The organism is Flavobacterium agricola (assembly GCF_025919725.1).
In the GTDB taxonomy this organism is placed as follows: domain Bacteria; phylum Bacteroidota; class Bacteroidia; order Flavobacteriales; family Flavobacteriaceae; genus Flavobacterium; species Flavobacterium agricola.
On the sequence record NZ_CP081495.1, the window covers coordinates 1,437,999 to 1,668,684 of the forward strand.

Consider the following 230,686-nt stretch of genomic DNA (forward strand, 5'->3'; position numbering starts at 1 on the left):
CTTCTTTAATAATATCTTTTGTTTTCATATCTAAATGGTTGGTAGGTTCGTCTAAAATTAAAACGTTATACGGTTCTAATAAAAGTTTCACCATTGCCAATCGTGTTTTTTCACCTCCCGAAAGTACTTTTACTTTTTTCTGAATATCATCGCCAGCAAACATAAACGCACCTAAAATATTTTTAATTTGAGTACGAATATCGCCAACTGCAATACGATCTACGGTATCAAAAATAGTGATTTCACCATCTAACAAAGATGCTTGGTTTTGCGCAAAATATCCAACTTTGGCATTATGGCCTAATTCGCATTTTCCGTCAAAATCAATTTCGCCCATAATGGCTTTAATCATGGTTGATTTACCTTCACCGTTTTTACCAACAAAAGCAACTTTTTGTCCGCGTTCAATAACCATATTGGCGTTTTTAAATACCACATGATCGCCGTAGGTTTTAGATAATTCCTCTACAACTACCGGATATTGACCCGTTCTTGCCGCTGGCGGGAATTTTAAACGCAAGGCAGAATTATCAACTTCATCAACCTCAACCAAAACCAATTTTTCTAACATACGCACGCGCGATTGTACTTGTTCGGTTTTAGAAAACGTACCTTTAAAACGTTCTATAAACGCTTTGTTTTCGGCAATAAACTTTTGTTGCTCATCATATGCTTTTTGTTGATGCACGCGGCGGTCTTTACGCAGTTCTAAATAATCGGTATATTTTGCTTTATAATCGTAAATACGGCCCATGGTAACCTCAATAGTACGGTTGGTAATATTATCTACAAAGGCACGGTCGTGCGAAATAACCATTACTGCTTTTGCCGAATTGATTAAAAAATCTTCTAACCACTGAATCGATTCGATATCCATGTGGTTGGTTGGTTCATCTAATAAAATTAAATCGGGGTTTTGCAATAAAATTTTAGCTAATTCGATGCGCATACGCCATCCTCCAGAAAATTCTGAAGTTGGTCGGTTAAAATCAGCAGCTGTAAAACCTAAACCTTTTAATATTTTTTCTACCTCAGCTTCGTAATTAATTTCTTCAATCGAATAAAATTTTTCAGACAATTCCGACACGCGTTCAATCAACTTCATATAATCGTCGCTTTCGTAATCGGTACGCACGGTTAACTGTTCGTTTAAGGCTTCTATTTCATCGCGCATTTTAAAAATTGAGGCAAAAGCTTTAGATGTTTCTTCAAACACCGTACAATTATCTTCTGTTAATAAATGCTGTGGTAAATAAGCAATTACGGCATCTTTCGGAGCAGAAACTACGCCACGGCTTGGTTTATTTAAACCGGCAACAATTTTTAATAAGGTTGATTTTCCTGCGCCGTTTTTACCCATTAATGCAATTTTATCATTTTCATTAATAGCAAAAGTTACGTCGCTAAATAAAGTGGTTCCGCCAAATTCTACGGCTACATCGTTAACTGTAATCATCTAAAAAATAGGTGTATAATTTGGCGCAAATATAATTTAAAAAAAATAAACAATTTCTTTTTACAGACGCCATATTTTGTCCTTAGCAAGTGTTTTATTTGTACTATCAAAAACGCTGAAATTATGAAAAATGTAACTTTTAATGGACAATGCCCTGCTTGCGAATTACAAAACAATACGGTAACCATGCGTTATAATATTGCTAAAGAATTAGAATGTCCAACTTGTAACTTGCGTATTTATCCGGACGGAAAAAAGTTAGCGCTGATTCACCGCACCCGTGGTAAAAATAATTTTGCATTGATGCCAGCACCTAAATTTACTTCGCCTTTATATTATATTGGTGCTGATGTAACGTACGACAGCTATTCGGACGGTTCGGTTTTAATGTGCACCACCGATATGTTGCATTATATAGAAAACGAGGTACAACCTACGGCATATAAAAACTTACTAACCGAATTAATTACCAGTTACATTGCTGCTTTTTACCATGATCAGGATGTTGAATATTACTACATGATTAGCCATTTATTAAGTACAGATATTGGTCACGCTGTTTTTAACAACAACCATAAAAGCAACAAATACTTATTTCATTACTTGCATTTTGTTTTAACCTGCTACGCCGAAGATGCGTTTACTGACTTAGAAGATTTTGCCATGACCGGCCAAATTTTAGATTTGTACAACAAACATGTTACCCCATATTTGGATATAATTACCCACGATTTATTTTTACAAAAACAAGTTATGGAACAATTGATGCACGAACTTATTCAGCTTATTTACTCACCCACTCAGGTACTTAAAAAGTAAGTAAAAACCAGTTGTTTATACTAAAAATAAGATTGCTCGTTAATATAGGTAAGCCCTTTTTACCTGCTCTTTCCTTTTTAAAATAATAAAGCATGCAAAAAAAAATCAGTTGGATTATTATGTTGTTAACCCTGCAAATGGGTTATGCACAATTTGAAAGGTTAGAACAAGCAACAAACAACCAAGAACTTATTTCGCTATTCGACCAGGAAGTGAAAATGTTTGCTACAATAGTTGCTACATTTCAAAATACATCATTCCCGTCATCTAAAAAACCGACAGAACCTTTCACATTAAATTTTAATAAAGAAGCTTATCAGCAGCTTGTTAAAAATGAAACGGAATTAAACCCGAGTTTTTTTACCTTTATTAAAGAAGATAAGGTTGCTATTAGTTTACTTAAAGATCCGAATATAAAAACCTTCAACTTTAAAATAGATGCCGATATGTATCCTACAAAAGTTATTTATTTTGATGGAGAAACTGAAGTTGTAACAGATTCAACAAGGTTTGATAGATTTGATATTTTTTACCCAACTCAACAAAAAATGGTAGATAAGATTGAAGTTGCTTACCATTTTAATACGCCACAAAAAATAGACAGCTTGGTTATTCCTTTGCAAAAAAACAAAACCATTACCAGCCCAATTGGGTTTGTTAAGGTTATTTCTGATGCGCCAGAAGCTGTAACCTTACAAACCGACATAAATCCGAATGTTTTTATTAACATACAAGGTGCTGATGCAGCAGATAAAAGATACGCATGGGGTTTTAAAGGCCAAAGCAACGATACGTATCAGAATCAAGAAAAAAAATTAAATAAAGTAATTAAATCGGCGAATAGAATAAGTAAAAAGGCTGAGAAAAAAATGCATTTGCCATTTCATGATTTTAAGGCATACTTTTTTAAACAACTAAAAAAAACAGAAAAAAAGTTAGCTAAAAGCAATAAACAATCCGATTTAAACTATATAACATTAGCTTTTGGTACAACGCCTTTACAAAACATTATTGCTTATTATCCTACCGAGTATTATAAGGCAAACACCACAAAAACATTAAACAACAGTAATTTTGAATTTTTAATTACAAATAATGACAACCAATATAGCGTATATGATAGCGAAACAAACCTATTGCTAACCTTACCTAAAAACTACGATCCGGTACAGAATTATTTCTATAAAAATAACAGAACCTATTATTACTTAGATTTGATGCAAAAAAAACTCATTCCGCAAAACTACTCGCAAGTAAACGAACTAAACAACAAACTAAGTTTGGTTTGGTCTGACAATGATTTGTTGGTGGTTAACGAAACCAATACCCCTATTTTAAAAGCAAACGATTACATACAAGACACAAGTTTTAAAACTACCGTATTGTTTACTGACAAAAATCAATATATAGCTTGTGAGCAAATGGAAGAGCTTACTGAGTTAACAGATATAGAGATTACGCAGTACTTAAACAAAGGGTATTACAAGGCCGAAAAAAATGGTAAAATTGGTGTTTTAGATGCTTGCGGGCAAATTGTTATTCCTTTTGAATATGACAATGTTATTGAATTTAATGAAATTGCGAATCTGTTTCCGAGTGATCTTGTATTTGGTGTAAAACAAAATGATAAATGGGGCTACGTAAATGCAAAAAACGAAGTAGTTATTCCTTTTGAGTACGACGAAGCTAATACCTCTTTTTCGTACGGAATTGCGGTGGTTGGTTTAAATAATGAAGACGGTTCTCCAACCTCGTCAGGTTTAATAAACCTTGAAAACAAAAGGTTAACCCCATTTCAAAACAGTGGCTATTCTGCTTCTACATCAAACGGAAAACGCACCTACGGTTTAAATTATAAACAATACGACCATTTAGGTAATGAAGTAAAACAGTAACAACCGCATCCATATGTAAAAAATAAAAGAAAGCTTTACCTGTATTATAAAATAAAGTAACTTGCTGTAAAATATAAAAACATGCTTACGTTACAACAAAAAATAGATCAGGCCATTGTTAATGTTCCTGACTTTCCTACGGCTGGTATTCAGTATAAAGATATTACGCCTTTGTTTTTAAACCCAACTTTATCTCAAGAAATTATAGATGCATTTGTGGCACAAGCACAAGGCAAGGTAGATGTGGTTTGTGGTATAGAAAGTCGCGGTTTTTTATACGGTGTTCAAATTGCGCATCAGCTAAATGTACCTTTTGTATTAATACGCAAAGCAGGTAAATTACCACCGCCAACCCTTGCCGTTTCTTACGATTTAGAGTACGGATCGGCTACTATAGAACTAAACAAAAACTACATTCCTAAAGGAGCCCGTGTAATGATTCACGACGACATTTTAGCAACCGGAGGTACTGCAGCAGCAGCGGCTGAATTAATTACTCTTTGCGAAGCGCAAGTAGTTCAATTCTCGTTTATTGCAACCTTAGGTTTTTTAAACGGTAAAGAGAAACTAACACCTATTACCTCTAACATTATTAGTTTAACTACCTTTTAGGTTATTGTTTTAATAACCAACCCAAAAAACAAAACGTACTACCTATGGCTAAAAATAAAACCGAATATACCCAAGCAAGCGTGGCCGATTTTATTGCCGCACTACCTAACGAACAGCAAAAAAAAAAACAGTTTGGCGTTGGTTGAGCTGATGCAACAAGCCACGGGCGAAAAAGCCCAAATGTTTGGTCCTACTATTATTGGGTTTGGTTCGTACCAATACCAATACGCATCGGGGCACGGCGGTGTAGCACCTTTACTCGGCTTTTCGCCTCGTAAAGCAGCTTTATCTCTTTATGTATATTCGGGTACCCCGCAAGAAGATGTCTTGCTACAACAATTAGGTACCTTTAAAATGGGCAAAGCCTGTATGTATGTTAAAAAATTAAGCGACATTAATCTGACCATTTTACAACAAATCATGCAGCTTAGTTTGGCACATACCACTCAAGTTTATACCCGTTTATAATTTTTACCATGACAGCTGTACAAAACATTTCAGACTACATTGCGCAATTGGATGCCGAGCATCAAGCAGCCGCACAAAATTTACACAATTTTATACTGGCTCATGCCCCAGCACAAACCCAAGCAACCATAAGCTATAAAATACCCACCTACAAGTACAACGGCAACTTGTTGCATTTTGCATTTGCAAAAAAACACATTGGTTTGTACCCCGGGCCCGAAGCTATAGCACATTTTACAAACCAATTACACGCGTACAAACAAACCAAAGGCGCCATACAAATTCCGTACAACCAACCTTTTCCATTTTCTTTATTGGCCGATATACTGGCTTATAATATAGATTTATTAGCAGATAAAAAAGGGCCGAGCTGGCACAATTACAGAGCCAATTGGCAAGAAGCAAACGAAGTTATGGAACAAATTGTGGTACAACTACCGTTACAAAAAACTTTTAAATGGGGTACCGATGTGTACACCTTTCAGGATAAAAATGTGGTAGCTTGGGGTGGTTTTAAAAACTTTTTTGCCATTTGGTTTTACAACGGTGTGTTTTTAACCGACCCATTGCAGGTATTGGTAAATGCTAACGAGGCACAAACTAAAGCGTTACGCCAATGGCGCTTTACATCAGACCAAAAACTACCCGAAGCTGCTATTAAAAACTACATACAAGAAGCTATAGAAACGGTTAAACAAGGCAAAGTAGTAGCACCTGCAAAAACTGTTGCACCAACCCTAACGGGGTATTTGGCCGAACAAGTAAACCAAAACTCAGAACTTAAAAAAGCTTTTGATGCCCTTACACCAGGCAAACAAAATGAATATATAGCGTATATTGAAGAGGCCAAACAAGAAAAAACCAAAGCCAGCCGTTACACCAAAATTGTACCTTTAATATTGGCAGGGCAAGGCTTAAACGACAAGTATAAAAAATAAGCCCCATACAACACCAACACAACGTTTGGTGGGCAAAAAAATCCCCAACAACCAAAACTAATTGCGGTTGTTGGGGATTTTTTTATACTGTAACGTACCGCTAAAGGTACATATTACTTTACAAAATCTTTTCAAAAGCCATGCGCGCGCTCCCTCTAAAATAAACTTCGCCTACATACGTATAGCCTAACTTTTTAAACAAGGCCAACATTGGAGCATTGTCAAAATTGGTATCTACTTTAATACTTTTAATCCCTTTTTCGGTAGCAATACGTTCGGCTTGTTGCAGCATCCAAGTAGCTAATCCTTTTATTTTAGGGGTTTGTGTTACAGCCATACGGTGTATAACCAAATACGGTTGGTTTTGGGTTAACCAGCCGGTAGGTAAAGCCTCGTAAGCCGGTTCTGGTCGGGCCGATAGCACTTGGTAGGCAACAACCGTACCTTCGGTATTGGTAACCACATAGCCTTCGGCTTGGGCAATGTCGGTACGCACCACATCTAAATTGGGGTAGCCGTCTTGCCACTGCGTACTGCCCTCTTGTTTGCGTTTGGCAATGCCTTGTTGTAAAATAGCCCAAACGGCTTCGTCCTGATTGGGTTGTGCTAAAGTTAGGGTGTAATCTAAATGCATTATTTTAAGTTTTTTTACAATAAATTAACAATCAACACGTTAATACCTTGTATTTATTTTAGTTATAAGCCGAAAAGGTTTATTTTATTGGGAAACCCGTAATGCCTATTCGGCTTTTTTTTTTGTTTTACAAACGCAAGTTTGTTTTTTCTAACCCTTGTAAACCGGATAAAGAAAAAAATTAAAAAGTTAGTTTGTTTTAAAGGTTTATTAAATTCAGTCACGCTTCGATACCTTAAGTCGGAGCGTTTTTTACTACCAGCCGTTAGCACGTAGTAACAAGCTTAAATGTACTATTTTTTAACTAAAAGCTATACCCTAAACTTTTAAAAGTTTAGGCAGTAATATTAATCCAAATCCATAAAATTATGTCTATTAAATTTAATGTTGTAGAAAAACCGCAACCAGGAGTAGTAGGTGGCGGTGTAAAAAAATGGTATGCAAGCGTAAAAGCAGATGGTGAAGTATCTATCGATGAATTAACTAAAGAAATCGAAAAATTTTCGGCACTTTCAGAAGCCGATATCCGTGGCGTAATCATAGCGCTTGAAAACGTTATTGTAAACCAAATTGTAAACGGAAAAATTGTACGTTTAGACAAGTTAGGTAGTTTTTACCCAAGCCTATCGAGTGAGGGGGCAGCTACCGAAGCTGATTTTAACGCAAGTTTAATTAAAGCTGCAAAAATGAATTACCGACCAGGCACACGTATTGCCGATGCTTTAAAAACAGCTAAATTTCAAAAAAGAAAATAAATTAATTAAATCAAGCCTCTTGTTTAGCAACAAGAGGCTTCTAGTTTGTTTATAAGAAGCTTCTCATCGATTGACGAGAAGCTTCTCGTTTTACAAGTCGTAACTTCGGCTCCACTCAGCCATCAATTCAGCTCGGTAATTGAGCGGAGTCGAAATCGGAAAAGTTGAAATTACTTTCTTATTTATTCTCGCAATGTGTATCGTTCATACATTCTGCGAGTTTTTTTAATTCTTCGGGCATGTTATTCATCAAGGCTTTTTTCTTTTTTATCCCCCAATCTTACATATGTTTAGCCATATAAGTTCAAACAAAAATCCCTTTTACTTGGTAGTAAAAGGGATTTTTATAGGTTGTTATAAAGCAGCAACTTCTAAAATTTGATAGGTTGTTGTACCCTCGTTAGTAGGCCATTCTACCGTTTCGCCAACGGCTTTACCTACGGTAGCTAAACCAATATCAGATAGAATAGAGTAACGCTTTTTAGTAACCTTAGCACGCGCAGGGCCAACTAAAGCCAGTTCTAACTCCTCGTTAGCTGTAACGTTTTTTACTTTTACCTTACGGTCTACAGTTACCACGTTTTCTGGTAGTTCTTTACGTACTACTTGTGTAGCGTGGCGTAGGTTGTCGGTTAAAAGATCTTCTTGTTCTTTAGATACTTTTTTTCTTCTTACGTGATCTTTAATCAGGTCGTAAACCCCTGTTGTTAAAATCAATGGTGTTGACATAATGTGACATGGATTTAAGTTTTGCGGCAAGCAGCAGTACCAACTAAGTAGTGTGCCAGCTTAGCTAGCAAAACAGATTAATACTATTTTTGTTTTTATTTTATGTAAAAATGCCCTGTTTGAACGAAACAGGGATTATTGCATGAACACTTTGGCGTGTTTTAAAAAACTATCGTCGTGCAGGTAAGCTAATGATAACGCCAGCATTGCACGACCATAGGTTGCATTAAAGTAATGAAAGGTTATCATATTTATTTAAGTACTAGTTATACAAGTATACTAAAGTTTACTGAGTAAAGCAAATTTTAACCGGCACTTAACCTATGTAGCACGGTATTAAGAACAAGTTTAAAGGATATAAAAAAACAACGCCAACCCTAGTTCGGGTTGGCGTTGCTTATATATTGGGTTGTAAAAGGTTTACATGTTGCGGCGGTACTGCCCTCCTACCTCAAACAAGGCCGAAGTAATTTGCCCTAACGAGCAAACTTTGGTAGCCTCCATCAACACTTCAAAAATATTTTGATTGTTGATGGCTGCGTTTTGTAAAGCTTCTAAACTTTGTTCGGTTACAGCAGCATTACGGGCATTTAAACCTTCTTTGGTTTTAATTTGGAATTGTTTTTCCTCTTCTGTTGCACGAATAACTTCTGCCGGAACAACCGTTTTTGAACCTGTTGAACTTAAGAAGGTATTTACACCAATGATTGGAAAACGTCCGTCGTGTTTTAACGTTTCGTAATACAACGATTCTTCTTGAATTTTAGAACGTTGGTACATGGTTTCCATGGCACCTAAAACGCCACCACGTTCTGTAATTCTATCAAACTCGGCTAAAACAGCTTCTTCTACTAAATCGGTTAATTCTTCAATAATAAACGATCCTTGAATTGGGTTTTCGTTTTTCGCTAAACCTAATTCTTTGTTGATGATTAACTGAATAGCCATGGCTCTACGAACCGATTCTTCTGTTGGCGTAGTAATTGCCTCATCATATGCATTGGTATGCAACGAGTTACAGTTGTCGTAAATTGCATATAACGCTTGTAGCGTGGTACGAATATCGTTAAAATCAATTTCTTGTGCGTGTAACGAACGCCCAGATGTTTGAATGTGGTATTTTAACATTTGCGCACGCTCGTTAGCTCCGTATTTGTATTTAAGCGCTTTAGCCCAAATTTTACGTGCCACACGACCAATTACCGAATATTCAGGATCGATTCCGTTTGAGAAAAAGAACGATAAGTTTGGCCCAAATGCATTAATATCCATACCACGAGATAAGTAATATTCTACATAAGTAAATCCGTTAGCTAATGTAAAAGCCAATTGCGTAACCGGATTTGCTCCTGCCTCAGCAATATGATAGCCTGAAATAGAAACCGAATAGAAATTACGTACGTTATGGTTAATAAAATATTCTTGCACGTCGCCCATTAAACGTAAAGCAAATTCTGTTGAGAAAATACAGGTATTTTGCGCCTGATCTTCTTTTAAAATATCTGCCTGAACCGTTCCACGAACTTGTGCTAATGTATTTTTCTTAATTTCTGCATACACATCGGCTGGTAAAACCTCATCACCGGTTACGCCCAAAAGCATCAATCCTAAACCGTCATTTCCTTCTGGTAATTCTCCGTTATAACGCGGACGTTCGGCACCTTTCGCTTTGTAAATCGCTTCAATCTTAGCTTCTACCTCTGCTTCTAAACCGTTTTCTTTAATATATTTTTCACAATTCTGATCAATTGCAGCATTCATAAAGAAACCTAACAACATTGGTGCTGGCCCGTTAATAGTCATCGAAACCGATGTCATGGCATGCGATAAATCAAAACCTGAATACAGCTTTTTCGCATCATCTAAACAACAAATAGAAACTCCGGCATTACCAATTTTACCGTAAATATCTGGTCGATGTCCTGGGTCGTTTCCGTATAACGTTACCGAGTCAAAAGCAGTTGATAAACGTTTTGCTGGCATACCTTTAGAAACGTAGTGAAAACGGCGGTTGGTACGCTCTGGTCCACCTTCACCGGCAAACATACGCGTTGGATCTTCTCCTTCGCGTTTAAATGGATATAAACCTGATGTAAATGGGAATTCTCCCGGAACGTTTTCTTGTAAAACCCAACGTAAAATATCGCCCCAAGCTTCGTACTTTGGTAAAGCTATTTTAGGAATTTGTAAGTGCGATAACGATTCTGAATGCGTTTGAATTTTAATTTCTTTATCGCGTACTTTAAATGAATAAACTGGGTTTTTGTATTTATTTACCTTTTCGTCCCAACCGGTAATTACTTCCCAGTTGTACGGATCTAAATCGCGTTTTAACTTATCAAACTCAGCTAATAAAACTTTGGCTAATTCTGCATTGTTTGTACCTACCAACTCAATACCGTGTTGGGTTAAGGTTGGCGCTTGGCCCGTTAAAGTTTCTAGCGTTTTATAAAAACCGTATAATTTTTGAGCTACTTCTTTTTGTGCTATTCCTTTAGCATCGTACGCGGTTATTCTCTGCAATTTCAGATAAATAACGCGTACGCGATGGCGGAATAACAAAAATTTTCTCGCTCATTTCTTTAGTAATGGTAAAGTTCGATTTTAAATCGGCTCCTGTTTTTTCAACCACCTTGTCCATAATTGCTTTGTACAATTGGTTGGTGCCCGGATCGTTAAACTGCGAAGCAATAGTACCAAAAACCGGCATCGTTGCAGGATCTGCATCCCATAAATTATGGTTGCGTTGGTATTGTTTTTTTACGTCGCGCAAAGCATCAAGCGCTCCACGTTTATCAAACTTATTAATAGCTACAATGTCAGCAAAATCTAACATATCAATTTTTTCTAATTGCGTAGCTGCACCAAATTCAGGCGTCATAATATATAACGAAGCGTCTGAATGGTCTAAAATTTCGGTATCTGACTGACCAATACCCGAAGTTTCTAATATAATTAAATCGTAATGTGCCGCTTTTAAAACCTGAAGCGCTTCTTCTACATATTTAGATAAAGCCAAGTTAGATTGACGCGTTGCTAACGAACGCATATAAACGCGTGGGTTGTTGATTGAATTCATACGAATACGGTCGCCCAACAAAGCACCGCCCGTTTTCTTTTTCGATGGATCAACAGAAATTAATGCAATTGATTTTTCAGGGAAATCGATTAAAAAACGACGTACCAATTCATCTACCATTGATGATTTTCCTGCACCACCCGTTCCGGTAATTCCTAAAACTGGCGTCGACTTATCGGCAACTTTGTTGTAATCAAACAGTTTTAAAAAATCTTCTTCACGGTTTTCTGCTAATGAAATTAAGCGCGAAATAGTAGTTACATCTTTATCTGCTAATGATTGATAAACATCTTTTCCTTCAGGTAATTCTAAATCTGGCGTGGCATAATCCGATTTTTCTACCATATCGTTAATCATGCCTTGTAAGCCCATTTCTCGACCATCATCTGGCGAGTAAATGCGCGTAATACCATAATCCATTAGTTCTTTAATTTCTGATGGTAAAATTACACCGCCGCCGCCGCCAACAATACGAATATGTCCGGCACCTTTTTGGTTTAAAAGGTCGTACATGTATTTAAAATATTCGTTATGTCCGCCTTGGTACGATGTCATGGCAATGGCATTGGCATCTTCTTGAATAGCAGTATTTACAACATCTTCTACTGATTTATCGTGACCCAAATGAATGACTTCACAACCGGTAGTTTGAATAATACGGCGCATAATATTAATGGCTGCATCGTGTCCATCAAATAAAGCAGCGGCTGTTACAATACGTACTTTATTTTGTGGTTTATAAGGTTGAGCTTGTTTCATATGATTTGTTTGTTTTGTTTGTCAAATTATATGTAAATTAAATATTTATTTTTGTAGTTTCAAAGTATTCCAAAATTAAATATTCTGTATTGAAATAAACTTTTTATTAAATTTTTTATACAAATGTACAGATGAGTAAGGAACAAATAAAATATTTGACAAATTTACGGGCACTTGCAACGGTGCTTGTAATTGCTTTGCATGTTTGTGCAGATTACTTAGCTGATTTTCAGCAAGAAGCTTGGCAATGGGAATCTATGAACTTGTTAGACAGCGCAACACGTATTTGTATTGGTTTATTTTTTATGATAACCGGGGCTTTACTCATCAACAAAAATATTGATTTAAAAGCATTTTTAAAAACCCGATTTACACGCATTTTATTTCCGTTTTTGTTTTGGACCGGCGTTTACGTAGCATTTGTTTATTGCATATCCGATCAATCTTTACCTGACCTACTAAAACACAGCTTTTATTATGGCGCAGCGTACCATTTTTGGTACATTTATGTATTAATTGGTATTTACCTGTTTATACCCATAATCGCAGTTTTTGCAACCCAAGCACAATCTCAAAAATTAATTTACTTTTTTGTTATTTGGACAATTTGGCTACTAAATAACATGTACTTTTTTAGAGATTTTTTACCCAACATCAATTTAATATATTTTTCGGGCTATTTGGGTTACGTTGTTTTAGGTTATTATTTACATCGTACAACCTTCCGTCCAAAACTAAAAGTAGTACTTGCTTTTTTATTGGTAAGTTATGTCATAACTTTTTTAGGAACGGCTATTGCAAGCACAGAAAATGAGCAGTTAGAAACTATTTTTTATCAATATTTAGATGTAAATGTGGTAATTATGACCGCAGCAACTTTTATGTTATTTAAATATTGGGTAACCCAAACAACGGTTTGGATTGCAACTTTTAGCCGTTATAGCTTTGGCATCTTTTTCATTCATCCCATTTTTATTTGGTTTCTTAACCATTATTCGGTTTCCTTTTCAAACCTTTGGTTGGTAGATGCGTTGGTAAAAACTTGTTGCGTAAGCTTACTTAGCTTGGCGGCAATTTACTTATTAAACAAACTACCTAAAGGCAAATTGTATGTTGGATAAATGTAGTATTTTTGTGCAAAATTAAAATTCATGTCAAATTTGCCCGAAGCTTTTATTGCGTTTGAATCTGATGTTTCGGCCGTAGTCTTGCCACAAGCTTTTACCTTTCCTTTTCAATATGAACCGCATCAATTAAGTAAAATAGCTGCTGCAGAAACACAAACGTATTTAGAAAATTATACAACATTAAATCACAACTTTGGTTTAACCCCCGAACAATCGGGATTGGTTATTGGTAAAATGTTTGGCGTTTTAGTAGTTCAGGCACCCGACGGAACTTTAGGCTATTTACGCGCGTTTTCGGGAAAATTAGGTAATGAAAATCATCACATTGGTTTTGTACCACCTATTTTTGACATGTTAACCAAGCAAAGCTATTTTTTACAAGAAGAAGAAGTTTTAAATCGCATCAATAAAGAAATAGAAAGTTTATCTGATGCCGAAAACTACAAAGCTTTACAACAACAATTACAACAGGTTATAGCTGAAAAAGAAACAGCAATTGCGCAGAAAAAAGCGGAGTTAAAATGCGAAAAAAACACGCGAAAAACAATTCGAGAAACACAACGGAAACTTTTATCTGCTGCTGCATTTGAAATTTTAGAACAAGATTTAATTAAACAATCGTTGCGTGATAAGCACGAACTAAAAGTTTTAACCGAAAAGTTAGAAAACCAACAGCAGCAACTTGAAACCGAATTAGCCGAAATGAATCAGGCGATTGATGCACTAAAAAATGAGCGTAAAGAAAAATCGAACGCGTTGCAAGATTATTTGTTTCATCAATATCAATTTTTAAATCAAGCACAAGAAACAAAAAATTTACTGGACATTTTTAAAAACACCGTTTTTGGACGTCCGCCAGCTGCAGCCGGCGATTGTGCTGCGCCTAAATTGTTACAATATGCATTTCAGTATCATTTAAAACCCATTTGCATGGCTGAATTTTGGTGGGGCGCATCGCCCAAATCTGAAATCAGAAAGCACAAACAATTTTATCCGGCGTGTACCGGTAAGTGTGAACCCATTTTAGGACATATGCTACAAGGCATTGAAACCGATAAAAATCCGTTACTTGTTAATTGGGCAGTTGATTTAGATTATAAAATTGTTTATCAGGATGAAGATGTTGTGGTGGTAAACAAACCAGCCGAAATGCTTTCGGTGCCGGGCATTAATATTCAAGATTCGGTTTATACCCGCATCAAAAAGCAATTTCCGTTAGCAGACGGCCCTTTACTTGTTCACCGTTTAGATATGAGTACTTCGGGTTTGTTACTAATTGCTTTAAATAAAAAAGCACATAAATTTTTACAAGCACAATTTATAAAGCATACCATAACCAAACGATACGAAGCGCTATTAAACGGAGTTGTTGAACAACAGGAAGGTTATATTGACATTCCTTTACGAGGTGATTTAGACGACCGACCAAGACAAATTGTTTGTTACAACCATGGTAAAGCTGCCAGAACACAATTTAAGGTAATTGAAACCACGCAAAATACCACACGAATTCACTTTTGGCCCATTACCGGACGTACGCATCAATTGCGTGTGCACGCCTCGCATCATTTGGGTTTAAATTGCCCCATTTTTGGCGATGATTTGTACGGCAGTAAAAGCAATCGTTTGCATTTACATGCTGCTTATTTAAAATTTGTACATCCAACAACCAAGCAAAATATAGAAATTACGTCTGATCCTGATTTTTAATTCATTTTTTAAAAGAATTAAAAAAATACCCCTATATTATGTTTTTAATATTATTTATCTTTGTGTAATACTTTATTTTTAAAAATATGCAACATATAATAAATCGTTTTATTAGTTACGTGACGGTTGATACCGAATCGGATCCAGAATCTACAACAACACCAAGTACAGCTAAACAATGGGATTTAGCCAATAAATTGGTTGAAGAATTAAAAGCTATTGGTTTGCAAGATGTAAGCATTGATGACAAAGCATACATTCAGGCAACATTACCAAGCAATGTGGAACATGAAGTTCCGGCTATTGGTTTTGTATCACATTTTGATACATCACCAGATTTTTCTGGCGCAAACGTAAAACCACAAATTGTAACCAATTATGATGGTGGAGATATTGTTTTAAATAAAGATTTAAACATTATTTTATCGCCTAAATATTTTGACGATTTAAAACAATATAAAGGCCAAACGTTAATTACTACTGACGGAACAACTTTATTAGGTGCTGATGATAAAGCAGGTATTACAGAAATTGTAACGGCTATGGAATATTTAATTCAGCATCCAGAAATTAAGCACGGAACTATTAAAGTTGGATTTACACCGGATGAAGAAATTGGTCGTGGCGCTGACTTTTTTGATGTTGAAAAATTTGGTTGTGAATGGGCTTATACCATGGACGGAAGCCAAATTGGTGAGTTAGAATATGAAAACTTTAACGCAGCTGGTGTTAAATTAACTTTTAAAGGTAAATCGGTTCACCCGGGTTATGCAAAAGGCAAAATGATTAACTCAATGCTTTTAGCAAATAAATTTATCTCTAAATTACCTAAAGATGAAGTGCCAGAAAAAACATCAGGTTATGAAGGTTTCTTTCATGTAAACGACATTCAAGGTTCGTTAGAAGAAACACATGTACAACTTATTATTCGTGATCATAACCTTAAAAAGTTTGAAAAACGTAAAAAGTTTGTAGAAGAAGTAGTAAAAAAAATGAACAAAAAATACGCACGTAAATTTGGCGAAGATATTGTTGATTTAAAAATTACTGACCAGTACTACAACATGAAAGAAAAGGTAAAGCCGGTAATGTTTATTGTTGATATTGCAGAACAAGCAATGAAAGAATTAGATATTAAACCGCTTATTAAACCTATTCGTGGTGGTACAGACGGTTCTCGTTTATCATACATGGGTTTACCTTGTCCTAACATTTTTGCGGGTGGACATAACTTTCACGGAAAATACGAATATGTACCGGTTGAAAGCATGGTAAAAGCTACTGAGGTTATTGTAAAGATTGCTGAAATTACAGCAGAACGTTACAAAAAATAAGAAAAAAAAAAGCTCAACTTAAAGTTGAGCTTTTTTATTATGCTTTTTTATCTTCTCTTAAACGCATTGAAAGTTCTAAAGAAATTGCTGCTTTTTCAAACAAAAGCTTACCAGCCATTGTTTCTAAAACAATTGTTTTCTCGTTTATTTCATGAACTTTACCATGAATTCCTGCTTTTGTAATTACACGATCTCCTACTTTTAAAGCGCTTTCAAAAGCTTTTTCTTTTTTCGCCTTTTGTTGTTGTGGTCTAATCATCATAAAATAGATGATTACTAACATAAAAATAAAAGGTAAAAAACTTTGAATTGATTCCATATATAAAATTATTGTGTTAGAACTTGAGCTTTAACTAAAAACATTTCTTTACCAATAGCAGTGTTTGTAGCTAAAGTAACTGTTTTTTGCTGTAATCCTGGTTTTCCTGCAGAATCAAAAGTTACATTCATAGTATAAGATTCACCCGGTTTAATTGGTTGGTTTGGTACTTCTGGTACAGTACAACCACAACTTCCTTGTGCTGCGTAAATTACTAAATCTGTTTTACCTGTGTTTGTAATTTCGATTGCACCTTGACCAATTTGTCCCATAGTTAAGTTACCAATATCTAAAACTTCTTTATCAAAAGAGATTACAGGTAAATCTTCTACGTTAATTGCTGGTGCTTGTGTTGTTGCATTGTTTTCTACAAACTTATCTGTTGCCGTTTCTTTACAAGAAACTACAGTTAATGCTAAAACTGCATAAATTCCTAAAATTTTTTTCATAAAAAATTACATTAATCCGCGTCCGGTTTTAATTAAACGTTTATCATTGGTATAATCTTTAACAAGATTATCTAATATTCCGTTGATAAAAATACTACTTTTTTTAGTAGAATACTCCTTAGCAAGCTCTAAAAATTCGTTTATTGTAACTTTTACTGGTATTGAAGGGAATTTTAATAGTTCGCAAATGGCCATTTTTAAAATAATAGCATCTAAATCGGCAATACGATCTGCATCCCAATTGTTTGTTTTGTTTGCGAATTCTTTTTCTAGTTCGTTGTTATTTAAAACCGTTTTTCTAAACAAGGTTCTAGCATATTCTTTATCTTCTAAATCTTTATACAATTTTGGTACGTAAAAAGATTTTTCTTGATTTTTAATATTTTTTAATTGTTTTAAAATTAATGTATTTACAATTGGCAAATCATCAACCCAAGTAAGTTTAGCTTCTTCAACAAATTCATACAACTTATCGTTTGATGCAATAAGTTCTGTAAACATTTGTTCTACAAAAAGTTTATCATCTTCAAAGCTACGCGTTGCATTGTTCATGTATTGAGCGTACAATTCGGATGCTTTAATGTCTTTTAACAAAGCTAAAATAAAATCGTTTTTTAATTGAAATGTTTTTATTTTACGTGCTTCTAAAGCGTTGTTTAAACTTTCGTTATCGGTTAACAAAGTTAAAACGGCATTGTTAATAAATTTTGTATTGGGATTGCGTTCTTCTGGAGTTGCAAGATGTTTTTTGCGTAATAATTCTAAATGATTGGTTTCATTCTTCTTTAATTCTGCAAAAATAGACATAATTGTTAAGTACAAATCTTGTATATTTTCTAGCGAGGCAAGTAAAAATTTTTCTTGAGATTCAAGATTATCGTTTCCACTTTTTTGCATAGCATAAATCGCTTGCATTACTTTAATTCGGATATGTCTTCTGTTTAACATCTTGTATAAGAACTTTAATAATTTAAGAAAGCGGAATTCATACTGAAAACCGCTTTGCAAAGTTATATCAAAAAAATTATATTTTGTTATTTTAATTCTTGTTTTTTTGCATCAATTCGCTTTTGTGCCATGTTAAAAGCTGCGGCGTGCGAAGTGATGTTATTTTGGTCGGCAAAATGTAAGGTTTGCAAAGTTGTATTGTAAATATTTTCTGTACGTTTCATGGCTTCATCTAATTTATAACCAACAATTTCACCATAAACAGAAATAATTCCGCCGGCATTAATTAAAAAATCGGGTGCATAAACAATACCACGATCGCGTAAAATTAAGCCGTGCTTTTGTTCATTTTGTAATTGATTGTTAGCGGCACCCGCAATGGCTTTTGCTTTTATTTGATATACGGTTTCGTCATTAATAGTTGCTCCTAAAGCACAAGGCGAATAAATATCAACATCGGCCGTATAAACATCACCGGTATAAATTTGTACACCGTAACGTTTGGCAACTTCTTCTAGCTTATCTTTAAAAATATCGGTAACGTAAACCACCGCATTTTCTTTCACTAAATAGCTTACCACGGTTTCGCCAACATTACCAACGCCCTGAACCAAAACTTTTTTTCCTTCTAAATTATCAGTTCCAAAGGCATGCTTGGCTGCCGCTTTAATTCCCATATAAACACCAAAACCTGTTATTGGAGAAGGATTTCCGGATCCGCCCATTTCGACCGAAATTCCGGTAACATGATTGGTTTGGGTATGAATCAGATCCATATCGGCCGTTGTTGTTCCAACATCTTCAGCTGTAATGTATTTTCCACTTAATGAATTTACGTATTGTCCAAATTTTTTAATTAACTCGGGCGATTTGTCGGTTTTTGCATCCCCAATAATTACTGCCTTACCGCCGCCTAAATTTAATCCTGAAATTGCTGATTTATAGGTCATTCCGCGTGACAAACGTAAAACATCGTTTAAAGCTTCCCATTCGTTGGCGTAATTCCACATTCGGGTACCGCCCAAAGCAGGCCCTAAAACTGTGTTATGAACGCCAATTATTGCTTTTAAACCAGTATCTTTGTCGTAACAAAACACCACTTGTTCGTGATTGTCAAAAGATTGTTGCCCAAAAACAGGATCTATTTTATGTAGTTCGTTTGCTGGTATTAAATCTGAGTTCATAATTTATTGTTTTTAGTAGTTTATCTCTTAAATTTACAAAAAAAATATTTGATGATCATGAACTTAATTCGTTTATTTTTGTTTTACCAGTTGTAAAGCAATACGTTACAAATCATCTTTTTTTAGTTTACACAACCATAATGAAAGAACTTAAGCACTTAAATAAATACTTTTACAAATATAAATTTCACTTTTTAGGCGGAATTTTAATTACCATTATTGCACAAATCATTACCTTATATGCACCAAAATTAATTGGTGAATCTATTAATGTATTAGAAAATGTGAACGAAAGTGCACAAGCTAAAATTGATGCTATTAGCTTAAACATTTTTTGGGTAATTGTTACCACATTAATTGCTGGTTTTTTTACATTTTTAATGCGACAAAGTTTAATTGTTATGTCGCGCCATATTGAGTACGATTTAAAAAACGAAATATTTACTAAGTACGAACAGTTAAGTCAAGAATTTTATAAAAACAATAGAATTGGCGATTTAATGAATCGTATTAGTGAGGATGTTGGTAAGGTAAGACAATATACAGGACCGGCAGTAATGTACACCATAAATACCTTTATTCGATTTGCAGTAGTTTTGGTTCAAATGTATATTATATCGCCCAAACTTACTTTTTACACGCTAATCCCGTTGCCGTTATTAAGTTATTTTATATACAAAGTAAGTACAGAAATTAACATTCGTAGCGGTGCGTTTCAGGCTAATTTATCCACTTTATCATCATTCACACAAGAAACGTTTAGCGGAATTCATGTAGTAAAAGCAAACGGAATTGAGCAACGTAAGTTTGACGAGGTTAAAGAACTTTCTAAACAAAGTAAAGAGAAAAACTTAAGTTTAGTTAAAGTAAATGCCTTATTTGGCCCGTTAATGATTTTGCTTATCGGTTTAAGTAATTTAATTGTGATTTACATTGGGGGTAAAATGTACATTCAAGGTACCATTGCAGATATTGGTATTATAGCTCAATTTATTTTATACATTAATATGTTAATTTGGCCGGTTGCTTCGTTAGGTTGGGTTTCTACCATGATTAAAGAAGCAGAAGCTTCGCAACAGCGTATTAATGAATTTTTAAAAGTTGAACCAACCATAAAAAATACAGTAACAGCTACCAAACCCATTCAAGGTGCTATTACATTTAACAACGTAACATTTACTTATCCAGATACGGGCATTACGGCGTTAAAAAATGTTTCGTTTCATGTAAATCCTGGTGAAACCTTAGCTATTTTAGGAAATACTGGTTCAGGGAAATCAACTATTTTGAATTTAATTTCAAGATTATACGATACCAATTCTGGCGAAGTTTTAATAGACGGAATTGCAACGCCCAATCATAATCTTTATAACTTACGCTATAATGTTGCTGTAGTTCCGCAAGATGCATTTTTATTTTCTGATACCATTGCTAACAATATTAAGTTCGGAAAAAAAGATGCTACGCAAGAAGAAATAGAAAATGCAGCAAAAACTGCACACGTACATCATAACATTATAGATTTTAAAAAAGGCTATAAAACCATTTTAGGAGAACGTGGAATTTCTTTATCGGGTGGGCAAAAACAACGTATTTCTATTGCACGTGCTATAATTAAAGATGTTCCTATTTTATTATTTGACGATTGCCTTTCTGCAGTGGATGTAGAAACCGAAGAAGCAATTTTAAAAAATTTAAAACAATCTACCCAAAATAAAACAGCAATTATTGTTACCCACAGAATTTCTGCTGCATTTAACGCAGATAAAATTATTGTTTTAGATGATTATCAGGTTGCCGAATCGGGCACGCACGACGAACTTATAGCTTTAAATGGCTATTATAAAAATCTTTTTGAGAAGCAAATTCATAATAAAAAGTAAAAAATTAACTTGTTTTTGTAAGTTTTTCTGTTCATATTTGAAATACAAATCTAACCAATACGACAAATTATGATGGAAAATGAGATGCATGAAAAAGAAGAAATTTTCTCAAAAGTTTTAAGAGCGGGCCGCCGTACTTACTTTTTTGATGTTAGATCTACAAAAGCTCGCGATTATTATATTACCATTACTGAAAGTAAAAAAACAATAGAAGAAGACGGAAGTTTATTTTTTAAAAAACACAAAATATATTTATATAAAGAAGATTTTGAAGCTTTCACTGCCCTACTAAACGAAATGACCGATTATGTACTAGAAAACAAAGGTGCTGAAGTTATTTCAGAAAGACATCAAAAAGATTTTAAGAAAAACTTTATGTCAGAAAAAGAAAGTGCTGTAATTCATGAATTATCAAGTATTACTTTCGAAAATATTTAATAAAACTACTATAAAATTATAAATTCTTGCCGTATCTTTAATTAAAAAATATGGCAAGAACTTCTTCAAATATGCTTGCGCTGCAAACAACCGCGCCAAACTTTAAGCTGCCAGATACCAATTCCAATCATTCTTATTCTTTTAACCAAGTTAAAGGAGAAAAAGGCACTTTAATCATATTTATTTGCAACCATTGCCCGTATGTATTATTAGTAATTGACGAAATTGTTCGCATTGCGAACGATTATCGCGTGCAAGGCATTGGCATAGCAACCATTTCGAGCAACGATGTAAAAGCCTATCCGCAAGATCACCCTAAACTAATGACCGAATTTGCTTTTCATCATAAAATGGACTTTCCTTATTTATACGATGCAACCCAACAAACAGCCAAAGATTACGATGCTGCATGCACCCCAGATTTTTACTTGTTTGACGAGCGTGACAAATTGGTTTACAGAGGTCAACTTGACGATGCCCGCCCACAAAATGGCATCCCAGTAAGCGGTTCAGATTTACGAAATGCAATTGATGCCCTACTGTATAACAGACAAATAAACCCAATACAAAAACCAAGTTTAGGATGTGGCATAAAATGGTTGTAATTTTGATTGGCTATTAAAAAGATTATTATAAATTTGTCACGGTAATGAGTAGGTCATTTTTATAGTATTATGAATTGAAACACTATAATTTTAACTAATCATCAAAAAATTTTCTAACAAACTTTTAAACTCAAAAAAATAGAAATTTCTTAAACCTAAATTATGTCAAACAAAAAAGTTTCATTAGTTGCAAGGCAAGTTATTTGGATAATAACATTAGGGTTTTTAATTGGCACCTTATATCTTGTTATTAAACACCACGCGCACTGGTTATTTTTAACGGGCCCATTGCTGATTTTTGCAGTTGTTGTTTACGATACTTTTCAAACACATCACTCAATTACGAAAAATTACCCTTTAGTAGGGCGTTTTAGATATTTATTCGAATCATTCAGACCAGAATTTAGACAATACTTTTTTGAAGGTGAATTAGATGGTAAACCATTTAACCGCCGTCAACGTTCTATTGTATATCAAAGAGCGAAAAACGAAAAACAAACCATCTCATTTGGTATGCAAGACGATCCGAATCGTGTAGGTTACGAATGGGCAGCGCATTCTGTTTATCCAAAACATGCAGATTCTAAAACTTTCCGCACCTTAGTTGGTGGTAAAGATTGTACAAAACCTTACTCGGCTAGTATTTTTAATATTAGTGCAATGAGTTATGGTGCCTTAAGTAAAACGGCAATTATGTCATTAAACAAAGGTGCTGCATTAGGCGGTTTTGCTCACAACTCAGGAGAAGGTGGAATTTCTGATTACCACAGAAAAGGTGGTGATTTAATATGGCAAATTGGTACTGGGTATTTTGGTTGTAGAGATGAAAAAGGTCATTTCTCACCAGAATTATTCGAAGAAAGAGCGAAATGGGATGAAGTTAAAATGATTGAACTTAAATTATCTCAAGGTGCTAAACCAGGTCACGGAGGTTTATTACCTGCTGAAAAAAACACCCCAGAAGTTGCAAAAATCAGAACAATTAAACCAGGAATTGCAGTGCATTCACCATCATCGCACACTGCGTTTTCTGATGCAAAAGGTTTAATTCAATTCATTAAAAAATTAAGAGATTTATCAGGTGGTAAACCGGTAGGTTTTAAAATATGTATTGGTAAAGAAAGTGAATTTGTGGACATTGTAAAAGCCATGAAAGAAGCTGACATTTATCCAGATTTTATTACCGTTGACGGTGCCGAAGGTGGTACAGGAGCAGCTCCTTTAGAATTTATTGATTACATGGGAATGGCATTGGCTGATGCTTTGGTTTTTGTTAATTCTACTTTACAAGAATTCGGAATTAGAGAACAAATTAAAGTATTTGCAGCAGGTAAAGTAATTTCTGCTTTTGATTTAGCTAAAGCTTTATCATTGGGTGCAGATGCATGTTATTCAGCACGCGGAATGATGTTTGCCTTAGGTTGTATTCAAGCCTTACAATGTGATAGCGGAAAATGTCCCGTAGGTATTGCAACGCAAGACAAACAATTGTACAAAGCATTAGATATTACTGATAAGCAAGTACGTGTAGCTAATTTCCATAAAAACACATTAAAAGCTTTAGCAGAATTTATCGGAGCTTGTGGATTTGAATCGCACGAACAAATTACACCAGATGTTTTTTATAGAAAAAATGATAAAGGTAGAAACGAAAGTTTTGCACACATTTACTATAAAAACAACACCAATACGAAAAAAAATATTGTAGGTGATGCTTTTTTAAACATCTAATAAAAAGCCCAGAATGAATCTGGGCTTTTTATTTATTTTTGATTTTAAAATCAAAAGTCTGTATTTAAAATGTTTTTAAATACAGACTTTTTTTAATATTTAACACTACTAATTATTAAATATACATCCCGTAAGAAAAATTTTATTATTTTTATACGATAGAAGAGCAAATCACTATAAAATTATCAGAATACAAATTAAATACAGATTAGGAACATGGCAGTAAAAATTATAGGAACCGGATCATACATTCCAGAAGTAATTGTTACCAATAAAGAATTTGCACAACATGTGTTTTTGCAAGAAAATGGCAATAACATAGCAATGGATAACGAAACCATAGCACGTAAATTTAAAGCAATTACCGGAATTGATGAACGTAGATATGCAGCAAATGACCAAAACACATCTGACCTTGCTTTTTATGCAGCCGAAACTGCAATTGCAGATTCAGGAATTGATCCCGAAACTTTAGATTATATTATTGTAGCACACAACTTTGGTGATGTGCAACATAAAAAAATTCAATCAGATACTGTGCCAAGCATTGCTGCACGAGTTAAACATAAGCTACAAATCAAAAATCCTAGATGTGTGGCCTATGATTTACTTTTTGGATGTCCTGGCTGGGTTGAAGGCATGATTCAAGCAAATGCATTTATTAATGCCGGCATTGCGAAGCGATGTTTAATAATTGGTGCCGAAACCTTATCTCGTGTGGTGGATATGCACGATCGTGATAGTATGATTTATGCTGACGGATCTGGAGCGGTTGTAATAGATAACCTACCAGACGAAAAAGGCGGTATTTTAAGCCATAATTCTGCTTCTTTTACCTATGAGGAAGCTAACTTTTTATTTTTTGGTAAATCGTACAATACTGATCATTGTGAATCTACTCGCTATATCAAAATGTTTGGACGTAAAATTTACGAATTTGCATTAACAAATGTTCCAATTGCTATGAAGGAATGTTTTGACAAAAGCGGGCACGATATAAAAGATTTAAAAAAGATCATCATTCATCAAGCCAATGAAAAAATGGACGAAGCTATTGTACAACGCTTTTATGAATTGTACAACACAACAATGCCAGAACTTATAATGCCAATGAGCATCCAGTTCTTAGGAAATAGCTCGGTAGCAACCATTCCTACTTTGTTTGATTTAATATTAAAAAACCAGAAAGAAGAACATAATTTCACCAAAGGTGATGTAATTCTTTTTGCAAGCGTTGGTGCCGGAATGAATGTCAATGCGATAACCTATCAAATATAGATCCATAAAAAAACCCAATCTAAATAGATTGGGTTTTTTATATATAAGTAAGATAAATTATTAAACGATTGTTATTTTACTTTATTTACAACTGCTGCGAAAGCTTCAGGGTGGTTCATAGCTAAATCAGCTAAAACCTTACGGTTTAAATCGATGTTATTCGCTTTAACTTTACCCATGAATTGAGAATAAGACATTCCGTGTAAACGTGCACCAGCGTTAATACGCATAATCCATAATGAACGGAAATTTCTTTTCTTTTGTTTTCTATCGCGGTAAGCATATTGTAATGCTTTTTCAACAGCGTTTTTAGCAACTGTCCAAACGTTTTTACGTCTTCCAAAGTAACCTTTGGCAAGTTTTAATACTTTTTTTCTTCTTGCTCTTGAAGCAACTTTATTTACTGATCTTGGCATAATTTTAATGTTTTTGTAGTAAGGCGCTTTTCAGACTTATATTCTAAGAAAGTAGAAAGCCCACTCCAGGGTTATTTTAATTTATTTAACCGAACAATAATTCGTTTAGATTAAACGTAATTGTTGTTTAACGCTTTTCTCGTCAGATTGGTGAACCAATCCAGAGTGAGTTAAAGCTAATTTACGCTTTTTAGATTTTTTTGTTAAAATGTGACTTTTAAAAGCGTGTTTTCTTTTGATCTTTCCAGAGCCAGTAACTTGAAAGCGTTTCTTAGCACTAGATTTAGTTTTCATTTTAGGCATCTTGTTCCTAGGTATTTAGATTATCTTACTTATCTATTTTTTTTCCGCAAGCGGTTTATTTTTTCTTTTTAGGGGCAATGTACATAATCATACGTTTCCCTTCTAAAACAGGCATAGCTTCTACTTTTCCAAACTCTTCCAAATCCTGAGCTAATTTTAATAATAAAATTTGCCCTTGTTCTTTAAAAATAATAGAACGCCCTTTAAAGAAAACAAATGCTTTTAATTTAGCACCATCCTTTAAAAATTTCTCTGCATTCTTTCTTTTAAATTCGTAGTCGTGCTCGTCTGTCTGAGGTCCAAAACGGATTTCTTTTACTACAATTTGAGTAGATTTTGCTTTAAGCATTTTATCTCTCTTCTTTGCTTCGTATAAAAATTTTCCGTAGTCAGCGATTTTACAAACCGGTGGTACTGCGTTAGGCGAAATTTCAACTAAATCCAGCCCTTGCTCCTCAGCCATTTGTAATGCTTGAGAAGTTTTGTACACTCCTGGTTCAACATTATCACCAACTAATCTAACTTCAGGAACGCGAATAGCTTGATTCGTTTTGTGTAGTTCCTTTTTTTCTTCACGAGGTCTCCCTCCATTGTTTCTGATTGCTATGGCTATAAAAATTTAAATTAAACGTATTTAAAATTGCTTTAAAGACTTATTTACTTCATCGTTAATTAAAGCTGCAAAAGCTTCAACTGTCATCGTTTCATTGGTCTTACCAGCATCTCCGTGTTTTCTAACAGAAATGGTATTATTTTTCTCTTCTTCTTCACCTAAAATAAGCATATATGGTATTTTGCTTACTTCAGCTTCACGAATTTTTTTACCTATCGTTTCGTTTCTGTTATCAACTACGGCGCGAATTTCGTGATTTTCTAGCAAATTTAAAACTTTTTTAGCATAATTTTCATATTTCTCACTTAAAGATAATATGGCAACTTGCTCAGGCATTAACCAAAGTGGGAAATTTCCTGCTGTATTTTCTAATAAAATTGCTATAAAACGTTCCATTGATCCGAACGGTGCACGGTGAATCATTACCGGACGGTGCAATTGGTTATCGGCACCTTTGTACGACAAATCAAAACGCTCTGGTAAATTGTAATCTACCTGAATAGTTCCTAATTGCCAGCTACGTCCTAAAGCATCTTTAACCATAAAGTCTAATTTAGGACCGTAAAAAGCAGCTTCACCAGATTCAATTACATAATTCAATCCTTTATCTTTGGCTGCATTTATAATTGCTTGTTCTGCTTTTTCCCAGTTTTCAACTGATCCGATATATTTATCTGGATTAGATAAATCTCGAACAGAAACCTGAGCCGTAAAATTATCAAATCCTAATGATCCAAATACATAAAGTACTAAATCAATAACATTTTTAAATTCAGCATCTAATTGTTCTGGCGTACAGAAAATGTGTGCATCGTCTTGAGTAAAACCACGAACACGTGTTAACCCATGTAATTCACCTGATTGTTCGTAACGGTAAACCGTTCCGAATTCTGCATAACGCTTAGGTAAATCTTTGTACGACCATGGTTTTGCGTTATAAATTTCACAGTGATGTGGGCAGTTCATTGGTTTTAATAAAAATTCCTCCCCTTCTGCTGGTGTGTGAATTGGCTGAAACGAATCAGCACCATATTTTGCATAATGCCCTGAAGTTACATACAATTCTTTACTACCAATATGTGGCGTAACTACTTGCTCGTAACCTGCTTTTTTCTGAGCTTTACGTAAAAATTGCTCCAAACGGTCGCGTAATGCAGCACCTTTTGGCAACCATAAAGGTAAACCTTGCCCTACTTTTTGTGAAAAGTGAAACAATTCTAATTCTTTACCTAATTTACGGTGATCGCGACGTTTTGCCTCTTCTAATAATTCTAAATACTCGGTTAATTCTTTTTGTTTCGGGAACGAAATACCATAAACACGTGTTAATTGTTTATTTTTTTCGTCACCACGCCAATAAGCACCCGCAATATTTAAAATTTTAACCGCTTTAATAATTCCGGTATTTGGAATGTGCCCGCCACGACATAAATCTGTAAACGTTGCGTGGTCACAAAATGTTATAGTACCGTCTTCTAAATTGGTAATTAATTCCGTTTTATACGGATTATCTTTATATAATTCTAAAGCTTCTGCTTTAGTTGCAGAACGCATTACAAAATCATGTTTTTCTTTAGAAATTTCTAATACGCGATCTTCGATTTTTTTAAAATCAGCATCAGAAATTTTATCTTCTCCAAAATCAATATCATAATAAAACCCATTATCAATAGCAGGTCCGATAGTTAATTTTGCGTTTGGAAAAAGCTCTTGAATTGCTTGTGCCATAACGTGAGAAGTTGAATGCCAAAATGCTTTTTTACCATTTACGTCATTCCATGTATATAAAATAAGAGCACCGTCCGTGGTTAATTCGGTGGTTGTTTCCACAGTTGTACCATTAAAAGATGCAGAAATAACGTTTCTAGCCAATCCTTCACTGATGCTCTTGGCAACTTCCATAGGAGTAATTCCAGAAGCAAACTCCTTAACCGAACCATCCGGCAATGTAATCTTGATCATAATTGTATATTAATAATATGCAAATATAGTTGATTATAAAAAATAAAGCTATAAACATTGGTTTAAAATTTTCTGAAGAAAACCAAAAACTAAAAAAAATAACATTTAAAACGCAGAATAACGTAGCTTTGTAAAAAATATATTGATTTTTAATAGCAAAGCAAACACATGCATCCAAGAAATAAAAACATTCAGGATTATAATTTAGACAAATTAGTTCAGGTTGTTCCTGAACTTAGTAAACATATTATTACAAGTAAAACAGGAAAACCAACGGTTGCTTTTGCAAACCCCGACGCTGTACGTTTGTTAAACAAGGCGCTGTTGTTACACGATTACCAATTAGAATTTTGGACCATTGCTAAAACAAATTTATGCCCTCCGGTACCAGGCAGAGCAGATTACATACATTATGTTGCAGATGTTTTGGCTGAAAATAGCGGAGAAATTCCGACCGGAAAACGCGTGAAAATTTTAGATATTGGAACCGGAGCAAGTTTAATTTACCCGATTATTGGGGTAACAACTTATAATTGGGAATTTGTTTGCAGCGAGGTAGATAAAGCATCTATTACCAATGTAAACATGATTATAGAACGTAATAAGATTTTAAAACAAAACGTAACCGTTAGGTTGCAAGATAACAAACGTAATATTTTAAAGGGCGTGCTTTTACCAGGTGAATATTACGATTTTGTAATTTGTAATCCGCCATTTTATAAATCTAAAGAAGAAGCAACATTTCAGAACAACAAAAAATCTACCAACTTAGGGCTTAAAACCAACGGAAAAGCAACACCAAACTTTTCGGGGCAAAACAACGAGTTGTGGTACGAAGGCGGAGAAAAAGCTTTTATTACCAATATGATTTATGAAAGCGTACATTTTAAAGGACAATCCTTATGGTTTTCTTCTTTAGTTTCTAACAAAGATTCTTTAAAAACATTAAACATTCATTTAAAGAAAGTAAACGTAAAAGAATCGCGTATCATAGAAATGAAACAAGGCAATAAAATTTCGAGAATTTTACTGTGGAATTTTTAAAATAAAAAACCCGAAGTTGTACTTCGGGTTTTATTTTATAGTAAAGATAAAAGGATTGAACAAGTTCAATCCTTTTTTTATAATTATGCTTCAACGTTAGATTCAGCATGTAAGCGTTCAATTTCTTTTTTATCTTTCTTAGGCATTGTATCAACTAAGATAGGCGTTGCTAAGAATAATGAAGAATAAGTACCTACAATAATACCGATTAACATAGCGAAAACGAATCCGCGAATTGAATCTCCACCAAAAATAAACATGATTAATAAAACCACGATTAATGTTAATGATGTATTGATTGTTCTAGATAAAGTTGTGTTTACCGAGTCGTTAACAATTTTGTTAAAGTTACCTTTTGTTTTACCTAAAATAAACTCACGAACACGGTCAAATACAATTACGGTATCGTTCATCGAATAACCAATTACAGTTAAAATAGCTGCAATAAAATGTTGGTCAATTTCCATATGGAACGGCATGTATTTGTACAATAACGAGTAAGCTCCTAAAACGAAAATTACGTCATGAACAACCGATGCAACAGCTCCTAATGAATATTGCCATTTTCTGAACGAAAGGAATAAGTACAAGAATACAACAACCATAGAACCTACAACTGCAATAACAGAATCTGCTTTAATATCATTCGATACCGTTGCAGAAACTTTTGATGCTTGTACAACTCCTAATAAAGAACCTTCTACCGGTTTAATGAATTCATCGTACGAAATTGGTTCTTTATAAAAACCTTTTAATCCGTCATATAAAATATGGTTAACTTCTTGGTCAACTGTTGAACTTTCGTCATCAACTTTATATTTCGTAATGATACGCATTTGTTCTGGTCCACCAAATTGTTTAACCTCAACGTTTACACCAAAATCAGCAATTAATTTCTCAGCAATTTCTGTTGAATTTACTGGCTCGTCAAAACGAACTTGGAATGTACGTCCTCCAACAAAATCAACACCTTCGTCAAAACCATTTACTGCGAAAGAAATACAAGAAACCGCAACCATTAAAGCTGAAAGTCCGTAAGTGATTTTCTTAACTTTTATAAAGTCGAAATGGAAGTTTGTAAACCAGTTTTTAGTAATTGATGTACAGAAGTTTAATGCACGGTTTTTATAAACATCACGGTCAATAAAAATACGAGCAATAAAAATGGCTGTAAATAAAGAGGTGAAAATACCGATTAATAATGTAGTTGCGAAACCTTTAATTGGTCCTGTTCCGAAAAAGAATAAAATTAAACCAGTTAAAATGTGAGTAATATTTGCATCGGCAATTGCGCGCATTGCGCCACCCCAGCTGTATGAAGATTGTACTGCTTCGTTTAACGATTTACCAGCACGCAATTCTTCTTTCGCACGTTCAAATATAATAATGTTGGCATCTACCGCAGTACCCATTGTTAAAACAATACCTGCAATACCTGGTAATGTTAAAACAGAACCTAAAGATGCTAAAATACCAAATAATAAAAGTAAGTTGATGATTAATGCAATGTTTGCATACCAACCTGCTTTACCGTAGTAAAACACCATCCAAGCTGCAACAGCAACTAAACCAATTACAGCTGATAAAATACCGTAATCAATTGCTTGTTGTCCTAATGATGGACCTACAATTTCAGACTGAACAATATCTGCAGATGCTGGCATTTTACCAGATTTTAAGATATTGGCCATAATTTTTGTTTCTTGAATAGAAAAATCACCAGTAATTTCTGAACGACCACCAGCAATTGGTCCTGAACTTACTCCTGGAGCCGAATATACCGTGTTGTCTAAAACAATAGCAATTGCGTTACGTTGTGATGAAACTTTACCTGTTAATTCTTCCCATGCTTTTGCTCCTTCGCTGTTCATTTGCATAGAAACCGCCGGACGCGAAAATTGGTCAAACGTATCTGCCGCATCAATAACAACATTACCAGTTAACGGTGCTTGGTTAGCACGGTTTCCTTTTAATGCATATAGTTGAACGTTTAACGGATCTTTATCTGAAATTTTACCCCAAACAAATTTAGTAAAACGTAATTGAGATGGTAATAAATTACGTACATCTTGACGTTTCAATATAGCATTTACTTTAGCTGTATCTTTTGTTGCTGCAATACCAACAATAGAAGAACCTTCGTAAGCTAATGGTTGAAGTAATTTAAAGAATGGTTCGTTGTTTAAAGCTTGTTCTTCCGCAGTTAATTCTTCAGATTTAGAAGCAGCACTTAACAACTGATCTACTTTTGATGAAGCTAAAGCTGCTGAATCAACAACAACTTCTTCTGCAACAACAGCGTTATCTTTCTTTAATAATTCGTTTGTAGCTAATAAAAAGTTAGAAACTTCTTCAAATTTATACGTTTCCCAGAATTCTAACTGCGCAGTAGATTGTAATAATTGTTTAATCTCGTCAATATTTTTAGCTCCTGGTAATTCAACTAAAATACGACCTGAGTTTCCAACTTTTTGAATGTTTGGAGAAGATACACCAAACTTGTCAATACGTTCGCGTAAAACGCGGTATGAACTTTCTACAGCTTCGTCAATTTTTTTCTCTAAAATAGATTTTACTTGTGAGTTACTCATATCAAAAGTAACCTCAGGTAACGTTCTGTTCGAGAAAATTTCTGGAGAAGCTAATTTTATAGAACCATTAGAATTTTTTTCGAATGCAATATAAAAAGCATCTAAAAACGATTGATTTCCTTCACGGTTTGTTTGTGCATCAGCTAATGACTTGTTAAAAACAGCATTAGTTGATTGATTTGACAAATTTTTTAAAATGTCTTTTTGGTTTACTTGAAGAACAACGTTAATTCCTCCTTCTAGGTCTAAACCTTTCTTAACTTTTTTTCCTTTTACGTCATTGTAAGTATGACCTAAAAAAACATTTTGATTACCGATAGAGTCAAGATATTGAAATTCTTTTTGAGGATTTCCATCTGCAAATTTTTTAGCATCTGCTTCAACTTTATCAGCAATAAAGGTAAAAGAAAGCTGGTAAATACTTACCAAAGCAAATACAATTGCAATAAATTTAATGAGTCCTTTATTCTGCATTATTAGTAAAAATTAATTAAAGTTCTGTTTTATAAACTAATGTGGTATTTAGTTTAAAATCGAACAAATATATAACTTCACAAAACATTAACCAATAAAATTACTTATATTATAAAATGATTTTATACATTTTTATCGATTTTTGAATGTTGTTCTTGCTTCGTTACAAAAAAATGGTTTCAAAGCTTTTCTTACAAAAATATCGTCAAAACTTTATGTTTTGTCGTTTTAAGTAGTAAAACAAGCGGTATTTGAATTATATTATTTTAAAGCAAACGTTTAAATGATTTAAATAAAAAATTTGCATAAAAAAACCACTCTTTAATAGAGTGGTTTTTTTTATGTTGTTATGCATCAATTTTAGCATAAACCGCATTTTGTTCTATAAATTCACGACGCGGCGGAACCTCGTCACCCATTAACATAGAAAACACACGATCTGCCTCTGCAAAATTATCAATTGTTACTTGTCTTAACGTACGGTGCTCAGGGTTTAATGTTGTTTCCCAAAGTTGTTCCGCGTTCATTTCTCCAAGACCTTTGTAACGCTGAATAGTTGCTCCTGGCATTTTCTCAACCAATTCTAAGCGTTCTTCTTCGTTCCAGGCATATTCTTTTTTGTTTCCTTTTTTAACTAAATACAAAGGTGGCGTTGCAATGTAAACATATCCTTTTTCAATTAATTCACGCATGTAGCGGAAAAGGAAAGTTAAAATTAAGGTTGCAATGTGAGAACCGTCAACGTCGGCATCCGTCATAATTACAACTTTATGGTAACGCAATTTACTTAAATTTAATGCTTTAGAATCTTCTTCAGTACCAATAGTTACACCAAGAGCTGTAAAAATATTTCTAATTTCTTCGCTTTCAAAAACTTTATGGTGCATTGCTTTTTCAACATTCAAAATTTTACCACGTAATGGCATAATTGCTTGAAAGTTACGATCACGACCTTGTTTTGCAGTTCCACCCGCCGAATCCCCTTCGACAAAGAAAATTTCACATTTTTCAGGATTTTGTTCTGAACAATCTGATAGTTTACCTGGTAAACCACCTCCGGTCATAACCGTTTTACGCTGCACCATTTCACGCGCTTTTTTGGCTGCATGGCGTGCTTGAGCTGCTAAAATAACTTTTTGAACAATAATTTTAGCATCGTTAGGATGCTCTTCCAAATAAGCTTCTAACATATCTGCTACCGCTTGAGAAACAGGAGATACAACCTCACGGTTTCCTAATTTGGTTTTAGTTTGTCCTTCAAATTGTGGTTCGGCAACTTTAACCGAAACAATAGCAGTTAATCCTTCGCGGAAATCATCTCCAGAAATTTCGAATTTTAATTTATCTAATAATCCGGATGCATCTGCGTATTTTTTTAATGTACGTGTTAATCCCATACGGAAACCTTGTAAATGGGTTCCTCCTTCGTGGGTATTAATGTTATTTACGTACGAATAAATATTTTCTGAGTACGAATCGTTGTAAACCAATGCAACCTCAACCGGAACATCACCTTTGTCCGTTTCCATTGAAATTACGTGGTTGATGATTGGCGTACGGGTTTGATCTAAGTATTTAACAAATTCTACTAATCCTTCTTCAGAATGAAACGTTTCAGATTTTACCTCACCGTTTTCATTTACCACACGTTTATCGGTTAAAACAATTACAATTCCTTTATTTAAAAAGGCTAATTCACGCATACGTGATGCTAATGTATCGTAATTGTATTCTATGGTTTGTGTAAAAATAGAATCGTCTGGTAAAAAGGTTACTGTGGTACCTCGTTTTGTAGTTTCACCTACTTGACGAACCGGGTAATTTGCTTTTCCTTTTGCATATTCTTGTTCCCAGATTTTTCCGTCTTTAAAAACCGTTGCATGCAAATGAACAGAAAGTGCGTTTACTACAGAAACCCCAACACCGTGAAGCCCACCAGAAACTTTATACGAATCTTTATCAAACTTTCCTCCTGCTCCAATTTTTGTCATTACAACTTCTAAAGCAGAAACACCTTCTTTTTTATGAATATCAACAGGAATTCCACGTCCGTTATCTTCTACAGTTATCGAATTATTTTCGTTAATAATTACTTTAATTGTATCACAATGTCCTGCTAAAGCTTCGTCGATTGAGTTATCAACCACCTCGTAAACTAAATGGTGTAAACCTCGAACTCCAATATCACCAATATACATGGAAGGACGCATACGCACGTGTTCTAAACCTTCTAGGGCCTGAATACTGTCTGCTGAATAATTATTCTTAATTTCTTCGCTCATAATTTTAATAGTACAATTAGCAATTAATTGTATAAGATTACATTTATGGTTATTCTTTATAAATATAAAAAAATAAAATTTGTAAGAACCAAACTTAATAGTACTTGATTTTCACAAATTCATTTTTTATGTATTGTTTGCTATGCAATAAGCAAATATAAGAAATTTTAACCAAATATTTACTATTTTTTAGTTTCAAAAAAAGTGATTTAGACACTTAATTTTCTTGCTAAACAATTTGCAATAGCTTTATTTTTTTATTGTTAAAAACAACTTCTGTACCTTCTTGCTGGCCTTTTAAAAAAACATAAATTGGTGCGTTTACAGAAAGCGGAAAAATAGTTTTATTTTGATATTTAAAAGATGGAAAAGCATCAGATACAAAAAACACACCGTTTGCTGTAGTAATTAAACTTCCTAAACTAACAACTTTATGCGCTACATTTAGCACTATTTTTTGCAATTCTTGTTGCTGAACAAGCGCTTGTTTTAAATGTGCTGAAAGTTTTTCTTGTTCTAAATGCATCATAGCTAAACCCGTTTCATGCTTATCGCCAGCTGAACCTTTTGCATCGTTTTGTGCATCTGTTGCTAAATCTTGAATTTGCGTTTGTAAAGTTTTAATTTTAGTATTTAAAAAAGTTACCAAATGAGCAACTATTTCTTGTTTATCTGTTATTGTCATAATAATAAGTTATAAAAAAAAGGTGCTTATGTAAGCACCTTTTTTTACGATATAAATATAATTATTAAAAATCAAAATTATAGCTTGCGCCCAATAAAAATTGAAAACCTTGAACCGGATAATTGTTATAACGCATATAATCTTGCCCGGTTACATTGTTTAATTTCACAAATCCAGAAAGCTGATCGTTGTGCTTATACAACAGGTTAAAGTTTAAATCAAAATAACTTTTTAAGGTAATGGTATTGGATTCAATTACCGTGTTCATAGCAGGATCTGTAATTGCAACATTTTCGTTACCATAACGTTCGCCTACATAAAATAATTTTGCACCAGCAAACCATTTGTCGGTTACTTTAACATTGGTTTCGGCACCAATTTTTACTGTTGGCAAATTCCATGCTTCGGCTTGGCTTGTTGTGTACGAATTAACTTCTCCGAAAACACCTACATGAGATTCTTTTGTAATATCATACTGAATATTACCGCTAACTTGTAAGGTTTTTAAATCGCTGTATAAAGCTTTAAATGAGTTTCCGTATTCGTACGGCTGAAAATCATTCGTCGCAAGGCTTGGTGATAAAACCAAATTATTTACAAAAAAGGCATAATTACTCTGTCTTTTATATCCTCCTTTTACGTTGAACGAAACGTTACTTGCAATTTTTCCGTTTAAACCAGCATACAAATCGTACGTATTTGAGGTTGGTTGTAAATATTGCGTAGGTGAAACAAAAGGATTTCTGTCAACCAACGAAGCGAAAGAATTTTGTTGTAAACCTCCTTCTAAACCAGCAAAGGCAACTAAAATTCCATCTACAATAGCATAAGATGCGGTAACCTGCGGATAAATATAAAGTTTATTGTCTGAATCGCCGTTGTGTTTGGTATTAGAATAAAATACCCCAACGCCTGCTTTTACGTGAATATCATCATTAAAAACGTACGAAACGCGTGGTTGCACCCCAAAGTTCATTAACGTATAATCTTGCTTCATTGGGTTTAAAAAGTTTTGGTACCCACGAGCAAACGATCCGTTTAAGTAATCCACAATAAAATCGGCTTCAATATCAAATCCGCCGGCTTCAAAGCTTGCTGTTGGTTTAATAAAGAAATGATTTTCTTGCGAATCTTTTTTATCTCTAAAATGTTTAAAAAAGAATTCTCCTTTTTCTAAAATGCTATTATCGGCTGTAAATTGTCCGTCAACACCAAAAGTGCTGTACACGTTTTTTACGTTTAAATTATCAAAAACTGTTGGATCAACCCAAGTTTCAATCTGACTTGGCAATCCGTACCAATTAAACATATTGCGCTTGTACCCTAACCCAACTTTCCAATCCATATATCTAGATTTGCTGCCGTAGTAAAGTTTTGCATTGCTTAACGAATATTTATCGTCTAAATACAAATCTTTAATTCCGCCCGTAGATGAGCGGTGGTTGGCAAACAAAGCTAAATAATCGGTACGGTTAACCGCGTAGCTTAAGGCAGCTTCGCCATCAATGGTTCCGTAATTACCACCTGCTAAACGCACGTAGTTTTGAAAATAAGTTTCTTTTTTGGGCGGATCAATTGCTTTTGCCAATCCTTTAGAAGGCGTAAAAGTTGATGCTACCGGAAACGAGAATATATTGTATTCTATTTCTTGCTTTTGGGTGTTTACATTATCTTCAATCACCGGAACTTCTTTGGCTTTAAAAGCGTCAGAAATAGTTGGTGAATATGGTTTTACAATATTTACAATCTCAACTCCAATATTTTCGTCTTTTTTCTGTGCAAAAAATTGGGTTGATGCTAAAAATAATAATCCTAATATTTTATATGATTTCATGCTACGATTCGGCTTTAAATTAGTTGGTAATAGATGAATTGGTTTGAGCAGCTTCGCCTTTAATATGCGCTAATTCTTGCTTAGCTTCTTCTACCACATCTGGGTACGAGCTAAAGTTTTTAATTACGCTTTCTAAAATGTAAGTTGCCTGAAAGGCATCATCTGTAGCAAAAAAGTTTTTCGCCATGATAATTAATCCTTTAGAACCAAAATATTTATAACCCGAATAATCTTTAGCTAATTTTTGAACCGCTGCTGTAGATTCGGCATATTTTTTATCTAAATTTTTAAAATACGCATCATAATACAACGCTTCTGCAGCCAATTCGCCGGTAGCAATTTTTTGTAAATTGCTATAAGCTTGTTGTGCTTTAGCCCAATTTTCGGTTTTAACAGCCGAACGTGCAATAATAATTTGCGCATCCGATTTTATTTTATCGTCAACTTTGGTATTGCTTAAAACTTTGTTTGCATATTTTTCGGCATTTACAAAATCTTCAGTTCCGTAATACGCTTTCATTAAGTTTGCTTGTGCGTAATTTACGTTTTGAGGAAAATCTGCTTCAGATTCAATACGTTTAAATATTTTGATTGATTTCGGATTGTTTTTCTCCTTGTTGTAAATTTCGCTTAAACGCACTAACGATTGCTCGGTAAATTCGTTTCTGTTTTTACCTACAACTTCTTCGTAATATTTAGCTGCATTGTTATATAAACCGTCAGCAAAATACATTTCGGCCAAATAAAAATTAGCTTTTAATACATGTAATCCGTTAGGGAATTGCGCCAAATAACTTGTAAAACCATTAATTGCTTGTTTTACATTGTTTTGTTGATATTGTTTTAAAGCAGAATTGTAGCTATCGTTATCTAATTCAGCCGATGAGATTTCGATAAAATCTAACGTTTTAACCCATTCAGCAAATTCATTAACCTTACCTAAATCCATATAAATTAAACGCGAAGTTTCTACCGCCTGAACAGCTTCTTCGGTATTTGGATGTTCGGCAGCAACTTTTTTAAACTTTTCTAAAGCTTTATCATTTTGGTTGCTGTTGTAATAAGCCAAACCTTGACGCAATTTAGATTTACCAACCAATAAGCTTGATGGGAATTTTGCAATTAAATTGTCATAAGCTTTAACGGCTTCGTTTACCTTGTTCTCATTTACATACGTATTTCCAAGTTCGTACATAGCTTCGGCCGTGTAGGTAGAATTTGGATATGTTTTTATAAAAGTGGTTAAATCTTCAATTTTACGATCGTTTTTAGAAACAAATCCGTACGAAATTGCTTTTTGGTACGCAGCATAATCGGCATCAATTGTACCCAATTGAATTGCTTTGTTGTACGATTCCATAGCTGGCCAATATTTAGACGAAACAAAATAGCTGTCTGCCATACGTAAATACGCATCGTTGTAACGCATTTTATCGTCTTTTTTATAACCGTCAATATATTTTTGGAAATATTTTGCTGCGTTTTCATAATCTTTTACTTTAAAATACGCATATGCCATGTTGTAATTAAAGTTTTTGTTTTCGCGAACTTTTGCCGCATCTGGCAAGGTTTCAAACAGTCTAAAACTTTGTAACGCATCGTTATATTTAGTAAGCGTATATTCGGTTTCTCCTTTCCAGAAAATAGCACGTGCGGTATATTCCGGATCTTTAGCTTCGCTAATTACTTTATTAAAAAAATCATAAGCACCGGTATAATCGCCATCTGCATACAATTCTAATCCACGGTAAAAAGCAACTTTTTGATAAATGATGCGATTTTGAGGCGCACGATTGTTTTCTAACAAACGCAGTGCTTCTTTATAATTTTTAGAAGAAATGTATGAATTGATTAACAGCTGCTCTAATTCGGCCTTGTGCGAGCTGTTTGGATAATTTTTAATGTAAACCATTAAAACCTCCGGAACCGATTGGTACGGATTCCCGATTTCGTAACTTAATTTGGCGTAATTTAAATGAGCATCTTCCTGAATTTTAGGATCAAAACTCATTTCTGAAGCCATTTTAAAAGCATTTAAAGCCTGAAGTTTTTGGTCTTTCTTTAAATAACTTTCACCCAAATGGTAATATGCGTTTTGCGCTACGTGATCTTGCCCTTGTAAAATTTTATTAAACTGCGCAATGGCATTGTCGTAATCGCCTTGTTTGTAATACGTATATCCTAATTGGTAAAAATCAACATTATTCCATTTACCATTTTTACCTTTATACTGAGATAAATACGGTAAAGCTTCTGGATATTTTTGCAGATTGAAGTACGATTCTCCAATAATTTTATTTAAATCCGATTTTTCTTGCGCATTTGCTTTACTAAGTTGTGCAGTTCCAACCTCGATCGCTTTTTCAAAATTACCTAGTTTAAAATTCATATCGGCCTGAAAATAGCCCATAGAATCTTGGTATTTGTTTTTAACCTGATCGCTACCAAACATTTCGGTAGCTTGCTTGTAATTATCTACTTCGTAAGCCATGTAACCTATATAATATTTGGCTTGAGCTCCGAAATTTTCAGAATTTACAATGCGATTAAAATAACGCTCGGCATCTTTTTTATTTTTTGCAGCAAAATAGCAATAACCTTTCTGAAAGTAAAATTGCTCGCGTTCTGTATTAGATAAATTACGTTCGTTAACCTTATCAAAATATTTTAATGCTTTTGCATACGAATTTTGATTAAAATAATACGAAGCAACCTCGTAATACGCTTGCGCTTGTTTAGATGATGTTGGGTAATTAGCCACAAAATCTTCCATTAAAACATCAGCACCGTATTGATCTAAACGAATGGCACATTGCGCGCTGTAATACGCACAATCGGCTTTAATATCTAAAGGTAAATCTTCTTTTATTACCTGATCAAATAAAATTTGAGCTTGTAAAAATTGTTTGTTTTGGTATAAATTTAAGGCGTTATCAAAATGTACTAGCTCATAGGTATAAATGCTAGATTCTTGAGCGTGCGTTGCGGCAGCCGCAAAACACATTGAGGTTAATAAAATTTTATTACGGCTTATCATAACTATTTAGTTTAGTATCTCAAATATATATAATTAAATCTTTATTATATTTTAATTAAATATTTTTATAAATCTTTTAAGAAATATGAAAATAAATAAGAGGGTAATTTGTATTAACTTTATTAACTTGTTACATTTACCAAAAATACTTGCCTGACTATGCAACCATCTATTTTATCATTAAAAAACGTATTTATTTACCAGGACGAATCTTTAATTATTAAAGATATTAATCTGGAAGTGAAACCTGGAGAATTTATTTATTTAATTGGAAAAACAGGTTCGGGAAAAAGTTCGTTTTTAAAAACCTTATATGCCGATTTACCTTTGGTTGAAGGTGAAGCTAGTATTGTTGATTTTGATTTAAAAACTTTAAAAGAAAAAGATATTCCGTTTTTACGTCGTAACATCGGAGTGGTTTTTCAGGATTTTAAATTATTACCCGATCGAAATATTTTTAAAAACTTAGATTTTGTTTTGCAAGCAACCGGCTGGAAAGATGCCGAAGAAAGAAAAAATAAAATTGTCGAGGTTTTACAAAAGGTTGGCATGACGCATAGCAGTGGAAAAATGCCGCATCAATTATCTGGTGGTGAACAGCAGCGTGTAGCTATTGCACGTGCTTTGCTTAACAACCCAGATATTATTTTAGCTGACGAACCTACCGGAAATTTAGATCCGCATACCAGTGTAGAAATTATGGAGGTTTTACGCGATATTAATAAACTTGGCAAAACCATTGTTATGGTAACTCACGATTATGCCATTTTATTAAAATATCCATCTAAAACGTTAAAATGCGAAGATCAATCTATTTTTGAAGTTATTCAGCGTTCTTAATACCAAGCCATTATTTTATAATGGCTTTTTTTATAGGTATAAATCAGTATTTAATTACTGATCTTCATATAAAAACTTCTTTTTTATAGCACGTTCTACGAAGTAAATTAATAATGCTATGCTTGCAAAAAATAATAACATACCAAAATAACTTTCTTGTTTTGGAGTAAGTTTTATAAAAAAGCCCAAACAACTTATTAGAATAAAAAATGCACCTAATAATGCGAGCGCTTTAGCTGCGTATTTTTGGGCAAAATGCCATCGCGGTAAACTTTTCATAGAACTTTCGGTACGATAGCCGTAAAAGTAATTTACTTTTTTAGGTGGAAAATTGTACATAATAATTCCAACAAGCATAAAAAACAAACCACAAAAAAAAGGCATTGCAAATAATGAGGTAGGTAATTCAAACATATATTAATTGTATTGCGTGTAATAATTATAATCTTTAATAATTACGTTTAAAAATTCATCTTGGGTGTTAAACGGGTTGGTAATTTCTAAAACATCTAAAACTTTTGTACTTAATTTACCAAGTAAAACTTTGTCTTTATTTTTTTTAGCTATAATATAATTTTCTTTAATTAAACGCATGTCGTTATCTGTTAATAAAATAACCTGCGGAAAAGTTGGCGAATAATCCAGTTGCAATTCAGTAAAAATAGTATCTTTTATATGCGCGCGGCGTTTAATACTAACGGTTGCAGATCCAGAAGCAATTTCGCCCAATCGTTGTCCTTTTTTAGAAATTAAAATGCTTAGCACAGCAACAATTCCGTAAAGCAGATAAATATCTATCAATCGAAACATCCAACGAATTAAATAATCTAAAAAAGACATTTGCATGCCATCAATTTTCATTACTTTAATTCGCATCACAATTTTTCCAGGGGTTTGACCGTTCAGAAATAACTCAAACAGTAACGAATAAAAAATAACTGGTAAAGCAGTAATTACAATAAAAACAACATAATATAACGATGTTATTCGGCTAGAATCAGAAAAATAATCAATAATCGTATTTTGATTTGAAGCAAAAAAAGCCGGAACAATAACCCAATACAAAAGCCACAAATAACCAATTATTAAAGCAATATCAATAAAAAAAGCTACGATTCGCTCTGCCAAATTTGCTAATTTGAAATCGATAACAACATTTTGAGAGGAGTTAATTTTTATATATTCCATTTATTAATAATTTTACTTGCATGAGAGAAATAGCATTTATAAAGCAAAATAAAGAAACTTGGCAGGAATTTGAGCAAATTGTGGTAAACAAAACGCAAAAAGATCCGGATGCCTTGGCTGCTATTTATTTAAAGTTAACCAACGATTTGGCCTTTGCACAAACATATTACCCAAAAAGTAAAATTACAACCTATTTAAATAACCTAACTGCTTTATTATTTTTACGTATTTACAAAAAAAAACGCAACAACAGCGAAGATATTTTAACTTTTTTTAAAATTGATGTGCCTTTGCTTGCTTATAAATACCGATATTATATGTATTTAGCGTTTGGGCTTTATGCTATTTTTATGGCTATTGGTATTATTTCTGCTTTGTATAACGAAGAATTTGTACGTTATATTTTAGGCGATTATTATGTAGATATGACATTGGTAAATATTGAGAATGGAAATCCGGTTGCGGTTTACAAAGGTTCTGACGAGGTTTTATCCAGCTTTTCTATAACCACCAACAACTTATTGGTAGGAGCAAAAATGTATTTATACGGTTTTTTATGCGGCATCGGAACCTTATATATATTATTAACCAATTCAATAATGGTTGGAGCCTTTCAAACCTTTTTTTACACCCACGGTGTGTTTTTAGAAAGCGTTCGCGGAATATGGTTACACGGAAGCATGGAAATTTTTGCTATGGTAATAGAAGCCAGCGCTGGTTTAATTATGGCCGGAAGCATCTTATTTCCTGGAACTTATTCAAGATTAGAAAGTATAAAAAAAGGGTTTTTAAATAGTTTTAAAATCTTTATAAGCACTTTACCTTTTACTGTTGCCGCAGGTTTAATAGAAGGTTTTGTAACCCGCTGGTCGAAAGAAATGCCGAATAGCGTAAACTATTTAATCATTGCAATAACATTGGGATGTATTAGTTTTTACTACCTTATTTATCCTATTCTTTGTGCTAAAAAATATCAATTTCAAAACATAACAACAAAGTAATTGCATGGCAAAAAAACTCAATTTTTCGATAAATACTTGGGTAATAACCTTGTTGCTGTTGCTTGTTAACAATGCCATGGTATTTGCCGATTCTGGGATTCATAACCCAGTAAAAAAAACAGAATTTGCAGAAAAATATTCAAACTTAACATACGACGAAGCTCCGACTGAAAAAAAAGTAGCAAACGAAAGTCAGCAAAAATCATCATTTGAATACAAACCATATTATCAATACCTATGGATTGGTTTACTAATTTTAATTGTTGGTGGAATAGCTTACCTTTTAGTTTCTAACAAATTTGGCTTTTTTAACTTACGATCAAAAGTTGATGCAGAAAAAATAGAAAATGCTGAAAAACACATTAACGAATTAAATTTAGATGATTTGCTTAACCAAGCACGAAATAATGGAGATAATCAGGCATTAATTCGGTTTTACTTTTTAAAAGTTATAAAAACCTTGGCCGACCATAAACATATTAATTGGGAGCCACAAAAAACAAATGCAACTTATTATTACGAAATAAAACAACCGCAACTGCAAAAAGATTATGAATATGCCAGTTATTTATACAACTACGTTTGGTACGGAAAGTTTACTTTAAATTCCGAACAATTGCAGCAAGCAGAAAATCATTTTAAATCCATGTTAAACAATAAACAATTGTAAATATGGTAAGAAAAAACTTTTTAGTCATGTTTCTTGTACTAGCAGTTTTGCTAGCATTTGGCTATATATTTCAGAAAATTTTTAACGGAGTTGATAAAACAAATTGGGAAGAAACCTTTAACGGAAATAAAAAAAATGCTTTTGATTTATACATTTTTACGCAAGAAATTGACAGCCTTTTACCTACAAAAAAAATAAACAAATACAACACCGATTTAGCTAAGTACACCGATTCGGTTATTAATTTAGATTATAAAAACCAAGCCATATTGGTTATTAAACCTTACTTTTTTGAGGAACCTAATTTAGATTATATACGTGCCGGCAACTCAGTTTTTATTGTTACAACCAATATGTTTTCGGGCTATTATCCCATTTCTGAGCATGTTGTTCCTAAAAACACGCCTTTAACATTTACAAATAAACAATTACAACCGTATGCAACCCAATTAAATTATCCGGTTCATTTTTCAACTGCTGATTTTTCGGGTACATATCCAAAAGAAGTTTTAGCAACGGCTGAAAATCAAGAAATTTTTGTGCGCTATAAAATCGGTAAAGGTTATTTGTATTTGGTACATACGCCGCATGTATTTTCTAACCAATATTTAACTCAAAATGATGCAGGTTTTCCGTCAGCCATTTTATCTTACATCGATCAAAACGAAGTAACTTTAATTACCGAAGGCCAACCTAAATATAAAAAATATGCCGAAAATGATTATGACGATTCAACCCCAGGATTGTTATCGTTTATATTAAGTAATCGCTATTTAAAAACGGCTTGGTATATATTTGTAATTGGCGGATTGGTATTTGTATTATTCCGTGCCAAACGGGTGCAGCGCGTAATTCCTATTCTTACGCCCAACAAAAACAAAACGCTAGAATTTGTACAAACCATTTCGAGTATTTATTACAACGATAAAAATAACTTAGCTATTATAAAAAAAATGAATGCGCAGTTTTTAGACAAAATTGAAAAAAGATATTTGCTAAAGACTGATAATTTAGGTGCATCTTTTGGTAAAAAATTAGCGCATCTTACAGGCAAACCAGAAGCAGAAATTACTCAAATACTTTTAAAAATTAAATTTTACAATTCCAGCACCGTACAACCATCACGTGCCGCTGTTAATCAGCATTACATCAACCTTAAAAAAATTATACAATAATGAAAGAAAATATTCATTTTGAAAACCGCTTACAAATAACCACCGTAAAACAACAATTAGATGCTATTCGCGAACAAATTCATAAAGTTGTTGTGGGGCAAGATCAAATTATAGATTTACTGTTAATTGCTTTGTTAGCTAACGGCCATATTTTAATAGAAGGCGTTCCCGGTGTAGCCAAAACTTTGCTTGCTAAAACCTTATCAAAAACCATAAACACAGGTTTTAGCCGCATTCAGTTTACACCAGATTTAATGCCGTCAGATGTTTTAGGAACTTCGATTTTTGAAGCGCATAAAGGTGCTTTCTCTTTTAAGCACGGCCCGATATTTTCAAACTTTGTTTTGATTGATGAAATTAATCGCGCACCAGCCAAAACGCAAGCTGCTTTATTTGAAGTTATGGAAGAAAAGCAAATAACCGTTGATGGTACAACCTACCCCATGGAGAAACCTTTTATTGTGGTAGCCACCCAAAACCCAATTGAGCAAGAAGGAACGTACCGTTTGCCCGAAGCACAATTGGATCGTTTTATTTTTAAAATATCGGTTACTTACCCAACTCCAGAACAAGAAATTGCTTTGTTGTTGTTAGAAAACAACCAAACGCAACCCGATAAATTAGCTCAAATTCAGGCCGTAGTTTCAGCACAACAAATAACCGAATTTCAGCAACTTACCAAACAAGTTTTAATTGAGCCGCATTTAATTGAATATATTGCCAAATTGGTTACCGAAACGCGTCAAAATCCTTTAATTTATTTAGGTGCTTCGCCACGCGCATCAATTGCTATTTTAAATGCTGCAAAAGCACATGCTGTTTTAAAAGGCCGTGATTTTGTGGTGCCCGAAGATATTCAGGACGTAATTATACCGGTGCTTAACCACCGCGTAATTTTAAGCCCTGAAAAAGAAATGGAAGGATTAACCGTTGAAAACGTGATAAAACAAATCATCAACAAAATAGAATCTCCAAAATAATGATTCGCTTTTTTAAAAGTTTATACCTAACCAATCGGCCGTTTTATATTTTAGGCGGATTTTTTGTACTATTTGTACTTTCGTTTTTTTTTAACGAAATGTACCCGTTTGTGCTAGGTTTATTGGGTGTTTTTTTAGGCTTTTGTTTGCTTGATTTGTTGGTGGTTTTTGTGCCAAAACACAAACTAACAGCCCAACGTGCGGTACCCGAACCTTTATCTAACGGAGAGCAAAATAAAATTACAATTACAATAACCAATCCAACGCAATTGCTGTTTGATTTAGAAATTATAGACGAAATTCCGTTTCAGTTTCAAGAACGTAATTTTTTAAAAAAGCTACAAATTAACAGGCAATCTCAAAAAAGCTTAACCTACCATTTACGCCCTACTTTTAGGGGCGAATACAATTTTGGCAACTTAATTGTTTACACCAGCTCGCGCATTGGTTTGGTAAAAAAACGTTTTAATTTTAGTGCCAATCAAGTAATAAAAGTTTATCCATCAATCGTTCAGTTTAAACAATTCGATTTTAAATCCATCCATAACAATTTAACGCATCACGGACTAAAAAAGGTTCGCAAATTAGGGCAAGCTTCCGAATTTGAACAAATTCGAGATTACGTTATTGGCGATAACATTAAAAATATAAATTGGAAAGCTACTGCCAAACGCGATGCGCTAATGGTAAACCAATATCAGGAAGAAAAAAATCAGAATATTTATTTAATTATAGATAAAGGCCGCGTAATGCACATGCCGTTTAACGGATTAACTTTGCTAGATTATGCCATTAATGCAAGCTTGGTTATGGCAAATATTATTTTAACCAAATCGGATAAAGCCGGAATGTTTACTTTTGCTAAAAAGGTTGAAAACATAATTGTTGCCGATAACAAAAAGAATCAATTACCACGGTTTTTAGAAAATTTGTATAAAATTGATACAAATACGTTTGAAAGCGATTTTTCTAGATTATTTGTAGATGTTAAAAAACACATCAATTCGAGAAGTTTGTTAATTTTGTTCACAAATTTCGAAACGTTAGAAAGTTTACAACGTCAGCTTCCGTATTTAAGAGCCATTGCCAAACAACATATGTTGTTGGTTGTTTTTTTTGAAAACACCGAGCTTAATCAATTTATACATAAAGAAGCAGAAAGTACACAAGCTATTTTTGATCAGGTTATTGCACAAAAATTTAGCAATGAAAAACGTGTAATAGTAAACGAATTAAGAAAACATGGTATTTATGCCCTGCTTACTAAACCCGAAAATTTAACGTTAGATACCATAAACCAATATTTAGAAATTAAAGCCAAAGGGCTGATATAACAAAACACAATGAAACAAATTAGTAGCGTACAAAATCCATTTATAAAATCGCTTGTACAACTACAAGACAAAGCCAAAGCACGCAAACAATCTGGAACTTTTTTAATAGAAGGACAACGCGAAATAAATTTGGCATTAAAAGGCGGTTATACGTTACAAACGGTATTATTTGTACCAGAAATCATTACCAACGCAGCGGTACAAAATATGGTACCCGAAACGGTTGCTTGCATAGAAATTACTAAAGAAGTTTACCAAAAGCTAGCTTACCGAGATACAACCGAAGGCATTTTGGCAGTTGCCGAAACTAAATCGCTAGCTTTAGCCGATTTAAATCTTTCAAAAAATCCTTTAATTTTGGTAGCCGAAGCTATTGAAAAGCCAGGAAATATTGGTGCAATTTTACGCACGGCAGATGCAGCAAACATTGATGCGGTAATTATTGCCAACCCAAAAGCAGATTTATACAACCCAAACGTAGTTCGATCTAGCGTTGGTTGCTTGTTTACACGCCAAATTGCAACAGATAGTACAGAAAATGTAATTGCTTTTTTAAAAGTCAATAACATAAACTTTTACAGCGCTACGTTACAGAATTCAACTTCCTATCATACACAAAATTATACCTTACCAACTGCTTTAGTTGTAGGTACAGAAGCAACCGGATTAACACAAGCTTGGCGCGAACAAAGCACCAGTAATATTATTATTCCGATGCAAGGCGAAATAGATTCTATGAATGTTTCTGTTGCGGCTGCCATTTTATTATTTGAAGCCAAAAGGCAACGTGGCTTTTAATGTGTTAAATAGTTTTAATTTTTTTAATTTATCATCGCTTTTTGCTAACTTTAATAGGTAGCCCACTATTTTTATTAAATTATATATTGTATTACCAACGATTACTATATGACAGAGCAAGAAATTGAAGCAGAAAATAAAGCAATTGCAAAAGAATATAAAGAACTGCTTAAAATAAGTTATCAAACCTTAACCGAGGAAGATAAGTTACTTATTCGCCGTGCTTTTGATATTGCTGTACGTGCCCACAGCGACCAACGCAGAAAATCTGGAGAAGCTTACATTTTCCATCCTATTGCTGTGGCCAAAATTGTTGCTTCAGATATTGGTTTAGGAGCCACATCAATTGCTGCTGCTTTGATGCACGATGTTATAGAAGATTCTGAAATTACTGCCGAACAAATTATTGCCGAATTAAGCAGAAAAGACGAAAAAGTGCATGAAGTTGTTTCGGTAGATCGTGCTACAAAAGTTGCACACATTGTTGAAGGTTTAACCAAAATGGCTAAAGTTAAAACCAGCGAAGAAATCTCGTTACAAGCCGAGAATTATCGTAAAATGCTTTTAACCTTAAACGACGATGTTCGTGTAATTTTAATAAAAATAGCCGATCGTTTGCATAACATGCAAACCATGGTTTCTATGGCCGATTACAAACAAGCTAAAATTGCCTCAGAAACCTTATATATTTATGCACCACTAGCCCACCGTTTGGGCTTATACAACATCAAATTGATGTTAGAAGACTTGGGCTTGCGTTATACCGAACCCGAAGTTTACAACGATATTTTGCAAAAAATGCAAGAATCTAAAGAAGAGCAAGAAGCGTATATTAAACAAGTTACCGACGTTTTAAGCGCATCTTTAGATGCTGAAAATATTGAATATTCAATTAAAGGCCGCCCAAAATCTATTTATTCGATTCATCGAAAAATGGTAAAACAAGGCGTAACTTTTGATGAAGTTTACGATAAATATGCCATTCGCATCGTATATCAATCCGAACCCAGCCAAGAAAAGTTTTTGGCCTGGAAAATATATTCTATTGTAACCGATCATTACCGCCCGTCGCCATCGCGTTTGCGCGATTGGATTTCGGCACCAAAATCAACCGGTTACGAAGCGTTGCACATTACCGTTATGGGGCCAAAAGGCCGTTGGGTAGAAATTCAGGTCCGTTCTGAACGTATGGACGAAATTGCCGAAAAAGGTTATGCAGCGCACTACAAATATAAAAATGCCGATTCTGAAGAAAATAGTTTAGATATATGGATTAATCAGCTAAAAGAAGTTTTAGAAAGCTCTGAATCTAATGCTGTTGAATTTGTTGAAGATTTTAAGCTGAATCTTTATTCTAAAGAAATTTACGTGTTTACGCCCAAGGGCGAAATTAAATCGTTACCAAAAGGTGCTACAACGTTAGATTTCGCATTTGCTATTCACTCAGAAGTTGGTACACGCACCCGAGGTACGCGCGTTAACGGAAAACTAGTTCCGTTGAACTACGTATTAAATTCGGGTGATCAGGTAGAGGTAATTACATCTGCCAATCAAAAACCAAGCGCAAGCTGGTTAGATTATGTAACTACCGCTCGTGCAAAAAATAAAATTAAAAACGTACTGAACGAAAGCACGAAAAAAATTGCTGAAGAAGGTAAAGAAATTTTAGAACGTAAACTACGCCATTTAAAAATTGATATTAATGACAACATTATTAATGAAATGGTGGTTTATTTTAAAATTAAAACCAGCTTAGATTTGTTTTATCGAGTTGGCGTTGGCACGATTGATAACACACAAATTAAAGAATTTGCTAACAACCGTGGCAACTCGTTCTTTAACTTTGTAAAAAGCAAAATCATTCGTACCAAACCGGCTGTAAATCCGGAGTTAATTGATAAAAATGAACTTACTAAAAACTTAGATTTATTAGTTTTTGGTAAAAACGAAGATAAACTAGAATATAAATTTGCCAGCTGTTGTAGCCCAATTCCTGGTGATAAAGTTTTTGGTTTTATTACTATTAATGAAGGAATTAAAGTTCACCGTACCGATTGCCCCAATGCCATAAGCTTGCAGTCTAACTTTGCTTATCGCATCATGCAAGCCAAATGGATAGATTCATCACAACAAGAATTTAAAGCATCAATAAATATTACCGGAATGGATACCATGGGATTAACAAATGAGCTAACCAAAATCATCTCGAGCGAAATGCATGTAAACATTCAAAGCATTTCACTAAGCGGAGATGCCGGTATATTCAAAGGACAACTAACCGTTATTGTACAGAATAACAGCATCTTAAAAAAATTAATTGAAAAAATTAAAAATATTGAAGGCGTAGATAAGGTTACTAGAGTTTATAACAATTAATTTTCTATTGATTAGAATAAGCCGTATCTTTGTCTGCATTTCATGGTGAAAAATTTTATGGAACAAGACAAAAATCAAGACATTGTTAAAAATGTTTTTATTAAATTTTTAGAGGAAAAAGGACATCGCAAAACGCCTGAGCGCTATGCTATTCTACAAGAAATATATGATAGTCAAGAACATTTTGATATCGAATCGTTGTATATTAAAATGAAAAACAAAAACTACCGTGTTTCTCGTGCTACCTTATACAACACAATTGAATTGTTGTTGGAATGTGGATTGGTTCGTCGTCATCAATTTGGGCAAAACCAAGCCCATTACGAAAAATCGTATTTTGACAAACAACACGATCATGTAATTATGACCGATAGCGGTGATGTAATTGAGTTTTGTGACCCACGCATTCAAACCATAAAACAAACCATTGAAGAAATGTTTGGTGTAGAAATACACAACCATTCTTTATACTTTTACGCTACAAAAAAACAATAACACACAACATATAATTTAATTACAATGACTGTAGATTTACTACTAGGCTTACAGTGGGGAGATGAAGGTAAAGGTAAAATTGTAGATGTTTTAACATCTAAATACGATATTATTGCACGTTTTCAGGGTGGCCCAAATGCTGGACATACATTAGAATTTGATGGTATAAAACACGTATTACGTACCATTCCTTCTGGAATTTTTCACAAGAACGCAGTTAACATTATCGGGAACGGCGTAGTTATAGATCCGGTTGTTTTCCAAAAGGAAATAGAAGGATTAGAAAAATTTAATATCGACCTAAAATCTCGATTATTAATTTCTAGAAAAGCCCATTTAATTTTACCTACGCATCGCTTACTTGATGCTGCATCAGAAACAGCAAAAGGAAAAGCAAAAATTGGTTCTACATTAAAAGGAATTGGCCCAACTTACATGGACAAAACTGGTAGAAACGGTTTACGCGTTGGAGATATTGAATTAGCCGATTTTAAAGAAAGATACCGTCATTTAGCTGAAAAACATATTGAAATGATTGACTTTTATAAAGTTGATTTACAATATAACTTGGCAGAATTAGAAGAAGAATTTTTTAACGCGATTGAAGAATTAAAAAAACTTCAGTTTATTGATAGCGAAGCTTATTTAACCCAAGCAATGAAAGATGGTAAATCTATTTTATGCGAGGGCGCACAAGGTTCTTTATTAGATGTAGATTTTGGAACGTATCCGTTTGTAACCTCATCTAACACAACAGCAGCAGGTGCTTGTACAGGTTTAGGAATTGCACCAAATAAAATTCAAGAAGTTTTCGGAATTTTTAAAGCATATGCAACACGCGTAGGTTCTGGTCCATTCCCAACCGAATTGTTTGATGAAACCGGAAAAAAAATGGCCGAAGTTGGTCGTGAATTTGGATCGGTTACCGGACGTGCTCGTCGTTGTGGTTGGTTAGATTTAGTAGCATTAAAATATGCTATTGAAGTTAACGGAGTTACAGAATTATACATGATGAAAGGCGACGTACTTTCTGGTTTTGAAACCTTAAAAATTTGTACATCGTACATTTACCAAGGACAAGAAATTGATCACTTACCTTACAACATTGAAGAAGAAAATGTTACTCCTGTTTATGTTGAGAAAAAAGGTTGGAATCAGGACATTTCGAACTGCAAAACATACGAAGAACTTCCTGTTGAATTAAAAGAATATGTAAGCTTCATTGAAGAACAAACGGGGGTGCCAGTAAAAATCATCTCGGTTGGTCCAGACAGAACGCAAACCATTTCAAAATAATCATAATTAAAGCGCTAACCTTTGTTAGCGCTTTTTATTTAGGCATTTTTTAAATAAAAAACCTTTATTTTTAATTACATTTGTATGCATTTTTAGTACAACAAATGAAAAAATATATACTTTTTATACTCCTATTTTGTTCTTGCATTCTGGTTTCAGCACAAGAACAGAAAAAGCAATTAAAGTTAATTACAACCGATTATACAACCCACAACGAAAACGAAATTCCGGGTGCTGTAATTTTAACCGGTAACGTGCAATTTGAGCACGATGGGGCCAATATATACGGAAATAAAGTTTACTTTTTTCAGAAAGAACAATACATAAAAGTTTTTGGCAACGTTCGTTTAATTCAAGGCGATAGTGTAACAATTGTTGGTAATTATGGCGAATACAACGGTAAAGATCGTTTGGCATTTATTGCCGATCAAGTTAATTTACGTTCTAAGGAATCTACCTTAGCAACCGATACGTTGTTTTATAACCGCAATACCGAACAGGCTTTTTATAACAATAACGGTACAATTATTTCGGGCGAAAATACCTTAAAAAGTAAAAACGGAACATACGATGTTCCTACAAAAAAATTTATTTTTAGAACCAATGTAGATGTAAAAAATCCAACAACAACTATAAACACCAATCATTTAGATTATTACGAAAATTCGGGCCATGCGTATGTTTTTGGTCCAAGTTGGATTACACAATCTAACGGAGATAGGTTGTACACAGAAAATGGTTTTTACGACACTAAAAACGATTTAGGAACCATTGGTAAAAACGGAAAAATATTTTTAGAAACACAAACCATAGAGGCCGATAAACTTTTTTACGATAAAAAGAAAAACTTTGCGCGTGCAGAAAACAACATAAAAATTACAGATACCATTAACAACATGGTTGCAACCGGGCATTATGCTGAAGTTTTTAAAGATGTAGATTCAATGTTTATTACAAAAAAAGCATTGCTAAAAAATGTGGTAGAAAATGACACGCTTTATTTACACGGTAAAAAAATTGTAGTAACCGGCCCAGAAGGTGAACGCGTTGCACGTGCTTTTAATAACGTACGCATTTACAAATCAGATTTAAGCGGGAAAAGTGATTCTATATATTCCAATCAAAAAACAGGTATTACAAAAATGATTAAAGATCCAGTTATTTGGAGTCAAGGCAGCCAAATTACGGGTGATATTATCTATTTGCTTTCGGACGAAAATAAAGAACAAATGGATTCTATTAAAGTACTAAACAACGCTTTTATCATTCAAAAAGATACGTTAGGAACAGGCTATAATCAAATGAAAGGAATTGATTTATTTGGTAAGTTTAAAGATAACAAGCTAAGCATTGTAGATTTAATTAAAAATACAGAAAGCATTTATTACATGTACGATGATTCTAATGAATTAGTTGGTATTGAAAAAGCGATTTGTAGTAAGATTAGATTGGAAATTGAAAATAATGAAATTCAGAATGTAATTCGTTACATCAACCCAGATAGTGAAATATATCCTGAGGCCGATTTACCAGTTAACGCCCGCTTATTAAAAGGTTTTAAATGGCGTGGTGATGAAGAAATTAAATCGTTAGAAGATATTTTTCCGCCAGAGGAATTGGCTGAAGATGATAAAGCGATTCTGATAAAACAAACCATTGACGAATTAGAACTTGAACCCATGGAAGTTTTACCTGAAACGTTACAACAAAACGAACCTCAAAACAAAAAGCCAAATAATTTAACAAAGAAAAAAGGGAAATAATCATGACCGAAGATTTTTTTAAATTTCAAGCACAAACTACACATTATCCCTTAGCGGTAGAAGTTTCTCATGCTAAAGGATCGTATATATACAGCACAGACGGTAAAAAACATTTAGATTTTGTAGCAGGCGTTTCTGCTTGTACCTTAGGTCATCAACATCCGCGTGTAAATCAAGCCATTATTGATCAGGTTGGAAAATATGCACACGTAATGGTTTATGGCGAATATATTCAGAAACCAGCCGTAGAATTATGCAAACTTTTAGTAGCCAATTTACCCGAACAATTAAACAAAGTTTATTTAGTGAATTCGGGTACAGAAGCAACAGAAGGAGCTTTAAAATTAGCTAAACGCGTTACGGGGCGCAGCCAATTAATATCATGCGTAAATGCATATCACGGAAACACGCAAGGTTCTATGAGCGTTTTAGGTAATGAAGAACGTAAACAAGCTTTTCGTCCGTTATTACCTGATGTAGATTTTATTACGTTTAACAACGAAGAAGATATTCATAAAATTACCACACGTACTGCTGGTATTATTTTAGAAACCATTCAAGGAAGTGCAGGTTTTGTTACCCCAACCGATAACTTTTTACAAAAAGTAAAAAAACGTTGTGAAGAAGTTGGTGCCCTTTTAATTCTAGACGAAATTCAACCGGGGTTTGGCCGTACGGGTAAACTTTTCGGGTTTGAAAATTACGATGTAGTTCCAGATATTGTAATTATGGGTAAAGGCATGGGTGGTGGTTTACCAGTTGGTGCTTTTGTTGCTAACGAAAAACACATGAACTTGTTGGCACACGATCCTAAATGCGGGCATATTACAACCTTTGGTGGTCACCCAATTATTGCGGCATCTTGTTTGGCTACCTTACAAGAATTGCTAGAAACCGATTTAATGGCGCAAACCTTAGAAAAAGAAAAATTATTTCGTACCTTACTTAAGCATCCATTAATTACAGGCATTCACGGAATTGGTTTAATGATTGCACCTATGACACCGTCTGACGAAATTACTAATCGCGTAATTTTAAAATGTAAAGATAAAGGATTGATTTTATTTTGGTTGATGTTTGAAGGCCGTGCCATTCGCATCACCCCACCATTAACCATTTCAGAAGACGAAATTAGAGAAGGATGTAATATTATGTTAGAAGCTTTAGATGAAGTTCAATTAGAACTGGGTTTGTAAGTAATTTACTTACTCTTAAAAAGTTAAAGTTTTAATAATGATAAAGTATTTCAATAATTTTGCTCTTTATTACTTAACACAAGCTAACTAATTATTACATGCATATAAATAACGAAGAAGAAGAGTATAACCTTGCGCTTTCCCGTTTTGAGTCGATGCTTAAAACAAACAAAGTTTTCTTTTTCGATTCGGAAGAATTTGAAAACATCATTCTTCATTATCTTGATACCGGCCGAGTAAATTTAGCTAACAAAGCTTTAAAACTTGGTGTGGAACAACATCCAAATTCAACAGGACTAAAATTAGTTCAGGTTGAATTGTTTGTTTTTGAAAACAAACTGGACGAAGCCGAAAAAATATTAAAAGAAATATACGCAATTGAGCCAACGAATGAAGAAATTTACATTCAGCAAGCCAATATCTATTCTAAAAAAGACAAGCATTTAAAAGCCATTGAATGCTTGCAAATTGCTTTAGAATATACCGATGATTATGCCGATGTTTATTCTTTATTAGGAATGGAATATTTGTACATGGATCAGTTAGAACAAGCAAAAGACAACTTTTTAAAATGCTTAAAACACGATCCAGAAGATCATTCTGCTTTATATAACATTATTTATTGTTTTGACTTTTTAGAGCAAAACAAAGAAGCCGTTGTATTTTTAAACGAGTACATCAACAGCAATGCGTATTCAGAAATTGCTTGGCATCAGTTGGGCCGTCAATATTATCAACTTAAAGAATATGAAAACGCTTATCGCGCTTTTGATTACGCTACGTTAATTGATGATAGCTTTATTGGTGCTTATTTAGAAAAAGCAAAAAGCTTAGAAAAATTAAAACAATATCGCGATGCTATTGATGCCTATAAAATAACTTTAGGATTAGATGATCCTACGGCTTATGCTTATTTACGCATCGGAAAATGTTACCAAAAACTAAACGAATTAGACGAAGCTTTAGATTATTTTTTAAAAGCCGTTCATGAAGATCCGTTGTTAGATAAAGCTTGGGTTAGCATTACCAATTATTACAGCAATTTAGGTGAATACAACAAAGCTTTAGAATATTTAGATAAAGCCATAAGCATTGACAGCGAAAACAAAAATTACTGGAAAAAATATGGCGAAATCAATTTAGCACTTAACCTTTTAGAAGATGCCGAAAAAGGCTATCGCAGAGCAGTTGAACTGAACGATTACGAAATAAGTACATGGATGCTTTGGATTGATTTATTGCTTAAAACAGGAAGCAAAGATGAAGCATTACAAACCTTACTTACCGCTGCCGAGTTTTTTCCAGGCGAACATGAAGTAGATTATTATTTAGCCGGTATTTATTTTACCGAATTAAATTACGAATTGGGCGAAGAGCATTTAATTAAAGGTTTAACCTTAAATGCAGCTTACATTGATGAGTTTTATCAAAATTTCGAAAATTTAATTGATAATATAACCATACAACGTGTGATTGCAAATTTTAATTTTTTAAAAAATTAATCATAAACCTATTTTAAAATTCGGTCAACAAGCTTATCTTGTTGACCGAATTTATTTTAAACACATGCCATGAAAAATAAAAAATACATATACGGGCTTGTAGGACGTAATATTAGCTATTCATTTTCTCCAAAATATTTTAAAAATAAATTTAAAAACCTGGATTTAAAAAACTACAAATACAAAATTTTTGATTTAGAGAATATTAAAGAATTTGAAGGCATTTTAGACAACAAAAACGTACACGGACTAAACGTTACCATTCCGTATAAAGAAGAAATTATTCCGTTTTTAGACAAGCTAAATAAACACGCCAAAATAATTGGTGCTGTAAATACCATAACCATAAGTAAAAAAGGCAAAACAACCGGTTATAATACCGATTTCGTAGGATTTAAAAAATCGTTACAACCTTTACTTATGCCTTACCACAACAAAGCGCTAATTTTAGGAACCGGCGGTGCAAGTAAAGCAGTTGCATATGCGTTAAAAAAATTAAATATTGAATACGATTTTGTTTCGCGCACCCCAAACGAATATCAATTGGGATATCATGAATTAAACAAAAAAATATTTAACGAATACCAAATTATAATCAACACAACCCCAATCGGAACGCATCCAAATGTAGATAAAGCGCCAGATTTAGATTATTCGCTATTCACAAACAAACATATTGCTTATGATTTGGTGTACAATCCTGAAATTACTAAGTTTTTAAGTTTGGCTCAAAAACATGGTGCAGTAGGGAAAAATGGCTACGAAATGTTAGAATTACAAGCCGAAAAAGCATGGAAAATTTGGAATGAATAATTTAGCTATTAACATTTGATTAATAATTTTCATTTTTTTATCTTTCATAAATATAAATACTAAATCGAAACAAGATGTTAGATCAGCACGATAACCTGCAAAATGCAGACGGAAAACAAGAAAACGAAACGGCTATAAATAAAGCAGTAACCAATTTAAACGACGTTTTATCTGAGATTGACAATTCTAACGCTGAAGATAATGAAGATGACGGAGCCAAAAACATTGTTATCGAAATAAAAGATTACGAATCTTTTACTTTTGATGCCTTGGTTGAGGAACTCGATCATTTACTAACCGAATATCCAATTGTTTCGATAAAAAATAACGTAGAAGAAATTAAAAAGGTTTTTACGTTAAAATTCAACCATTTAATAGAAGAAAAAAAAGACGAATATGTTAATGAGCACGGCAACGATTTAGAATTTGAATATTTTTTACCGGCCAAAACCAAATTTGATGGCTTATTAAATAAATACAAAGACCGCCGAAACGCGCATTACAACCAATTACAAAATCAGCTAAAAAGCAACTTACAAAACAGAGAAGCTTTATTGGCCGAATTAAAAGAAGTTTTAGACAGCAGTACCGAAGATGCAAAATCTCTAGTTACTAAAGTTAACGACATCCGCAACCGCTGGCGCAATGCTGGGCCAATTCCGAAAGATAAATACAACTTAGTTTTTAACGATTATCAATTTCATATTGAACGATTTTTTGAACATTTAAACATGGATCGAGAAATGCGTGAAGTTGAGTTTCAGTTTAATTTTGAACAAAAATCAAAAATTATTGAGCGCGTTAAAGAACTTTTAGCTGAAGAAGATACAATAAAAGCATTTAAAGAGTTACAAACCTTACATCGCATTTGGAAAGAAGAAATTGGGCCGGTTGGTAAAGCCAAAGCTGATGAATTATGGAATGAGCTAAGCGAACTTACCAAACAAATGCACGACAAACGCGAAGCTTATTTTGCGCACCAAAAAGGCATTTATTTGCAAAATTTAGAAAAACGCAAAGCAATTATTGAAACCATTAAAAAGCTTAGCGAAGCCAAAACAAATGCACATAGCGAATGGCAAAATAAAATTAATCAGGTAGAAACCTTACGTGAACAATTTATAAACGGGCCGTGTACCTAATGAATTTAATGATGCCGTTTGGGAAGAATTTAAGCAAGAAGTTAAGGCTTTTAATGCCAATAAAAATGAGTTTTACAAAACCATTAAAAAAGAGCAACAAACCAATTTAAATAAAAAATTAGCTTTGATTGAAAAAGCTAATGCTTACAAAGATTCTGACGATTTTGCTAAAGCTACGCCAATCATGAAACAAATTCAAGATCAATGGCGCAACATTGGGCATGTACCTAAAAAACAATCTGATGTAATTTGGAAAGAATTTAAAGATGCATGTAATCATTATTTTAATCGTTTAAATAAAACATACGCAGCTAAAAACGATGCCGAACATGCGGTTTATGATGCTAAAAAACAATATTTAACCGAGTTGAAAGAATTTAGCTTACCAACCGATCATAAAGAAGGATTACAAGCTATAAAGCAACACATACAAAACTGGAAAGATTTAGGCAAAGTTGCGCACAATAAGCGTTATATTGAATCTAAGTTTAATAAGGTTTTAGATCATTTATTCGATCAGCTTACGTTAAGTAAAAAAGATATGGAATTGGAGAAATTTAATTCTAAAATTGATCAATTGGTTGATAATAAAGATAACAAACAATTGGCGTATGAAATTAATTCGGTACAACGAAAGGTAGAAGAAATTCAGAATGAAATTTTTCAGTTAGAAAATAACATTCAGTTTATTACTAATGCTAAAAAAGATAATCCGCTAATTAAAGAAATTAATAAAAATATTGATAAGCTTGGAGAAGATTTAAACATTTGGAAAGAAAAGTTAACACTTTTACGTAATATTTCTCTTTAAAAAAATACAATAATCATTCTTATAGTTGCGTTACTATATTAATAACTAACCTTTTAAACTATGAGAACTTTTAAAAAAAACATTATTATTGCAGTTGTTGTATTAGTTGCTTTTATGCTATTTATTATTGCTTATTATCAAGGATTACTGATAAAATAAATTATATAAAAAAATCCATGTGTTTTATACACATGGATTTTTTTTATCTTGTAAAAACCAAATTATTGCCGTTACTTAAATTGGCATCAAAGGCATAACCTTCGTAATTAAAAGCTTTAAGGCCATCAAGCGTTTCTACATTATGATCAATAATATAACGTACCATTAATCCGCGGGCTTTTTTAGCAAAAAAACTAATTATTTTAAGTTTACCATCTTTATAATCTTTAAATTCTGGAGTAATTACCGGAACTTTTAATTGCTTTTCATCAACAGCAGCAAAATATTCGTTCGAAGCTAAGTTTACAAACAATTCGTCTTCCGTTAATTCTTCATTTAACTTGGCAGTAACGGTTTCTTTCCAAAATTGCACTAAGTTTGGTTTATTATCTACGGGCAATTTAATGCCCATTTCTAAACGGTACGGCTGAATTAAATCTAAAGGTTTTAAAACCCCATATAAACCAGATAAAATACGTAATTTATTTTGCAGCACATTTATTTTAGCTTCGGGAATGCTGTATGCATCTAAACCCGTATAAACATCGCCATTAAAGGCATAAACAGCCGGACGTGCGTTAGCTGGCGTAAAAGGTAAATGCCAAGCCTGATTGCGCTCCCAATTTAAGTTGGCCAATTTATCAGATATTTTCATCAAATCTGCCAATTCTTTTGGAGAAAGTTGTTTGGCATAACTTTGTACTAGTTTAGCTTGATCTAATAAATCGGATTGTGTATAAGTAGAAATAGGTAATGCCGAATCAAAATCTAATGATTTAGCAGGAGATATAACTATTTTCATAAATTCAATTTTTAATTACTCAAAAATAAGGTTAAAAAAAATAACCTTCAAATGATTCAATTACTTAAAGGTTATTGGGCAATCAATTAAAACTATTGTTTTATTTTGTTTACTACTTTATAACTTATGTATAAAATAAACAACCAAATAGGAATTAATAATACTGAAATTTCTTTACCTATAAAGCACATAATAATTAATATTCCGATTAAAAACAGAATACAAATCCAATTGCTTATGGGGTAAAATAAACTTGGGAAAGCTGTTTTTTTGCTTTCTGCATTCATTGTATTTCTAAACTTTAAGTGCGTTACCGAAATCATAACCCAATTGATGATTAAGGCAGAAACTACTAAAGATAATAAAATACCGAAAGCTTTATTAGGAAAAAACAAGTTGATAAAGATACAAATTGCAACAATTGCTGAACTTGCCAAAATAGCATGAACAGGAACGGCATGTGCATTTAACTTCTTTAAAAAAGCAGGCGCATTGCCTTGGCTTGCTAAACCATATAACATACGGGAATTGCTGTAAACACAACTATTATAAACGCTTAATGCAGCCGTTAAAACAATTATATTTAAAGCATTTGCAATGATTTTAGAGAATATAATGGTATGCCCAAAAAGTGTAAATTGTAAATCGCTAATGTTATTAAAAACCGTAACAAACGGGCTGGTATTTGCAGTAATGGTTTGCCACGGCGCTAATGAAAACAGAATTACTATAGCACCAATATAAAAAATTAAAATTCTGTAAATAACTTGGTTAGTAGCTTTTGGAATTGTTTTTTCTGGATGATCTGCCTCGGCAGCCGTAATTCCAATCAATTCTAATCCTCCAAAAGAAAACATAACCAACGTCATGGCAGCTAACAAACCAACATACGTGCCGGATTCGGTTTCATTAAAAATACCTTTCGGAAAAAATCCGCCATCGTTCCATAAATTCGTAATCGTTGCTTCTTCCCCACCCGTTCCAGAAACTAATAGATAAGTACCAAATACAATCATAGCAATAATAGCAGAAACTTTAATAATAGAAAACCAAAACTCGGCTTCGCCAAAAAGTTTTACCGATCCTAAATTTAAGGCATTTATTACAAGAAAGAAAAATAAGCTAGAAGCCCACAAAGGAATTTCAGGCCACCAAAACTGCACGTAAATTCCAATTGCGGTAAGCTCGGCCATGCTTACTAAAATATACAACATCCAATAATTCCAACCTGATGAGAATCCTGCAAAGTTGCCCCAATATTTATATGCAAAATGACTAAAGCTGCCCGAAACCGGTTCGTGCACCACCATTTCGCCTAATTGGCGCATAATAAAAAAAGCAATGATTCCTGCTATTCCGTAACCAAGAATAACAGACGGCCCTGCTAACACAGCCGCTTCACCTAATCCTAAAAATAAGCCCGTACCAATAGCCCCACCCAATGCAATTAATTGAATGTGACGGTTGTTTAAACTGCGCTTTAATTTTTGTTCGGATTTGTTGTTTTTCTGTTCCAAATCGTATTTTAAATTATTTTTTGCTAAGGTAGTGAATTAGATAGATTGGATTTTTATTAGGTACATAATTTTACATTTTTTTATCTCGATGTATTAAAAAAAGCCAGGCTTTAGGCCTGGCTTTTTACTATATTTTTAATGTTAATTTATTCAACAATTTCCATTTCTTCAACTAAATGTGAAGCTCCAGAATATGTATCAATTAACCATAAAATGAAACGAGAATCTACGTTGATTGTACGTTGTAATTTAGGATCAAAAATAACATCACCAGCCATAGCTTCAATGTTACCGTCAAATGCTAAACCAATTAATTCACCTTTGCCATTTAAAACTGGAGAACCTGAGTTTCCACCAGTAATATCATGATCGGTTAACATGTTTACGTGTAAAGTTCCATCTTTATCCGCATAACGGCCGTATTCTTTATTTTCAGCCATTTCTAATAAACGTTGCGGTAAATCAAACTCAGCATCTCCTTTTTTGTATTTTTTAACCATACCATCTAAAGTTGTATAGTTATTTTCAGAAACCGGATTGCGCTTGTCTTTTGGTAAAGCACGCACCGTACCGTACGTTAAACGTAACGTTGAATTTGCATCTGGGTATTGAATATCTGAAATACCTGATTCACGTAAACCTTGAACTAATTTACGGTAAGCAGCCTGAAAATCGTTTTCAGCTTGCATTAACTCTTCAGATTTAACAGATAAATGCGTTAATAAATCGTTTGATAAAACCATTAACGGATCATTCGCTACAAAGTTTGCATTTGGCACTTCTAAAAAAGCTTGTACCGATGCAGCCGAACGGAAAATTGATTGTTCGAACATTGCGTTTACAGCATTTGCAAAATCACCATTATTTGTAGCTGTTAAAGCTGCAACTTGAGGAGCAACACCATAAGCTTTACCTTTAGCTGCATATAAATTTAATTGCGCTGCTAAAACATCTTGTTCTGCAGGCATATAAATGTTGTTGTAAAATTCTGTAACAACCTGAGCCAAAGCTGGTTTAATTTCTGCTTGTTTTGCTGCAGGTGCTTTAGCATACATTTCTAACTGACGGCCTAAACCACGAGAAATAGTTCCGAATGCAGATGAACGTAATAAAGTAGATAAGTAATTATCGTGAGATGCTTTTTCGTTCGTTAATGCGTAATAGTTATTAATTGTTGGTACAACATTACCGTATTTTGCTTTGTTAGCCGGTTTGTTAGCCCATTTATGAAACTTTGCTTCTTGTTTTGCTTTTGCTTTTGCAGTTTTAAACTGCGTTAAAGCATCAATCATTCCTTGTCTGTTTTTCCAGTAGTTTGCAATAGATGCATATTTAGATGCGTATTTTAAATTTACATCTTCATCTTCAACCATATATTTTTTAAGGTTGTCCATTCCAACTTTAGAACCTTCAACCCAAGCTGGGTAAGCATATTTTACGTTTTGCTCAATTCCTCCTGCTGGCATCCAACGGTTTGTACGCCCTGGGTAACCTAAAATCATAGAAAAATCACCTTCTTTAATTCCACCAATGTTAATTGGTAAATGGTGTTTTGGTTTTAAAGGTACGTTGTTTGTAGAATATGCAGCTGGTTCGTTATTTTGATCTGCATAAACGCGGAATAAAGAAAAATCTCCGGTATGACGTGGCCATTCCCAATTATCTGTATCTCCACCAAATTTACCAATAGATTCTTCTGGCGTTCCTACTAAACGAACGTCAGTATAATCTTGGTAAACAAAATAGTAATATTCATTACCTTGAAAGAAAGGACGAACTACTACAGTGTATTTACCACCTTCTGAGTTTTCTTCTTGAATTTTTGCAATTTCGTTGTTAATTACTTTTTCACGTTCTGCTTCGCTCATATCATCGTTTACTAATGATAAAATACGTTTAGAAACGTCGTCCATTCTAACAAAAAAACGTACGTATAAATTTTTTGGTTTTAATTCTTCAGACTTATCTTTTGCCCAAAAACCATTTTTTAAATAATTTGCTTCTGGCGATGATAATTCTGCAATAACATTGTACCCACAGTGGTGGTTAGTAAGTACTAAACCTTGCGGAGAAACCATTTCTGCAGTACAACCTCCGTTAAATTGCACAATTGCATCTTTTAATGAGTTGTTGTTTATGCTATAAATTTCTTCTGCAGTAAGTTGCAGTCCCATTTTTTGCATATCACGGTGGTTTAAACGGTCAATGAACATTAAAAACCACATACCTTCATTCGCTTTTACAGTAAAAGGTAATAATGTAAAAATTGCGACTAATGAAAGAATAATTTTTTTCATAATCAGTTCTAATTTATTATATGTGATTGCGAATATAAAATAAATAGCTTAGTTATTAAACAATCGGTATTGAATGTTTTTAAATATTTAATAAATTATTACCTTTTATGCAAACGGTTATTACAATACCATAAACAACAGCTAAAAACTGCTTTTAATTTTGTTTGCTTCGCGGATGGTAGGTATATAAAACCTCGGTTAAAAACTTACGGTCTAAATGCATATAAACTTCGGTTGTAGTAATAGATTCGTGTCCTAGCATAAGTTGAATAGAGCGCAAATCGGCTCCATTTTCTAACAAATGCGTAGCAAATGAATGTCGAAATGTGTGCGGAGAAATTGTTTTTTGTAGGTTTATTTTAACTGCTAAATCTTTAATTATGGTAAAAACCATTGCTCGGGTTAAGCTTTTACCACGGCGATTTAAAAATAGCGTATCTTCAAATCCTTTCTGAATTTTTAAGTGCAAACGCGTATGTTGCATGTACAGGTTAATGTACTTTTGGGTAGTTTGACTAATAGGCACAAAACGTTGCTTGTTGCCTTTACCCGAAACTTTTATAAATTCTTCTTCAAAAAATAAATCTGATATTTTTAAATCTAGCAATTCGCTAACACGCAAACCACAGCTATACAAAGTTTCGAGCATGGCACGGTTACGTTCGCCTTCGGGCTTAGATAAATCAATGGCTTGAATAAGTAAGTCTATTTCATCGCTCGATAGCGTATCGGGTAATTTACGACCTAACTTAGGCGCTTCTATTAATTCTAGCGGAAAATCGTCACGTAAACCTTCAACATTTAAAAATTTAAAAAAACTTTTTAAGCCCGAAATAATTCGAGCTTGCGAACGCGGATTCACCTTGTCTGAAATGGAATAAATAAATTGAGATATTTCTGTTTCGGAAATTTCTAAACACGTAACTTTTATATGGTTACATTCTAAAAAATCTTTCAATTTTAATAAATCTAATTCATAATTTTGCACGGTATTTACAGATAACCGCGCTCAATTTTTAAATAATTTTTAAAGTCTTTTATGGCAACATTCCATGAAATCATAGAAAAAAATAACATTTATTTTACGTTGTAAATATAATATTTTAAAAGCAAAGCGGTTATGTATCATATTAAAAAACAATAATTATGAAGTTAGGACAATGTATTAAAGCAGGTGCTTTAGGTTTAAGTTTGTTTTGTTTGAGCCAAGCTAATGCTCAGGTATTCGAAAATGAAAGATTTAAATTCGGAATTAAAGGTGGGTATTCGTTGTCATCAATCGCACCAACAAGCAAAAAAAATGTTTGGAATGATGGACAAGATCACAGAAACGGATTTTATGCAGGGGTTGTAGCAGAATATTCATTAACTCGCGAAAAAGGCGCATCAATTCAGCTTGAGGTATTGTATTCGCAACAAGGCGTAAAATATAAAGAAGATGTTCCGTTTATCGGGCAAGCATCGTACACGTTAGAATACGATTATATTACAGTACCTGTTTTAGCTAAAATTTATGTAATTGATCGCGTGGCGCTATACGGTGGACCAACGATTGCTTTTAATGTAAACGATAAATCGGTTTTAAAAATTGATCATGTAGAATCAAGCTTTAACAACGATATTAATAAAGTTGATGTTTTAGCAACTGCTGGAGTTGAAGTAACTATTTTTGACGGCATTTATGTAGAAGGGCGTTACAACCACGGATTAAAATCTGTTTTTAAAGATGCAGGAAATAATTTTAACAACTCGAACATTCAGGTTGGCGTTGGGTTTAAATTTTAATAAAAAAAGCAGCTTGTACAAGCTGCTTTTTTTATCTTAGTTAAAGCAAATCAGAAACTAAATGAAAAATCTTGCAATTTTAGCATTGTTACTTGTTATAACAAGTTCTTGCACTAAAGACAAGTTAATTGGCGAATGGAAATTTAATAAAGTAGTAGAAACAGATGCTACAAAAACAGCATCGTATTTTGAAAAAGATTTTTTTACCTCAGAAGCTATTTTTGCGGGCAACGGTTATTTTTTAATGTTAGATAAAGGTACTGCCAATCCGTTTGAAATGGCAAGTGCTGCATATCAACCTAAAGATCAAATGCTTTACGGAACATGGCAAAGAACTGAAGAAACAAATAAAATAAAACTGCTGTTGTTAAATGCCAAGCAAAATCCAATTCTTTTTATTGAAGAAATTAAAAACGACGGAGATAAAGTACAATTTAAAAGCCTTATAAATAGCAATTTAAATTCGTTACAATTTATTTTTACAAAACAAAATGATACTGATTTAGCTACAAAACAATACAACTTTTTAGCTCCAGATATAAATACATGGCGCATTCCTGCAAACCAAAGCGAAGGATATAAGCAAATTAATAATCGCGTAAAACAAAGTTTAGAATTTGCTTTGTTATATTATAAATATTGTCAAAAAAACAGTGATCACTTATCATTAAACTTTTTAAAACCAATTCCTATTCGATTTGCATCTAATGGCATTGCAACTCGTAAAAATGAAAATTGGGATGCATTATTTTATGATGCAGACCAAGCAGCCATGAGTTATAAAATATTAAAAGATGCTTTTAAAGCATCTAAAAAAATACCCAATAACATAAAAACGCCATTTGAAATTGGAATTTATACGTTAGAACAACTTATATATAATTTAGAAGAATAAAAAAAGCCCAATTTAAATTGGGCTTTTTTTATAAGGATTAGTAAACTTTTACTAATTCTACATCAAAAATTAAAATCGCATCTGGTGGAATAACACCTCCAGCACCGCGAGAACCATAACCTAAGTTAGATGGAATTACAAAACGTGCTTTATCGCCTTCTTGTAATAATAAAATTCCTTCATCCCATCCTTCAATTACTTGACCAACGCCAACTGTAAATTCTAAAGGTTGTTTACGTTTGTATGATTCGTCAAAAACAGAACCGTTTGTTAATTGTCCTTTATAATGTACTGCAACTTTAGCTCCTTTATAAGCTTGTTTACCTGTACCTTTATGAATCATTTGGTAACGTAATCCAGAAGCTGTTTCTTGAAAACCAGCTGCAATTTTATCTAATTCTGCTGCTGCTCTTGCTTTTTCTTCAGCCATACGTTTTTCACGAGAACCTTCAAAAGTTCTAAATGCTTCAATTGCATTCCATTTTTGAGCGGCATCACCTACTCTAACAATTTCTAATGATTCAATAACATCACCTTGATCAATTGCATCAACAATAGCTTGTCCTTCTACAACTTTACCAAAAACAGTATGTTTTCCGTCTAACCATGGTGTAGCTCCGTGTGTGATAAAAAACTGAGAGCCGTTTGTTCCAGGTCCTGCATTAGCCATAGATAAAATTCCAGGCGCATCGTGTTGTAGTTCCGGGTGAAACTCATCATCAAACTGATAACCTGGTCCACCAACTCCTGATCCTTTAGGACATCCGCCCTGAATCATAAAATCAGAAATTACACGGTGAAATTTTAAACCGTCGTAATATGGTTTTCCTTGTGGTTTTACATTGTTTTCTAAATTCCCTTCGGCTAAACCTACAAAGTTACCTACCGTTCCAGGCGTTTTGTCGTATGTTAATTCTACTAAAATCGTTCCTTTAGTTGTATTGAATTTTGCGTAAATTCCGTCTTTCATGATTTTATTTTTATAAATACTATGCAAATATAAACATTTATTTAGTGTTAAAAACCCGAATTTTAAGGCAGAATTTGTATTTTTTAAACAAAAGTAAAACCCAGCCAAATTTTAAATTGCCAAACACGGTTATTTAAAGTATTTTTGCAAAAATTTACAGTTATGCGTATTGACATCATTACGGTATTACCAGAATTAATTAGAAGCCCATTTGAAGCTTCTATCTTAAAGCGTGCAATTGCAAAAGGCTTGGTAGAAGTTCATTTTCATAATTTAAGAGATTATAGCACCAACAAACATAAAAACGTAGACGATTACCAGTTTGGCGGTGGCGCTGGTATGGTTATGAGCATAGAACCGATTGATGCATGCATTTCTAAATTAAAAGCCGAGCGCGATTACGATGAAGTTATTTATATGACGCCCGATGGCGAAACGCTAAACCAGCAAATTGCCAACGGTATGTCGTTATTAAAAAACATAATTATTTTATGTGGGCATTATAAAGGAGTAGATCAGCGCGTACGCGATCATTTTATTACCCGAGAAATCTCGATTGGTGATTATGTATTATCTGGCGGTGAACTTGGTGCAGCGGTTTTATGCGATAGCATTATCCGATTAATCCCTGGAGTTTTATCTAACGAAACTTCAGCCTTAACCGATTCGTTTCAAGACAACCTTTTAGCACCTCCAATTTACACTCGTCCAGCAGAATACAAAGGCTGGAAAGTACCCGATATTTTATTAAGCGGTAACTTTCCTGAAATAGAAAAATGGCGCGAACAAAAAGCTTTTGAACACACCGAAAACAGAAGACCCGATTTATTAAACAAATAAGCAAAATAATTTTATTTTTATTTAGTATTTTATAGAAATATAGTATATTTGCAGTCAATTTTGGACCAACCTCTGGCGAGGCCCGTGTATGTTGCTCTGAAAAAACATTTAATTTAAACAAAATGGCTTTAGATTTAGTAAAATTCGTTCAAGACGAGTTTGTAACAAAAAAAGATTTCCCAGATTTTAAAGCTGGTGATACTATTACTGTTTATACAGAAATTAGAGAGGGTGAAAAAACTAGAACTCAGTTCTTCAAAGGAGTTGTTATCCAAAGAAGAGGTACTGCAGCTACTGAAACTTTCACAATCCGTAAAATGTCTGGTAACGTTGGTGTTGAGCGTATCTTCCCAGTTAACATGCCAGCTTTACAAAAAATTGAAGTTAACCAAAGAGGTAAAGTTCGTAGAGCTCGTATCTTCTACTTCAGAGAGCTTACAGGTAAAAAAGCAAGAATTAAAGAATTACGTCGTAAGTAATTTTTTACTCTTAAAAGTTATAAAAAACCAACTACAATGTAGTTGGTTTTTTTTGTTATAGTATTTTTATTAAAACACTAAAAAAAACGCAACCAATAATATAAAACAGCTTTTTTTATTCAACAATTCATCTGCTTTCTATTTAAAAAATAAAAAAATCACATAAAAATTTTAGGTTTTACACAATTTTGTGTTTACAAATTACCAATCTGATAATTCGTTACTTACCCAAACATTCACAGCAAATATTTCGCATCATTTTAGTATATTTGTTTACCCTGAAAAAGGGAATTTTATTAATTGATTTGTTACAATTAAACTTTATAAAAATGTCAAAATCTAAGATTATTTACACATTAACTGATGAGGCGCCAATGTTGGCAACTTATTCGTTCTTACCAATCGTTCAAGCTTTTACATCTGCTGCAGATATTGAAGTTGAAACCAGAGACATTTCATTAGCTGGACGTATTCTTGCTAATTTTCCACAATATTTAAAAGAAGATCAAAAAATTGGAGATGCCTTGGCTGAACTGGGAGAATTAGCTAAAACTCCTGAAGCGAATATTATTAAATTACCAAACATCTCGGCTTCTATTCCTCAATTAAACGCAGCAATTGCAGAATTGCAAGCTCACGGTTATGCAGTACCAAACTACGTAGCTGATGCAAAAACTGACGAAGAAAAAGCAAACAAAGCAGCTTATGCAAAAGTTTTAGGTTCTGCCGTTAACCCAGTTTTACGTGAAGGAAACTCAGATCGTCGTGCACCTAAAGCAGTTAAAAATTATGCTAAAAAACACGCACTCAATGGGGGCTTGGTCAGCAGATTCTAAAACAAAAGTTGCTCACATGGAAGCAGGTGATTTTTACGGAACAGAAAAATCGCTAACCGTTGCTAAAGATTCTCAATTTAAAATTGAATTTGTTGGGCAAGACGGTGCTGTGAAAGAATTAAAAGGTTTAGCACCTTTAAAAGCTGGTGAAATTATTGACTCGTCAGTAATGAACTTAAAAGCTTTAAAAGCGTTTGCATCTCAAGTTAAAGAAGAAGCTAAAGCTGCTGGTGTTTTATTATCAGCGCACTTAAAAGCTACCATGATGAAGGTTTCTGACCCTATTATTTTTGGTGCTATTGTTTCTGTTTATTTTGAAGAAGTTTTCACGAAATATGCAACGTTATTTGCAGAATTAGGTATTAACCCAAACAACGGTTTAGGTGAATTATACGCTAAAATTGCTGGTCATGCACAAGAAGCTGAAGTAAAAGCAGCTATTGAGGCAGCTATTGCAAACGGACCTGCATTAGCTATGGTAAATTCTGATAAAGGAATTACAAACTTACACGTTCCGTCTGACGTTATTGTTGATGCATCCATGCCAGCAATGATTCGTACTTCTGGACAAATGTGGAACAAAGAAGGAAAACAACAAGATACGTTTGCTATTATTCCAGACCGTTCTTACGCTGGGGTTTACCAAGCAACAATTGAAGATTGTAAAGCAAACGGTGCTTTAGATCCTACAACAATGGGTTCTGTACCAAACGTTGGTTTAATGGCTCAAAAAGCAGAAGAATATGGTTCTCATGACAAAACTTTCCAAGCTGACGCTGCAGGTACAATTCGTGTGGTAGATGGTGAAGGAAATGTTTTAATGGAACAAGCTGTTGAGGCTGGTGATATTTTCCGTATGTGTCAAACAAAAGATGCACCAATTAAAGACTGGGTTAAATTAGCAGTTAACCGTGCTCGTTTATCGGCAACTCCTGCAATTTTCTGGTTAGATGACAAACGTGCACACGACAGAGAAATCATTAAAAAAGTAAACTTATACTTACCAGAATTTGATACAACAGGTTTAGATATTCGTATTTTAAATCCAGTTGATGCAACTAAATTATCTTTAGAAAGAATTCGTCAAGGGTTAGATACAATTTCTGTAACAGGAAACGTATTACGTGATTACTTAACCGATTTATTCCCAATTTTAGAAGTAGGTACATCTGCAAAAATGTTATCTATCGTTCCGTTAATGAATGGCGGTGGATTGTTTGAAACAGGTGCTGGTGGATCGGCTCCAAAACACATCGAACAATTTATTGAAGAAGGTTATTTACGTTGGGATTCGTTAGGTGAATTTTTAGCTTTACAAGCTTCTTTAGAACATGTTGCACAAACACAAGGTAATGCTAGAGCACAAGTTTTAGCTGATGCATTAGATGAAGCTAACGATAAATTTTTAGATACAGACAAATCTCCAGGACGTAAATTAGGTACAATTGACAACCGCGGTTCTCATTTTTACTTAGCTATGTATTGGGCTCAAGCTTTGGCTGCACAAACTAAAGATGCAGAATTAGCTGCTAAATTCGCTCCGATTGCTGCTGCTATGCAAGCTAACGAAGAAAAAATTAATGCTGAATTAATTGGTTCTCAAGGTAAAGCACAAGCAATTGCAGGATATTACCAACCAAACACAGAAGCAACATTTGCTGCAATGCGTCCTTCTGCAACATTAAATGAAATTGTTAACGCTATTTAATTAGCTAAAACATAATTGCAAATAAAAACCCCGCTTATGCGGGGTTTTCTTTTTAATCAAAAATCAAAAAAAGCCAATCAAGTTATGATTGGCTTTTGTATTCTATTTAAACTTCGCGATTCACATCCCAAGCTTCTAAAAGCTGAGCTACACGCTGAACGAATTGTCCTCCTAAGGCACCATCTACCACGCGGTGATCATACGAATGGGTAATAAACATTTTTTGGCGGATACCAATAAAATCACCTTCTGGTGTTTCGATAACTGCAGGAACCTTACGAATAGCTCCTAAAGCTAAAATACCAACTTGTGGCTGATTAATAATTGGTGTACCAAAAACTGATCCGAAACTACCAATATTGGTTACAGTAAATGTACCACCTTGTGTATCGTCTGGTTTTAATTTGCCTTTACGCGCACGGTTTGCTAAATCGTTTACTGCTTTAGCCATACCAACTAAGTTTAACTGATCTGCGTTTTTAATTACTGGAACAATTAAGTTACCAGATGGTAATGCAGCAGCCATACCTAAATTAATGTTGCGCTTTTTAATAATATAATCGCCTTCAACAGAAATATTCATTAACGGAAAATCACGTAAAGCTTTTGCAACGGCTTCCATAAAAATAGGAGTAAAAGTAAGCTTTTCGCCTTCACGTTTTTCAAAGCTATTTTTTACTTTGTTACGCCAATTTACAATATTGGTAACATCAACCTCAATAACCGATTGTACGTGAGCTGAAGTACGTAAAGATTCAACCATATGGTGGGCAATTAACTTGCGCATACGATCCATCTCAATAATTTCATCAGAACCGTTTACAGAAACAGGAGCAGCTTTTTGTGCAGGTTGCGAAACAGCTTGCGTTGCTGTATTTGCTGTTGTTGTTTGCGGTTGAGTTGTTCTGTTTTTTACGTAAGCTAAAATATCATCTTTTGTTACGCGTCCGTCTTTACCAGAACCTGCAATAGCATCTAATTCTGTTAAGGCTATATTTTCAGCTTTAGCTATATTTTTAACTAAAGGAGAATAAAATTTTTCTGAATTTGTAGAAGTTCTAGTTTCATCAACCACTGTATCCATTTGTTTTTCAATAACGGCTGCTGCTTGTTCAACCTGAATAGGTTGTGCCGGAGCTTGTGCTTCGGTTTCAGTACCTTCAACTTCAAGAATAGCAATTGTTTGTCCAACCTGAACAACATCGTTAACGGCAAATAAAATTTCTTTAATTACGCCATTTACTTCAGACGGAACTTCGCTATCTACTTTATCTGTAGCAACTTCTAGAATCGTATCATCTACAGCTACGGTATCTCCAACGTTTTTTAACCAATTTGTAATTGTTGCTTCTGCAACACTTTCACCCATTTTAGGTAGCTTAAGCTCAAACTTTGCCATATTTAAATTAACGGTTGTGTTGTAATGTTTTTAATACTCAAAAATAACAATTTCCTTTTTACTTGGTTTATTTATAGTATAAATAAAAAAAGTACTTTTAATTGTCTGCTCGTACTACAAATTTACTAATTTTTAAATTAAATCAGGTATTTTAAAATTTGTAATAAAAAAGCTATTTGTTGCGAATTTAATTTATTTTTATCTATTTACGTAATTTAAATTACATTTTTTTTAATTATAGTTTTATTTTATTACAGCAAAAACATTTATATAAAATGCAATTCTACGAAATTAATACCTTTGGTTGATAAAAAATAAATTATGTTTATGTTCTGGATTATAAAAATAAAAAAAACCTCGAAAATTCGAGGTTTTATTATATTAGAATACTTCTGATTCTTTTAATTTTTCTGTATTAGCTACCAATTGCAATTCATCGATAACTTTTTGAATGTTGCCATTCATTGCACCGTCTAAATCGTAAATTGTTAAGCCAATACGGTGATCGGTAATACGTCCTTGTGGATAATTATACGTACGAATTTTTGCAGAACGGTCACCCGAAGAAACTTGCGAATTACGTTTTTTAGCATCTTCGTCTTGTTTTTTAGCCAATTCCATTTCGTACAAACGCGAACGTAAAACGGTTAAAGCTTTGTCTTTATTTTTATGCTGCGATTTTTCGTCTTGACATTGCGCTACTAAACCTGTAGGAATGTGTGTCATACGTACGGCAGATTTTGTGGTATTTACCGATTGTCCTCCAGGACCTGATGAACAGAAAAAATCAATACGCACATCGTTCATATCAATTTGCACATCAAATTCTTCAGCTTCTGGTAAAACCATAACGGTTGCTGCAGATGTATGTACGCGACCTTGCGTTTCGGTTTGTGGTACACGTTGTACGCGGTGCACACCAGCTTCAAACTTTAAAGTTCCGTAAACATCTTCGCCAGTAACTTCAAAAATAACTTCTTTATATCCACCAGAAGTTCCTTCGCTTACATCAACCACAGATGTTCTCCAACCTTTATTTTCGCAAAATTTGGTATACATTCTAAACAAATCTCCTGCAAAAATAGAAGCTTCGTCACCACCGGTTCCGGCACGAATTTCAACCATTACGTTTTTAGCGTCTTCAGGATCTTTTGGGATTAGCAAAAATTTAATTTCTTCTTCTAATTCCGGTAAACGATCTTTTGCTTCGTCCAATTGCATTTTAGCCATTTCAACCATTTCTGCATCAGAACCGTCGCTAATTATTTCGTTAGCTTCTTCAATATTTCCAACAAGATTAATATATTCTTCTCGTTTTTCTACTAAAGCTTTAAGATCTTTATATTCTTTATTTAATTGTACGTAACGTTTTTGATCTGCGATTACATCGGGTTGGATGATTAAATCAGAGATTTCATCAAAACGTTGCTTTACATATTGTAGTCTATCTAACATATTACATGTACTTTGTTCGATTGCAAAAATATAACTTTTTTTTGTGAGTTAAAAATGCTTTATTATAGTTTTAATAAGAAAACCTGATATAAAAAAAATAGCCTGAACTAAATCAGGCTATTTGTATTTATTTTATGCTAATTAAGCTATTTTATTACGTTTTCTATCATTTTCACTTAAGAAAATTTTACGTAAACGAATTGATTTTGGTGTAACCTCAACGTATTCGTCTTTCTGAATATATTCTAACGCTTCTTCTAAAGAGAATTTAATTGCAGGAATAATTCTTGCTTTATCGTCAGCACCTGATGAACGTACGTTACTTAATTTTTTAGTTTTAGTTACGTTAATAACCATATCATCACTACGTGTGTTTTCACCAATAACTTGACCCTCGTAAATATCTTCGTTTGGATCAACAAAGAATTTTCCGCGATCTTGTAATTTATCAATTGAATAAGGAATTGCTTTACCGTTTTCCATAGAAATTAACGATCCGTTGTTACGACCAGCAATTTCACCTTTGTACGGTTGATACTCAATAAAACGGTGTGACATAATTGCTTCGCCAGCTGTTGCAGTAAGTAATTGATTACGTAAACCGATAATACCACGTGATGGAATATTGAACATGATAACCATTCGATCTCCTTTTGGCTCCATAGATAACATTTCACCTTTACGTAATGAAACGTATTCTACTGCACGTCCAGAAAGATTTTCAGGAATATCAATTGTTAACTCTTCAATTGGTTCACATTTTACACCATCAATTTCTTTAATGATTACTTGTGGTTGACCAATTTGTAATTCATATCCTTCACGACGCATCGTTTCAATTAAAACTGATAAGTGAAGAACCCCACGACCGAAAACCATAAATTTGTCGGCAGAATCTGTTTCATGAACGCGTAACGCTAAGTTTTTCTCTAATTCTTTATTTAAACGGTCTTTAATGTGACGAGAAGTTACAAACTTACCTTCTTTACCAAAGAACGGCGAATCGTTAATGGTAAATAACATACTCATTGTTGGCTCATCAATAGCAATAGTTTCTAATGCTTCTGGATTTTCGTAATCAGCGATTGAATCACCAATTTCAAATCCTTCTAACCCAACAACAGCACAAATATCACCTGCTTGTACAGATGCAACTTTACGACGTCCTAAACCTTCAAAAACTTGTAGTTCTTTAATTTTAGTTTTTACAATTTTACCATCGCGTTTTACTAAAGAGATATTCATCCCTTCTTTTAATTCGCCACGTTGTAAACGACCAATTGCAATACGACCTGTAAATGATGAATAATCTAATGATGTAATTAACATTTGAGGCGTTCCGTCTGCATCAACCTTTGGAGTTGGTACATTTTCTAAAACCATATCTAATAATGGCTCTAAGCTGTCTGTTTTTTGTTTCCAATCTGTCGACATCCAGTTATTTTTAGCAGAACCATAAACAACAGGGAAATCTAACTGATCTTCAGTAGCACCTAATTCAAACATTAAGTCAAAAACTTTTTCATACACCTCATCTGGCGTACAGTTTTCTTTATCTACTTTATTAATTACAACACACGGTTTTTTACCTAAGCTAATAGCTTTTTGCAATACAAAACGAGTTTGTGGCATTGGCCCTTCAAAAGCATCAACTAATAAACAAACCCCATCAACCATATTTAAAACACGTTCTACCTCACCTCCAAAATCGGCGTGGCCCGGAGTATCGATAATGTTGATTTTGGTACCTTTATATTGAACAGAAACGTTTTTAGAAGTAATAGTAATTCCTCTTTCACGCTCTATATCATTATTGTCAAGAATTAAATCACCTGAGTTCTCTGCTTCTTTAAACAGATTACAGTGATACATAATTTTGTCTACCAAAGTTGTTTTACCGTGGTCAACGTGCGCAATAATAGCGATGTTTCTAATAGATGTCATATTTTATATTTGAAAGTGCAAAATTAGTAAAAAAATCTTAAGGGCTAAAATGTTATGCATGAAAATATTAAATACAAAAAAAGCTCTCAAGTATTTTTGAGAGCTTTTTGTATATTACATAAACAATTACGCTAATTTAGCAACATGTTTAGTTAATTTTGATTTTAAGTTTGACGCTTTGTTAGCATGAATAATATTTTTCTTTGCTAACTTGTCAATCATAGAAATAACTGTAGCTAATTTTGCAGTAGCTTCTGTTTTTTCTGTAGCTAAACGAATTGCTTTAATAGCATTACGTGTAGTTTTGTGTTGGTATCTGTTTAATACTCTTTTTTTCTCGTTGCTTCTAATTCTTTTTAAAGCTGACTTGTGATTTGCCATTTTTTCTGTAATTTAATTGTAAAGTTATAATATAAACTATTAGTTAAATAAAGAAAAACCTCCCACAATTGCACTTTTATAAAAATTTAGATACTATAAAAATACTTTCACTTTGGTTTTAACTAATAAAATATTCCCAGAGACACTTGTTAATATTTTATAAAACTTATTTACAACTAATTTTGTAGCCCGTAGGGGAATCGAACCCCTCTTGCAAGAATGAAAATCTTGAGTCCTAACCGATAGACGAACGGGCCAAAAATAAAACATTATTTGTTAATAAACAAATTGTAGCCCGTAGGGGAATCGAACCCCTCTTGCAAGAATGAAAATCTTGAGTCCTAACCGATAGACGAACGGGCCAATAAATTGGCGCTTCAATAAATAAACTAGTAGCCCGTAGGGGAATCGAACCCCTCTTGCAAGAATGAAAATCTTGAGTCCTAACCGATAGACGAACGGGCCAATAAATTGGCGCTTCAATAAATAAACTAGTAGCCCGTAGGGGAATCGAACCCCTCTTGCAAGAATGAAAATCTTGAGTCCTAACCGATAGACGAACGGGCCAATAAATTGGCGCTTCAATAAAAAACTAGTAGCCCGTAGGGGAATCGAACCCCTCTTGCAAGAATGAAAATCTTGAGTCCTAACCGATAGACGAACGGGCCAGTAAATTGGCGCTTCAATAAAAACTAGTAGCCCGTAGGGGAATCGAACCCCTCTTGCAAGAATGAAAATCTTGAGTCCTAACCGATAGACGAACGGGCCAGTAAATTGCTTGTTTTATTGCGGTTGCAAAAGTATTGTTTTTTTTTGAATTTACAAACTTTATTTTACAACGTCAGAATTTTCTCTGATTGCGAGTGCAAATATCGAAATATTAATTTAATCCACAAACATTTTTTTCACTGTTCCGTTAATTTAATTACAATATTTCTCATTTTCAAAAACATAGCTATTATATTTTTTTGAAATATATTTTTAAAAATAAAAAAAGCGAGAAAAAACCTCGCTTTTTTATGATATTCTGTTACTTGTTTTAATATGCTTTTGCAAATAAAACACGTTTATTAGAAGGTTTTCCTGTTAGGATACAAACTCCTTCTTCTTCTTTCTGATCTAACGGAATACAACGAATAGTTGCTTTGGTAAGATCTTTAATTTTCTCTTCGGTTTCTGGTGTTCCGTCCCAATGTGCTAAAATAAATCCGGTTTTGTTTTCTAAAACATCAACAAACTCATCCCAAGTATTAACTTCGGTAATATGTTCATTACGGAAATTTAAAGCTTTAGTATATAAATCTGATTGAATAGTTTCTAGCAGGTTTTTAATGTATTCTTCAATACCTTCTTTAGCCACAACTTCTTTAGTTAAGTTATCGCGACGAGCTAATTCGTACGTTCCGTTTTCTAAATCTTTCGGTCCTATAGCTAAACGAATTGGCACGCCTTTTAATTCGTATTCATTAAATTTAAAACCAGGTTTTAAGTTGGTACGGCTATCATACTTAACAGATATACCATTTTTACGTAAGTTTTTAACCAATTCGTTTACCTGAGCAGAAATTTCATCTAATTGTTCATCTGTTTTATGAATTGGTACAATAACTACCTGAATTGGAGCCAAGTTTGGTGGTAAAACTAATCCGTTGTCATCAGAATGCGTCATGATCAACGCCCCCATTAAACGCGTAGAAACCCCCCAAGATGTACCCCAAACGTATTCTAATTTACCTTCATTGTTTGCAAACTTTACATCAAATGCTTTTGCAAAACTTTGTCCTAAAAAGTGAGAAGTTCCTGCTTGTAAAGCTTTCCCGTCTTGCATTAAAGCTTCAATAGTATAAGTTTCATCAGCTCCAGCAAAACGCTCTGTTTCAGTCTTTGCTCCTTTTACAACCGGAATTGCCATAAAATCTTGCACAAAATCGGTATAAACCTGATGCATTTGTTGCGCTTCTTCTAAAGCTTCTTGCTTGGTTGCATGCGCTGTATGCCCTTCTTGCCATAAAAATTCGGCAGTACGTAAAAACAAACGCGTACGCATTTCCCAACGCACTACGTTAGCCCATTGGTTAATTAATAAAGGTAAGTCGCGATATGAACTGATCCATTTTTTATAAGTAGGCCAAATAATTGCTTCGGAAGTAGGACGTACAATCAATTCTTCTTCGAGCTTAGCATTCGGATCTACAATTAGTTTTCCTTTATTGTTTTCATCGTTTTTTAATCTATAATGAGTAACAATAGCACATTCTTTAGCAAATCCTTCTGCATTTTTCTCTTCAGCTTCAAACATACTTTTGGGCACGAATAAGGGGAAATAAGCATTCTCATGCCCCGTTTCCTTGAACATTTTGTCTAATTGCGCTTGCATTTTTTCCCAAATTGCATAGCCGTATGGTTTAATTACCATACACCCACGTACACCTGAATTCTCAGCTAAATCTGCTTTTACAACCAGTTCATTATACCATTTAGAATAATCTTCTGATCGTTTCGTTAAGTTTTTACTCATTTATATAATATTTTTGGCATAAAAATTGTTTAACTTTATACCGTAATAACTAAATACAAAACTAACTAATTTTTAGATTTTTCAACAATTAAAAGATATCAATATGCAAAAAATATACTTCAATAAACGAAAAATTGGGTTTGCAGCTTTATTATTGGGAGGAATTGGATTGTTAAGCTCATGTGCATCGTACCAGAATAATTCGTATTACGATCAAGATGGCATTTACAATTCAAACCCTGAATCAAGTTACGGGCAACGTATCCGTGTACAATCTACACAAACTCATGATCCAAATTACGACTACAACAAATACCAAGATTATTTTGCAGAAGGCAAAGGTGATTTTACTGTTTTTACCGATACAGATAATTTTTCGTCAGAAAATCCTACTACAGCTGCATATAACAATGCCGGTTATGTAGATTATTCTCAAAACGAAACTTTTGCCGAACGTTATGGGTCTTTCGGACAAAACTCAAGCAGCGTTACTGTTAATTTTTACAATAATGGTTATGGATATGATCCATATTGGGGTAACTATTACGGCGGTTACTATGGTAGCTATTGGGGATGGAGACGCCCTTACGTAGGTTTATATTTTGGTAGTCCTTATTATTATAACAATTGGTATGGTCCGTCTTGGGGATGGAATTACGGGTATGGCTACGGTTATGGTCCAGGATATTATGGTGGTTACTATAACCCGGGATATTATGGCGGTTATTATGCACCTGCACGACCAGTAGTTAGAGGGCAAGGGCAACGTAATGGTGTGGTAAGAAACAATGCTTATGCGCCAAATAACACATCAGGTAATCGTATTGGTGTTATTAGAAACTCATCTAACAACAACGTTAGCGGACGTCCTAACAATCCGAGTTCAGGAACCCGTCCTGTAAACACTAACAACAACGGTGTAAACAGAGTACCAACAGACAGATTGAACAACGGAAATAGACAAGCTATATTAAGAGATCCTAGCAATATTAACCGTGCAGCAGTTCACGAACGTGCAGCTAGCGCTCGTAATAACAATACGATTAGAAACAATTCTAACGGAGCAATTAACAGACCTAGTGCACCGGTAAGAAATAACAATTTCAACAATAACCGTGGTTCTAACAACGCTATTCAAAGAACACCATCTAACAACAACTTTAATAGAAGTGCAGCTCCTAGCAGACCATCAATGTCAGCTCCTTCTCGTGGAAGCATGGGTGGAGGTGCTCGTGGAGGATCATCTGGTAGCGTAAGACGATAATAGCCTGAAAACTAATAGTTTTAAAAACATTATTTATGAAAAAATATTCTTTTATAATAGCTTTACTTTTAGGTGCTAGTAATTTAACACAGGCACAATCAACCGTACCGAGAGATGGTTTAAGATATAGCAACACCGATTTAAACGGGACCGCTCGTTTTAACGCTATGGGAGGTGCTTTTGGTGCAGTTGGTGGAGATTTATCTGCAATTAGCATCAACCCAGCAGGATCTTCATTCTTTAACAACAACCAAGCAGCGATTTCATTAAAGTATTCGAATAACCAAAATAAAAGTACTTATTTAGGGAATCAGGAAAATAAAAATTCTTCTTTGTTCGATTTAAATCAAGCAGGAATTGTTTTTGTTTTTTCTAACCCTGAAGCAACTTTAAACAAATTTGCTTTTGCAGTTAATTTTGAAAACCAAAGTAACTTTAAAAATAAATTCAACTTTGGCGGAAACAATACAAATTCTGACATTAGCGATTACTTTTTGTACTACGCAAATGGCGAAAACGGTTTAGGTGTTTTTCCGTTAAATTATGCTACTGATTATAATTTCGGATATTTCGGAAACTTTGCTGACCAACAAGCTTGGCTTGGATATAATTCATACATTTTAGATTATGATGGTAGCCAATATTTTTCAAATATACCTATAGGATCAGGTATTGTACAAACGCAACAAAAATATGTAAACCAACGTGGGTATAATTCTAAATTACAATTAAACTTTTCAGGAGCGGTTAAAGACAAATTCTTTTTCGGAATCAATTTAAATCCGCATTTTACCAATTATGAAAAAAACTTCAGTATTTCAGAACATAACTCAGGTTTTTACCCAAATAGTATTACTGTAAACGATGTAATTTTTGACAATTATGTAGCAACAACAGGTGGTGGTTTTAGCTTAGATTTAGGAGCAATTTATAAAATAACAGACAATGTTAGAATTGGTGCTAGCTACGCATCGCCAACTTGGTACCGTTTAACAGACGAAACCAGACAAGGTATTTACACAATTAGAACTGAAGAAACAGATCCGAACAAATTTATATCAAACTCATTGTATCCAAATGTTACAACGGTTTTTGAAAGTTACAACTTTAGAACAGCAGGTAAATTTACAGGTAGTATTGCCGGAGTTATTAACAACCGATGGGTTTTAAGTGGTGATGTTTCGGTTTCAGATTATAGTAAAATGCGCTATAGCACAAATGGATTTGAAAACATTAACGAGTTTTACAAAAACAACTTAGATACAGCGTTAGAATATCGTGTTGGTACCGAGTATTTAATTGGCAATGTTGCCTTACGTGCCGGATACCGTTTTGTTGAATCGCCATATAAAAAAGATGTTTACGCACCTACTGGAGATACATCATCAATTTCCGGAGGTATTGGATTTAATTTTGGAAGTAACAAGTTAGATTTATCATACTCGTACACAGACAGAAAATTCTCAGAAGAATTTATTACCAGTGCAAACGCAAACGCGGCAAGCATTAAAAATATAAACAACGCGGTGTCTTTAACATACACCATCAATTTCTAAAAATAAAAAAGTCAGATAATTATCTGACTTTTTTATTTTAAAACCGGCAAACATTTGTAACTCAGCAGTTAAAAACGTAATTTTGCAAGCTCTTACAATGAATTGAGTTATAAAACTATGAGAACCAAGTCTTTAAAAAAAAATAAAATAAACGTAATCACTTTAGGATGCTCTAAAAATGTTTACGACAGCGAAGTGCTAATGGGGCAGCTTAAAGCTAGTGGAAAAGATGTTGAACATGAAGCTCCTGCAGATCGCGAAGGCAATATCATTGTAATAAACACCTGCGGCTTTATTAATAATGCAAAAGAAGAATCGGTTAACACCATTTTAGAATATGTTGATAAAAAAGATCAAGGTATTGTAGACAAAGTTTTTGTTACCGGATGTTTGTCTGAACGTTACAGACCTGATTTAGAAGCAGAAATTCCAAACGTAGATCAATATTTTGGTACTACCGATTTACCTTTATTACTTAAAGCACTTGGTGCCGATTATAAACACGAATTACTTGGTGAACGTTTAACTACAACACCAAAAAACTACGCCTATTTAAAAATTGCTGAAGGATGTGACAGACCGTGCTCTTTCTGTGCAATTCCTATTATGCGCGGTAAACACGTGTCGCAACCTATTGAAAAATTGGTTAAAGAAGCCGAAACTTTAGCTAAAAATGGAGTTAAAGAACTTATTTTAATTGCGCAAGATTTAACTTATTACGGATTAGATTTATACAAAAAAAGAAATTTAGCCGAACTGTTAGAAAACTTAGTAAAAGTTGAAGGAATTGAATGGATTAGATTGCATTACGCCTTCCCTACCGGTTTTCCAATGGATGTGCTAGATTTAATGGAGCGCGAACCAAAAATCTGTAATTATATTGACATTCCGTTACAACACATTTCAGACAGCGTATTAAAATCAATGCGCCGCGGTACAACTTACGAAAAAACAACGCAGCTATTAAAAGATTTTAGAAAAGCAGTTCCTGGAATCACGATCAGAACAACATTAATTGTTGGTTATCCTGGCGAAACGGAAGAAGATTTTGAAATTTTAAAAAACTGGGTTAAAGAAATGCGCTTTGAACGATTAGGTTGTTTTGCATATTCTCATGAAGAAAACACGCATGCATATAACCTTGAAGATGATGTTCCGGAAGAAGTTAAACAAGCGCGTGCAACTGAAATTATGGACATTCAGGCACAAATTTCGTGGGATTTAAACCAAGAAAAAATTGGACAAACTTTTAAATGTATTATTGACAGAAAGGAAGGACAATATTTTATTGGTAGAACTGAATTTGATTCGCCCGATGTAGATAACGAAGTTTTAATTGATGCAAGTAAGTTTTATTTAAAAATGGGTGAATTTGCTAACATTAAAATATTTGATGCAACAGAATTTGATTTATACGGAGAACCCGTAACCGAATAAAAAAAAGAACTGCTAAATAGCAGTTCTTTTTTTGTTTTATAAAATTAAAAGCAATTCGGTTTCTCGTAATTTTTGCATCGGTTTAGAAAACCAAAACAGTTCAAAATCTTCATTTTCAACTTCAGTAGTAAACTGTTTTTTTAACGTTTGTAACGTTACAACTTGTTTGCTGTTTAGTTGATGAACCAGCCAAACACCAAATTCTTTATCTAAAATTAATTGTTCGTACAAATCAACGCCATGAATATCTAAAACAATATTTTCAAAAACGCGGCCTTTTTTGTTTTTCGTTTGAACCGAGTACGTTATGGGCGATCCGAGCCATAAAACTTTTTTATTCAAACTCAATTTAAAATCAAGTTCAGGGTTTTGTATGGCATTAAATAAAAAATCGGGATCAATTTTAGTTTTCGGTATTTTAAAATCAAACCATTCTTGCAAATCAAAATCAAAACATTGCCCATGCATGTAATTGTACAGCGCTTTTTTTAGTCCGAACGAAAATTTATCATGATTTAACTTTGTTTTGTCTTGAAAAGCAACGTCGTTATTAGCAAAACTAATTGGTTTTAAATCGGGTAAAACACCAAAAGCTTCCGGGTTTTGACCAATTGGGCTGTGTGCAGTTAAGGCAAATTGATGCCAAAAACCAGATTGTACAATTCCGAGTTCGAACAACTGACGAACCATTTCAAGCGAATCAACGGTTTCTTGCACCGTTTGCGTAGGATAACCGTACATTAAATATGCATGAACCATAATGCCCGCTTGGGTTAAATGGTTGGTTACTTGCGCAACTTGTTCTACCGTAACGCCTTTTTTAATTAAATCTAACAAACGGTCTGAAGCAACTTCTAATCCGCCCGAAACGGCAATGCAGCCCGAAGCTTTTAAAAGTAAACACAAATCTTTAGTAAAACTTTTTTCGAATCGAATATTGGTCCACCACGTAATTACCAATCCGCGGTTTAAAACTTCTAAAGCAAATTCGCGCATTAAAGCTGGCGGTGCAGCTTCATCTACAAAATGAAATCCGTATTCGCCCGTTTCAGCAATAAGTTGCTCCAACCTATCTACCAAAATTTTGGCAGCAACGGGTTCGTATATTTTTATGTAATCTAAACTTACATCGCAAAAGGTACATTTTCCCCAATAACAACCGTGCGCCATGGTTAACTTATTCCATCGGCCATCGCTCCATAAGCTATGCATCGGATTGGTAACTTCGATAACCGAAATATATTGATCTAAATGTAAATCTGAATAATCGGGTACGCCACAAGCTGCCATTTTATAATCTATTCTTTTTGAATTGTTTACATAAACAACTGCATCATTTTGCAGCAAAAAAGTACGTTTTAACTCAGTACCTTTTCCTGAAATGTAATCTAAAAGCAATTCGTTTGGCAATTCGCCATCATCTAAAGTTATATAATCAATAAATTCAAAAACACGCACATCGGTTAAATCGCGTAATTCGGTATTTGGAAAACCACCACCTAAAGCAATTTTTATATGAGGATGCATTTGTTTAATGTATTTGGCGCAAGCAAAAGCACTAAACAAATTACCCGGAAACGGAAGACCGAAAAGCCAACAACTTTAGGTTGTTGCGTGGTAATAATTTGTTCTAATTTTTGAATAGTAAGTTGATTGATGAAAGATAAGGGCTTGTTTAAGGATTGATACAGCTCGTCAAAGCTATTAGCACTGCGCCCTAAACGTTCGGCATAGCGCGAAAATCCAAAATCAGGATCTATGCATTCTTGTATCAAATCAGAAATATCTTCTAAATACAAGGTTGCCAAATGTTTGGCTTTATCTTGGTTGCCCATTAAACCAAATGCATAATCTAAATCGGCAACGGCATTAAAACGCGAAGCTTCGGGTAAAAACTTTCCTTGGTTTATTAATCGGGATAAATTGGGGTTTTTACCTTGCAAAAAACGAATAACCGCATCAATCGTATTTAAATAATTGTTTTGTAAGGCCAAAATACGTTGTGCATTTTCAGACAACGTGCTTACATCATTTTTTTCTCGAATAGCATCAAAAACCGTTTGCAATCCGTTTTTAGAAAAAATTTCTAAAATAACCTCAATACCTAAATCAGCCTGAAAACAACTAATATTTAAGGTGTTAAAAAATCCTTTTAAATAAACGGTTCCGGGATAAGGCGTATTAAGTTGTGTGAATGGCGGGGTTATTAAAACAATATCTTTCAACAGGTAATTTTTTAAAACTGCAAAGTTACTGCAAAAAAACCAATGCCTATTACAAATAGATTGATAATATAAATTAAGTGTTTAAACTATTATAATTTGTATTTTTACGAAAAAATGAAACATGCTTGTAGATATAATTAACCCCAAAGATTCTGGTTATTTTTCTAAATTAATGTTAGATTATTTAAGTGACGACAAAGCTGTTCAGCCCTTATATAACCGATTTCCTACGTTAGCTAATTTTAAAGATCAGATTACAGAAAAAGCAGCAAATTACACGGCACAAGATCGTGAAATTTTAGTGCGTGCTATTTCTCAGCAATATAAAAACCAACCAACAAGCGATTTAACTTTAAACAACATTAAAAAGTTAGCGCTAAGCAATACGTTTACCATTACAACCGGGCATCAATTAAACTTGTTCACCGGACCGGTATATTATATATATAAAATTTTATCGGTTATTAATTTGGCCGAACAACTTGCTGAAAAATACCCAGAAAACAACTTTGTACCTGTTTTTTGGATGGCAACCGAAGATCATGATTTTGAAGAAATTAATTATTTTAAATTTCGAGATAAAAAAATAAAATGGTCAAGTAATCAAAAAGGACCGGTTGGCCGTTTTGAAACCGAAGGTATTGAATTATTACTTGCTAGTATTAAAAGTGAATTCGGAATTAGTCAAAAAGCACAGCATTTAATTGAATTATTCACAAAAGCTTACACAGAACACAATAACTTATCGGCTGCAACGTTTTTTCTTACAAACGAATTGTTTAAACAATTTGGTATTGTTGTAATTGATGGCGATGATGCAATTTTAAAAGCAAATTTTAAACAAGCAATTCAAACAGAATTAGTTCATAATGTTTTGCATCAAAACATAACGCAAACTTTACCGCTGTTGCAAGCGTATCATGTACAAGTTAACGCGTGAAATAAATCTATTTTATATAGATAATGGCATCAGAGAACGTATTGTAAAAGAAAATGAAACTTATAAAGTTTTAAACACAACCTTACAATTTACTGAAGCTGAAATTTTAGAATTGGTAGCAAACGAATCCGAAAAATTTAGCCCAAATGCTATTTTTAGACCCGTATATCAGGAAACCGTTTTACCAAACCTAGCTTACATTGGCGGTAGCGGAGAATTAGCTTACTGGTTGGAACTAAAATCAAGCTTTGAAGTATTGCAGCTAACGTTTCCTATTTTGGTACATCGCGATTCGGTATTATTAGTTACTGAAAAACAAAATCAAAAACTACAAAAGCTAGATTTAAATTATAAACAATTGTTTTTAAATGATGCGGATTTAAGCAAAACCATCATTCAAAAATACTCAACTAACTTATTAGATTTTGCAGGTTTAAAAAGCCAATTGCATAAGCAATTTGATTTGTTACGAGAAACCGCTATTAAAACCGATAAAAGCTTTGAAAACGCATTATATGCGCAAGAAAGAAAACAAGTTAAAGGATTAGAAAACTTAGAAAAAAAGCTATTAAGAGCCGAAAAGAAAGTTTTAAAAGACAAAACTGATCGTGTATTTATTGAAAAAGAAATCTTGTTTCCGAACAAAAGTCTGCAAGAAAGAACACAAAACTTTGCAGAATTTTATTTAGATAGCGAACCTGATTTTATTGTAAATCTCAAAAAACACATTAATCCTTTAGAAATTGGTTTTAAAGTGATTCAAACCTAACGGTTTGAAATAAAATTAAAATGTAATGCCCTCATAAATTCATAAAAACCAATTTCAATGAAAAACCTATATTTTAATTTACTATTTCTAGTAGTTTGTGTTACAACAAACGGATTTGCACAAAAATTCACAACCTTTAAGCCCGAAATGATTTTAGTTGAAGGCGGAACTTTTTTAATGGGTTCTAAAAAAGGAGAACCTCATGCAGAAAAAGATGAGATGGAAGCTCGTGAAGTTTCGGTACCAAGTTTTGAAATGAGTAAATATGAAGTTACGGTTTATGAATGGAGCACTTTTATAAAAGCACATAAAAACATGAAAATGCCGCCTGCACAGCGTTGGGGCTTACATGATGATTTTCCGATTACCAATGTAACCTGGGAAGATGCCATTTGGTTTTGCAATTGGTTAAGTACTAAAAATTTTTTGCAACCGGTTTATTCTATAAAAAACGGACAAATTTTTTGCGATTTTACTAAAAACGGGTATCGCTTACCAACCGAAGCTGAATGGGAATATGCTGCCCGAGGCGGAAACGCATCTAAAGGACATCCATATGCAGGAAATAAAAATTTAGATTTAATTGCTTGGTATGGTAAAAACTCAAATAAAAGTCCTAGAACAGTAGGTACAAAAATGCCCAATGAATTGGGTTTATATGATATGACTGGAAACGTTTGGGAATGGTGTTGGGATTATTATAATGAATTGTACTATTCGTACGGAGAAGATGACAATCCTAAAGGACCAGAAAAAGGAGTTAATCGCGTTTTACGTGGCGGAAGCTGGGATACCATGGGGCCATATTTACGAATTGCAAACCGTTCGGGCGTACCACAAACGGATGCAAACGGATATTATGGCGTACGTGTTGTAAAAAACTCAAAAAAGTAAAAAATCATTCTTAATTATTGCAAGAATAGCTTACTTTTGTAAACTAATAAAAAAATAAAAAATGGCAAGTAATAGAACTTTTACAATGATTAAACCAGACGCTGTTGAGGCAGGTCATATTGGTGGTATTTTAAACATGATTACTGAAGCTGGTTTCAGAATTGTTGCAATGAAGTTAACACAATTAACAGTTGCTGATGCACAAAAATTTTATGAAGTTCACGCAGAAAGACCTTTCTATGGTGAATTAGTAGAATTTATGTCAAGAGGTCCAATTGTTTCTGCAATTTTAGAAAAAGATAATGCAGTAGAAGATTTTAGAAAATTAATTGGTGCTACAAACCCAGCAGAAGCTGCAGAAGGTACAATCCGTAAAAGATACGCTAAATCTATTGGTGAAAATGCTGTTCACGGATCTGATAGCGATGAAAATGCAGCTATTGAAGGTGCTTTTCATTTTGCAGGTAGAGAGCAATTCTAAGCCAAAACATAATATTAAAAAAACCGATTCAAAAGAATCGGTTTTTTATTTTGTATTAACGTAAAACAATGTCTTTTATAATGTTTTCGCCCAACTCTTCGTTTAACATGGTTATCATTTTTTGACGTCCGTAACTTAACTCAGAACGAATAATTGACGAAGTTAATGAAACATAAACCGTGCTTCCTTTTAAGGTAATTGAGCTTGTATAACTATTTACCCCCGGCCCCATAACTTTTTGCCAAGTTTCCTTAATATTTTTAGTGTATAAACCTTTAGATAATTTGGTATTTTGTTTTAAAAAAGTTTTTAAAACTTCGCTTATCGGGCTTTCTACGCTGGCTGTTCTACGGTCGTAATATTTTTTTTCTTTCATTTTATTCTTCCTCCTTTTCTATAACAATAGGAACGAATTTTTTATAACGATAAATAATATCGTTTTCATTTTTAACTGCAAATTCAGTTGGAGAAATTTCAATTACTTCTTCAATCCAAGTTGTATAATCGGTATTATATTTTAAAAAAAGAGAGCCAATAGAATCAATTACTACAAATCGTTCTTCAATACCATTTGTTAAACGCGTTCCGTCAAATTGAGGCATAAACTTTTTGCGAATTCCTTTGTTTAAACCAACCGAATCAATTTCAAAATAATCAATCGTCATGTTAATGCCGTATTCAATAACTTGTCCGTCTGGCATTTTGGCTTGCGCAATTTCCCAATCGCCCGATAAATTTTTTAAATCTGCTTTAGCTGGTTTTGTTGTACAAGCTACCAAAACCAAAGCGGGAAATAAGGTGTAAAATATATTTTTCATGAATAAAAAATTGCTTGTTGTAAATAAAAAAGCTTATCCTAAAGATAAGCTAATTTATTATTTAAAGAACGAATCTACAAATTCGTATTTATTAAAAACTTGTAAATCTTCTATCCCTTCTCCTACTCCAATATATTTAACCGGAATATTAAATTGATCTGAAATACCAATTACAACACCACCTTTGGCAGTTCCGTCTAATTTAGTAACGGCTAAACAAGTAACATCGGTTGCTGCAGTAAATTGTTTAGCTTGTTCAAAAGCATTTTGCCCTGTGGAACCGTCTAAAACCAAAAGTACATCGTGCGGCGCATCCGGAATTACTTTTTGCATCACGCGCTTTACTTTAGTTAATTCGTTCATTAAATTAACTTTATTATGCAAACGTCCGGCTGTATCAATAATTACAACATCAGCATCTTGAGCTACGGCAGATTGTAATGTATCAAAAGCTACAGATGCAGGGTCAGATCCCATTTGTTGGCGTACAATTGGCACTCCAACACGATCTGCCCAAATTTGTAATTGATCAATAGCTGCGGCTCTAAACGTATCGGCAGCTCCTAAAACCACTTTTTTACCAGATTTATTAAGCTGATAAGCCAATTTACCAATGGTTGTAGTTTTACCTACGCCGTTAACCCCAACAACCATAAGCACATATGGTTTGTGGTTTGGAATTTCGAAATCAGTTGCTTCACCATTATTTGATTCTGATAATAAGCCTGCTATTTCTTCACGAAGAATTTGATTTAATTCTTCAGTACCTAAATATTTATCACGCGAAACGCGCTCTTCAATGCGCTCAATAATTTTTAAGGTTGTATTTACCCCAACGTCAGATGAAACCAAAACTTCTTCCAGATTATCTAAAACCTCATCGTCAACTTTAGATTTGCCGGCAACAGCTTTAGAAAGCTTAGAAAAAAACGTTTCTTTTGTTTTTTCTAATCCTTTATCTAAAGTTTCTTTCTTTTCAGAAGAAAATAAACGTTTAAAAAAATTCATAAATACGTATTTATTATAAGTTACAAATATAAGCAAATATTGATGATTCTTTATTGGATAATACAATATCCTACACAAAAAAAAACGATTGAAAAACAGCGCTTTATTTGTGCTTAAAAGGTTTTTACAGAATCTATAGGCGGTTGGTTTACAACCGTAGCTGTGCTATCGGCAGGGCGACGACGGCGTTCTGGTGCTTTAATTTTGGCTACTTCACTTTCTTCCATCAACGTTACATCTTCTTTGTACTTACCGGTTTCTATTTCAAAATCATCAGCAGTACCAACAATACGCATCGGTACGTTAATTAAACCAAATGGTGGTAAGCCCAAACGGAAACCAACATTAATTTTACCATCCATAGTAACTTGCCCTTCTAACTTACCTCTAAAAGTTGCCATTTTCATGGTTACCGGCGTAATGGTCATAACGTTATTTTTAATTTTAGAATGAATGGCGATTTGATTAAAACTTGCTTTTTCTAAATCTTCTGCATCTGCTTTTTTAGCTACATGTTCTAAAATTTTAAAGTTTTTAAATTTAATATCTTCTAATGTTAACGTGCCTTCGCCTTCAATCGCTTTAAAATCAACATCCATATTCTGATCAATGGCGCCTTTTAAGGTATAATCTAAAGAAACTAATCCGTGGGCATCTTTAGCCATAGTAACCATTTGTGCAAAAATCGGAATTTCTGCATATGCGCGTTGAATGTCAAAATTATTTGCTTTAAAATTGGCTTGATAATTAGCTAATAATCGATGCTGAACCGAGTAATCGCCTTGCATGGCAATGTTTGTTCCTGCCATTTGAAAAACAGCGTGAGGCACATCAATTTTACGATCTTTAACCAATAAGGTACCGTCAAAATTATTTATTTTATAAGCATCAAATTCCAATTCGGCAACTTTAGTCGTAATTTTTAAATTTGCTGTGCGTGGCACTCTAAAAACGCTAGGTCCGCGTTGACGGTTTTTAGCATTTGCAACGGGTGCTACAGAATCGGTTCTAATTTCTTGCTTTTCAATCGCATCTTCAGTATAGGTTTGCAGCATCGCCAAAAATGGTTTGGCATCAATATGTTTACTGCTTAAATCTATTTCTGCTTTAAGTTGCTCGTTAGCATCACGTAAATATTTACGATTAAAAATAAAACGTAAAAAATTATGAATATAACCGTTTAAAACTACGTCTGATTTGCCGTAAGTTGCCGTAAAAGCTTCAAAGCGCATACGGTCTTTAAAAAATTTAAATGTTCCGCTTTCAATTTCAAAAGTTTCAGGAAACATCGGGCTGTTAATTTTTACGTTTTTAACCACCAAACGGCCGCCATTTTTTATGTTGCTGAAGTTTTGAGCTACTAAATCTTTTTTAGAACCTTTGGTAATTAAGTTGGTTTCTATAATACCCGAAATTTGCATATCCTTAACCGGTAAAACCTTAGTAAGTTTACCAATATCTAAACTACCCGATGTTTTAATATCATAAAACAAATCGTTTAAGTTATGCACATTTCCTTGAACTTTAAATGGTGATCCGGCAAATAAAAATTCTAAAGGTTCTAAAGTTACATTTAAATCTGCTGCCGAACCTTTTTCACTAGATATGGTTGTAAGCAAGCTTATATTTTCAATAGGAAATTCAGGATATTTTAAAGATTTAATATACCCATCTTTTAATTCAATTTTAGATTTAGAAGCTGGATATTTTTTTTGCGTACGATTTAAAACACCTTGCATGTTAACCGAAACATTTAGTTTACCTTTTACATCTAAGCTATCTAACGGATATATTTTATGAATATCGGCTAAGTTGATTTTAGATTGCAAATTGGTATTTACGGTAAATGGATATAATTTTTTAAGTTCAAAATTACCACGTACGTAATTGTTTATTGCTTCTATATTAATATTAGAAATGATACCCGAAATGTTGTGAATTAAGCTGTCTTTCGCAGTTAATTTTAAATCAAAATTTACGTTTTTAATTGCATCTTCTTTATAAATGTTTTTTAAATATCCGTTTTTAAGATTGGCTGTAAAATTGAATTTAGGAATGCTTTTAAAAATCAACATTTGCTTTTTAAGGCGTTCGTTGTATCCCATTTCGCGCAAATAAACCCCATCAGCATCTAAATTAAGCTGCAATAAACCAGAAATGGTATTTTGGTTTAGGTTTAAAGTTTCTTTAATTCGTTCTAAATCAATAGTTGCGTTAACCTTGGCTTTTAATGCTAACTTTTTAAATCCTTTAGAATGAAAATTGATTTGCGTTTTTTTACCGTCTAAATCAAACGAAAAGTTTTCTAAATCAAATTCCAACTTGTTTATATCCAAATCTTCTATTAAAGCTTTGGCATCAATTTCAATATCTTGCAATGGCTTTTTAATGTTTTTATAAGCCATTGTTCCGTTTTTAATTTGTAAATCGGCTAGCAAAATTGGTTTTGCCGATTGGTTTTGCATGTATTTACCACGTGCTACCAATCTAAAATCAATAGCTCCGGTAATATTCATATCATCGCGCCAATCGTCATAATCGGGAGGAATTAACGAAAACATTTCTTCTAAGGTTGAATTTTTAGATTGCATACGCAAATCAAAATCATAACCGCCTTTTATAAAGGCAAAATAGCCGTTAAACGAAAACGGAAAGTTTTTAATACGAATGTTGTTTTTCTGGAAGGTAAACTTTAATTCTTTCGCATCAATGTTGGTAACAATTTCTGCCGATATAGGTTTGTCGCGTACGTAATCAACGCCATCGGCATTAAAATCGAACGATTTAATTTTTACGTTCGAATTCAAATCAAAATAATCTGCACTTAAATCGCCCGTACCTTTGTAGTTTAAATCGGTAATATTAAAATTTAACGGCGAACTTTTATCGTTGTATTTAATATTGGTTTTGTTAACAATAATTCGTTTAATTTTAAATTCGGTAGCTGTTGTATCGGCAGATTCGGTTGCTTTAATAATATCAAAATTAGCCTTTCCTAAAGAATCTATTTCTAACTGCAAATCTGCCTGATCTAAATAAACCGCATCTAAAATAAATTTACCTTGTAACAACCCCCAAACATTTACGCCAACCGCTGCGGTATTGGCTGTAATTACCTGGTTGCTTTCGGTAAATTTCGGGTTGTTTACTTGCACATCTTTTACGTAAACAATTAAAGCCGGAAAGTACTTAAATACCGAAACGCCAAGCTCATTAAACGAAACTTCGGCATCTAAATATTCATTAGCCATATTTTCGGCTACATCGGTAATTTTATCTTTAAAAAAATAAGGAATTACGGTAACTAGAAGCAAACTGAAAGCAAAAATAGAAACCAAAGTTATGGCAATAATTTTGCTGATTTTTTTTATTTTAGGATGGATAAACTTCATTAGAACAATTAGGTTAAATCGGATTACTTATTTACGGGTGCTGTTACAAAGTTGTAAAAAAAAGCATCATTTAACAAAGTAAATGATGCTTTTATTCGTTACCTTTTTATTAAGGCATTTGTTTTACTTGTAACGAATCGGTTTTTACGGTTTTAAAAACTGAATCGGTATGCGTGCGCATTTTTTCTTGTTCTAAATCTGATTTTAATTCGCTTTCGCTTGCAAAAGCACCATCTTCTTTATATTTACCAACTTTAATTTTAAAATCATCTGCCGTTCCGGTAATTTTCATGGGTACATTAATTAAACCAAATGGCGGTAATCCTAAACGGAAACCTAAATTAAGGTGCGCATCTAAAGTTACTTGCCCTTCAAGCTTGCCTCTAAAACCGGCCATCTTCATGGTGGTTGGTAAAATGGTAATTACATTATCTTTAATGGTTGTTTTTATCGGAATTTGGTTAAACGGTGCATTTTCTAAATCTTTGGCTTTTGCACTTTTAGAAACCTGATTTAAAAGTTTAAAATTTTTAAACTTAATATCTTCTAAAGTTAAAACTCCACCACCGCTAATTGATTTTAAATCTAAATCGAGGTTTTGATTTAAAGCTCCTTCAATAAAATAATTTAAAGATGCAGTTCCGTACGCATCTTGAGCCATGCTAACCATTTCAGCAAAAATAGGCACTTCTTTATACGCACGCTGAATATCAAAATTTTCGGCTTCTATTTGTGCGGTAATATGCGCCAACTTACGTTGGGTTGCCATGTACGTAAAATCCATAGCAAGGTTTGAGCCAGCCATATCTAATTGCGCTTTATTAATAGCAAGCTTTCTGTTTTTGGCTATTAATTTACCACTAAAGTTTTCTACCTTATAAGCTTCAAATTGCATTTTTTTAACTTGGGCAGTAATTACTAAATCGGCCGTTTTAGGAATCCAGATTACGCCTTTTGAGTTGTTTGCTTTTACTTGTTCTTTAATTTGTGGCGTTATAGAATCTATAACAACCGGAGCTGCTTCCATTTCGTTTCGATATTTATAATCGGTATAAATAGCAAGCATTTCCATAAATTCATCAGCATAAATTAAATTACTTTTTAAAGTAAATTCTGATGCTAAAGTTTGCTTGCTTTCCTTTAAATAATGGCGATTATACAGGTAATGTAAAAAGTTATGAATGTACCCAGATAAAGCCAAATCAGATTTTCCGTAGGCAGCATAAAAATCATCAAAATACAAACGATCTTGATAAAACTTGAATGTTCCGCGCTGAATTTGAAAAGTTTCTGGAAAAATTTTGGCTCCAAATTTTAAATTTTTTGCCACCAATTGCCCACCGTTTTTAATATTTTTAAAATTGCGTTTATCTAAATCGGATTTAGAACCTTTCATAACCAAATCGGTCGAAATGGTTCCGCTCATGGTAACGCCTTTAATTGGAAACAACTTGGAAAGGTTGGCTAAATTAATATCGCCATGCGTTTTAATATCGTAATGAATCTGATTTAGATCGTTCACCGAACCCGAAAGTTTAAATGGCGATCCGGCCAATATAAATTGAATAGGATTAAAACGAATAGCTAAACCTTTTGCCGAACCGTTTGGATTGGAAATGCTGGCTTGAATTTGAATGCTATCCAGCGGAATTTTTGGATATTTTAAATGAACCACCGAAGCGTTTTTTAAAACCAAATCCGATTGTGCTGCAGGATATTTTTTTGCTTTACGATCTAAAATTCCTTTTACATTTAAGTTTACATCTAAATCGCCTTTTAACTGCACGCTATCTATGGGGTAAATGCTTTGAATATCGGCCAAATTAATTTTAGCTTTTAACTTAGAATCAATATGCAAGGGTTTTAATTGTAGCAAATTAAAATCACCACGAATGTAATTGGTAAAAGCTTCAACATTTAAATTGGTAAATTGAGCCGAAATATGGTTTAAAATACTGTCTTTTGCTACAACTTTAGCTTTCATTTCAATATTTTTAAAAGCTTTATTGTATTTTACATTTTTAAAATACCCGTTTTTTAAAGGTTCCGTTTAAGGTAAATTTCGGAATACTGGTTATTACCGTATCAATTTTATTTTTCTGAATTCGAATGCCTTTTGCGTACGTGCCGTTAGCAACTAAATCTAAATCTAATTGTCCTTTAAAAATATTTTTTTGTAGGTTTAAAGTTTGTGTTAACCTATCTAAATCCAAATTGGCTTGAATTTCGGTTTTAAGTTGCATTTTTTGATATCCTTTAGAATAAAAATGCATTTGAGTTTTGTTACCAGCCAAATCGAAAGACAAGTTTTTTAAATCTATTTCTAACTCACTTTTATTTAAATTGTAAATCACCGATTTAAAATCGATGTTGATGTTTTTAAGCGGATCTTTTAATTTTTTATAAGATAGCGAACCGTTGTTTATTTTTAAATCGGCCATTATATATGGCTTTTGCGATCGGTCTTGCATGTATTTACCGGGTAATAATTTCGAACTCAATGCCGCCGGTAATATTTAAAGAATTTTTCCATTCTTCATAATCGGGCGGAACCAACGAAAGCATATCTTCTAACGTTGAGTTTTGAGATTTCATGGTTAAATCTAAATCATAACCATCTTTTATAAAAGAAAAATAACCGTTGAAGGAAAAAGGAAAGTTTTTAATTTTGATGTTGTTACGCTCAAACTTAAACTTTAATTCTTCGGCATCAATTTCGGTAACAATTTCTGCCATTATTGGTTTATCTTGTACATAAGGCACATTATCAGCACTAAAATCAAAAGATGAAACGGTTAATGTAGAATTTAAATCGAATGCTTTGGCGCTTAAATCACCTAATCCTTTATAATTTAAATCATCCATTTTAAAAGTTAATGGAGCGCTTTTATCGTTGTACTTGATATTGGAATTGTTAATAACGATTTGACGGATTTTAAATTCAGCATCCGAACTTGTAGCTGTTGTATCGGTGCTGGGTTTTAAAATATTAAAATTTGCAACTCCAAGCGAATCAACTTCTAAATTTAAATTTGCTTCGTCAATAAAAATGGCATCTAAAACAATTTTACCTTTTAGTAATTCGTGAAAATTTACACCAACTGCGGTTGTTTTAATTTCTGCAACGGTTTTGGCATCAATAAACTTTTCGTTTTCAATTTTTAAATCTTTTACATAAATAATAATTGCAGGAAAATATTTAATAATTGAAATACTAAACTCATCAAATTTTACAGTACCATCTACATGCTGATTAGCAATTTGTTCTACTTTTTGTGTTATTTCGGTTTTATAAACACGCGGAATTACAAATATTACTGCACCAATTAGTATAATTAAGATTAGAAAAAAAATAGCGAAAATTTTTACAATACGTTTTATCATGAATATTAGGTTGCGTTTGTATAAGTAACTTTTTACAAGCCGTTTTAGTATTTTTTGGACATAAAAAAACCCAACTAAAAGTTGGGTTTTTAATTTATTGTTTGGATGTTATTTTTCCATATCAACTAAATTCGCTTCAGCAACTTTTTTATAAGTTCCGTCTACTAATTTTGTACGAATTGCTTCGAAAGCAGCCAACGTTTGGTCAATATCTTCAAACGTATGTGACGCTGTAGGAATAACGCGTAATAAAATAATTCCTTTTGGAATTACTGGATAAACCACAATTGATAAGAAAATACCGTAGTTTTCTCTTAAATCGTTTACCATTACCATTGCTTCTGGAATAGAACCTTCTAAGTAAACCGGCGTAACGCATGTATTGGTATCTCCAATATTAAAGCCACGATCTTTTAATCCGTTTTGGATGCGGTTTACGTTATCCCATAATTTGTTTTTTAAATCTGGATTAGAACGTAATAAATCTAAACGTTTTAAAGCTCCTTTTACTAAAATCATTGGTAATGCTTTAGCAAACATTTGTGAGCGTAAGTTGTATTTTAAATAATCAATAATATCTTGATCTGCAGCAACAAAAGCACCGATTGATGCCATTGATTTAGCAAAAGTTGAGAAATAAACGTCAATTCCATCTTGTACGCCTTGTTCTTCACCTGCACCTGCTCCTGTTTTACCTAAGGTACCAAATCCGTGTGCATCGTCAACTAATAAACGGAAATTGTATTTTTCTTTTAAAGCTACAATTTCTTTTAATTTACCTTGTTGCCCACGCATACCAAAAACTCCTTCAGTAATTACTAAAATACCTCCGTTTTGTTCTTCGGCCATTTTAGTTGCACGTTGTAAGTTTTTTTCTAAAGATTCTACATCATTATGTTTGTATGTAAAACGTTTACCCATGTGTAAACGAACCCCATCAATAATACAAGCGTGAGAATCTACATCGTAAACAATTACGTCATTTTTAGTTACTAAAGCATCAATAGTAGAAACCATTCCTTGGTAACCAAAGTTTAACAAATAAGCAGCTTCTTTGTGTACAAAAGCAGCTAATTCTTTTTCTAATTGCTCGTGCCAATTTGTATGTCCAGACATCATACGTGCGCCCATTGGATAAGCAGCACCATATTCAGCAGCAGCTTCAGCATCCGCTTTTAAAACTTCTGGATGCGTAGCTAAACCTAAATAATCGTTGATTGACCAGTTTAATACTTCTTTACCTTGAAAAGACATTCTTGGTCCAAGTTTTCCTTCTAATTTAGGAAATACAAAATATCCTTCAGCTTGTGAAGCCCATTTTCCTAATGGACCTTTATTATCGTGAATTCTTTCAAATAAATCTTTAACCATAATATGTAAAGTTTTTAGTGCTTTTTAAAACGAGACAAAGGTAGTTAAAATTGATAAAATTTCATAATTATAATAGCAATTTGGTTGGGAGTTTTAAAAGATTTCTTATTAAAAAATGACTTTTATCGGGTTTGACAACCATTTTTATATTAAAAAACTCTTAATTTACTAAAACATTAATCTATATTAACTAAAAATACCAATCTATCGTTTTAACTTTGTATAAATAATTAAACGAAAAATAAAAATGAATATATTAGTTTTTGGAGCTAGTACAAGCAAAACATCTATCAATCAGCAATTAGCAATTCATGTAGCTAATAAAATTGAAAATGCAACTTTAAACATTATTGATTTAAACGATTTTGAAATGCCAATTTACTCGTTTGATCGTCAGGCGGCAGGTTTTCCTGAGCAAGCGCATGAATTTTTAAGATTAGTGAAAGAAGCTGATGGTATTGTTGTTTCGTTAGCTGAGCACAACTTAAACTTTAGTACAGCTTTTAAAAACATTTTAGATTGGGTTTCTAGAATTGATATGGAGTTTTTAAAAGATAAAAAAATGTTTGTTTTATCTACTTCACCAGGTGGATATGGCGGTGGAAACGTAATGGAAGTTGGTTTAAAGTTTTTTGGATTTGCAAAAGGCGAAGTAGTAGAAAATTACTCATTCCCGAGCTTTTATGAAAACTTTAAAGACAACCAAATTATCAATTCAGAAATTGATGAGATTGTAAACGAAAAAGTAAAAAGCTTTACCAACATTGTAGCAGCAACTTTAGCAAAATAACAAAAAAAGCAACTTTTATAAGTTGCTTTTTTTATGATAAAATTCTAAAAATAATTGTGGATGATTGGTAGTAATCATATCAAACCGATGATTTAAAAAATAATCTAAATCGTTAGTTTCGTTTACCGTCCATGTATTTAAACTTAATCCCAATTGTTGGGCTTGGGCTATATAATCTTCATTTTTTTTGTACCACGAAAATTGGTAATCTATGCCATTTAATCCGGCTTGCTTAACTTCTTCAGGTAATTTATCGCCTTTTAAATAAGCAACATCGTAAGTTGGTAATTGCTTTTTTAAATGTAAAGCAGCTTCCCACTGAAATAAAATAAATTCAACCTGAATAAAATAAGGTTTGTTAGAAAACAACTCAACTACCTTATCAACCATGCGTAAAGTGCGGTTTACACCCAATTCTGATGCTTTAATTTCAAAAATTAATTGGGTTTTATGTTGTGCTAAACCTATTTCTAAAAAATCGGCAACGGTAGGTAGTTTTTCTCCGTTGGTAAGTGAAAATGTTAATAAATCAGAATAGCTATTCTGCTCAATCTTCTTCCCAAAAAAATCATAATCATGATGTACTACCAAAACGCCATCGGCAGTCATGTGCACATCAAACTCGGTAGCACCTACCCCAATTTCAATAGCTTTGGTTAAAGAAGCCAAACTATTTTCGGGTAAATCGAATTCTAACCAAGCACCACGATGGGCAACAATAGGATTATGTAATTTTTGTTTTTGCATACGTACGCATTAAAAATGGTGGACAAAAGTAATCTTAATTTCGAATTAATTCGCACAAATAAATATTAAATATGTAATTAACATGAACTTAGCTATACGATTTAAAAGAATTACTACGTTGTTTATTTAAATAAATACTAGGTTATGATTGATGAAAAGAACACAAATGACGAAAGCGAAACAACAAACGAATCTTTTTTAGACACACCCCATTCTGAATCTGTTTTGGTTATTGAGGAAGAAATTACTGAAATAAAACCTCCGAAACGCAAAAAAGATAAAAAGAAGAAGAAAAAGGCTAAAAAAGAAAAATCGAAATCGCTAAAAAAATCAGTAACAAAAGATTTAAAATCTGAATTAAAAAAAATTAAGCAGCGTCTAAAAAAAATAACCCGATTGCTTAAAAAATAGCTTATTAAAAATACAATGCCGAAAGATTATCTTCAATACGTTGTAAATCGTAAAAGCTAGAATAATAAACTTGTAACAAGGTTTCTTTTTTATTTTTTATAATAAAAAAGTTCCAATTGTTTTCGTTTTCTGCTTCAAATGGTTCGTAATAAACATATGCGTTGTATTTGTAACAAATTTCTCGGGTTTGTAATAGTAATTTATAAAAAGCTACGGTATAAGAAACTGGTACCTGTTTGTTGCAAAAAATGGTATAAATTTTTTGCGTTTCATCTACATTATATGATTCAAACTCAGTTAAAAATTGGGCAGTATTCATAGGTTTTGGATTTTAACAAAAAGAGCAACACCCCGGTTGCTCTTTTTGTTTATTATGAATTAGAAACTTCTGTTTCAGAATCTGTATTTGGTTCGTCTTTTAAAACTTTTTTGGCTACTTTTCCAACCGTTAAACCTTGAACAATGATAGAGAATAGCACAACAATATAAGTAATTTCTAACAACACATCTTTATATTCGTTATATGGAATGGACATTACTAAAGCAATAGAAACACCGCCACGAATACCACCCCAAACCATTGTTATTAAAGATCCGCGTGAATATACACGTTTACGTAAAATAGATCGTAATGGAATTAATATGGAGAATGCACGAGAAAATAACACAATAAAAATTGCAATAACACCTAATAATAATTGTTTTTGTAAATCGGGTAAAACAAGCAACTCAAAACCAATGAATAAGAATAAAATAGCATTCATTACCTCATCAATCAATTCCCAAAACTTACCTAAATAATCGGTAGTTTCGTCGTTCATTGCTACACGTTTTCCGTAGTTACCAATAATTAAACCAGCAATTACCATTGCCAATGGTGATGAGAAATGTAAATTTTTAGCAATTAAAAAACCACCCATTACAATAGATAAGGTAATTAATACAGCAACTTTATAATCGTTACAACGCTTAATTGCTTTAGATGCAGTAAATCCTAAAATGGTACCTAATAAAATTCCTCCACCAGCTTCTAATAAAAATAACTGTGTTATTGAGCCGAAGGTTGCATAAAAGCTAGAATCGGTGGCGATTTTTAAAACCACAGCAAACATTACTACGGCAACCCCATCGTTAAACAAAGATTCGCCTGTAATTTTGGTTTCTAACGATTTAGGTACTTTTGCTTCTTTTAAAACACCTAAAACAACAATCGGATCGGTTGGTGAAATTAATGTTCCGAATAGTAAACAATAAATAAACGGAATTTCTAACCCTAAAATAGGTGCTGCAAAATATAACAATCCGGAAATAATAAATGAAGATAAAACTACCGAAACGGTTGCGTAGGTTAAAATAGGCCATTTCTGGTCTTTTAAATCCGAAACGTTAACATGCAAAGCACCCGCAAAAAGTAAAAAGTTAAGCATGGCACCCATTAGCACTTCATAAAAATCAAAACCTCGAATTAAGGCATAAAGATCGTGGGTTGTATCAGGAAAAAAATCTTCACCAACTAATCGGATTCCAACAGAAACCAACATGGCAATAATCATAATCCCAATTGTTCCGGGTAATTTTAAAAATCTACTATTTAAATAGGCAAAGATTGATGCTAAAACAATAAGCACCGAAAAGGCGTAATATAATTCCATAAATTAATTGTTTCTCAAAAATACAATTTTATTGTTTTATTAAGTTTATTGCAGCTATTAATTTCTTTATTTTTTTACGGTAGGGCGCATATTTTAACGAAATATCTAACCAATTTGCTCGGCTTACATAAGCGCGTTGGTGTGTAAAGGTATTAAAGCCAAATTTACCGTGATAATTACCCATACCGCTGTTTCCGAATCCGCTCAAAGGCAATTTGTTATTAACCAAATGGCTTAGCACATCGTTCGTACAGCCACCACCAAATTGGACTTGAGACAAAACACGATTAATTTCTGCTTTATTAGTCGAGAAAATGTAAAAAGCCAATGGTTTTTCATTATTTTGGTTGTATTGTATTACCTCATCCATATTTTTATACGTAATAACCGGCAATATCGGACCAAAAATTTCTTGTTGCATTACTTCATCGTTCCAACTTACATCGGTTAAAACGGTAGGTTCTACATACAAATCGGATTCGTCGTGCTGTCCACCAAAATAAATAGTACCGCAATTAAGAAAATTAACTAAACGCTGGTAGTTTTTATTGTTTATGATACGAGGAAAATCGGTAGATTGTTGAATATTTTCGCCATAACAACTTCTTATTCTTGCCGTTAAAGCGTGTAAAAATTCATCTTTTTTTGATTCATGAATCCATATAAAATCGGGAGCAACGCAAGTTTGACCGGCATTTACAAATTTGCCAAAAACAATACGATTAACCGCAACGTTTATATTGGCCGATTCAGTAATTACGCACGGCGATTTGCCGCCCAATTCCAAAACCGTTGGCGTTAAAAATTGAGCAGCGGCTTGATGTACAATTTTACCAACTTGAGGGCTACCAGTAAAAAATATAAAATCGAACTTCTGTTTTAAAATTTCAGTTGCTTCAGCAACACCGCCCTGAACCACCTGCACCCAATTTGCATCAAAAACATTTTGTACAATTTGTTGAATAACAGCTGCCGTTTTTGGTGTTAATTCGGATGGCTTTAAAAGCACAACATTGCCAGCAGCAACAGCAGAAATTAACGGTTGAAAGCACAATAAAAAAGGATAATTCCAGGGAGCGATAATTAAAACCGATCCGTAAGGTTGTTTCTGAATATATTCTGACGAAGGAAAATTTAACAAGCTAGCACGTACTTTTTCTGTTTGCATCCATTTTTTTAAATGCTTAATATGTATTTTTAATTCTAAATAAACCATGGCCAATTCGGTCATATAACCTTCAAAAGCTGGCTTTTTAAAATCAGCTTGCAATGCATCTAAAATTGCTTGCTCTCTATTTTCAATTTCGCTTTTTAATCGTTGTAATTGCAACATACGCTGTTTGTACGTTTGAGTACCGCCAGAATAAAAAAAGCTTTTTTGTTTGGCAAGAATAGCTTGATAATTCATAAACATTTTTACTAAATCACGCTTAAATTTAGTTAAAAATCAGCAAATCAAACCCAAATACATCAAAAAACATATCTTTGCGTTATGTTAAGAATAATAGGGAAATTTTTGTTTTTTTTGGGCGGTTGGAAAATTAAAAACAACCTTGATTTATCTCGAATAGATAAATGCGTTTTGGTTTGTGCTCCGCATACATCCAATTGGGATTTTTATTATACCGTAATTGCCTTTTGGCAAATGGGTATTCCGTATAAATTATTTATAAAAGATGCATGGACCAAACCTTGGTATGGTTATTTTATAAAAAAATTAGGCGGAATTGGAGTTGATAGAAGCCAACGCAACAATATGGTAGATTTTGCTGCATCCTTATTAAAAAATAATAGTAAAATGTACTTATTAAATACTCCAGAAGGTACGCGTGGATATGCCGAAAAATGGAAAAAAGGATTTTATTATATTGCTCAGCAAGCAGAAGTACCTATTTTATTAGCTTTTTGTGATTATGAAAAGAAAGAAGCTGGTATTAAAGCCGAGATTACGATTGCAAACAAAAGTTTAGAAGAAGTTTTTCAGGAAATTGAAGCACATTACCAAGATGTAACAGCAAAATATCCGGAATTGTTTAATAAAAAAATATATTAAAAAAGCCTGAATTATTTCAGGCTTTTTTTATTCTGTAAAAACTTCGTAACCAAAACGCAGTAAGGTTAAGCAAACTACAAATAAAAAGAAATAACGTATAAATCCGTTTCCTTTTTTAATTGCTAATCGTGCTCCTAAAAATCCGCCTAGAGCATTACTTGCAGCCATTGGTAAGGCAACGGCCCAAACTATTTTTCCTTTTAGTAAAAACAAGCAAATAGAACCTAAATTTGTAACCAAATTAACCAATTTAGCATGTGTTGATGCGGTTAAAAAATCAAATCCTAATAAAACAATAAATCCTAAAATAAAAAAACTTCCGGTTCCTGGGCCAATAAATCCATCGTAAAAACCAACAACTAACGCTATAATACTGCCGTATATAAATTGTTTTTTTGTGGAAACTTGACGCGCGCTTACCTGACCAAAATCCTTTTTCAAAAAGGTATAAATAGCCAAAAAAACTAAAACAACAAACAAAACGGGTTTCATAAAATCGTTAGGTATCACAGTAAGCAAATGAGAACCAAAATATGCTGCAACAAAGGCTAAAACAGCCATAAGTATAAACAATTTAAGATAAACTTTTACTTTTTTAAGGTATTGCAAAGTTGCTATAAAAGTTCCGCTAAATGCCGGAATTTTTAATGAACCAATTACTGTAGAAATGGCATATTGAGGCAAAAGTAAAATGGCTAATGGCGTTTGTATTAAACCACCACCGCCAACAATGGCATCTACAAACCCGGCTACAAAAGCAGCCAAACATAAAAGAATTAAAACGTATGTTTCCATCGAAAAAAAGGAAAGCTAAACCGAAATGGTTTAGCTTTTATAATATAAATAATTTACTTACTTAATAAGTTACATTCTAACAATATTAGCACCTAAGGCGCGTAAACGTTCGTCAATACGTTCGTAACCACGATCAATTTGATCTATATTTTGAATGGTACTTGTGCCTTTAGCTGTTAGTGCAGCAATTAACAACGAAATACCGGCTCTAATATCTGGCGATGTCATAATAGTTGCTTTTAATTGTGATTTAAAATCGTGCCCCATTACAACTGCGCGGTGCGGATCGCAAAGCATAATTTTAGCTCCCATATCAATCAATTTATCCACAAAAAATAAGCGGCTTTCAAACATTTTTTGATGAATTAAAACATCTCCTTTTGCTTGGGTGGCAACCACTAAAACAATTGAAAGTAAATCTGGTGTAAAACCAGGCCATGGTGCATCTGCAATGGTTAAAATAGATCCGTCAATATCGGTTTTAACTTCGTATCCGTTTGTATGAGCAGGAATATAAATATCGTCGCCACGGCGTTCTAAAGTAATTCCTAATTTTCTAAATGTACTTGGAATCACACCTAAATTTTCCCAAGAAACGTTTTTAATTGTTATTTCGCCACGCGTCATAGCCGCTAAACCAATCCACGAACCAATTTCAATCATATCAGGTAAAATGGTATGCACGCATCCGTTTAAACATTCAACACCTTCAATAGTTAAAAGGTTAGAACCAATGCCCGTTATTTTTGCCCCCATAGCAACTAACATTTTACAAAGTTGTTGTAGGTACGGCTCACAAGCGGCGTTATAAACCGTTGTAACACCTTTTGCTAAAACAGCTGCCATTACAATGTTTGCTGTTCCGGTTACTGAAGCTTCATCAAGCAACATATAAGTTCCTTTTAAACGGCCCTTACTTTCAACGCCATAAAAATGATCTTCACGGCGGTATCTAAATTTAGCTCCTAACTGAATAAATCCTTCAAAATGCGTATCTAATCTGCGACGGCCAATTTTATCACCACCTGGTTTTGGAATATAACCTTTACCAAAACGAGATAATAAAGGACCTACAATCATAATAGAACCGCGTAATGATCCGCCTTCTTTTTTAAAAGCTTCGGTTTCTAAATATTGTAAGTTAACCTCATCGGCTTGAAATGTATATGAATTGGGTGTGTTTTTTTGAATTTTTACTCCTAAATTACCTAATAATTGTATTAGTTTGTTTACGTCAATAATATCTGGAATATTATTAATTGTAACTTTTTCAGGGGTTAGTAAAACCGCACTTAAAACTTGTAAAGCTTCATTTTTAGCACCCTGCGGTTGTACTTCGCCTTGCAAGGGCAATCCGCCTTCAATTTTAAATATTCCCATAGAATAGCACTAAATTACTTTTGTTTTTTGTTGTTGTTTTTATAATAGTTTTTGCTTGAACTACTAGAATTGTCGTTGCCGTTATTTGCATAATTGTTAGCACGGCGATTGTTATTGTTGTGAGAAGATGCGTTTTGGCTGTGTGAATTGCGTGTGCGCGTATATCCTACCTCATTATTTTGTTGTTGCAACACCGAATTTTGATTCAGCTTTGCATTTTGTTTTTTGTTTACTCGAATTAAATTATTGGTTGCCAATAACGAATCTTCAATTTTACGCAAATCAATTGCGCCTTTAGATAATTCGTACATGTGTGCTTCAATAACCGAATCGTCAACCGATTCTTCGTTCCATTTTAAATAACATTTTTTCATGTGATTGGCAATGGACATAATTAAAGCATTTTTCATATCGCCATCTTCCCAATCTTTGGCAACATTAATCATGTTTAAAATGTTGTTTCCGTAAAAACGATATTTAGGTTTGCGTTGCGGATAATCTAATTTTTGAGCGGTGTATTTACTGGTTGTAGGTACGGGTTTTGGATACGGAGAATCTACATCCAATTTAAAATCAGACATAATAAATAACTGATCCCATAATTTATGCTGAAATTCAGGAACGTCGCGTAAATGCGTATTAAAGCTTCCCATAACTTTAATGATATATTGCGCGGCTTGGTTGCGTTGCTCCTTATCTTCAATTTGGATTGCTCGGTTAATATAATCTACAATAATTCTACCATATTCAGGTATTATTAACCTGTCTTTGTTAGAATTATACGACAATTCACTTGGGGTTTCCCTATCTTTAAACATAAATTATGGTAGTAATTAATTATAATGAAATGATGCCTTCTATTTGCGTAAGTTCTAAGTACTTATCAATAATGCTTTGAGAAGATGGCATAATTACACGAATAGAAACGGCAGTAAATTTTCCGGTAGAAGAATTACGAACGTCAATTTTCGCATCGGCACCTTGAAATGAATCTTTAATGGTTTGTACCTTTTCTTCAGAAACGGGTACAATAAATTTAAATAAATAATCTAAAGGCCATTCTGAAGATTTATCTAATTCTTCTTGAAGTCTTTTATAAAAATCTTGTTCGTTTTGATTCATAATGAAAATATTAAAGTGGACAAATATACATTAGTTGGCCTATTATTTAAAGCTAACCCAACATATTTAACGTAGTTTTTTTAGTATTAACCAAATTTTGAGGTATTTTTTATTCAAAAGTCGTAAATTTGCCATTTATTCAAAATACCGTGAACAATAAAATTGTAGTAATTATTGGTGGTCCAGGATCGGGCAAATCAACCATTATAGAATATTTAACGCAAAAAGGTTATTCTTGTTATCCAGAAATATCAAGACAAGTAACTTTAGAGGCAAGAGAACAAGGAATTGATCAATTATTTTTAGAACAACCGTTACTTTTTAGTGAACTTTTACTAAAAGGGCGCATTAATCAATACCAAGCTGCTAAACACGAAGATAGTAAATTTGTTTTTATTGACCGAGGAATTCCTGATGTAATTGCATATATGGATTTAATTGGCGATAGCTACCCAGAAATGTTTACAAATGCTTGTGATGAACATCGTTACGATCATATTTTTTTATTACCACCTTGGGAAGAAATTTATGTTAGCGATAGCGAACGTTACGAAAGTTACGAACAAGCCGTACAAATACACGAACATTTAACTAAAACCTACAGTGGTTTTGGTTATAATTTAATTGAAGTTCCAAAAGATACGGTAGAAGCACGTGTTGATTTTATTTTATCGCATTTAGAAAAATAGTTTTATATTTAACATAGAACATAATTTATAAGTAATTCATGACCAACGCACTCGATGTTTTAAAAAAATATTGGGGATTTGATGAGTTTAGAGCACCTCAAAACCAAATCATTGAATCGGTACTAAACGGAAACGATACCTTAGCACTATTACCTACGGGCGGCGGTAAATCTATCTGTTTTCAGGTTCCGGCATTAATGAAACCCGGTATTTGTTTGGTAGTTTCTCCGCTTATTGCGTTAATTCAGGATCAGATTCAAAATTTAGAGAAAAAAAATATAAAAGCCCTCACTCTTTCTGGGGGCTTATCTTTTACAGATACCAGCAATTTGTTAGATAACTTGCACTTTGGTGGCTATAAGTTTTTATATATTTCTCCTGAAAAATTACAAACCGATTGGATTTTTGAACGCATTCAAAAATTAAACATCAATTTAATAGCGATTGATGAAGCGCATTGTATTTCACAATGGGGACATGATTTTAGACCGGCTTACACACAATTAAAAAAATTACGCGAAAGTTTTAAAAACATTCCCATTATTGCCCTTACGGCATCGGCAACACCAAAAGTGCAAGCTGATATTTGTACACAATTGGATTTAAAAAATGTTGCGGTGTTTAAAAAATCTTTCACGCGAGAAAATTTAGCCTATTTTGTAGTTCCGTTTCAAGACAAACTATACAAAATTCAACAAATACTTACCAAAAACACCGGCACCTCAATTATTTATGTAACAAGCCGAAAAGCTTGCATAGAAATTGCCAATCAATTAAATAGCTTACAATTTAAAGCAACCTATTTTCATGGAGGCATATCACGCCATGAAAAACAAAAAAACATGGATTTATGGTTGCAAAACCAAGTGCAAGTTATAGTTGCAACTAATGCTTTTGGAATGGGCATTGACAAACCCGATGTTAGAACGGTTATTCATTATCATGTACCAGAAAATCTAGAAAATTATTATCAAGAAGCTGGCCGTGCAGGGCGCGACGGACAAAAAGCATTTGCAATTATTTTAAATGCACCGCACGATATAACCAATACCGAAAATCAATTTCTTAGTAATTTACCTACTAAAGATTTTGTACAATTAATTTACAAAAAACTCAATCAATATTTCAGAATCGCCTATGCCGAAGGACAAAATGAAACCTTTACCTTTAGCCTAGAACATTTTTGTATGAAGTACGATTTGCCAATTACAAAAACCTACAATGCCATTCAGTTTTTAGACACGCAAGGCGTAATTTCTTTAAGCAAAGAATTTAACAACCAAGCCAAAATGCAATTTGTTGTACCGAGTAAAGAAATAATTCGTTATTGCAGCATTTATAATGAAGATGCAAACATTGTAGAAAGCATTTTACGCATGTACCCCGGTATTTTTGAGATAGAAATGGCAATTCGTATAGAACATATTGCTGCTAAAAACAACACAACAAACGAAAAAGTTGTTGCCGTTTTAAATAAATTGGCCGAAAAACAAATAGCAGAAATAGATTTAAGCACAACCGATTCTAAAATCACCTTCAATCAAATCAGAGAAGATGAACTAACCATTAATCGCATCGCAAAAAACATAAAAAGGCAAAATCAGGATAAAATTGAACGTTTTGAAGCGATTAAAAACTACATAACCGATGAAACGTTATGTAAAAACAAAATTATTACAGCGTATTTTGATGAAGCTGCAACAGCAGATTGTGGCATTTGTAGCGTTTGCATTGCAAAAAAAGGTAAGAAAACAGATGCAAAATCGATTCGTAATAATATTTTAACCACCATTCAAAAACAACCAAAAACTGCTCGCGAGCTAGAACAAGAATTACAAATAGAAGCCGAGCAATTATTGTCCGAACTTTTATATTTATTAGAAGAAGAACAAATTAAAGTAAACGATAAAAATAAATACCACATATAATGGAAAAATTACGCATTGTGTTTATGGGCACACCCGATTTTGCAGTCGGAATTTTAGATGCAATTCAACAAAGTGAACATGAAGTTGTAGGCGTGGTTACCGTTGCCGACAAACCTGCCGGACGCGGACAAAAAGTAAAATATTCTGCCGTTAAAGAATATGCTTTAGCCAATCAATTACCTTTATTACAACCAACCAATTTAAAAGCAGACGATTTTTTAACACAATTAACCGCTTTACAAGCCAATTTATTTGTTGTGGTTGCGTTTAGAATGTTACCTAAAGTTGTTTGGGCGTTACCAAAATTGGGTACATTTAATTTACATGCTTCATTATTGCCAGAATATCGTGGCGCAGCACCAATTAACTGGGCTGTTATAAATGGAGATAGCCAAACCGGAGTAACAACATTTTTCATTGATAATAAGATTGATACGGGCGAAATGATTTTAAGCGAAGCTACACTGATTGGTCCGAACGAATCTGCTGGCGAATTGCACGATCGATTAATGCATTTAGGCGCTCAAGTTGTTTTAAAAACTTTGCAGTTAATTGCTACTAACAACGTAACAACGCAAAAGCAAGTAGAATCTGCAAACATCAAAACAGCTTACAAACTAAATCGAGATAACTGTAAAATTGATTGGCAAAAACCAGGAATAGCCATTCACAACCAAATACGCGGCTTATCACCCTACCCTGCTGCTTGGTCGTTTTTAGAATTAAATGGTGAAGAATTAAACATAAAAATTTACGAAGCACAATTTATTTCAGAAAATCACGATATAACAACAGGAACAATTATAACCAATAAAAAACAAATAAAAGTTGCGGTATCAGGCGGATTTGTTGAACTTTTAAGTTTACAATTACCCGGAAAAAAACGTATGAAAAGTTACGAAATTTTAAACGGGACAACTTTTAACAGCGAATCTAAAGTATATTAAATCTAAAAAGTGCTTTTTTTGCACGGTTTTTATGTTTTTTTTTAGATTTTGCTTGTGTAATATTTAAATCCGTTTAAATTTGTAGTTATAAAATTTGTTAATCAATCTATCTAATAACTTTATTATGAACAAATCTGAATTAATCGATGCTATTGCTGCTGATGCAGGAATCACTAAAGCAGCTGCTAAGTTAGCTCTAGAATCATTTTTAAAAAATGTAGGAACTACGTTAAAAGACGGTAAAAAAATCTCATTAGTAGGTTTTGGATCATGGTCAGTTTCTGAAAGAGCTGCTAGAGAAGGTAGAAACCCTCAAACTGGTAAAACTATTAAAATTGCTGCTAAAAAAGTAGTTAAATTTAAAGCAGGTGCTGAATTAGAAGCTGCGGTAAACAAATAATTGAAAATACATTCAATAAATAGTTTTATAAAATCTCTCAATTTTTGAGAGATTTTTTTATTTTAAACCGTTTTTTTTTATTAATTTAATTGAAAAATAAATACTTTATGGTTGTTAAAAAAGGAAATGTTTTGATTGCGCAGCCTCAAAGTTCGTGCACTGATATTTTTGATAAAAGTTTAATTTTCATTGCAGATCATCACACCAAAGGCAGCGTAGGTTTTATATTAAATAAACCCTTAGAATGTACGTTAAATGATTTGTTGCCAGAAATACATGCAGATTTCACCATTTATCGTGGCGGACCTGTTGAAGATGAAAATTTATATTTTATACATAAAGTACCGCACCTTATTCCAAATAGCGTAAAAATTTATAAAAACATATATTGGGGCGGTGATTTTAGCACTGTACAACAACTTTTAAACAGCAATGCCTTACAAGACAGCGATATTATGTTTTTTTTAGGTTATTCAGGTTGGGGTGTAAATCAGCTTATGGATGAAATTGAAGAAGAACATTGGTTGGTAAGCCAACAACAAGAAATAAATTTTACCCAAACTTACAACAGCTGGGAGCGTAAAATAAAAGAGCACAACCCAGAAATGGCTTTCTGGATTAATGCTCCTAATAATCCTTCGTACAATTAAATACTTGCGTTTAGTAATTGTAGTACTTTATGTGCAACTTGGGTTGTAAATGTTTTTTTACGGTATTTGGTAATAGGCTGAATACCTTTTATGGCATTGGTTAAAAACAGCTCATCAGCTTTTTGCAAATCAAAAGGAGAAATAGCTCTTTCTGCAATCACAAATTCCGTGTCTTTTTTCAAAATACGTAATAAATGTTTACGTAAAATTCCGTTTAAACAACCGTCGCTTAAAGGCGGGGTTATAATGGTATTGTCTTGTACTAAAAATAAATTGCTATCAATAGCTTCGGCAACATTTTTATTGGTGTTTAAAATAATACAATTATCATATCCATTTTCTTTAGCATAAATTCCTGCTGTTATTTGTACCATTCTATTGGTACTTTTTATGGTAGATAAAAGCTGTGCGTTAATGGTATAATCTTTAAATAACTCTACCTCATACGGCGCATCTGTAATAAAATACGATTCGTTTTCTAAAGGTTGTGCATGAATTAAGTACGAAACCGCATCGGTTTTAGGTACATAAAAACCTTCACTTTCTCTAAAAACAGTAATTCGAATACGATAAGCAGCTGCAGGTTCACAAGTATTAATTAAATTAGTTATTTGCTCGTCAAAAAATTCCATTGTAAAAAACATCGGAATTTCCATTCGCAAAATACGCATCGAAGCCATTAATCTGAAATAATGATCTTCTAAAAATAATATTTTATTTTGACTAACTTTAATTGTTTCAAAAACAGCATCTCCATACAAAAATGCGCGGTTGTGACTGATTGCAAGCCTAAATTCTGATGCAATTTGCCCGTTAAAATTGTACATATTGAACTTATTAGTTTAACAACGCAAATATACTATTTGTAAATTAAACAGAACCTATCACTTGCTTTAAATCTGCAATTTGGTTTTCCCACAGTTGGGCTGCTTCTTTCATATCATCTTCGTAAGCAAAATCAACTACAAATAAAGAAACATCTTTGGTTAATTCATGCTCAATAATACGTAATTCAAAAAAATAATCGGTATCCTGCTCGTCTTCATCTTGCCAACGAAACTTTACTTTTTCGCCAGATTTTTTTGAGGCCAACCTTGCTTTTTCTTCAGATCCGTCCCAAATAAAAGTAAATAATTCTCCTCTAGAATTTACGTTATCAGCAAACCATTCTTGTAATCCTGATGGCGTAGAAATATATTGATATAACAATTGCGGTGACGATGTGATAGGAAATTCTAACTCGTACCTAACTTTTTGTTCCATGTTTTCAAATTTTTTGAAATATATATATTAATTAAAAAATAAAAAAATTTATTCTGTTCTTTTTTTAAATACTTACTTGCACAACAAAAAAAAAGGTTTATATATTTGCACCCGGATTAGGAAACCAACTTTTTAATCTAAGATAAATTATGGCGAGGTAGCTCAGTTGGTTAGAGCGCAGGATTCATAACCCTGAGGTCACGGGTTCAACTCCCGTCTTCGCTACGAAATAAAAAAACCAAATCGATTTAGATTTGGTTTTTTTGTTTTATGTAATTTTAACAACGTTTTTAATACATCCTAATGCAGCAATTTTGCTAACTTCAATATTCCGATCTAAATATTGTTTATCTTCATTTACCAACTTCACATAACCAGATCCTAAATCAGATTTATATACATATCGAATGGTTTGATACGTTTTTTTGGCATCAATATAAATTGATAAAATGTACATTTTTTTGTACTCAATTTGCTTTACGTCAACCGGTACGTTTTGGTACACCACGTAATCACCTATTTCTAAAACAGGTTCCATATTATCGGTTTCAACTTGTGTTGCACCATCACCATCGGTAATTCCGGGTAAGCTTACAAATGTTTTTTGGGTATCTTTTAGTAAATCAGCATCCTTGTTTAGGCATTGTGACAAAGGTAAAAACGGAATTTTATTTTGCTCTTTGCTTTTAACTTCGGGCTCTACCTCAACAATTTTACTTGTCATTTTCTTTTTAGGTCCTTTACCGGTAATTAACCATTCGGGATTAATTTCAGGACATTTATTAAAAACCAATTCAATATCAAACGTATTTCTTGATTTCCAATTCGATAAAACTTGGGGTTTAATTCCTAAAAATTTAGCAAAATCTGCGTTAGTTTCAAATTTATAATGCTCAATCAGCTTATTTATTATATGCGTTTTATTCATATCAGAACTGTAATAATTAATACCAAGATTTTAGAGCTGAAAACAATTTGGAGGCTGTAAACGTTTAAAACAATAAATAAAAAACAATAGTATTTTCTTAATAAACTAATTTTTCTTAAAAATAGTATAAAAACACGAGTTATTTATCTAAAAAATGCGTTGAAGCAATTTTTTTAAAGCATAAAATACGTATTTTTAACAAATAATACAAAAATGACTTGCTGTTTTATGGAACCAAATACTGAAATTTGCCTTTTCTGGTTTAGACGCGATTTAAGAGCTTTTGATAATCATGGTTTTTATAAAGCTTTAGCAAATAATCCAACCGTAGTTCCAATTTTTATTTTTGATCCTGAAATACTAAAACGTTTTGATTGCGAAACAGATAAACGTTTGGCTTATATTATTGAAAAAGTAAAGCAATTAAAAAAATCAATTAATCTTCAGGTATTTTTCGACCAGCCGATTACTGTTTTTAATCAATTAGTACAAAAGCATACTATTACCGCTGTTTATACCAATCAAGATTACGAACCACAGGCAATAGCTCGTGACGCACAGGTTAAAACCTTTTTAGCAACACATAACATTGCTTTTCATAGCTTTAAAGATCAGGTTATTTTTCATGAAAACGATATTTTAAAAACAGATGGTTCGCCTTATACCGTTTTTACGCCTTATTCTAAAAAATGGAAAGAAACGTTTAACTCAACCATTTTTAAAAGCTATCCTAGCGAAAAGCTGTTAGATAAAATCGCAACTTTTTCAATTTCTAATTTTGCAATTGATCAACTACCTTTTTCACCGCAGCAGGTTGCCATAAACGAAACCGTTGATTTATCAATTGTGAAAAAATATAATGAAACTCGAGATTATCCTGGAATACAAGGTACAACCGACATTGCTACTGCCTTACGTTTTGGAACCGTTTCTATTCGAGCTTGTGTAGAAATAGCACATCAGCATAATGAAACTTGGTTAAACGAGCTTATTTGGCGTGAATTTTACTTGCAAATTCTTTTTCATTTTCCGCAGGTTGTTACGCAATGTTTTAAACCCAAATACGAAAACATAAATTGGCGAAATAATGAAACCGAATTTCAGCTTTGGTGTGAAGGAAAAACAGGATATGCAATTGTAGATGCAGGCATGCGCGAACTAAATCAAACCGGAAAAATGCACAATCGGGTGCGAATGGTGGTTGCTAGCTTTTTATGTAAACATTTATTAATTGATTGGCGCTGGGGCGAAGCATATTTTGCACAAAAGCTTTTAGATTATGATTTGGCTGCCAATAACGGCAATTGGCAATGGGCAGCAGGTTGCGGCTGTGATGCGGCGCCGTATTTCAGAATTTTTAATCCGTACGAACAAACTAAAAAATTTGATCCAAAACTAACCTACATAAAAAAATGGGTTCCGGAATATGACGAATTTTATGAATTATTACCTATTGTAGATCATAAATTTGCACGCGAAAGAACTTTAACAACCTACAAAAAAGCTTTAGACAACGTTTAGTTGCTAAAGCTTTTTTATTTTGAAATAAATTGTATCTGTGCTCGTTGTATTTACAATAGCTATTTCAAAAAAACATGAACAAAATCTATTTTCCCACGTTTGTATTTCTTTTATTTTTAAACATTTCGTGTACCAAAACACATTCAGAATCAGTAAACCTAATTGATACAACCAATATGGATCTTACTGTAAAACCCGGAAATAATTTTTATCAATATGTAAACGGCGGATGGATGAACAAAATAAACGATCCGGAAGCTGCAATTTCAGATTTAGATGCATTTAGTTTGGTTAGCAAAAAAACCGATTCAATATTAACAGAATATGTTGCAGAACTTATAGAAACAAATAATTATACTGCAGATTCTGACATTGGTAAAGGCATTAACTTGTACAAAACGTATATAGATTCTACAAAACGTAACGCACAAGGCATTCAGCCTTTATTACCAGAATTACAAGCTATTGACCAAATTAATAACTTAAACGATTTAAATCAGTTTTTATCCGAAAATGCTTTGCTTGGTGGTTATGGATTATATGAATTAAGGGTTGGTTCTGATTTAAAAGATTCAAATAAAAACTCCATTTTTTTAACCGCAAGCGGATTAGAATTTCCAAACACCTCCTATTACACAGATAAAGACGAAAAAACACAACAACTTAAAGCTGCTTATAAAAAACACATAGCAATCATGTTGCAGTTTGCATCAATTTCTGTTAAAGATGCAGAACAAGCCGCAGAAAATATTTTTGCAATAGAAAATCAGTTGGCTCAAGCATCTTTAACCCAAAACCAAATGCGCAATGCCAATTTAACCTACAACCCAACTACCTTGGCTGAGTTACAACAACTAAATGCTGAAATAAATTGGAAGACCATTTTTGAAGCTGCCGGACTTAAAAATGCAAAAACCTTAAATGTAAAACAACCCAATTATATAAAAGCTTTGGCAAATGTGTTACAATCACAAAATATTGATGAAATAAAAAATTATTTAAAATGGAAATTGCTAGCTAGTAAATCTGAATATTTATCAGAAGAAATTGCTTTAACACATCAAAACTTTTACAATCAATATGTTTTTAATCGCCAACCGTATCAAACAATTTATGATGAAGAAGCGGTCGAGGTAATAAACGAGCATCTTCCACAAGCTTTAGGTAAAATTTATGTAGAGCAGTATTTTTCGGAAGATGCGAAAGAAAAAGTAGAGGAAATGATTACTAATATTATTGAGGCATATCGAATCCGAATTAATCAATTAGATTGGATGGATGCCAAAACCAAAAAAGGCGCTATTGATAAGTTAGATAAACTAATTATTAAGGTTGGATATCCTGACGAATGGGAAGATTATTCAGCTTTAACCCTTTTCAGTCCAGAAAACGGAACATATTACGAAAACCAACAACAATTAACCCGTTGGCAAAACCGCAACAATTTTGCACAATATAAAAAAACTGTTAATAAAGCCAATTGGGATAGCGAAGATGCGCCGCAAGAAATTGATGCATATTACAGCCCTAGCAACAATGAAATATTATTTACGGCTGCCTTTTTACAACCACCGTATTTTGATGTTTTAGCAGATGATGCCGTAAATTACGGAGCCATAGGTACGGTTATTGGGCACGAAATTTCTCATGCGTTTGACGATCAAGGTTCACAATACGATGCCAACGGTAATTTAACCAATTGGTGGACCGATAAAGATGCTGCGCATTTTAAAACCTTGGGTAAAAAACTAAGTGCCTATTTCTCTAATTTACAACATAGACCGGGCATGCATTTAAATGGAGAAAATACATTAGGAGAAAACATCGGAGATTTTGGTGGCGTACAAGCAGCTTACGATGCATTACAACTGCAACAAAAAAAACAAAAACAAGGCATGATTGATGGTTTTACGCCCGAACAACGTTTTTTTATTTCTTACACAAACGTTTGGCGAACAAACGCTACGGACGATGATGTTGCCTATCAAATAAAAACGGATTATCATGCACCCGATTATTACCGCAGCTTTGTTCCGTTACAGCATACCGATGCCTGGTACAAAGCCTTTACCATTTCACCATCAGATTCTTTATATATCGGACCAGAAAACCGAATAAAAACATGGTAAATTTAAAAAGCTCTTGTAAAAAAGAGCTTTTTTTGTATTTCTTGTAAAACAAAATCAATATTTCGTTTTATCCTTTTTTTTAATACATTTACAAGCAAACAAATCAAAATCAATAATGAACAACATTTTTAAAGTTAACGTAAACAAGGTATTTGACTTTAATTTGTCTGAGCAAGACAGTGCAAGTTTAGATGCTGTTTCGCTTAACACCGAAAATTATCACATAGTACATCAAAACAAAACGTACACAGCCGAAATCGTAAAAAAAGATTTCGTAAACAAAACCTACACGGTACTTATTAACAATAACGAATATGTAGTTTCAATCGCCAATCAATTGGATCAATTGATTAAAGAAATGGGATTTGAAGTTGGTAAAACCAAAATTGTTAATGCCATTAAAGCACCCATGCCTGGTTTAATTTTAGAGATAAATGTTGCGGTGGGCCTAGAAGTTCAGGAAGGCGAAAATTTATTAATTCTTGAAGCCATGAAAATGGAAAATAGTTTTGATTCACCACGTTCTGGAATCATCAAATCAATCGCTGTAACTAAAGGACAAGCGGTAGATAAAGGCCAATTATTAATTGAATTTGAATAATCAAAAAAAAAAAAAATATTAGTTGCAAATCGTGGTGAAATTGCACTACGTGTAATGAAAACAGCTCGTAAAATGGGCATTAAAACGGTGGCGGTTTACTCAGTTGCCGATCGTCAATCGCCTCACGTTAAATTTGCTGACGAAGCTGTTTGCATTGGCGAAGCACCTTCTAACCAATCGTATCTTTTAGGCGATAAAATTATTGAAGTTTGTAAAGCATTAAACGTTGATGGCATTCATCCCGGATACGGATTTTTATCAGAAAATTCAAAATTTGCACAATTAGCCGAACAAAACGGCATTACATTTATCGGTCCAAAATCTCATGCGATCGAAGTAATGGGCGATAAATTAGCAGCTAAAGAAACCGTTAAGGCGTATAACATTCCTATGGTTCCTGGTTTAGATCACGCCATTACCGATATTGATGAAGCCAAACAAGTAGCTAAAGAAGTTGGTTTTCCAATCTTAATTAAAGCTTCTGCAGGCGGTGGTGGAAAAGGAATGCGCGTGGTAGAAAAAGAATCAGATTTTGAATCGCAAATGCAACGCGCCATTTCAGAAGCAACATCGGCATTTGGTGATGGATCTGTTTTTATTGAAAAATATGTAGCTTCTCCGCGTCATATCGAAATTCAAGTTTTAGCCGATACGCACGGCAATGTAGTTTATTTATTCGAGCGCGAATGTTCAATTCAACGCCGTCATCAAAAAGTAGTTGAAGAAGCGCCTTCAGCCGTTTTAACTCCAGAAATTCGTAAAGCCATGGGCGAAGCTGCTGTAAAAGTGGCAAAATCTTGTGATTATGTGGGTGCTGGTACGGTTGAATTTTTGTTAGATGAAAACAAAAATTTTTACTTCTTAGAAATGAATACGCGTTTGCAAGTGGAACATCCGGTTACCGAATTAATTACAGGAATTGATTTAGTTGAGATGCAAATTCGCGTAGCTCGCGGCGAAGTACTTCCTATAAAACAAGAAGATTTACATATTAAAGGCCATGCGTTAGAATTGCGTGTGTATGCCGAAGATCCGTTAAACGATTTCTTACCTTCTGTAGGAAATTTAGAAACGTATATTTTACCGCAAGGCGAAGGAATTCGTGTTGATAATGGTTTTGAACAAGGCATGGATGTGCCTATTTATTACGATCCAATGTTATCAAAACTAATCACTTATGGTAAAGATCGTAACGAAGCCATTCAAATTATGCTAAAAGCCATTCAAGATTATAAAATTGAAGGCGTAAGCACAACCTTACCTTTCGGAACATTTGTTATAGAGCATGATGCATTTGTTTCTGGAAATTTTGACACCAACTTTGTTAAAAAATTTTACAGCCCAGAAATCATTAAAGAAAATCAAGCTAAAGAAGCCGAAGTTGCAGCAATGCTAGCTTTAAAACAATATTTAACCGATCAACAAATTTTACGCGTACCAACTAAATTGTAGTTTTTATTAATCTCATTTTTAAAAACGTAAAAGCAAAAAACATGAATTCAAAATTCGATATATTAAATAAAAAATTAGCCGAAGCAAAATTAGGTGGAGGCGAAAAACGTATTGCAGCGCAACACGCAAAAAAGAAATTAACCGCACGCGAGCGCATTGAATATTTTTTTGACGAAGGATCGTTTGAAGAAATCGGTGCTTTTGTTACTCACCGTACCAAAGATTTTGGTTTAGATAAAGAACATTATTTAGGCGATGGCGTAATTACCGGATACGGAACCGTAAACGGGCGTCTAGTTTATGCCTTTGCACAAGATTTTACTGTTTTTGGTGGCGCGTTATCAGAAACGCATGCCGAAAAAATTTGTAAAGTGATGGATATGGCCGTAAAAGTTGGTGCACCAATGATTGGTCTTAATGATTCTGGCGGTGCGCGCATTCAAGAAGGTGTTCGTTCGTTAGGCGGCTATGCCGACATATTTTTCAGAAACGTACAAGCTTCTGGTGTAATTCCACAAATTTCTGCCATTATGGGTCCTTGTGCTGGCGGAGCTGTTTATTCTCCAGCAATGACCGATTTCACGATGATGGTTGAAGGATCATCTTACATGTTTGTTACCGGACCAAACGTAGTAAAAACCGTAACAAATGAAGAAGTTTCTGCTGAAGAATTGGGTGGTGCATCAACACATTCTACCAAATCTGGAGTAGCACATACAACATCGGCTAATGACGTAGAATGTTTAGAAGATGTAAAACGTTTATTAAGCTATATTCCTCAAAACAATCAAGAAGTTGTTGAAGATTTACCTTATGAATTAGGAAGCGAAGTGCGCGAGCAATTAAATACCATTGTTCCAGACAACGCAAACAAACCTTACGACATGCACGAGGTAATTAACCACGTGATTGATGAAGATTCGTTTTTTGAAATTCATAAAAACTTTGCAGAAAACATTATTGTAGGTTTTGCTCGCATTGGTGGTAAATCAGTTGGTATTGTAGCAAATAACCCCATGTTTTTAGCCGGTTGTTTAGATGTAAATTCGTCTACAAAATCGGCGCGTTTTGTACGTTTTTGCGATGCTTTCAACATTCCGTTATTAGTTTTAGTTGATGTACCAGGTTTTTTACCAGGAACAGATCAGGAATGGAACGGAATTATTGTTCACGGTGCTAAATTATTATATGCCTTATCAGAAGCTACCGTACCAAAAGTTACCGTAATTACTCGTAAAGCTTACGGTGGAGCTTATGATGTTATGAATTCTAAACACATTGGTGCCGATTTAAATTACGCATGGCCAGGTGCTGAAATTGCAGTAATGGGCGCTAAAGGTGCATCAGAAATTATTTTTAAACGAGAAATTGCTGAAGCTGCCGATCCTGCTGCAACATTAGCTGAGAAAGAAGCTGAATACGCACGTAAGTTTACCAATCCGTATAAAGCTGCACAACGCGGTTTTATTGATGAAGTTATCTTTCCTGAAGATACACGCAGAAAGTTAATTAAAGCTTTTAAAATGCTAGAAAATAAAGTAGTTGCAACGCCAAACCGCAAACACGGTAACATTCCGTTGTAATATTTCAAGTTATATTCTTTACTAAAAACGTTCAGCTGTAGCTGAACGTTTTTTTTTATCTGTCAGTTAGTCAGTTAATAAAAAAAGGAATAGTATTTGAAAAGATAATCTAAATATTTACGTAAAGAAACTGGAATAAAATAGTACCTTTACTTCACTAAGGATTTTTCGTCCACAAAAAAACAAAACATGACAATAGAAAACAACCATGTAGTTACTTTAAACTACACATTACATACCATTGAAGAAAATGGTGAAAAAACATTCGTAGAGCAATCTAACGCAGAACAACCATTATCCTTCTTATACGGAGTTGGAATGATGATTCCTAAATTTGAACAAGAAATTGCTGGTTTAACAACTGGAGATAAAAAATCGTTTGTAATTGTTCCGGCAGAAGCTTACGGTGAAAAAGATCCGAACGCAGTTACACAATTACCAATTGATATGTTTAAAGATCACCCACAAGGTTTACCACCAGTTGGCGCATTTTTACCATTATCTGACAACCAAGGTAACAACTTTACTGCTGTTGTTTTAGAAGTTACTGATGAAGCGGTTATTGTTGATTTAAATCACCCAATGGCAGGTAAAACTTTAAACTTTGATGTTGAAGTTGTTAGCACACGCCCAGCTACTGAAGAAGAATTAGCTCACGGTCATGCACACGGTGCTGACGGAAACGAAGCTCATTAATATACAAACGCTTAACTTTGGTTAAGCGTTTTTTTTTTGTTTAGCGTTTGCAATTGTATATTTGTAAAAATAAAATACATGACAAATCCAGATCCGCTTCATGGCATGAAGTTGCAAAATATATTAGAAGAAATGGTTGAGTTTTTTGAAGGTTGGGATGCTTTAGGAAAAGAGATTCCGGTAAACTGCTTTTTAAAAGATCCGAGCATCAAATCGTCTTTAACTTTTTTACGTAAAACGCCTTGGGCTAGAGAAAAAGTTGAGCGTTTGTATGTAAAAATTTATCCACATCTTAAAAAAAACAAATCGAATTCGTAATACCGAATTCGATTTGTTTTTTTAAGTTTTCTGCGGTTTTTTTCTGGCTGCTGGAAATAATATATTATTTAAAATTAACCGATAACCAGGCGAATTGGGATGCAAATCTAATAAGGTTGGTGCATCTCCTACCCGATGCTGATAATCTTCCGGATCATGTCCGCCAAAAAAAGTAAACATGCCCTTGCCTTTGGTTCCGTGAATATAACGAGCTTCATTATTTTGCATGTTTTTTCCCATCACTAAAACATTGGCTTTTACCAATTCGGGGTTAAAAGCGGTAGTTTGCCCCATAAATCCTTTTACCAATTGGGTATGATTTTGACATAACATGGTTGGAATAGGATCCCACTTGGCCGAATATTCCATCAACGTAAAATAATCTACATCAGGTAAAATACGGCGTTGCTCGGTCATATCAATATCTGAAAATTCATAACGCGTTGGGCTTCTTTCTAAAACAAAATCTTTAAACGCAAAAGTTTTAGCATAATCTATTTGCGCTTGATAATTGGGTGAAGTTGCATCACCATCGAACATTGGTTCGCAAATATCAACGCCTTCTGCAGATAAAGCAATATCAAAGCTGTCGGTTGCCGAGCACATAGCAAACATAAATCCGCCACCAATAACAAAATCTCGAATTTTATGAGCTACTGCTAATTTAGCATCAGAAACTTTGTTGTATCCTAAACTTTGTGCCAATTCTTCGGCTTGTTTTTTTTGCTCAATGTACCAAGGTGCGCTTCGATAAGCACCAAAAAACTTTCCGTATTGCCCGGTAAAATCTTCGTGGTGCAAATGCAACCAATCGTACAAAACTAAATCGTTTCGTAAAACTTCGGTATCATAAACGGGCGTAAACGGAATTTCGGCATAAGTTAAAACCAACGTTACGGCATCATCCCAAGGCATTTTGCCCGATGGCGTATAAACCGCAATTTTAGGTGCTTTTTCTAACAAAACAACTTCTTGATTTTGCGAGGGCGCTGCTATTTCCTGGATTAATTGTTGCTGCTCGGCATCGGTTAAAACCTGATATGAAACACCACGAATTTGACATTCTTTACGAATATGCGGCGCATCAGCTAATAAAAAACTTCCGCCTTCGAAATTTAATAACCATTGCACCTTTATATTTTGCGCTAATGCCCAATATGTAATTCCGTAAGCTTTTAAATGATTTTTTTGATTGTCGTGATCCATAGGAATTAGGATGTACGAAGCGAAACTTGTGGTTTGATATAGAAAAAAGAAAAGAAACAAAAATAAACGAGCCATAGCGTAACAGATTATAAGCTAAATATAAAATAAAAAATCCCAATATAAAATTGAGATTTGTATTTTTAGAACGGTACGTCGTTATCGTCATTAAAATGATTCATACTGCTACCAAAAGCTTCGTTAGCTGATGGCGGATTGAATGGTGAAGGAAATGGCGATGAATCGTCATTCATTCGAGATGGTAATTCATTCAAATCAATTCCTGTTGAATCTAAATTATCAAACTTACCTTGCGATCCGATAAATTTTAAACGAATGTTATCTAAGCCCCCGTTACGGTGTTTTGCTACAATAAATTCGGCTTGGCCTTGGGTTGGTGTTTCTTCTTCATCATCCCAGGTGTCAATTTTATAATATTCAGGACGATAAATAAACGAAACAATATCGGCGTCTTGCTCAATCGCTCCAGATTCACGTAAGTCAGAAAGCAACGGACGTTTAGATGGTCCACGAGTTTCTACCGCACGAGAAAGCTGAGAAAGTGCAATAACCGGAATATTTAATTCTTTAGCTAATGCCTTTAAGTTACGCGAAATGGTAGAAATTTCTTGCTCACGGTTTCCGCCGCCTTTGTTGTTACCACCTGCTGTCATTAACTGCAAATAGTCAATAATTATAATACTGATATCGTGTTTAGATTTTAAACGACGTGCTTTAGCACGCAAGTCGAAAATAGATAAAGATGGCGTATCATCAATAAATATTTTAGATTGTTCTAGATCTGAAACTTTATTGGTTAATTGCGTCCATTCGTGCTCTTCTAAATCACCTTTACGTAATTTTTCTGATGACAATCCGGTTTCGGCAGAAATTAAACGTGTAATTAACTGCACCGATGACATTTCTAACGAGAAAAACGCAACAGCTTTACCGTACTGAATGGCAATGTTACGTGCCATAGAAAGTACAAAAGCGGTTTTACCCATACCCGGACGTGCTGCCACAATAATTAAATCGGACGGTTGCCAACCTGAAGTTAGGTTATCTAATTCAGTAAATCCAGTTTTAATTCCAATATCAACGCCTTCTTTTCCTTTAGATTCAATAACGGCTTTGGCTTGATTTACTAAACTTTGTGCGGTTTCTTCACTGCGTTTTGTATTTCCTTGGGCAACATCGTATAAACGTGCTTCGGCTTTATCTAGTAAATCAAAAACATCGGTAGCTTCATCATAAGCTTCTTCAATAATTTCGCTCGAAATACGAATTAAACTACGCTGAATAAACTTTTGTAATATGATACGTGAATGGTATTCAATATGCGCTGAAGATGAAATGCGTTGGGTTAATTCTATTAAATACAAATCGCCACCCACACGATCTAATTTGCCCATTTTACGTAATCTTTCTGAAACCGAAAGAATATCAATTGGTGCCCCGTCCTGAAACAAGCTTACAATTGCCTCGTAAATGGTTTGATGCGCTTCTTTATAAAAAGCTTGCGGAACTAAAATATCAATCACCTCATCAACACCTTTGGTGTCAATCATCATAGCACCTAAAACGGCTTCTTCCATCTCTAAAACTTGAGGCGGAAGTTTCCCTTTTTCAAGACTAATCAGTGTAGATTTATCTAATTTTTTAAGGGGTGATATTTTATCTAAATTTTCCATATGACAAAAATAGAAATAAAAAATTCGAGTTGCTTGTTTTTTTTAATAAATTGTATGAAGCAAGATAGAAATCTTTTAATCGAATAAAAAATCCGACATCATAATTATGATATCGGATTTTTAAAATATGTTTTATGTTTTTATTCGTTAAAAACACCCATTTTACTGTATTTTTCAATACGTTCTGCACGTAATCTTTCCATCGGAATTTTACTTAACATGGCGTACGAACTTAAAATGTATTCTTTAACCGTGTTAAATGTTGTTTCACGATCGTAATGTGCACCACCAAGCGGTTCAGGAATAATATCGTCAACTAAATTATTTTGTTTCATATCAAATGAAGTTAGTTTTAAAGCTTCGGCAGCACGTTCTTTATGCTCCCAGCTTCTCCATAAAATAGAAGAACAAGATTCTGGAGAAATAACAGAATACCATGTGTTTTCAAGCATAAAAACTTTATCTCCAACACCAATTCCTAAAGCACCACCAGATGCACCTTCACCAATAATAATAGTAATAATTGGCACTTGAATACGGAACATTTCAAAAATATTACGAGCAATAGCTTCTCCTTGTCCTCGTTCTTCAGCTTCTAAACCTGGGTAAGCTCCTGGAGTATCAATTAAAGTTACTACCGGAATGCCAAATTTTTCTGCCATACGCATTAAACGTAAAGCTTTGCGGTAACCTTCTGGATTTGCCATACCAAAATTACGGTACTGACGCGTTTTTGTGTTGGTACCTTTTTGTTGACCAATAATCATGAATGATTGATCACCAATTTTACCTAAACCACCAATCATGGCTTTATCATCTTTAACTCCACGATCTCCAAATAATTCTAGAAACGTATCGCCACATAAAGCTTTAATATAATCTAATGTATACGGACGATCTGGATGTCTTGATAATTGAACACGTTGCCACGCCGATAGGTTTTGGTATATATTCTTTTTAGTATCTTCTAACTTTTGTTGAATTTGGTTATGTGTAGCAGTTACATCTACATTTGATTCCTTACCTAAAGATTCACATTTAGCTAATTGCTCTTCTAATTCTTTAATCGGTAATTCAAAATCTAAATATTCCATGTTGTTTTGAGTTTGAATGCTAGTTTGGACTACAAAGATAAAATATTATTTAAAAAAAATGCTATTTCTCTATCTGTTTTACGTTCCAGTAGTTTTTTATTAATACGTTTAATATAATTGTTCCTAAAATAATGGCACCCCCGATATAAAATTCTGGCCCCATTTTTTCTGTTTCAGGAAATAAAATTACAGCTAAAATAATACCATAAATGGGCTCTAAATTTATAGTTAACATTACGGTATATGGCGAAATATATTTCATAATTTTTATAGAACCTACAAACGGATAAGCGGTACAAAACACGCCTAAAATGGCAATAAAAATCCAGGTATTGGTAGATAAGGTATAAAACTGAGGGCCAAAATCACCAATAAAAAACATATAAATGGATAATAAAGAAACACCACCAACTATTTCGTAAACCGAAACGCCAGTAGGATCATATTTTTCAGCAAACTTAGCGTTAATTATTGAAAATAATGCGGATAAAAAAGCTGCTACTAAGGTTAATAAAATTCCGCCTAAATATGCACCTTCGTTAACTCCGTAAATTAAATACAATCCAAAAATAACAAAAACGCCAAATAAAACTTCATACCAAACAATGCGGCGTCCGTAAAAAATGGGTTCTAAAAATGAGGCGAAAAATGCTCCGGTAGAAAGCGTTGCTAAAGTTGTTGAAACGTTTGAAATTTCGATAGCTTTAAAAAAAGCCAACCAATGCGCAGCAATAATACCGCCACAAAGCATAAATTTAATTATGGTTTTTCGGTCGTACGTTAAACTAATTTTTTTCAGCTTGGCGTAAATAAAAATTACAACCAAAGCAATGGTCATTCTGTACCATGTTTTTGTTGCTGCCGAGGTTTGAATCAATTCTCCTAAAACCCCAGTAAAACCCCAAATTAAAACAATAAGATGTAATTGTAAATAGCTTTTAAGCTTAACGTTTTGCATTACGTAACAAATAAATGGCTAAAATTCCGAAAACAACATTAGGCAACCATACGGCAACTAACGAACTAACAGAAGATTTTTCGGCCAAGGTTCCAAAAATTTTATCAAAAAATATGTAAGTAAAAGCCAAAGCAATACCAATGGCTAAATTAATCCCCATTCCGCCACGTCGTTTAATTGACGAAACTGAAACTGCAATTATGGTTAGAATAAAAGCAGAAATTGGAATACTGTATTTGCGGTATTTAACTACCTCGTAAGTATTGATGTTAGAAGAACCTCTAATTTTTTCTTTATCAATAAAATCGTTTAATTCTTTTAACGACATGGTTTCGGCCGCATAAATAACCGGAACTAAATCATCTACATCAAAATTAAACCTCATGGTTTTAGCATCTTCCCGTTCTAAAATATCATTCATTTCGCCAATGGTACGCTTGTTATAGCCGTACAATGTATAGGTTGTATCTTCTGGATTAAACTTAATACGATTGGCAGAAATTTTATATTCTAATTGGTTGTCGTTAAACTTTTCGTAAGAAAAATTATATCCTGTTTTAGTTCCGTAAATAAAGTTACTTGCATAAATAAATTCATCAGCACTAATTTGTCGGTAAATATCTAACGACTCCCGGGTTTCGGCATTATTTTTTAAATACGTGTACCTAAAATCATTATAACCTTTGCTGGCATTTGGTACCAAATAAAAGCCCATAATACTAACAAAAACACAAACAATGGTTGCCCCAACTAAATACGGACGTAAAAATCGCGTAAACGAAATTCCGGAACTTAAAATTGCTACAATTTCGGTATTGTTTGCTAGCTTAGATGTAAACCAAATTACCGATAAAAATAAAAATATCGGAAACAACATGTTGGCAAAATAGATGGTAAAATCTAAATAATATTTTAAAATTTTATCTATCGGCACCTTATTTGCAAGCATTTTGTTTACCTTTTCGGCCACGTCAACAATTATCCCGATTGGGATAAACATGAGCAGCATGACAAAAAAGGTTGCCAAATAGCGTTTTAATATGTATCTATCAATAATACCCAGCATATACCACGTTTATATTGCGTAACTTTTTATAATCTGTTATCCATTTGTTTAACCATTTTATCTTTCCATTCACGGAAAGTTCCGGCTAAAATTTGACGGCGTGCTTCACGAACCAACCACATATAAAAACCTAGGTTGTGAATGGTAGCAATTTGTTTTGCTAAATATTCATCAGCAACAAATAAATGGCGTAAATACGCTTTAGAATATTCTAAATCTACAAACGTATGCCCCATTTCATCAATTGGAGAAAAATCGTCTGCCCATTTTTTATTTTTTATGTTGATTGATCCGTAAGCGGTAAATAACATTCCGTTACGTGCGTTACGCGTTGGCATTACGCAGTCAAACATATCAATTCCTAAAGCAATATTCTCTAAAATATTAATAGGTGTTCCAACGCCCATTAAATATCTTGGTTTGTCTTTAGGTAAAATGGCCGTAACAACTTCGGTCATTGCATACATTTCTTCGGCAGGTTCACCAACAGATAAACCACCAATTGCATTACCTTGTGCTCCAACATTAGCAATATATTCTGCCGATTGTGCACGTAAATCTTTATAAGTAGAACCTTGTACAATTGGAAACAACGTTTGCTCGTATCCGTATTTTACCGGCACTTTTTCTAGATGACTTACGCATCGGTCTAACCAACGGTGCGTCATATGCATAGAACGTTGTGCATATCGGTAATCACACGGATATGGTGTACATTCGTCAAACGCCATAATAATATCTGCTCCGATTGAACGCTGAATTTCCATTACGTTTTCTGGTGAGAAAAAATGGTAAGATCCGTCAATGTGCGATTTAAACTTTACGCCTTCTTCCTTAATTTTTCGACGTCCAGCTAACGAATAAACCTGATATCCACCCGAATCGGTTAAAATATTACGATCCCAGCCCATAAACTTGTGTAAACCACCCGCTTTTTCTAAAATTTCGGTTTTGGGACGTAAATATAAATGGTAAGTATTTCCTAATATAATATCTGGATTAATATCGTTTTTTAGCTCACGCTGATGTACGCCTTTAACCGAAGCTACCGTACCTACGGGCATAAAAATAGGAGTTTCTATCACTCCATGATCTGTAGTAACTTTACCCGCGCGCTTGCGACTGCGAATCTGTATGTAATAATTCGAACTTCATAACAATCTTTTACAATCGGCAAATATAATTCATTTTAATTCGGAAGTAAAACCTTATAAAAATAATTTCGTCTTAAAATTGTACTTTTGCGCAATGTTAGAAATTTTATATCAAGACGAATATCTTGTAGCCATAAACAAACCACACGATTTACTGGTACATCAAAGCCCAATTGCTCGAGATGCAAGTGAATTTGCCATTCAGTTATTACGCGATCAAATTCAGCAAAAAGTTTATCCGGTTCATCGTTTAGACAGAAAAACTTCTGGCGTTTTATTATTTGCTTTAGATAAAGAAACAAACAAAAACTTAACCCAGCAATTTACCGACAAAACCATTACAAAAACTTATTGGGCTATTTTACGTGGATTTGCTCCGCAAGAAATGCGCATTGATTATGCCTTGTTTAACGATGCTGGAATTGAACAAGATGCGGTAACACAATTTAAAACCTTACAAACTGCCGAAATACAATTGCCCTTTGGCAAACACCAGACTTCAAGATACAGCTTGGTAGAAGCTAAGCCCGAAACAGGGCGCATGCATCAACTTCGTAAACATTTTGCGCACATTATGCATCCTATTTTGGGTGACAGACCGCATGGTTGTAACAAGCAAAACAAATTGTGGTTAGAAACCCATAATATGAATACCATGCTATTACATGCAAAAACGCTACAATTTCAGCATCCAAAATTAAATACCTTAATAACAATTGAAGCAAATCTTTCGGATGAATTTAATCGCGTTGCCAAAATATTAGATTTTAATCTACCTTAATTAAAAAATAAAAGCAGTAGAAAGTTGTAATCGGGCAGATTCGAAAGTTGTAGAAACTTGATATCGATCTACAAATCCATACGTAAAATCGAATCCTGTTTTAAAATAAGAAGTTGGTTGATAAATGGTATTTATACCAAAATGTTGAATGGTTTTGTACTGATTTTTCTCCATATATTTTCCTTTACCTACATTAGAATAGCTGTAAAACAAAACGGAGCTCCATCGGTTATTCCACCAATGCTCATAAGCTGCAACCCCCGAATAAACGGGTAGTTTTTGCAATCGGGTTGGATTATTAGGATCTACAACCGCATCATAACCTTCTTCCCAAAATGAAATTACATTGGTTGCAATACCAGACCCGGCTGCGGCAACCAATTTAAAATTACTTAATGCATTGGTATATAAAAGCGAAGATGCGTGTATACCGTACCCCAAAGTTGTTTGCATTTTTTGCATATCATTGCTCAAGTTTAAATTACGCTTATAACTTATCGGGCTTAAAATAGCTGCCCCGCGAATGTAACTTTTAGCTCCGTATTTAAAAGCTCCAACAACATTCGGGAAAATTTGATTTTTTTTCCACATAAAATCATTTTCGGGTAAAGTAAGGCTGGGCGTATTGGGATCTTCTAATGAAAAAGCATATTCTATTTTGCTGCTTATTTTTTCTAAGTATTTAATCTGGATTCTTCTTGCATATAATGCAGCATTTGGGCCATTAAAATCTAATAAATTGGGCCACGTTCCTAAATCGTTTAAAGTACTCCAATCTTGGCCAATTAACCAATTTTTGTACGTTAAGTAAATTTTACGAAGATTAAATTGCGTTTGGTTATTGGGTCCGATAAAATTAAACTCAACATAACCACGTAAACCGGCATCATTATTATTTATGCCCACGCCAACTAACGTTTGACGCATGGTAATATAGGTATTATAATCGGTTTGGTTAGATTCCATATAAGTTGGATAATATCCATCTATATACGTAAGCTTTTTATTATCAACAATAACGTCCGCCTGAACATAGCCTGAAAAATCCAAGCTCCACGGAGAATCGTTATGAGGTTTAAAGACAAGGCGTTGTCCATTACAATAAATACAAATTAAAAATAAGCTAGTTGTTAAAAAATTCTTCATTATTCATTTCATTTTTCCTCCTACAACCAAAATAAATGGTTATTAATAGCTACTTGACTATAACATTTCATCTTTAAGTTCAAACTTCGTTATAATTATTTAACACAATTTTATGCTTTTAGTGCTTTTTTTTAGTACTTTAGTGATGCTAAGCTTTACATCAAAAACTTTTCTATAAAAACTTGTTTATTATGAGCCATCAAATTACACATTTAACCGTTAGTCAAAAAAATGACGAATTCACTTCTTTTTGTGCTACAACATTAGCTTACAATGCGCGTTATATTCTGGAAACGAATGCTACGCAAAAGCAAATGAAAAGTGATTTACATATAAACAATTGGACAAGAAACAATTGGGATATAACCTTACAAATTATGCAACAAAAAAGAGATTATTTTGACCGTGAAAACGAGGCAAAATAACAAGTTGCGCTAAATACCCAGTTGTATTTCTATTTTTAAATCTCATTTTATCGCTACAAAATTAGTATTTTTGTTTCACTCAAAACCTAATTAAAATCATATTACAACCAACTGCGTTTTGTTGTAAAAATTGTTTTAGCGCATTTAATATTTACAAGATGATAAAATTCGATTCGGTCAAGCTAGCTATTATTAAAAAAGACGTTTACAGTCTTTTACATGTAATTATATTAATTCTATCGCTTTTTCTTATCATAAGCATTTCGTACGACACGTTTACCAATGTGCCTTTTCAACAAGAAAGTTCGTATTTAAAAATTCAGCTTTGGATTTGTCTTTTTTTTCTATTCGACTTTTTTTTAGAATTAATTTTTACCCAACACAAGCTTGCTTATCTTAAATCGCATTTTATATTCTTCTTCATATCAATTCCTTATTTAAGCATAATTGATGCTTATCATATTGAACTAAGTAATGAAGCTGCGTATTTTATACGTTTTATTCCGTTAGTTCGCGGTGGTTATGCGTTAGCCATTATTGTTGGCCGTTTTACAAAAAGTAAAGTTACCAGCTTATTTGTATCGTATTTAACCATGTTATTGGCTACGGTTTATTTTGCCAGTTTACTATTTTTTGTAATGGAACACAATGTAAATCCGGCTGTTGTAAACTACACCGATTCATTATGGTGGGCGTTTATGAATGTTACCACGGTTGGTTCTAACATATATGCAGTTACCGCTGTAGGCCGAATTTTATCGGTTATTTTACCTTCGTTAGGAATGATGATGTTCCCGATATTTACGGTTTATATGACCAATGAAGTACAACGCGTGAATAAAAAAACTCCAAAAACACCTCAAAATCAATAAGTAAAAATGAAAAACGATCGTGTTTTTAAAATGAAATTCTCCGGAGTTTATCCGCATTATGTTAAAAAAGTAGAAAGTAAAGGAAGAACCGTTGCTGAACTTCATGAAGTTATTTTTTGGTTAACGGGGTACAGCGAGCAACAATTTCAAGAAATTTTAACGAACGAAACCAATTTTGAAACTTTTTTTAACCAAGCACCTTTACTAAACCCCAATGTTAATAAAATTAAAGGTGTAATTTGTGGTTATCGCGTAGAAGAAATTGAAGATTCGCTGATGCAAAAAATTCGTTATTTAGATAAGCTTGTTGACGAACTTGCAAAAGGCAAGAAAATGGAAAAAATTTTACGTGACTAATTACTTTCAACCACTATTTATCATGACCAAAAAAACAATACAACCTAAAATGATTTTATATACCGTTTTAATTTTAGCTGTTTTAGCATTTATTATGTATAAAATAGCCCATTACATAGGCATTTTCGAAGCTCAAAATAGCGCCTTATAACTTAAAAATCATTTTTTACTTTAGCACCATATTTTGCTCGCAAAGCTGTTAACTTAGGACTTATATAAGCTGTACAAAAAGGTGCTTTTTTATTTTTTAAATAATAATTTAACTGCATTTCTTTATTCTGTGTAAAACCAACAAACTTTAAATTTAAGGTTATGTAATTTTGTAAATCTTGTTTTTTTAATTCTTCTAAAATTGTCGCAATTCGTTTTTCATCGTCCGAATTAAAATAATATACAGCCGAGCGGTATTTGCCACGCATGCTATGTTGTTTTGTACTGCTGTGCGTTAGTAAATGAATTGCAATTAAATCAGCCAACAAAATGGTTTCGTTATAATGTACAATCATAGCTTCTGATGGATAATTGTACGGCGGTTCGCTGTCAATCCATCCTTGTTCTACTTTCTCAACTCCGTGTAAAGACTGAAAAACAGCTTCGGTACACCAATGGCATCCTCCACCAAATCCAATTTTATTATTCATTTTTTGATTTATAGTCGTTTTTTGATTTAATACCTGACAAATTTGTACTTGAACCACAAACAATCGCATTAAAAATAGTACTTTTAAAGTTGAATTTATAAACACAATAAAAATGAGTGCTTTACCCATTTTAATGTACCACAACTTGGTTGCTACCAATCAGAAATCGAAAGGTTTAAGCCTTTCGGCAGAAAAACTAGAAAAACAATTGCAATTTTTACACGCTGCACAATATACCACGTACCATTTAGCTGAGTTACAAAATCAAACTAAAATAGCGCCTAAAAGCGTGGTTTTAACTTTTGATGATGTTACACGAAATCAATTGCAATACGCGGTGCCGTTGCTTGTAAAATACAACATGAAAGCTACTTTTTTTATTCCGTTTCAATACGTGGGTGGTTTTGATGGTTGGAATGCAGGTACCGAAGCAATTATGTCGGTATCAGATTTACAAAATTTACCAAAAAATATAGAATTGGGTTACCATTCGTTTGCGCATGCAAATTTTGCTCAAATAGATGCTCAAGCCATGCAAACGGATTTTAATTTAAGCGAGCAGTTTATTACAGAAAACAAGTTAGATGTTTATCCGGCTTTTGCATATCCGTATGGAAAATATCCCAAAAAAAAGGAAGAAGAAAAACAGCAGTTTTTTAAACTTTTAAACCAAAACAAAATGCAATTTGGTTTGCGAATTGGCAATCGCGTTAATCAGTTTCCGTTTAAAAATCCTTACGAAATTTTACGAATTGATATAAAAGGAGAAGATTCGCTTTTAAAATTTAAGCTAAAACTGAAATTCGGCAAATTGCGTTTGTTTTAGCTTTGGCGCAGCTGCGTTAGGGATTGCAGCGGTTGTTTGAGCATGTTACGCCTTTTTTGGTGTAACTGCGAGTGCAAAAAGCCCGCCGTGGGTTGCCCAACAAGCAACCTGCGGAACGCCCAACCACAGATTATGAATTAAGCAATAAATTGCTTTTTAAGTATTTTTTTGCTGTTTTTAAGCTGGGGTTTATAGTAAAAATTTAGAATAGATATATATTTTACGCTATCTTTGCTAGCGTTTAACTAGTACACAATTTATGAAACCAAACACGCAACAACTAAACGATTTAACAATACAAGTTCGAAGAGATATTCTTCGTATGGTACATGCTGTAAGTTCTGGACATCCTGGAGGTTCTTTGGGTTGTGCTGAGTTTTTAGTAGCCTTATATCAAAACATCATGGACCGTAAAGAAGGTTTTGATATGCATGGAACAAATGAAGATTTGTTCTTTTTATCAAACGGACATATTTCGCCGGTTCTTTATAGTGTTTTAGCACGTTCGGGCTATTTTCCGGTGGCAGAATTGGCTACTTTTAGAAAATTAAACACACGCTTACAAGGGCATCCAACTACGCACGAAGGTTTACCAGGCATCAGAATGGCTTCTGGTTCTTTAGGACAAGGCATGTCGGTTGCAATTGGTGCAGCTCAAGCTAAAAAATTAAATGGTGATACGCATACCGTTTTTTCGTTACATGGTGACGGAGAATTACAAGAAGGACAAATTTGGGAAGCGGCTATGTATGCAGCTGCTAAAAATGTAGATAATTATATTGCTACTATTGACCTAAACGGTAAGCAAATTGACGGACCAACGGACGAAGTTTTAAATATGGGATCGTTAAAAGCAAAATTTGATGCTTTTGGATGGGATGTTTTAGAAATTAAAGAAGGAAATAATGTGGAAGCTATTTTAAACGGAATGGCTGATGCTAAATCTCGTTTAGGTAAAGGAAAACCTGTTTGTGTTTTACTTTATACTGAAATGGGTAACGGGGTTGATTTTATGATGCACACGCATGCATGGCACGGTAAAGCGCCAAATGATACACAATTAGAAGCTGCATTGGCTCAAAACCCAGTTACTTTAGGAGATTATTAATAGCTTATTTTGATTTAAAAGACCATGAAAAAATATACAAATACAGGAAATAAAGATACGCGTTCTGGTTTTGGTGCAGGTTTAACCGAGCTAGGACAAAAAAACGAAAATGTTGTTGCACTTTGTGCCGATTTAATTGGATCGTTAAAAATGGATGATTTTAAAAAGAATCACCCAGAACGTTTTTTTCAAATCGGTATTGCTGAGGCAAACATGATTGGTATTGCAGCAGGAATGACCATTGGTGGTAAAATTCCGTTTACCGGAACGTTTGCAAACTTTTCTACCGGACGTGTTTTTGACCAAATTCGTCAATCGGTAGCGTACTCAGACAAAAACGTAAAAATTTGCGCTTCGCACGCTGGATTAACTTTAGGTGAAGACGGAGCAACGCACCAAACTTTAGAAGATATTGGTTTAATGAAAATGCTACCTGGCATGACGGTAATTAATACTTGCGATTACAACCAAACCAAAGCGGCAACTTTAGCTATTGCAGATTATGTTGGTCCGGTTTATTTACGTTTTGGTCGTCCATCTGTTCCAAACTTTACACCAGAAAATGGTGAATTTGTAATTGGTAAAGCTGTTTTATTAAACGAAGGTACCGATGTTACTATTATTGCTACGGGCCATTTGGTTTGGGAAGCACTAGAAGCTGCAGAAGCTTTAGAAGCAAAAGGCATTTCGGCTGAAGTTATTAACATTCACACCATTAAACCTTTAGACGAAGAAGCCATTTTAAAATCGGTTGCCAAAACAGGTTGTGTAGTTACGGCTGAAGAACATAATATGTTAGGTGGTTTAGGTGAAAGCGTTGCAAGAACTTTAAGCACAAACAATCCGATTCCTCAAGAATTTGTTGCTGTAAAAGATAGCTTTGGTGAATCTGGAACACCAGATGAATTAATGGAAAAATACGGTTTAACCGATAAAGATATTGTTGCTGCTGCTGAAAAAGTAATAGCAAGAAAAAAATAATCTTTAAAATATATATTAAAAATCCCGCTGTTTTACAGCGGGATTTTTTTTGAAAAAAAGAAAATATTTAAATATAATTTTTTAAATTAAACTTAAAACTTTCTCATAATTAGTTAACCATGAAACTTATTGTTTGCTTATTCATTTCTCTACTATCTTTTGCACAAAATAGTAACGAGAAAGACAAATATGATTTTAATTATTATACCATATATCAGGTAAATTGGGCAGACGGAAGCTCGTTTAAAAAATTATATTTAAACCATACAACAAATCCCGATTACGTTTTGTACGTAAAAATGACAGATAATTTTAGTATAAAATCTGCAGAACTTTACGATCGTAATGTAGCGCAATATTATCGTTTTATTTTTCCTGACAGCACGCAGCTAAAAAATGTAAATGATATTGGTAAATTAATTACCGGATATGAAAAAGGCACAACAAACTGGGAAGCCATTAAAAATAACAAAAACAGGTATTATAATGCAAAACAAGTTGGTGTTGATGATTATTCGCATATTGAATTAAACTTTTATAAGAATAAAAAGAAAACGCGATTAGACCATACCATTTATCTTGAAACACAAAATCATCCAACAATTAAAAATCAGTTTTACGCATCGGGTTTAAACTTTTTTTATTACAATTTGGCTTTAAACAGCATAAAAACTGACCAGTTTATTACCAAAATATACCGAACGGATGACGAGAAAAAAAGTGCTGAAGAAAATCTTTTACAAATAAAACCTACTACCGTTACCATTGAATTAACTCCATAAAAAAAGCCCAAATTTACATTTGGGATTTTTTAATATTAGTTATTTGCTATTAATGGCAAGCTGGGTTTAAATGCTTTTTCAAGCCGCCCGTTGTACCTTCGCAATTTAAAATATCGTTAAACGGAGGAACAACCCCATTAATCTTAATTTCTTCAATTGTTAAATATCCGTCGTTATCATCGTCAGCATCCATGTAATTTGGAATACCATCTCCGTCGGTATCAATAATAGTTCCATCTTCATTATAACCAAATTCGTAACGAGAAGGAATTCCATCATTATCTTGATCTAAATAGAAAACTTGATTTAAGTTGAAAGTAAAAATTAACGGTGCGTAAGCCGGAATACCAGCCGATGCGCTGTTGTAATACCCTAAACCAGATGGAACAAACATAACACCAGATCCGTAGTTAGAAAATTGCAGTGTTCCGTCTGATGCAAAACTACTTGTACCTGATCTGAATTTTGGCATAATTAATTGCCAACCTGCAACTACGTTAGTTAAATCAAAACGAGCACCTAATTCGTTAGAATCAAAAACTTTTCCGTCTAAAGTAAAACCTTTGTACGTAGCAATTACTGCATCAGCACCAGATGGTCGGTTTCCGTATTCTTCGTTTTCAAACGCTTCAATATTATCAGGTTTATCATCTAATTGTAAATAATAAATTTTATAAGTAACATCTTTACTTTTAAAATTTAAAACTTTAATAGGAAATTCGGTTTGATCCATAATTGACACGGTTGATGCATCTTTAATAGAATCAAAAACTACGTTAATTACATCGCCATTATTATTTTTAGTAACATTAATGGAATGGTTGTTTAAATATTCTTCAATCTGAACAATGTTTTCAGCATAAACTTCGTCGTATGGTCGAGGTGGTGTGTAAGACACATTGTCATCCTTTTTACAATTCACAAAAAAAAGAGTCGAAACAACTCCTAGAACGGATAAAAATTTCTTCATCACTATTTATAATTATTAACCCTTGCAAGATACAATTTTCATTTATTTTTGTACTATATTTAATCATAGATTTTTAAAAAATGAGAATTGATAAATTTTTATGGTGCGTACGTTATTTTAAAACCCGAAGTTTAGCAGCCGAAGCTATTAAAAAAGGGCATGTAAGCGTGAATTCGCAAACTGCTAAAGCTTCTCGAGATGTTTTTCCTTCAGACAAAATTGTTTTACGTAAGGACCAAATAAATTATGAAATGGTTGTTTTAGATTTGCCTCCAAATCGCGTGGGTGCCAAATTGGTTGATATGTACATTAAAGATACTACCCCGCAAGAAGCTTTTGACCATTTAGAACTTTTAAAGCTTGCCAAACAACATTACCGAGCAAAAGGACAAGGAAGGCCAACTAAGAAAGATCGTCGAGATATTGAAGATTATGTTGAAGATATTGATACAGACGATGAAACTACTGAAAAACAAGCCTAAACAAAAACAAACAACAAAACCGAATGGAAAATATTATTTTAACTGATCAAGAAATTAAATTTAAAACCAAACGAATTGCTTATCAGATTTACGAAACCTTTGTAAACGAGCAAGAAATTGTTATTGCAGGAATTTCTAAAAGCGGTTATATTTTTTCGCAACGTATTGCCGATGAATTAGAAAAAATTTCTGATTTAAAAGTAATACGTTGCGAGGTAGCAATTAATAAAAGTGAACCATACCAAAAAATAAACACATCAATACAACCCGAAGCATACCAAAACAAAGCGGTTGTTTTAGTTGATGATGTTTTAAATTCTGGTGCAACCTTAATGTACGGTGTAAAACATTTTCTTGATGTACCGATAAAAAAATTAAAAACAGCTGTTTTGGTAGACAGAAATCATAAAAACTTCCCGATTAAGGCAGATTTTAAAGGCATTTCGCTATCAACTTCTTTACACGAGCACATACAAGTTGTTTTTACAGAAAATAGCGCACAAGCCTTACTAAGTTAGTTTAGAAACAAGCTCCGCAACAACCGCATCAGTTGTTTTACCATCAGTCAACACTGTATTTTTTGATTGATGGTAAAAATAACTACGGTCAAACAAATGTTTGGCTACATATTCGGTTAATTCTTCTTTGCTTTTACCTACAATTAGCGGTCTTTGATTGTTTGATTGTAATAACCTATTTACAATCTCGTTAATCGATGTTTTTAAGTAAAAAGAAGCAATATCTGTATTTTTAAGAACTTCATGGTTGTTTGCATAACAAGGTGTGCCACCGCCCAAACTTAAAACAAATTGAGAATGATTTTCTAAAAATTGATGCAGGGCTTGATGTTCGTATTTTCTAAAAAAAACTTCGCCTTTTTGATTAAAAATTTCTGAAATGCTTAATCCAAGGTTTTGCTCAATAATAGAATCCAAATCGTAAAACGGAATATTTAAGGAATTGGCCAGCGCTTTACCAACGGTAGATTTGCCAGAGCCCATATATCCTACTAAAATAATTTTGTTCATGTATAAACTACTTATAATAAATAACTTAATAAATCAGGGGTAAAAAAAAGCAAATTTAAATGTTTTTTCTCTTGCATTGTTAAAAAAACGTCCTATCTTTGCACCCGCAATAAGGCAGTTAATATACTGCTATTTTTGCTAACAAATATAACAAAATGACTTGGTAGCTCAGTTGGTAGAGCACATCACTTTTAATGATGGGGTCCTGGGTTCGAGCCCCAGCCAGGTCACTTTTTATTGAATTTTACTTTTTTAAGTAATGACTTGGTAGCTCAGTTGGTAGAGCACATCACTTTTAATGATGGGGTCCTGGGTTCGAGCCCCAGCCAGGTCACTTTTTATTGAATTTTACTTTTTTAAGTAGCGACTTGGTAGCTCAGTTGGTAGAGCACATCACTTTTAATGATGGGGTCCTGGGTTCGAGCCCCAGCCAGGTCACTTTTTATTGAATTTTACTTTTTTAAGTAACGACTTGGTAGCTCAGTTGGTAGAGCACATCACTTTTAATGATGGGGTCCTGGGTTCGAGCCCCAGCCAGGTCACTTTTTTATTGAATTTTACTTTTTTAAGTAACGACTTGGTAGCTCAGTTGGTAGAGCACATCACTTTTAATGATGGGGTCCTGGGTTCGAGCCCCAGCCAGGTCACTTTTTTATTGAATTTTACTTTTTTAAGTAACGACTTGGTAGCTCAGTTGGTAGAGCACATCACTTTTAATGATGGGGTCCTGGGTTCGAGCCCCAGCCAGGTCACAAACTTCGAGTCAAGCTATTAACTAGTTTGACTTTTTTTTTTAATTTGGCCACGTGGAGAAATTGGTAGACTCGCCATCTTGAGGGGGTGGTGCTGCAAGGCGTGTCAGTTCGAATCTGATCGTGGTCACTTTTTATTCTTTATACTTTTTTACATTTTAATTCGTTTATAAAATAAAAAAATGACAGGATTTGATTATTTTAAGCTGTGTGTAACGGATAAATACGCAACTTTTGAAGGTAGAGCTCGTAGAGCTGAGTTTTGGTACTTTTTACTTTTTAATATTATTTTCAATTTTGTGTTTCTGTTTTTATCGCTAGCACTTGTTGGAGCAACCGATAACACGGTATTTTTTTTAATATACCTTATATATAGTGTTTTAATTATTATACCCAGCATTGCTGTTTGCATACGCAGATTACATGATACAAACAGAAGCGGTTGGTGGTATTTATTAAATTTTATTCCCTTTGGTAGTATTGTACTACTTTTTATGTATTGTTACGAAGGGGATGTTGGCAGAAATGGTTATGGTAACGATCCGAAACGTCCAGAAGTTATTATTGAGTTTGAAACCATAAATAAAATATCATAAAAAAAGCAGTACTTAAAGTACTGCTTTTTTATTTCGATAAATTATTAATTGCTTCGCTACCGGGCAAATCCATCTTATCTGTTAATGCAGATAAAGATTTTAGTGAAAAATTACCTGACAAGGTCATTACTGTAATGTTATTAGCGCTTTGCTGATCTTCAATCAACATAAGCAATTCAGCTATCAAATCGCTATTTTTAGTGTTTTTTACATAAACTTTTACCAGTTTTCCGTTGTTTAAGGCATTTGTAATTTCTTGCAACGGATTTTTACTTAAATAATCGTTTGTTGTAACAACTAATAATTTAGCCGTTGGCGCATCAACAGTAGTTAACACGCGTAAATAATCTAAATTTTTAATTAAAGTTAAATAATTCTGTGCGTTGGTATCATTCGGATCAACTTTAATTTTAGACATTAAGTCGAACATTTTTTTATTTACAACCACAGCTTTTACTTTGTCGTGTTTTTCAAACGGTTCAAAAACTGCTTGCGCTTGCGCGTACAAACTTGTAAATAGTAAAAATAGCAGTAAAGTTAGTTTTCTCATAATTGCTTTATTAATCAGTTTAAACGTAAGTTAAGCTTATACGTTTCGATTATGATTTAAATGCCAAGAAATGGTATCTAAAGTAGTTTTAGTTACTTCAAACATACGTTCTATTTTTTTATTTTCTAAACTTTTTTTGGCATGATTGTAATATATAGCAAAACTAATGCCTAAAAATAATACTGAGGCAATAGAAAACCATTTGAGCATGTTGGGTTGTTTTGTTTTCATAGTACGTGGTATTAAGCTAAATATACGCAGAAAAATAAAGTAATGGTAAGATTAAACAAAAAATCTCCCTTTACAGGGAGATTTTTTGTTTAATCTTGGTAAAATCCGTTAGTTCCTAATCCACCTTTAAACGTGGCTAAAACTGAACCTGACGTGTTGTATATTGTTATTGTACTTTCTTCTGTAAACGCATTAGCATCTGATGTAAATACTTTTCCGTCTATCACATTAAATCCGTATAAAGCAGACCAACCACCATCGGCAACTTTAAAAAGTTCTTTTGCTGAGGCATTCTGAGCCAATTGTGCTAAACTAATTTCGTAAACACCTAAATTAGAAGTAAAATATAAATTATCACGATCTTCAACTAAATAATTAGCTCCAGCCAGTGCAAACGTATTGGTTTTAGAAACTGCATTATTTGTAATTGTTTCAATCGTTGTGATTGCTCCAGAAGTTAAAACATAAACCTGACCGTTTTCTTCTGATAATCCTTTAACAGATGCATCAAAAGCAATTGTATTTTCAACCGCTTGTGTTGCTGCATTAATAATAGCCAATTTTCCAGCAGAATAAGGATTAGAACCAACGTAAATTTTATTATTACTTTCTACAAGCAATTCTCCTGCAAAATCAAGAGTAATTGTTTTAACCAAAGTAAAGCTATTGGTATTATAAACCGTTATGGTTTTATTTGAATTGGTTACATACAACAATCCGTTTTCAACCAAAGCATAACGCGGATTATTTAATTGCTCGGTAATTGTAGTTACTTTTTTAAAATCTTTTTTATTTACAACTTCAACTACGTTTGAATTGTTTACAACAATAAAAACCAAATCATCAGAAAAAGCTAAACTTTGAGCAACATCGCCTAATTCTAACTGATTGGCATCAAAATATATATTGTTTTTAATCGCAGTTATTCCTTTATCAATCCAGCTAACAGATGCATTTGTAGAAAGAAAGTTACCTTCATTTAACACTATTATTCCTTCTGAATAATTTACAGCACCGTCTGCATTTCCTGATTTGTTATCATCAGAAGAACACGAAAATAGTAAGCTCGCAACAAGAGCTAATCCAAAAATCTTTTTCATTATTTAGTTTATTAATTAAATTTTTATTGTTAGTTGTACATTATAATTAATTCCGGGTAACCAACGCTCAACCATGGTTTGGTACGCTTGGTTGGTAAAATTATTTGCTTTAATTGCAAGACTGTATTTTGGTGTAATTTGATAATCTACCGCAGCATTGGCAATAAAATAGCTATCAATATTATATTGGGTATTATTATTGGTACGCGTATAAACTTCGCCGTTAAACAATCCGCTAACATCAAAACTAAATTTATTTAGTTGGTAATTGATGCCAAAAGTTGCTTTATGTTTGGGTACATAAATTTGAAACTTATTGGTTTCATCATTTTTAGCATGCGTATATGCATATAAAGCAGACAATTTAAATTGATGTTGATGGATTTGAAACTGATAATCGCCAAAAACTTCGGCTCCCCAAATGGTAACTTTGTTTGTGTTTTGCGCTCCCCAATATCCGCCCGAAGTAGGCAACCATTGAATTAAATTGGATACCGAATTGTAATATATATTAGCTGCTATTGCACTGTTTTTTGTTTTATAGGATTGATTTACCTCAACCTGATAACTTTCTTCCGGCTTTAAATCTAAATTACCGCCCGGTTGCCAATACAAATCGTTAAATGTTGGAATTCGGTAATTTTTAGAAGTTCGTACTTTAAGTTCGTAGTTTTCAGTTGGCGTAAACAACAAACCAGCAGAATATAGAAATGGCGTTTCATAATCGGAAGAATAATCAATCTTGGCTCCTACCTCAGCATGCCATTTTTCGGCAAATTGATTGGCATATAAAACAGAAGCTTCTACATTGGTACGTTCGGCAGCATCAATTCCAGAATCATGTCCGTTGCCTTTACTATTAGTTATAGAAACAACAGATGCAAGCTTACTGTGGTTGTTAATTTTATAGCTTCCCTCCCATTTGGCAAAAAGAGAATTTACATTGCCTTCGCTGTATTGATTTAAAGGTAATTGGTCGTAAAATTGATAACGTTCAGAAAATACCGCTGCCTTTAATTCGCTAACAAATGCATTTGTTTTATACTGCCAACTTAACAAGTTCCTAAAGGCATAATTGCGATATTTGGTAGGTATTTGATTTGGGCTAACTAATGAAAAATGACGTTCGTCTAAAAAAGTTGAGCTGTAAAAGCTTACTATATTTTTGTTGTTAATTTTATAACCTAGCGTTGCCCCAACGGTATTAGAATAAAATTGACCGTTTTTATTTTTCCAATCCTTTTTATGTTGTTTGTAATTGTTTTTAGAATCTAATCGATTAAACGAAACGTCAAAACTCCATTTTTGGTTGTTTACTTGCCAACGTCCACCAGCATTGTACGTATCAAAACTTCCGTAACCTAAATTAAATTCTCCTTGATTTCTGTTTTTAAAATACAAATCGTTGTTTAGCTCAATTGTTCCGCCAATGGCACCACTGCCTTTTAAAACACCACCACCGCCCGGTAAAACCGAAATTTGATCGTAACTTTTTAAAGGCATCGAATTAAAATCTGATTGCCCCAACAAAAAGCTATTAACCGGAATTCCGTTCCATAAAACAGCGGTTTGTTGTGCGGTTGTACCACGAAAAGATGGAGATGAAACCATACCAGCACCATTTTCTTTAAAAAAAATAGGCGTTTTAAACTGAAGTAATTGGGTTAAATTTTCAGCATGATTTCGCACAACAGAATCATTCAACTCAATTTTAGATTGGGTTTTATTAAAATTTTTAGAAACTAAATCGGTAATTACAATTTCGTCTAATACATGTTCCTGAGCATATAATCCCGTTACAAAACATGTACTTAAAACAAGCATTAATTTATTTAAATACATAGCTTACCTTACATCCCGAAGGCATTTTTAAAAAGTTATATTAGGCAGGTCTCCTGGCTTGTGTCTTTTTACGAACCTTCCCGTTTGTTTTCTAAACAGTGGTATAAAGCAATGTAAAAAGCATTCTAAATAGAACAAAACATACAGTTGCGGGTACAGCACAGGCTTAAAATACCTGTTTCCCTATTATTACAATTTTGTAACCTAATGCGCAGCAAATATAAAAAAAGATATGTATAAAACAGATGTTATCTAAAACAAGTTCCTATTTTTGTAGACAAATAAAGTAAATAATATGAAAAAAATCGGTCTACTTTTCGGAGTTCTTTTTTTATTTTTTAGTTGCCAAAAACAAACCGAACAACAAAATTTAGTTACGCAGGTAACTAACGAAATTGAATATGCTAAAAATTTTGAATTATACAGTTATCCAAATTTTCAGCTTCTAAAAATCACTAAACCTTGGCAACAAGCCAATAATGCCATAACCTACGTATTAGCAAAAAACCAATCTTTAGTACCAGATAGCTTAAAAAAACAGCCATTTATACAAGTTCCGGTTCAAAAAACAATTGCAACTTCAACCACACATATTCCGTCTTATGATATGTTACAAGAAGTTGAAAGTTTAATTGGTTTTCCGAATTTAAGTTACATTTCGTCGCCTAAAGTTCGCGAAAATATTAAGGCCGGAAAAATAACCGATGTAGGCGAAAACGAAAGTTTAAACACCGAGTTAATTATTGATTTAGCTCCCGATTTAATTATTGGTTACGGCATGGAAAGCAGTAATAAAACGCTAGATCAGTTTCAGAAAATTGGCATTCCAACCATTTACAATGCCGATTGGACCGAACAAACTCCGCTTGGAAAAGCAGAATGGATTAAATTTTTTGGGGCATTATTTGATAAAAATGAATTAGCAAAATCACAATTCGATTCTATTGCATTACAATACAACGATTTAAAAAAATTAGCACAAACAGCTAACAATAAACCGCAAGTTTTTTCGGGCGGATTATACCAGAACATTTGGTATGCACCCAAAGGAACAAGCTGGGGAGCTATTTTTTTAGAAGATGCGAACGCAGATTATATTTGGAAAGAAACACAAGGCGATGGCAGTATTGCCATTTCTATAGAACAAGCTTTATTAGATGCCAAAAATACACCAATTTGGCTAAACCCAAGCGGTTTTGAAACCTTACAAGATGTAGCTAAAAATAGCCAACACAACTTGCAATTTGATGCTGCTAAATCGGGAGAAATATATACCATTGCAAATAAAAAAGGAGAAACCGGCGGGGTGATTTATTACGAATTGGGCCCGAATAGACCTGATTTGGTATTAAAAGATTTAATAAAAATTCTACATCCCGAATTACTTCCTGATTACGAACTTTACTTTTATGAAAAATTAAAATAGCTTGATAATTTCTAAAAAACATATTGCCTTTTTTATCCTTTTTACCTTTGCTTTTGTTTTGTTTTTATTGCTTAACATCAGCTTAGGATCGGTTACCATTCCATTTAAAGAAATTGTAAATGCATTAATCGGAAACGAGGTAAGCAAATCAACTTGGGAATATATTGTTTTAAATTACCGATTACCAAAAGCAATTGCTTGCATTTGTGCTGGTATTGCTTTATCCATTAGCGGATTATTAATGCAAACCTTATTTAAAAACCCGTTAGCAGAACCTTATGTTTTAGGTATTAGTTCGGGGGCAAGTTTGGGGGTTTCAATCGTAATTTTAGGCGTTTCCTTTTTACCTGTTTTTTTACAAGAAATTGTATTGCAACCGTACGGCATTGTAATAGCTTCTAGCTTAGGTAGTTTATTGGTTTTACTTTTAGTTTTAGCTGTTGCCAAACAATTAAAACAAACCATGGCTATTTTAGTTGTTGGTTTAATGATTGGTAGCTTTACTGCAGCATTTGTAAGCGTTTTAACCTATTTTAGTTCGGCAGAACAAATTAAAAAATTCACCTTTTGGTCTTTAGGTAATTTAGGTAATTTAGATTGGTTGAGTATTAAAATATTAGTTATCTGCCTGATAATTGGCTTACTTTTAGCATTACAATCTATCAAAGCACTTAATTCATTATTATTAGGAGAAAATTATGCGCGTAGTTTAGGCATCAATTTTAAAAAAACACGTACCATAATTATTTTAGCAACTTGTATTTTAACCGGATCGGTAACCGCCTTTGTTGGGCCCATTGCTTTTATTGGTTTGGCCATTGCTCATATTACAAAGTTGGTATTTAAAACATCTAATCATTTTGTTTTGTATTTGGGTTGTATTGTTTTAGGTCCAAGTATCTTATTGCTTTGTGATACCATTTCGCAAATGCCAGGTTTTGATTTTATGTTACCTATAAATGCCATAACATCTATGATTGGTGCGCCCATTGTAGTTTGGTTAGTACTGAGAAAAAATAATAAGATTGTATAAGGATGGAAAATGTTATTTTACAAACCGAAAATATAACTACGGGCTATGACAAAAAAATAGTTTCCGAAAATATTTTAATACAATTAAAAGCCGGGCAATTAATTACGTTGATTGGTGTAAACGGAGTAGGAAAATCAACTTTATTAAGAAGCATTACCGGAATAATTCCAGTAATAAGCGGAAACGTTTCATTAAATAATCGCTCAATTGCTAACTATTCAACTTTAGAATTAGCACAACAAATTAGCGTAGTTTTAACCGACAAATTGCCCCCAAGCAATTTAACAGTTTACGAACTTGTTGCATTAGGCAGACAACCTTATACCAATTGGTTAGGTAATTTAGCTTCTGAAGATTTAGAAAAAATTGATTGGGCAATTAATCTAACCGAAATTAATGTTTTAAAGCATAAAAAGCATTACGAATTAAGCGATGGGCAATTGCAAAAAGTTTTAATTGCTCGTGCATTAGCTCAAGATACGCCCTTAATTGTTTTAGACGAACCTACCACGCACTTAGATTTGGTGCATAAAGTTTCGGTTTACAAATTGTTACAAAAGCTTGCAAAACAAACCAACAAATGCATCTTAGTTTCTACTCACGATGTTGATTTGGCTTTGCAGATGAGCAATGAAGTTTTGGTTTTAACGGAAGAAAAGCTTTATCAAAACACACCTCAGAAATTAATTGCAAGTTCGATTTTAGAACAAATTTTTATTCACGATGATATCTACTTTGATAAAGAAAAAGCAAAGTTTATTATAAAATAAAAAAGACCAGTAAAACTGGTCTTTTTATTGTAATTAAACCCCCATAAATGTGAAAGGTTGACTTACATTTAAATAGCTATTAGATAAACCAATATATTGTTGACTTTTAGAAACATCTAATTTTTTAACCGGTGTTTCTGGACTAAAATCTAACGTTTTTAAATCAATCCATAATGGTGTTAATGATAACGGATCTTCGTAATAGTAAACTAAGTTAGTTTGATCAGCAACCGTTCTCCATTTTGTTGAAGATAAATTTGGTTTTCCTTCAATATGAACCCCATAAGGAACCGAACAGTTTCTAATAATACTAAACGCGGCACCAACCGCAACTTTAGGATCATCACTTTGTTTTACAGCTTTAGCATAGTAAGATGCTCTTGCAAAACGATCTTCAGAACGTCCTGAACCTGGTAATGAAATATTACCTGGAATAAAGCTAATGTAATTATTTACCGCTAATTGTTTATCAAACGTTGGTGAATTGGTTAATACATTATATTCTGGGCTATGGTAAATAACCAATTTTTCATCAATATATTCAAAAATAGCGCTATCACCTTTTGAGTCAGAAATGGCTAAATGCACAGTTGCTAATGAAGTACGCCCTGGTGTATTAGCAGTTACAATAGTAATCGGATTTTTTTGTAAATCTTTTACTGCTTCATCAACCGTTGCATAGTTATCTAGTACGTACTGAGCCCAAATAGCCAAGCTCATTCCTTTTTGTTTTCCGTTTGCATTAAATTTAGGATAAATAGATTCTTCTAACCATAAAATATTAGAAACTAATCCTTTTTCATTAATCCCGTCGGTTGTAGCAATATCAAAAGCAGAAACTACTACGCTTCCGTATTTTGATTTCCATTTTGCTGATGCTTTACCAACTTCTCCATTACGTTCTGCTCCACGCGGAAAAACCCAAATATTTGGATAAATATCATCTTTCCAATCCATAGATCGAGCTGTAATAATCATTTTATTTTCTGGGCCTTTATATACAACGCGTGTACATGCATAAGCCGTATATGCACTTACTGCAATAGCTGCAATAAAACATAAGGTTAAAAATAGTGATGCTTTTTTCATTTTTTTAGTTATTTATTAATTGTTATATAAAAATCCTACATTATCAATCCAAAATTTACTATCAACATTTCCGGTATAAGGCGCTCCGTTACTCGATGAAAACTGCAAAATTAAATGCGTTACTTCATCAGTTTCATTACCCCAACCTTGCTCGATAATAGGAACAACTTTACCTTTACTATTCTTTGCATAATACGCATTTTCTCCTTGTAAAAGCCCCATATAAGGCTTATAAAATGCTTTTTTAGTAATATCACCGTACTGAACAGGAATTTGATGTTTATTCTGCCATGTATTTTCGGTTTTAGTAAAAAGTTGCCATCCTGTTCCGATGCGCTTCGCATAAATATTTCCTGCAGCATCTTCCCATCTTTTTTGTAAAATTATTTGTACTTCACCATTATCTTTTTCGTTAGTTTCTGTTCCTTTTGCACTCATTCCATTTATACGTTTTGATGCACCACCAGTAACAATTTTATAATCAAATTGCAGCGCTTGTGGTTTTTTAGTAAACGGAATACCCGCACTTAATTTACTTCTCGGGTTTTTGGTATCTGTAATAGGTTCTAACATTTCTCCTAAAAATATAGTTCCGCTAGCTAAAACATTAATATTTATTACGCCTAAAACTTTTACACGTTCAACACGTGTTTCTAATCGAGCTGCAAAACCATTTCCGTGTTTTTCAGGAAAAACCGTTACGCTGCCTTTGGTAATTCCACTAACGGTTGCTAAAACCGATGATGTAGCCCAAGGCGATTTCGTATTTTTATACGGTGTGTTATTTTTCAACGTATCCTTTTGCGGTGTAATTTCGTACAAATATTGCATTTTTCCACCTATTACGTACGATTCTTTAATTTCTCGAACCATCCAATTATTCATATCACCGTAAGGCAATAATTCAAATTTTTGGGCTTGTACTTGATTTGCAAACAAGGTTAGAAAAAGTAAACCAATGGATTTATATAAAAACTTCATGGGTAGGTTATTTAATGTTATTTTTTTTAAGCATTTCAAAATCTTGCTTTTTTAAATTCATTTTTTTATACGGTACCGCTTCGTCATGATCGTTTAAATACATACGCTCTTTCTCAACAAAATTAGGATTCAACAACGATAAATCAGCATCGTAATACTGTGTTTTAATATTTGCTGCATCAATAAAGGTATGATAAATCGCATTGGTAGAAATACCTTTTAACAAATTATTTTCGGCTCCTATAATTTTGTCTGGATAACCAGAAATAAACTGCGGCGAAAACCACATAAATATCGGAATACGCAATTGGTAATAAGTTGGCGTTGGCGAAGCATGTAAAAATCTGCCTCGGCTATCGTCAAATAAATCTTCACCATGATCCGATGTATATAAAAAAGCAGTTTCTGCATCGTATTTTTTTAATACATCAATGGTTGATGCTAAAAAATGATCGGTATATAAAATGCTGTTGTCATAAGAATTTACCAATTGCTGTTTGTTTGATTTACTTACTGCCGTAACAACATCTGGCGTAAACTTTTTAAATTCACTCGGATAGCGATCCATATAATTAAAGTGCGATCCGTAGGTATGCAACAAAATAAATAAATCACCTGGTGTTTCTTGAATCATTTGATCCATAATTGGTAACAATTCTTCATCAAACGGATTGTTTACCAGCCCGGTTTTAGGATTTGTTTTTCTAATGGTTTTATAAATATCTGCTTCTTTGGTAAAAAATTCAATAAAAGATGCATTTTCTGCTTGGCTTGATAAGCAAATGGTTGTAAAACCAGCTTCTTTAAAAGCGGTTAATAATCCTTTTTTATTGTATATCAAATCGTAATTTTCTGCTTCGGAATCAGATAATATTATTGAAACGCTTTTATGTGTGGTATTAGATTGCGTTAACGCATCTTTAAACAAATAAATATTTTCTTGCAGTTTTAATTTCGGATTTGTTTCGCGCTCGTACCCATAAAGTTCCCAATTATCTGCACGTCCGGTTTCGCCAACTACTAAAACAAAAATTTGACGGTTGTCTGATGTTTTAGTTCTTTCACTACCAAAAGTAAAATCTTTAGATGTTTGTTTATAATGTTTAACCTTATTCCATTTAACAACGGCATAATCTAAATTATAAAGTGCATTTATAGGATAAACATCGTGGGTAAAGCTAAAATCGTCGGTGTTTTTATCCATTCCTAAAAAAGATAATCCAAAAGAAATAAGAAATAACACTAAAGAAGTTTTAAGCATTTTATAACGATAGCTTTTTTCTAATCTTATTTTTAAACGCCATTGACGGATACCTAAAATAATAGCAGGCAAGTACAACACAATTACCAAAACAATAGAAGGCAACAAACTACCTAAAAGTTCATTTACTTCAGATGTATTTGTTGTTACCACGTTTATAAACATGTCAGAAGCAATTACATCGGTGCCAAACAAATAAAATAAAACAATTTGAAAAGCGTGTAAAACTAACAGTGGAATACAAATAATTTGCATTACGCCGGAATTTTTGTATACTGTAAATAAAAACAAGAACAAGGCAATTGGAAATATAAAAATTACACATTGCCCCCAAAAATTTACCGGTTCGGTAAAAACAAAATACAAATTAGGTACCATGTTGACTAAAACATAATACCACAAATAAAATTTAGGATTTTTTAAAATTGAACTGTTTTTTAAAAGATTCATCCGGTATAAATAAGTTTAAAAAGATTCGTTTATGTTAAAATAAAATCCGCTTTGATTTTTACCAATTCCGTAATCAAACCGAATGTTTACGCGGTTTTTAAATTCCCAGCGGTAGCCAATGCCGTAGTTAGGTAAAGTTTGTTTCCATTGGTAGGTATCAAACGAATGAAAAACATTTCCTGCTCCACCCCAAAGCACTACACCGTGGCGGTTGTATATTTTTTGGCGTAATTCTATTTGGGTATTAACTTGTTTTTTATCTCGATATTGTCCTTTAAAATAACCTCGCATTTGTCTAGATCCGCCAAGTTGTGGCAACATATTCCAAGGCACATCGCCATTGGCAAAATTTCCGTTTAAATCAAAAGCCAAAATACCGCCTTTCCAAACTTGTTTGTAGGTACGCGCCGTAAAATCAATCTGATTAAAATTATACGAGCTACCTAAAGCTTTGGTATAAAATGTTTGTTGCAAACTAACATAAACGCCTTTGTAAGGATTGGGAATAAAATCGCGCGAATCGTACGAAAAAACATATCCTCCGCCAACAGCCGTTGTGTTGTAATTTTGGTCGGGAGCAATAGCCAAATTTTTAAAATCTTTAGCACGATAATTTTGTGCAGAAACTACAGCACCTGCATATACGTTGCTCCAAAACTTTTTAAGGAAATTGGCATCCAACCCCAAACGATAATCGTTGTAATCAGACGAAACGTCTGCCAAACCAGCTTCGTAACCAATACCAAAATATTCGCTCGGTCTGAAAGCAAAATTCATATCGTAATAAATGCGGTATTTATCTTTAGGAAAAATAGTTGTATTCTCAACCCCAATGCTAAAAAAACCACTGGTTGTAATGTTGGTATAAATAGCCACGTTAGATGGCGATAAACTTAAATCTTCCTTATCTATTCGGTACAAGCCCGAAGCAACCATACCAATACCAAATTGCGTATCTACCGAATAGCTTGGCCCACCAATAAAGGAAATGTCAAATTTTTTTTCAGATTTATCTTTTTTAGCTTCTTCAAAATAATTTACTATGCGTCCAAAAAAGCCAGCTTTTGGCACGCTATCAACAACCGTATTTTCGGGTTCAGTATTTACTTGTGAAAAAGCAGTAAAAGCAGTAAATATCTGAATAAGAACAAGTAACTTAAGTTTTAATTTCATCAGCGCTTTTAAACTGGTTTTACCAGTAGTTTAATAATTAATTTGTAACGTAAAATACATTCGAAAAGTATTTTTTGTAAGTTAATAAATACATAATTTTCTATTAGATGTATTTTTAAAATCTAAAAAACAAAATATTTTTTACATAAAAGCCGTATTTTGGCTGTGTCGTAATTTACATTTGATAAAAAAACACATATGAATACTATCTTTTTACTTCTAATTGTAGGAATCATTTTTTTAGTACTTGGATATATAGTCGCAAAAATTTCTGAAAAAAGACAAAATAAAATTGAAATTGATGCTATAAAAGCAAATTATGCCCAACAAGAAAGATTATTTGAACACATAATTGCTGAAAATAAAAACAAAATTACCGAGCTCGAAACTAAAAATCAACAAATACAAAACGCTTATCATGAATTGGATATTGCCATTCATAAAAAAGATACCGAATTTGATTTGTTATTGGAGCAGTTTAAAAATAAAGAAACCGAAGTTTTAAAATTACAAGAACAATTTAAAGCACAATTCGAAGTTTTAGCACAGCAAATTTTAGACGAGAAATCGATGAAGTTTACTGAAATTAACGAACAAAAAATAAAAGCTATTTTATCGCCCTTAAACGAAAAGATTCAACATTTTGAAAACAAAGTAATCGAAAATCAACGCGTAAGCACCGATTATCACGGACAATTAAAAGCACAAATTGAAAACTTACATAAAGTAAGTTTAAAAATGAATGAAGAAACTTTAAACTTAACCCGTGCTTTAAAATCAGAATCTAAAACACAAGGTAATTGGGGCGAATTAATTTTAGAGAAGGTTTTAGAAAAATCAGGCTTAGAAAAAGGCCGTGAATACGATACGCAAGCACATTTTGTTACCGAAAACAACAAGCACGTTTATCCGGATGTGGTGGTTTATTTACCTGACGGAAAATCTATGATTATAGATTCTAAAGTTTCACTTACCGCATACGAACGTTATGTAAACGAAACAAACGAAACCTTACAACAAGATTTTTTAAAACAGCACGTACAATCTATTAACCAACATGTAGAAACGTTAAGCGCTAAACGTTATCAGGATTTATTACAAGATAAATCGCCTGATTTTGTTTTACTTTTTATGCCGATTGAAAGTGCTTTTGCAAGCGCCCTAAACGAGCAACATAATTTATACACCAAAGCTTTTGATAAGGGCATTATTATTGTGACTCCAACAACTTTACTTGCCACATTACGTACCATTGACAGCATGTGGACCAACCAAAAACAACAAGAAAACGCCTTAGTTATTGCTAAAGAAGCAGGGGCACTTTACGATAAATTTGCAGGTTTATTAGCAGATCTAAATAATATTGGTGCTAAAATAAAAGGTTTAGATAAAGATTATAACTTGACCATTAATAAACTTTCTGAAGGAAACGGTAATCTTATAAAACGGGTAGAACGTTTAAAAGATTTAGGAGCCAAAACCAATAAAAACCTACCCGAAATTACACCCAACCGCTTACTATAAAAACAAAAAACCGGAAGATATAATCTTCCGGTTTTTTTATGTTAATAAACTTTGAGCCAATTTTATAGCACATTTTTCACCATCAATAGCAGCCGATATAATTCCGCCGGCATATCCTGCTCCTTCGGCACACGGATATAAACCTTTAATTTGCGGATGTTCTAAACTAAAATCATCACGCGGAATACGCACCGGCGATGATGTTCTACTTTCTGGCGCATGCAAAATAGCTTCGTTTGTAAAATATCCTTTCATAGATTTACCAAATTCAACAAAACCTTGACGCATGGTTTCAGTTAAAAAACCAGGAAAAACCTCGCCTAATTCTATAGAAGTTGTTCCTGGAACATATGATGTTTTAGGAATTTCTGCCGAAACAATTTTTTTAGAAAAATCTACCATGCGTTGCGCTGGTACACGTTGGGTTGAGCCGGCAATTTTAAATGCTTGCTGTTCTATCGCTTTCTGAAATTCCATTCCAGCTAAGGCACCGTGTTTTGCAAACGGTTTAAAATCTTCCAAGCGCAATTCTACTACAATTCCAGAGTTTGCTGTTGGCTGATCTCGTTTAGAGGGCGACCAACCGTTGGTAACAACTTCTCCAGGTGCTGTAGCACAAGGCGCAATAATTCCGCCCGGGCACATACAAAACGAATACATTCCACGCCCATTAACTTGCTTTACGATAGAATATGGTGCTGGAGGTAAAAATTCTCCTCTAAAATCGCACGAATATTGTATGCTATCGATTAAGGTTTGTGGATGTTCGGCGCGAACACCTAAAGCAAAAGGTTTTGCTTCTATTAAAACTTGTTTTCTATCTAACAATTCATAAATATCACGCGCCGAATGTCCGGTGGCTAAAATTACTTTTTTAGCTGCAATTTTATCTCCATTTTCAAGTACAACGCCTTCTATTTGATTTCCTTTAATAATAAAATCAACCAATTTGGTTTCAAACAAAACTTGTCCGCCAAATTCAATAATTTTTTCGCGCATAGCTGCCATAATTCCTGGCAATTTATTGGTACCAATATGCGGATGTGCATCAACCAAAATTTCTTTAGATGCTCCAAATGCAACTAAAACTTCTAAAGCACGATTTACATCACCACGTTTTTTTGAACGCGTGTACAGCTTGCCGTCAGAATAAGTTCCGGCTCCGCCTTCTCCAAAACAATAATTAGATTCAGGATTTACAATATGTTCCTGATTAATTGCTTTTAAATCGCGGCGGCGCGCACGCACATCTTTACCACGTTCTAAAACAATCGGTTTTACGCCCAATTCAATCAGCTGTAACGCAGCAAAATAACCAGCTGGGCCAGCACCAACTACAATAGCTTCGGGAGCCAAACGTACATCTTTATAATTAGGCAAGGTAATTTCTTGCTCAACAATTTCGTCGTCAGTAAAAAAAACAACAACTTTAAGATTGATTTTAATTGCACGCTGACGTGCATCAATTGATCGTTTTAAAATACTAAAATGTTTTATTTCGCTCGGGCTTACGCGTGTTAACTTGGCTAAAAAATCTTTTAGCAATAACGGCGACGCAGCAACTTCGGGCGAAACTTGTATTTGAACTTCTGTGGGCATTGAATTTTAGATTCGTGATTTGAATTTGCAAAACTAATGTTTTTTACGACTGATTACTAATTGTATATTTGTAATTAAAAAATAATATGGCATATCTTTATTTGGCTTTAGCAATTCTGTTTGAAGTACTTGGATCAAGCTTTATAAAAGCTTCTGACGGTTTTACCAAATGGATTCCGACATTGGTGGTAATTGTTACCTATGTTATTGCCTTTTATTTTTTATCGTTATGTTTAAAAACAATTCCGTTAAGCATTGCTTATGCTATTTGGTCGGGGGTTGGTATTGTTCTTACCGTTTTAATTTCGGTTTATATTTTTAAACAAAAAATAGATTTACCCGCCATTATTGGTATTGTTTTTATTTTAATTGGAGTTATTATTATCAACTATTTTTCTAAAGCTACTCAGTAAAAAATATAATGGAAGAAAAAAAATTAAAATTAATATGGGATTTTAAAGGCCCAGATGCAGCTAAAATTGCTGAACATCATGTAATTCATTTAAATCAGTTTATAGACCGAGAAAATTACCCAATAAAAATTACCGGTACCGAAAATGTGCACGAAATGCATAGCACCGCTTTTATGGTAGTTAACCAATCTACCATGATAGAAATTCGTGATGCCTTAAAACCGCATCGAGGCGAATGGTACGAATAGCACAATAAAAATAACCTCAAACCGATATTTGTTTATGAGCACATTTAAAAAATTAATTTTCGAAAAATCGTTTGTAAATGGTTCGTTTACTAACGAAAGTACTGTAAAGTTAGCTGTTACCAATCCTGCCGATTTAGCTGTAGTTGGCTATGTATTTGATGAAGATAGAACCTTTGTTAAAAAAGCTATTGATGCAGCGCATAATGCCTTTGCATTATGGAAAAAAAATGCAGTTAAAGAACGAAGCAGTTTATTGATGAAATGGTTTGATTTAATTATGGCGCATAAAAATGATTTAGCTACCATTATGACATTAGAATCCGGTAAACCGTTTGCCGAAAGTTTGGGTGAAGTTGATTATGGTGCCGCTTATATACAATGGTTTGCAGAAGAAGCAAAACGCAATTACGGAGATGTAATTCCTGGTTTTGCTCCAAATAAACGCATCATTACCTTAAAACAACCGGTTGGCGTTGTTGGCGCTATTACGCCATGGAATTTTCCAATTGCCATGATTACACGTAAAATTGCTCCTGCTTTAGCTGCCGGATGTACGGTTGTTGTTAGGCCCAGCGAAGCAACGCCGTTAACCGCTTTAGCAATAAATTATTTAGCGCATCAAGCCGGATTTCCGAAAGGCGTAATTAATACTGTTGTAGGATCGGATGCCTCAGAAATGGGGAAAGAATTATGTGAAAACAGAAAAGTTGCTAAAATATCTTTTACTGGATCTACAAACGTAGGTAAGATATTAATGCAACAAAGTGCAGAAACGCTGAAAAAACTAAGCCTAGAATTAGGCGGTAACGCACCTTTTATTGTTTTTGATGATGCCGATTTAGATTTGGCAGTGCAAGGCGCTATGGCTGGTAAATTTAGATTTAGCGGACAAACTTGTGTTTGCGTGAATCGAATTTTAGTACAAGAAAACGTTTATGATGCGTTTGTAGAAAAGTTTACAGCTGCAACAAAAAAACTTAAACTAGGGAACGGTTTAGAAAACAATGTACAACTTGGGCCGTTAATTAACCCGCGCTATAAAACGCATGCAAAATATGGTAGCTGATGCTGTTGCCAAAGGAGGTAAAATTACTTGTGGCGGAAATGCTATTGAGCCGCAATTTTTTGAACCTACCGTGATTGTAAATGCAAACGCCGATATGAATTTTGCTCAGAACGAAATTTTTGGTCCTATTGCCCCTATTTTTAAATTTAAAACAGAAGAAGAAGCTATTGCTATGGCAAATGACACCGTTTATGGCTTAGCTAGCTATTTTTACACCAACGATTTAAACCGAACTTGGCGCGTACGCGAAGCTTTAGAATATGGCATTGTTGGTATTAATGATGGATTAATTTCATCAGAAATGGTACCTTTTGGTGGTGTTAAACATTCTGGTCAGGGCCGTGAAGGTTCTAAATACGGCATGGATTATTATGTTGATATTAAATACGTTTGCATGGGCAACGTACAATAAATAAAAAAACCGAAGCTTAAAACTTCGGTTTTTTTTATGTTAGTTTGCTACATCCGATATAAATTGAATGCGCATCAATCGCAATTCTTCGGTATCAAAATCACCATCAAACTCATCTAATGCTAATGAAATTTTATCTGATTCTGATTCCATAAAATAATCATGAATTTCTTCTTGTTGATCTTCATCTAAAATATCATCAACCCAATATTTAATATTAAGCTTGGTGCCAGAATAAACAATTTGTTCTAATTCTTTAAGCAAGGCATCCATATCTAATCCTTTTGCTTTAGCAATATCGGTTAAGGCCAACTTGCGGTCAATAGATTGAATGATAAACAGCTTTAAAGCTGAATTTGCTCCGGTTGATTTTACAATTAAATCGTCAGGACGCACAATATCATTTTCATCTACATATTTAGCTATTAAAGCAATAAAGTCTTGTCCGTATTTTTTTGCTTTTCCTTCGCCAACGCCATGAATGTTTCCTAATTCTTCAATCGTAATTGGATATTTTAAAGCCATATCCTCGATTGACGGTTCTTGAAAAACCACAAAAGGAGGAACGCCTAATTTTTTTGCGACTTTTTTACGTAAATCTAACAGCATTGCTCTTAAAGCTTCGTCGGTAACGGTATTGGATTTAGATTGAGTTACAATCGTATCATCGTCTGAATCAGAAAAATCATGATCTTCGGTCATTAAAAATGATACCGGCTGTTGTAAAAATTGTTTTCCTTTTTCAGATAAACGAATAACTCCGTAGGTTTCAATTTCTTTAAGTAAATAACCTTGTACTAAAACTTGGCGCAATAAGGCCATCCAATATTTTTCGTCTTTATCTTTTCCAGATCCAAAAAGCGGTTGTAGATCTGCTTTATGGGCTTTTATTAAGGCATTTACTTTACCAATAAGCGTAAAAACAACTTCTTTGGCTTTGTAAACTTGTTTGGTATCTTGAATTATGGTTAAAAGTTTAACCACATCATCTTTGGCTTCAACTTTAGTTTTGGGATTGCGAATGTTATCGTCCATATCGGCACCATCGCCATCAACTTCATCAAATTCTTCACCAAAATAATGCAATAAAAACTTACGGCGCGACATAGATGTTTCGGCAAATGCAACAACTTCTTGCAACAAGGCAAAACCAATTTCTTGCTCGGCCACTGGTTTACCAGACATAAATTTCTCTAGCTTTTCGACATCTTTGTACGAATAAAAAGCCAAACAATGCCCTTCTCCACCATCACGTCCGGCACGACCGGTTTCTTGGTAATAACTTTCTAATGATTTTGGAATGTCATGATGAATAACAAAACGCACATCGGGCTTATCAATTCCCATTCCGAATGCAATGGTTGCTACCACCACATCAACATCTTCCATTAAAAACATATCCTGATGCTTGGCACGTGTTTTAGCATCTAAACCTGCATGATAAGCTACCGCAGAAATGCCGTTAACCTGAAGAACATGCGTAATTTCTTCTACTTTTTTACGTGACAAACAATAAATAACTCCAGATTTACCGCTATTTTGTTTTATAAAACGAATAATGTCAGATTCTACATTTTTAGTTTTCGGACGGATTTCGTAATATAAATTTGGTCGGTTAAACGAAGCTTTAAAAATATTTGCATCCGGAATTTCAAGGTTTTTTAATATATCTTCTTGCACCTTTGGCGTAGCTGTAGCAGTTAAACCAATGATTGGAATATTAGTACCTAATTGCTTAATAATTTGGCGCAAGTTGCGATATTCTGGGCGGAAATCGTGTCCCCATTCAGAAATACAATGTGCCTCGTCAATGGCAACAAACGAAATGTTTATTTCACGCAAAAACTGCACGTACTCATCTTTAGTTAAAGATTCTGGAGCTACGTACAAAAGCTTAGTTAATCCAGAGGTTATATCTTTTTTAACCTGCGTAACTTCTGTTTTTGTTAATGAGGAATTTAATACGTGAGCCACACCAATTTCGGAAGATAAACTACGAATGGCATCTACTTGGTTTTTCATTAATGCAATTAAAGGCGAAACAACAATTGCAGTACCATCTAACACCAAAGCAGGTAATTGGTAACACAATGATTTTCCGCCACCAGTAGGCATAATAACAAACGTGTTTTGTCCAGAAATTATACTGTTCACAACACCTTCTTGTAAGCCTTTAAACTGGTTAAAACCAAAATATTTTTTTAACTCTTTGTATAAATCTATTTCGAGTGGTTTCATTTAAAATATAGGGGAATTTGTGTAAATTTGTACAGAATAAAGATATAACTATTCTTTTAAAATTGCAAATCAATATTAAATACTAGATTTTGAATTCAAACATTAACATATTGGAAACGGCTAAAGTTTCTATTCAACACCAAAGTCAATCTATTTCGCAATTAGTTAACTATTTAACTGAAGATTTTACAGCGGCGGTAGAAAAAATTTACCAAAGCAAAGGCAGATTAGTGGTTACCGGAATAGGAAAAAGTGCTTTAATTGGAAGTAAAATTGTAGCAACTTTAAATTCTACCGGAACGCCTTCTTTGTTTTTGCACGCTGCCGAAGCCATGCATGGTGATTTAGGAATTGTACAACCCGGCGATGTTGTGCTATGCATCTCAAACTCAGGCAACAGCCCAGAAATAAAAGTTTTAGCACCTTTATTAAAACGTTACGGAAATACGCTTATTGGCATGACGGCAAATCCGGAATCCTTTTTAGGTAAAACTTCCGATTTAATCATTCAATCGTACGTAAAAGAAGAAGCTTGTCCAAACAATTTAGCACCAATGGACAGCACAACAGCACAATTGGTTTTAGGAGATGCCTTAGCGGTTTGCTTAATGGAATTGCGTAACTTTAAAGCAGACGATTTTGCCTTGTACCACCCCGGTGGCGCTTTGGGTAAAAAATTGCTTTTACGTGTAGAAAACATGTTAGATGCTAGCAAAAAACCTTTGGTTAACCCAAATTCGAGCATAAAAGATGTAATTGTTGAAATTGGAGAAAAACGCTTGGGCGTAACCGCAGTGGTAGAAAACGGTAAAATTGTTGGTATTATTACCGATGGCGATATTCGTCGTATGTTAGCAACGCGAGATGATTTACAAGGCGTTTTAGCTGCTGATATTATGAGCAAAAACCCAAAAACAATAACGTTAAAAGATATGGTTGTTGATGCATTTAACCTAATGGAAAACAATGCAATTACCCAACTTATTGTGGTTGACGAAGCAAACAATTACCAAGGAATTATTCATATTCACGATATTTTAAAAGAAGGAGTTATATAATGGCAGAAGAAAAAAAGTTTAAAGAAATGTCCTTTTTGGACCATTTAGAAGAACTTAGATGGTTGTTAGTTAAAAGCTCGGCAGCTATTATTATTGGAGCTATTATAGCTTTTAATTTTACTAAATTTATTTTTGACACGGTTATTTTTGGTCCGAAAAGCGGCGATTTTATTACGTATCGTTTTTTTTGTAAAATAGCTCAAAAATACGATTTTGATCAAAGTTTTTGTATGACCGAATTGCCATTCGAATTACAAAACAGAACCATGGAAGGGCAATTTGCCATGTTAATTTGGACCTCGGTTACCGTTGGTTTTATAATTGCGTTTCCGTACATTTTATATCAAATTTGGAGTTTTATTGCCCCAGCTTTGTACGATAAAGAAAAAGCAAATGCGAAGGTATTTATTTTTGTTTCATCGTTGTTATTTTTTATAGGAGTTGCGTTTGGGTATTTTATATTAACCCCATTATCAATCAACTTTTTAGCCAATACATCTATTAGTGATATGGTAAAAAACTCGATCGATATAAATTCGTACATTGCTTTAGTAAAAACCACATCATTGGCTACGGGCTTGGTATTTGAGCTGCCGGTTGTTATTTATTTCTTATCACGATTTGGCATTGTTTCGCCCGAAATTTTAAGAGATTACCGCCGCTATTCTATCGTAATAATTTTAATTATTGCAGCTATTGTAACACCGCCCGATATAATTAGCCAAATTATAGTTTCAATTCCATTATTAATTTTATACGAAATTTCGATTTACATTTCTAAATTTGTATACAAAAAACAAGAAGAAAATGAGTAATCTAGTTCAAGAATTTAATGACTACCGTGCTAAAATGAACGAAAAGTTATTAAACGACGACAATAAAGTAATTAAAAGAATATTTAATTTAGATACAAACGCATACATGGAAGGTGCGTTAGATGTTAAAACTAAAGAACTTTTAGGTTTAGTTGCATCTGCCGTATTACGTTGTGACGATTGTATTAAATACCATTTAGAAACGGCTTACAACAACAACGTTTCTAAAACCGAAATGATGGAAGCAATGAGCATTGCAACATTAGTTGGTGGTACTATTGTTATTCCGCATTTACGCCGTGCGTATGAATTTTGGGAAGCATTAGAAACTCAGAATCAAGAATAATTTAGAATTCCATTTTTAAATAGAAACATGAAGTTAAGAGCCGAAAATTTAATTAAAACATACAAAGGTAGATCGGTTGTAAAAGGCATTTCGGTTGAAGTAAACCAAGGTGAAATTGTTGGATTACTTGGCCCAAACGGTGCCGGAAAAACAACCTCGTTTTACATGATTGTAGGTTTAGTAAAACCAAACAGTGGTAATATTTATTTAGATGATTTAAATATTACAGATTACCCAATGTACAAACGGGCACAACACGGTATTGGATATTTAGCTCAAGAAGCTTCGGTATTCAGAAAATTAAGTATTGAAGATAATATTTTAAGCGTTTTACAGCTTACAAAATTATCTAAAAAGGAACAAGAAGCTAAAATGGAATCGCTGATTGATGAGTTTTCATTACAGCACATTCGTACCAACCGCGGCGATTTACTTTCTGGTGGCGAACGCCGCCGAACAGAAATTGCACGTTGTTTAGCTACTGATCCAAAATTTATTTTACTTGACGAACCTTTTGCTGGGGTTGACCCAGTTGCGGTAGAAGATATTCAGCGCATTGTTGCCAAGTTAAAAAATAAAAACATTGGTATTTTAATTACCGACCACAACGTACAAGAAACTTTAGCTATTACAGATAAAACCTATTTGATGTTTGAAGGTGGTATTTTAAAGGCCGGAATTCCGGAAGATTTAGCTAGCGACGAAATGGTTCGTAAAGTTTACCTAGGTCAAAACTTTGAATTACGTAAAACAAAAATTACGTTTGAATAACAAAAAAGCGATGAACTTATTCATCGCTTTTTTATTTTATAAGTAAAGAATCTAACCTTTGTTGGTTGCCATTAAAAACATTTACATCAACCGCACCTTTAATGCCGTTTACATAACCTTTTTCAGTAAACTGCCAAAAATGCCAATTGGGTTTCATATTCTCAGTAAAAAAATTATAATTCGCAATCCATAAAACATGATTCGGAAAATGACTTTCTAAATAACTTTCATGAAAATTTTGCCCAGAATATAAAATTGTTTTTTGCTTGTAATGCTTTTCTACCAAATCCATCCAAGTTTTAATATTTTGAATAAATTGTGCCCGGGTAATTTTTTTAGGTAAAGCTTCAACATCTAAAATTGGCGGAAAATCATGCTGTTGTAAGGTAACGGTTTTTATAAAATTGGCTGCTTGCAACTTAGGATCTTCGTCCGGGCGGTAATAATGGTACGCTCCGCGTATAAAATTATGTTCCTTAGCCATTTGCCAATTCGTTTTAAAGGCAGCATCTTTTTTATTAGCTCCTGCAGTTGCTCTAACAATTACAAAACTTATCGGTTCAACATCTTCAATGCACGAAACCAAATCCCAAGTAATTTTATCTTGGTATTGTGAAACATCAATCCCAAAAATATAATCACCTTCGTGGCGGTTTAATAATTCTAAATTTCGAATATTATACGCACTAATTTTACGTGGTTCAATGGCTTTACAAGCACCATCTGGATCAAACCGAATGCCCGAATTGGTTGTAATACTTTCACAAAAAGTTTTGTGATTTAAACACAAATACAACTGAATGCCGTGTCGGTAATGCAGCACAAAAACTGCTAGCACAAGCCCTACAAAAACAAATGCGAAATAAAAAAAAGCTTGGGATGTGCCAAGCTCTTTTTTTGTGTTTTTTGGTTTTGGTTTTTTATTTTTCATGTGTTTAAAACACTAAATAGCAGCCTTTGGTTTTACCAATAAAGATAAAAAGATATACAATAATATAATTAACGGAATAGCTAAATATTGCAAGGCAAACAATAAGATTACGGATGCAACTAAAAAGCCAACCTGTAATTTATATTTCTGAAAGGTAAAGTTTTTAATTTTTAATGAGAATAAAGGAATTTCTGCATTTAAAATATAAGCACTTAAAACTGAAATAATGACTAAAAAATACGGATTAGAAATGATGTCTGAAACCCATTGAAATTGGTTTTGAAACAAAATCATAGGTAAACTTAAAATAAACAAAGCATTTGCTGGCGTTGGTAAACCAATAAACGAATCGGTTTGACGCGTATCAATATTAAACTTAGCTAAACGGTAAGCCGAACCTAAAGTAATTAAAAATCCGATGTAAGGTACTGCCCCCATAAACCAAGTTTCTTCTGTTAAATTGTACATTTCTTGGTTTTCCTGAATGTCTGCAAACATTTTATACATTACCAAACCGGGCACAACGCCAGACGTAACCATATCGGCCATTGAATCAAGTTGTAAACCTAAATCGCCAGAAACGTTAAATTTGCGTGCAAAAAATCCGTCCCAGAAATCAAAGAAAATTCCTAAACAAACTAAAGAAAATGCTTCATTATAATTTCCGTTAAAAGCATGAACTAAAGCTAATAAACCAGCAGAAAGGTTTAAAAAAGTAAGAAAATTTGGAATGTGTTTTTTAATTGACATATGATATAATTTATGTAGCAAATGTAGGAATAAGAATGATATTTTCAACTTTTTCACAACTTATTTACAAGGAAATTTTAACAGCTAAAAACCTTGTTTATCCTACTATTTACAATGGTTTAGAAATTATGATTTGCAACTAGAATTGGTTAAAAAAATTGTTCAAATCAAAAAAAAAACACAGCACAATCGAGCTATATTTTTGTCTGTATTTAATAAAGATACATAATGTTGTAAAATAAACACATAAATTAAAAAAATAGTTCTTTTTAAGTTTTTATAAAAACGTAAATTAGCCAATATATTTCACATTGATTTTTTTTTGAAGAAGATGAATAAAGCAAAAAAACTTTTTTTATTTGTTGCATTTTTTATGCTTAACCTTGCTGTACAAGCGCAAAAAATTGAGTTATCCCCGCAAGCAGAAATAAGCATTTTAACCTGCGGAACCAGCAACGAATTGCATTCGTTGTTTGGGCACACGGGCATACGTATAAAAGATAAGTCCAAACATATTGATTGGGTTTATAACTTTGGTGCTTTTGATTTTAGGGCACCTAATTTTTATGGAAAGTTTTTAAAAGGCGATTTATTATATTTTATTGGTAAAGATGATTTTAATAGTTTTTTATTTAATTACCAAGCAGAGAATCGTAGCGTTTGGGAGCAGCCCTTACAAATTACCCAACAACAAAAACAAGCTATTTTTGATGAGTTAACGTCAACTTACGGAACAGAAAAAGCTTTGTACACCTATAAATTTATTGACAAAAACTGCACAACTTTAGCTGTAAATTTAATAGCGAATAACACTGGAATTGATTTTAACTTGCAATTACCCGACGCAGAGAACTTAAGCAATCGGGAAATTTTAAACACCTATTTAAAAAACGATTATTTGGTTGGCATGGGTATTAATTTACTTTTTGGGATAAAAACAGATCAAACTTTTAATCATATATTTTTGCCGGAACAATTTTTAACTTCAATAGCTTCTACAACTATTAACAATAAAAAAATAAGTGATGAAACTATTTTACATTTTGAGGCAACACCGACAAATCATTCACAACTTATTGTAATTCTTGCTATTACTGGCATTTGTATTATAATAGGTTTATTATCTTACAACAAATCTGTTGCATTATTAACTTACGCGTTAGTTGGTTTATTAAGCTTGTTTTTATTTGGTATGCAATTGTATTCGTTTCATAGCGAAGTACATTTTAATTACAATTTGCTTTTAATAAATCCTTTATTTTTAGTTGCTGGATATTTATTGGCAACAAATCAATTAAAAAAATACAAAGCCCTTTTACAAGTTCTATTAGTTTGTTTAGTTCTGTACGTAATTATGGTGGTTTATAACGGATATTTATTTATGGTATTTCCAGTTACTTTAGCTGTTTTTATAACCTTACTGATACAAATTCAATTACATAAAAAAATCCAGCCTTAAAGCTGGATTTTTTTATTGCCCTTTAAAAAGGAGCACGGTATTTAATGTTTTTATAATAATGTTAATATCTAAAGCTAAACTTCGGTTTTTAATATAATACAAATCGTATTGCAGCTTGATAAGGCTATCGTTTATTGTAGAGCCATAATTAAATTTTACTTGTGCCCATCCGGTTAATCCTGGTTTTATTACGTGTCTGGTTTTATACAACGGTACCAATTCTGATATCTGATCCACAAAAACCAGACGTTCTGGACGTGGCCCAATAACCGACATTTCTCCTTTTAATACATTAATAAATTGTGGTACTTCGTCTAATCTTGATTTTCTAATAAAACGACCAAAAGGCGTAATTCTACGATCATTTTTTTGAGCGAATTGCGCTCCATTTTTTTCGGCATCAACAACCATTGAGCGTAATTTAAAAACCTTAAATGGAATACCATACTGCCCCACTCGTTCTTGTTTGTAAAATAATGGGCCTTTATTTGCAAATAAATTAATTAGCATTACAAATGGCAAAATACACAATAATATTACAAGGCCAATTAAGGCAAATAATATATCAAAAAAACGTACTGTAAATAAATAAAATCGGTTAGAATTGCTTCGCCCGTATGGGAAATAGGTGAAAAACTTTTGATCTGAGTCTAAAATTGGTAACCGATAGGTAGCGGTTTCGTAAACCTCATCAAATTCGCGTACTACAATTCCACTTTCCAATGCTTCTAATAACGTTGTTATAAAAATTGGATCAATAGCTACTTTTTCTTTATCTATAATAACAACCTCAACAATATGATTTGTGTTTACAAAATTTTTAACTTCATTTATATTTAATTGTTGAATTTCACTAGCATCTGTTATAGGTTCATTATCGGTAATCAAAAATCCTTTTACTTTATAATGCGGATCAGCTTTTTCTAATTCGGTAGCCAATTCTAATAAACGTTGAGAATGTCCGACAAAAATCACATTTTTTTGGAAACGAACAGCGGTAAGAAATTTAAGATAAAATAAACGCCAAGCGGTTAAGGATAAAAAAACAATAGAAAAGAATAATAAAATTTCTATTCGTTTATTAGGTAATACAGGTGTTATAATTGGCGTGCTAATATAAAGTACGACAATTGTTATGCTACTAACAACAACTTCTTTTAAAATTCGAGGCTGATTAGCTGCTACTTGCAGGTTATACATTTCGAACAATGTGCAACAAAACAAAATATAAAAAACTAGAACCAATATAGATATTGGCGCTGCAAATATATTTTTGAAATAGCTAACGTCAACAAAATGACTTGTTAAATAAATAAATAAAAGAATAATAGAGACATCTAAAAATCTCAAAAGAATTTTACGCTCTGAGATTTCGAAATGGATATTTGTACTTTTTTTCATCTTTTATTTTAATTGTTCTAATAACTTATTCCAGTCATTTTTTATTACTTGCCAATCCCAGGTTTCGGCCTTTTTTCGAGCATTTAATTGAATTTTTTTATATAGAGATTTATCTTTAACAAGTTTATCAATTGCCTGTACCATAAGAGAACTATTATTAGGTTCAACAAGAATACCATCCTTATCTGTTTGAATTAAAAAAGGTAAACCACTAACATTTGTTGAAACAACTGGTAATCCCAATGCCATAGCTTCCATAACACTTACTGGGGTGTTATCGAAGTTTGTAGTATTCAAAAAAATATTATAATTCTCTGACAATTTAAACCATTCTTTCTTACTTAGTTTTCCAGGGAATGATACTTCAACGTTATTATCAGCAGCATATTGTTTTACCTTAATTAAACTTCCATCCTTTTCAGGTCCAACCATGCAAAGCTCCGCTTCTGGATATATTTTTTTTAACTCAATCAATACATCTACTGCTAATAAAGGATTATAAATTTCTGCAAAAGATCTTACCCATAAAACTTTAGGTGAGCTTAAGGTTCTTGGAAGAAAAGAATAATTTTCTATTTCAATAGTATTGGGTATTAACGTTAAATTTTTATATCCTTTTTTTTCAAACTCTTGGAGTAAGTATCCTGAAGGAGAAATATTTCTAAAACTATTAGAAAACATCCAATTACATAGTTTTGGGTTTTTATTTAATCGCATTGGAAGATTTCCGCCTCTTAAACATAAGATATATTTCTTATTTGTAATAATAGATGATAATGACGAAAAAAATGCAAACCAGAAGGCCTTTGAGCTATATGTATCTATAATAACACAATTAACATGATTGTTAAAAAAAATCCCAAATTGCATGTTTAAAAATCTAAAAAAGGGATTTCTGATGTCTGAATAACGTTTAACGTTATAACCTTCAGATATAAGAAAATTTCCTAAAGTTTCAACACTAGTTGGGGTAAAGCCCTTAGCTTGTAATTTGTTTCCTATGTAAACTATTTTCATTTTTAGTTTTTTTCTCAAAATTAATTATGACATTTAATAAGCATAGTGAATATATGAATGCAGGAGCAGCCATTCTCATTGCTGCATGATTAATAGTTAATATCCAAAATATAAAAAAAGGAATTAATAAAAGGTGCTGTCTATTATTGTACCAAACAACAAAAGGCAAGACAATTATAATGAATAAGTAAATAATCCCTAAAGACCCATGTTCGGCTAATAAACGAGTAATTTCATTATGACTTGCTGCTCTAATACCTAATTCTTCTAAACGAATCTCAGAATTTCTTCCAACGCCAACGCCTAAAATAGGATTTTCTAAAAACATATCCCACTCAGACTCTATTAAAGTTTCACGACCAGATAGTTTACTTATCTTTTCTCTTCCAATCGCATCTTGATTATTATATCTTTTAACAATTAAACCGTCTGTTGTATATGAAACAAACCCCCAGAACAAAAGAAAACCAATTATGCTAATAAATGAAAATACTAATATTCTAAACTTAGTTTTTTCATTAGTATAAATAAATAAAATTCCAATGAAAACAAGAATCATTATAAGGGCACAAATCATACCTACCTCCGCGGGAAAAAGTCACAACTCCGCGGTAAGCAGTATAAATAAATAATCCTAGATATAAAAACTTTTCATACGGAATACTTTTTTTTAAAATAAACAATACAAAAAAACAAAAAGTTCCTAAACCAAGAATTGTCGAAACTTGATTTGGACCAAAACCACCAGAGCTTGCGAAGTTAGAAGTAGTTGAAACATAAACATTATCAGCAAATAAAGTGTGTGTAGATATATAAACTACTATTGAAACAATTGGAAGTGATATAACATAAACCAAATTGATTAGCTGTTTGAAATCAATTTTTTTTCCAAAAGTATACAAACAACAAGCCAATAAACAAAGCTCACCCGAAATATTAAAAATAACACTTTTTCGTAGGTTAATCTCATAAGAAGAATCTAGAAGACCAATAAACAAAGAAGGAATTAATAACAAAAACAAAAATATAAACAAAAGTTTAGAAATTTGAACTGGATGAAAAAGTACTCCTAACAAACAAAATAAACTAATTACATATTTTCCATATTCATTAAAAAAAGCCCCCCCTGTCATCCGTAAAAAAATTTCAATTCCGCAAACATAGGCAGCAAAAAACAACGCTTCGTTATTTTTATCCTTGCTTTTAATTATGTACAAAACACCAACAACAACAATTAAAATACTTAAAACCTTAGAAACAATTAAAAAAGAAGATACCACAAGCCCTAAAATAGCATGCAGTAATATAAAATAGATGTACTTATTAGATTTAAATAAATTACTCATTTAATTGTTTTAAAAAAATTGTTATAATCTTGCTCGCAGCATAATTAGTAATAATTTGTTTATTAAAATTTTCTGCTAGATTTTTCCATTGATCTGACACTGGTAAACTCTTAAAAGCTTCTATTAATTGTTTAGAATTATTGTTTTCAATAACATAGCCGGTTTTTAAATGATGAACTAATTCTGGCATAAATCCAACGTTCGAAACAATTGGACACAATCCGGTTAATCCGTATTCTAAAACCGAAACAGGAAATCCTTCGTAACTTGAAACAAGAATACCAACTTGAGCTTGATTCAAAATGTTAAAAATATCGCTACAAAGTCCATAAATAAACACTGAGCTTTCATCATGAGCATCCATTATATTTTTCACCTCATTAAAATAAGCATCATTGTATGTATTCCCTACTAAATGCAAAGACCAACCCAACTTTGAAATTTCTGAGTCAATAAAACATTGTACTAAAAATGAATGATTTTTAGGATTTCTAAAATTTGCTAAACAAACTATTCGTTTTTCGTTATCACCAAATAAAGTTGTGACTTTTATCTCAGAATTAACCGAAACAAAGTTTGGTAAATATATTGTTTTATCTGTTAGTAAATTATTCGCTGCCCATGTAAGTAACGTTTTATTACACGCAATAGTACCAGTAAAGTATTTTGAAGCTTGAATAATTTTTTTATTTTCGACTTCATCCCAATCTAATCTATTACCGTTATGATCGTGCCAATAGAAAGCTATGTTTGGATAAATCGTTCTAATTATTTTTGCCCATTTATAAGAAGAACTATGTGCCTGAATAGCAGTAATTTTATGCTTTTTTAAATAAATTAAAAGATTAACAATAATTAAAAAAAGATTAAATTTATTACGCTTAAATATTTTACACTTAACATTAGCATGTACTTGATCAGCTAACGCACCTGATTGATTGGTTATTATTATGTGCGATTCCTCGATATGATTAGCTAATTCATTAGCATAATTAACAGCCATTTTTTCGGCACCACCTGGATGCAAGCTATCAATTAATTGTACAATTCTCATAATTATAAAGATTTACTTTTTGATAACAATTTTTGAATTTCATCATCAAACTTATCTAACGTATATTGGGTTGACCATATTTTGGCTTTTTTACTCATTTCAGCATATCGAACTGAGTCAGTAAGTAAATCAGCAACCTGCTTATAATCTGAATCTAAATCCAAATGCAACAAAACACCACGCTCACCATTGCCAATCATTTGATGCACACAAGAAACCGATGTAGTTAACGGAATGCAGCCCCAAAACATGGCTTCGGCAACAACTTTTGGCCAACCTTCAGATTTTGAAGCAAGGATTAAAAAATGAGATTCTTGATATGCTTTTTCAACTACTTCTTTTTGCTGATTTCCATGTAAATAAACATTATTTTGTAGGTGATTTTTTGTTATATATTGTTCTAAAACGTTCCTTTCTGAACCTTCTCCATAAAAATGTAATTCTAAATTAGATTTTTTTTGAAGTAGTTTATGAAAAAGTTGTAAGGCATATAACGGCCTTTTTCCTGAACTTAATGTTCCTACAAATAAAAACTTTATAGAAGTTGAATCGGTTTCTATTTTTTTAGCAGGTTTATTTAATGCTAAAACAGCATCTTGCTCAGTGTAAGTTGCGGTAAAAAAAGGAATTATGTTTTGGCTTGTGTTAGGCCAATTTCCATAAACCAAAACCTGCATATTTTTAGTTAAAAATGTATTGTTTAAAATCCATTTTTGCAGTTTATAACTAAAAGGTTGGTTGGCATTAGGATCCCAATTTCCAGCATATTTAGCCGTTTTGGGTTTGTTTGGAAAAAAAATTTGAACAAAACAAGCTAATAATCCAACATTACCTGGGCAACGCAAATGAATATGATCTGCTGCTTTCATGGCTTTATAAATAGTATAAAGCATTCCAGGAAATTGCGCGAGAAACTTTACTTTTGATTTAAAGCTTAATAAATTAAAAGCAGGCAAACTTGTAAATGAAATATTTTTATGCTCATAAGCCAAATCTATTGCTGTGCAATCTCGATTAGACAGATTTGCAACTACCTCAACAGAATCCAGGTTTTTAATCCATAAATTCATTTCTCGAATATATGGTGCGTAACCATAAATTTTGTTTTGTTTTTTTACATGATTAACATGACTAAATATTGTAAATTTCATAAAACATTAATTCATTAGTAAATACCAAAATGTTTACATACCTCTAAGTCTCGTATTTTGATAATTATAAAGTTGACACTTCTTTTTTTAAAAAAAAAAAAGAAGTACTGCCTATCAGTTGTTCAGTAGTAATTTTCAACATATAGTAATTTCGGCTTTAAGCGTTTTATTTAATATTCTTCTCAAATTAATTTCTTTTTGAAGTAAAGTTATATTAAGAGATTACTTTTAGATAAGGCAAGTATAAGATTGTATAAAATTCAACACAAATCATTACAGACTCCGAAAAAAAAAACAGCAAAATCGTTTAAAATTTATCTAAGATAAATGCTATATAATATTACCTTATTATATCTCTGTACGATTATAAATAAATATCATTTGGTAACTATTTTGGTTTGTAAAAAATTAAACTAATGTATCCAACCATGCGACCAAGTGTTTCGGTAAAAGCTTCTTTTCTTTTTTTAGCTGTACAAATATTAGTTGCACGTATAACTAGTAATAAACAGGTAATTGCGTTCCATTTTAACCTATCTTTTAATAAAGGGTTGGGGTTTTTAACTCGCCAAACATACCAACCGTTTCTCACAACCATTTTTCCGTATTTATATTTATTAGGCCTTCCAGAAGGATCATGATGATGTTCTAATTGTGCGTTTGTGTTTAAATATAGTTTTCCCTGTTTTGCAATCCGAATAGAAAAATCAGCATCTTCATACAAGCCATAGCCGATAAAATATGTAGAAAAAGAGCTTGCTTTAAAAACTTCTTTTTTAAATGAAGATACTCCACCCATTAATTGTTCAACTTGATAAATTTCTCCAGATGGAGGGAGAAACCCCAAACTGCGTCCGTGAGAAAACATTGGTGTCATCCCAGGAGCAAAATTAGAATCTAATCCGATTTTTTTTCTAATTCTAAATCTTGAAGGCTCAGACCTTACATAACCATCATACCAAAATTGGTTTAAATGAGCTTTATAGTCACTATTAACCTTTGTCCACTTTACCTCATTTACAATATAACCGCCCACCCCTAGTGCTTCAGGGTAATTTTTATAAGTTGATAATAGCTCATTAAAATAATTTGGATATAAAATTATATCATCATCTAAAAAACAAATAATTTCAGATGATTCATCAACTTGATTGATACCAAAATTACGTTGTCTTGTTAATCCTTTGTTGGTATCATCAACTTTAAAATATTTAAGATTTTTAAACCTTTTATCCTCTATGTATAATTTAGTATCATCGTCAGAAGAGCTGTCAACAATAATTATTTCATCTGGATAAATCGTTTGCTTTAGCACTGATTCCAGCAAATTTTCAATTGCAAACCTTCTTTTATATGTACAAACAATTAAAGAAAATATCATTTTTTTAAATTTAGAATGTTAGCCAAATATTTACTTTTAGCCCATCTTTGATTCATAAATTGAATGTAAGCAAATGGGTTTTTAATAGATTGACGTTTATAAAATTTAGCAAACAACACGATTTTATATCCGAGAAGTTGATTTCGCGTTAAATACTTTTGTTTAAATAACATGACTGTTGGAGAAGGCTTAGGTAGAACAAGATCTTTTGACCATGATTGGACATGTTTTGTCCTAAATCCACCTATTGGCGCTTTTAAATGTAATATTAGTGGATTAGGTAGATATATAATATCAAAGCCTTTGTTACGCAACTGCATTCCAAAATCTGCATCTTCACCAAAACCAAATTCATAAAGAATATTGTATTTTAAATCTATTACACATCTAGTTTCAACAATACTACATCCTGAACCAAAGGTTTCCCATTGCATGATATTATTGTTCTCTAATTTTTCTCCAACTTGTAAGCAAGCTAAATTTACAGCTGAAAAATTATTAGATTTAATTACAAAAAGCGATGTTTCAATAAAATTATTTGCAAACTCTATATCATCATCTGCAAAAAACACATATTTAGATTCTACTTTATCTAAGCCTAAATTACGAGCATTGCATGCTCCCAATTGATAAATCAATTGATGATCAACTTTAAAAGGCCATTTTTTATTGTAAATAAAGTTTAGTTCCGTAGCTGCCCCTGCTACAGCATTCTGTTCTACAACAATTACTTTATGAGGAAGATGTGTTTGATTAGCTAACATTGTAAATACTGTTTCTAAATATTGAGCTCTACCTATAGTAGGAATAAGAACATCAACCGTATCTTGTTCTGTAACAGAAATTGTTTTTGTTTGACTATATAAAGTAGAAAGGGATTTTGATTGGCGTGCTTTTTTTACAAACAATGATTTAAAAAAAGAAAGTATAGGAAACTTTTTATCATAAATCAGGATATTAAACAATAATATAAACACCCATTGTAATTTGTAATGTTTTTTTACAAAAGAAAATAAATTTACAGGATGAGTAACTTCTTCTTTTGTTTCAATCTGTTTATTAATTAACAAATTAGGATTAGAGTACGACAATAGTCCTTTAGGCTGTCCTGCTTTAGCTATAGAACACATTAATTCATTAAAGTTAGAACTATGAAGCGCTTTATTGTAGATTAGATTAAAAGCTTCTGCATGTATACCCCCTATTTTATCATTCATAATCCATGTAGGGTACTTTACTTTTTTATTTATATTTAAAAATGGAGATTGTTCTATATAACCAATAGCAACATCTATAGGGTTTGTTTTACCGTAAGATTGTATTTCAAATTTATTTTTTAAAATAGATGTAAATTCATTTTCATTAGAAATTTCACGAACCTCATCACTCACCCAAAATAAAAACTCATTTTTATAAATCAAACATAATTGTATCCATACTTTACTTAAAGATTTTCCTAAATATGCTGACTCATCTATAATATTTTTAAAACTTTTAACTTGAACAACCACTTGGTTAGTATGTATAACTATGATCATATAATAAGGGTTTTATAAAGTTTAATGTTTTTTTGAGCAATTATATTTATATCAAAATTGTCGATGATATGATTTCTTGCATTTTGTCCCATTTTATAAGCTAATTGATCATTATTGAGTAATTCAACTATTTTATTAGCAAATTCTATGGTATTTTTAGGATGAACCAAAAATCCATTTTCTCCACTAATAATCAATTCATTAGCCCAACCTATATTTGAGGCTACTATTGCTTTTTGCATCGCCATAGCTTCTAACCAAGAAACAGGAAAAGCTTCTGCAAATGAAGGAAATATACATACTTTGACTGACCTAATAATAGAAACAACCTCATGATGTGCTAGCTTCCCGACATAATTTACTTGCTTTTGTGCAAAAGGTGACAACTTATCATACATCAGCTTCCACGTAGATTGACTTCCAGATAAAATATCAACCGAATCTCCACCAACAAGAACTAACTGGGCTTCTGGTTTTTTTTTTAAAACTTGATTAAATATTTCAGGTATTTCTAATACACCTTTTTTTCTTATTAAGGTACCAAAATATAATATAATAGGTTTATTAATGAAAGGTGTTTCTTGAAAGTTTAAAAGATTTATTCCGTTTTGAATAACTTTAATATTGTAATCTAAATTAAATAAAGACTGTGTATAGCTTTTTGTAAAATTACTCACAGAAATTATTGAATTAGCTTGTCTCAATGCCTTTGCTTCGTGATGTTTATTTATCCATTTAACAGGCCTGTTTTCTATATCACAAAAATAAGTATCAGAACCGTGTAACTTTATAATTATAGGACATTTTTCAGGATGTATATATGAAGTAATACCGGTCCAATCAGGAGCTTCAACAAGTTCAATTTCTTGCTTAGCATACAAAGCGTCAATAATTTTTTCGATTTTTTTACGAGTTAAGTACCATGAAAGACCTTTTAACTTAACATTTTTTATTTGTTGTATATAAAGATTACCCTCGCTAAAAACAGCATCTTGTTTTTGCCCATAAACCAATACTCTAACTTGATGGCCATGTTTTGTTAGAGCTTCGGCTAAATTTTTAATACTTGTCCCTATACCACCTGAACTGCCTGTTATTTCGTGTGGATATTCTGGAGTTAAAAAAGCTATTTTCATCTAACTAAGAATTTGTTTAATTGCATCAATCATTCTAACAGATGCCTGGTTTGCTGGATATTGATTAATAATACTAAACCATTTTTTTGCTTCTTGATGCTGAACTGTATCGCTCTTAGTCATTTTCAATAAAGTTTGTTCAATATCTGCTGGCTTATTAACCCAGAAAACCGCTTGATTAGAAGGCATAGATCTAAAATGAACATAATTATAAATTTTTTCTACATTCCATTTCTTTAAATCAGCATCCGGTGCATCATAATTCATGTAAGCACAAGTTTTATTATGGGCTATTGCATCAAAAACCATAGAAGATCCAAGGTTCAAAACTCCAAGAGTGTGATGTATGCAATTAGCTTGTAATTGCATGTCTTCAATCGTTGGCATAACTTGATTCCACATCCCCCCTAATTGTTTCCATGCAGGAGTTATTGGAACAATAATCTCCTCATATTTTTCAATAACCTTGTCAAAGCGAGTTGAAAAATCAACTGGACAACGTCTAAATATAATTCCAAAATTGTATCCTTTGTTATTCAAATTTTGAATAGTTTTTGCAATATCTTCTATATATAAAGGATCATTAGGAGAAGTTGTAACGTCATCTCCTGAATATAAAAAATATTGTCTCTCTTTATTCAATTTATATTTTTGGTAGAACTCTTCTTTTGACAATAAATTTTCTGCATCAAAATGATTTTCGAATTGAGGAGTACCAGTAACGTATATTTGTTCTTTTTTGATATGGGGATAATATTTTAGTAACTCCTTTTCCATATACTCACTCCAAACAAAATAATAATCTGTTTCTATTAATAGCATAGCTTTAGGTAAGTTATCCCAAGAATAAATAAAGCAAGCTGTTTTTATACCTAAACTTTTTGCTGCTTCTATAGGAGCGATAGCCAAAGATGTACGCTGGTTAGTACATAATACTAAATTTGGTTTATGTTCTTTTAATTGAGCTACACATGTATGATAGTAAGCTGTATTACGTTCTAATTCATACGTTTTATTTATAATATTATTTAATCCTTTTTCTGACTTATTGTTTTTAATTAAAAACCTAGTTAAGGTTGAACGTATTTTGTTTTTTAATCCGTCAGTATTTAATGGAAATAAATAATTTTTGTAAACTAAATCATTAAAACGTTTAGTATTTTCACTTATTTCTAGATGCTTACGTACATTTTTATAAATATGTGTTAAAGGATGAAGTTTACCATTAAAAATAGTAACTTGTTTTGCATTTAATTTTTCTAAATCAAAAACAGTATTATTCCAATAAACAATTTCTAACTTATTAGATGTTGCTATTTTTTTAAAGTTAGTAAAAGCAAAGTTTTTTATACCTACACCATCTGGTAACAATATAAATATTTTTTTCATGTATATTTTTTTACAAACTCCTCTATTTCGATATTAAAATCATCAACATTTTCTCTTATTTTAGCTTCATCCCAATCCCACCAAGCAATAAGTAGCATTTTTTTTCTTATCGTTTCAGAAAACCTATATTTAACATGAACAGCAGGAACACCAGCTACAACACTATAATCATCAACTGATTTAGAAACAACTGCACCTGCTAATACAACAGCACCATTTCCTATTGTTACTCCGGGTAAAATTGTTACTCCAGCACCAATCCAAACTTCATTTTTTATTTTAATTGAATCTTTTTTGGGCTTATAATTAAATTTAAAATCTTTATATATAAAATCTTCCCCATTAAATCTAATTTTTTCGTTTTTATTAAAAAAAGTATCATATAAAGGATAGGTAGTTATTTTAAACATATCATGATTTCCTGAATCAAGAATGAAATTAACATCATTAGCAATAGAACAATATTTTCCTATTGTTAAACTAGAGCTAGAATTCCATTTCCATACCTTCGCTCCGTTATTGTAGCTCTTATCGCCAATTTCAGCTTCCTTAAAATCATCCAAAAATGTGATCCTACGCTGGTTAAATAAATATTCTTCATATTTAACACCTAACAATTTCCATAGAATTTTTCTTATTTTTAGTTTTATAGCATTTCTCATTTCAAAAACTTTTTAAAAATAAATTCTTCTGTTTTATGCATCGATTCAAAAGTTGCACCAGCAATATGTGGTGTTATAATTACATTATAACCTGATTTAGATAATTTCAATAATTCATTAGTATGAATATCAATTTCAAGCTCATTTTCTAACACATCTGTAGCGTATCCTTTAATTTGCTTATTTTTTATTTTAGATATTAATTCAGATTCATCAACAACTGCTCCTCTAGAAGTATTAATTAAAACTGCATTACTTTGTAAACCATTTAACAAATCTGCATTTACATAATGAATATTTTCGGCATTTAAAGGAATGTGTATCGAAATAATATCGGCCCAAGCAAATAATTCTTTAGCTGTTTTAAACTGAATCAAATTAGTTGCATTTTTATTCAGAATATCAAAATAACCAATTTGCATATTAAAAGCTCGAGCATAATGCGCAACTTGCACACCAACGCGCCCTAAACCCAATATTCCAATTTTTTTTTCTGAAAGATTATTTCCTTTAAAAAGATCCCTTCTCCAAAATCCTTGCTGCACATCAGCATAAGCAGCTGGTAAATTGCGCATCAAGGCTAATAATAATGCCCAAGTATGTTCTGCCGTTGCAGGAATAGAATTTAAAAAATCGGTTGCTCCTTTTAACGATATAACTTGTCCATCTACAGATTCAAAATAATCTAAATCAATATGATCTAAACCTGTAGTTGCAGTAAGAATATATTTAAGTTTTGGTGCCTGCCTTAAAACAGATTCAGTAAGCTTAAACCTTAACCGAACAAAAAGCACTTCTGCATCTTTTATAACTTCTATCAATTCTGAAGTTGAAGCAACATTATACGTTTTTACATCTCCTATTTTTTTTAACCCTTCAATAACAAGAGGATTAAAATCTTCATTTTCAGTTATAACTATTTGCATTCTTCCATTCTTCATATATTACTTCGGCAATTTTAAAATCACGTGGTGAATCAATATTTACCAACCAATTTACATCCATCACATACGCCTTTTTATTTTTCACCATAAATGATTTCTGTTTTACAAACGCATCTATTTTTACTGCATAAAAACATCCGTTTCTGTAATACACTGGTTTTAAATCTTGCCGTCTTAAAGTTTCGCCCTCAGAAACATAACTTTGCAAGTAATTATCTTCTAACAAATTATACATTCTGGCTGGATGACAATCATCAAAAGGTACTACACTAATAACACCATCTAAATCATCAGCAGCAAATAACATTTGTATAACTTGATCTAGATCTTTTCCGGTACGCAAAGGCGAGGTGGGTTGCAATAAAACAACAACATCAAACTTTTGGGGTAAACTTTCTAAAATATGAACAACTGCATCAACTACGTTACTAGAATCTTGTGCCAAATTAGCTGGCCTTTTAACAACTTGAACAGCATGTTTTTTTACAACATCAATAATTTCGTCAGAATCGGTAGTTACAACTATTTCAGACACCAAAGATGCTTGCTTAGCACAATCGATGGCATGAACGATTAACGGCTTATTGCCTAACATTTTTATATTTTTATCAGGAACGCCTTTAGAACCACCACGAGCTGGAATAATTGCAAGAACTTTCATGGCTAATAATTAATGGTTTTATGAAATTGTAACGGAACGGTTGCTAATAAATTGGCAATTACAGCACCTGCATTTCCGCCTCCGTAAACGTTTGATGATTCGATTGTTTTTTTATTAATTTGTTGGTTTACGGCTTGCAAAATTTCATCTGTATCATACGTAACATCAATTACATTATATCCTCGATCACGCTTGTTTTGTCTGGAACCTATGTTTACCACCGGAACACCTAAAAAAGCACATTCACGAATGCCAACGCTAGAATTACCTATTAAACATTTACTATTTTTAAGCAAACGTAAAAAATCATCACCAGTCATATTCTTAAAAAAATGCACATGGGTTAAATCATGATGTTCTCTAAAACTTCTGATTCCAGCCGAAGTTCCGTCGGCTCCTGCATCAACATTAGGCCAAAACCACAAAACCGGTAACTTAATATGGGGTAAAATATTTAATGTTTCGTGAATATGTTTGCGCGAATCTTGGTACTCGGTAGTTACCGGATGTTGCATGACTACAACATAACCGTTAGTTAAATCGGGTTGTTCGCCCACGCCGCCATATTTTTCATAAGGATTAAAACCTAACTCCGGATTTTTAAGCACTTCTGCTGCAATATCTATAGATGGGCAACCGGTATTAAAAACAAAATCAGGATTTTCTCCTAATTTTATAACACGTTCACGCGCTGATTCGGACGCTGTAAAATGATAATCTGACAATTTAGTTATGGCATGGCGTACCTTTTCATCAATATTACCGGTAACTTCTCCGCCTTGAATATGCGCTAGCGGAATATTCATGTATGAGGCGGCAATAGCTGTTGCCATAGTTTCAAACCGGTCGGCAACCGTTACCACAATATCTGGTTTTAAATTCTCGAAAACGGTAGAAAGTTCTAAAATTCCAATTCCGGTAGTTTTAGCAGCTGCCGTTAAATTTTCTCCTTCTAAAACATTAAAAACTTTTGCCGCAATTTCAAACCCGTCTTGCAACATGTAATTTACAGCAGATCCGTATCTGTCTAACAAAGCAGATGCGGCAACAATTAATTGCAATTCTAAATCGGGATGTTTTTGTATGGCTTGTAAAACCGTTTTTACTCGGCTGTAAGAGGGCCTTGCAGTTATAACAACGGCTATTTTTCGTTTAGACATATTTTAAGAAAGATTCAATTTTGTTTTGTTTAACTAAATTAACGAAAACATTTCTTGTTTCGTATAAATTCAGTAGATATATCTTACAAAATTATTCTAAATCTTCTTCTTGAATAAAATCCCATTGATTTAAAGGTTTTTGCAATTTTTTACCTAACAACTTTTCAAATTCATGAGCAGGCACCCCGTAACCTTTGGGTTTTTTGGCTTCTAAATCAGCGGCCGTTATTACATGTCCTTTATTTAATTGTTTATTTACAGCTAACGATTTTTCAAAAATCTGTTTTAATTCAGCAAACTGCGTATTATTCGCTTTATTAATGGGGTTTTGTAACGCTGTATAAACTTCGTTTACCGCTGGAACCAACGTAGTAACTTCTGAAATAGTTAAAGATGATTTGGCATCGGGGCCGAACATTTCTCGCGAAAAAACCACATGAAATTCTAAAATCTGTGCACCTAAAGCTACAGCAGCAATATTGGTGCTTATTTTAGCCGAATGATCGGAAAAACCTACTGGAATTTGATAACGATTTGCTAGTTCTTGAATAACATTAAGCCCGTATTGCTCTGGCTGTGTAGGATATGAGGTAGTACATTGCAATACAGAAACAGCAACATTTTTTTGTTTTAAAAAAGCAATGGTTTGATCTAATTCTTGCCACGAACTCATGCCAGATGATAAAATTACAGGTTTCCCGGTTTGGGCAATTTTATCGAGCATCAGCCAATTATTTACCTCGCCAGAACCAATTTTATAGTATTTAACTGCTAATTTTTCTAACCAATCTACAGCCAAATTAGAAAATGGAGAACAAATAAAATCTAATCCAACCGCATCACAATGCGCTTTAATTTCTTGCCATTGTTCAAAAGTAAATTCCATACGTTTCCAATAATCAAAACGCGTAGCATCTTCATAAGAAAATTTTACTCGAAACGGTTCGTGAATCGAGCTTTCTGCTTCGGCAATATGCATCTGAAATTTAATAGCTTGAACTCCGGTTTTAGCCACTGCATCAATGTACGAATGTAAAATTCCTAAGCTGCCATCGTGCGCTTGTCCAATCTCGGCAATTATGTATGGGTAATTCATTATAAATAAATTTGATATGAAGGTACTAAAAATGCTTTCAGTATTAACTAAAAAACAACTAATATAGTCTGATTTAGCTGTTTTTTTATTGTAACTTTATAAATCAGACAACTAAATGTTTTTAACTACTTGACCATGAAATCAGATATAGAAATTGCACGCAATGCATCTTTAAAAAAAATAGATCAAATTGCCGAACAAATTAATTTAGATACCGAAAGTTTAATTCCGTACGGTAAGTACATTGCTAAGGTTCCGCTATCTGAAATAAAACCCGAAAAAATAAACAATTCCAATTTAATTTTAGTTACATCCATTTCTCCTACACGAGCGGGAATTGGTAAAACAACCGTTTCTATTGGTTTGGCGTTGGGCTTAAACAAAATAGGAAAAAAAGCAATTGTTGCCTTACGCGAACCTTCGTTAGGGCCATGTTTTGGTATGAAAGGCGGCGCTGCCGGTGGTGGTTATGCACAAGTTTTACCTATGGAAAATATTAACCTACATTTTACAGGCGATTTTCACGCGATAACATCGGCTCATAACACGTTAAGCGCTTTATTAGATAATTATATTTATCAGAATAAAGCCGAAGCAAACGGCATAAAACAAGTACTTTGGAAACGCGTTTTAGACGTAAACGACAGAAGTTTAAGACAAATAAACACCGGTTTGGGTGGTTTAACCAATGGGATTCCGCAAGAAAATGGTTTTGACATTACTCCGGCCTCTGAGCTTATGGCTATTTTATGTTTAGCTACTGATTTAGATGATTTAAAACGTAGAATAGAAAACATTTTATTAGGTTACCGATATGATGGCACCATGTTTACGGTTAAAGATTTAGGCGTTGCGGGTGCAATTACGGTTTTATTAAAAGATGCTTTGCAGCCTAACTTGGTTCAAACAACCGAAAATACAGCAGCTTTTATTCACGGCGGTCCATTTGCTAATATTGCACACGGTTGTAACTCCGTTTTAGCAACCAAAATGGCGCTTAGTTACGGCGATTATGTAATTACCGAAGCAGGATTTGGTGCCGATTTAGGTGCAGAAAAGTTTTTAAACATTAAGTGCAGAAAAGCCAATTTACAACCTAAACTAACTATTGTTGTAGTTACTGCACAAGGTTTAAAAATGCATGGTGGCGTTCCGGTTGATGATATAAAAAATGAAAATGTTGCTGGACTAAAAGAAGGTTTTAAAAACTTACATAAACATATAACCAACTTAAAACAATTTGGTCAAAGTTTATTGGTTGCATTTAATCAATACGCAACAGATACGGAAGCAGAAATAAAAGCTTTAAAAGATTTTTGCAACGAACAACAAGTGCCTTTTGCAATTAACAACGCGTATACCGAAGGCGGAATTGGAGCAGAAAATTTAGCTTTAAAAGTAGCTGAAACCTTACAAAACAACCCGAGTAAACCTTTGCTATTTACCTATGATTTAGAAGATGATATAGCCACTAAAATAACCAAAATTGTTACTAAAATTTACGGGGCTAAAACCGTCACTTTTGGTACAGAAGCTTTAAAAAAATTAAAACAAATTAAAGCTAATAACTTAGAGCATTTTCCGGTTTGCATTGCTAAAACGCAGTTTTCTTTTTCGGCTGATGCTAAAGCATACGGTGCAGCAAGCGGATTTAATTTAGAAATAACCGATTTGGTAATTAATCGTGGTGCCGAATTTATTGTTGCTTTAGCCGGTGATATTATTAGAATGCCAGGCTTACCAAAATCACCACAAGCTTTACGCATCGATTTAGTTGATGGACAGGTTGATGGGTTAAGCTAATTTGATATCCTAACTAAGTAAGCTAGAGGTTTAGTTAGTTAGGATATTAACTTCGTGACATGTAAGGAAATCGAAATTACATAGATAATTCTTAAGTAGAGAGTCATTTAAACCTTAAAAAAACTAATTAACGAAAAATTAATTAGTAGTGGATAAGGGAAATTTGTGTGAATATTTAAGTTTAATGACACTGTACCAAAAACTGTGTAAGTATAAAATTCCGCTTGGGTTAAAACCGAGCAGAATTTTTTTATATATTTAATATTTACATAGTTATGGAAACAAAAGACCTATTTTCGGATGAGTTTTTCAAACAGTTTAAAACTGGAGATGAACTTCAAAACTTCCTAAAAGACTTACAAAAGCGAGAAATTGAAAAAATGTTATAAGGCGAGCTAGATGCTCACTTAGATTACGATAAGCATGATTCAAGAAAGGGAGATAATACACGTAATGGTTATTCTACCAAAAAGATAAAAACCAGTTACGGAGAAGAAGAAATAAAGGTTCCTAGGGATCGTGATGCTAGTTTTAACCCGATGATTATCCCCAAGCGAAAAAAGCATGTGTAAGAGAAGCAACTAAAAAATGGTCCATGCCTGTGAGAAACTGGGGGATGATTATTGATCAATTCTTAACTCTATATCAAGAAAGGGTTAGACTTTAATTTAAAAACCTAACCCAAGCTTTATTTTTGAACTTACACACTTTAAGAAACAGTGCCCAGAATCCCTAAAGTTCTCGAATGCACTTTTCGTACTTAATAACTATTATTTATTTTTCTTTAAATATTTGCTTAATATACACTTGAAATTATAAGATATGTACAATATTGATATTATATCTTTTGCATTCTAAAAACTATTTGATCACAAGTTTTATTTAATTTAATGCTGTATGGGTTATTATGCAGATGAGATATAATTTGTAATAATAGTAAGTCATTAACCTGTTTAAGTGTATAAAATCTTTTTGTAGAGATATTAAGAATTTTTTTAAAATATTTTTTTAAAAAACTATCTTCAATAGGTTCCCTAAAAACAAGTGCGATTTCTTGTCCTTTATTTAAATTATGAATCTTATAAAACAGCCAAAAATCAATATATTCAGTATATGTAAAAACTTCGACAAAATTAACTTTTAGATGATCATTACTGTGAATATTTCCCCAATTATCACCGTTAACATTAATTATATCGCAATCTCGATTATTATTCTTTTTAATTTGATTCAATCTCCAAACTTCAGACAACTGTAAATGTTGCGATATTTTTTTTGTATAAGATTCTATGAATTTTTTATGCCATTGATGAGCCATAAGCACATTATTTTCATTATAAAAATAAGCATTTATTCCTATTTTTTTTAGTCGTAAAAACACATCTGTGTCTTCTGCTCCATAAAAGTGCATAAACTCATCATACCCCCCTAACCTAACTATATCTTTAGTTTTAAAGAACATCATGCCTGTTGCAGATTCATTAGATAGATTACTAAAATTAATTGGATTAAAAATATTTTTACAATCACTAATTTTAGGCTTTAAATAGGCTACTTGAAAATAAAAAGCTTGATATTCTAATGATAGCTCATAACATTTATCAATGAAATTAGGAGCAAAAATCATATCAACATCGGCAATAAAAATAAATTTAGTATCAACTATATTTTTAATTACATAATTAATAGCTTTTGACTTATTAAAAGGCTGATTTTTAACTTCTAAATAAAAATATTGAAGTTGATTATTATTAGAAATATTTAAAGGTATATCCGAACCATAATCAATAAAAACAATTTTAAAATTTTTATTAATCTGTTTGGTTAATGATTCTAAATGTTTATTTACTCTTTCTAATTCTCGATTTTTAAAAGTGGTTATTATTGTTATCATATATAAATTTCATAAAACAACTATTTATTATAAGTAAAAGTTTTATACTTTATTATTGAATATTGTATTAAGGACCTCTATATTTTTACTTTTAGAAACATATTTGGCTAGCTCTATACTATTTAGTAATTCTTTATTACCTTTTTTATAATTATTAAAAAAGGTAATAACACTTTTTTTATATCATAAACTTTATCTAATTCTGCTGAATATGGATAATCATTTCCAAGTACTCTATTTACTTCAGATACTTTAGGGGTTAAAGCAATTATAGTACTATTACAAAAAGCAATGTCTGCAACTTTACCAGGTAAAAAAGGACTGTAATCAGCTATGGCTTCAATAACTAAATTAGCATCCGCTTGTTTAGTTAATTCAATACTTTTTTTATATGTTACTCTTTGCTCATTAAAAATTATATTTGAAATATTAGTTTCTTCAATTAATTTTTTATGAGCTTTATTAAAAGTGCCAAAAAAAGTAAATTGCACATTATTTTTAAAATCAACAACTTCGTTGTTTAATTCATTAATAGCTTGGATTAAATACATAGGATTTCGAGGTCCTAATAAATTACCTGCATGAATAATATTTATTTTATTCTTTGGTAATTTCACAATATCATCTGTTTCTTGCCCCTGTAATCCAATCAAATCAGTCCCGATATGGGGAAGTACTACACCTTTACTATAAATCGATGAATATGATTTTGCTAAATCATTTAACAGCAGCTTTGATGGTAAGGTTATTTTATATGCACCTTTCAATACTTTGTTAAAATTTATTTGTTGATGCAGATAAAAAATATGCTTTTTTTTCTTATAAGGCTTGGGATAAAGGTGCATTGGGTAGGGATCATGAATATTAACCACATAAGGGATCTTAATTTTATTAGAAGGAAAAATAAAATAAGGTAAAAAAGAACTTCCAGAGCCTAAAAGATAAATAAAATCATATTTAAAATCATTTACATGCTTAAAAATTTCAGTTTTGTATGCAGAAATAATGTCATGTTCATTTTTGGAATAGCCTTTAGAATAATTATAAAAATTTTTAATTTTGGGTATATTATCCCAAAAATATCTTTTAGACTTTATTGGGGTAATTTTAGTAATCTTAACGTTATTTGGAAGCCATGTAATAGGATAATTAAAATTATCAATAGTTATTACATCAATTTTATTTGCAACTTCAGCAAGGGTATTAATTATTTTACTTCTGCCAATTCCTGCAGAGCTGTTATTAATTCTAAGGTCCTCACAAACAACTAAAATATTTCTCATTCTTATTAATTTCTAATAATTTACTTACAATTCTTTCTCCTGCTTTCCCATCCCATTTTTCAGGAATCGCACCCTTTTTCCATTGTCCGTCAAACAATTTTTGTAAATAAGGCATTAAACTTTCAGGGGTTGTACCTATAAGTTCATTAGTACCTATTGTAATAGTTTCAGGTCGTTCAGTATTATCACGAAGTGTCAAACAAGGCACTCCCATATAGGTCGTTTCTTCTGTTACACCACCAGAATCAGTTATAACGGCAAAAGCATGCTGAGCAAGATAATTAAATTGTAAGTAGCCCTGTGGCTCAACAAAAAACAGGCGATTTGACTCTATATTTAAAGTGTGTATTATTTGTTTTGTTCGCGGATGAACTGGAAAAACAATCTTATAATCTTTAGAGTTGTCTAAAATCACTTGCAGATATTGTTTAATTCTCATTTTATCATCAACGTTATTAGGGCGATGTATAGTTAAAAGTAAGAACTTCTTTTTTTCGAGTTTAAGCTCATTCCAAAATTTTGGTTTAGAAAGCTTATTTCTAAAATTCATTAACGTATCTATCATAGTATTTCCAACAAAAAAAATATTTTTTGCTGCTACGCCTTGTACATTTAAATTATTGCTAGCGGTTAAAGTTGTAGTAAAAAAGTAATCCGTAATACTATCTGTAACTAATCGATTAATTTCTTCAGGCATTGATAAATCATTAGATCGTATACCAGCCTCAATATGCGCAACTTTACATAATGCTTTTTTAGCGACAATGGCACATGCCATAGTAGAAGTCACATCACCAACTACAATACAAATGTTAGGAACAAATGTGGTAGACAATAACTTTTCGTAACCAAGCATAATTGCTCCTGTTTGTTCAGCTTGCGTTCCTCCTCCAGCATTTAAATTTATTTGGGGTTTAGGAATATTTAATTGAGTAAAAAAATTTTCACTCATATTTTTATCATAATGTTGCCCCGTATGTATTAACCTATATTTTATAATATAACCTTTTTTATTCCTTTCATTAATCGCATGAATAACAGCAGCTATTTTAATAAAATTGGGTCTTGCCCCAGCAATAATATCTAATATCATTTACTCCTATTTTTAATATTAAAAAGACTATTTATAATTGTTTGTTTTATAAACCCTGCTCTAAATCGATTGACCTGCCTCTCTTTTATCTGTTTATAAAAAAAAGAACTATTGCTATATAATATATTTTTATATTTTTTATTTATAGAATGAAACAGCACTTCCTTACCATAATTTAAATAAGATGAGTTATGTAGCCCAGCTAATTCTATATAATTTTCAATCAATTTCCATGAGATAATTCTATGTAAAACCTTATATTCTGAATTACCTTTACTTTTTGAATTAGGAGTTGCTCTATAATATACAATTGTATTTTCACAAAAAGATATTTTTTTTGAATTTAATATAACACGAGTAAAAAATTCACCATCTTGATTCACGTTTAAAAATTCATTCCATAAACCTGATTTTATAAGTATAGCTCTAGAAACAAGATAGCAATGGGCTACCAAAAATGATTTAGAAACACCAAAATCCTCAAAGATTAAGTTAGAATCTTCATAATCTCTATAAAAAGTATAATCTCTAATAACATCGTCTTCATTAACATCAGTCACAAACTTTTTCCATCGACAAATAGCTATTGTGTTATCATCCTGTCCTAAATTTAAAATTTGTTCGCTAATTTTATTTGCTGATATTAAATCATCACTATCTAAAAAATTAATATACTCCCCTTTTGAAAGTAAGAATCCATAATTACGTGCCCCGTTTCCCCCTGGTTTATGAAAATCTGGACGTTTATGAACCTGAAATCTACTGTCTTTTTTTATATAATTTAATACAATATCCATTGTGTCATCAGTACTACCATCATCAACAATTATACATTCCCAGTTTTCATAAGTCTGTCTTCTAACACTTTCTAATGTTTCTAGTATTAAATCTTCTCGATTATATGTTGGAATTATTATACTAACCAAGGGTTGACTGTTCATTATTTATCTTAATTTATATATTATTTATCTTTAACAACAACTAGTTTAAGCATAATTTTTTTATATTTACATTATTTTGGCCTATTGAAATGTAAAAAACACATAACCTTTGATTCCTTCATTTAATACAAAATCTAATTTATTATTAATTATGTCGTAACTTGTTGTTAAATATAAAAAGACACTAAATACTAGTGCTGTTCTACTCTATCAGGCAACAAGTAATTTTAAGTTTTTTGTTATAGCATAAAAATTATTAAACAATAAAGTCTAACTATTACAACTCATTATATTTGTTATAAAATTTGATGAATTATAGTTTATCCTCATCTTGTTATATATGTTAATATTGTGTTGCATTTCTATATCTGTCAAACCAATGTTATTTTTTAATATGTCGGTTTTTAAAATATATACAGAACTAATAATCGCTCCTTCATTAATTAACCATTTAAAAGTTGGACTTTTAGGGTTTAAATATATTTTACATCCTGACATAATTGCTGTAAATATATTTCCTAAAGCATGTTGTCTATAACTATTTATAACCAATGCACTTGCCGTACTGTATATCATATTAAACTCATCTAACTCTAAAAAGTCTTTTTGCCAAATAAGATTCTTTATTTTCCCCCCTTCCTTTTCAACCTGTTTTGTATACCCGTTTTCAGGACCATAATTATAAAATAAAAATATTTCAGGGTTTGTTCCTTTAATAATATCAAATATCTCTAAATGATTATTCCAGAGATGTTTACTATTTCCAACAATTATAGTTCCTTTTTTACTTTTTATGTTAACTGGAAAAGGATATAAAGGGAGCTGTATATATTTAGGCAAATAAAAAAATGTATTCAATTCGTTGTACTCTTCTTCAGAAAACAGAAATACAGAATTTAATTTTTTATATAAATCAACTTGCTCTTGCTCATTATACCTAAAATCTAATTTTAACACTCTTTTTAATTTTGATTTAAGATATTTCTTTACATCATTATCTTTGACAAAAATGGGAAAACGGTATTTTATAGATTTACTATGTAAGTAACGATGAAGGTTGCGTTGATATAATTCATAACCGAATAAACGTAAGTAAAATTTATTTTCAGGAGAAGCCATACTCACTATTTGAGTTTTTATTTTACAAAACTCATTTAAAACAACTGCATCAAAATCAGTTATGTCTTTTAAGATTGAATTAACCGCAACTTCAGGAGAATAAATTAAATAATTAATATTAAGTTTATCGAGTTTATTTTTTATTAGATAATTTTCAGTGCCTACATATATAATTGAATTGTCTACCCTATCATCTACATATGATAATGTATCAAAAAAAAATTTGGGATCCGTGTGAATATGAAGAATTTTAAACATTATTTTATCAAAATTTTAGCAGGAATTCCTATAGCAACACAATTATCAGGAATATCTTTAGTAACAACAGCACCAGCTCCTATTGTAACATTTTTGCCAATTTTAATATTTGGTAAAACCACAGCACTTGTGCCAATAAATGAATTTGAACCTACAACACAATTACCTGAAATAGAAACACTTGGGCAAACCTCAACAAAATCTCCAATAATCACATCATGCCCAATTGATGTCAATTGATTTACAAGAACTCCAATTCCAAGTTTAACGCTATTTGTAATCACAACTTTTTGCATAATATTACACCCTTCGCAAATTTCAACATCAAAACTTCCAATAGAAGCAGTATTAGCAACAATAGTGCTAAATGTTCCTCCTATTTTTTTAAATTTTATAGCTAATTCATTACGTAAATTTGGATTCCCAATTCCTATTGTAAACCTTGTATCAATAGTTTTAAAATAATTCTCTGCTTCTGATAGATTTTTTAAAACCGGAAATCTATTAAACAAAATATTTCCAACATCTTTATTTACATCATCATAAAACACCAAGTTATGTAAATCATTATTTTGGTGACATACTTCTAAAACTTCTTTTGCAAATCCTTTTGCACCTACTATTAACATTTTTTAATTATTTTGTATTCGTAATAATAATCTACAAATCATTTTAACCTCTTCTTCTGTCAGCTCATAAAATAAAGGTAAACATAATACGCGTTTAGCAATTGCATCAGTTTCAGGCATTACTACAGAATCAACATAAGGCAAGCTAGATGCCAATGAAGGATAAAAATAACGACGAGTAAAAATTTCGGAGGTATCTAACGCTTGTTTTACTTTAAGCAATAGTGACTCGCTTTCTAAAACCAATGCAAAATAAGCTCCGTTGTTTTGAGATGCTTTATGCCATAATGGCCTACGGGCTTTAAAACTTGTCAAATTTTGCTCGTAACAAGCAGTTAACATTAATCTTTTTTCAACAATTTGTTTTATATATTTTAGGTTGGCTAGCCCCATGGCTGCATGAAATTCAGAGTTTTTTCCATTAATCCCTAGTTGAGAAAAAGATTCAAAGCCCGCTATTCCAAAATTTCTAATTTTAGCCAATTTAGCTAACAAATTTGCATCTTTGGTAATTATTAAACCGCCTTCGGTACTATGAAATAATTTTGTAGCGTGCAAAGAACAGGTAGAAACATCTCCATATTCAAACACAGATTTTCCGTTTACTTCTACTCCAAAAGCATGAGCACCATCATAGATTACTTTTAAATTATGTTTTTTTGCAATAATAGCAATAGCTTCAACATCGCACGGATTTCCGTAAACATGTGTAGCTAAAATCGCTTGGGTTTTTGGTGTAATAGCGGCTTCAATTTTAGATGCATCAATATTTAAGCTTTTCGGATCTATATCAACAAAAACAGGAGTACATCCTTCCCAAACAATGGTACTGGTTGTGGCTACAAAAGAAAAAGGGGTTGTTATAACTTCTCCAGCAATATCTAATGCCTTTAAAGCCATTTGTATAGCAATGGTACCATTGGTAACAAAAAGTAAATGCTTTACTTTTAAATAATCTTTAAGTTCCATTTCTAACTGGCTTGCTAATGGTCCCATATTCGTTAACCATTGGCGCTGCCAAATCCCATTTAAATATTTTTGAAATTCTTCTTGAGGAGGAAGAAAAGGTTTAGTAACTGGAATCATAATTAAATTTCTTGAAGTTCAACCATTTTTTTAAACCGGACAGATGATTTAGCTAAATCATCGAAGCTTCCATATTCAACAACTTGTCCTTTATCTAATACATAAATTACATCTGCATTTTTTATAGTGGCTAATCGGTGCGCTATAGACACAAGGGTTAATTGTCCTTTAAGTTCATCAATACTTTTTTGTATTTCTTGTTCGGTTTCAGAATCTAATGCCGATGTTGCCTCGTCAAAAATCAATATTTGTACATCTTTAAACAATTCTCGAGCAATAGAAATTCGCTGACGTTGCCCACCAGATAAATTTATTCCGTTATTTCCTAATAAAGTTTCTTCCTTCTTTTTTAAGCTCCAAACAAAGTCAAAAATAGCAGCTCGTTTAAGGGCATCTTTAAAATTCTTTATGTTTTCTGGTGTTTTAGGTGCCCAAAATGTAACATTGTTATAAATGGTATCATTAAAAATAGTAGATTCCTGAGAAATATAGCCAATATATTTTTGATAAGTAAACGCATTATAATCTCGAATATCAACCCCGTCAATAGTAAACTCACCTTGTTCGCAAGGTAACAACTGCGTTAAAATATTAACCAAAGTTGTTTTACCACTTCCACTCTCTCCTACTAATGCTATAGATTGATTTTTAGGAATTTCAATTGTTACATTTTGTAAAACATTCACATCATCGTAGTTAAAAAAAATATTTTTTAACTGAATAGCAGTATTAAATCCATGAAACAGGTTGTTGGAAATGGCTTCAGAAGCACTGTCTAATTCTTTAAAAAAACTTTGAATATTATCAATTGCGCCTTGGTTTGCTATAGCATTGTTATAGTTATTTTGAACAGTAACGATAGAAGTTAAAGCTCTATAAAAAAACAATAAACTAATCAAAATATCAGAAATAGATGCACTAAACAATCTGATTTGCAACAAAATAACACAAACAACAATACCAATTAATAAAGGTTCTCTAAACGAACTTACTTTAGCATTTAAAACGCCCATAGCAATGTTTACTTGATGCATATCGGCAATTGCATTTTTAACGCGTTCTTTATAATCTTGTATTTTACCAGTAGCTTTTAAATATTTAAAATTATTTACATATTGTATTAAAGCATTTGCAAAACGATTGTTTATCGAAGAAATATCTTTAGATTTTTCTTTTGTTAATTTGTTAATGCGTTTAAATACAAAATCTGAAAAAACACCACCTAAGCAAACCAATAATGCAAATTGCCAATCAACCATAAACGAAAAAATCAGATAAATAGTTATCATGATAATTCCCTGAATCATTGAGATATAATTTGAAAAAGTTGCTGTTAAACGTGCAATTTCACTTAAAAAAATATTTTGAATTTTACCAATATCTGTTTTTACAAATTGCTTGTATTGAAAAGTGGAAAATTGTTCCACAATTTTTAAACGTATTTTTTCAGCTAACAAATGTTGAGACAATAGTTTATACACATTGGTTTTATAAACCACAAATCCTTTAACAAGAAAAACAAGTAATAAAAATACTAAAGCTTTAGAAATGGTTAGTTTTATATTGCAATAAGTTAAAAAATCAGTTATAAAACTCAAATTACCTAAATCAATTTGGTTACCTCCATCTGCTAATTGCAATAAAGGTAAAAACATGGTTAAACCGATCGAATCTAAAATTCCGGTTAAAATACTTAATACAATTACTATAAAAATTCTTGCCTTAAGAATGCTATAAAAAAAAGTAAAGTTGGAAAAATTGGTACGTATATAATTTTTTAAAAAATTCATAGTTATGTAATAGAAAATCTAAAACGAATGCAATTATTTTTTATGAACATCTTAATTGTAAACGTAGTGATTTTATTATATTAGCAATAAAAAAATGTTAAATTTCTTTTCAAAATCTAAATATATTTCTGATTATGTTCCGACTGAATATACCGATATTCATTCGCACATTATGCATAATATTGACGATGGCGCTAAAAATCCTGAAGATAGTGCTTTGTTAATAAATACTCTATTAGAAATTGGCACAAAAAACATCATTTCAACACCACATACATCAACTCATATTTGGAATAATTCACCAGAAATTATAGTAAAGAAACGTGAAGAATTAAACAATATTATACCAGATTTACTTACAAAAAGTAATTTTAAGGTTGCCTCAGAATATTTGTTAGACGATTCTTTTCTAACCTTGCTGGAAAACAAGCAAGTACTAACCTATAAGGACAATCATATTTTGGTAGAATTTTCTTACTTTAATGTTCCATTAAACTATCAAAACATTTTTTTTGAAATTCAACTTAACGGTTATCAGCCCATTTTGGCACATCCTGAAAGATACAGCTATTTTAACAATCACCCAGAAGTTTTTGAAGCCATTCGCAAAAGCGGTGTAAAATTACAGCTCAACTTACTTTCTTTAGTAGGTTATTACGGTCCTGATGTAATGAAAATGGCAGACGAATTACTTAAACGAAATTTGTACGATTTTACAGGCAGCGATTTGCATCACAAAATGCACTGCAAAGCCTTGCATGACAAAATAAAATTAAAACACCATTCGGGCTTAAGCAGCGTAATGGCAAATAATTATTATCTTTTAAAATAGTTTATTTACAACATGTAATATTGTGTTGCAATTCAAATTCAGGAACCATTTTTTGCATTTGTTCAACCAGCTCAATATCTGATTTTTGATATAAAACATGCTCTAAATCTTGCATTTCATGCAGCAATTTATCTAAATTCCAAGTTTCCTTTGCAATGGTAATTTTGGCGTGATAAGTTGTTTCTGTTTTACTTGTTACGGTGTGTAATTCTTCAAATAATTTTTCTCCCGGACGTAAACCTATAAATTGCATTTTAATTTCACGTTCAGGTTCATATCCAGCTAAAAGAATCATTTTGTGAGCCAAATCTATAATTTTAACTGGTTCTCCCATATCAAACAAAAAAACCTCACCGCCTTTACCTAAAGCGCTTGCTTCAAGCACCAACAAACAAGCTTCAGACAACGTCATAAAATAACGAATTACATCTTGATGCGTTACTGTAACCGGACCGCCTTTAGCAATTTGTTTTTCAAACAACGGCACAACCGATCCGTTAGAACCTAAAACGTTTCCAAATCGAGTAATAATGAACTGCGAATTTTTTTGCTGATTTAATAGTTGAAGATATTGTTCTGCAATACGTTTGCTTGCCCCCATAATACTGCTTGGATTAACAGCTTTATCGGTAGATATAAATACAAATTTTTCAATCTCAAATTGAACACTTAAATCTGCTAAGTTTTTTGTTCCAAAAACGTTTGTTTGAACGGCTTGAAACGGATTTGCTTGCATTAAAGGTACATGTTTATATGCAGCAGCGTGAAATAGCAGTTGCGGCTTATAAGTATTAAAAAGTTTATGTAAAAATTTTAAATCGCGAATATCTCCAATTACAGGAAAAACAACATTGGGTGCAGCAATAAACTCCATTTCAATAAACAAATCATGTAACGCACTTTCTGCAAAATCTAGCAAAATTAATTGTTTGGGTTGATATAAAATGACTTGTTTAGCCAATTCACTACCTATAGAACCGGCAGCTCCCGAAATTAAAACAACCTTATTTTTTATGCTTTTTAAAATATTTTCTTGATCAAAATCAAGCACATCACGCCCTAATAAATCAATGACAGAAAAAGGCTGCAATACAAAAGTTGCTTTATTTTTTGAAGATGATGCGGGTTGATATGAAGATAAAACTTTTATTTTATGACTAAGCGCAGCATCAACTAACTCATTAATTTTTGATTGATTTGATGCAGTTTTAGGAATTACAACAACATCAATTAAATGAAATGGAATAGCCGAAATTGTTTTATAAACCGGAAGTTTTTGGTCTGTATTCGTAATTGCAGAATCCGAACTTACATAACCAACAACTTTGTACGGTTGTTGCAAATTAGTTTTTAAAAAAGTTGCTGTATTTATAGCTATTGCATCACAACCGTAAAGTAAAACTCGAATAACCGCATTATTTTTATCATTTATCTGTGCTAAAAATGCAGATCTAAAAAGTAATAATGAAATAAAGTTTAAAACCGACAAATAAAACAACAGCAAGCAAATCAAGCTCAATTCAGATGGGGCAACAAAAAACCAGGAAACTAAAGCTGTTGCAACAAATGTTGTGCTTAAAGCGATTCCTATTTTTAATGCATTCTGAAATATGTTGCGTGAAATAACAGATGATTTTGTAGCTAATAAAGCGAAAGCAGCGAAAATAAGGTAAACACAAAACGAAAAGAAAGGTAAAAAGGCAAAACCGATAAAATAAAACAAAGCAAAACTGAGCCCAAACCAAATGGTTAGGGTACCCAAATCCAACAACAAAACTTGTTTTTTATTTATTTTAGATGCGTTTTTAGATAAAAACATATTTAACTTTCGGTTTCTATTTCAAAAAAAGCAACAAGTACTTTTTTAATTCTTTCTAAATCTGAGGTTGTTAAATTAGATCCCGAAGGCAAGCACAACCCAGTGGTAAACAATTTTTCGGCAACTTTATTGCCATAATAAGGCGCATCAGCAAAAATGGGTTGCAAATGCATGGGTTTCCAAACGGGGCGCGCTTCTATATTTTCGTTTTCTAAAGCCAATCGTAAATCGTTTGCTGATTTACCACAAACTGCAGCATCAATTAAAATAGCGGTTAACCAATAATTTGAAAAATAAGTTGCATCGGGCTCGTTTTGAAAAGAAACGCCTTTTACATTTTGCAAAATTGATTTATAAAATTGATGCACCGCGCGGCGCTTACTTACATATTGGTTTAAAACTTGCATTTGCCCACGGCCAATTCCGGCACAAATATTACTCATTCTGTAATTGTAACCAATTTGCGAATGTTGGTAATGCGGCGCTTCATCTCGAGCTTGGGTTGCTAAAAAAACTGCTTTCTGCGTTTCTGCAGCTGCTGCAACCAGCGCCCCACCGCCCGATGTGGTAATAATTTTATTGCCATTAAACGATAACGCAGTAAAATCTCCAAAAGTACCGCAAGCTTGATTTTTGTAACAACTTCCTAAAGCTTCGGCTGCATCTTCAATCAAAACCATATCGTATTGCTTACAAATAGCTGTTATTTTAGTAATTTGAAAAGGCATTCCGTACAAATGCACTGCAACAACAGCTTTCGGTTTTTTACCGTTACGAATCCGATCTACAATTGCTTGTTTTAAAGCTTCTGGACAAATATTAAAAGTTAAAGCTTCGCTATCTACAAACACCGGTTTAGCCCCCAAATAAGTTATTGGATTAGCAGAAGCCGAAAAAGTTAAGCTTTGGCAAATAACCTCATCATTTGGTTTAACACCAGCCAAAATCAATGCCAAATGCAAAGCTGCGGTTCCTGATGATAAAGCTGCAACTTTTTTTTCTGTTTTTAAAAATTGTTCTAAATCCTTTTCAAAACCAGTAACGTTGGGGCCCAAAGGTGCAATCCAATTTTCAGAAAAAGCTTGATGCACGTATTCTAATTCTGCCCCACCCATATGTGGCGAAGAAAGCCATATTTTTGATTTCATTGCTTGATGTAGGATTTTAGGGTTGCTAAAATAATTTGCATATCTACTTTAAACGATTGTTTTTGTAAATAGTTCAGGTTAAGTTGTACTTTGTCAGGAAACAACACCGTATCGTTATACACCAAAGGATTAGTTTGTTGTTGCAAAAGCATTTCTTCGTTTTTATATTTTATTGCGGCTTCAGAGGTTAATCCTGGTTTTAGCAACAAAACCTTTTTATCGTTTCCTGTAAGTTTATCATAATATCCCGGAATATCAGGCCTTGGCCCAACTACGCTCATATCACCTTTTAAAATATTTATAAACTGCGGCAACTCATCAAACTTATATTTACGTAATAATTTACCTATTTCAGAAATTTGTGCTTGCCCATCAATCCATTTTATAGTTCGTAATTTGTAAATTTTGAATGGTTTACCATACTGACCAATTCGCGTTTGCGTAAAAATTCCGTTTGACTGTGTATCAATAGCGGCAAATAACCAAGCCAAACACAAAAAGGGCCAAATAAGCCCTAAAAATACAAGCGAAAAAATAAGATCAAAAATGCGTTTGGACAAGCGAAAACAAAATTTAATGGTGTAAAAAAGAACGTTTGCAATACTGTTAATTTATGTTAAATATAAGAAATAACTTCGGATAAAAAGCCCTAATTAGCAGCTAATACAAATAAAAGTAAAAAGCTTGTTAGCAGAAACTAACAAGCTTTATTTTATAATCTAGCATCTACAACTTGCAAAGGTAAAACGCCTTTTACGTCGTAAACAATAGCTTTTTCTTTTTTTAGTGGCTTGAAATCGAGATTTAAAAATTCTTGATGCGAAACGCCTAAAACAATAGCATCAAACAACTCGGTAGGTTTTTCGGTAACCGATTGAATTTGATATTCATGCATAACTTCATTCGGGTTTGCCCACGGATCGTAAACCACAACTTCAATACCGTAATCTTTTAACGCAGCAACCACATCAACAATTTTTGTATTGCGAACATCTGGACAATTTTCTTTAAAGGTAATACCCAAGATTAAAATTTTAGATCCATTAATACTGATTCCTTTTTTAATCATGGTTTTAACAATTTGCGAAGCTACATATTCGCCCATAGAATCGTTTAAACGACGACCAGCCAAAATAATTTCTGGATGATATCCTTTTTCTTGCGCTTTTTGAGCCAAATAATACGGGTCTACTCCAATACAATGCCCGCCAACTAATCCGGGTTTAAACGGCGGCAAAAAGTTCCATTTTGTTCCGGCAGCAGCAAGCACATCGTGCGTATCAATTGCTAATAAATTAAATATTTTAGATAGCTCATTTACAAAAGCAATATTGATATCACGTTGCGAATTTTCGATCACTTTAGCAGCTTCAGCAACTTTAATAGTTGGTGCTAAATGCGTACCAGCTATAATTACAGATTTGTATAAATTATCTACTTTTTTACCAACTTCTGGTGTTGATCCTGAAGTTACTTTTAGTATTTTTTCAACGGTATGTTCTTTATCTCCAGGATTAATACGTTCTGGCGAATAACCTACAAAAAAATCTTGATTAAAGGTTAAACCAGAAAACTTTTCGAGAACCGGAACACAATCTTCTTCCGTAACACCGGGATAAACGGTTGATTCGTAAATTACAATATCATCTTTTTTAAGCGCCTTACCCACCGTTTCGCTTGATTTGTAAAGCGGAGTTAAATCGGGACGATTGTGCTTATCTACAGGCGTAGGAACGGTAATAATATAATAATTGCAACTTTCTAGATCTTTACTTTCGTGGGAATTGAACAAGCCAACCTCATTTGTATTTTCTGTTTTAAGTACTGATTTTAAAAGTTCGTTTGAAACTTCTTTGGTAAAATCATTTCCTTGATTTAAATCTAGAATTCTTTGTTTATTTATGTCAAATCCTACCACAGGGTATTTTGTAGCAAACAATCTTGCTAATGGTAATCCTACATAACCTAAACCTATTATTGCAATTTTTATATCCATCTATTTTCCTATTCCTTGGTATTTAAAACCAATTTTAGTTAATTCTTTTTCGTTTAAAATGTTTCGTCCATCAAACACAAAAGCTGGTTTTAGCATATTGTCATAAATTCTTTGCCAATCGTACGTTTTAAATTCATCCCATTCGGTTAAAACTGCAATGGCATGCGCATCTTTACAATTTTCGTACGGGCAAGAATTAAAAGATATTAAATTGACATTTTCTTGTTCTGAACGCGTATTTAAGTAATTTAAATCGGTTAAAACTTGCTGCTCGCTAACTTTTGGATCGTAAACTGCCAATTCGGCTTGTTCGTTTAACAAATAATCGGCTACATAAATAGCAGCTGATTCGCGCGTATCGTTAGTGTCTTTTTTAAATGCCCAACCTAAAAAAGCTATTTTTTTACCAGAAATGGTATTATACAAAGTAGTAATAATGTTATTAGCAAAACGCGATTTTTGATAATCGTTCATGATAATTACTTGCTCCCAGTAATCTGCCACCTGATCTAATCCGTAAGAACTTGCGATATAAACCAAGTTTAAAATATCTTTTTGAAAACAAGATCCACCAAAACCAACCGACGCTTTTAAAAACTTAGAACCAATACGAGAATCTAAACCAATGGCTTGTGCAACCTCATCAATATCAGCACCTGTTTTTTCACAAATTTCTGACATAGCGTTAATTGAGGAAACGCGTTGCGCTAAAAATGCATTTGCTGTAAGCTTTGAAAGTTCTGACGACCAAACATTTGTTGTTAAAATACGATTTTCTGGTACCCAACGTGCATAAATTTCTGTTAAAACATTAATTGCTGCTTGACCTTCTTCGGTTTCTGGATTTCCACCGATTAAAACTCGGTCTGGATTTAGCAAATCAGAAATCGCTGTTCCTTCAGCCAAAAACTCAGGGTTTGAAAGAATTTGAAACTTTACTTTATTTCCGGTATTATCTAATATATCGCGAATAGCAGATGCTGTTCGAACCGGTAAAGTAGATTTTTCTACAATTATTTTATCTGTTTTTGCTACACGAGCAATTTGACGTGCGCAAAGTTCTATATATTTTAAATCGGCAGCTTTACCTTTACCTATTCCGTAAGTTTTGGTAGGCGTATTTACCGATATAAAAATCATATCTGCCTGATCAATAGCTTGATCTACTTCGGTTGAAAAAAATAAATTTCGACCACGAGCTTCTTGTACAATATCTGCCAATCCGGGCTCGTAAACCGGAAGGTTGTTTAAATCAGCATCATTCCACGCATTAATGCGTTGCTGATTTACATCAACAACCGTAACTTTTATTTCGGGACATTGTTTGGCAATTACTGCCATAGTCGGACCACCAACATAACCTGCACCGATGCAACAAATATTTTTAATCATGTTTTTTTAAATTATTCCAATACCAAGTAATTGCTTCTTGCAATCCGGCTTGCATGTTATATTTAGGCTCATAGTTTAATAATTTTTTAGCTTTTGCTATGCTAGCTAAAGAATGCGGAATATCACCTTGTCTTTCTGGGCCGAAAATTACAGGAACTTCGGCAATTTTCGCATCAAATTTTGCTAAATATTTTCTTAAATATAAAAATAATTCTTTCAAACTTGTTTGCTCACCATAAGCCGTATTATACACGGTATTTAATGCTTCGGGATTTGTAGTTGTTAAAGCTAACTCGTTCATTTTAATCACATTATCTATGTAAGTAAAATCACGAGAAAAACTACCATCGCCATTAATTACAGGGCTTTGATAGGCCATTAGTTGCTGCACGAATTTAGGAATTACAGCTGCATAAGCTCCTTCTGGATCTTGACGCTTGCCAAACACATTAAAATAACGCAACCCGATACAATTTAATCCGTAAGTTTTTGCAAAAACATCGGCATATAATTCATTTACATATTTTGTAACGGCATATGGCGATAACGGCATGCCGATTTCGTGTTCAACTTTGGGTAATTTATCTGCATCACCATAAGTTGATGAACTTGCTGCATAAATAAAGCGTTTTACTTTAGCTTCTTTAGCTGCCATCAAAACATTAAGAAAACCAGAAACATTTACCTCATTTGTTGTGATTGGATCGGCTATAGAGCGCGGAACAGATCCTAATGCAGCTTGATGCAAAACATAATCTACTCCTGAAACAGCTTCTATACAAGTTTTATAATCGCGAATATCACCTTCTATCAACTTAAAAGCTTCATATTCAAATAAGTGATTGATGTTGTAACGATGCCCGGTAGAAAAATTATCTAAACAAACTACTTGGTAGTTTTTAGATAAGAAATATTCACAAAGATTGGAACCAATAAAACCAGCTCCACCAGTAATTAGTAACGTTTGTTTCAAAATTTATTTTTTATGCTTTTTACGTTTTTTAAAGAAATTATCTTTTAAACGTTGAGTAAAAGTTTTAGGCACATCTTGTTCGGTATAACCATTTCCGTAACTTCCATAGCCATAGCCATAGCCATAGCCATAGCCATAGCCATAGCCGTAATTATTTCTATTATCATACCCATTAAGTAAAATTGATGCATTAACTATTTCACCACGCATGGCTTTTTCGTTAATAATAGCAATCATGTTCTTTTTAGTATAACCTTGGCGTGCTACATAAATAACAGCATCTGTATATTTAATTAATTCTAAGGCATCTGAAACCAAACCAATAGGCGGGGTATCTAAAATTATAAAATCGTACGTTTTTTTAAGCTCTTCTATTAACAAACTTAAACGCTCGTTTAAAATTAATTCAGAAGGGTTAGGCGGAATTGGTCCTGAAATAATAACATCTAAATTAGGTAATTCGGTAGATTCTATAATCTCATCCAATTGTTTTTGTCCAATTAAATAATTTACAACTCCATTTGTGTTTTTTAAATTAAAATCTCCAAATATTTTTGGTTTACGCAAGTCTAATCCTACAATAATTGTTTTTTTTCCGCTTAGCGCAAAAACAGTTGCTAAGTTTATAGAACAAAACGTTTTACCTTCACCACTCACTGAAGATGTTAACATAACAACCTTACTTCCTTCAATACCCGACTTGGTGTACATAAATTGTAAAGAAGAACGTATTGAACGGAATGATTCGGCCAAAGGAGATTTTGGTTTTTCAAAAACAGATAAATTAGAATCTGTATTTTTTAAACCAACTAATCCAATGATTGGAATTTTGGTTAAGTTTTTAATATCATCAATATTAGATATGGTATTATCTAACAAAACACTTACAAAAGCAATTAAAAACGGAACTAATAAACCAACTATTAATGCTATTACGTAATTTACACTAGTTTTAGGACCGACCAAACCACCACCGATATCTTTAGCAGTATCTATAAATTGAATATCTGAAACGTTAGATGCTTTAACAATATTGGCTTCAGCCTTTTTCTGCAAGAATGTATCGTAAATATTTTTATTCAAATCGTATTTACGAGTTATCTTCAATAATTCTTGTTGTTGTTTTGGTAAATCACGAGCTGCATCTTCGGTATTAGCAATTTTTTGATTGATGGCACTTAAATCAAACTCAACCGCCTTTTTAGCAGATTCAATATTTACTAACAAAACGTTTTTGTAAGCTTCCATTTCGTTGTCAAAACGCTCAAACATTTTATTATTTTTTAACGAATAAGCAATTTCTGAACGTTCTTTAGACAAAGCTATTAATTGAGTCACATTAGATACAATATTAGGATCTTCAATTCCAGCAACCGTTGGAGCAGGAAGTTTTGAATAATCTTGATTGTTTTTTAAATACTTTTGCAACGTATTATAATAAGCTATTTTTCTATTTAAAATATCTTTCTCAACATCATAACTTAATAACCTAGTTGAAACAGATGCACCATCTTCGGTTAAGCTTTGAATACTTTTTCCTTCCCGGAATTGATTTAATTCATTTTCAGACAACTTCAAGCTGGTTTCCATTGCCATCAATGTGCTATCAATAAAGCTGATAGTATTACTAGCAAATTGATTTTTTTGCTTTAACTGCCTATCTTTTAGAACATTTACAGTTTCATTTAAATAATCAACTAACCTATTTTTATTTGTACCATGTAATGCTAATGTAATTACAGAAGGAGCAGTCATTTCTGTTCCGACTGAAATACCTCTATATCCTGCCACAGTTGCATCGAAACTTGAAAAACTAACATAGTATTCTTTACCTATGTAATTATTTGCGTCTGGTTTTAAATTAAGAGTAAAGTTTGCAAAAGGAAGTTTTATTGGTGAAGAAACTGGAAATTTTTGGGTAAATTCACCTACAGAAACATATATATTTTCTATCGAGTTTGTTGCATAAACAATTGCATTTACACTTGATTCTTCAAATAAAACTTGTAATTCGTAATAAGAAGCATCAATAAATTTAATCTTTAAAACATTTCCTGTTATTTGTGGTGCATTTTTATTTATTGTAATTGAAAAAGGCACACGCCCATAAGCATCAATTAAGCCATATTTGCCTTGTTCTAAATAATTAATATAATAATTAAGCTGATCGACAACAACTTCGTTATGAGAACGAGATTTTAATGTTGTAATTAATGTTTGTACCTTATCGGAAACTCCACCCCAATTGAAAACTAAACTTGTATTACCTGTAAAAAAAGAATTATTTTCATCTTTTACTACCATAGTAGTTTCCAAACGATAAATTTTTTCTTTACGAATATTAATTTGATATGCAATGGTAAACGTTATCAGTAAGCTCACTATAAACCATTTCCAATAGCTTAAAATTTTAAAAAACAACCCTTTAAAATCGAAAAGAGATTGATTTTCAAAAAAATTTAAATCTTCTTTGTTAATCATAATGAACTATAAATTTTTTACTAATAGATAAGTTGAAATCATTAAAGTAAATGATGAAATAATGGTTGTTAGCGTTTGTAATCCATTAGTTCCAAAACCTAAGGTTTTCTGTTTTAAAGGTTTTACATAAATATAATCGTTCGGTTTTAGAATGTAATACGGAGATTCCATAGCTGAAACTTCTAAAAGATTAATACTATGTATTTCAGTACCATGAGGATATTGGCGCATCACAATAACATCTTTTCTATCTCCAACTAAAGTGATATCACCCGAATTAGCAATTGCATCCATAATTGTTGCTTTATCATTATAGATAACTTTAGTTCCTGTATTCCCTACCTCACCATTTATTGTATATCGAATTCCAGCTAATTTAACATTAACAAAAATTTCGGTAGTTGCTTTGTTAAAATAATCAGCATAAATAATATCTTCAATCTTTTTTCGAACTTGTTCCACTGTAAAACCCAAAACATTTATTTCTCCTAGTGTTGGAATTCTAATATTTCCATGATCATCAACTTGATAAGAATTGAAATATAATTGTGCTTCTGAAACAACATTTGTATTTGTATTTAAAGTTGAAGAAGAAAACTGATCTATAAATTCTTTAACCAATCGGCTATCATTTACCGATTTAAAATCAATTTTAACCAGATCGTTAACTTGTAGCTTATAAGCATCGCTTTGTATTGCTTTAATAACTACAGAAGATGTATCACTTAGATTATTTGGATTTTGTAAATAAACTAAATCTTTTTGGGTAATGCATGAAGCAAACAAGGCTCCTACAAATAGTATTAAAAAAGTACTTTTAAAATTCATTATTTAATTCGTTTCAATGGGTTGGTGGTTAGTTTGGTGAGGTCAGTTGATTGTTAAACGTTAAATCTATACATTTATTCTGTAAGATTTTACAAACTTTTTAAAGTTTTTTCAAAAGGTATTCTATGCAGTAAACTTCTTCCTAAGGTAACCTCGTCAGCATATTCCAATTCATCACCAATAGCGATACCGCGGGCAATGGTAGATGTTTCAACATCAAAACCTTTTAATTGCTTGTAAATGTAAAAGTTAGTTGTATCTCCTTCTATGGTTGAGCTTAAAGCAAAAATGATTTCTTTACAGGTTCCTTGTTTAACTTTTTCAAGCAAGGAAGTTATTTTTAATTGGCTTGGTCCTACTCCATCAATAGGAGAAATTTTTCCACCCAATACATGATAAATCCCTTTATAAGTACGCGTATTTTCAATCGCCATTACATCGCGAATATCTTCAACCACACAAATTGTTTGATGATCACGATCTGGATTAGTACAAATTTCACAAACTTCATGGTCTGAAATATTATGACACGAAGAACAAAGTTTAATGTTATTTTTTAAATCTAAAATGGCTTGGGTAAATGCTGTTGTATTTTGCATGGGCTGCTTTAAAATATGCAAAACCAAGCGCAAGGCAGTACGTTTACCAATTCCTGGTAAATTAGACATTTCTAACACCGCATTTTCTAAAAGTTTAGATGAAAATTCCATGTAACAAAGATAATTATTTCAATATAGCTTTTAAATTGTTAGCAACAAATTTATAAGGTTTCACTCTTAATTTTAATCCTATTTTTATTACATTGCCTAAAATATAAATTGTATGACACCGGCAATAATCTTATCAATCATTGTTATTTACTTTGGCGTATTAATAATTGTTTCTAACATCATTAGCAAAAAAGATAGCAGCAATGCAGCATTTTTTAGCGCAAACAAAAATGCCAAATGGTATTTAATTGCTTTTGGAATGATTGGTACTGCACTAAGCGGGGTAACTTTTATTTCTGTTCCTGGTGAAGTTGGCTCTGCCAATGGCGAACAATTTAAATATTTTCAGTTTGTAATCGGAAATGCAATTGGTTTTATTGTTGTAGCAACCGTATTATTACCGCTATATTATAAAATGAATTTAACTTCTATTTATGGATATATAGAAAATAAACTTGGTTTTTACAGCTATAAAACCTCGGCACTTATTTTTTTAATTAGTCGCACAATCGGGTCAGCGTTTCGCTTGTACTTAGTTGTTTTAGTTTTACAACGTTATGTTTTCGACTATTACAAAATTCCGTTTGCGGTTACCGTGCTAATTTCGTTAGCTTTAATTTTTGCATATACGTACAAAGGCGGATTAAAAACTATTATTGTAACCGATACGTTACAAACTTTTTTTCTGGTTAGTTCCGTTTTATTTACCATTTATTTTATTGCTAGAAGTTTAGATTTATCTGCAATAGAAACCCTAGAAACCATTAAACAATCTAACTATTCTAAAATATTTTTCTTTGAAGATTTTATAACCAACAAATACCATTTTTTAAAGCAAATTTTAGGCGGTATGTTTGTAACCATTGCCATGGTAGGTTTAGATCAGGATTTGATGCAAAAAAATCTTTCGTGCAAAAATATTAGCGAAGGACAAAAAAACATGTTTTGGTTTACGGGTATTTTTGTAGTAATTAATTTAATATTTTTATGCGTAGGAGCTTTGCTTTACATTTACGCCAACAAAAACAGCATTGCCTTACCAACCGATTTGGCAACAGGAGCAATTCGCACCGATTTACTTTTTCCTGAAATTGCTTTTAATCATTTCAGTATTATTCCATCTGTCATATTTTTATTAGGATTGATTGCAGCAACCTTTGCAACAACAGATTCTGCCTTAACGGCATTAACTACCTCATTTTGCGTCGATTTTTTAAATATGGACAAAAAACCGAACGATCCTAAAAACATTCCAACCCGATATGCTGTACATATTGGCTTTTCATTAGCCATGTTTTTAGTTATAATCGTTTTCAATTCTTTAAACGACAAATCGGTAGTAAGCATGATTTTTAAGATTGCAACCTACACATACGGACCATTATTAGGATTATATGGCTTTGGATTATTTGTAAAAAACAGACAAGTTTTAGACAAGCTGGTTCCTTACATTTGTTTTGCATCGCCAATTTTAACTTGGTTGCTGAACGATTATTCTCAAGTATTATTTTTTAATTATGTTTTTGATAACGAATTAATACTAATAAACGGCTTAATAACCTTTGCTTTATTGTATATAACCAGCAGCAAAAAGCAAATTAAAATTGCTGCGTAGCTAATAAAACTAAGGTGCAAGCAGCCTCGTAAGCAATACCATTTTCAGTTAATAAAGTAAACAACTCGGGGTTTTCGGTTCCCGGATTAAATAATACGCGACGCGGTTTTAAAGCAATAATATAATCGTAATATTCGCGTTGATTAGTTGGGTTTACATACAAAGTTACCGTATCTATATCAGCATATAATTCGGGTTGGGTTTGAATCTGAATTCCTAAAACGGTTTCCGATTTTTTACCAATAGCAACTACATCATGTCCGTAACTTAATAAGCTTGCAATTGCTTTGTACGCGTAACGATCTGGGTTGGTAGAAGCACCTAAAACTAATGTTTTCATAACTGTTTTTTTATTAAATATAACGCTATTTTTTTATTTAATTATTCCTAAAAAGTATGGATTTATTCATTTTTATTTTTGCCGCTGTATTTTCGGTTTTAAATCCCTTAGGAGCTATACCGGTTTTTGTAGGTTTAACTCAAGAAGATTCAATGGCCGAACGCTCCCGCATATCAATATGGGCAGCAACCAATGTATTTATTATTCTCACTATTTCATTTTTTATTGGTGAATATTTACTGAAATTTTTTGGTATTAGTATGGATGCCTTACGTATTGCCGGGGGGTTAATTATTGTTAATTCGGGGTATTCTTTACTTTCTGGCAATTTTCCTAAACGCCGTGGGGTAAACAAAAAGGTTGCCGATGATGCACAAAAAAGAAATGATATTGCTTTAACCCCCTTAGCAATGCCTTTGTTAGCCGGACCAGGTTCTATGTCCTTGCTAATTGCGTTTTATCAAGATTATCCAGCATTAACCGATAAAATCATTGTAATTGCCGCTGTTTTAACCGTTTGCATTTTAATATTTTTAATTTTAAGAAGTTCGCATTACTTATCTAAACTTTTAGGCGCTTCGGGCATTGTTTCTATTTCTCGAATTATGGGGTTTATAGTAATTGCTTTAGGAATTCAATACATTAGCGTTGGTGCATTAAATATGCTACAAACTGTATTTACAAAATAAAAAAGCTCGGAAAATTTCCGAGCTTTTTTGTTATATTTTATTCTAAATCTTCAGCTAAAGGTAAAAAAACCTCGGCCAACATGCAGCGTGCACTACCGCCCCCGCAAGCTTCAATTGTATCTAAATTTACAGCTAAAATTGTAGCATATTTTTCTATTTGATTAATTTGTGCTTGAGTAAGCGATTGTTTTGCAGCCTCACTCATAACCAAATACGATTGGTTATTTGCTCCACGAACTTCTAACATATTACCAGCAAAACTATAAATCTGTTCTTCAGTAATATAAATAATTTCTTTTCCGTCTGATTTTAAGCAATCAATAACCATTTTACGTTCTTTTTTATCGTCAATGCAATCTGCACAAATAACAGCAAAATGCTCGGCTACGCACATCATTACATTGGTATGATAAATTTGCTTGCGTTCGCCATTAACGGTCTGAAAAGCTTCAAAAATAACCGGATTCATTTCAAAATCTTCACAAAATTCAATCACCAATTCTTCTTCAGCTCTTGGAGATAAAGCACAATAAGCTTTACCGTTTTGTCTGTCTAAAATTAAACTTCCGGTTCCTTCTAAATACATTTCTGCTTCTTCAGCAAGCGTATAATCAGTAACATTTTCAATATAAAAACCGTGTTCCTCAACAATATCTAAAACATCTTCACGACGTTCTAAACGTCTGTTTTCAGCAAACATTGGATATAAAGCTACATCACCTGTTTGATGAAAAGAAATCCAGTTGTTTGGAAAGATGCTATCTGGCGTATTAGGTTCTAACGTATCTTCAACCACAATAACTTGCACGCCCACAGCACGTAATTGTGCAACAAAATTATCAAATTCTGCCTGAGCTTTTGCATTTACGGTTGCTGGTAAAACTCCATCTAAAACTTTTTGGTAATAATTGTTTACGGCTGTTTGCTCGTTCATACGAAAAGCAACCGGACGAATCATTAATACGGTATTGGTTGTTTGCTTCATTATTCTCTAATTAATGGTAAAGTTGAGCAACGTAACAAGCCTTCTTGCTTAGAAATTTCAGCATACGGAATTTCTTCAACTACAAAACCTTGTTCGCGTAGCCAATTGTTTAATCGGGTAAAGTTTTTTTCGCTCACTACTACATTTTCATCAATAGAAAATACGTTAGAAAACATGTGGTACATTTCTTCACGTTGAATATGAAACAAATTTTCTTTCCCAAATAAGTTTACTAAATAGTTGTAATCTGCTTCTTCTCTAAATCCGGCCTTATAAATAATTCCTTTATTTTTACCTACTGGCTGAAAGCAGCAATCTAAATGCAGGGCATTATCACGTGGTTCGATTTTAGATTTAACCAAATCAAATTCTTTAACTATTTTGTTCGGAAATAAAGCTTTTATGTAAGCTACACCGGCCATATTAGTACGAGCTGTAATATAATTTTTATAATCACTGCCTTTGTAGGTGCCGATAAATATATGATCGTTCCAAAGCATTACGTCACCGCCTTCAATATGAACTTCTTCTGGTGGATAAGCAATATGCTCAGGTTTTATTTGATCTATAATATATTGAATCGCTTCGAATTCGCGATCACGATCGGGTAATATGTTTGCTTTTACAAACGTATTACCAATTACAAAACCAATATCGCGAGTAAATATTTGGTTGTAATCTGAAATAAGTTTAGGTCTAAAAACCTGAACGTTGTATTTTTTTAATACCTGATCAAACGCATCCATTTCTACTTTCATATCGGCTTCAACAGGATAAGTTCCGGCCTTAATATGCTCTAAAGATTTTGGATCGTATGCCTCGTTTTCATTTGGGGTTGGCCCATTACTGTCTGCAATTCCTAAAACAACGGCCTTAAGCCGGGATGTTTCATTGTTTACATTTAATTCTAACATAAATTCAGAAAATTATATAGACAAATATACTATTTTGTTGATATAAGACAAACTTAGTTGTAAAAAGGCATAAAAAAACCTCGATGTTTATCGAGGTTTTTTTAGTTTGAATTGATTATCGTTTATCCATTTCAACAAATGAACGTAAAGGTTCACCAACGTAAACTTGACGTGGACGACCAATTGGTTCATTGTTAACGCGCATTTCTTTCCATTGTGCAACCCATCCTGGTAAACGTCCAATTGCAAACATTACTGTAAACATTTCAGTTGGAATCCCTAATGCACGGTAAATAATACCAGAATAGAAATCTACGTTTGGATATAAGTTACGAGATACGAAATATTCGTCTTTTAAAGCTTTTTCTTCTAATGATTTAGCAATAGATAAAATTGGATCGTTAACGCCTAATTCTGCTAAAACTTCATCAGCTGCTTTTTTAATGATACGAGCACGTGGATCAAAGTTTTTGTACACACGGTGTCCGAATCCCATTAAACGGAATGGATCATTTTTATCTTTAGCTTTAGCTAAGAATTTGTCTGAATCTCCACCGTCTTTTTGGATTTCTTCTAACATTTCTAAAACTGCTTGATTTGCACCACCATGTAATGGCCCCCATAATGCAGAAACACCTGCAGAAATAGATGCAAATAAACCAGCGTGAGATGAACCTACCATTCTTACTGTTGATGTAGAACAGTTTTGTTCGTGATCAGCATGTAAAATAAATAATTTATCAATTGCGTTTAAAACGGTTTTGTTAATTTTATAAGGTTCTGTTGGTAACTCAAACATTAAACGTAAAAAGTTCTCAACATATGGTTTTGTATTGTCGTAGTAATTTAACGGATATCCTTTTGCTTTTCTGTAAGTCCAAGTTGCAATAACTAAGAATTTACCCATAATTTTGCAAATAGCTTCGTACATTTTCTCTTCGTTATCTACATTAACAACCCCAGGGTTAAATGCAGTTAACGCACAAGTTAATGATGATAATACGCCCATTGGGTGTGCATTTTTAGGAAAACCATCAATGATGCTTTTCATTTCTTCATTAACTAATGTATGTTTGCGAATATCGTTTTCAAATTTCTCTAATTCAGCTTTTTTAGGTAACTCACCAAAAATAATTAAATAAGCTACTTCTAAGAAACATGCTTTTTCAGCTAATTCTTCAATAGAATAACCTCTGTAACGTAAGATTCCTTGTTCACCATCTAAAAATGTAATTGCACTTTCACAAGAACCCGAATTTTTATACCCCGGATCTAAGGTAATTGCACCTGTTTGTGCACGTAGTTTTTCGATATTAATGGCTACTTCATTCTCAGTACCAACTGTAACAGGAAATTCGTACTTAACGCCCTCTAATTCTAGTATTGCTGTTTTTGACATGATTTACTATAGGATTAATTGTGAATTTTATATTGCTGATTGCGAATTTACAAATTTGAATTTTCATTTTAAAATATTTAATATAATTTTAAATGAACAAATCGTTAAGATGTCTGAATTTAATACGCCTTCGCAATTAAACACCACAATATAGTACATTTTTAGCGCAAAAGAAAGAATTTAAAGAACATTTTAACATACCTTTTTAGTAATAATCTGATCAAAAAAATGTACTAATTACAAATAAAAAAAGCCCTTACTTAAAAGTAAGGGCTTTTGTATTTTAAGCATCTCCAGATGGTCCTAAATTGTAAGGAGAAACGTTTGTTACTCCGCCTTCTTTAATAGGTCCGTTAATGCTTTCATATTTTTGAATATTATCTGTTAATGCAGTTAACAATCGTTGAGCATGCTGTGGAGCCAAAATAATTCTGGACTTCACTTTAGCCTTAGGTGCCCCAGGCATAATATTCACAAAATCGAAAACAAATTCAGAATTTGAATGGTTTATAACTACCAAATTTGCGTAAGTGCCATCGGCTGTTTTTTCATCCAACTCAATACTGATTTGATTGTTTTGCGTTACATCACTCATGTATTGTTTTATTAAAAGTTAAAACTTTCTTTGTTTGCAATTAACTCGTTGTATTCTTCTTTAGATCCAACAATGGTATCGTCATAATCTCTTAAACCAGTTCCGGCAGGAATTCTATGTCCAACAATAACGTTTTCTTTTAATCCTTCTAAGCTATCAACTTTACCAGCTACAGCTGCTTCGTTTAATACTTTAGTTGTTTCCTGGAACGATGCTGCAGAAATGAATGACTTAGTTTGTAACGATGCTCTTGTAATACCTTGTAATATTGGTGTTGCAGTTGCAGGAACTACATCACGAGCAATTACTAAGTTTTGATCGTTACGTTTTAGCAATGAATTCTCATCTCTTAATTCGCGAGCAGAAATAATCTGACCTGCTTTTAAGTTTTCAGAATCTCCTGCATCTTCAATAAACTTCATTCCATACAATTTGTCATTTTCAAGAATAAAATCATGAGTATGAACTAATTGCTCTTCTAATAAAAGCGTATCTCCTGGATCTTCAATTCTAACTTTACGCATCATTTGACGAATAACTACCTCAAAGTGCTTGTCAGAAATTTTTACCCCTTGTAGGCGATAAACTTCTTGAATTTCGTTTACTAAATATTGTTGTACCGCAGATGGTCCTTTAATTCTTAAAATATCTTCAGGAGTAATTGCTCCGTCTGATAATGGTGATCCCGCTTTAACGAAGTCATTTTCTTGAACTAAAATTTGGTTAGATAATTTTACTAAGTATTTTTTAATCTCACCGAATTTAGATTCCACAATGATTTCACGGTTACCACGTTTAATTTTACCGAATGAAACTACACCATCGATTTCTGAAACTACAGCTGGGTTTGACGGGTTACGAGCCTCTAATAACTCTGTAATACGTGGTAAACCTCCTGTAATATCACTTGCTTTAGATGAACGGCGTGGAATTTTAACTAAAATTTTACCTGATTTAATTTTTTCTCCATCGTTAACCATTAAGTGAGAACCTACTGGTAAGTTGTATGAACGAATTAATTCGCCGTCTTTAGAATACATTAATAAAGTTGGAACTAACTTTTTATTACGTGCTTCAGAAATAACTTTTTCTGTAAAACCTGTTTGTTCGTCAATCTCAACTTGGAACGTTTGTCCTTGCTCTAAATCTTCATAAGCAATTTTACCATCTGTTTCTGCAATGATAACCCCGTTATATGGGTCCCATTTACAAATAACAGCTCCTTTTTCTACAACATCACCATCTTTTACAAAGATTGATGAACCGTAAGGAATGTTATGCGTATTTAAAACAATACCAGTTGTTGTATCTACTAATTTATATTCTGTAGAACGAGAAACAACGATATCTACAACGTTACCTTCTGTATCTTCACCTTTAACTGTTTTTAAATCTTCGATTTCTAAACGTCCTGCAAATTTAGTTAGTAAGCTTGATTCTTCAGAAATACCTCCTGCAACCCCACCAACGTGGAATGTACGAAGCGTTAACTGAGTACCAGGTTCACCAATAGATTGTGCAGCAACTACACCAACAGCATCACCACGTTGCGCAATGTTATTTGTTGCTAAGTTACGTCCGTAACATTTAACACAAATACCTTTTTTAGCTTCACAAGTTAGTGGTGAACGCACCTCCATATTTTCAACAGGAGATTCGTTGATTTGTTTTGCAATGGCTTCAGTAATTAATTGCCCTTCAGCAACAATTACATCACCAGTTAATGGGTTAACAACATCTAATAATGCTACACGTCCTAAAACTCTTTCACCTAATGATTCAATAACTTCATCATTTTTCTTAAGTGCTTCGATTTCGATACCACGTAAAGTACCACAATCTTCAATGTTAACAATAACATCTTGAGCAACATCATGTAAACGACGAGTTAAATAACCAGCATCGGCAGTTTTAAGAGCCGTATCGGCAAGACCTTTACGAGCACCGTGCGTAGAGATAAAGTATTCAAGAATTGATAAACCTTCTTTAAAGTTAGATAAAATTGGGTTTTCAATAATTTCACCACCTCCTGCAGCAGTTTTCTTAGGTTTAGCCATTAATCCACGCATACCTGTTAACTGACGAATCTGCTCTTTAGATCCACGAGCACCAGAATCAAGCATCATAAATACTGAGTTGAATCCTTGTTGGTCTTCACGGATATTACGCATCGCCGCTTCTGTTAACATGGCGTTTGTTGATGTCCAAACGTCAATTACTTGGTTGTAACGTTCGTTGTTGGTAATAAGCCCCATGTTATAGTTCATAGAAATTACATCAACCTGAGCGTTAGCATCAGCAATTAAAGCTGGTTTTTGTTCTGGAATTTTGATATCACCTAAAGAGAAAGATAATCCACCTTTAAACGCGTAACCATATCCCATGTTTTTAATATCGTCTAAGAACTGAGCCGTAGTTGGTACATCAGTTTTAGCTAATATGCTTGAAATAATATCACGTAACGATTTTTTATTTAAAACCTCGTTAATAAATCCTGCTGCTTCTGGAACTACTTCGTTAAATAAAATACGACCAGCTGTAGTAGAAATAATTTTGTATACTAATTCACCATTTTCATTAAAATCTTTAGCACGTACTTTAACACCTGCGTTAAGATCTAATTTACCTTCGTTAATAGCAATATGAACTTCTTCTACCGAATAGAAAATTTGACCTTCACCTAGAATTGGATGTTCTGGAGTAGATTTTCTTTCTTTAGTCATGTAGTAAAGACCAAGAACCATATCCTGAGATGGTACAGTAATAGGCGCACCATTTGCAGGGTTTAAGATATTGTGAGAAGCTAACATTAATAATTGCGCTTCTAAAATAGCTTCTGGTCCTAAAGGTAAGTGAACCGCCATCTGGTCACCGTCGAAATCGGCGTTGAACGCAGTACACACTAATGGGTGTAAACGGATTGCTTTACCTTCAATTAACTTAGGCTGGAATGCTTGGATACCTAAACGGTGTAACGTAGGAGCACGGTTTAATAAAACTGGGTGACCTTTAATTACATTTTCTAAAATATCCCAAACAACTGGCTCTTTTTTATCTATAATCTTTTTAGCAGACTTAACAGTTTTTACAATACCACGCTCAATTAATTTACGAATTACGAATGGTTTGTAAAGTTCAGCAGCCATATCTTTTGGAAGACCACATTCGTATAATTTTAATTCAGGTCCAACAACAATTACCGAACGCGCAGAATAATCTACACGTTTACCAAGTAAGTTTTGACGGAAACGCCCTTGTTTACCTTTTAACGAATCTGATAACGATTTTAATGGTCTGTTAGATTCTGTTTTAACAGCAGATGCTTTACGTGTGTTATCGAATAGTGAATCTACCGCTTCTTGTAACATACGTTTTTCATTACGTAAAATTACTTCTGGCGCTTTAATTTCAACTAAACGTTTTAAACGGTTGTTACGAATAATAACACGACGGTATAAATCATTTAAATCTGAAGTTGCAAAACGACCACCATCTAACGGAACTAACGGACGTAATTCTGGTGGAATAACCGAAATTACTTTTAAAATCATCCATTCAGGACGGTTTTCTCTGTTTTTGTTTGATTCACGGAAAGCTTCAACAACTTGTAAACGCTTTAAAGCTTCAGTTTTACGTTGTTTAGATGTTTCGTTATTCGCAGCATAACGTAAATCAGCAGATAAAGTTGCTAAATCCGTACGCGCTAATAAATCCATAATACATTCAGCACCCATTTTAGCGATGAATTTATTTGGATCGTTATCATCTAAATATTGATTTTCCATTGGTAATGAATCAAGAATATTTAAATATTCTTCTTCAGTAAGGAAATCTAATTTTTTAACTGGTTCACCTTCTGCATTTACAGCATTACCTGGTTGAATTACTACGTAACGTTCGTAGTAAATAATCATATCTAATTTTTTAGATGGTAAGCCTAAAACGTAACCAATTTTGTTTGGTAAAGAACGGAAGTACCAAATGTGTGCAATTGGCACCACTAAGTTGATGTGCCCTACACGGTCACGACGAACTTTTTTCTCGGTAACTTCAACACCACAACGGTCACAAACGATTCCTTTGTAGCGAATTCTTTTATATTTACCACAAGCACATTCGTAATCTTTTACAGGACCGAAAATTCTTTCACAGAAAAGACCATCACGTTCAGGTTTGTGTGTACGATAATTAATAGTTTCTGGTTTTAACACCTCACCTCTTGACTCAGCCAAAATAGATTCTGGAGAAGCAAGACCTATAGAAATCTTGTTAAACCTTTTTACGGTACTTTTATCTTTATTTTTACTCATGATAATCGTATTATCGATTGTTAAAATATTTTGAAATAAGGGAATCAATCGGGATTGATTCCCTTAAATGTAAAAATTATTATTCTTCTAATCTGATGTCTAAACCTAATCCTTTTAATTCATGCATTAATACATTGAATGATTCAGGTAATCCAGGTTCTGGCATAGCTTCACCTTTTACGATAGCTTCGTAAGTTTTAGCTCTACCAATTACGTCATCCGATTTAACAGTCAAGATTTCTCTTAATGTGCTTGATGCTCCATAAGCTTCTAAAGCCCAAACCTCCATCTCTCCAAAACGCTGACCTCCAAATAAAGCTTTACCTCCTAATGGTTGTTGCGTAATTAATGAGTAAGGACCAATAGAACGTGCGTGCATTTTGTCATCAACCATGTGTCCAAGTTTTAACATGTAAATAACACCCACTGTTGCTTTTTGGTGGAAACGGTCACCAGTACCTCCGTCATATAAGTACGTATGTCCAAAACGTGGCACACCTGCTTCGTCAGTTAAGGCATTAATTTGGTCTAAAGATGCACCATCAAAAATTGGTGTTGCATATTTTGTACCTAATTTTTTACCTGCCCAACCTAAAACGGTTTCATAGATTTGTCCAATGTTCATACGAGATGGTACTCCAAGTGGATTTAACACGATATCAACCGGTGTTCCGTCTTCAAGGAATGGCATATCTTCAGCACGAACAATTTTCGCAACAATACCTTTGTTACCGTGACGTCCAGCCATTTTATCACCTACTTTTAATTTACGTTTTTTAGCAATGTAAACTTTAGCAAGTTTTAAAACTCCTGATGGTAATTCGTCACCAATAGAAATAGTTACTTTTTCTCTACGTAATTCACCTTTGTAGTCATTTAATCTAATTTTGTAGTTGTGAATCAAATCGGTAACCATTGCGTTGGTTTCTTCATCTGTTGTCCACTGACCTTTAGTTAAATGTGCAAAATCTTCTACAGCGTGTAGCATTTTTTGCGTGTATTTTTTACCTTTTGGTAAAATTTCTTCACCTACATCGTTAAATACACCTTGAGATGTTTTACCGTTAACGATAGTAAATAGCTTTTCTACTAATTCATCTTTTAATTGAACAAATTTAACTTCAAAACGAGCTTCAAGTTCAGCAATTTCTTCCTTGTCTTTTCCGCCACGTTTGCGTTTGTCTTTGTTCGCTTTTTGGAATAATTTTTTATCTAAAACTACCCCTCTTAACGATGGTGTTGCTTTTAATGATGCATCTTTTACATCACCAGCTTTGTCACCAAAAATTGCGCGAAGTAATTTTTCTTCTGGTGTTGGATCTGATTCTCCTTTAGGAGTAATTTTACCAATTAAAATATCACCAGGTTTTACTTCAGCACCAATACGAATCATTCCGTTTTCATCTAAATCTTTAGTAGCTTCTTCAGAAATATTTGGAATATCGTTCGTTAATTCTTCTGGTCCTAATTTAGTATCACGAACTTCTAATGTATAATCGTCAATGTGAATAGATGTAAAAATATCTTCACTAACAACTTTTTCAGAAATTACAATTGCATCCTCAAAGTTGTATCCTTTCCATGGCATAAATGCAACTTGCATGTTACGTCCTAGAGCTAATTCACCGTTTTGAGTTGCATAACCTTCACATAAAACTTGACCTTTAACCACTTTATCACCTTTTCTAACAATAGGTTTTAAGTTGATTGAAGTACTTTGATTCGTTTTACGGAATTTAATTAGGTTGTACGATTTCTCGTCTGTATCAAAACTTACTGCACGTTCACGTTCTGTACGATCGTAACGAATAGTAATTTTAGTTGCATCAACATAAACAACTTCACCTGTTCCTTCAGCATTAATTAAAACACGAGAATCAGTAGCCACTTGTTTTTCTAATCCAGTACCTACAATTGGAGATTCTGGACGTAATAAAGGTACTGCCTGACGCATCATGTTCGATCCCATTAAGGCACGGTTGGCGTCATCGTGCTCTAAGAACGGAATTAATGATGCAGAAATAGATGCAATTTGGTTTGGTGCTACGTCCACGAAATCTAATTCTTTCGGTTCGATTACCGGGAAGTCTGCATCTTGTTTTGCAATTACTTTTTCGTCAGTAATTGTTCCGTCTGCAGCTACACCAATATTTGCTTGTGCGATTAATTTACCTTCTTCTTCTTCAGCAGATAAGTAAACTGGATCATTAACAATATCAATAACTCCGTCAACAACTTTACGGTAAGGAGTTTCAATGAATCCCATTTTGTTCACTTTAGAGTAAACTGAAAGTGAAGAGATTAACCCAATGTTTGGTCCTTCTGGAGTTTCAATAGGACATAAACGTCCGTAATGTGTATAGTGAACGTCACGAACTTCGAAACCAGCACGTTCTCTAGATAAACCTCCAGGTCCTAATGCAGATAAACGACGTTTGTGCGTAATTTCAGCTAATGGGTTTGTTTGGTCCATGAACTGAGAAAGTTGGTTGGTACCAAAGAAAGAGTTAATTACTGCAGATAATGACTTTGCGTTAATTAAATCAATCGGTGTGAATACCTCGTTATCACGAACGTTCATACGATCTTTGATTGTACGAGCCATACGTGCTAAACCAACACCAAATTGTGCAGAAAGTTGTTCACCAACAGTTCTTACACGACGGTTAGATAAGTGGTCGATATCGTCAATCTCTGCTTTAGAGTTAACTAATTCGATTAAGTATTTAACGATAGTGATAATATCTTCTTTCGTTAAAACTTGCTTATCCATTTCAATGTTTAAACCAAGCTTTTGATTTATTCTATAACGACCTACATCACCTAATGAATAACGTTGGTCAGAAAAGAATAATTTATCTATAATGCCACGAGCAGTTTCCTCATCAGGCGGTTCAGCATTACGCAACTGACGGTAGATGTGCTCTACAGCTTCTTTTTCTGAGTTTGTTGGGTCTTTTTGTAAGGTATTGTGGATAATAGTGTAATCTGCTTGGTTGTTATCCTCTTTATGTAAAAGAATGGTTTTTACATTTGCATCGATAATTTCCTCTACATTATCTTTATCTAAAACCGTATCACGGTCTAAGATAATCTCATTACGCTCAATAGATACTACCTCTCCAGTATCTTCATCCACAAAGTCCTCGTGCCATGTATTTAAAACACGAGCAGCTAAACGACGTCCAATGTATTTTTTAATTCCTGTTTTAGAAACTTTGATTTCTTCTGCAAGGTCAAAAATCTCTAAAATATCTTTATCACGTTCAAATCCGATAGCACGGAATAACGTAGTTACAGGTAACTTTTTCTTTCTATCGATATACGCGTACATTACACTATTGATATCGGTAGCGAACTCAATCCAAGATCCTTTAAAAGGAATTACACGAGCTGAGTATAATTTTGTACCATTCGCGTGGAATGATTGTCCAAAGAAAACACCAGGTGAACGGTGTAACTGAGAAACTACAACGCGTTCAGCTCCGTTAATTACGAAGGTACCGCTTGGAGTCATGTAAGGAATAGATCCTAAAAATACATCTTGTACAATAGTTTCAAAATCCTCGTGCTCTGGGTCAGTACAATATAATTTTAAACGAGCTTTTAAAATTACGCTATAAGTTAAGCCTCTTTCAATACACTCTTCAATGGAATAACTAGGCGGGTCAATAAAATAATCAAGAAATTCTAATACGAATTGGTTTCTTGTATCATTAATTGGAAAGTTCTCCATAAAGGTATTATAAAGACCTTCTTTACCCCTATCTTCAGATTTTGTTTCCAACTGGAAAAAATCTTTAAAAGACTTAATCTGAATATCTAAAAAATCAGGATACACAGGGATGTTTTTCGTCGAGGCGAAATTTAATCTTTCAGTCTGATTTGCTAACATCAATGGACAAATTTTGATTAAAAAAATATAAAGTAACGTACAATTATATTATACGCAAAAATGGTTTAGGCGCATGAGAGCAATCTCATGGCCTAAACCTATATTATAAACAATTGTTTATATTATTTAAGCTCAACTACAGCACCAGCTTCTTCTAAAGATTTTTTAAGACCTTCAGCCTCGTCTTTAGAGATACCTTCTTTAACGTTAGCAGGAGTTGAATCTACTAAATCTTTAGCTTCTTTTAATCCTAAACCTGTTAATTCTTTAACAGCTTTAACTACAGCTAATTTAGATGCTCCAGCTTCTTTTAATACTACAGTGAATTCAGTTTGCTCTTCAGCTGCTGCTTCTCCACCTGCTGCTACAACAACTGCTGCTGCTGCTGGTTCAATTCCGTATTCGTCTTTTAATATAGTTGCTAATTCATTAACTTCTTTAACTGTTAAGTTAACTAATTGTTCTGCGAATTGTTTTAAATCTGCCATTTTTCTATCTTTTAAAATGATTTTGTAAAAATATAATTTATAAAGTGCGTTCTATTATTCAGCAACCTCTTCTCCTTCGAATTGGTTTTTAAGAGCAGAAATAACTCTTTGTGCTGGTGATTGAAGTAATCCAATGATTTCTCCAATAACTTCTTCTTTAGATTTAAGAGATGCTAATGAATCTAATAAGTTGTCACCAACATAAATTTCTTCATTAATGTAAGCACCTTTTAAAAGTGGTTTATCAGATTTTGCACGGAAAGATTTAATTACTTTTGCTGGAGCGTTAGCTACATCAGCAATCATAATTGCAGTATTTCCTTTTAAAGTTTCTGGTAATTCACCGAAGTTTAATGTAGAACGCTCCATAGCTTGCGCTAATAAAGTATTTTTAACAACTTCTAATTGGATACCAGCTTTAAAACAAGCTCTTCTTAAGTTTGAAGTAGTATCTGCATTTAGTCCTGAAATATCAGCTAAGTAAACAATGTTTACTCCTTCTAACTGTGCAGTTAAACCTTCAATCGCGATTGATTTCTGTTCTCTAGTCATACTAAAAATTTTTAACTACCAATTATACTGCTTTAGGATCTAAAGCAATTGCAGGACTCATAGTACTTGAAATATGAATTGACTTAATATAAGTACCTTTAGCTGCAGTTGGTTTTAATTTGATTAATGTTTGGATGATTTCGTAAGCATTTTCTTGGATTTTGTCAGCATCAAAAGATACTTTTCCAATACCTGCGTGTACGATACCAGTTTTATCAACTTTGAAGTCGATTTTACCAGCCTTAACTTCTTGAACCGCTTTACCTACTTCCATAGTTACAGTTCCTGTTTTAGGGTTTGGCATTAAACCACGTGGTCCTAAAATACGACCTAATGGACCTAATTTACCCATAACAGCTGGCATAGTAATGATAACATCAACATCAGTCCAACCATCTTTTATTTTTTGTAAGTACTCGTCTAAACCAACATAGTCAGCACCAGCTTCTTTAGCTTCAGCTTCTTTATCTGGAGTAACTAACGCTAATACTCTTACATCCTTACCAGTTCCGTGAGGTAATGTTACTACACCTCTAACCATTTGATTCGCTTTACGAGGATCAACTCCTAATCTAACAGCGATATCAACAGACTCGTCGAATTTTGCAGAAGCAACTTCTTTAATTAATGCAGATGCATCTTTTAAAGAGTATAATTTATTCTTCTCAATTTTCGAAACAGCCTCTTTTTGCTTTTTTGTTAACTTTGCCATGTCTTAATTCTGTTTACTTTTGAAAAGGAGCATCTCCTGTTACTGCAATACCCATAGATCTAGCTGTACCAGCTACCATACTCATAGCTTTCTCAATTTCGAAAGCGTTTAAGTCTGGCATTTTGTCTTCAGCAATAGCTCTAACTTGATCCCAAGTAACATTTGCTACTTTTTTACGGTTTGGTTGACCAGAACCTGACTTAGCTTTAGCTGCCTCTAATAATTGAATAGCAGCAGGTGGAGTTTTAACAACAAATTCAAATGATTTGTCTTTGTACACAGTAATTTGCACTGGTAACACTTTGCCAGGTTTATCTTGTGTTCTAGCATTAAATTGCTTACAGAACTCCATGATATTAACCCCAGCAGCCCCCAAAGCAGGTCCAACCGGTGGCGATGGATTCGCAGCACCTCCCTTAACTTGTAGTTTAACTACTTTACTAATTTCTTTTGCCATTGTTTCTAAAATTTAACATCTTTCAATTGGAAGCGATTGATGTTTATATAATTATTAATTAATTATTACATTCTTTCAACTTGAGTAAAACTTAATTCTAAAGGTGTTTTACGGCCAAAAATCTTAACCATAACCTCAAGTTTACGTTTCTCTTCGTTGATTTTTTCGATAGTACCAGAAAAACCATTAAAAGGCCCATCAGAAACTTTTACATTCTCACCTACATTAAATGGAATATTAACATGAACCTCTGTTACAGACGCTTCGTCAACCATACCTAAAATACGATTAATCTCAGATTGTCTTAAAGGAACTGGATCCCCCCCTCTAGTTTCACCTAAAAAACCAATAACACCAGCTATCGACTTAATGATGTGAGGAATTTCTCCAGTAAGATTCGCTTCAACCACAACATACCCTGGGAATGAAATACGATCTTTCAGTGTTTTTTTTCCGTTTTTATCCTCGTGAGGAACTTTCTCTACAGGCACTAAAACCTGAGATACATAATCCTGCATTCCTAAACGGCTAATTTCTGTTTCAATAAAGTTTTTAACTTTATTTTCTTGACCGCTAACTGCACGAACTATATACCATTTTCTTACAGTATTTTCACTCATATTACTTATCCTTTTAACCAATTAAAAAAGACACTTAAAGCTTTTTCAAAAACAGTGTCTACACCCCAGGTTGCAAGTGATAACAAAATTGAAAAAATAGCTACTATAATAGTATATTTTTGCACCTCGCCACTGGTAGGCCAAGTAACATTTGTTTTAAGCTCAACAAATGCATCTGTTATATAGTTAAAAACTTTGGTCATATGATTATATTTTTACTTGCACGGGTGGAGGGATTCGAACCCCCATCAACGGTTTTGGAGACCGCTATTCTACCCTTGAACTACACCCGTATAAATCGGCAGCAAATATACTACCGATTTTTTATAAAAACTAATAAATTAGTCTAAGATTTCAGTTACCTGACCAGCACCTACTGTACGACCACCCTCACGGATAGCGAAACGTAAACCTACCGACAATGCGATTGGCGATAATAATTCAACAGTAATAGTTAAGTTATCTCCAGGCATAACCATTTCAGTTCCTTCTGGTAATTGAATAGTACCAGTTACGTCAGTTGTACGAACGTAGAATTGAGGACGGTAGTTGTTATGGAATGGAGTGTGACGTCCACCTTCTTCTTTTTTAAGGATATAAACCTCAGCTTTAAATTTAGAGTGTGGTTTAACAGATCCTGGTTTAACAATAACCATACCACGACGGATATCAGTTTTATCAATACCACGTAATAATAAACCTACGTTATCACCAGCTTCTCCACGGTCTAAGATTTTACGGAACATCTCAACCCCTGTAATTGTAGAAGTTAATTTATCTGCACCCATACCGATAATTTCAACTGGATCACCTGTATTAGCAACACCTGTTTCAATACGACCTGTAGCAACAGTACCACGTCCTGTAATTGTAAACACGTCTTCAACTGGCATTAAGAATGGTTTGTCAGTATCACGTACTGGCTCTTCAATCCAAGCATCAACAGCAGCCATTAATTCCATTACAGAATCAACCCATTTTGGCTCACCGTTTAAAGCTCCTAAAGCAGAACCTTTAACTACTGGTCCGTTATCACCATCATAATCATAGAATGATAATAAATCACGAACTTCCATTTCTACTAATTCTAACAACTCTTCGTCATCAACCATATCAACTTTGTTTAAGAAAACAACGATACGAGGAATACCTACTTGACGACCTAATAAGATGTGCTCACGAGTTTGAGGCATTGGCCCGTCTGTAGCAGCACATACTAAAATAGCACCATCCATTTGAGCAGCACCAGTAACCATGTTTTTCACGTAATCCGCGTGACCTGGACAGTCAACGTGAGCATAGTGACGGTTAGCAGTTGAGTACTCAACGTGAGAAGTGTTAATTGTAATACCACGCTCTTTTTCTTCTGGAGCATTGTCGATAGAATCGAATGAACGCGCTTCAGATAAACCTGCATCAGCTAATACTTTAGTAATAGCAGCAGTAGTTGTTGTTTTACCGTGGTCAACGTGTCCGATAGTACCAATATTTAAATGGGGTTTCGAACGATCAAAGGTTTCTTTTGCCATGATTTAATAATTTAATCTTAGTTATATAATTAGTGTTCAAATTTAATTAACTCTATGAGCCAACGACGGGATTTGAACCCGTGACCTCTTCCTTACCAAGGAAGCACTCTACCCCTGAGCTACGCCGGCTTATAAAAAATTTAATTGTGGGGAGAGCAGGATTCGAACCTGCGAAGACATAGTCAGCAGATTTACAGTCTGCCCTCGTTGGCCGCTTGAGTATCTCCCCGTTATGAAATTACAATATTTTAAAGTACTTAAAACACCTTAGAGCCGATAGAGGGACTCGAACCCACGACCTGCTGATTACAAATCAGCTGCTCTAGCCAACTGAGCTATATCGGCATCAAAATGAACAGTCCGCTATTTCTAACGGACTGCAAATGTATATAATTTATTTATCAATAAAAAGATTTTTTTTTTTTTTTTACTGAAAACATAAAAATTATGCTCTAGTTTTTTCTTTTTTCTTGATCAGTAACCTTTCTAACGAATCTGAAGCCGAATCCACCCCTTCTTCAAAGGTACGAAATTGTTTTTTTACTACTAAGTCTTCTCCAGGAATTCCTAATTTAATATCCACACATTTATTATCTTTTTCTGAAGTATTTTCAACTTTTAAAAATACATCAACCGTAATGAGCTTGTCGTAGAATTTTTCTAGCTTAGAAACCCTTTCATTTATAAAATCAACTAACTTTCTGTCAACATTGAAATTTACTGCTTGGATATTTACTTTCATATATTAAGTATTTGGGTTAAACTTATTTTATATTTCTTGGATGCGCTTTTTTATACACGTTTTTAAGTTCACTTAAACTGCTATGCGTATAAATTTGAGTTGCTGCCAAACTACTATGCCCTAATAATTCTTTAACCGAATTTAAATCAGCTCCTTGGTCTAACAAGTGCGTTGCAAAGCTGTGACGTAACACATGAGGACTTTTTTTCACCTTCTCTGATACATTACTAAAATACGAATTAATTAATCTATAAACAAATGATTGACTCAATTTATTTAAAGAATTAGATAAGATTAATTGCTTATCTGCCTCAATAACTACCCCACAATTTTTTAAGTGATTTCTATACAAACCAATCCAATATATGGTTGAAGGCAAGACCGGCAGTATTCGTTCCTTATTACGTTTCCCTAAAACTTTTATTGTTTTTTGCTCCGCGTCAAAATCTGAATTTTTTAGCATTATCAATTCAGATTTACGCATACCGGTTGTATAAAGCATTTCAATTATTAAACGATCTCGTACAGCAGAAATATCAGATTCAATAACTTCAAAATCTTGTACCGATTGCATTTCTTTTTCAGAAAAAGGAACCTGAATTTTTTTTGGTGTTTTTAGCGCCTTATGTGCTACCAAGGGCGACGTTTGTATAACCTTACATTTAATTAAAAATTTATAAAAAGCTTTTAACGAAGCAATTTTTCTGTTAATACTTAGATTAGAAATACCTTGATCTACTAAATGAACAATCCAAGTACGGATTATCGGATAAGTAACCTCAACCAGCTCATCAGATGCATCAGCTTCATTTAAAAACCGCTCAAAAAACAACACGTCGTTTTGATACGCAACCACAGTATGTGATGCATATTTTTTTTCTTTTTCTAAATAAGCAACAAATGCTTGAATAAATGTATTCATGTAAAAACAAAAAACCGTTAAACACAAAGTTAACAACTTGTGCTTAACGGTAATATTATATATCAAAAATAATTATGCTTCTAGAGCATCTTTTAATCCTTGAATGTATTGCGCTTTTTGTCTTTTCGCTCTGTTTAAAACAGAAGGCTTATCAAATTGTTGACGCGCTCTTAATTGACGAACAGTTCCAGTTTTGTCAAATTTACGTTTGTAACGTTTTAACGCTCTGTCGATGTTTTCACCGTCTTTAATAGGAATAATTAACATGTTTTCATACACCTCCTCTCATTTGGATTGCAAAGATAGGAGTTTTTTTTTAGAAAAACATGATTTTATACTAAAAAACAAAAAAAAGAGTCAAAAATAAATATGACTCTTGTATTTTTTAATGTTGAAATGTTGCTGAATCATCTGCATCTGAAGATGATGCAACAGGGTGTTTTTTAAAGAATTCAATACAACGCTTTAAATCTTCTAGCATTAAAGTTGCCATATCATGACTAAATCCATGGCGAACCAAAACACGTTGAATAACCATATCTTCACAATTTGATGGTAATGAGTACGAAGCAATATTCCAGCCGCGCATACGCATTCTATCAGATAAATCAAAAAGGTTAAACCCAGGATTTACTCCTTCTTTAAGTACCCAAGCCGCACCAGGAACACCGCCTTTACCGTCGTAAAGAATATCAAACAATCCTATTTTAGCAATTTCTTGCGCAATATATTGTCCGTGATCTGAACAAGCTTGCTGAATAGCTGTGTAACCTTCGCGGCCTAAACGTAAAAAATTATAATATTGAGAAATAATTTGTCCGCCTGGTCTAGAAAAGTTTAATGCGAACGTTGGCATGTTACCACCCAAATAATTTACATTAAAAACTAAATCTTCTGGTAAATCTTCTTTTGTTCTCCAAACAATCCATCCCACACCTAAAGGTGACAATCCAAATTTATGTCCTGAGGTATTGATTGATTTTACACGTGGTAATTTAAAATCCCACACAACATCTTGATGAATAAATGGTGCTAAAAACCCACCGCTTGCACCATCTACGTGAATTGGAATATCTAATCCGGTATCTTTTTGTAATTTATCTAACGCATCGCTTACAGCTTTTACGTTTTCGTATTGCAAGGTAAAAGTTACCCCTAATGTTGGAACAACACCAATGGTATTTTCGTCTACACGTTTTAAAACTTCTTCTGGAGACATTAATAATCTGCCATGTTCCATCGGAATTTCGCGAATTTCTACATCAAAATAACGTGCAAATTTATGCCAACATATTTGAACAGGACCTGTAATAATGTTTGGTTTATCTGTAGGCTTACCTTCTTTTTGTCGTTTTTCTCTCCATTTCCATTTTAAAGCTAAACCACCTAACATAGCTGCTTCACTAGATCCGGTTGTGGAACAACCTATCGTGCTTTCACTTTCTGGTGCATGCCATAAATCAGCTAACATATTCACGCAACGATTTTCAATTTCTGCCGTTTGTGGATATTCATCTTTATCAATCATGTTTTTGTCAAGGCTTTTATCCATGATTTCATGAATTTGATCATCTAAAGATGTTTGACAAAAGGTTGATAAATTTTGTTTTGCGTTTCCGTCTAACAACAACTCATCTAAAATTAAATCTTTTACGGATTTAGGATCATTTGATACTTCTGGAATTTTATACACAGAACCATCCTGTAAACTAATACGTCCTGAATACGCATCAGGGAACTGATCTTTTTTAGGTTTGTTAACTGAATGTAATGCCATGTTTTATTTGAATAGGTTAAAATTAATATTGTCTAACTTGTAGCTTTTACTCTGTAGTAACGAATATAAACAATTAAATATTTTAATAAGTATAAAGAATATTATGCTTTTAATATATTTCTGGAAATAACAAGTTTTTGTATCTCGGTAGTTCCTTCACCAATGGTACACAATTTCGAATCGCGATAGAACTTTTCTACTGGAAAATCCTTAGTATAACCATAACCTCCATGAATTTGAATAGCTTCGGAAGATATTTTTACACAAGCTTCTGATGCATACATTTTTGCCATAGCTCCTATTTTAGTTACCGGTTTATTGGTATTTTTTAA

The 230,686-nt window shown here is 33.1% G+C and carries 202 protein-coding genes, 18 tRNA genes, 8 pseudogenes and 1 riboswitch (2 of these 229 only partly in view); of the genes and pseudogenes, 96 read left to right on the plus strand and 132 right to left on the minus strand.

From position 1 onward, the window contains the following. A protein-coding gene (locus K5I29_RS07220) for an ABC-F family ATP-binding cassette domain-containing protein (RefSeq protein WP_264432022.1) crosses the window boundary here: on the minus strand, positions 1-1,456 show its 5' portion. 176 nt of this gene lie to the left of the window's left edge; only the first 1,456 of its 1,632 coding nucleotides appear in the window; the start codon lies at positions 1,454-1,456; its stop codon lies beyond the left edge, outside the window. 123 nt (positions 1,457-1,579) lie between these two features. Here K5I29_RS07220 and K5I29_RS07225 point away from each other — a divergent pair, with 123 nt between their 5' ends. From K5I29_RS07225 to K5I29_RS07245, 5 genes are all read left to right on the plus strand, one after another. Further along, entirely contained in the window at positions 1,580-2,275 is a 696-nt protein-coding gene (locus K5I29_RS07225; protein WP_264432024.1) for a hypothetical protein, read from the plus strand. Between the two features lie 92 nt (positions 2,276-2,367). Further along, positions 2,368-4,170, plus strand: coding sequence for a WG repeat-containing protein (locus K5I29_RS07230; RefSeq protein ID WP_264432027.1), 1,803 nt, complete (start codon positions 2,368-2,370; stop codon positions 4,168-4,170). 81 nt (positions 4,171-4,251) lie between these two features. Further along, entirely contained in the window at positions 4,252-4,782 is a 531-nt protein-coding gene (locus K5I29_RS07235; protein WP_264432029.1) for an adenine phosphoribosyltransferase, read from the plus strand. Positions 4,783-4,920: 138 nt separating this feature from the next. After that, positions 4,921-5,250, plus strand: a complete 330-nt coding sequence (locus K5I29_RS07240) for a DUF1801 domain-containing protein (RefSeq protein ID WP_264432031.1) — start codon at positions 4,921-4,923, stop codon at positions 5,248-5,250. A gap of 8 nt (positions 5,251-5,258) precedes the next feature. After that, a complete protein-coding gene (locus tag K5I29_RS07245) occupies positions 5,259-6,188 on the plus strand; it encodes a DUF1801 domain-containing protein (protein ID WP_264432033.1) in 930 nt (309 codons plus the stop codon). Positions 6,189-6,306: 118 nt separating this feature from the next. Here K5I29_RS07245 and K5I29_RS07250 read toward each other — a convergent pair whose 3' ends face one another. Then, the gene (locus K5I29_RS07250) at positions 6,307-6,822 is read right to left on the minus strand and encodes a GNAT family N-acetyltransferase (RefSeq protein ID WP_264432035.1); all 516 of its coding nucleotides are present in this window, start codon (positions 6,820-6,822) and stop codon (positions 6,307-6,309) included. Between the two features lie 368 nt (positions 6,823-7,190). On the opposite strand from K5I29_RS07250, the gene K5I29_RS07255 reads away from it, so the two are divergent. Further along, entirely contained in the window at positions 7,191-7,577 is a 387-nt protein-coding gene (locus K5I29_RS07255) for an HU family DNA-binding protein (RefSeq protein ID WP_264432038.1), read from the plus strand. Between the two features lie 354 nt (positions 7,578-7,931). Here K5I29_RS07255 and K5I29_RS07260 read toward each other — a convergent pair whose 3' ends face one another. Together K5I29_RS07260 and K5I29_RS07265 are read right to left on the minus strand one after the other, a co-directional pair. After that, positions 7,932-8,306: a GreA/GreB family elongation factor gene (locus K5I29_RS07260; protein ID WP_264432041.1), complete on the minus strand. Its 375-nt coding sequence runs from the start codon at positions 8,304-8,306 to the stop codon at positions 7,932-7,934. A 420-nt stretch (positions 8,307-8,726) separates the two neighbouring features. Beyond that, positions 8,727-12,144 (minus strand): annotated as a pseudogene (locus K5I29_RS07265) (methylmalonyl-CoA mutase family protein). A gap of 155 nt (positions 12,145-12,299) precedes the next feature. Here K5I29_RS07265 and K5I29_RS07270 point away from each other — a divergent pair. The 3 genes from K5I29_RS07270 to pepT all read left to right on the plus strand — a co-directional run bounded on the left by K5I29_RS07270 (position 12,300) and on the right by pepT (position 16,315). Further along, positions 12,300-13,265 carry an acyltransferase gene (locus tag K5I29_RS07270; protein ID WP_264432044.1) on the plus strand — a complete coding sequence of 322 codons (966 nt, stop codon included), beginning with the start codon at positions 12,300-12,302 and terminating at the stop codon, positions 13,263-13,265. A 30-nt stretch (positions 13,266-13,295) separates the two neighbouring features. Beyond that, entirely contained in the window at positions 13,296-14,981 is a 1,686-nt protein-coding gene (locus tag K5I29_RS07275) for an RluA family pseudouridine synthase (RefSeq protein ID WP_264432047.1), read from the plus strand. Positions 14,982-15,067: 86 nt separating this feature from the next. Further along, the gene (gene pepT / locus K5I29_RS07280) at positions 15,068-16,315 is read left to right on the plus strand and encodes a peptidase T (RefSeq protein ID WP_264432048.1); all 1,248 of its coding nucleotides are present in this window, start codon (positions 15,068-15,070) and stop codon (positions 16,313-16,315) included. A gap of 37 nt (positions 16,316-16,352) precedes the next feature. Here the strand turns inward: pepT and yajC are convergent, their stop codons facing one another. The 4 genes from yajC to K5I29_RS07300 form a co-directional block, all read right to left on the minus strand. Beyond that, positions 16,353-16,634 (minus strand): preprotein translocase subunit YajC, encoded by a 282-nt coding sequence (gene yajC / locus K5I29_RS07285; RefSeq protein ID WP_264432050.1) that lies wholly within the window; start codon positions 16,632-16,634, stop codon positions 16,353-16,355. A gap of 8 nt (positions 16,635-16,642) precedes the next feature. After that, positions 16,643-17,083, minus strand: a complete 441-nt coding sequence (locus K5I29_RS07290) for a DUF1573 domain-containing protein (RefSeq protein WP_264432052.1) — start codon at positions 17,081-17,083, stop codon at positions 16,643-16,645. Positions 17,084-17,089: 6 nt separating this feature from the next. Next, the gene (gene nusB / locus K5I29_RS07295; protein WP_264432053.1) at positions 17,090-18,031 is read right to left on the minus strand and encodes a transcription antitermination factor NusB; all 942 of its coding nucleotides are present in this window, start codon (positions 18,029-18,031) and stop codon (positions 17,090-17,092) included. 86 nt (positions 18,032-18,117) lie between these two features. Beyond that, positions 18,118-19,215 (minus strand): Glu/Leu/Phe/Val family dehydrogenase, encoded by a 1,098-nt coding sequence (locus tag K5I29_RS07300; protein WP_264432055.1) that lies wholly within the window; start codon positions 19,213-19,215, stop codon positions 18,118-18,120. Positions 19,216-19,355: 140 nt separating this feature from the next. Here K5I29_RS07300 and K5I29_RS07305 point away from each other — a divergent pair, with 140 nt between their 5' ends. The 5 genes from K5I29_RS07305 (at position 19,356) to K5I29_RS07325 (ending at position 25,150) form a co-directional block, all read left to right on the plus strand. Next, entirely contained in the window at positions 19,356-21,098 is a 1,743-nt protein-coding gene (locus tag K5I29_RS07305; protein WP_264432056.1) for an ABC transporter ATP-binding protein, read from the plus strand. Positions 21,099-21,167: 69 nt separating this feature from the next. Beyond that, positions 21,168-21,536 carry a PUR family DNA/RNA-binding protein gene (locus K5I29_RS07310; protein ID WP_264432058.1) on the plus strand — a complete coding sequence of 123 codons (369 nt, stop codon included), beginning with the start codon at positions 21,168-21,170 and terminating at the stop codon, positions 21,534-21,536. Between the two features lie 50 nt (positions 21,537-21,586). Next, complete coding sequence (locus K5I29_RS07315; RefSeq protein ID WP_264432060.1) at positions 21,587-22,141, plus strand: thioredoxin family protein; 555 nt, start codon at positions 21,587-21,589, stop codon at positions 22,139-22,141. 162 nt (positions 22,142-22,303) lie between these two features. After that, a complete protein-coding gene (locus tag K5I29_RS07320; RefSeq protein WP_264432062.1) occupies positions 22,304-23,872 on the plus strand; it encodes an FMN-binding glutamate synthase family protein in 1,569 nt (522 codons plus the stop codon). A 216-nt stretch (positions 23,873-24,088) separates the two neighbouring features. Next, positions 24,089-25,150 carry a 3-oxoacyl-ACP synthase III family protein gene (locus K5I29_RS07325; RefSeq protein ID WP_264432063.1) on the plus strand — a complete coding sequence of 354 codons (1,062 nt, stop codon included), beginning with the start codon at positions 24,089-24,091 and terminating at the stop codon, positions 25,148-25,150. Between the two features lie 71 nt (positions 25,151-25,221). On the opposite strand, the gene rplT is transcribed toward K5I29_RS07325, so the two are convergent. From rplT to thrS, 4 genes are all read right to left on the minus strand, one after another. Next, positions 25,222-25,566 (minus strand): 50S ribosomal protein L20, encoded by a 345-nt coding sequence (rplT, locus tag K5I29_RS07330; protein ID WP_264432065.1) that lies wholly within the window; start codon positions 25,564-25,566, stop codon positions 25,222-25,224. Positions 25,567-25,671: 105 nt separating this feature from the next. Next, positions 25,672-25,869 carry a 50S ribosomal protein L35 gene (rpmI, locus tag K5I29_RS07335; protein WP_264432066.1) on the minus strand — a complete coding sequence of 66 codons (198 nt, stop codon included), beginning with the start codon at positions 25,867-25,869 and terminating at the stop codon, positions 25,672-25,674. Positions 25,870-25,924: 55 nt separating this feature from the next. After that, positions 25,925-26,470 carry a translation initiation factor IF-3 gene (infC, locus tag K5I29_RS07340; RefSeq protein WP_264435176.1) on the minus strand — a complete coding sequence of 182 codons (546 nt, stop codon included), beginning with the start codon at positions 26,468-26,470 and terminating at the stop codon, positions 25,925-25,927. 33 nt (positions 26,471-26,503) lie between these two features. Next, complete coding sequence (gene thrS, locus K5I29_RS07345) at positions 26,504-28,444, minus strand: threonine--tRNA ligase (RefSeq protein ID WP_264432068.1); 1,941 nt, start codon at positions 28,442-28,444, stop codon at positions 26,504-26,506. 168 nt (positions 28,445-28,612) lie between these two features. Between thrS and rlmF the strand changes: the two genes are divergently transcribed. Further along, positions 28,613-29,488, plus strand: coding sequence for a 23S rRNA (adenine(1618)-N(6))-methyltransferase RlmF (gene rlmF, locus K5I29_RS07350; protein WP_264432070.1), 876 nt, complete (start codon positions 28,613-28,615; stop codon positions 29,486-29,488). Positions 29,489-29,571: 83 nt separating this feature from the next. On the opposite strand, the gene secDF is transcribed toward rlmF, so the two are convergent. The 5 genes from secDF to K5I29_RS07375 all read right to left on the minus strand — a co-directional run bounded on the left by secDF (position 29,572) and on the right by K5I29_RS07375 (position 40,391). Next, positions 29,572-32,553, minus strand: coding sequence for a protein translocase subunit SecDF (gene secDF, locus K5I29_RS07355; protein ID WP_264432071.1), 2,982 nt, complete (start codon positions 32,551-32,553; stop codon positions 29,572-29,574). Between the two features lie 347 nt (positions 32,554-32,900). Beyond that, the gene (gyrB, locus tag K5I29_RS07360) at positions 32,901-34,835 is read right to left on the minus strand and encodes a DNA topoisomerase (ATP-hydrolyzing) subunit B (protein WP_264432072.1); all 1,935 of its coding nucleotides are present in this window, start codon (positions 34,833-34,835) and stop codon (positions 32,901-32,903) included. A 229-nt stretch (positions 34,836-35,064) separates the two neighbouring features. Further along, positions 35,065-35,520 (minus strand): hypothetical protein, encoded by a 456-nt coding sequence (locus tag K5I29_RS07365; protein ID WP_264432073.1) that lies wholly within the window; start codon positions 35,518-35,520, stop codon positions 35,065-35,067. A gap of 64 nt (positions 35,521-35,584) precedes the next feature. Continuing rightward, entirely contained in the window at positions 35,585-37,354 is a 1,770-nt protein-coding gene (locus K5I29_RS07370; RefSeq protein WP_264432075.1) for a porin family protein, read from the minus strand. A 19-nt stretch (positions 37,355-37,373) separates the two neighbouring features. Further along, positions 37,374-40,391: a tetratricopeptide repeat protein gene (locus tag K5I29_RS07375; protein WP_264432077.1), complete on the minus strand. Its 3,018-nt coding sequence runs from the start codon at positions 40,389-40,391 to the stop codon at positions 37,374-37,376. A 159-nt stretch (positions 40,392-40,550) separates the two neighbouring features. On the opposite strand from K5I29_RS07375, the gene K5I29_RS07380 reads away from it, so the two are divergent. Further along, positions 40,551-41,231, plus strand: coding sequence for a cell division ATP-binding protein FtsE (locus tag K5I29_RS07380; protein ID WP_264432078.1), 681 nt, complete (start codon positions 40,551-40,553; stop codon positions 41,229-41,231). Positions 41,232-41,285: 54 nt separating this feature from the next. Here the strand turns inward: K5I29_RS07380 and K5I29_RS07385 are convergent, their stop codons facing one another. Both K5I29_RS07385 and K5I29_RS07390 read right to left on the minus strand, forming a co-directional pair. Next, the gene (locus K5I29_RS07385; protein ID WP_264432079.1) at positions 41,286-41,645 is read right to left on the minus strand and encodes an SdpI family protein; all 360 of its coding nucleotides are present in this window, start codon (positions 41,643-41,645) and stop codon (positions 41,286-41,288) included. 3 nt (positions 41,646-41,648) lie between these two features. After that, positions 41,649-42,419 (minus strand): RDD family protein, encoded by a 771-nt coding sequence (locus K5I29_RS07390; RefSeq protein WP_264432080.1) that lies wholly within the window; start codon positions 42,417-42,419, stop codon positions 41,649-41,651. Positions 42,420-42,439: 20 nt separating this feature from the next. Between K5I29_RS07390 and K5I29_RS07395 the strand changes: the two genes are divergently transcribed. From K5I29_RS07395 to K5I29_RS07470, 16 genes and pseudogenes are all read left to right on the plus strand, one after another. Then, positions 42,440-43,420 carry a stage II sporulation protein M gene (locus tag K5I29_RS07395; RefSeq protein ID WP_264432082.1) on the plus strand — a complete coding sequence of 327 codons (981 nt, stop codon included), beginning with the start codon at positions 42,440-42,442 and terminating at the stop codon, positions 43,418-43,420. A 4-nt stretch (positions 43,421-43,424) separates the two neighbouring features. Further along, entirely contained in the window at positions 43,425-44,090 is a 666-nt protein-coding gene (locus K5I29_RS07400; RefSeq protein ID WP_264432083.1) for a DUF4129 domain-containing protein, read from the plus strand. Positions 44,091-44,116: 26 nt separating this feature from the next. After that, positions 44,117-45,265 carry a hypothetical protein gene (locus K5I29_RS07405; RefSeq protein WP_264432085.1) on the plus strand — a complete coding sequence of 383 codons (1,149 nt, stop codon included), beginning with the start codon at positions 44,117-44,119 and terminating at the stop codon, positions 45,263-45,265. Next, entirely contained in the window at positions 45,265-46,245 is a 981-nt protein-coding gene (locus tag K5I29_RS07410; protein WP_264432087.1) for an AAA family ATPase, read from the plus strand. Before K5I29_RS07405 ends, K5I29_RS07410 begins: the two co-directional genes overlap by 1 nt. Beyond that, a complete protein-coding gene (locus K5I29_RS07415; protein ID WP_264432088.1) occupies positions 46,245-47,579 on the plus strand; it encodes a DUF58 domain-containing protein in 1,335 nt (444 codons plus the stop codon). Before K5I29_RS07410 ends, K5I29_RS07415 begins: the two co-directional genes overlap by 1 nt. Positions 47,580-47,588: 9 nt before the next feature. Continuing rightward, on the plus strand, positions 47,589-48,377 hold the full coding sequence (locus K5I29_RS07420) for a TrmH family RNA methyltransferase (protein ID WP_264432089.1): 789 nt from the start codon (positions 47,589-47,591) through the stop codon (positions 48,375-48,377). Positions 48,378-48,485: 108 nt separating this feature from the next. Continuing rightward, positions 48,486-50,753 carry a RelA/SpoT family protein gene (locus K5I29_RS07425; protein WP_264432091.1) on the plus strand — a complete coding sequence of 756 codons (2,268 nt, stop codon included), beginning with the start codon at positions 48,486-48,488 and terminating at the stop codon, positions 50,751-50,753. A 57-nt stretch (positions 50,754-50,810) separates the two neighbouring features. Beyond that, the gene (locus K5I29_RS07430; RefSeq protein ID WP_264432092.1) at positions 50,811-51,248 is read left to right on the plus strand and encodes a Fur family transcriptional regulator; all 438 of its coding nucleotides are present in this window, start codon (positions 50,811-50,813) and stop codon (positions 51,246-51,248) included. Positions 51,249-51,272: 24 nt separating this feature from the next. Further along, positions 51,273-52,544, plus strand: coding sequence for an adenylosuccinate synthase (locus K5I29_RS07435; RefSeq protein ID WP_264432094.1), 1,272 nt, complete (start codon positions 51,273-51,275; stop codon positions 52,542-52,544). A gap of 104 nt (positions 52,545-52,648) precedes the next feature. Next, positions 52,649-54,307 carry an OstA-like protein gene (locus K5I29_RS07440; RefSeq protein WP_264432096.1) on the plus strand — a complete coding sequence of 553 codons (1,659 nt, stop codon included), beginning with the start codon at positions 52,649-52,651 and terminating at the stop codon, positions 54,305-54,307. A gap of 2 nt (positions 54,308-54,309) precedes the next feature. Continuing rightward, a complete protein-coding gene (locus K5I29_RS07445; protein ID WP_264432099.1) occupies positions 54,310-55,503 on the plus strand; it encodes an aspartate aminotransferase family protein in 1,194 nt (397 codons plus the stop codon). Positions 55,504-55,601: 98 nt separating this feature from the next. Next, positions 55,602-57,005 (plus strand): tetratricopeptide repeat protein, encoded by a 1,404-nt coding sequence (locus tag K5I29_RS07450; protein ID WP_264432100.1) that lies wholly within the window; start codon positions 55,602-55,604, stop codon positions 57,003-57,005. 69 nt (positions 57,006-57,074) lie between these two features. Beyond that, positions 57,075-57,818: a shikimate dehydrogenase family protein gene (locus tag K5I29_RS07455; RefSeq protein ID WP_264432102.1), complete on the plus strand. Its 744-nt coding sequence runs from the start codon at positions 57,075-57,077 to the stop codon at positions 57,816-57,818. A 74-nt stretch (positions 57,819-57,892) separates the two neighbouring features. After that, positions 57,893-58,960, plus strand: coding sequence for a DUF349 domain-containing protein (locus K5I29_RS07460; protein WP_264432103.1), 1,068 nt, complete (start codon positions 57,893-57,895; stop codon positions 58,958-58,960). 73 nt (positions 58,961-59,033) lie between these two features. After that, positions 59,034-59,135: pseudogene (locus K5I29_RS07465) on the plus strand (DUF349 domain-containing protein); the annotation flags it as partial. 9 nt (positions 59,136-59,144) lie between these two features. Continuing rightward, entirely contained in the window at positions 59,145-59,771 is a 627-nt protein-coding gene (locus K5I29_RS07470) for a DUF349 domain-containing protein (RefSeq protein ID WP_264435177.1), read from the plus strand. A 202-nt stretch (positions 59,772-59,973) separates the two neighbouring features. Here the strand turns inward: K5I29_RS07470 and yaaA are convergent, their stop codons facing one another. From yaaA to xerA, 4 genes and pseudogenes are all read right to left on the minus strand, one after another. Continuing rightward, entirely contained in the window at positions 59,974-60,732 is a 759-nt protein-coding gene (gene yaaA, locus K5I29_RS07475; RefSeq protein ID WP_264432105.1) for a peroxide stress protein YaaA, read from the minus strand. 92 nt (positions 60,733-60,824) lie between these two features. Then, positions 60,825-62,249 carry an amino acid permease gene (locus K5I29_RS07480; protein WP_264432108.1) on the minus strand — a complete coding sequence of 475 codons (1,425 nt, stop codon included), beginning with the start codon at positions 62,247-62,249 and terminating at the stop codon, positions 60,825-60,827. A gap of 146 nt (positions 62,250-62,395) precedes the next feature. Further along, positions 62,396-64,546, minus strand: a complete 2,151-nt coding sequence (locus K5I29_RS07485) for a S46 family peptidase (RefSeq protein ID WP_264432109.1) — start codon at positions 64,544-64,546, stop codon at positions 62,396-62,398. Positions 64,547-64,700: 154 nt separating this feature from the next. Next, positions 64,701-65,605: pseudogene (gene xerA, locus K5I29_RS07490) on the minus strand (site-specific tyrosine recombinase/integron integrase). 87 nt (positions 65,606-65,692) lie between these two features. Between xerA and K5I29_RS07495 the strand changes: the two are divergent. Both K5I29_RS07495 and K5I29_RS07500 read left to right on the plus strand, forming a co-directional pair. Then, on the plus strand, positions 65,693-66,331 hold the full coding sequence (locus K5I29_RS07495; RefSeq protein ID WP_264432112.1) for a porin family protein: 639 nt from the start codon (positions 65,693-65,695) through the stop codon (positions 66,329-66,331). A gap of 61 nt (positions 66,332-66,392) precedes the next feature. Further along, positions 66,393-67,226 carry a hypothetical protein gene (locus K5I29_RS07500; RefSeq protein WP_264432114.1) on the plus strand — a complete coding sequence of 278 codons (834 nt, stop codon included), beginning with the start codon at positions 66,393-66,395 and terminating at the stop codon, positions 67,224-67,226. Positions 67,227-67,263: 37 nt separating this feature from the next. Here the strand turns inward: K5I29_RS07500 and K5I29_RS07505 are convergent, their stop codons facing one another. Further along, the gene (locus K5I29_RS07505) at positions 67,264-68,196 is read right to left on the minus strand and encodes a peptidylprolyl isomerase (RefSeq protein WP_264432117.1); all 933 of its coding nucleotides are present in this window, start codon (positions 68,194-68,196) and stop codon (positions 67,264-67,266) included. Positions 68,197-68,358: 162 nt separating this feature from the next. Here K5I29_RS07505 and trmD point away from each other — a divergent pair, with 162 nt between their 5' ends. The 3 genes and pseudogenes from trmD to K5I29_RS07520 all read left to right on the plus strand — a co-directional run bounded on the left by trmD (position 68,359) and on the right by K5I29_RS07520 (position 72,059). After that, on the plus strand, positions 68,359-69,036 hold the full coding sequence (gene trmD / locus K5I29_RS07510; protein ID WP_264432118.1) for a tRNA (guanosine(37)-N1)-methyltransferase TrmD: 678 nt from the start codon (positions 68,359-68,361) through the stop codon (positions 69,034-69,036). 122 nt (positions 69,037-69,158) lie between these two features. Continuing rightward, complete coding sequence (gene rplS, locus K5I29_RS07515) at positions 69,159-69,515, plus strand: 50S ribosomal protein L19 (protein ID WP_264432121.1); 357 nt, start codon at positions 69,159-69,161, stop codon at positions 69,513-69,515. Between the two features lie 329 nt (positions 69,516-69,844). After that, positions 69,845-72,059 (plus strand): annotated as a pseudogene (locus K5I29_RS07520) (NADP-dependent isocitrate dehydrogenase). A 106-nt stretch (positions 72,060-72,165) separates the two neighbouring features. Here the strand turns inward: K5I29_RS07520 and K5I29_RS07525 are convergent. The 11 genes from K5I29_RS07525 to proS form a co-directional block, all read right to left on the minus strand. After that, on the minus strand, positions 72,166-73,458 hold the full coding sequence (locus K5I29_RS07525) for a dihydrolipoamide acetyltransferase family protein (RefSeq protein ID WP_264432122.1): 1,293 nt from the start codon (positions 73,456-73,458) through the stop codon (positions 72,166-72,168). Positions 73,459-73,839: 381 nt separating this feature from the next. Continuing rightward, positions 73,840-74,913, minus strand: a complete 1,074-nt coding sequence (gene prfA / locus K5I29_RS07530; RefSeq protein WP_264432125.1) for a peptide chain release factor 1 — start codon at positions 74,911-74,913, stop codon at positions 73,840-73,842. Between the two features lie 141 nt (positions 74,914-75,054). Further along, a complete protein-coding gene (typA, locus tag K5I29_RS07535) occupies positions 75,055-76,857 on the minus strand; it encodes a translational GTPase TypA (RefSeq protein ID WP_264432126.1) in 1,803 nt (600 codons plus the stop codon). 126 nt (positions 76,858-76,983) lie between these two features. After that, positions 76,984-77,238, minus strand: a complete 255-nt coding sequence (gene rpsT / locus K5I29_RS07540) for a 30S ribosomal protein S20 (RefSeq protein ID WP_264432128.1) — start codon at positions 77,236-77,238, stop codon at positions 76,984-76,986. A gap of 185 nt (positions 77,239-77,423) precedes the next feature. Then, positions 77,424-77,495 (minus strand) — tRNA-Glu (locus K5I29_RS07545). Between the two features lie 34 nt (positions 77,496-77,529). Then, positions 77,530-77,601: transfer RNA gene (locus tag K5I29_RS07550), tRNA-Glu, on the minus strand. Between the two features lie 30 nt (positions 77,602-77,631). Continuing rightward, positions 77,632-77,703: transfer RNA gene (locus K5I29_RS07555), tRNA-Glu, on the minus strand. Positions 77,704-77,733: 30 nt separating this feature from the next. Beyond that, a tRNA-Glu gene (locus tag K5I29_RS07560) sits at positions 77,734-77,805 on the minus strand. A 29-nt stretch (positions 77,806-77,834) separates the two neighbouring features. Beyond that, a tRNA-Glu gene (locus tag K5I29_RS07565) sits at positions 77,835-77,906 on the minus strand. 28 nt (positions 77,907-77,934) lie between these two features. Next, positions 77,935-78,006: transfer RNA gene (locus tag K5I29_RS07570), tRNA-Glu, on the minus strand. Between the two features lie 271 nt (positions 78,007-78,277). Further along, the gene (proS, locus tag K5I29_RS07575) at positions 78,278-79,756 is read right to left on the minus strand and encodes a proline--tRNA ligase (protein WP_264432129.1); all 1,479 of its coding nucleotides are present in this window, start codon (positions 79,754-79,756) and stop codon (positions 78,278-78,280) included. A 103-nt stretch (positions 79,757-79,859) separates the two neighbouring features. Between proS and K5I29_RS07580 the strand changes: the two genes are divergently transcribed. The 3 genes from K5I29_RS07580 to rimO all read left to right on the plus strand — a co-directional run bounded on the left by K5I29_RS07580 (position 79,860) and on the right by rimO (position 84,013). Next, on the plus strand, positions 79,860-81,020 hold the full coding sequence (locus K5I29_RS07580; protein ID WP_264432131.1) for a hypothetical protein: 1,161 nt from the start codon (positions 79,860-79,862) through the stop codon (positions 81,018-81,020). A gap of 35 nt (positions 81,021-81,055) precedes the next feature. After that, on the plus strand, positions 81,056-82,576 hold the full coding sequence (locus K5I29_RS07585) for an OmpP1/FadL family transporter (protein ID WP_264432133.1): 1,521 nt from the start codon (positions 81,056-81,058) through the stop codon (positions 82,574-82,576). 117 nt (positions 82,577-82,693) lie between these two features. Then, on the plus strand, positions 82,694-84,013 hold the full coding sequence (gene rimO, locus K5I29_RS07590) for a 30S ribosomal protein S12 methylthiotransferase RimO (protein ID WP_264432134.1): 1,320 nt from the start codon (positions 82,694-82,696) through the stop codon (positions 84,011-84,013). A 36-nt stretch (positions 84,014-84,049) separates the two neighbouring features. On the opposite strand, the pseudogene K5I29_RS07595 reads toward rimO, so the two are convergent. After that, positions 84,050-86,241: pseudogene (locus K5I29_RS07595) on the minus strand (B12-binding domain-containing radical SAM protein). 118 nt (positions 86,242-86,359) lie between these two features. On the opposite strand from K5I29_RS07595, the gene bshC (K5I29_RS13455) reads away from it, so the two are divergent. The 4 genes from bshC (K5I29_RS13455) (at position 86,360) to K5I29_RS07610 (ending at position 89,322) form a co-directional block, all read left to right on the plus strand. Continuing rightward, entirely contained in the window at positions 86,360-87,178 is an 819-nt protein-coding gene (gene bshC / locus K5I29_RS13455) for a bacillithiol biosynthesis protein BshC (RefSeq protein WP_317134271.1), read from the plus strand. Then, positions 87,159-87,947, plus strand: a complete 789-nt coding sequence (gene bshC, locus K5I29_RS13460; protein ID WP_317134272.1) for a bacillithiol biosynthesis protein BshC — start codon at positions 87,159-87,161, stop codon at positions 87,945-87,947. Before bshC (K5I29_RS13455) ends, bshC (K5I29_RS13460) begins: the two co-directional genes overlap by 20 nt. Positions 87,948-88,004: 57 nt before the next feature. After that, positions 88,005-88,841: a formylglycine-generating enzyme family protein gene (locus K5I29_RS07605; protein ID WP_264432137.1), complete on the plus strand. Its 837-nt coding sequence runs from the start codon at positions 88,005-88,007 to the stop codon at positions 88,839-88,841. A 61-nt stretch (positions 88,842-88,902) separates the two neighbouring features. Next, positions 88,903-89,322: a nucleoside-diphosphate kinase gene (locus K5I29_RS07610; protein WP_264432138.1), complete on the plus strand. Its 420-nt coding sequence runs from the start codon at positions 88,903-88,905 to the stop codon at positions 89,320-89,322. 55 nt (positions 89,323-89,377) lie between these two features. On the opposite strand, the gene K5I29_RS07615 is transcribed toward K5I29_RS07610, so the two are convergent. From K5I29_RS07615 to K5I29_RS07650, 8 genes are all read right to left on the minus strand, one after another. Beyond that, the gene (locus K5I29_RS07615) at positions 89,378-89,698 is read right to left on the minus strand and encodes a DUF721 domain-containing protein (protein ID WP_264432140.1); all 321 of its coding nucleotides are present in this window, start codon (positions 89,696-89,698) and stop codon (positions 89,378-89,380) included. Between the two features lies 1 nt (position 89,699). Continuing rightward, on the minus strand, positions 89,700-90,140 hold the full coding sequence (locus tag K5I29_RS07620) for a hypothetical protein (RefSeq protein WP_264432141.1): 441 nt from the start codon (positions 90,138-90,140) through the stop codon (positions 89,700-89,702). Between the two features lie 57 nt (positions 90,141-90,197). Further along, positions 90,198-91,148, minus strand: a complete 951-nt coding sequence (gene ftsY / locus K5I29_RS07625) for a signal recognition particle-docking protein FtsY (protein ID WP_264432144.1) — start codon at positions 91,146-91,148, stop codon at positions 90,198-90,200. Positions 91,149-91,261: 113 nt separating this feature from the next. Next, entirely contained in the window at positions 91,262-94,540 is a 3,279-nt protein-coding gene (locus tag K5I29_RS07630) for an AsmA family protein (protein WP_264432146.1), read from the minus strand. Positions 94,541-94,649: 109 nt separating this feature from the next. Continuing rightward, positions 94,650-96,524: a DUF3971 domain-containing protein gene (locus tag K5I29_RS07635; RefSeq protein WP_264432148.1), complete on the minus strand. Its 1,875-nt coding sequence runs from the start codon at positions 96,522-96,524 to the stop codon at positions 94,650-94,652. 37 nt (positions 96,525-96,561) lie between these two features. Next, positions 96,562-97,041, minus strand: a complete 480-nt coding sequence (locus K5I29_RS07640) for a hypothetical protein (protein WP_264432150.1) — start codon at positions 97,039-97,041, stop codon at positions 96,562-96,564. Then, positions 97,016-97,924 carry an AsmA family protein gene (locus K5I29_RS07645; RefSeq protein WP_264432153.1) on the minus strand — a complete coding sequence of 303 codons (909 nt, stop codon included), beginning with the start codon at positions 97,922-97,924 and terminating at the stop codon, positions 97,016-97,018. Before K5I29_RS07645 ends, K5I29_RS07640 begins: the two co-directional genes overlap by 26 nt. 108 nt (positions 97,925-98,032) lie before the next feature. Beyond that, positions 98,033-99,295 (minus strand): aminotransferase class I/II-fold pyridoxal phosphate-dependent enzyme, encoded by a 1,263-nt coding sequence (locus tag K5I29_RS07650; protein ID WP_264432155.1) that lies wholly within the window; start codon positions 99,293-99,295, stop codon positions 98,033-98,035. A 247-nt stretch (positions 99,296-99,542) separates the two neighbouring features. Between K5I29_RS07650 and K5I29_RS07655 the strand changes: the two genes are divergently transcribed. Continuing rightward, on the plus strand, positions 99,543-100,085 hold the full coding sequence (locus K5I29_RS07655) for an NADPH-dependent FMN reductase (RefSeq protein ID WP_264432157.1): 543 nt from the start codon (positions 99,543-99,545) through the stop codon (positions 100,083-100,085). Between the two features lie 15 nt (positions 100,086-100,100). On the opposite strand, the gene K5I29_RS07660 is transcribed toward K5I29_RS07655, so the two are convergent. Further along, the gene (locus tag K5I29_RS07660) at positions 100,101-100,832 is read right to left on the minus strand and encodes a glycerophosphodiester phosphodiesterase (protein ID WP_264432158.1); all 732 of its coding nucleotides are present in this window, start codon (positions 100,830-100,832) and stop codon (positions 100,101-100,103) included. 144 nt (positions 100,833-100,976) lie between these two features. Here K5I29_RS07660 and K5I29_RS07665 point away from each other — a divergent pair, with 144 nt between their 5' ends. Then, positions 100,977-101,243, plus strand: coding sequence for a hypothetical protein (locus tag K5I29_RS07665; protein ID WP_264432160.1), 267 nt, complete (start codon positions 100,977-100,979; stop codon positions 101,241-101,243). 4 nt (positions 101,244-101,247) lie between these two features. On the opposite strand, the gene K5I29_RS07670 is transcribed toward K5I29_RS07665, so the two are convergent. From K5I29_RS07670 to K5I29_RS07680, 3 genes are read right to left on the minus strand one after another with little or no spacing between them, the layout of a single operon-like run. After that, positions 101,248-101,562 carry a hypothetical protein gene (locus K5I29_RS07670; RefSeq protein WP_264432161.1) on the minus strand — a complete coding sequence of 105 codons (315 nt, stop codon included), beginning with the start codon at positions 101,560-101,562 and terminating at the stop codon, positions 101,248-101,250. A 52-nt stretch (positions 101,563-101,614) separates the two neighbouring features. Continuing rightward, positions 101,615-102,895 (minus strand): cation:proton antiporter, encoded by a 1,281-nt coding sequence (locus K5I29_RS07675; protein ID WP_264432163.1) that lies wholly within the window; start codon positions 102,893-102,895, stop codon positions 101,615-101,617. A gap of 28 nt (positions 102,896-102,923) precedes the next feature. After that, positions 102,924-104,303: an aldehyde dehydrogenase gene (locus tag K5I29_RS07680; protein ID WP_264432165.1), complete on the minus strand. Its 1,380-nt coding sequence runs from the start codon at positions 104,301-104,303 to the stop codon at positions 102,924-102,926. An 84-nt stretch (positions 104,304-104,387) separates the two neighbouring features. On the opposite strand from K5I29_RS07680, the gene K5I29_RS07685 reads away from it, so the two are divergent. Next, positions 104,388-104,948, plus strand: coding sequence for a 1-acyl-sn-glycerol-3-phosphate acyltransferase (locus tag K5I29_RS07685; RefSeq protein WP_264432167.1), 561 nt, complete (start codon positions 104,388-104,390; stop codon positions 104,946-104,948). A gap of 27 nt (positions 104,949-104,975) precedes the next feature. Here K5I29_RS07685 and K5I29_RS07690 read toward each other — a convergent pair whose 3' ends face one another. The 4 genes from K5I29_RS07690 to K5I29_RS07705 form a co-directional block, all read right to left on the minus strand. Further along, the gene (locus tag K5I29_RS07690) at positions 104,976-105,743 is read right to left on the minus strand and encodes a sulfite exporter TauE/SafE family protein (protein ID WP_264432169.1); all 768 of its coding nucleotides are present in this window, start codon (positions 105,741-105,743) and stop codon (positions 104,976-104,978) included. A 69-nt stretch (positions 105,744-105,812) separates the two neighbouring features. Continuing rightward, positions 105,813-107,123 (minus strand): UDP-N-acetylglucosamine 1-carboxyvinyltransferase, encoded by a 1,311-nt coding sequence (murA, locus tag K5I29_RS07695; RefSeq protein WP_264432171.1) that lies wholly within the window; start codon positions 107,121-107,123, stop codon positions 105,813-105,815. A 14-nt stretch (positions 107,124-107,137) separates the two neighbouring features. Beyond that, positions 107,138-107,941 carry a DUF4290 domain-containing protein gene (locus tag K5I29_RS07700; protein ID WP_264432174.1) on the minus strand — a complete coding sequence of 268 codons (804 nt, stop codon included), beginning with the start codon at positions 107,939-107,941 and terminating at the stop codon, positions 107,138-107,140. Positions 107,942-107,960: 19 nt separating this feature from the next. Continuing rightward, complete coding sequence (locus tag K5I29_RS07705; protein WP_264432177.1) at positions 107,961-108,245, minus strand: DUF493 domain-containing protein; 285 nt, start codon at positions 108,243-108,245, stop codon at positions 107,961-107,963. 149 nt (positions 108,246-108,394) lie between these two features. Here K5I29_RS07705 and K5I29_RS07710 point away from each other — a divergent pair, with 149 nt between their 5' ends. From K5I29_RS07710 to K5I29_RS07730, 5 genes are all read left to right on the plus strand, one after another. Then, a complete protein-coding gene (locus K5I29_RS07710) occupies positions 108,395-108,934 on the plus strand; it encodes an ATP-binding protein (protein WP_264432178.1) in 540 nt (179 codons plus the stop codon). A 38-nt stretch (positions 108,935-108,972) separates the two neighbouring features. Beyond that, a complete protein-coding gene (locus K5I29_RS07715; RefSeq protein WP_264432181.1) occupies positions 108,973-110,862 on the plus strand; it encodes a RecQ family ATP-dependent DNA helicase in 1,890 nt (629 codons plus the stop codon). Further along, entirely contained in the window at positions 110,862-111,809 is a 948-nt protein-coding gene (gene fmt, locus K5I29_RS07720) for a methionyl-tRNA formyltransferase (protein WP_264432182.1), read from the plus strand. Before K5I29_RS07715 ends, fmt begins: the two co-directional genes overlap by 1 nt. A 124-nt stretch (positions 111,810-111,933) precedes the next feature. Further along, complete coding sequence (locus K5I29_RS07725; RefSeq protein ID WP_264432183.1) at positions 111,934-112,209, plus strand: HU family DNA-binding protein; 276 nt, start codon at positions 111,934-111,936, stop codon at positions 112,207-112,209. Between the two features lie 107 nt (positions 112,210-112,316). Continuing rightward, the gene (locus K5I29_RS07730; protein ID WP_264432185.1) at positions 112,317-112,859 is read left to right on the plus strand and encodes a YqgE/AlgH family protein; all 543 of its coding nucleotides are present in this window, start codon (positions 112,317-112,319) and stop codon (positions 112,857-112,859) included. On the opposite strand, the gene K5I29_RS07735 is transcribed toward K5I29_RS07730, so the two are convergent. Both K5I29_RS07735 and K5I29_RS07740 read right to left on the minus strand, forming a co-directional pair. Continuing rightward, positions 112,856-113,686: an aminotransferase class IV gene (locus tag K5I29_RS07735; RefSeq protein ID WP_264432188.1), complete on the minus strand. Its 831-nt coding sequence runs from the start codon at positions 113,684-113,686 to the stop codon at positions 112,856-112,858. The two genes, K5I29_RS07730 and K5I29_RS07735, sit on opposite strands and share 4 nt — an antisense overlap. 43 nt (positions 113,687-113,729) lie before the next feature. Then, positions 113,730-114,122, minus strand: a complete 393-nt coding sequence (locus K5I29_RS07740) for an START-like domain-containing protein (protein WP_264432189.1) — start codon at positions 114,120-114,122, stop codon at positions 113,730-113,732. Positions 114,123-114,273: 151 nt separating this feature from the next. Here K5I29_RS07740 and K5I29_RS07745 point away from each other — a divergent pair. Beyond that, positions 114,274-114,347 (plus strand) — tRNA-Met (locus K5I29_RS07745). A 43-nt stretch (positions 114,348-114,390) separates the two neighbouring features. On the opposite strand, the gene K5I29_RS07750 is transcribed toward K5I29_RS07745, so the two are convergent. Further along, a complete protein-coding gene (locus tag K5I29_RS07750; RefSeq protein ID WP_264432190.1) occupies positions 114,391-115,050 on the minus strand; it encodes a helix-turn-helix domain containing protein in 660 nt (219 codons plus the stop codon). Positions 115,051-115,278: 228 nt separating this feature from the next. Here K5I29_RS07750 and K5I29_RS07755 point away from each other — a divergent pair, with 228 nt between their 5' ends. The 7 genes from K5I29_RS07755 to K5I29_RS07785 all read left to right on the plus strand — a co-directional run bounded on the left by K5I29_RS07755 (position 115,279) and on the right by K5I29_RS07785 (position 123,350). Further along, complete coding sequence (locus tag K5I29_RS07755; protein WP_264432192.1) at positions 115,279-116,571, plus strand: cryptochrome/photolyase family protein; 1,293 nt, start codon at positions 115,279-115,281, stop codon at positions 116,569-116,571. 74 nt (positions 116,572-116,645) lie between these two features. Next, positions 116,646-118,700, plus strand: a complete 2,055-nt coding sequence (locus tag K5I29_RS07760) for a M13 family metallopeptidase (RefSeq protein WP_264432195.1) — start codon at positions 116,646-116,648, stop codon at positions 118,698-118,700. A 115-nt stretch (positions 118,701-118,815) separates the two neighbouring features. Beyond that, positions 118,816-119,301: an acetyl-CoA carboxylase biotin carboxyl carrier protein subunit gene (locus tag K5I29_RS07765; RefSeq protein ID WP_264432197.1), complete on the plus strand. Its 486-nt coding sequence runs from the start codon at positions 118,816-118,818 to the stop codon at positions 119,299-119,301. A gap of 15 nt (positions 119,302-119,316) precedes the next feature. Then, positions 119,317-120,753, plus strand: a complete 1,437-nt coding sequence (gene accC / locus K5I29_RS07770; RefSeq protein WP_264435178.1) for an acetyl-CoA carboxylase biotin carboxylase subunit — start codon at positions 119,317-119,319, stop codon at positions 120,751-120,753. 41 nt (positions 120,754-120,794) lie between these two features. Further along, positions 120,795-122,336, plus strand: a complete 1,542-nt coding sequence (locus K5I29_RS07775; protein ID WP_264432199.1) for an acyl-CoA carboxylase subunit beta — start codon at positions 120,795-120,797, stop codon at positions 122,334-122,336. A gap of 189 nt (positions 122,337-122,525) precedes the next feature. Continuing rightward, complete coding sequence (locus K5I29_RS07780; RefSeq protein ID WP_264432201.1) at positions 122,526-123,032, plus strand: FKBP-type peptidyl-prolyl cis-trans isomerase; 507 nt, start codon at positions 122,526-122,528, stop codon at positions 123,030-123,032. Between the two features lie 78 nt (positions 123,033-123,110). After that, on the plus strand, positions 123,111-123,350 hold the full coding sequence (locus K5I29_RS07785; protein ID WP_264432202.1) for a VF530 family protein: 240 nt from the start codon (positions 123,111-123,113) through the stop codon (positions 123,348-123,350). A gap of 21 nt (positions 123,351-123,371) precedes the next feature. On the opposite strand, the gene K5I29_RS07790 is transcribed toward K5I29_RS07785, so the two are convergent. The 6 genes and pseudogenes from K5I29_RS07790 to tgt all read right to left on the minus strand — a co-directional run bounded on the left by K5I29_RS07790 (position 123,372) and on the right by tgt (position 130,520). After that, the gene (locus K5I29_RS07790; protein WP_264432205.1) at positions 123,372-124,631 is read right to left on the minus strand and encodes an asparagine synthetase B; all 1,260 of its coding nucleotides are present in this window, start codon (positions 124,629-124,631) and stop codon (positions 123,372-123,374) included. A gap of 65 nt (positions 124,632-124,696) precedes the next feature. Continuing rightward, the gene (gene dnaB / locus K5I29_RS07795; protein WP_264432207.1) at positions 124,697-126,247 is read right to left on the minus strand and encodes a replicative DNA helicase; all 1,551 of its coding nucleotides are present in this window, start codon (positions 126,245-126,247) and stop codon (positions 124,697-124,699) included. A 140-nt stretch (positions 126,248-126,387) separates the two neighbouring features. Next, a complete protein-coding gene (locus K5I29_RS07800) occupies positions 126,388-127,341 on the minus strand; it encodes an acetyl-CoA carboxylase carboxyltransferase subunit alpha (RefSeq protein ID WP_264432209.1) in 954 nt (317 codons plus the stop codon). 61 nt (positions 127,342-127,402) lie between these two features. Further along, positions 127,403-128,299: a DMT family transporter gene (locus K5I29_RS07805; RefSeq protein WP_264432211.1), complete on the minus strand. Its 897-nt coding sequence runs from the start codon at positions 128,297-128,299 to the stop codon at positions 127,403-127,405. Next, on the minus strand, positions 128,286-129,365 hold the full coding sequence (locus K5I29_RS07810; RefSeq protein WP_264432212.1) for an LptF/LptG family permease: 1,080 nt from the start codon (positions 129,363-129,365) through the stop codon (positions 128,286-128,288). The genes K5I29_RS07805 and K5I29_RS07810 overlap by 14 nt, the downstream gene beginning before the upstream one ends. A gap of 26 nt (positions 129,366-129,391) precedes the next feature. Further along, positions 129,392-130,520: pseudogene (gene tgt, locus K5I29_RS07815) on the minus strand (tRNA guanosine(34) transglycosylase Tgt). Between the two features lie 93 nt (positions 130,521-130,613). Between tgt and K5I29_RS07820 the strand changes: the two are divergent. After that, on the plus strand, positions 130,614-131,300 hold the full coding sequence (locus tag K5I29_RS07820; RefSeq protein ID WP_264432214.1) for a pseudouridine synthase: 687 nt from the start codon (positions 130,614-130,616) through the stop codon (positions 131,298-131,300). Here the strand turns inward: K5I29_RS07820 and K5I29_RS07825 are convergent, their stop codons facing one another. Continuing rightward, positions 131,301-132,446: a DcaP family trimeric outer membrane transporter gene (locus K5I29_RS07825; protein WP_264432216.1), complete on the minus strand. Its 1,146-nt coding sequence runs from the start codon at positions 132,444-132,446 to the stop codon at positions 131,301-131,303. It abuts the gene before it with no gap. A 191-nt stretch (positions 132,447-132,637) separates the two neighbouring features. Here K5I29_RS07825 and K5I29_RS07830 point away from each other — a divergent pair, with 191 nt between their 5' ends. From K5I29_RS07830 to K5I29_RS07845, 4 genes are all read left to right on the plus strand, one after another. Next, a complete protein-coding gene (locus tag K5I29_RS07830) occupies positions 132,638-132,871 on the plus strand; it encodes a hypothetical protein (protein ID WP_264432221.1) in 234 nt (77 codons plus the stop codon). 158 nt (positions 132,872-133,029) lie between these two features. Continuing rightward, positions 133,030-133,743, plus strand: coding sequence for a potassium channel family protein (locus K5I29_RS07835; RefSeq protein ID WP_264432223.1), 714 nt, complete (start codon positions 133,030-133,032; stop codon positions 133,741-133,743). A gap of 6 nt (positions 133,744-133,749) precedes the next feature. Next, a complete protein-coding gene (locus K5I29_RS07840) occupies positions 133,750-134,100 on the plus strand; it encodes a DUF2200 domain-containing protein (RefSeq protein WP_264432225.1) in 351 nt (116 codons plus the stop codon). 22 nt (positions 134,101-134,122) lie between these two features. After that, a complete protein-coding gene (locus K5I29_RS07845) occupies positions 134,123-134,251 on the plus strand; it encodes a hypothetical protein (RefSeq protein ID WP_264432226.1) in 129 nt (42 codons plus the stop codon). A 1-nt stretch (position 134,252) separates the two neighbouring features. Here K5I29_RS07845 and K5I29_RS07850 read toward each other — a convergent pair whose 3' ends face one another. Further along, positions 134,253-134,741, minus strand: a complete 489-nt coding sequence (locus K5I29_RS07850; RefSeq protein ID WP_264432227.1) for a peptide-methionine (S)-S-oxide reductase — start codon at positions 134,739-134,741, stop codon at positions 134,253-134,255. 112 nt (positions 134,742-134,853) lie between these two features. On the opposite strand from K5I29_RS07850, the gene K5I29_RS07855 reads away from it, so the two are divergent. From K5I29_RS07855 to K5I29_RS07870, 4 genes are all read left to right on the plus strand, one after another. Further along, positions 134,854-135,567, plus strand: a complete 714-nt coding sequence (locus K5I29_RS07855; protein WP_264432229.1) for a polysaccharide deacetylase family protein — start codon at positions 134,854-134,856, stop codon at positions 135,565-135,567. 259 nt (positions 135,568-135,826) lie between these two features. Further along, a complete protein-coding gene (locus tag K5I29_RS07860) occupies positions 135,827-136,675 on the plus strand; it encodes a transketolase (RefSeq protein WP_264432231.1) in 849 nt (282 codons plus the stop codon). Positions 136,676-136,699: 24 nt separating this feature from the next. After that, a complete protein-coding gene (locus K5I29_RS07865; RefSeq protein ID WP_264432232.1) occupies positions 136,700-137,656 on the plus strand; it encodes a transketolase family protein in 957 nt (318 codons plus the stop codon). Between the two features lie 119 nt (positions 137,657-137,775). Then, on the plus strand, positions 137,776-138,438 hold the full coding sequence (locus K5I29_RS07870; protein WP_264432234.1) for a hypothetical protein: 663 nt from the start codon (positions 137,776-137,778) through the stop codon (positions 138,436-138,438). Between the two features lie 49 nt (positions 138,439-138,487). Here the strand turns inward: K5I29_RS07870 and K5I29_RS07875 are convergent, their stop codons facing one another. Further along, positions 138,488-139,336 carry an FKBP-type peptidyl-prolyl cis-trans isomerase gene (locus tag K5I29_RS07875; protein ID WP_264432235.1) on the minus strand — a complete coding sequence of 283 codons (849 nt, stop codon included), beginning with the start codon at positions 139,334-139,336 and terminating at the stop codon, positions 138,488-138,490. A 152-nt stretch (positions 139,337-139,488) separates the two neighbouring features. Between K5I29_RS07875 and K5I29_RS07880 the strand changes: the two genes are divergently transcribed. Together K5I29_RS07880 and K5I29_RS07885 are read left to right on the plus strand one after the other, a co-directional pair. After that, positions 139,489-139,890 carry an RNA-binding S4 domain-containing protein gene (locus tag K5I29_RS07880; protein WP_264432237.1) on the plus strand — a complete coding sequence of 134 codons (402 nt, stop codon included), beginning with the start codon at positions 139,489-139,491 and terminating at the stop codon, positions 139,888-139,890. A 23-nt stretch (positions 139,891-139,913) separates the two neighbouring features. Further along, positions 139,914-140,408 (plus strand): phosphoribosyltransferase family protein, encoded by a 495-nt coding sequence (locus K5I29_RS07885; RefSeq protein ID WP_264432238.1) that lies wholly within the window; start codon positions 139,914-139,916, stop codon positions 140,406-140,408. Here the strand turns inward: K5I29_RS07885 and K5I29_RS07890 are convergent. Continuing rightward, positions 140,400-140,918 carry a shikimate kinase gene (locus K5I29_RS07890; RefSeq protein WP_264432240.1) on the minus strand — a complete coding sequence of 173 codons (519 nt, stop codon included), beginning with the start codon at positions 140,916-140,918 and terminating at the stop codon, positions 140,400-140,402. The genes K5I29_RS07885 and K5I29_RS07890 overlap by 9 nt on opposite strands. 157 nt (positions 140,919-141,075) lie before the next feature. On the opposite strand from K5I29_RS07890, the gene K5I29_RS07895 reads away from it, so the two are divergent. The 8 genes from K5I29_RS07895 (at position 141,076) to K5I29_RS07930 (ending at position 142,266) form a co-directional block, all read left to right on the plus strand. Beyond that, positions 141,076-141,148 (plus strand) — tRNA-Lys (locus K5I29_RS07895). 31 nt (positions 141,149-141,179) lie between these two features. Further along, positions 141,180-141,252: transfer RNA gene (locus K5I29_RS07900), tRNA-Lys, on the plus strand. A gap of 31 nt (positions 141,253-141,283) precedes the next feature. Beyond that, positions 141,284-141,356 (plus strand) — tRNA-Lys (locus tag K5I29_RS07905). 31 nt (positions 141,357-141,387) lie between these two features. Continuing rightward, positions 141,388-141,460 (plus strand) — tRNA-Lys (locus K5I29_RS07910). Positions 141,461-141,492: 32 nt separating this feature from the next. Beyond that, positions 141,493-141,565 (plus strand) — tRNA-Lys (locus tag K5I29_RS07915). 32 nt (positions 141,566-141,597) lie between these two features. After that, positions 141,598-141,670: transfer RNA gene (locus K5I29_RS07920), tRNA-Lys, on the plus strand. 48 nt (positions 141,671-141,718) lie between these two features. Beyond that, positions 141,719-141,800: transfer RNA gene (locus tag K5I29_RS07925), tRNA-Leu, on the plus strand. 52 nt (positions 141,801-141,852) lie between these two features. Further along, entirely contained in the window at positions 141,853-142,266 is a 414-nt protein-coding gene (locus tag K5I29_RS07930; protein ID WP_264432243.1) for a DUF805 domain-containing protein, read from the plus strand. Between the two features lie 28 nt (positions 142,267-142,294). Here K5I29_RS07930 and K5I29_RS07935 read toward each other — a convergent pair whose 3' ends face one another. The 4 genes from K5I29_RS07935 to K5I29_RS07950 all read right to left on the minus strand — a co-directional run bounded on the left by K5I29_RS07935 (position 142,295) and on the right by K5I29_RS07950 (position 145,989). Beyond that, the gene (locus K5I29_RS07935) at positions 142,295-142,816 is read right to left on the minus strand and encodes a DUF4252 domain-containing protein (protein ID WP_264432245.1); all 522 of its coding nucleotides are present in this window, start codon (positions 142,814-142,816) and stop codon (positions 142,295-142,297) included. Positions 142,817-142,852: 36 nt separating this feature from the next. Next, positions 142,853-143,047, minus strand: a complete 195-nt coding sequence (locus tag K5I29_RS07940) for a hypothetical protein (RefSeq protein ID WP_264432246.1) — start codon at positions 143,045-143,047, stop codon at positions 142,853-142,855. Positions 143,048-143,136: 89 nt separating this feature from the next. Next, positions 143,137-144,147 carry a YncE family protein gene (locus tag K5I29_RS07945; RefSeq protein ID WP_264432249.1) on the minus strand — a complete coding sequence of 337 codons (1,011 nt, stop codon included), beginning with the start codon at positions 144,145-144,147 and terminating at the stop codon, positions 143,137-143,139. Between the two features lie 15 nt (positions 144,148-144,162). Further along, positions 144,163-145,989: a TonB-dependent receptor gene (locus tag K5I29_RS07950; RefSeq protein ID WP_264432251.1), complete on the minus strand. Its 1,827-nt coding sequence runs from the start codon at positions 145,987-145,989 to the stop codon at positions 144,163-144,165. A gap of 26 nt (positions 145,990-146,015) precedes the next feature. After that, a riboswitch (cobalamin riboswitch) is annotated at positions 146,016-146,212 on the minus strand. Positions 146,213-146,284: 72 nt separating this feature from the next. Here K5I29_RS07950 and K5I29_RS07955 point away from each other — a divergent pair. Genes K5I29_RS07955 through K5I29_RS07965 form a run of 3 tightly spaced genes read left to right on the plus strand, consistent with a single transcriptional unit; the run spans position 146,285 to position 149,218 of the window. Then, positions 146,285-147,415: an ABC transporter substrate-binding protein gene (locus K5I29_RS07955; protein ID WP_264432252.1), complete on the plus strand. Its 1,131-nt coding sequence runs from the start codon at positions 146,285-146,287 to the stop codon at positions 147,413-147,415. Between the two features lies 1 nt (position 147,416). Further along, complete coding sequence (locus tag K5I29_RS07960; protein ID WP_394358555.1) at positions 147,417-148,448, plus strand: iron chelate uptake ABC transporter family permease subunit; 1,032 nt, start codon at positions 147,417-147,419, stop codon at positions 148,446-148,448. Positions 148,449-148,450: 2 nt separating this feature from the next. Beyond that, positions 148,451-149,218 (plus strand): ABC transporter ATP-binding protein, encoded by a 768-nt coding sequence (locus tag K5I29_RS07965; RefSeq protein WP_264432254.1) that lies wholly within the window; start codon positions 148,451-148,453, stop codon positions 149,216-149,218. Between the two features lie 33 nt (positions 149,219-149,251). Here K5I29_RS07965 and K5I29_RS07970 read toward each other — a convergent pair whose 3' ends face one another. The 4 genes from K5I29_RS07970 to K5I29_RS07985 are packed head-to-tail and all read right to left on the minus strand — an operon-like array spanning position 149,252 to position 154,172. After that, positions 149,252-150,307, minus strand: coding sequence for a linear amide C-N hydrolase (locus K5I29_RS07970; protein ID WP_264432256.1), 1,056 nt, complete (start codon positions 150,305-150,307; stop codon positions 149,252-149,254). Between the two features lie 15 nt (positions 150,308-150,322). Further along, a complete protein-coding gene (locus K5I29_RS07975; protein ID WP_264432259.1) occupies positions 150,323-151,288 on the minus strand; it encodes a PCMD domain-containing protein in 966 nt (321 codons plus the stop codon). A 7-nt stretch (positions 151,289-151,295) separates the two neighbouring features. Then, complete coding sequence (locus tag K5I29_RS07980) at positions 151,296-152,999, minus strand: lipid A phosphoethanolamine transferase (RefSeq protein ID WP_264432261.1); 1,704 nt, start codon at positions 152,997-152,999, stop codon at positions 151,296-151,298. 15 nt (positions 153,000-153,014) lie between these two features. Further along, positions 153,015-154,172, minus strand: coding sequence for an outer membrane protein assembly factor (locus tag K5I29_RS07985; RefSeq protein ID WP_264432263.1), 1,158 nt, complete (start codon positions 154,170-154,172; stop codon positions 153,015-153,017). 198 nt (positions 154,173-154,370) lie between these two features. Here K5I29_RS07985 and rmuC point away from each other — a divergent pair, with 198 nt between their 5' ends. Further along, on the plus strand, positions 154,371-155,696 hold the full coding sequence (gene rmuC, locus K5I29_RS07990) for a DNA recombination protein RmuC (protein WP_264432264.1): 1,326 nt from the start codon (positions 154,371-154,373) through the stop codon (positions 155,694-155,696). A gap of 36 nt (positions 155,697-155,732) precedes the next feature. Here the strand turns inward: rmuC and K5I29_RS07995 are convergent, their stop codons facing one another. Next, a complete protein-coding gene (locus K5I29_RS07995; protein ID WP_264432265.1) occupies positions 155,733-157,295 on the minus strand; it encodes an NAD(P)/FAD-dependent oxidoreductase in 1,563 nt (520 codons plus the stop codon). Positions 157,296-157,381: 86 nt separating this feature from the next. Here K5I29_RS07995 and K5I29_RS08000 point away from each other — a divergent pair, with 86 nt between their 5' ends. From K5I29_RS08000 to K5I29_RS08010, 3 genes and pseudogenes are all read left to right on the plus strand, one after another. Further along, positions 157,382-157,708 (plus strand): DMT family transporter, encoded by a 327-nt coding sequence (locus tag K5I29_RS08000; protein WP_264432266.1) that lies wholly within the window; start codon positions 157,382-157,384, stop codon positions 157,706-157,708. An 8-nt stretch (positions 157,709-157,716) separates the two neighbouring features. Then, on the plus strand, positions 157,717-157,956 hold the full coding sequence (locus K5I29_RS08005; RefSeq protein WP_264432267.1) for a hypothetical protein: 240 nt from the start codon (positions 157,717-157,719) through the stop codon (positions 157,954-157,956). Between the two features lie 34 nt (positions 157,957-157,990). Beyond that, positions 157,991-159,434, plus strand: a pseudogene (locus tag K5I29_RS08010) (NAD-dependent succinate-semialdehyde dehydrogenase). 39 nt (positions 159,435-159,473) lie between these two features. Here K5I29_RS08010 and K5I29_RS08015 read toward each other — a convergent pair. Continuing rightward, on the minus strand, positions 159,474-161,672 hold the full coding sequence (locus K5I29_RS08015; RefSeq protein WP_264432269.1) for a RecQ family ATP-dependent DNA helicase: 2,199 nt from the start codon (positions 161,670-161,672) through the stop codon (positions 159,474-159,476). 89 nt (positions 161,673-161,761) lie between these two features. Here K5I29_RS08015 and K5I29_RS08020 point away from each other — a divergent pair, with 89 nt between their 5' ends. The 4 genes from K5I29_RS08020 to lptB are packed head-to-tail and all read left to right on the plus strand — an operon-like array spanning position 161,762 to position 164,662. Then, positions 161,762-162,730, plus strand: a complete 969-nt coding sequence (locus K5I29_RS08020; protein ID WP_264432270.1) for a KpsF/GutQ family sugar-phosphate isomerase — start codon at positions 161,762-161,764, stop codon at positions 162,728-162,730. After that, the gene (gene tatC, locus K5I29_RS08025; protein ID WP_264432272.1) at positions 162,730-163,545 is read left to right on the plus strand and encodes a twin-arginine translocase subunit TatC; all 816 of its coding nucleotides are present in this window, start codon (positions 162,730-162,732) and stop codon (positions 163,543-163,545) included. The genes K5I29_RS08020 and tatC overlap by 1 nt, the downstream gene beginning before the upstream one ends. After that, the gene (locus K5I29_RS08030) at positions 163,538-163,891 is read left to right on the plus strand and encodes a carboxymuconolactone decarboxylase family protein (protein ID WP_264432273.1); all 354 of its coding nucleotides are present in this window, start codon (positions 163,538-163,540) and stop codon (positions 163,889-163,891) included. Before tatC ends, K5I29_RS08030 begins: the two co-directional genes overlap by 8 nt. A gap of 27 nt (positions 163,892-163,918) precedes the next feature. Next, positions 163,919-164,662 carry an LPS export ABC transporter ATP-binding protein gene (lptB, locus tag K5I29_RS08035; RefSeq protein ID WP_264432275.1) on the plus strand — a complete coding sequence of 248 codons (744 nt, stop codon included), beginning with the start codon at positions 163,919-163,921 and terminating at the stop codon, positions 164,660-164,662. Between the two features lie 31 nt (positions 164,663-164,693). Here lptB and K5I29_RS08040 read toward each other — a convergent pair whose 3' ends face one another. Both K5I29_RS08040 and K5I29_RS08045 read right to left on the minus strand, forming a co-directional pair. Continuing rightward, the gene (locus K5I29_RS08040; RefSeq protein WP_264432277.1) at positions 164,694-165,593 is read right to left on the minus strand and encodes a GH25 family lysozyme; all 900 of its coding nucleotides are present in this window, start codon (positions 165,591-165,593) and stop codon (positions 164,694-164,696) included. 12 nt (positions 165,594-165,605) lie between these two features. After that, on the minus strand, positions 165,606-166,337 hold the full coding sequence (locus K5I29_RS08045) for a CDP-alcohol phosphatidyltransferase family protein (RefSeq protein ID WP_264435180.1): 732 nt from the start codon (positions 166,335-166,337) through the stop codon (positions 165,606-165,608). A gap of 337 nt (positions 166,338-166,674) precedes the next feature. Between K5I29_RS08045 and K5I29_RS08050 the strand changes: the two genes are divergently transcribed. Next, positions 166,675-167,802, plus strand: a complete 1,128-nt coding sequence (locus K5I29_RS08050) for a DUF4105 domain-containing protein (RefSeq protein ID WP_264432278.1) — start codon at positions 166,675-166,677, stop codon at positions 167,800-167,802. Between the two features lie 12 nt (positions 167,803-167,814). Here the strand turns inward: K5I29_RS08050 and K5I29_RS08055 are convergent, their stop codons facing one another. From K5I29_RS08055 to K5I29_RS08125, 15 genes are all read right to left on the minus strand, one after another. Next, the gene (locus K5I29_RS08055; protein WP_264432279.1) at positions 167,815-169,203 is read right to left on the minus strand and encodes a sugar transferase; all 1,389 of its coding nucleotides are present in this window, start codon (positions 169,201-169,203) and stop codon (positions 167,815-167,817) included. 3 nt (positions 169,204-169,206) lie between these two features. After that, positions 169,207-170,220: a glycosyltransferase family 4 protein gene (locus K5I29_RS08060; protein WP_264432282.1), complete on the minus strand. Its 1,014-nt coding sequence runs from the start codon at positions 170,218-170,220 to the stop codon at positions 169,207-169,209. After that, the gene (locus K5I29_RS08065; RefSeq protein ID WP_264432285.1) at positions 170,183-170,779 is read right to left on the minus strand and encodes an O-antigen ligase family protein; all 597 of its coding nucleotides are present in this window, start codon (positions 170,777-170,779) and stop codon (positions 170,183-170,185) included. The genes K5I29_RS08060 and K5I29_RS08065 overlap by 38 nt, the downstream gene beginning before the upstream one ends. Next, the gene (locus K5I29_RS08070) at positions 170,739-171,566 is read right to left on the minus strand and encodes a hypothetical protein (RefSeq protein ID WP_264432288.1); all 828 of its coding nucleotides are present in this window, start codon (positions 171,564-171,566) and stop codon (positions 170,739-170,741) included. The genes K5I29_RS08065 and K5I29_RS08070 overlap by 41 nt, the downstream gene beginning before the upstream one ends. Beyond that, positions 171,559-172,620 carry a glycosyltransferase gene (locus K5I29_RS08075; protein WP_264432290.1) on the minus strand — a complete coding sequence of 354 codons (1,062 nt, stop codon included), beginning with the start codon at positions 172,618-172,620 and terminating at the stop codon, positions 171,559-171,561. The genes K5I29_RS08070 and K5I29_RS08075 overlap by 8 nt, the downstream gene beginning before the upstream one ends. A 2-nt stretch (positions 172,621-172,622) precedes the next feature. After that, positions 172,623-173,771, minus strand: coding sequence for a glycosyltransferase family 4 protein (locus K5I29_RS08080; protein ID WP_264432292.1), 1,149 nt, complete (start codon positions 173,769-173,771; stop codon positions 172,623-172,625). A gap of 388 nt (positions 173,772-174,159) precedes the next feature. Further along, positions 174,160-175,152, minus strand: a complete 993-nt coding sequence (locus K5I29_RS08085) for a glycosyltransferase family 2 protein (RefSeq protein WP_264432295.1) — start codon at positions 175,150-175,152, stop codon at positions 174,160-174,162. Beyond that, a complete protein-coding gene (locus K5I29_RS08090; protein WP_264432298.1) occupies positions 175,149-176,690 on the minus strand; it encodes a glycosyltransferase family 2 protein in 1,542 nt (513 codons plus the stop codon). Before K5I29_RS08090 ends, K5I29_RS08085 begins: the two co-directional genes overlap by 4 nt. Further along, positions 176,687-177,826, minus strand: a complete 1,140-nt coding sequence (locus K5I29_RS08095) for a glycosyltransferase family 4 protein (RefSeq protein ID WP_264432300.1) — start codon at positions 177,824-177,826, stop codon at positions 176,687-176,689. The genes K5I29_RS08090 and K5I29_RS08095 overlap by 4 nt, the downstream gene beginning before the upstream one ends. After that, positions 177,827-179,215 (minus strand): glycosyltransferase family protein, encoded by a 1,389-nt coding sequence (locus K5I29_RS08100; RefSeq protein WP_264432303.1) that lies wholly within the window; start codon positions 179,213-179,215, stop codon positions 177,827-177,829. It abuts the gene before it with no gap. Next, complete coding sequence (locus K5I29_RS08105) at positions 179,212-179,877, minus strand: CatB-related O-acetyltransferase (RefSeq protein WP_264432305.1); 666 nt, start codon at positions 179,875-179,877, stop codon at positions 179,212-179,214. Before K5I29_RS08105 ends, K5I29_RS08100 begins: the two co-directional genes overlap by 4 nt. Beyond that, entirely contained in the window at positions 179,874-180,818 is a 945-nt protein-coding gene (locus tag K5I29_RS08110) for an NAD(P)-dependent oxidoreductase (protein ID WP_264432307.1), read from the minus strand. The genes K5I29_RS08105 and K5I29_RS08110 overlap by 4 nt, the downstream gene beginning before the upstream one ends. Beyond that, entirely contained in the window at positions 180,784-181,482 is a 699-nt protein-coding gene (locus K5I29_RS08115; RefSeq protein WP_264432308.1) for an acylneuraminate cytidylyltransferase family protein, read from the minus strand. Before K5I29_RS08115 ends, K5I29_RS08110 begins: the two co-directional genes overlap by 35 nt. Positions 181,483-181,484: 2 nt before the next feature. Then, positions 181,485-182,642 carry a UDP-N-acetylglucosamine 2-epimerase gene (gene neuC, locus K5I29_RS08120; RefSeq protein WP_264432310.1) on the minus strand — a complete coding sequence of 386 codons (1,158 nt, stop codon included), beginning with the start codon at positions 182,640-182,642 and terminating at the stop codon, positions 181,485-181,487. Between the two features lie 91 nt (positions 182,643-182,733). Further along, positions 182,734-183,738 carry an N-acetylneuraminate synthase family protein gene (locus K5I29_RS08125; RefSeq protein WP_264432313.1) on the minus strand — a complete coding sequence of 335 codons (1,005 nt, stop codon included), beginning with the start codon at positions 183,736-183,738 and terminating at the stop codon, positions 182,734-182,736. A gap of 135 nt (positions 183,739-183,873) precedes the next feature. Here K5I29_RS08125 and K5I29_RS08130 point away from each other — a divergent pair, with 135 nt between their 5' ends. Continuing rightward, a complete protein-coding gene (locus K5I29_RS08130; RefSeq protein WP_264432315.1) occupies positions 183,874-185,541 on the plus strand; it encodes a formate--tetrahydrofolate ligase in 1,668 nt (555 codons plus the stop codon). A 275-nt stretch (positions 185,542-185,816) separates the two neighbouring features. Continuing rightward, positions 185,817-186,098: pseudogene (locus K5I29_RS08135) on the plus strand (transposase); the annotation flags it as partial. Between the two features lie 281 nt (positions 186,099-186,379). On the opposite strand, the gene K5I29_RS08140 reads toward K5I29_RS08135, so the two are convergent. The 8 genes from K5I29_RS08140 to K5I29_RS08175 all read right to left on the minus strand — a co-directional run bounded on the left by K5I29_RS08140 (position 186,380) and on the right by K5I29_RS08175 (position 195,634). Then, positions 186,380-187,435, minus strand: coding sequence for a glycosyltransferase family 2 protein (locus K5I29_RS08140; RefSeq protein ID WP_264432318.1), 1,056 nt, complete (start codon positions 187,433-187,435; stop codon positions 186,380-186,382). Between the two features lie 122 nt (positions 187,436-187,557). Further along, a complete protein-coding gene (locus K5I29_RS08145; RefSeq protein ID WP_264432321.1) occupies positions 187,558-188,718 on the minus strand; it encodes a glycosyltransferase family protein in 1,161 nt (386 codons plus the stop codon). Next, entirely contained in the window at positions 188,693-189,811 is a 1,119-nt protein-coding gene (gene wecB, locus K5I29_RS08150; RefSeq protein WP_264432324.1) for a non-hydrolyzing UDP-N-acetylglucosamine 2-epimerase, read from the minus strand. Before wecB ends, K5I29_RS08145 begins: the two co-directional genes overlap by 26 nt. After that, the gene (locus K5I29_RS08155) at positions 189,808-190,752 is read right to left on the minus strand and encodes a glycosyltransferase family 2 protein (RefSeq protein WP_264432326.1); all 945 of its coding nucleotides are present in this window, start codon (positions 190,750-190,752) and stop codon (positions 189,808-189,810) included. Before K5I29_RS08155 ends, wecB begins: the two co-directional genes overlap by 4 nt. Positions 190,753-191,022: 270 nt before the next feature. Then, positions 191,023-192,129: a hypothetical protein gene (locus tag K5I29_RS08160; protein ID WP_264432328.1), complete on the minus strand. Its 1,107-nt coding sequence runs from the start codon at positions 192,127-192,129 to the stop codon at positions 191,023-191,025. Next, positions 192,129-192,758 (minus strand): acetyltransferase, encoded by a 630-nt coding sequence (locus K5I29_RS08165; RefSeq protein ID WP_264432329.1) that lies wholly within the window; start codon positions 192,756-192,758, stop codon positions 192,129-192,131. Before K5I29_RS08165 ends, K5I29_RS08160 begins: the two co-directional genes overlap by 1 nt. A 3-nt stretch (positions 192,759-192,761) precedes the next feature. Further along, the gene (locus K5I29_RS08170) at positions 192,762-193,844 is read right to left on the minus strand and encodes a DegT/DnrJ/EryC1/StrS family aminotransferase (RefSeq protein WP_264432331.1); all 1,083 of its coding nucleotides are present in this window, start codon (positions 193,842-193,844) and stop codon (positions 192,762-192,764) included. Positions 193,845-193,846: 2 nt separating this feature from the next. Further along, the gene (locus tag K5I29_RS08175; RefSeq protein WP_264432333.1) at positions 193,847-195,634 is read right to left on the minus strand and encodes an ABC transporter ATP-binding protein; all 1,788 of its coding nucleotides are present in this window, start codon (positions 195,632-195,634) and stop codon (positions 193,847-193,849) included. A gap of 94 nt (positions 195,635-195,728) precedes the next feature. On the opposite strand from K5I29_RS08175, the gene K5I29_RS08180 reads away from it, so the two are divergent. After that, on the plus strand, positions 195,729-196,466 hold the full coding sequence (locus K5I29_RS08180; RefSeq protein ID WP_264432334.1) for a tyrosine-protein phosphatase: 738 nt from the start codon (positions 195,729-195,731) through the stop codon (positions 196,464-196,466). Between the two features lies 1 nt (position 196,467). Here K5I29_RS08180 and K5I29_RS08185 read toward each other — a convergent pair whose 3' ends face one another. From K5I29_RS08185 to recR, 9 genes are all read right to left on the minus strand, one after another. Next, on the minus strand, positions 196,468-198,285 hold the full coding sequence (locus K5I29_RS08185) for a polysaccharide biosynthesis protein (protein WP_264432336.1): 1,818 nt from the start codon (positions 198,283-198,285) through the stop codon (positions 196,468-196,470). 2 nt (positions 198,286-198,287) lie between these two features. Then, positions 198,288-199,433 (minus strand): DegT/DnrJ/EryC1/StrS family aminotransferase, encoded by a 1,146-nt coding sequence (locus tag K5I29_RS08190; protein WP_264432339.1) that lies wholly within the window; start codon positions 199,431-199,433, stop codon positions 198,288-198,290. Next, the gene (locus K5I29_RS08195; protein WP_264432341.1) at positions 199,430-199,993 is read right to left on the minus strand and encodes a sugar transferase; all 564 of its coding nucleotides are present in this window, start codon (positions 199,991-199,993) and stop codon (positions 199,430-199,432) included. The genes K5I29_RS08190 and K5I29_RS08195 overlap by 4 nt, the downstream gene beginning before the upstream one ends. Positions 199,994-200,145: 152 nt before the next feature. Continuing rightward, positions 200,146-201,429 (minus strand): nucleotide sugar dehydrogenase, encoded by a 1,284-nt coding sequence (locus K5I29_RS08200; RefSeq protein WP_264432343.1) that lies wholly within the window; start codon positions 201,427-201,429, stop codon positions 200,146-200,148. After that, a complete protein-coding gene (locus tag K5I29_RS08205) occupies positions 201,430-202,821 on the minus strand; it encodes a UDP-glucose 6-dehydrogenase (protein WP_264432345.1) in 1,392 nt (463 codons plus the stop codon). Continuing rightward, a complete protein-coding gene (locus K5I29_RS08210) occupies positions 202,814-203,794 on the minus strand; it encodes an SDR family oxidoreductase (RefSeq protein WP_394358556.1) in 981 nt (326 codons plus the stop codon). Before K5I29_RS08210 ends, K5I29_RS08205 begins: the two co-directional genes overlap by 8 nt. A gap of 3 nt (positions 203,795-203,797) precedes the next feature. After that, on the minus strand, positions 203,798-206,275 hold the full coding sequence (locus tag K5I29_RS08215; protein WP_264432348.1) for a polysaccharide biosynthesis tyrosine autokinase: 2,478 nt from the start codon (positions 206,273-206,275) through the stop codon (positions 203,798-203,800). 6 nt (positions 206,276-206,281) lie between these two features. Beyond that, the gene (locus tag K5I29_RS08220; RefSeq protein ID WP_264432351.1) at positions 206,282-207,103 is read right to left on the minus strand and encodes a polysaccharide biosynthesis/export family protein; all 822 of its coding nucleotides are present in this window, start codon (positions 207,101-207,103) and stop codon (positions 206,282-206,284) included. An 89-nt stretch (positions 207,104-207,192) separates the two neighbouring features. Further along, positions 207,193-207,813, minus strand: a complete 621-nt coding sequence (gene recR, locus K5I29_RS08225; protein ID WP_264432353.1) for a recombination mediator RecR — start codon at positions 207,811-207,813, stop codon at positions 207,193-207,195. 112 nt (positions 207,814-207,925) lie between these two features. Here recR and K5I29_RS08230 point away from each other — a divergent pair, with 112 nt between their 5' ends. Beyond that, complete coding sequence (locus tag K5I29_RS08230) at positions 207,926-209,428, plus strand: sodium:solute symporter (RefSeq protein WP_264432355.1); 1,503 nt, start codon at positions 207,926-207,928, stop codon at positions 209,426-209,428. Here the strand turns inward: K5I29_RS08230 and K5I29_RS08235 are convergent. After that, positions 209,412-209,768: a CoA-binding protein gene (locus K5I29_RS08235; RefSeq protein WP_264432357.1), complete on the minus strand. Its 357-nt coding sequence runs from the start codon at positions 209,766-209,768 to the stop codon at positions 209,412-209,414. The two genes, K5I29_RS08230 and K5I29_RS08235, sit on opposite strands and share 17 nt — an antisense overlap. A gap of 56 nt (positions 209,769-209,824) precedes the next feature. Here K5I29_RS08235 and K5I29_RS08240 point away from each other — a divergent pair, with 56 nt between their 5' ends. Continuing rightward, on the plus strand, positions 209,825-210,457 hold the full coding sequence (locus tag K5I29_RS08240) for a MarC family protein (RefSeq protein WP_264432360.1): 633 nt from the start codon (positions 209,825-209,827) through the stop codon (positions 210,455-210,457). Between the two features lie 37 nt (positions 210,458-210,494). On the opposite strand, the gene ctlX is transcribed toward K5I29_RS08240, so the two are convergent. The 22 genes from ctlX to K5I29_RS08350 form a co-directional block, all read right to left on the minus strand. After that, a complete protein-coding gene (ctlX, locus tag K5I29_RS08245; protein ID WP_264432363.1) occupies positions 210,495-211,442 on the minus strand; it encodes a citrulline utilization hydrolase CtlX in 948 nt (315 codons plus the stop codon). Next, on the minus strand, positions 211,442-212,356 hold the full coding sequence (locus K5I29_RS08250) for a dimethylarginine dimethylaminohydrolase family protein (RefSeq protein ID WP_264432365.1): 915 nt from the start codon (positions 212,354-212,356) through the stop codon (positions 211,442-211,444). Before K5I29_RS08250 ends, ctlX begins: the two co-directional genes overlap by 1 nt. A gap of 115 nt (positions 212,357-212,471) precedes the next feature. Further along, positions 212,472-213,755, minus strand: a complete 1,284-nt coding sequence (locus K5I29_RS08255) for a citrate synthase (RefSeq protein ID WP_264432368.1) — start codon at positions 213,753-213,755, stop codon at positions 212,472-212,474. A gap of 283 nt (positions 213,756-214,038) precedes the next feature. Then, positions 214,039-214,350, minus strand: a complete 312-nt coding sequence (locus tag K5I29_RS08260; protein ID WP_264432370.1) for a DUF3467 domain-containing protein — start codon at positions 214,348-214,350, stop codon at positions 214,039-214,041. An 11-nt stretch (positions 214,351-214,361) separates the two neighbouring features. Beyond that, a complete protein-coding gene (gene rpoC, locus K5I29_RS08265) occupies positions 214,362-218,660 on the minus strand; it encodes a DNA-directed RNA polymerase subunit beta' (protein WP_264432372.1) in 4,299 nt (1,432 codons plus the stop codon). 79 nt (positions 218,661-218,739) lie between these two features. Continuing rightward, a complete protein-coding gene (gene rpoB / locus K5I29_RS08270) occupies positions 218,740-222,555 on the minus strand; it encodes a DNA-directed RNA polymerase subunit beta (RefSeq protein ID WP_264432375.1) in 3,816 nt (1,271 codons plus the stop codon). Positions 222,556-222,677: 122 nt separating this feature from the next. After that, a complete protein-coding gene (rplL, locus tag K5I29_RS08275; protein ID WP_264432377.1) occupies positions 222,678-223,043 on the minus strand; it encodes a 50S ribosomal protein L7/L12 in 366 nt (121 codons plus the stop codon). Positions 223,044-223,097: 54 nt separating this feature from the next. After that, the gene (gene rplJ / locus K5I29_RS08280; protein WP_264432379.1) at positions 223,098-223,595 is read right to left on the minus strand and encodes a 50S ribosomal protein L10; all 498 of its coding nucleotides are present in this window, start codon (positions 223,593-223,595) and stop codon (positions 223,098-223,100) included. Between the two features lie 22 nt (positions 223,596-223,617). After that, positions 223,618-224,307: a 50S ribosomal protein L1 gene (gene rplA / locus K5I29_RS08285; protein WP_264432381.1), complete on the minus strand. Its 690-nt coding sequence runs from the start codon at positions 224,305-224,307 to the stop codon at positions 223,618-223,620. Positions 224,308-224,320: 13 nt separating this feature from the next. Next, positions 224,321-224,764, minus strand: a complete 444-nt coding sequence (rplK, locus tag K5I29_RS08290; RefSeq protein WP_264432384.1) for a 50S ribosomal protein L11 — start codon at positions 224,762-224,764, stop codon at positions 224,321-224,323. Positions 224,765-224,829: 65 nt separating this feature from the next. Then, positions 224,830-225,384 carry a transcription termination/antitermination protein NusG gene (gene nusG / locus K5I29_RS08295; protein WP_264432386.1) on the minus strand — a complete coding sequence of 185 codons (555 nt, stop codon included), beginning with the start codon at positions 225,382-225,384 and terminating at the stop codon, positions 224,830-224,832. 5 nt (positions 225,385-225,389) lie between these two features. Then, the gene (gene secE, locus K5I29_RS08300) at positions 225,390-225,587 is read right to left on the minus strand and encodes a preprotein translocase subunit SecE (RefSeq protein ID WP_264432387.1); all 198 of its coding nucleotides are present in this window, start codon (positions 225,585-225,587) and stop codon (positions 225,390-225,392) included. Positions 225,588-225,606: 19 nt separating this feature from the next. Continuing rightward, positions 225,607-225,677: transfer RNA gene (locus K5I29_RS08305), tRNA-Trp, on the minus strand. Positions 225,678-225,725: 48 nt separating this feature from the next. Beyond that, positions 225,726-226,913 carry an elongation factor Tu gene (gene tuf, locus K5I29_RS08310; protein WP_264432389.1) on the minus strand — a complete coding sequence of 396 codons (1,188 nt, stop codon included), beginning with the start codon at positions 226,911-226,913 and terminating at the stop codon, positions 225,726-225,728. 57 nt (positions 226,914-226,970) lie between these two features. After that, positions 226,971-227,042 (minus strand) — tRNA-Thr (locus K5I29_RS08315). 18 nt (positions 227,043-227,060) lie between these two features. Then, positions 227,061-227,142: transfer RNA gene (locus K5I29_RS08320), tRNA-Tyr, on the minus strand. Positions 227,143-227,184: 42 nt separating this feature from the next. After that, a tRNA-Thr gene (locus K5I29_RS08325) sits at positions 227,185-227,258 on the minus strand. Between the two features lie 100 nt (positions 227,259-227,358). Next, positions 227,359-227,655, minus strand: a complete 297-nt coding sequence (gene hpf, locus K5I29_RS08330; protein WP_264432391.1) for a ribosome hibernation-promoting factor, HPF/YfiA family — start codon at positions 227,653-227,655, stop codon at positions 227,359-227,361. A 22-nt stretch (positions 227,656-227,677) separates the two neighbouring features. Next, positions 227,678-228,577 (minus strand): tyrosine-type recombinase/integrase, encoded by a 900-nt coding sequence (locus K5I29_RS08335; protein WP_264432393.1) that lies wholly within the window; start codon positions 228,575-228,577, stop codon positions 227,678-227,680. Between the two features lie 72 nt (positions 228,578-228,649). Then, complete coding sequence (gene rpsU, locus K5I29_RS08340) at positions 228,650-228,844, minus strand: 30S ribosomal protein S21 (protein WP_264432395.1); 195 nt, start codon at positions 228,842-228,844, stop codon at positions 228,650-228,652. Between the two features lie 118 nt (positions 228,845-228,962). Further along, the gene (locus K5I29_RS08345; protein ID WP_264432397.1) at positions 228,963-230,354 is read right to left on the minus strand and encodes a glutamate decarboxylase; all 1,392 of its coding nucleotides are present in this window, start codon (positions 230,352-230,354) and stop codon (positions 228,963-228,965) included. Positions 230,355-230,455: 101 nt separating this feature from the next. After that, a protein-coding gene (locus K5I29_RS08350; RefSeq protein ID WP_264432399.1) for an acyl-CoA dehydrogenase family protein crosses the window boundary here: on the minus strand, positions 230,456-230,686 show its final stretch. It continues 912 nt past the right edge of the window; the window shows 231 of its 1,143 coding nt (coding positions 913-1,143); the start codon falls outside the window, past its right edge — the gene reads right to left on this strand; its stop codon occupies positions 230,456-230,458.

Coding starts and splice junctions, on each gene's coding strand:
- K5I29_RS07225 (WP_264432024.1), top strand. CDS start 1,580: ATGAAAAATGTAACTTTTAATGGACAATGCCCTGCTTGCGAATTACAA.
- K5I29_RS07230 (WP_264432027.1), top strand. CDS start 2,368: ATGCAAAAAAAAATCAGTTGGATTATTATGTTGTTAACCCTGCAAATG.
- K5I29_RS07235 (WP_264432029.1), top strand. CDS start 4,252: ATGCTTACGTTACAACAAAAAATAGATCAGGCCATTGTTAATGTTCCT.
- K5I29_RS07245 (WP_264432033.1), top strand. CDS start 5,259: ATGACAGCTGTACAAAACATTTCAGACTACATTGCGCAATTGGATGCC.
- K5I29_RS07250 (WP_264432035.1), bottom strand. CDS start 6,822: ATGCATTTAGATTACACCCTAACTTTAGCACAACCCAATCAGGACGAA.
- K5I29_RS07255 (WP_264432038.1), top strand. CDS start 7,191: ATGTCTATTAAATTTAATGTTGTAGAAAAACCGCAACCAGGAGTAGTA.
- K5I29_RS07260 (WP_264432041.1), bottom strand. CDS start 8,306: ATGTCAACACCATTGATTTTAACAACAGGGGTTTACGACCTGATTAAA.
- K5I29_RS07275 (WP_264432047.1), top strand. CDS start 13,296: ATGTCAAATTTGCCCGAAGCTTTTATTGCGTTTGAATCTGATGTTTCG.
- pepT (WP_264432048.1), top strand. CDS start 15,068: ATGCAACATATAATAAATCGTTTTATTAGTTACGTGACGGTTGATACC.
- yajC (WP_264432050.1), bottom strand. CDS start 16,634: ATGGAATCAATTCAAAGTTTTTTACCTTTTATTTTTATGTTAGTAATC.
- K5I29_RS07290 (WP_264432052.1), bottom strand. CDS start 17,083: ATGAAAAAAATTTTAGGAATTTATGCAGTTTTAGCATTAACTGTAGTT.
- nusB (WP_264432053.1), bottom strand. CDS start 18,031: ATGTTAAACAGAAGACATATCCGAATTAAAGTAATGCAAGCGATTTAT.
- K5I29_RS07300 (WP_264432055.1), bottom strand. CDS start 19,215: ATGAACTCAGATTTAATACCAGCAAACGAACTACATAAAATAGATCCT.
- K5I29_RS07305 (WP_264432056.1), top strand. CDS start 19,356: ATGAAAGAACTTAAGCACTTAAATAAATACTTTTACAAATATAAATTT.
- K5I29_RS07310 (WP_264432058.1), top strand. CDS start 21,168: ATGATGGAAAATGAGATGCATGAAAAAGAAGAAATTTTCTCAAAAGTT.
- K5I29_RS07315 (WP_264432060.1), top strand. CDS start 21,587: ATGGCAAGAACTTCTTCAAATATGCTTGCGCTGCAAACAACCGCGCCA.
- K5I29_RS07320 (WP_264432062.1), top strand. CDS start 22,304: ATGTCAAACAAAAAAGTTTCATTAGTTGCAAGGCAAGTTATTTGGATA.
- K5I29_RS07325 (WP_264432063.1), top strand. CDS start 24,089: ATGGCAGTAAAAATTATAGGAACCGGATCATACATTCCAGAAGTAATT.
- rplT (WP_264432065.1), bottom strand. CDS start 25,566: ATGCCAAGATCAGTAAATAAAGTTGCTTCAAGAGCAAGAAGAAAAAAA.
- rpmI (WP_264432066.1), bottom strand. CDS start 25,869: ATGCCTAAAATGAAAACTAAATCTAGTGCTAAGAAACGCTTTCAAGTT.
- thrS (WP_264432068.1), bottom strand. CDS start 28,444: ATGATCAAGATTACATTGCCGGATGGTTCGGTTAAGGAGTTTGCTTCT.
- rlmF (WP_264432070.1), top strand. CDS start 28,613: ATGCATCCAAGAAATAAAAACATTCAGGATTATAATTTAGACAAATTA.
- secDF (WP_264432071.1), bottom strand. CDS start 32,553: ATGCAGAATAAAGGACTCATTAAATTTATTGCAATTGTATTTGCTTTG.
- gyrB (WP_264432072.1), bottom strand. CDS start 34,835: ATGAGCGAAGAAATTAAGAATAATTATTCAGCAGACAGTATTCAGGCC.
- K5I29_RS07365 (WP_264432073.1), bottom strand. CDS start 35,520: ATGACAATAACAGATAAACAAGAAATAGTTGCTCATTTGGTAACTTTT.
- K5I29_RS07370 (WP_264432075.1), bottom strand. CDS start 37,354: ATGAAATCATATAAAATATTAGGATTATTATTTTTAGCATCAACCCAA.
- K5I29_RS07375 (WP_264432077.1), bottom strand. CDS start 40,391: ATGATAAGCCGTAATAAAATTTTATTAACCTCAATGTGTTTTGCGGCT.
- K5I29_RS07380 (WP_264432078.1), top strand. CDS start 40,551: ATGCAACCATCTATTTTATCATTAAAAAACGTATTTATTTACCAGGAC.
- K5I29_RS07385 (WP_264432079.1), bottom strand. CDS start 41,645: ATGTTTGAATTACCTACCTCATTATTTGCAATGCCTTTTTTTTGTGGT.
- K5I29_RS07390 (WP_264432080.1), bottom strand. CDS start 42,419: ATGGAATATATAAAAATTAACTCCTCTCAAAATGTTGTTATCGATTTC.
- K5I29_RS07395 (WP_264432082.1), top strand. CDS start 42,440: ATGAGAGAAATAGCATTTATAAAGCAAAATAAAGAAACTTGGCAGGAA.
- K5I29_RS07400 (WP_264432083.1), top strand. CDS start 43,425: ATGGCAAAAAAACTCAATTTTTCGATAAATACTTGGGTAATAACCTTG.
- K5I29_RS07405 (WP_264432085.1), top strand. CDS start 44,117: ATGTTTCTTGTACTAGCAGTTTTGCTAGCATTTGGCTATATATTTCAG.
- K5I29_RS07410 (WP_264432087.1), top strand. CDS start 45,265: ATGAAAGAAAATATTCATTTTGAAAACCGCTTACAAATAACCACCGTA.
- K5I29_RS07415 (WP_264432088.1), top strand. CDS start 46,245: ATGATTCGCTTTTTTAAAAGTTTATACCTAACCAATCGGCCGTTTTAT.
- K5I29_RS07420 (WP_264432089.1), top strand. CDS start 47,589: ATGAAACAAATTAGTAGCGTACAAAATCCATTTATAAAATCGCTTGTA.
- K5I29_RS07425 (WP_264432091.1), top strand. CDS start 48,486: ATGACAGAGCAAGAAATTGAAGCAGAAAATAAAGCAATTGCAAAAGAA.
- K5I29_RS07430 (WP_264432092.1), top strand. CDS start 50,811: ATGGAACAAGACAAAAATCAAGACATTGTTAAAAATGTTTTTATTAAA.
- K5I29_RS07435 (WP_264432094.1), top strand. CDS start 51,273: ATGACTGTAGATTTACTACTAGGCTTACAGTGGGGAGATGAAGGTAAA.
- K5I29_RS07440 (WP_264432096.1), top strand. CDS start 52,649: ATGAAAAAATATATACTTTTTATACTCCTATTTTGTTCTTGCATTCTG.
- K5I29_RS07445 (WP_264432099.1), top strand. CDS start 54,310: ATGACCGAAGATTTTTTTAAATTTCAAGCACAAACTACACATTATCCC.
- K5I29_RS07450 (WP_264432100.1), top strand. CDS start 55,602: ATGCATATAAATAACGAAGAAGAAGAGTATAACCTTGCGCTTTCCCGT.
- K5I29_RS07455 (WP_264432102.1), top strand. CDS start 57,075: ATGAAAAATAAAAAATACATATACGGGCTTGTAGGACGTAATATTAGC.
- K5I29_RS07460 (WP_264432103.1), top strand. CDS start 57,893: ATGTTAGATCAGCACGATAACCTGCAAAATGCAGACGGAAAACAAGAA.
- K5I29_RS07470 (WP_264435177.1), top strand. CDS start 59,145: ATGAAACAAATTCAAGATCAATGGCGCAACATTGGGCATGTACCTAAA.
- yaaA (WP_264432105.1), bottom strand. CDS start 60,732: ATGAAAATAGTTATATCTCCTGCTAAATCATTAGATTTTGATTCGGCA.
- K5I29_RS07485 (WP_264432109.1), bottom strand. CDS start 64,546: ATGAAAAAAATTATTCTTTCATTAGTCGCAATTTTTACATTATTACCT.
- K5I29_RS07495 (WP_264432112.1), top strand. CDS start 65,693: ATGAAGTTAGGACAATGTATTAAAGCAGGTGCTTTAGGTTTAAGTTTG.
- K5I29_RS07500 (WP_264432114.1), top strand. CDS start 66,393: ATGAAAAATCTTGCAATTTTAGCATTGTTACTTGTTATAACAAGTTCT.
- K5I29_RS07505 (WP_264432117.1), bottom strand. CDS start 68,196: ATGAAAGACGGAATTTACGCAAAATTCAATACAACTAAAGGAACGATT.
- trmD (WP_264432118.1), top strand. CDS start 68,359: ATGCGTATTGACATCATTACGGTATTACCAGAATTAATTAGAAGCCCA.
- rplS (WP_264432121.1), top strand. CDS start 69,159: ATGGCTTTAGATTTAGTAAAATTCGTTCAAGACGAGTTTGTAACAAAA.
- K5I29_RS07525 (WP_264432122.1), bottom strand. CDS start 73,458: ATGGCAAAGTTTGAGCTTAAGCTACCTAAAATGGGTGAAAGTGTTGCA.
- prfA (WP_264432125.1), bottom strand. CDS start 74,913: ATGTTAGATAGACTACAATATGTAAAGCAACGTTTTGATGAAATCTCT.
- typA (WP_264432126.1), bottom strand. CDS start 76,857: ATGACATCTATTAGAAACATCGCTATTATTGCGCACGTTGACCACGGT.
- rpsT (WP_264432128.1), bottom strand. CDS start 77,238: ATGGCAAATCACAAGTCAGCTTTAAAAAGAATTAGAAGCAACGAGAAA.
- proS (WP_264432129.1), bottom strand. CDS start 79,756: ATGAGTAAAAACTTAACGAAACGATCAGAAGATTATTCTAAATGGTAT.
- K5I29_RS07580 (WP_264432131.1), top strand. CDS start 79,860: ATGCAAAAAATATACTTCAATAAACGAAAAATTGGGTTTGCAGCTTTA.
- K5I29_RS07585 (WP_264432133.1), top strand. CDS start 81,056: ATGAAAAAATATTCTTTTATAATAGCTTTACTTTTAGGTGCTAGTAAT.
- rimO (WP_264432134.1), top strand. CDS start 82,694: ATGAGAACCAAGTCTTTAAAAAAAAATAAAATAAACGTAATCACTTTA.
- bshC (WP_317134271.1), top strand. CDS start 86,360: ATGCTTGTAGATATAATTAACCCCAAAGATTCTGGTTATTTTTCTAAA.
- bshC (WP_317134272.1), top strand. CDS start 87,159: ATGTACAAGTTAACGCGTGAAATAAATCTATTTTATATAGATAATGGC.
- K5I29_RS07605 (WP_264432137.1), top strand. CDS start 88,005: ATGAAAAACCTATATTTTAATTTACTATTTCTAGTAGTTTGTGTTACA.
- K5I29_RS07610 (WP_264432138.1), top strand. CDS start 88,903: ATGGCAAGTAATAGAACTTTTACAATGATTAAACCAGACGCTGTTGAG.
- K5I29_RS07615 (WP_264432140.1), bottom strand. CDS start 89,698: ATGAAAGAAAAAAAATATTACGACCGTAGAACAGCCAGCGTAGAAAGC.
- K5I29_RS07620 (WP_264432141.1), bottom strand. CDS start 90,140: ATGAAAAATATATTTTACACCTTATTTCCCGCTTTGGTTTTGGTAGCT.
- ftsY (WP_264432144.1), bottom strand. CDS start 91,148: ATGAATTTTTTTAAACGTTTATTTTCTTCTGAAAAGAAAGAAACTTTA.
- K5I29_RS07630 (WP_264432146.1), bottom strand. CDS start 94,540: ATGAAGTTTATCCATCCTAAAATAAAAAAAATCAGCAAAATTATTGCC.
- K5I29_RS07635 (WP_264432148.1), bottom strand. CDS start 96,524: ATGAAAGCTAAAGTTGTAGCAAAAGACAGTATTTTAAACCATATTTCG.
- K5I29_RS07645 (WP_264432153.1), bottom strand. CDS start 97,924: ATGATAAAACGTATTGTAAAAATTTTCGCTATTTTTTTTCTAATCTTA.
- K5I29_RS07650 (WP_264432155.1), bottom strand. CDS start 99,295: ATGGTTAAAGATTTATTTGAAAGAATTCACGATAATAAAGGTCCATTA.
- K5I29_RS07655 (WP_264432157.1), top strand. CDS start 99,543: ATGAATATATTAGTTTTTGGAGCTAGTACAAGCAAAACATCTATCAAT.
- K5I29_RS07660 (WP_264432158.1), bottom strand. CDS start 100,832: ATGCAAAAACAAAAATTACATAATCCTATTGTTGCCCATCGTGGTGCT.
- K5I29_RS07665 (WP_264432160.1), top strand. CDS start 100,977: ATGATTGATGAAAAGAACACAAATGACGAAAGCGAAACAACAAACGAA.
- K5I29_RS07670 (WP_264432161.1), bottom strand. CDS start 101,562: ATGAATACTGCCCAATTTTTAACTGAGTTTGAATCATATAATGTAGAT.
- K5I29_RS07675 (WP_264432163.1), bottom strand. CDS start 102,895: ATGGAATTATATTACGCCTTTTCGGTGCTTATTGTTTTAGCATCAATC.
- K5I29_RS07680 (WP_264432165.1), bottom strand. CDS start 104,303: ATGAATTATCAAGCTATTCTTGCCAAACAAAAAAGCTTTTTTTATTCT.
- K5I29_RS07685 (WP_264432167.1), top strand. CDS start 104,388: ATGTTAAGAATAATAGGGAAATTTTTGTTTTTTTTGGGCGGTTGGAAA.
- K5I29_RS07690 (WP_264432169.1), bottom strand. CDS start 105,743: ATGGAAACATACGTTTTAATTCTTTTATGTTTGGCTGCTTTTGTAGCC.
- murA (WP_264432171.1), bottom strand. CDS start 107,123: ATGGGAATATTTAAAATTGAAGGCGGATTGCCCTTGCAAGGCGAAGTA.
- K5I29_RS07700 (WP_264432174.1), bottom strand. CDS start 107,941: ATGTTTAAAGATAGGGAAACCCCAAGTGAATTGTCGTATAATTCTAAC.
- K5I29_RS07705 (WP_264432177.1), bottom strand. CDS start 108,245: ATGAATCAAAACGAACAAGATTTTTATAAAAGACTTCAAGAAGAATTA.
- K5I29_RS07715 (WP_264432181.1), top strand. CDS start 108,973: ATGACCAACGCACTCGATGTTTTAAAAAAATATTGGGGATTTGATGAG.
- fmt (WP_264432182.1), top strand. CDS start 110,862: ATGGAAAAATTACGCATTGTGTTTATGGGCACACCCGATTTTGCAGTC.
- K5I29_RS07725 (WP_264432183.1), top strand. CDS start 111,934: ATGAACAAATCTGAATTAATCGATGCTATTGCTGCTGATGCAGGAATC.
- K5I29_RS07730 (WP_264432185.1), top strand. CDS start 112,317: ATGGTTGTTAAAAAAGGAAATGTTTTGATTGCGCAGCCTCAAAGTTCG.
- K5I29_RS07735 (WP_264432188.1), bottom strand. CDS start 113,686: ATGTACAATTTTAACGGGCAAATTGCATCAGAATTTAGGCTTGCAATC.
- K5I29_RS07740 (WP_264432189.1), bottom strand. CDS start 114,122: ATGGAACAAAAAGTTAGGTACGAGTTAGAATTTCCTATCACATCGTCA.
- K5I29_RS07750 (WP_264432190.1), bottom strand. CDS start 115,050: ATGAATAAAACGCATATAATAAATAAGCTGATTGAGCATTATAAATTT.
- K5I29_RS07755 (WP_264432192.1), top strand. CDS start 115,279: ATGGAACCAAATACTGAAATTTGCCTTTTCTGGTTTAGACGCGATTTA.
- K5I29_RS07760 (WP_264432195.1), top strand. CDS start 116,646: ATGAACAAAATCTATTTTCCCACGTTTGTATTTCTTTTATTTTTAAAC.
- K5I29_RS07765 (WP_264432197.1), top strand. CDS start 118,816: ATGAACAACATTTTTAAAGTTAACGTAAACAAGGTATTTGACTTTAAT.
- K5I29_RS07775 (WP_264432199.1), top strand. CDS start 120,795: ATGAATTCAAAATTCGATATATTAAATAAAAAATTAGCCGAAGCAAAA.
- K5I29_RS07780 (WP_264432201.1), top strand. CDS start 122,526: ATGACAATAGAAAACAACCATGTAGTTACTTTAAACTACACATTACAT.
- K5I29_RS07785 (WP_264432202.1), top strand. CDS start 123,111: ATGACAAATCCAGATCCGCTTCATGGCATGAAGTTGCAAAATATATTA.
- K5I29_RS07790 (WP_264432205.1), bottom strand. CDS start 124,631: ATGGCTCGTTTATTTTTGTTTCTTTTCTTTTTTCTATATCAAACCACA.
- dnaB (WP_264432207.1), bottom strand. CDS start 126,247: ATGGAAAATTTAGATAAAATATCACCCCTTAAAAAATTAGATAAATCT.
- K5I29_RS07800 (WP_264432209.1), bottom strand. CDS start 127,341: ATGGAATATTTAGATTTTGAATTACCGATTAAAGAATTAGAAGAGCAA.
- K5I29_RS07805 (WP_264432211.1), bottom strand. CDS start 128,299: ATGCAAAACGTTAAGCTTAAAAGCTATTTACAATTACATCTTATTGTT.
- K5I29_RS07810 (WP_264432212.1), bottom strand. CDS start 129,365: ATGCTGGGTATTATTGATAGATACATATTAAAACGCTATTTGGCAACC.
- K5I29_RS07820 (WP_264432214.1), top strand. CDS start 130,614: ATGTTAGAAATTTTATATCAAGACGAATATCTTGTAGCCATAAACAAA.
- K5I29_RS07825 (WP_264432216.1), bottom strand. CDS start 132,446: ATGAAGAATTTTTTAACAACTAGCTTATTTTTAATTTGTATTTATTGT.
- K5I29_RS07830 (WP_264432221.1), top strand. CDS start 132,638: ATGAGCCATCAAATTACACATTTAACCGTTAGTCAAAAAAATGACGAA.
- K5I29_RS07835 (WP_264432223.1), top strand. CDS start 133,030: ATGATAAAATTCGATTCGGTCAAGCTAGCTATTATTAAAAAAGACGTT.
- K5I29_RS07840 (WP_264432225.1), top strand. CDS start 133,750: ATGAAAAACGATCGTGTTTTTAAAATGAAATTCTCCGGAGTTTATCCG.
- K5I29_RS07845 (WP_264432226.1), top strand. CDS start 134,123: ATGACCAAAAAAACAATACAACCTAAAATGATTTTATATACCGTTTTA.
- K5I29_RS07850 (WP_264432227.1), bottom strand. CDS start 134,741: ATGAATAATAAAATTGGATTTGGTGGAGGATGCCATTGGTGTACCGAA.
- K5I29_RS07855 (WP_264432229.1), top strand. CDS start 134,854: ATGAGTGCTTTACCCATTTTAATGTACCACAACTTGGTTGCTACCAAT.
- K5I29_RS07860 (WP_264432231.1), top strand. CDS start 135,827: ATGAAACCAAACACGCAACAACTAAACGATTTAACAATACAAGTTCGA.
- K5I29_RS07865 (WP_264432232.1), top strand. CDS start 136,700: ATGAAAAAATATACAAATACAGGAAATAAAGATACGCGTTCTGGTTTT.
- K5I29_RS07870 (WP_264432234.1), top strand. CDS start 137,776: ATGAAACTTATTGTTTGCTTATTCATTTCTCTACTATCTTTTGCACAA.
- K5I29_RS07880 (WP_264432237.1), top strand. CDS start 139,489: ATGAGAATTGATAAATTTTTATGGTGCGTACGTTATTTTAAAACCCGA.
- K5I29_RS07885 (WP_264432238.1), top strand. CDS start 139,914: ATGGAAAATATTATTTTAACTGATCAAGAAATTAAATTTAAAACCAAA.
- K5I29_RS07890 (WP_264432240.1), bottom strand. CDS start 140,918: ATGAACAAAATTATTTTAGTAGGATATATGGGCTCTGGCAAATCTACC.
- K5I29_RS07930 (WP_264432243.1), top strand. CDS start 141,853: ATGACAGGATTTGATTATTTTAAGCTGTGTGTAACGGATAAATACGCA.
- K5I29_RS07935 (WP_264432245.1), bottom strand. CDS start 142,816: ATGAGAAAACTAACTTTACTGCTATTTTTACTATTTACAAGTTTGTAC.
- K5I29_RS07940 (WP_264432246.1), bottom strand. CDS start 143,047: ATGAAAACAAAACAACCCAACATGCTCAAATGGTTTTCTATTGCCTCA.
- K5I29_RS07945 (WP_264432249.1), bottom strand. CDS start 144,147: ATGAAAAAGATTTTTGGATTAGCTCTTGTTGCGAGCTTACTATTTTCG.
- K5I29_RS07950 (WP_264432251.1), bottom strand. CDS start 145,989: ATGTATTTAAATAAATTAATGCTTGTTTTAAGTACATGTTTTGTAACG.
- K5I29_RS07955 (WP_264432252.1), top strand. CDS start 146,285: ATGAAAAAAATCGGTCTACTTTTCGGAGTTCTTTTTTTATTTTTTAGT.
- K5I29_RS07965 (WP_264432254.1), top strand. CDS start 148,451: ATGGAAAATGTTATTTTACAAACCGAAAATATAACTACGGGCTATGAC.
- K5I29_RS07970 (WP_264432256.1), bottom strand. CDS start 150,307: ATGAAAAAAGCATCACTATTTTTAACCTTATGTTTTATTGCAGCTATT.
- K5I29_RS07975 (WP_264432259.1), bottom strand. CDS start 151,288: ATGAAGTTTTTATATAAATCCATTGGTTTACTTTTTCTAACCTTGTTT.
- K5I29_RS07980 (WP_264432261.1), bottom strand. CDS start 152,999: ATGAATCTTTTAAAAAACAGTTCAATTTTAAAAAATCCTAAATTTTAT.
- K5I29_RS07985 (WP_264432263.1), bottom strand. CDS start 154,172: ATGAAATTAAAACTTAAGTTACTTGTTCTTATTCAGATATTTACTGCT.
- rmuC (WP_264432264.1), top strand. CDS start 154,371: ATGAATACTATCTTTTTACTTCTAATTGTAGGAATCATTTTTTTAGTA.
- K5I29_RS07995 (WP_264432265.1), bottom strand. CDS start 157,295: ATGCCCACAGAAGTTCAAATACAAGTTTCGCCCGAAGTTGCTGCGTCG.
- K5I29_RS08000 (WP_264432266.1), top strand. CDS start 157,382: ATGGCATATCTTTATTTGGCTTTAGCAATTCTGTTTGAAGTACTTGGA.
- K5I29_RS08005 (WP_264432267.1), top strand. CDS start 157,717: ATGGAAGAAAAAAAATTAAAATTAATATGGGATTTTAAAGGCCCAGAT.
- K5I29_RS08015 (WP_264432269.1), bottom strand. CDS start 161,672: ATGAAACCACTCGAAATAGATTTATACAAAGAGTTAAAAAAATATTTT.
- tatC (WP_264432272.1), top strand. CDS start 162,730: ATGGCAGAAGAAAAAAAGTTTAAAGAAATGTCCTTTTTGGACCATTTA.
- K5I29_RS08030 (WP_264432273.1), top strand. CDS start 163,538: ATGAGTAATCTAGTTCAAGAATTTAATGACTACCGTGCTAAAATGAAC.
- lptB (WP_264432275.1), top strand. CDS start 163,919: ATGAAGTTAAGAGCCGAAAATTTAATTAAAACATACAAAGGTAGATCG.
- K5I29_RS08040 (WP_264432277.1), bottom strand. CDS start 165,593: ATGAAAAATAAAAAACCAAAACCAAAAAACACAAAAAAAGAGCTTGGC.
- K5I29_RS08050 (WP_264432278.1), top strand. CDS start 166,675: ATGAATAAAGCAAAAAAACTTTTTTTATTTGTTGCATTTTTTATGCTT.
- K5I29_RS08055 (WP_264432279.1), bottom strand. CDS start 169,203: ATGAAAAAAAGTACAAATATCCATTTCGAAATCTCAGAGCGTAAAATT.
- K5I29_RS08060 (WP_264432282.1), bottom strand. CDS start 170,220: ATGAAAATAGTTTACATAGGAAACAAATTACAAGCTAAGGGCTTTACC.
- K5I29_RS08065 (WP_264432285.1), bottom strand. CDS start 170,779: ATGATTCTTGTTTTCATTGGAATTTTATTTATTTATACTAATGAAAAA.
- K5I29_RS08070 (WP_264432288.1), bottom strand. CDS start 171,566: ATGAGTAATTTATTTAAATCTAATAAGTACATCTATTTTATATTACTG.
- K5I29_RS08075 (WP_264432290.1), bottom strand. CDS start 172,620: ATGAGAATTGTACAATTAATTGATAGCTTGCATCCAGGTGGTGCCGAA.
- K5I29_RS08080 (WP_264432292.1), bottom strand. CDS start 173,771: ATGAAATTTACAATATTTAGTCATGTTAATCATGTAAAAAAACAAAAC.
- K5I29_RS08085 (WP_264432295.1), bottom strand. CDS start 175,152: ATGATATTTTCTTTAATTGTTTGTACATATAAAAGAAGGTTTGCAATT.
- K5I29_RS08090 (WP_264432298.1), bottom strand. CDS start 176,690: ATGATCATAGTTATACATACTAACCAAGTGGTTGTTCAAGTTAAAAGT.
- K5I29_RS08095 (WP_264432300.1), bottom strand. CDS start 177,826: ATGAAAATAGCTTTTTTAACTCCAGAATATCCACACGAAATAACAGGC.
- K5I29_RS08100 (WP_264432303.1), bottom strand. CDS start 179,215: ATGAAAAAAATATTTATATTGTTACCAGATGGTGTAGGTATAAAAAAC.
- K5I29_RS08105 (WP_264432305.1), bottom strand. CDS start 179,877: ATGAGAAATGCTATAAAACTAAAAATAAGAAAAATTCTATGGAAATTG.
- K5I29_RS08110 (WP_264432307.1), bottom strand. CDS start 180,818: ATGAAGAATGGAAGAATGCAAATAGTTATAACTGAAAATGAAGATTTT.
- K5I29_RS08115 (WP_264432308.1), bottom strand. CDS start 181,482: ATGAAAGTTCTTGCAATTATTCCAGCTCGTGGTGGTTCTAAAGGCGTT.
- neuC (WP_264432310.1), bottom strand. CDS start 182,642: ATGTCTAAACGAAAAATAGCCGTTGTTATAACTGCAAGGCCCTCTTAC.
- K5I29_RS08125 (WP_264432313.1), bottom strand. CDS start 183,738: ATGAATTACCCATACATAATTGCCGAGATTGGACAAGCGCACGATGGC.
- K5I29_RS08130 (WP_264432315.1), top strand. CDS start 183,874: ATGAAATCAGATATAGAAATTGCACGCAATGCATCTTTAAAAAAAATA.
- K5I29_RS08140 (WP_264432318.1), bottom strand. CDS start 187,435: ATGATAACAATAATAACCACTTTTAAAAATCGAGAATTAGAAAGAGTA.
- K5I29_RS08145 (WP_264432321.1), bottom strand. CDS start 188,718: ATGAGAAATATTTTAGTTGTTTGTGAGGACCTTAGAATTAATAACAGC.
- wecB (WP_264432324.1), bottom strand. CDS start 189,811: ATGATATTAGATATTATTGCTGGGGCAAGACCCAATTTTATTAAAATA.
- K5I29_RS08155 (WP_264432326.1), bottom strand. CDS start 190,752: ATGAACAGTCAACCCTTGGTTAGTATAATAATTCCAACATATAATCGA.
- K5I29_RS08160 (WP_264432328.1), bottom strand. CDS start 192,129: ATGTTTAAAATTCTTCATATTCACACGGATCCCAAATTTTTTTTTGAT.
- K5I29_RS08165 (WP_264432329.1), bottom strand. CDS start 192,758: ATGTTAATAGTAGGTGCAAAAGGATTTGCAAAAGAAGTTTTAGAAGTA.
- K5I29_RS08170 (WP_264432331.1), bottom strand. CDS start 193,844: ATGATTCCAGTTACTAAACCTTTTCTTCCTCCTCAAGAAGAATTTCAA.
- K5I29_RS08175 (WP_264432333.1), bottom strand. CDS start 195,634: ATGAATTTTTTAAAAAATTATATACGTACCAATTTTTCCAACTTTACT.
- K5I29_RS08180 (WP_264432334.1), top strand. CDS start 195,729: ATGTTAAATTTCTTTTCAAAATCTAAATATATTTCTGATTATGTTCCG.
- K5I29_RS08185 (WP_264432336.1), bottom strand. CDS start 198,285: ATGTTTTTATCTAAAAACGCATCTAAAATAAATAAAAAACAAGTTTTG.
- K5I29_RS08190 (WP_264432339.1), bottom strand. CDS start 199,433: ATGAAATCAAAAATATGGCTTTCTTCGCCACATATGGGTGGGGCAGAA.
- K5I29_RS08200 (WP_264432343.1), bottom strand. CDS start 201,429: ATGGATATAAAAATTGCAATAATAGGTTTAGGTTATGTAGGATTACCA.
- K5I29_RS08205 (WP_264432345.1), bottom strand. CDS start 202,821: ATGATTAAAAATATTTGTTGCATCGGTGCAGGTTATGTTGGTGGTCCG.
- K5I29_RS08215 (WP_264432348.1), bottom strand. CDS start 206,275: ATGATTAACAAAGAAGATTTAAATTTTTTTGAAAATCAATCTCTTTTC.
- K5I29_RS08220 (WP_264432351.1), bottom strand. CDS start 207,103: ATGAATTTTAAAAGTACTTTTTTAATACTATTTGTAGGAGCCTTGTTT.
- recR (WP_264432353.1), bottom strand. CDS start 207,813: ATGGAATTTTCATCTAAACTTTTAGAAAATGCGGTGTTAGAAATGTCT.
- K5I29_RS08230 (WP_264432355.1), top strand. CDS start 207,926: ATGACACCGGCAATAATCTTATCAATCATTGTTATTTACTTTGGCGTA.
- K5I29_RS08235 (WP_264432357.1), bottom strand. CDS start 209,768: ATGAAAACATTAGTTTTAGGTGCTTCTACCAACCCAGATCGTTACGCG.
- K5I29_RS08240 (WP_264432360.1), top strand. CDS start 209,825: ATGGATTTATTCATTTTTATTTTTGCCGCTGTATTTTCGGTTTTAAAT.
- ctlX (WP_264432363.1), bottom strand. CDS start 211,442: ATGAAGCAAACAACCAATACCGTATTAATGATTCGTCCGGTTGCTTTT.
- K5I29_RS08250 (WP_264432365.1), bottom strand. CDS start 212,356: ATGTTAGAATTAAATGTAAACAATGAAACATCCCGGCTTAAGGCCGTT.
- K5I29_RS08255 (WP_264432368.1), bottom strand. CDS start 213,755: ATGTCAAAAACAGCAATACTAGAATTAGAGGGCGTTAAGTACGAATTT.
- K5I29_RS08260 (WP_264432370.1), bottom strand. CDS start 214,350: ATGAGTGATGTAACGCAAAACAATCAAATCAGTATTGAGTTGGATGAA.
- rpoC (WP_264432372.1), bottom strand. CDS start 218,660: ATGAGTAAAAATAAAGATAAAAGTACCGTAAAAAGGTTTAACAAGATT.
- rpoB (WP_264432375.1), bottom strand. CDS start 222,555: ATGTTAGCAAATCAGACTGAAAGATTAAATTTCGCCTCGACGAAAAAC.
- rplL (WP_264432377.1), bottom strand. CDS start 223,043: ATGGCAGATTTAAAACAATTCGCAGAACAATTAGTTAACTTAACAGTT.
- rplJ (WP_264432379.1), bottom strand. CDS start 223,595: ATGACTAGAGAACAGAAATCAATCGCGATTGAAGGTTTAACTGCACAG.
- rplA (WP_264432381.1), bottom strand. CDS start 224,307: ATGGCAAAGTTAACAAAAAAGCAAAAAGAGGCTGTTTCGAAAATTGAG.
- rplK (WP_264432384.1), bottom strand. CDS start 224,764: ATGGCAAAAGAAATTAGTAAAGTAGTTAAACTACAAGTTAAGGGAGGT.
- nusG (WP_264432386.1), bottom strand. CDS start 225,384: ATGAGTGAAAATACTGTAAGAAAATGGTATATAGTTCGTGCAGTTAGC.
- secE (WP_264432387.1), bottom strand. CDS start 225,587: ATGACCAAAGTTTTTAACTATATAACAGATGCATTTGTTGAGCTTAAA.
- tuf (WP_264432389.1), bottom strand. CDS start 226,913: ATGGCAAAAGAAACCTTTGATCGTTCGAAACCCCATTTAAATATTGGT.
- hpf (WP_264432391.1), bottom strand. CDS start 227,655: ATGAAAGTAAATATCCAAGCAGTAAATTTCAATGTTGACAGAAAGTTA.
- K5I29_RS08335 (WP_264432393.1), bottom strand. CDS start 228,577: ATGAATACATTTATTCAAGCATTTGTTGCTTATTTAGAAAAAGAAAAA.
- rpsU (WP_264432395.1), bottom strand. CDS start 228,844: ATGTTAATTATTCCTATTAAAGACGGTGAAAACATCGACAGAGCGTTA.
- K5I29_RS08345 (WP_264432397.1), bottom strand. CDS start 230,354: ATGGCATTACATTCAGTTAACAAACCTAAAAAAGATCAGTTCCCTGAT.